The following is a 219,807-nucleotide window of genomic DNA, read 5'->3' on the forward strand; positions in this document are numbered from 1 at the left end:
TACCGTGGTCAACGTGGCCGATCGTGCCGATGTTGACGTGCGGTTTGGTGCGTTCAAACTTTGCCTTTGCCATGGTGGCGCCCTTTTAATTGAGGGGCCCCAACGGGGACCCGAACCCTATCTGGCGGGCGATGTATTGGGTTCGAGCGGTAAAATCAAGCGAGACTTGCGTCTTGGCGCCACTTAAAGCCCACCGTGGGCCTGCCGCATCGGTCGGGCGCGCCCCGGCTATGGCCTATTTATCCTCGGGCTCCCCGGCGGGGGACAGGGCTGTGCCGCCGTTGAACCACCCCTCTTCGCGGTTTTGCTTAACCAGATAGGTCTCAATCGCCTTGGCCGCGTTCTGGCTGAGGTTCTTCAGCTGCTCTTCGGCGGATTTGGTATAGCCCGAGCCCACCACCGGCCCCTGATCGAGGGATTCGAAGACAGTGATCTGATGCGGTTCGGGGTTCAGCTTCTTGTTCTTGGCGTCATCCCAGACCGTCAGGTTGAGGATCAGGATCGATTTGGGGGCAAAGACCAGCGGGATGCCCGGCTGGGCCAGCACGTAGCCCTCGACGCTGATGCCGAAGTGATAGAGCCGCTCGCCCTCGTAGCGATCAAAGCGTTCGGCGGTGGCGGCGCGCACGGCCTCGGCCAGTTCTTCCTTGCTCACCTCGCGGCTGAGCGGCCCCTTCTGCGCCTTGGGGGCCACCACGATATTGTGGTGCAGATTGAAATCCCCCAGCGGGGTCGGCGCCTTGTCGAGGTCGGATGCCCCGTTGCAGGCGGCCAGCGTCGCGACGAAGGTCAACAGGGCAAGAACTCTCAGCATGGGCGATCCCTCAGGGGTGTTAAGGTTTCGAAAAGGGGTAGCCGATGGGCCCAAGGGGCGCAATCATTTGCCGCAGTTGCGCAGCCCCCGGGCCGGTCTATCTTGGACACAGAGTGAGGACAGCAAGATGACCCAAGCCCGCCCCCTGCCCGTTCGCGTGCCGCTCGTTACCGAGCCTGTCGGCATGCTCGGCAGCCTGCAGATGGCGCGGCGCAACGTGCTGAGAATCATTCCCAAGATTGCCACGACACAGCCCATGGTCTCGGGCAAGACCGGCAAGCGCTGGCATATGGTGATGGACCCCGGCGCGATCCGGCAAATCCTCCTTAACCGGCTGGAGGATTACCCCAAGTCCGACGTCACCAAGAACCTGCTGCGCCCGGCCATCGGCGAGTCGCTTTTCATCGCCGAGGGCGCGCATTGGCGCTGGCAGCGCCGCGCCGCCGCCCCCGTCTTTTCGCAGCGCAACGTGCGCAACCTCGCCCCCGTCATGAGCGCCGCCGCCGCCCGCTCGGCCGAGCGCATCGCCGAAGCCGGGCCGCGCGCGGTCAACATGCTCGACGAGATGGTGACGACGACCTTCGAAGTGATCGGCGACGTGACTTTCTCGGGCGACGGCACCTTCGACCGCGACAAGGTGCATGGCGCCATCGACGACTATATCGCCCAGGCTGGCAAGATCAGCCTTTTCGACATCCTCGGCTTGCCCGACTGGCTGCCGCGCCCGGGGCGGATGATGTCCGGTCAGGCGCTGAAGCAGATGAAGGCCATGGCAGATCAGGCGATCGAGGCGCGGGTTGCGCGCGGCCATGACGGTACGCCCGACCTGCTGGACCTGCTTTTGGACGGCGAAGACCCCAAGACCAAACGCCAGATGAACACCGGCGAGCTGCGCGACAACCTGCTGACCTTCATCGTCGCGGGCCATGAGACCACGGCGCTGACGCTGGCGTGGTCGATGTACTTGATGGGCTTCGACCCCGAGATGCAGGAACGCGCCCGCGCCGAAGTGCGCGAGGTGCTTCAGGGCCGCGCCTGCACCGGCGAGGATGTGGACCAATTGCCCTTGGTGCGGATGATCATAGACGAGGCGCTGCGCCTTTACCCCGCTGCCGGGATCATTTCCCGCACGGCGCAAAAGCACGACACGCTTTGCGACCGCGAAATCCGCCCCGGCGACACGGTGATGATCCCGATCTACGCGCTTGGCCGGAACGAATTGCTTTGGGACGATCCGAATGCCTTCCGCCCCGAACGCTTTGCCGATCGCAAGGCGATCGACCGCTACGCCTATCTGCCCTTTGGGGACGGTCCCCGCATCTGCATCGGTGCGAGCTTTGCTCTGCAGGAGGCGGTGATCATCCTTGCAACGCTGCTGGGGCGGTTCAAGTTCACGCCGGTGCCGGGCAAGGATCCTGAGCCGGTGATGATCCTGACCCTGCGCCCCGAGGGCGGCGTCTGGATGACCGCCGAGCCGCTGGACTGACCGCGCCCCGAGGGGCGCGGGTGTTTCACGTGAACTTGTTGTCGCGCGGGAAGCCGCGGGGGGCCATGCGGCCCGAGCTTGCGCGCTTGCCGGTCCATTCCGCCAGATCGGCCTCGGTCCGCGTGCGGCCCGCCGGGTCCTGCCAAGTGAGACCCGCCTCGCGCGTGAAGGTGATGGCATCCGACAGGCCGCCGTCCTTGAACTTCTGCAGCCGCACGCCCTTGCCCCGGCCCATCTCGGGCAGCTCATCAAGGCCAAAGACCAGCACCTTGCGGTTCTCGCCCACGGTGGCAACGCTATCGCCCGACACCGGATGACAGACCAGCGCCGAGACGCCTTCGCCACGCACGTTGAGCACCTGTTTGCCGCTGCGGGTCTGGGCCACGACGTCATCCTCGGGCACCACGAAACCATCGCCTGCCGTCGAGGCAACCAACAGCTTGCGCCCCGGCTGGTGGATAAAGAGTGACACGATCTGCACTTCGTTGGGCAGATCAACCATCAGACGCAAAGGCTCGCCCATGCCGCGCCCGCCGGGCAGATTGGCGGCGGAGACGGTGTAGAACCGCCCGTTCGAGCCGAAGACCAGCAGCCGGTCCGTCGTCTCGGCATGGAAGATAAAGCGCGGGCCGTCGCCGTCCTTAAACTTCAATTCGCGGTTCAGATCGATATGGCCGGTCATGGCGCGGATCCAGCCCATCTGGCTGCAGACCACGGTGATCGGCTCGCGGTCGATCATCGCCTCGATCGGCACGTCTTCGACCTCTCCGGCGGTGTCGAACTCGGTCAGACGCTGGCCGCGCTTCACGCCGTCGATCACCCAATCCTTGCCGAACTGCTTTTTCGTCGCGCGCAACTGCTCGGCGATGGTGGACCATTGCAAGTCCTCGCTTTCCAGCAGGTCTTCGAGCCCCGCACGCTCGGTCATCAGCGCGTCACGCTCGGCGACCAGCGCGTCTTCTTCCAGACGCCGCAAGGACCGCAGCCGCATGTTGAGAATCGCCTCGGCCTGCACGTCCGAGAGCCCGTTCTCGCGGCCCGCGTAGCTGTGCGGGATCGCGCGGGTCTCACCACTTTCAGCCAGCACGCCGGTGGCTTCGGCCTCGGCATCCGCGATGACCGCCAGTTTCGACACATCGACCCCCGCCAAGGGCGAGACATAGGCGGATTCGTCCATCGCGCGGCTCAGCGTATCCTGATGCGCGCGGCTCCAATCCTCGTACATCAACGCGGCCTTGGGGTCTTCGTCGTAGCGGATGATCTCGATCACCCGGTCGAGGTTCAAAAACGCCGTGATCAGGCCCTGCAACACCTCAAGCCGGTGGTCGATCTTGTCCATCCGGTGCCGAGAACGGCGTTGCAGCACCTCACGACGGTGGTCGAGGAACGCGCGCAGCACTTCCTTGAGCGAGCAGACCTTGGGCGTCTGCCCGTCGATCAGCACGTTCATGTTGAGCGAGAATCGCACCTCCAGATCGGAGTTGCGGAACAGCATGCCCATCAGCACGTTCGGATCGACGTTCTTCGAGCGCGGCTCAATGATCATGCGGATGTCTTCGGCGGATTCGTCGCGGACATCGGCAAGAATCGGGATCTTCTTGGTCTGGATCAGTTCGGCGATCTTTTCGATCAGCTTGGATTTCTGAACCTGATAGGGAATCTCGGTGACGACGATCTGCCACGCGCCACGGCCCAGATCCTCGACCTCCCAACGGCAGCGAAGCCGGAAGGAGCCGCGACCTGTGCGATAGGCATTGGCGATGTTTTCGGGCGGCTCGACGATGATGCCGCCGGTGGGGAAATCCGGGCCGGGGACGTAGTTCAAGAGTGTGTCGTCGCGCGCGTCCGGCGTCTTGATCAAGTGGATACAGGCGTCGCACAACTCGGCGATGTTATGCGGCGGGATGTTCGTGGCCATGCCCACGGCGATGCCTGAGGAGCCATTGGCCAAAAGGTTCGGGAACTGCGCGGGCAGCACAGCAGGCTCGGTCAGCGTGCCATCGTAGTTTTCGCGGAAATCGACGGCATTCTCGTTCAGCCCTTCGAGCATCGCCTCGGCCACGGCTGTCATCCGCGCTTCGGTATAGCGCGAGGCCGCAGGGTTATCGCCGTCGATGTTGCCAAAGTTGCCCTGCCCGTCGACCAGCGGGTAGCGCACGTTGAAATCCTGCGCCAGACGCGCCATCGCGTCGTAGATCGCGGCATCGCCATGCGGGTGATAGTTACCCATCACGTCGCCCGAAATCTTCGCCGATTTGCGGAAGCCCCCGGTGGACGACAGCCGCAACTCGCGCATCGCGTAGAGGATGCGCCGGTGCACCGGCTTCAGCCCGTCGCGCGCATCGGGCAGCGCCCGGTGCATGATCGTGCTCAGCGCATAGGTCAGGTAACGATCCCCCAAGGCGCGGCGCAGCGGCTCGGACAGGTCATTCGGGTCGAGTTCTGGGGGTGTGCTTGTGTCTGACATGACGGGTCTTTTAGCCAAGCACGCCAGAGCGGGCAAGCGACAGATTACCCACAACCGACTCGGGAAAATGGCCGCTTGCACGGTTTCAAGTGAGAAAAAAGCAATACTTTCCGGCTATGCGAATTCTTGCCAATCGGAAATGAACCATTCGCGAAGTTTCGCGTTGGTCTCTCAACAGCAACATGGTTTGACACGGGACGAGGAACAGCAAAAATGAAACGGTTCATCTTTTTGACATTTGGTTTCATGGGCTGGGCATTCTACGAGATGAGCGGCGGTGCCGACTTCGTGCCGGCAGGCTCGCAAACGGCCAGTGCCGAAGCGGCTGAGGCGGCCCTGATCGCCAGCGCCACCCCCTCTTCCAACCATGTCACTGCCACTGCCGCGAACGCGGCCCGCAAGGCGGAAAGCCCGATCACCCCCTTCGCCGAACGGACCCCTGCGCGTGATACCACAGCGACCCGCGTGGCGCTGAACCTTACGACGCTGAGCGACCTGCCGCTGGCCAATGACGGGATGGTGCAAAAAGCCGTGGCCACCCCCGCGAACCGCGCCGGGGCGAAAGTGGTGAAGGCCAAGGCCGTCAGCACCCCCAAAGTGGAAAAGGCCGCTTACACGACGACAAGCGCCAATGCGCCCGCTGTCATCCCGAGCCTGATCGACGGCGCTGACAGTGGCGCGACCTTTGTCAGCACGACCCAGGCCGACATCCGCGAAGTCAACGGCACCCGCGTCAATGTACGCGGCGGTCCGGGCACCAACTTCGGCGTGGTCGGTAAGCTCGGCAAAGGCGATGCTGTCGAAGTGATCGAAGACAATGGCGCAGGCTGGGTGCGTTTCCGCAGCGTCGACGGCAGCGAATCCGGCTGGATGGCCGACTTCCTGCTCAACAACGGCTAACTTGCCAATCCCATAGCATCGCGCGATGAAGGGCCTTTCGAACGAAGGGCCCTTTGCATGTCTGCGACCCGCTCCATCCTCATCACCGGCTGTTCCAGCGGCATCGGTTATGCCGCCGCGCAGGGTATGCGCGCCCGTGGCTGGCGCGTTTTCGCTGCCTGCCGCCAACAAGCGGATTGCGACCGGTTGCAAGCCGAAGGCTTCGGCGCGCCCCGCCTCGATTACACCGATGAGGCCAGCATCCAAGCGGCGCTTGCCCATGTGCTGGACCAAACCGGCGGCACGCTCGACGCGCTGTTCAACAACGGTGCCCACGCCACGCCCGGGTTGGTCGAAGACCTGCCCACCGATGCCCTGCGCGAGATATTCGAGGCGAATTTCTTTGGCTGGCACAGCCTGACCCGCGCGGTGATCCCGGTGATGCGCAAGCAGGGGCATGGGCGGATCGTGCAATGTTCCTCGGTGCTTGGCATGGTGGCGATGCCGTGGCGCGGGGCGTATAACTCCACGAAATTCGCCCTTGAAGGGCTGACCGACACCCTACGGCTTGAGATGCGCGGCACCGGGGTCGCGGTGATCCTGATCGAACCCGGCCCCGTCACCTCGAAACTGCGGACCAAGGCCATCCCGCGTTTCGAGCGCTGGATCGACTGGCAAAACAGCCCCCGCGCGGCGGCGTATGAAAGCACCATGCGCCCCCGGCTTTATGACGACAGCGGCAAGAAGGACCGCTTCGAACTCCCGCCCGAGGCGGTGGTCGAGAAGCTGGTCCACGCCGTCGAATCCCCCCGACCCCGCCCGCGCTATTTCGTCACAACCCCAACGCATATCGGCGGTGTTTTACGGCGTATCCTGCCGACGCGCGCGTTGGACTGGGTCACCAGCCGCTGATTTTGGTTGCGCGGCTGCACGGTGCCGCTACATCTCAGGCCAACGAAAGGACAGCCCATGCCAAATGATCCGTTTTTCGTGATCGTCCTGATCTCTGTCGTGGCGGTCGCCGTTGTGCTCCTGATGGGGCTGGGCGGCTTTGCCACCGGGGGCAAATTTAACAAACGCAACGCCAACAAGCTGATGCGCTGGCGGATCATCGCGCAGTTCATCGCCGTGCTGCTGATCCTTGCCTATGTCTATTTCCGAGGGGGCACGATCTGATGGTTGTACTGAACAAGATTTACACCCGCACCGGGGACAAGGGCACCACCGCCCTTGGCAATGGCGACCGTGTCGCCAAACATGACGCGCGGGTCGAGGCCTATGGCACCTCGGATGAGTTGAACTGCTTCGTGGGGGTGGCCCGGCTTGAGGCTAAGGGCGCCACGGATGAAGCGCTCGCGCGCATTCAAAACGATCTTTTCGATCTGGGCGCCGACCTTTGCCGCCCCGATATGGAAGCCGATAAGGATGCGGAATACCCGCCCCTGCGGGTCACTCAAGAACAGGTCGACCGGCTGGAGCGTGAGATCGACGTGATGAATTCCGAGTTGGAGCCGCTGCGCAGCTTCATCCTGCCCGGCGGGCGCGCGCTGGCCGCGCATCTGCATGTCTGCCGCACCGTGGCGCGCCGCGCCGAGCGGCTGGCGGTGCTGCTGGCTGAGCAAACGGCGGTGAACCCCGCCTGCGTGACCTATCTGAACCGGCTGAGCGATTGGTTCTTCGTCGCCGCGCGGATGGCCAATAACGCAGGCAAGGAAGACGTGCTTTGGGTGCCGGGGGCGAACCGGGCGTAAAATAGCGCTAACAGACGAAAAACCGGGAAAACGCCGCGTTCAAAACTGCCAACCTGCCGATTTTGGCCTGTTTTGATCCGATCCGCTTCGTTACACCCGTCTGGAGAATTAGGGAGACCGGGCCACCAGCCCGCGTCGCAAACTGAGGAGAGAGACCGCTCATGAAGGTACTGGTGCCTGTCAAACGCGTGATCGACTATAACGTGAAAGTTCGTGTCAAAGCGGACGGATCGGGTGTTGATCTTGCCAATGTGAAAATGTCGATGAACCCCTTCGACGAAATCGCCGTCGAACAGGCGATTCGTCTGAAGGAAGCCGGTCAGGCTGAAGAGGTCGTCGCCGTCTCCATCGGTGTGAAGCAAGCGCAGGAAACGCTGCGCACCGCCCTCGCCATGGGTGCCGACCGCGCGATCCTCGTGGTGGCCTCGGACGATGTGCACAAGGACATTGAACCGCTGGCCGTGGCCAAGATCCTTAAAGCCGTGGTCGACGAAGAGCAGCCGAGCCTCGTGCTCTGCGGCAAGCAGGCGATCGACAACGACATGAACGCCACCGGGCAAATGCTCTCGGCGCTGATGGGCTGGTCGCAGGCCACCTTTGCTTCCGACATCGCCATCGAAGGCGACAAGGCGAAAGTCACCCGCGAAGTCGATGGCGGCCTGCAGACCATCGAAGTTACCATGCCGACCGTGGTCACCGTGGACCTGCGCCTGAACGAGCCGCGCTACGCCTCGCTGCCCAACATCATGAAGGCCAAGAAAAAGCCGCTGGATGAGAAGACCGCCGAGGACTACGGCGTCGACGTCTCCAACCGCTTGGAAATCGTGAAGACCGAAGAGCCCGCGGAACGCGCCGCTGGCATCAAGGTCGGCTCGGTCGACGAGCTTGTGGCGAAACTCAAAGAAGCGGGGGCTGTGTAATGGCTGTTCTTCTGATTGCAGAGATTTCCGACGGCGAACTGTCGATGGACGCAACCGCCAAGGCGGTGACCGCGGCCAAGCAACTGGGCGACGTGACCATTCTGGCGGCGGGCAGCTCTGCTGCGGCGGCTGGCGAAGCGGCGGCCAAGATCGATGGCGTCTCCAAGGTGCTGGTCGCCGAGGACGAGATGCTGGGCCACCGTCTGGCCGAAGCCACCGCGGCGCTGATCGTCAGCCTGGCCGGTGACTACGACCACATCGTCGCGCCTGCGACCACGGATGCCAAGAACATCATGCCCCGCGTCGCGGCCCTGCTCGACGTCATGGTGATCTCGGACGCTTCCGGCGTTGTCGATGCCGACACCTTTGAGCGCCCGATCTACGCGGGCAACGCGGTGCAGACCGTGAAGTCCAACGACGCCAAGAAAGTCATCACCTTCCGCACATCGACCTTCGATGCTGCCGGTGACGGCGGGTCCGCCTCGGTCGAGACCATTTCGGCAGCCGAGAACCCCGGCCTGTCCACATGGGTCGAAGACAAGGTCGCCGAATCGGACCGCCCCGAGCTGACAAGCGCGGGCGTGGTGGTTTCCGGTGGCCGTGGTGTCGGCTCCGAAGAGGACTTCGCCCTGATCGAGAAACTGGCCGACAAACTGGGCGCCGCCGTTGGCGCGTCCCGCGCGGCGGTGGATTCGGGCTACGCTCCGAACGACTGGCAAGTTGGCCAGACTGGCAAAGTTGTCGCCCCTGACCTCTATGTCGCGGTTGGCATCTCGGGTGCGATCCAGCACCTTGCCGGGATGAAAGACTCCAAGATCATCGTCGCGATCAACAAAGACGAAGAATCGCCGATCTTCCAAGTTGCCGACTACGGCCTTGTGGCAGACCTCTTCGACGCGGTGCCGGAACTGATTGAAAAGCTGTAAGGCTTCTCATATGAGACACCAAAGGCCCGCCGCTCTCGGCGGGCCTTTTTCGTGCGTGCCCCTACCGGGAGCGTCAGGACATGCTTTGCAGCGCATCGGTCAAAGCGGCGGCGGCAGAGGCATGGGCCATCGGGCCCAGCATTTCCGACGCGGCCTGCGCCTCGAATTCACTGACCACCATGCCAGCAGTCGGTGCCCCTGAGGGGTCTTTTGGAGTGACGACCTCGATCTTGGCCGTGGCGTGCTGGGCCACCGCGTCCAACATTTCTCGTGTCACGAACAGCGGATCATGGCCCAGCTCTCCCAGCGGCTGCGCTGCTGTTGCGACCGGCGGGCGGTCAGCCAGCCAAAGCAGCAGCGTGCGCCCCTGTATCTGCCCCAACATCAAGCGCATGCGTGCCATCCACGCCTGCTGAAGCTCCGCGCGCACCGCTTCGAACCGTTCGGGCGAGACCTGCATGAGGTGCGTCAGCATGTGCCGGTTGAAGTGGAACTGCGAGAAATCGACTTCGCGGTAGATCGTCTGCAACAGCGCGGAGGCCCCGACGAAACGGTCGTTCCGACGCCGGTGCACGGAATAGAAACGGTTGGTCATGTTCTGCGCCCCCATGACCTGAACCACCGTCACATCTGCCTGCGAGGCGGCCTGTGCAACGAAAGGGTCATGGGCAAAGGCGTCGATCCCCGCATTGGGAAAGCCGAAGTTCACGCAGGTCTTGCTGATCTCGGCCTCGACCCGCGCGGGAAACGGCTCTTCAATGAATTTTCCATAAGTCTCCGTCCCGCCGAGAAAGGCGATATAGGGCGCCTCCAACCTGCGGCGCGGGCCGCGAAACATCAGCTTCGACGTGCCGTAGCGGCATGGCAAATAGTCCAGAGGCGCTGGCCCCACTGCATCATAGGTCATCGAACCCACCTTTTTGTTCACCCAAAGCCAGATTGCACAGCAGGGGCTGCGATTCTGTTAACGGGCGAATTTGTCGTGAGATTTCGTAAACAGCTGCCCTTGCGGCACCCCCGCCACGCGCCCTATTGTGCGCCGAACTCAAGCAAAGGACAGGCCATGGACATCCAGACAATCGGTATCGTGGGAGCGGGGCAAATGGGCAATGGGATCGCCCATGTCATGGCGCTGGCAGGCTACGACGTGCTGCTGAACGATGTCAGCGCCGATGCGCTGGCCAAAGCGATGAAAACCGTGACCGGCAATATGGACCGCCAAGTCAGCCGCGAGAAGATCACCGCCGCCGACCGGGACGCCGCCATGGCGCGGATCACCACAACGCAGACGCTGAGCGATCTGGGCCAAAGCGATCTGGTGATCGAAGCCGCGACCGAGCGCGAAACGGTGAAACAGGCGATCTTTGAAGACCTGATCCCGCATTTGAAACCGACGACGATCCTGACCTCGAACACTTCCTCGATCTCGATCACCCGCCTTGCCAGCCGCACAGACCGGCCCGAGAAATTCATGGGCTTTCACTTCATGAACCCTGTGCCGGTGATGCAGCTGGTCGAATTGATCCGCGGCATCGCCACGGACAGCGAGACCTATGACGCTTGCAAAGCCGTGGTGGACCGTTTGGGCAAGACCGCCGCCTCGGCCGAGGATTTTCCCGCCTTCATCGTGAACCGCATCCTGATGCCAATGATCAACGAGGCGGTCTATACGCTTTACGAAGGGGTCGGCAACGTCGAGTCGATCGACAGTTCGATGAAGCTGGGGGCGAACCATCCGATGGGGCCGCTGGAGCTTGCGGACTTTATTGGCCTGGACACCTGCCTTGCCATTATGAACGTTCTGCATGACGGGTTGGCGGATACGAAATATCGCCCCTGCCCGCTGCTGACCAAATATGTCGAAGCCGGTTGGTTGGGCCGCAAGACGCAGCGCGGGTTCTATGATTACCGGGGCGAAAAGCCCGTTCCGACGCGCTGAGTTGCGAGGGTGTTGGGGGCTCTGCCCCCATCGCGCCCGAGGCGCGATTCCCCCGAGGGTATTTTTAAAAGGATGAAGTTTAGTTGGTGAGCGCCAGAGTATGGGCGCGCAGCCAGGCCATGAAGCCGCGCGGGTCGTCGGCCCAGCGGTCGATCTCTTCGCGGGCGAGTGGATGGCCGACGATGGGACCTTGGGGTTTGTCGCAGGCGTGAGCGATTTCATGCAGCAAGAGCCCTTGGCGCAGCATCGGGCTGAGCCTGTTGGCAATCTGATAGGCGCGGCTGTTCTGGCCCGGGAAGCGCATCGGCACCACCTGCGCACCGGAACGGCGGATCATCTTGGCGGTGAAGACGTTCCATTCCGCTTCGACCGCCGGGCCCCACCAGCTTTCCGAAGCCGCGACGACGCCGGAGGGGAAGAGCGCCACGACGCCGCCTTCTTTGAGGTGGGCCATGGCCTTGGCGCGCATTTCCACGCCTTTGCGCTGCGCATCCGGGTCATGTGGGAAGGGCACCGGGATCATGTAGCTGCCTGCCACCTCGTCGATGGAGGTGAGCAGCGACCGGGTGAGAATACGGTAATCGGGGCGCACGCGGCCGATGAGATCGGCGAAAATCATACCGTCGACCATGCCGTGGGGGTGGTTTGCCACGACCACGACGGGCCCTTCTTTCGGGATGCGGTCCAGCTGCTCTTGCGGGGTTGTGAGGTCGATGCCCATCGTGTCGAGCGCCGCGCGCCAAAAGGCTTGGCCCGAGGGGGTGCCGCGTTGTTCGAACTTGCGGATCAGCCGCAGGATTTTGAGCTTGCCGGTGAAAAGCTCCATCGCGGAGATCACCCGCGCCTTCCATGGGTCATCGAAAGTCGAGGCATAGGACAGGCTGCGGCGGTCGTATTTGGTGAAGGTCACCGTGCCGTCGGCTGTCTGGGCCGGCTCGGCCGCGATGTTTTGCACGTCTTCCATGGGGTCGGCGGATCCTTTTTCCCGCTTGGCGGGCCTAAAACCCTTCGCCGAACTTATCCGCCACGAGGGCGGTTAAAGCTTCGGCCAAGGCCTCGGCATCGGGGCCGGAGGTTTGGACATCGATGGTGGTGCCGCGCGACGCGCCGAGCATCAATAGCCCCATGATACTGTCGCCCGAGGCCGACATGCCATCCTTGCTGACTTCGGCACGGGCATCAAACGCCTCGACCACCTCGACCAATTTGGCGGAGGCGCGCGCGTGCAGGCCTTTTTCGTTAACGATCTTTAAAGAAAATTCGGGCATGACGTCCTGGGGCCTTCTAACCTGCGCTGACATTCTGGCTGTCGATATACTTCTTACCAGCTTCGAGCGCGGCACGCACGGCATCGGGCACATCCATATGCCGCGATTTGGCGAGTTTGATCAGCATGGGCAGGTTCGCGCCGTAGATGATCCGGCGGTTTTCCGGTCGGCAGGCCAAGAGGCTGAGGTTCGAGGGGGAACCGCCAAAAAGATCGGTGACAACCACCACACCGGCGCCTTGGTCCACCGCATCGGCGGCGCCGCAAATCTCGCGTTCTTTGTCTGCGCGGTCATGGTCGGCTTCGATGGCGATGGCGCGCACGCCGAATTGGGATCCAACGACATGTTCGATGGCGGCAAGATATTCTTGCGCCAGCCCCCCATGTGCGACGATGACGATCCCGATCACGGCTTGTTTCCTTCACGATGCTGACGGTCCAGCTCTCGGTGCCTAATTGACACCTGCCAGCTCTGCTCTGCAAGGCGCAAAGCGTGATCTTCGGCCATGGCGACAGAGCGGTGTTGCCCGCCCGTGCAGCCGAAGGCGATGGAGATATGGGATTTGCCCTCTTCGCGGTAGGCGGGCAGCAGCAGCAGGCTGAGGTCAAGCACCTTGTCGGCGAAATCGGCGTAGCGTTTGTCCCCCGCCACATGGGCCGCGACGGAAGGGTCGCGCCCGTCGCTGCTGCGCAATTCGGGCACCCAATAGGGATTGTTCAGAAAGCGGCAGTCGTGCACCACATCAACGCCGCGCGGAAGGCCCCGTTTGTAGGAAAAGCTCTGTACCGAGACCGTGAGTTGGCGCTGCCCGCCGGGGGCGAACCATTGCTCGACCTCGGCGCGCAACTCGTGGACGTTCAGCGTTGTCGTATCGATCAGCACGTCGGCACGGGCGCGGATCGGGTGGAGCAATTCCTGCTCGCGCGCGATCCCGTCGACGGGGCGGTCAGCCGGGGCCAGCGGGTGGCGGCGGCGGGTTTCGGAAAAGCGTTGCAGCAGCACATCGGGGGCGCAGTCGAGATAGAGCAGTTCCGCGCGCCACCCCGGTTCAGCCGTCAGGCGGCCCATCAGCTCCAGCACGCCTTCGGTGGAAAAGTCCCGGTTGCGGGCGTCGATCCCCAAGGCCACCGATTGCGCATCGCCGGGGCGGTCAAGCAGCGCGGGCAGCAGCCGCAGCGGCAGGTTGTCGATCGCCTCAAACCCCGCATCTTCAAGCACGTTGAGCGCAGAGGACCGCCCGGCGCCCGAAGGGCCGGTGACAAGGACCAACCGCCGGGGGGCGGGGTCTGTTGATGAGGTCTGACTGATCAATTCGGTTCTTCCACATCTGACATATACAGATGAATTGCTGCCGCAAAATGAGCGCTATCGCATTTGTGAAAACAGGGCAACGTGACACCCCGTAGCATATGGCTGTGCCCTTCGGGAAGGCGCTGGTCTTCGGTGCGGGCCAGATCGACGACAAGGGCCAGCGGCACGGGGCCGTGATCTTCGGCCCGCAGAATGCCGACATAGCGCGCCTCGATCAGGCCGCGGATCGGCTCGGGGGCGCTGGCGATCACCTGATCCCCGTCGCGCATGATATCGGTGCGATCATCGGCCACCAGCTTGGCACCGAGAGCGATCAGTTGCAGGGCGAGGGCCGATTTGCCCGCGCCGGACGGGCCAAGGATCAGCACCCCGCGCCCATTGATCGCCACGCAGCTGGCGTGGAGGTTTTCGCGCTCGACGGTCATATCAGGCCCCGCGCCCGGGATCTAGGTGGGCAGCCCCACGACAAAACGCGCGCCCAAGGGTTCGGAGGTAATGTCGGCCTCGGTCGGGCGGATGTTCTCGGCCCAGATCACGCCGCCATGGGCCTCGACGATCTGTTTCGAGATCGCGAGGCCGAGGCCGGAGTTGTTTCCGAAATGCTCTTCCGGGCGCTGCGAGTAGAAGCGCTTAAAGATCTTGCCAAGCGCCTGTTCGGGAATGCCGGGGCCGGTATCTTCGACCACGATCAACACGCGATTGGCACGTTTGCGGGCCCAGACCCGGATCGCGTCGCCGTCTTCGCAAAAGGAAATCGCGTTGGTGATCAGGTTCACGAAGACCTGCGCCAAACGGGCTTCCAACCCATGCACGGTGATCGGCGCAGCGGGGAGATCGGTGATGAAATCGATGCCTTTGGATTTCGCATCTTCGCCGAGGTACTGGCCCAGATTGCCCAGCATTTGCAGCAGGTCGAAGGGCTCTTCCTCTTCCTTGACCAGTTCGGAATCGAGCCGCGAGGCATTGGAAATGTCGCTCACCAAACGGTCGAGGCGGCGTACGTCATGTTCGATCACATCCAGCAGTTTCTCGCGCTGGTCGTCGCGCTTGACCATCCGCAGCGTGCCCACGGCAGAGCGGAGAGAGGCGAGCGGGTTCTTGATCTCATGCGCAACATCGGCGGCGAATTGTTCGTTGCCGTCGATCCGGTTGTAAAGCGCCGAGACCATGCCGCGCAGGGCGCCCGAGAGGCGGCCGATCTCATCGGGGCGCGCGGTCAGGTCGGGGATGCGGATACGGCCGGGGTTCATCTTGCGCGCGTCCTTGTCGCGGCCCAATTCGGCGGCGGCAGAGAGGTCGGCCAGCGGATTGGCGATGGTCGAGGCCAGAACGAGGCTGAGGCCGATGGAGACGAGGGTCGCGATGACGAAGATCTGCAAGACGCGCTCACGTTCGCTGCGCACAAGGCGGTCGATCTCTCCCGCCGCACTGGCCACGGCGACCACGCCGACGGGGGACTCGCCCTGCATGATGGGAGTCACCACGCTGAAAAGCGTGCCGCCTTCGATGGCGAGCGTGCCTTCCAGCCGGGTTCCGCTGGTCACGCTGGTGCCGACCATGCCGCGCAATTGCTCTTCGAGCGGCGGGGTGGCGGTGACCTCATCGGTGCTGAAGGGGGCCGAAACCCGGTCCCAAAGCCAGTTCAACCCGTCGTTCAGCAAGGTCCGCTCACCCGCCTCGGACGCGGCGAGGGCCTCGGCCACGGTGAGGCTGCCTGCGGTGCGGGCGACCAAGGTTTCCGCCGGATCATAGACAAAGACTTCGATGCCGCCGCGCAGGTCCAGCCCGTCGAGCGTGGCAGCCACATCGACGCCATCGCCGGTGGTCAGGTTCACCGGCGCGCCCGCGGGCAGTTGCGCTTCGATGACATCGGCGATCAGCTCAGTCTCAGACACCAGCGCCGCGGCGCGTTGCAGCGCCAGACTGTCGCGCGAGGAATTGAGATAGAGGATCCCCGCCACCAGAACGCTGAGCGCGATCAGGTTAAAGGTAATGATCTTGCGCGTCAGCGGCGAGGAGCGGAGCGAGAACAGCCCCCGCCGTTCACGCTTGACCCGAATTTCATCCGGCGCGGCACTGTCGGGGGTGACCCAATCATCCCCCAATACAACATCACCGTCCCTGCCAGCAGCCATGTCCCGCACAAGCTTCCTTTCGACCCGCGTTAACCGCCGGGTTTACTCTTCGTTATATCTATAGCCGATGCCGTAAAGCGTTTCGATCGCCGAGAATTCATCATCCGCACTGCGCATCTTCTTGCGCAGGCGCTTGATGTGGCTGTCGATGGTGCGGTCATCCACATAGACCTGATCATCATAGGCCACATCCATCAGTTGGTCGCGCGATTTCACGAAACCGGGGCGCTGCGCGAGGGCTTGCAGCAGCAGGAATTCGGTCACGGTCAGCGAAACGTCCTTGCCCTTCCAGCTTACCGCGTGGCGCAGCGGGTCCATCCGCAGGTCGCCGCGTTCCATCACCTTGGTCTCTTCGGTATCGCCGACCTCATTGGTCTCGACCGCGTCTTGGCGGCGCAGAAGGGCGCGGATACGCTCGACCAACAGGCGCTGGCTGAAGGGCTTTTTGACGTAATCGTCAGCCCCCATGCGCAGACCCAGCACCTCGTCGATCTCATCGTCTTTGGAGGTCAGGAAGATCACCGGCATCGCTGTTTTCTGGCGCAGACGTTGGAGCAGATCCATGCCGTCCATACGGGGCATCTTGATGTCCAGCACCGCCATATCGGGCAGTTTCTTGTTGAAGGCGTCCAGCGCCGCTTGGCCATCGTTATAGGTTTCCACTTCGAAACCTTCAGCTTCAAGAGTCATCGAAACGGATGTCAGGATGTTCCTGTCATCGTCTACCAATGCGATCTTTGACATTGCCTGCTTCCTTATGCTGCTCAATTCGTTCTTATTTTTGGAGTCAGTGATCTCCAATATTACAGATCGAATCAATCCTTAAGTGCGAATCGTGCCTCTGAGATGCACCAATTCCGTCATAATTTGGTTAGGAATGGCTAAATTGCCGCACTTTGACGGGCCCCGCCCAAGGTGAAGACCCGGCAGCATCCACTGCTTTGGGGCGGGATCTAAGCGCTCAGAAACAAAGTTTTAGATGATGGCGCTAACTGTGACAAAGCTGCCTGTTCAACCTGAAAACGCCCGTGTTAAGAGGCTTCCAAGGCCCCCGACGCCCAGGGCAATTGCGCCCGCTCGGACACGTTCTGCGCTGCTCACGCGCTACCACAGGAGACATCATATGACATTTGGACGGGTAAACCCGCAGTTCAGCCTTGAGGATCAAAAGATCAGCGGGCTTGGCGATGTCTATTACAACCTGACCGAGCCTGCGCTGGTCGAGGCGGCATTGAAACGGGGCGAAGGCAGCCTTGGCAAAGGCGGGGCCTTCCTCGTGACCACCGGCAAGTTCACGGGCCGCTCGCCCAAGGACAAACATGTGGTCAAGACCGACAGCGTGGCCGACAGCATCTGGTGGGAAAACAACGCCGAGATGTCGCCCGAGGGCTTCGACGCGCTTTACGAAGACATGCTCGCACATATGCAGGGCAAGGACTACTTCGTCCAAGACCTCGTCGGCGGGGCGGACCCCAAACATGCGATCAACGTGCGCATGGTGACCGAACTGGCATGGCACGGGCTTTTCATCCGCACCATGCTGCGCCGCCCCGATGCCGAAGCGCTGAAGGACTTCACTGCCGATTTCACCGTCATCAACTGCCCCAGCTTCCAAGCCGATCCGGCCAAGCATGACTGCCGCAGCGAGACCGTGATCGCGATGAACTTCGACCGTAAGATGATCCTCATCGGCGGCACCGAATACGCGGGCGAGAACAAGAAATCTGTCTTCACCCTGCTGAACTACCTGCTGCCGGAAAAAGGCATCATGCCGATGCACTGCTCGGCCAACCACGCCAACGGCAACCCGGTCGACACCGCCGTCTTCTTCGGCCTCTCGGGCACCGGCAAGACCACCCTCTCCGCCGATCCCGAGCGCACGCTGATCGGCGATGACGAGCATGGCTGGTCCGACAACGGCACCTTCAACTTCGAAGGCGGCTGCTATGCCAAGACCATCAACCTCAACCCCGAGGCCGAGCCGGAGATCTACGCGACGACTTCCAAATTCGGCACCGTGATCGAGAACATGGTCTTCGATCCCGATACTTTTGAACTCGACTTCGACGACGACTCGCTCACCGCCAACATGCGTGCCGCCTACCCGCTGCACTACATCTCGAACGCCAGCGAGAAGGCCGTCGGCGGCCACCCGAAAAACATCATCATGCTGACCTGCGATGCCTTCGGTGTGCTGCCTCCGATCGCGCGGCTCAGCCCGGCGCAGGCAATGTACCACTTTCTGTCGGGCTTCACGTCCAAGGTTGCGGGCACCGAGCGTGGCGTGACCGAGCCCGAGCCCACATTCTCCACCTGTTTCGGCGCCCCCTTCATGCCGCGCCGCCCCGAGGTTTACGGCAACCTGCTGCGCGAAAAGATCGCCCAGCACGGCGCCACCTGCTGGCTCGTGAACACCGGCTGGACCGGCGGCGCTTACGGCACCGGTTCGCGGATGCCGATCAAGGCAACCCGTGCCCTGCTGAGTGCCGCCCTCGAAGGGCGTCTGGCGGATGCGGAGTTCCGCAAAGACCCGAACTTCGGCTTCGATGTCCCTGTCGAGGTGAACGGCGTCGCCGACATTCTGCTCGACCCGCGCCGCACTTGGGACGACCCGGAAGCCTATGACCGTCAGGCGGCAAAACTGGTCAAGATGTTCTCGGACAACTTCGAGCAGTACCTGCCCCATATCGACGACGACGTGAAAGCCGCGGCGATCAGCTAAGCCTGTCGCCAAGGACAAAAAGAAAGGGCCGCCCCTGCTGGGCGGCCCTTTTCGCATCTCACGCTCCGTAACCCTTAGCCTGCGAAAGTCACCTTCGCATCCAAAGGCATCTCGCGCAGGAAACTATCATCGACTCCGACGATATTGACCGAGGTCGACCGATCAACCGCCGCGATCAGAGCAAAGCTTTTATCCGGATACCGCCCGGCCATCAGCAGACGTTTATAGGCCAAAGGCACCGGGGCGCCGCCCTCCTCTCGTGGGATTTCGGTGACGACCTCATCCAACCGAACCCCACAGGTCGCCTCAACCTCCCGAAAGGGGTAGTTCAGCATATTCTCAAACTCAGGCCCGCCCGGAAACAGTTTGATCGGCCGTCCTATGCTGCTGCGCGCGTTGGTCCAGCCCCACCATTGCGTGTAAAAAGATTTCTCCCCCACTTCGGTACAGATCCAGCCGTTGGGCGAGTCGCGGTAAACCAGCACATAGGGGCGCATGGCGCGAAAGGCCTCGCTCTCCAACTCACCCCGGCTCAGGCTCCACGCCTGTAGCACGGCCTGAAGCATGGCAGAGCCGCCATCCCAGATCAGCGACAGGGGCTGCTGCTGTTGGTGAAAACACCAGCCGTTCGGCTCTTCATGGGAAAGGCGCAGCATACCGTCGGCATGGCGGGTCTTGCCATCCAGCCACAGCTTGCCCCGGTCGATAATATCGCGGGCCTCGGGCAGGGCCTCGGCGCCTGCTTTGGTCAGGGAATAGCGGCGGTTCTCAATCGTGAAGAGCGGCGCGCCCATCGCCTCTTCCAACTGCTGGATATGTCGCCGTACCGTTTGCCGCGTGCTGGCCAATTCGGCGACCGCATGGCTGAGGTTCAAAGTATGCGCCAGCGTCACGAAAGAGCGCATCATCTCGAACAGAAGCGCCGGAGCGGGGTCCTTCTGCAAGGCTTGGGGCACGGGTGCGACCCGCTCAATATCCGACATATGCTGGTTCATAGGCAAGAGATGGTACATGAATCACCCGGTAACGCAACATAATCCATACAGCTAGGGTGAATTGGTTAACGCAAAGAGGCCAGAACTAGGCAATTGATCCTCAATACATTGCGGGTAGTGAATATATTGTACTCAACCTGAGGTATTGAACTATGTCCCACCCCGTAGACGTTCACGTCGGTCGTCGGCTCAAGCAGGCACGCACCCTGCGACGGCAATCCCAGACCGATGTGGCACGCGAACTCAAACTGTCGTTTCAGCAGATCCAGAAGTATGAAATCGGCTCCAACCGGATCGCCGCGAGCCGTTTGCATGAGCTGGCCCGGATACTCAACGTCACCCCCGGCTATTTCTTTGAAGGGCTGGATGACGACAAGCCCGAGGCCAGCAACGACCCCTCGCTCGACATCGTAAACGCCATCGGCTCCATCAAGGATGATGCGGTAAAGGCCCGAATTCTAACGTTTATTGAGGATGTTGCCGGCGTCACCGTCGCGCGCAAAGGCTGATCACAGCCCGTCGTTCACGCGAAACTCCGCCCGGGCCATACGGCTTACACCACCTGACCAACGGCTACGAAAGCCCGCGGCAAACTGATGCGCACCCGCTTTAAGGGCCGGTCCAAGTCACCGGCGTCTCCCACCTTCACGCGACCAGCGTTTCCGCCTTTTTCAAATCGACAGAAACCAATTGGCTCACCCCCTGCTCCGCCATGGTGACGCCAAAGAGCCGGTCCATCCGGGCCATCGTCACCGCATGGTGCGTGATGATCAGGAAGCGCGTGTCGGTCTGACGGCACATCTCATCCAGCAGATCGCAGAACCTGGTCACATTTGCGTCATCAAGCGGCGCGTCGACCTCATCCAGCACACAGATCGGCGCCGGATTGGCGAGGAAGACGGCAAAGATCAGCGCCATCGCGGTCAAGGTTTGCTCCCCGCCCGACAGCAGGCTGAGGGTACTCAGCTTCTTGCCCGGCGGCTGGCACATGATCTCCAACCCGGCTTCCAATGGATCATCGCTTTCGACCATCACAAGGTTCGCCTCACCGCCGCCGAAGAGATGGGTGAACAGCATCGAGAAATTCGCGTTCACCTGATCAAAGGCCGTCAACAGCCGCTCCCGCCCCTCGCGGTTGAGACCCGCAATGCCGCTGCGCAGGGTCTTGATCGCTTCTTCCAGATCGGCCTTCTCGGTCAGCAGCGCTTCGTGCTCTTCACGTATCTCTTTCGCATCATCCTCGGCGCGCAGGTTCACCGCGCCCAAGGAATCCCGCTGCCGCTTGTACCTGTTCACGTCCTCTTCAAGCGTTTCCACCGGCGGAACCTGATCCGTTTCGACATCGAGCGCATCGCGCAGCGCCTCAGGCGTGCTTTGCCGTTCGTCCTGAATGCGCTCTGCCGCATGGGTCACCGTTTCACGGGCGGCATCGCTGCGGGCCTCGGCCCGGGCGCGGGCCTCCCGCGCGTCCGATGCCTGCCGCTCCGCGTCGCGCTCGGCATCCGTCGCGGCTTTCAAGGCGGCCTCCGCGGCGGCCAGCGTTTCCGTAGCATGGGCGCGGCGGGCTTCGGCAGAGGTGATCGCGCCCAACAGGTCTTCCCGCTTCGCCGCGATCTCCGCCGGAACGGCGCTCGCCTCGGCCAATTCGGCCTCCGACGCGGTCTTCCGCTCGACCAATTCAGCGCTGCGCTTGCCCGCCGTTTCCAAGCGGTTCCGCCAGCCGCTGACCTCTTTCGCGACCTCTTGCAGCCGCCGTCTGCGCGCCTCGCCCTCGCGGCGCAATTCGTCATGGGCCGAGCGGCGCGACATCATGGTGATCCGCGACGCCTCGACCGTCATGCGGACATCCTCGACCGTCGCACGGGCGGCGGAGAGGTCATCCAAGCCCGCCAGCGTGCGCTCGGCGTCCATCACCTCGGCCCGCGCGGTGATCGCGGCTTCCTCATGGCGTTTCACGGCTAGGCCGAGGGATTCCAACCGGCTTTGGGCGAGGTTGCGATCCGCCTCTGCCCGGCTCAGGGCGCGGCCCGCCTCGGCGACCTGCCTGTCGGCATCGCGCCGCGCCTCGCGGGCCCGTTTGTCAGCCTCGGCCTGTTCGGCCAATTGCTGCTGGAGGGTCTCATGCGCAGCCCGCGCGGCATCGGCACGGGTGCTCGCCTGTTCCAACGTCTGTTTAAGGACTTCCAACCGGTTCAACTGCTCCAAGCGCAGCGCGGCGGCCGAGGGCGCATCTTCGGCCATGGCGCGGAAACCGTCCCACCGCCAGAGATCGCCTTCCTTCGACACCAAGCGCTGCCCCGGCTGCAACTGCGCCTGAAGCTCCGCGCCCGCGTCGGCGTTAACGAGCCCGACTTGGGCCATTCGGCGCTCTAGCACCTGCGGCACGGTGACATGCTGGGTGAGCGGGGTCACCCCGGCGGGCAGTGGCTGCGGCGCGGGGTAGCTCGGCAAATGTGCCCAGCCTGAGGGGCGATCGGCCTCTACCTCAGGCGCGCGCAGGTCATCGGCCAAGGCTGCGCCGAGCGCTTTCTCAAAGCCCTGTTCCACTTGCAGCCGGTCGAGAATCTGCCCGCCTTCGGCACTGTCACGCTCTACCAATTTCGCCAGCGCGCCAACCTCGGCGCGCAGGGCCTTGGCCTCGCCCTCCGCCTCAGAGCGCTCCGCGCGGGCCTCAGCCTCGCGCGATTGCGTGTCGGCGCGGGTCTCTTCGGCAGCCAAAAGGGCGGCATCCGCCGCCGCCGAGGCGGTGAGGGCAGCGGCTTCGGCCTTCTCAGCCGCCGCGAAATCTAGGCCGGCCTTGTCGAGGGTCGCTTGGCTTTGCGCCACCGCATCGCGGGCCTTGCGGGCCTCGGCCTCCGACTTTTCCAACGTCTTGCGGCTGTCCTGAAGCAAGCGTTCCGCCGAACTGTGGCGCGCCGCCAACCGGGCTACGTCTTCGGTCTGCTGCGAAAGATCGGCCTCGCGGGTTTGCAAGACTTCGGCTGCCTCGCGCGCGGCCTGTTCCGCCGCCGCAACCGCGCTGTCGTGACCCTTGTCCGCCTTGGTGAGATCTGCCGCTTCCTCTTCGAGGCGCGCGATCGTTTCTTCCGCGTCGCGGTTCAGCCCGCCTTCGCGTTCGATATCACGGGTCAGCTGGGCAATGCGGCCTGTCAGAGTTTCGATCAGCGACGCCGCCCGCGCCTCTTCCTCGGTCAGCGTGTCGCGCTGCGTGGTGAGACGTTGCAGAATCGCAGTCGCAATTGCCTCTTCCTCGCGCAGGGGTGGCAAGGCGGCTTCGGCTTCCTCCCGCCCTTCGGCCACGCGGCGCACCTGCGCTTCGGCCTCTGCCGTGGCGGCGAAGCGAGCACGCAATTCCTCCTCGGCCTTCGCACGCGCCTCATCGGCTTCGCGCCAGCGGCGATACAGCAGCAAGCCCTCGGCATTGCGCAATGCTTCGCCAATCTCACGATACCGCGCCGCCTGCCGGGCTTGCCGGGCCAGCGTGGCCAATTGCGCGGCCAGTTGTTCGACCACATCATCTACGCGGGCGAGGTTTTGCTCCGCCCCGTTGAGTTTCAACTCCGCCTCATGGCGGCGCTGATACAGCCCCGAGATGCCAGCGGCCTCTTCCAAAATGCGACGGCGGCTTTTTGGCTTGGCGTTAATCAACTCGGCAATCTGCCCCTGCCGTACCAAAGCGGGGCTATGCGCCCCGGTTGAGGCATCGGCGAAAAGCATTTGCACATCGCGCGCGCGCACATCCTTGCCGTTCACCTTATAGGCACTGCCCACGTCGCGGGTGATCCGGCGGACGATTTCAAGCGCGTCTTGTTCGTTAAACCCCGCAGGCGCCAACCGGTCGCTGTTGTCGAGGTGCAGCGCCACTTCGGCGAAGTTGCGTGCGGGCCGGGAGGAGGCTCCGGCGAAGATCACATCTTCCATACCGCCGCCGCGCATGGCCGTGGGGCGGTTTTCGCCCATCACCCATCGCAGCGCTTCGAGCAGGTTGGATTTGCCACAGCCGTTCGGCCCCACGACCCCGGTCAACCCATCGGAAATGACGAGGTCAGTCGGGTCTACAAAGCTTTTGAAGCCGGTTAATCTGAGTTTGGAAAAGCGCAAGTTAGCCCTGCCGTGATTGATTCTCGCCTGAGCGGCGAACTTGCCGTTTGGCATGGGTCCGAGTCAATCAAAAGCCCCAAGGGAGAGGGGGCGGTCGGCGGTTATCCACAAGATATTGTCTTGATCGGCGTGTTTGCCCACGGGGCGCCTAGTCGGAGCGGGTCGATAGCACGCTTCGCCCATTCCGCGCCCCTCGCCTCATGCGATGCCGCAATACAAAGCCCGGCCTAATCACAGTCTAGCACCCCAAGCGCCAGCGCCTGATCGCCCAGAACCTCCTTCACTTCACAGCCGGTAACCAGTGCCATCGCGCGCCCGGCCCGCGCGCGGATGGGGCCAAAGCGCGGCGCGTATTGGGTGTTTACCCGCACCGCCTCTGCCCGCTCCCCTCGAACGCGGACATCGAACACCGACCCCTCCACGGTGATCCGCTGCGCCGGCAGCCCCCGAAACTCCCGACTGGGCGCCGTACAGGCCGCGAGGCTGAATAAGACTGCAATGATGATGAGCAACCGCATGACGCAACCCTGCCCCCGCAGAGTTAACAAAAGCCTAACGCAAAAGAAAAAGCCCCGGCGGGGCCGGGGCTTTCAAAAATCTATAAGGCGCTGGCTTAGTGCAGCTTGGCTTCGACTTGAGCGATGCCATCGTCGATCAGCTTGTTGCCCTGTGCGGCGGTCATCTGCTTGGCGATCACGTCGCGCGCGGCGGCCACGGCGATGGTAACGGCATGGTCGCGGACTTCCTTCACAGCGGCGGCCTCGGCCGAGCTGATCTGGTCTTTCGCGGCGGCCATGCGACGCTCAAGCGACTTGGCCATATCCGCCCGCGCCTGTTCGGCGGCGAGACGGGCGTCTTCCTTGGCAGAAGACACGATCCGGTCCGCTTGGTCCTGCACCTCTTTCTGCTTGCGCTCGTAAGAGGCCAGCAGGGTTTGCGCTTCTTCACGCAGGGCGCGGGCTTCTTCCAGCTCGGTCTTGATGCCGTCGGCGCGTTTGTCGAGCATGCCGATCAAAAGCGTTGGCACCTTGAAGTAAATCAGGATCCCAAGGAACAGCAGGAAGGCCAGCAACACGATGAAATCGGTGTTGCGCAGCGAAAAGAAAGGCCCCGTGGCGGCAAGCGCCGGGGAAGCGGCGAGACCGGCGAGCAGGGTCGAAAGTGTCAGGCGCATGGATTTGGTCATGGCTTATCCTTTCATCCGCGCATCGACGGCGGCATCAACAGTTGCAGCATCCGCCGAGCCACCAAGGGCGGCGACGAGCGCTTCTGCGGTGTCCTTGGCAACGGTTTGTACGTTGTCCATGGCGCCCGCGCGAATTTCGGCGATGGCTTTTTCCGATTCCGCCACTTGCGCGGCAATCTCGGCATCGGCCTTGGCCATTTCGGCATCCAGATCAGCCTGCATGTCCGCTTTTGCTTGGGCCACGATCTGCTGTGCCTCGGCACGGGCGTCGATCAGGGCCTTGTCATAGGCGGCTTCGGCTTCCTGCGCCTTGACCTTGAGGTCTTCGGCAGCCGCGATGTCATTGGTGATGGTCCCTTGGCGCTCGGCCAGAACCGCACCGATACGAGGCAGAGCCACGCGCGACAGGATCAGGTAGGTGGCGATCAGCGCCAGGATCAGCCAGAAAATCTGGTTGCCCCAGTGATCGAAGTTCAGCTGCGGCATGCCCGGCGTTTCGGCAGCATGGGTCGCAATGCCGGTCGCGTCGGCCAGCCCGTCGCTGGTTGTTACAGTTGCCATCGTGGCTTCTCCTTGGAAACTTTGCCGTTACAGCCGGGCAGACACGGCGATGCGCGCCTGCCCGCTCGTAAGGATTACAGTTCCGAGAGCTTAGACAGCGAACATCAGCAGCAGAGCGACGAGGAACGAGAAGATCCCCAGAGCTTCTGCAAACGCGATGCCGATGAACAGGGTCGCTGTCTGGCTTGCGGCTGCCGAGGGGTTGCGCAGCGCGCCGGACAGGAAGTTGGCGGCAACGTTGCCGACACCCAGGGCTGCGATGCCTGTGCCGAGACCTGCGATGCCTGCGCCGATATGTGCGAGTTGACCTTCCATTGGGGTATCTCCTTACGATTGGAAGTTAAAACTTTGACGGGAAACCCCGCCGTTGTTGGGGTTGTTAGTGTGCGGGGTGCAGCGCGTCCTTGAGGTACACGCATGTCAGGATGGTGAAGACATAGGCCTGAATGAAGGCCACCAGTACTTCGAGACCGTACATCGCGGTGATCGCGACGACCGAAACGGGCGAGATGACGGCGATGGCGGCGAAACCGGCGAAAACCTTGATCACCGCGTGGCCCGCCATGACGTTACCCGCCAAACGAATGGAGTGGCTGACCGGGCGCACGAAATAGCTGATCAATTCGATGATCGCCAGCACCGGACGCAGGGCCAGAGGCGCCGAGGACACCCAAAAGAGGCTCAGGAAGGCCGCGCCGTTCTTGACGAAGCCGACGACGGTCACGGTGATGAACACCGCCAGCGCCAGCACCACGGTCACCGAGAAATGCGCGGTGGGGGTGAAGGCTGTCGGGATCAGGCCGAGGAAGTTGGCCATGACGATGAACATGAACAGGGTCATGATATAGGGGAAGAACTTCAGCCCCTCTTTGCCGCAAATGTCTTCGACCATCTTGTGGATGAAGCCGTAAGCCAGCTCAGCGACCGATTGCATGCGGCCGGGAACGACCGAGCGGCGCGCGCTGCCCAGAACGAGCATCGCGAAAGTGGCCAGAACCGCCAGCGCCATCCAGAAGGTCGCGTTGGTGATGGTGTACCAAGCAACGGAAGCATCGTCGCCAAAGAGCGGCGATACGATGAACTGGTCCATCGGGTGGAATTCCAGACCGCCTGTTTCAGCGCCGTGTGTCTCTGTTGCCATCTCAGGCTCCCTCGTCCTTGCCCGAATGGGGCGTATCCTGTTCGGCCGGTTCGGCCTGTTGTTTACCCTGGATTTCCTCAGCGGTGCGGAGCATCGTCTTCACCCCCGCCGCAAGGCCCAGCATTACAAATAGCACCATGAAGATGGGCAGCGTGCCAAAGAGCACATCCAGCCCGTATCCGATGCCGAAACCGATCCCAAGACCGGCCACAAGTTCGATCACCATCCGCCATGCCATATTGGCCTGCGAATAATGTTCATCCGCCCGGGGCTTGGGTGCGCCGCGTTCTTTCGCAGCCGCCAGTCTGGCCTCAAGCTGCTCCATCTGCTGCCGTTGGTCCGGGCTGGTCACACCAAAATCCCCTTAGGAATATCTGCTGCGGTGCTACTGTCAGGGCGGGTTAGAGTCAACAACCTTGGCCGCCGCGGGTTTTCAATAGTTTACAAGGACTTACGGGTAGCGGAGGCGACCCACACTTGAAACGGGCCCGGAAAACCCCAAGGAAATCGCGCCGAAGGTTTATTCAACTCAGCGGTTAAGTTAGCCGCAATGCCCGCTTTCGCCTGTGCGCGCCCCGCGCTATTCAGACGTATGACCCAGGACCTCGATCAGGTGTTTGCCGCCCTCGCCGACCCTACGCGTCGCGCCATCCTCGCCATGCTGCTAGAGGATGATATGGCCGTGACCGATGTCGCCGAACCCTTCGAGATGTCGCTTGCCGCGATCTCGAAGCATTTAGGCGTGCTGACAGCGGCGGGGCTGATCAGTCAGGAAAAGCGGGGGCGGGTGAAATGGTGCAAACTGGAACCGGATGCGCTGCGCGATGCGTCGGTCTGGATGCAGGGGTTCGGGCAATTCGAGCCGGTGAACCTTGATGCCTTCGAGCGTTTCTTGGAGATCGAACTGCCTGAGGGCGGCGAAGGCGAGATGCGCTCAGGGTCAGAGTAGGTGAAGGTTATATAGATAGAGTGATCCCCCCTTGCCACGAGGTAAATAAGACAAGGGGAGGATCAATCGACGGTCAGATGACGCCGAATGCGAAACGCAAAATAGCCAAAACCACGACGATCAACCCGATCAGGTAAATAATACTACGCATGGTGGTGTCCTTCACTGTTAATTCACGCCCCAACGCAGGGCGTCGCGCTAAGGTTCCACCGATTCCGCAACTTTTTGAATTTTTTATGACTTTTCTTCGCCATCCGCGCGCAGCAGCAGCGAAAGCGCGAGGATCGTCAGCAGCACACCGCCCCAGACCAGCGCCCCCGGCAGGGCATTGCCAAAGCCCAACTCCCACAGGATTACCCAGCTGGGCGTGAGATAGGTATAGGCCATAACTTTGGCCGAAGGCAGCCGCAGCGCCGCAAATTGCAGCAGAACCACCGTGGCCGCCGTGGCGAAGACCGCGACATAGAGGATGGTGATCCAGACCAAGGGGCGCAGGGCGCTCCAATCGGTCGCGCGGAGGTCTTGCCAGCCGTAAAGCCCCAAGAGCACCGTGCCCGCCAACAGGGTGCCAAAGGTGAACATCACCGCGCTTTCGCCACGGTTCAGCCGCCTTACCATGGGGGTATAGAGCGCGTGGCTGATGCAGCCGACGAAATAGATCGCCTCCCCTCGCCCGATGTCGAAGGCCAAAAGCGCCGCGAGGTCGCCGCGAAAGATCACCCAAAGCGCCCCGGCCCCGCCGATCGCCAGCGCCAGCGCCATGCGCGGCGTCATGACCTGCCGCATCAGCATCCACGCGAACCCGGCCGCCATCACCGGCACGAGGGTAAAGACCGCTGCCGCAGCCACCGGGGGCGCGGTTTTCAACCCCTCGAACATCAAGACGAAGTAAAGCGTGAAGAGCCCCGCCAGCACAAAATAGCGCCAAGGTGCTGCAAAGCCCGCCCGGCTGATATCGCCCCGCCCCCATGCCAAAGCCCCGACCAAAACCGTCGCCAAGGCAAAACGCACGGCGTTCAGCGCCGTCGGCGTGATCTCATTCGCCACCTGCGCCCCGAGCGAGAATGACCCGGCCACCAAAGCCGAGAAGCAAAGCATCGCCAGATGCCCCTGCGCCGCGGCGCTTATTCGGGACATGCGACCGCTTCCTCGGCATGTTCCTTCAGGAACCGCAGCACCGCCTGCACCTTGCTGGTGCGGTGCAGATCGACATGGGTGACCAGCCAAAGCGCACTGCCCCAATCGGGGCGCGGCGCGTGAATCTCGACCAATTGCGGATCATTGCGCCCCATGGCGGCGGGCAGGCCGCCGATCCCGGCCCCGGCCCGCAGCGCCGCCTCCAGCGCCGCACCGTTGGTGCTGCGCCATGTCACGCTTTCCTCCGGCACCGTGGCCCAGAGCCACTTGTGATAGGGCGCGCGGCTGTCGCGGTTGTCGGCGGCGATGAAACGGTGCTTGTGGTAATCCTCCGGCCCCTGCGGGATGCCGTACTGCGCCACATAGTCCCGGCTGGCATAGGCCCCCACCGCCAGCTGCGCATAGGGCTGCACCACATTGTCGGGCTGATCCGGCGCGGCCCCGGCACGGATGGCGACATGCGCCTCGCCATACTCCAGCCGGAACAAGCGGTCTCCGATCAGATAGCGCACCACAAGTTCGGGGTTCTGTCGCTGGAATTCGGTCAGCAAGGGCGCAAGCTGCGGGGCCAGAAAATCAAGCGAAGTGATCACCAACTCCCCCGAAACATCGCTGCCGCGCCCTTTGATCCGCCCCGCCAATTGGCTGAACTGGTCGTCCGTCGCCCGCGCCACCCGCAGCAGGTCCTCCCCCGCTTCGGTGGCCGTGTAGCCGCGTGCATGGCGCTGAAACAGCTTCACGCCAAGCCGCCCCTCCAGCGCGTCGATATGGCGGATCACGGTGGCATGGTGCACGCCCAGCACCTCTGCCGCGCCGCTCACGGTGCCAAGCTGGGCGACCTGATAGGCGGTCCTGATCTCATCCCAATTGTCCACTACTCACCTCGCCTTCCCGACTTGTGCATTTACGAACATGGTAACGTTCATTCTGGCAGTTGCGTTCGCGAGCACAATGGCCAATTCCATGCCATCAGATTTACCCTTGGAACAAGGATCAACACCATGGCCACATTGCGCATTGAAACCTCGGTGAACCGCGAAAACTCCGTCACCCGCCAACTGACGGACCGGATCATCACAACGCTGGACGACAGCGACGTCATCACCCGTGACATCGCCAGCGAACCCTTACCGCTGATCGATTCGACATGGGCCAGCGCCCGGGTGAAACCCGCCGAAGAGCGCACCGAGCTGGATCAAGAAGCCCTCGCCCTCTCCGACGCGCTGGTCGCCGAAGTGCAGGCCGCCGATACGATCGTCATCAGCGCGCCGATCTACAACTTCACCATTCCCGCCTCGCTGAAAGCGTGGATTGACCTGATCGCCCGCGTCGGCGTGACCTTCCGCTACACCGAAGACGGCCCCCAAGGGCTGCTGGAGGACAAACGCGTCATCGTGGCCTTCGCCTCGGGCGGGACGGGCATCGATTCCGCCGCCGATTTCGCCAGCGGCTACCTCCGCTTTGTGCTGGGCTTTCTAGGCATCACCGATGTAACCTTCGTCGCGGCAGACCAACTGGCCGTGGATGCCGAAGGCACCATCGCCCGCGCCCATGCGCAGATCGACGCGCTGCGCGACGCGGCCTAAGCGGCCCGCCCTCTCCTCCAAATCTGCCGCGTCCCCACACCGGGGGCGCGACTTTTTCGTGGCAGCCTTTCGCCAGCCACCCCACCCGGCTTGACTCGCACCCCCGCAGCGCGTAAACGCCAACCGATCTCCGGAAGCATTGCCTTCCGGTCCCGGCCTGTCGTCGGGATCGCCCCCAGTCAGCGCGTTGCGCCCACTGGGGCGTTTGTGCATTTTCGCGCGCGTCCTTACATAGGGGCAAGTGCAACCGACCCGAAAGGCCCTGTGCCCATGTTTGAGAATCTTAGCGAACGGCTCTCTGGTGTCTTTGACCGCCTGACCAAACAAGGCGCGCTCAGCGACGAGGACGTCAAAACCGCCCTGCGCGAAGTGCGCGTCGCCCTGTTGGAAGCAGACGTTTCGCTGCCCGTGGCGCGTGAATTCGTCAAGACGGTGCAGGAAAAGGCCACGGGCCAAGCGGTGACCAAATCGGTGACGCCGGGCCAGCAGGTCGTCAAGATTGTCCATGACGCGCTGATCGACGTGCTGAAAGGCGAAGGCGAACCCGGTTCGCTGAAAATCGACAGCCCGCCCGCGCCGATCTTGATGGTCGGCCTGCAGGGCGGCGGCAAAACCACCACCACCGCGAAACTCGCCAAGCGCATGAAAGACCGCGACGGCAAGCGCGTGTTGATGGCCTCGCTCGACGTGAACCGCCCCGCCGCGATGGAGCAGTTGGCGATCCTCGGCACGCAGATCGGTGTCGACACACTGCCGATCGTCAAGGGCGAAAGCCCGGTGCAAATCGCCAAACGCGCCAAAACGCAGGCCGGCTTGGGCGGCTACGACGTCTATATGCTCGACACCGCGGGCCGCCTGTCCATCGACGAAGAGTTGATGAGCCAAGTCGAAGCCGTGCGCGACGTGGCCAATCCACGTGAAACATTGCTGGTTGTCGACGGCCTGACCGGCCAAGACGCTGTGCATACGGCTGAGAATTTTGACGAGCGTATCGGCATCTCCGGCGTTGTCCTGACCCGGATGGACGGCGATGGCCGTGGCGGTGCTGCGCTCTCGATGCGGGCCGTGACCGGCAAGCCGATCAAATTCGTCGGTCTGGGCGAAAAGATGGACGCGCTTGAGACCTTTGAGCCCGAGCGCATCGCGGGCCGCATCCTCGGCATGGGCGACATCGTGGCGCTGGTCGAGAAGGCGCAGGAAACCATCGAGGCCGAACAGGCCGAGAAGATGATGAAGCGCATGGCCAAGGGTCAGTTCAATATGAACGACCTGAAGATGCAGCTTGAACAGATGATCAAGATGGGCGGCATGCAGGGCATGATGGGCATGATGCCCGGCATGGGGAAAATGGCGAAACAGGTCGAAGATGCCGGTTTCGACGACAAGATCCTCAAGCAGCAGATCGCCCTCATTCAGTCCATGACCAAGAAAGAGCGCGCCAACCCTGCTCTGCTGCAGGCCAGCCGCAAGAAGCGTATCGCCAAGGGTGCCGGCATGGAGGTCTCTGACCTCAACAAGCTGATGAAGATGCACCGCCAGATGTCCGACATGATGAAGAAGATGGGCAAGATGGGCAAAGGCGGTATGCTCAAGCAGGCCATGAAGGGCATGATGGGCAAGGGCGGCATGCCCGGCGGCATGGACCCCTCCCAGATGGACCCCAAGGCGCTGGAAGCAGCGGCCAAGCAGATGGGCGGCAAGCTGCCCGGCGGTCTGGGTGGCATGGGCGGTGGCCTCGGCGGCGGCATGGGCCTGCCCGGCGGCCTCAGCGGTTTTGGGAAGAAGAAATGACCGAGCCCCTCACAGATACCGCCGCCCGCGCCGCCGAGCTGTTGAAAGAGCACCGCGCCTCGATCGACCGGCTCGACGCGATCCTCGTCTATACGCTGGGCGAGCGGTTCAAACACACGCAGGCCGTGGGGAAACTCAAGGCCACGCACGACCTTCCCCCCTCCGATCCGGCCCGCGAAGCGGCCCAGATCGAGCGGCTCGAAGATTTGGCGGAAGCGGCGGACCTCGACCCCGTCTTCGCCAAGAAGTTCTTGAACTTCATCATCGCCGAAGTCATTCGGCACCACAAAACCCACCAAGAATAGGACGGCCTCCCGTCCCCCCAACCAACCTAAAGGATTAAACACCATGGCAATGAAAATTCGTCTCGCCCGCGGCGGCTCCAAAAAGCGCCCCTTCTACCGCATCGTGGCTGCCGACAGCCGCATGCCGCGCGATGGCCGCTTCATCGAGAAGCTGGGCACCTACAACCCGCTGCTGCCGAAAGACAGCGAAGACCGCGTGAAAATGGACGTTGAAAAGGTTCAGGAATGGATCGCCAAAGGCGCCCAGCCGACCGAGCGCGTCGTTCGCATGCTGGAAGCCGCTGGCATCCGCGAAAAGACCGAGCGTAGCAACCCCAAGAAGGGCGCACCGGGCAAGAAAGCCCAAGAGCGCGCGCAGGAGAAAGCCGACAAGGCTGCTGCCGCTGCCGAAGCTGCCAACGCCCCTGCCGAAGAAGCTTCCGCAGAATAAGCTTCGAGCGCCCGGCATGGATACATTCTCTGATGACTTCCGTGCCGGGCTGCACGACCTGATGCGATGGCGGCGCGACGTGCGCCGCTTTCGCACAGACCCGCTGGACGAGGCGCTTGTGCAAAGCTGCCTCGACAGTTTCAATCTCGCCCCCTCTGTGGGCCTGTCGGAACCCTGGCGGATCATCCGCGTTGCCTCCGACACCGCGCGCCAAGCCGCGTTTGAGAATTTCCAATCCGCCAATGCCCGCGCCCTCGCCGGATACGATGGTGAGAAGGCCGCGCTCTATGCCGGGCTCAAACTCTCGGGGATGAGCGACGCGCCCGAGCAATTGGCGATCTACTGTGATGAGAGCACCCAAAAGGGCAGCGGCCTCGGCGCGGGCACCATGCCCGAGATGCGGCGCTATTCGGTGGTGGGGGCGATCACCCACCTATGGCTCACCGCCCGCGCCCATGGCCTCGGGCTGGGCTGGGTCTCGGTGCTCGACCCGGCAAAGCTGAACCGTGACCTTGCGGTGCCAGAGGATTGGTCGCTGGTGGCCTATCTTTGCATGGGCTGGCCCGAGGAAAACAGCCTGACGCCGGAACTGGAAACCAAGGGTTGGGAGACCCGCGCGCCCCGCCTCAAGGTCGAGACCCGCTAATGAGAAAGCTACTGTTCCTTCTGTCCGTGCTCGTGCTCGGCTTTGTCCTTGGCATCCGCTATGATCGGCAGTTAATGCAGGATGAATGCAAAGCCGGGGCCGGTGAATGGACCGGGACGATCTGCGTGAATTCGGAGTTGTTGCAATGAGTGACCAAGACCTGATCTGCGTCGGTGCCATCGCGGGCGCCTATGGCGTGCGCGGCGAAGTGCGCGTGAAAAGCTACTGCGCCGTGCCCGAAGACATCGAAAACTACCGCCCGCTGAGCACCGAGGACGGCAGCCGCCAGTTCACCCTCGCCCTGCTGCACCCGGTCAAAAACGGCTTTGCCGCGCGCATCGCCGAAATCACCACCAAGGAAGAGGCAGACGATCTGCGCGGTGTCTCGCTCTTTGCCGCGCGGGATCAATTGCCGGGCCTGCCGGATGACGAATTCTACCACGCCGATCTCATCGGGCTTGAGGTCTATGACACCGGCGGAGTGCTGCTGGGGCGCGTTAAAACGGTGCAGAACCACGGGGCGGACGATCTTTTGGAACTGCAACTTGCAGGTACCTCGGCCACCACCTTCCTGCCCTTCACCAAGGCCGCCGTGCCGACGGTCGACCTTGCCTCGGGCCGGATCATCGCCGACCCGCCTTTGGGCGTGCTGCCCGAGGGCAAGGATGGCTGAGACCGGAGCCGGATGATGCCCCGCCGGATCATCCTGCATCCCGGCTTTCACAAGACCGGGACCAGTTCCGTTCAAGCCACCCTGCGCGCCAACCGCGCCCTGCTGAAACCCCATGTCGCCCTGCGCCTGCGCTGGCAGATGAAAGACCTGCTGCATGCCGCGCGCGGCTATTCCACATGGCGCGACCCGCTCACGCTGCTCAAGGCCGAATACCGCTTCGACGCCCTTCTCGATGCCCTGCCCCGGATGCCGCGCCGGACGCTGGTCCTCTCGGCCGAGGAACTGGCCGGTCACATGCCCGGACGTGGCGATCTGGCCGATTACAGCGCCGCGCCCGAACTGCTAGAGACCTTTACCCGCAGCCTGCGCCGCCGTTTCCCCCGGGCGGAAATCATGGTCTACCTCTCGACCCGCGATCCGGCGGATTGGATCGCTTCGGCCTATTGGGAGCATGTCAAAGCCTCCTCCATGACGCTCGACCTTGCCACTTTCACAGCCCGCTACGCCCCAGCGGCAGATTTGGATGGGGTGGCCGAAACGATTGCCCGGCGTCTGCCCTGCCCTGTGCATCACACGCGGCTGGAGGCCTGCCGCGACCTGCCGCTTGGACCCGCGACGCCACTCTTAGACCTTTGCGCATTGCCGCCTGAGGTCTTGGCGCAGATGACCGTGCCCCCGCCCGAGAACCAGCGCTTGCCTGCGGAACTTTTGCAGGCTCTGCTTGACGCCAACCGCCAACACGCCGATGACCCCGAGGCGCGCCGCCGCGCCAAGACCGCCCTATTGCAACAGGCAGGAACCGCATGAAACCCACCCGCTCTCACGGACGTCAAAGCGCACGCCCCAGCCTCAAACCTCGCGCCCTGATGCAAGACGCGCCCGATTACGCTGATGTCTGGCGGGCCCGGATCGTCACGCTGTTTCCCGATCTCTTCCCCGGTGTGCTGGGCGCCAGCCTGACCGGAAAGGCGCTGCACGAAGGGCGTTGGCAATTGCACACTCATGACCTGCGCGACTTTGGCATCGGCAAGCACCGCAATGTCGATGACACCCCCGCAGGCGGCGGGGCGGGCATGGTCATGCGCGCCGATGTGGTCGGCCCGGCGCTGGCGCGCGCGCAAAGCCACGCCCATGGGCGCTGGCCGATCCTCTACATGTCACCGCGCGGGCGGCGGTTCGATCAGGCCATGGCGCGCGATCTGGCAAGCTGCGCGGGCGTGACAATGCTCTGCGGGCGATTCGAGGGGGTCGACGAGCGGGTGATCGAGCATTTCGGCATCACCGAGGTTAGTCTGGGCGATTTTGTCATGACGGGGGGCGAGTTGGCCGCCCAAGCGATGATCGACGCCACCGTGCGCCTCTTGCCTGGCGTGCTGGGCAATGCCGAGAGCATCGAAGAGGAAAGCCACGCCTCGGGCCTGCTGGAACATCCGCAATATACCCGCCCCGCCGAATGGGAAGGGCGCGAGATTCCGCCCGTTTTGATGTCGGGCAACCACCGCGAGATTGCGAAATGGCGGCAGGCGCAGGCCGAAGAGCTGACCCGCAAACGCCGCCCCGACATGTGGGCCGCGTTCGAGAGTAAGGACTAAGCCGGCGCCCCGATACGGAACCCGCCCCTGCGCGGCGCGTTGATCTCCCATATCGGAGGGAGAATCCAAATGCTTGAACTTATTCTTATTCTGTTGATCGTCGCCGCCGTTGCAGCGCTCTTGGGCTTTGGCCGCGTATCGGGTGCCGCGATGACCGGGGCGAAAGTGCTGATCGGCATCGTTCTGGTGCTGTTTCTGCTCGTTGTCTTGGGCGTGATCGCCCTGGCCTGACGCGACAGCGCGCAGAGGTCTGAAACACAGAGGATCAAGGTGGCCACAGCCCCCTTGATCCTATCGCTTTTGCCCCCTATACCCCGCGCATCCGGAATCGCTTTGGCGGCTCCGGTACTTTGCGTTTTACGCAGAAAACTAAGTAATGACGACGATACCTCCGGCGGGGGGCCTTGATCAGAAACGATCGCGGCGCTGCCCGATAGAACCCGAAGCTCTGGGTCGCGACATAATTTCGTGGAATACCGCGAACATCATAGGAGAATGGTCAGATGAACCTGATCGCAGAGATCGAGGCGGAACAAGTCGCCGAACTGGGGAAAGAGATCCCCGACTTCCGTGCCGGTGATACCGTTCGTGTTGGCTTTAAAGTCACCGAAGGCACCCGCACCCGTGTGCAGAACTACGAAGGCGTCTGCATTTCGCGCAAGAACGGTCACGGCATCGCCGGGTCCTTCACCGTGCGCAAGATTTCCTTTGGCGAAGGCGTGGAGCGTGTGTTCCCGCTGCATTCGACCAACATCGACAGCATCACCGTCGTGCGCCGTGGTCGCGTGCGTCGTGCCAAGCTGTACTACCTGCGCAGCCGTCGCGGCAAATCCGCACGGATCGCCGAAAACGTCCACTACAAGCCGCTTTCCGGCGCGAACGCATAAAGGACTGGTCGATGAAAACCGATACACATCCCGAATACCACATCATCAACGTCAAGATGACCGACGGCACCGTTGTGGAAATGAAATCAACATGGGGCAAAGAAGGCGACCAGCTGTCGCTCGACATCGACCCCTCCGTGCACCCTGCCTGGACCGGCGGCACTGGCCGCATCATGGACACCGGCGGCCGCGTGTCGAAGTTCAAGAACAAATACGCAGGTCTGGGCTTCTAAGCCTTACCGACAGTGCGAAACAAAGGCGCGGCCCCTCGGGGGTCGCGCCTTTTGCGTTTGGGGGATGGGCAGTGGATGGAGCCGGGGCCGGGTGTGTGCGGCAAGCGGTGTGGAGGTATTTTTGAAAGGATGAAGTTAAGGGGCATGCGTGCCGGTGGGTGCCGGCGCGCATGGGGGAAGCCGGGTTAGAGGCGGCGCTCTTGTAGGGCGGCTTGGGCGCCGTAGCCGTGCAGGTGAGAAAGCACCGCGCCATAGGCGATCAGCAGATAGGCGAGCAGTTCTGTGCCCTCTTGGACGGTGGTTTTGATTTGCGGGTCATAGGCGGCACCCATGACGGCCTCCCACAGGGCACCGGTGCCGAAAACCCGCGAAAAGAAGAGCAGCAGCACCACGCCGATATAAACGAAGGTGGCGGAGCGGGTTTGTAGGTGGTGCAGCATGGGCAGCAGCGTGGTGCCGCGATTGCGCCATGCGATGAAGCTGCCCACCGCCAGTGTGACGAGGGCGGGGTAGATCCAGAACCCGTGTTGGATACGGTCGAGCGCGGCGTCATATTCGCGCAGGAACATGCAGGCGAAGAGCGTGGCCGCCAGTGTCAGATATCCCCGCATGCCCACATGTTGATAAGCGCCCATCATGAAAATCCCAGCCGCGATGGCCAGCAGGGTGTTGTGCATATGTTCGGACAGCGAGTCTTCGGTGACGCCATCGCCCAGAACGGCCGTATCGAGGTAAACCGTCACCGGCACCAGCGCCACCAGCAGGCAAACCAGCGCGAATTCCGCGATCACCATGCCCAGAGACGGCAGCACGCCGCGGGGAGTTGTTGGTTTCGATGTGGTGGGGTGGTGATCTGGCATGGGGGAGGCCTTGCTTGAGCGGTTCGTTGGGGTGCGCGGCGCGCGGTAAGGCGCGGTGTTACACGGCGCCTTAACCGGCGAAAATAGCGCAAATGTGCGCGATGTCCAAACGCGGCAGGGCTGCCACGGTCGGGCTGAACAAGCGGCCTCGCCACTTTCCAAAGGCGTGAACCCTACATATAGTGCGGCTCAACAATATCCTGTCTTGAAGGGCAGGCGCGAAGGGACAGCAGTATGGCGCATATTATCGTCGTCGGTAACGAAAAAGGCGGCGCGGGCAAATCGACCGTTTCCATGCATGTGGCGACGGCCTTGGCGCGGCTTGGCCATAAGGTCAGCGGGCTGGACCTCGACCTGCGGCAACGGACCTTTGGGCGCTATATCGAGAACCGCCGGGCCTTCATGCGCGAGTCCGGCCTGACGCTGGCCAGTCCGACGCTTTGCGAATTGCCGGATGTGGAGGCCAGCAGCCTGCGCCCCGGTGAGAACATGTATGATCACCGTCTCAGCGCCGCCGTGGCCGCGCTAGAGCCGGACAATGATTTCATTCTGATCGACTGCCCTGGCTCACACACCCGGCTCAGTCAGGTTGCCCATTCGCTGGCGGATACTTTGATCACGCCGTTGAACGACAGTTTCATCGACTTTGACCTTTTGGCCCATATCGACGCCAATGGCGAAAAGATCACCGGCCCCTCCGTCTATTCCGAGATGGTTTGGAACGCGCGGCAGCTCAGGGCGCAGGCCGGGTTGTCGGCGATCGACTGGATCGTGGTCCGCAACCGTTTGGGGGCGCAGCGCATGGTCAACAAGGAGAAGATGGAGCGCGCGATCAACAACCTCAGCAAGCGGATCGGCTTTCGCACCGCGCCGGGGTTCAATGAGCGGGTGATCTTTCGGGAGCTTTTCCCGCGCGGTCTGACCTTGCTGGACCTCAAGGATATCGGGGTGAAACAGCTCAATATCTCGAACATCGCCGCGCGGCAGGAGTTGCGTGAGCTGATCAAGGCGTTGGAATTGCCGGGCGTCAGCCCCGACTTTTGATCCTAGTGGCGCGGCAGCGGGGGCACGACCCGGCGGCGGCGCGACAGGGCGATGAGGTTCGACAGAAACAGCGCGCCTACGACGATCCCACCGCCGATCAGCGCGTAGATCCCTGGGTCTTCGCCCAGCACCGCCCAGACCAGCAGCGGCGCCAGCACAGATTCCAACAAAACGAGCAGGCCCACTTCGGCGCTTGAGATATAGCGCGGGCCAAGCGCGATGAGCCCGGCGCTGGCAGCCATGAACGCCGCGTAGAGCAGCATCTGCGGCAGTTCTGCGGTGGGCATGTGCAGCGGCTGGGCCACGGGCAGCAGCACCGCCCCGGCCAGCAGATAGGCCAATGCCACCGCCGGCACCATCGACACCGCGCGCGCGTGGCGCGCCGCTGTCAGCGCTCCGGCGAAGATGGCCGAGAGCGACAGGGCCAGCAGATCGCCCGCGCGCGAGGCATTCTCGGTCTCGCCCGAGCCGAAGGCGATCACGGCCAGCCCGGCGAGCACCGCCGCGATGGTAAAGAACATGCGCCGGCTGATCGGCTCGCCCAGAAAGACCCGGCTATAGATCGCGGCAAAGACCGGCAGCGAGGCGAGGATGAAGACCACATTCGCGACGGAGGTCAGGCGCACGGCCAGCACGAAGCCGACCCCGGCGCAGGCCACGCCGCCGATGTAGATCGCGCTCGCCCATCCGGCGCGGCTGAGGGCGCGGAAGGGGGCGGTGCCTTGGGCCAGCAGCAGGCCCGCGCCAATCGCCATGCCGACGAGGGTCACCTTCCAAAAGGCAAGCGTCAGCATCGGCGCGTCGATGACGCGCACGAAAAGCGCTTCGGGAACGATGCACATCACCCCAAGAAAGGTGAGCAGGAGGCCTTTGGTCTGATCGGTCATGCGCCATCGGTGGCGGTTTCCACAGGCTAAGTAAAGCCCCCCTGCCCCACATCCGACAGCTTGAGCAGCGCCCGCCGCAGCACCGCCGCCTCGGCAGGGTCGAGCGCATCCATCAGCGCGGCATTGTAGCGCTGCGCCACGGCGCGCAGATCGTCATAGGCCGCTTGGCCCTGCCGCGTCAGCGACAGATGCTCCACCCGCCGATCCTCTGGATCGCGGCTGCGGGTGACGAAGCGCCGCTCGGTCAAGCGGTGTACGGCGCGGCTGATCTTGGTCTTATGCATCCGCGCGCGCTGGCCGATTTCGCTTGCCGTGAGTTGCCCGTATAGGCCGAGGTGGAACAAGACCCGCCATTCGGTGCGCAGCATGCCATAGCGGCTTTTGTAGATCTGCTGAAACTCGAGCGATGACGCCTCCGCCGCTTGGTTCAGCAGGTAGGGCAGGAAAAACTGAAGCTGAAAGTCACCGTCCGCCATGCTGCGCCGCTTGTTAGTTACAAATCCAACTATTACGCTTGTAACAGATTCTGCAAGGGGGCACAGATGACCAGCCAGTCCAAGCCATCGACGATGACAACCGCGGCCACCACATCGGGCACGCATCCGGGCTATATGCCGGGTTTCGGCAATGATTTCGAAACCGAAGCCCTGCCCGGCGCCCTGCCGCAGGGCATGAACTCCCCGCAGAAATGCAACTACGGCCTCTATGGCGAACAGCTGTCCGGCACGGCTTTTACCGCGCCCTCTCATCAGAACGAGCGTACGTGGTGCTACCGCATCCGGCCCTCGGTCAAACATTCGTCGCGCTACACGCGGATCGGCCTGCCCTATTGGAAGTCCGCACCGCATCAGCCGCAGGATGTGACCAGCCTTGGCCAATACCGCTGGGATCCGGTGCCCCATTCCGACACACCACTAACTTGGCTGACCGGCATGCGCACGATGACCACGGCGGGGGATGTGAACACCCAAGTCGGCATGGCGAGCCATATCTATCTGGTGACCGAGAGCATGGTGGACAGCTATTTCTACTCCGCCGACAGCGAGCTTTTGATCGTCCCGCAGGAGGGCAGCTTGCGCTTTTGCACCGAGTTGGGCGTTATGGATATCGCCCCGCAGGAGATCGCCATCATCCCGCGCGGGCTGGTCTACCGGGTGGAGGTTCTGGACGGGCCTGCGCGCGGTTTTGTCTGCGAGAATTACGGCCAGAAGTTCCACCTGCCCGCACGCGGCCCGATCGGCGCCAACTGCATGGCGAACCCGCGTGATTTCAAAACCCCCGTGGCGGCTTTTGAGGACCGCGAGGTGCCCTCCACCGTCACCATCAAGTGGTGCGGCCAGTTCCACGAGACCCAGATCGGGCATTCACCGCTCGACGTGGTGGCATGGCACGGCAACTACGCCCCGGTAAAATACGACCTGAACACCTATTGCCCGGTGGGCGCGGTCTTGTTCGATCACCCGGACCCGTCGATCTTCACCGTGCTGACCGCGCCCTCGGGCGTGGAGGGCACCGCCAACATCGACTTCGTGCTGTTCCGCGACCGTTGGATGGTGACCGAGGATACCTTCCGCCCGCCGTGGTATCACAAGAACATCATGTCCGAGCTGATGGGCAATATCCACGGTCAGTACGACGCCAAGCCCAAGGGCTTCGTTCCCGGCGGCATGAGCCTGCACAACATGATGCTGCCGCATGGGCCGGACCGGAACGCTTTCGAGGGCGCGTCGAATGCCGAGTTGGCACCCCATAAGCTCGACAACACAATGTCCTTCATGTTCGAGACCCGCTTTCCGCAGCATCTGACCGAATTCGCCGCCCGCGAAGCGCCATTGCAGGACGATTACATCGACTGCTGGGAAAGCCTTGAGAAGAAATTCGACGGCACCCCGGGCAAGAAGTGACCGCTGTCCGCGAAAGGACCAATATGACCCTGATGACCTCTTGGGTGGAAAGCGCCAATTCGGCCACCACCGATTTCCCGCTGAACAACCTGCCCTACGGCGTCTTTTCGACCAACCGGCTTGAGGCGCGCTGCGGCGTGGCCATTGGCGATCAGATCGTGGACATGGCCGCGCTGGAGGAAGAGAGGCTGATCACCCTCGCCGAAGAGCCGGTGTTCGATGTGCCCTATTGGAACGATGTAATGGACCTTGGCCCCACGGCTTGGGCTTCCTTGCGCTCCCGGCTGATCGAACTGCTCAGCGCCGATGCGCCCGATCAGGCGGCTGTGGCGCCCCATCTGGTGCCGATGGAGGCCGCGCAGTTGCACATGCCGATGATGGTTTCCGAATACACGGATTTCTACGCGGGCAAGCATCACGCCACGAATGTCGGCACCATGTTTCGCGGGGCCGAGAACGCCCTGCCGCCGAATTGGCTGCACATCCCCATCGGCTACAATGGCCGCGCCTCCACCGTCGTCGTCTCGGGGACCGAGATCACGCGGCCCAACGGCCAGTTGAAAGCCCCCGAGGCCGAAGCGCCGCATTTCGGCCCCTGCCAGAAACTCGATATCGAGTTGGAGATGGGCGCGATCGTCGGCACCTCGACCGAGATGGGCCAGCCGATCCACATAGACGCGGCGGATGAGATGATCTTTGGCTATGTCCTGCTGAACGACTGGTCGGCGCGGGACATTCAGGCGTGGGAATACCAACCGCTCGGCCCGTTTCAGGCCAAAGCATTCGCCACCTCGATCTCCCCTTGGATCGTGACCCGCGATGCGTTGGAGCCCTTCCGCACCCCGACACCCGCGCGGGAGAAAGACCTGCTGCCCTATCTGCGCGAGAGCAAACCCGGCCTTTATGACATCGACCTGTCGGTGATGCTCCAGCCCGAGGGCGGCGAGGCCGAGGAAATCGCCCGCACCAATTATCGCGAGATGTATTACTCCGCCGCGCAGCAGTTGACGCATCATGCCTCTTCGGGCTGTGCGATGAACGCGGGCGATCTGCTCGGTTCCGGCACGATCTCCGGCCCCGAGAAATCGCAGCGCGGGTCGCTGCTGGAACTGTCATGGGGCGGCAAAGAGCCGATCACCCTCGCCGACGGCAGCACCCGCAGCTTTGTCGAAGACGGCGATACGCTGACCCTCACCGGCCACGCGCAGGGCGATGGCTTTCGCGTGGGCTTTGGCAGCTGCACCGGCAAGGTCCGCCCGGCAATCGACTTTTCCTGAACAAGCGACGCTTCCGCGCTGAAGAACCAAGACAGAAGGACAACACATGGCCAAGCAATTTGCATCCCAAGGCGACATGACCGAAAAGGAAATTTCCTTCACAGAGGTAGGCGAGGGTCTCTACGCCTTCACCGCCGAGGGCGATCCGAACTCGGGCGTGATCATCGGCGACGACAGCGTGATGATCATCGAAGCACAGGCGACACCGCGATTGGCGAATAAGGTCATCGAATGCGTCCGCTCGGTCACCGACAAACCGATCAGCCATCTGGTGCTGACCCATTACCACGCCGTGCGCGTGCTCGGGGCGTCGGCCTTCGGCGCGCCGCAAATCATCATGTCCGAAAAGGCCCGCGCCATGGTCGCCGAACGCGGCCAAGAGGATTGGGACAGCGAGTTCGAGCGTTTCCCGCGTCTGTTTGAGGGCCATGAGAGCATCCCCGGCCTGACCTACCCCACGACCACCTTTAACGGCCGCATGAGCGTCTATCTCGGCAAACGCCGGGTCGATATCATGCAGTTGGGCCGCGCCCATACGGCGGGTGATGCGGTGATCTATGTGCCCGATCAGAACGTCATGTTCACCGGCGACATCGTCGAATACCACTCCGCCTGCTACTGCGGTGATGGGCATTTTCACGACTGGCCCGGCACGCTGGAACGCATCCGCGCCTTCGACCTCGACGCCATCGCGCCGGGTCGCGGCGACGCGCTGGTGGGCCGCGAGATGGTCAATGCCGCGATCGACAGCACCGCAGACTTTGTCCGCTCCACCTACCGCCCGGCGGCCCGCGTCGCCCTGCGCGGCGGCACCTTGAAAGAGGCTTGGGACGCCGTGCGCGCCGAATGCGATCCGAAGTTCGGCGACTATGCGATCTATGAGCACTGCCTGCCCTTCAACGTCGCCCGCGCCTATGACGAGGCGCTGGACATCGACACGCCGCGCATCTGGACGGCGGCGCGCGACAAAGAGATGTGGGAGGCGCTGTCGGACTGATGTCCCTGTCCGCGCTTCTTCCTGCCCTGATTGTTCTGGCGCTGGCGCTCTGGTTCTATCTGGTCTTCGTGCTGGTGATGGAGCACCGCCGCCATGCGGCGCGCCGCAGCGGGCAGCCCTACGCCGGGCTGCGCGATGCCGCGCAGGTTTGGTCAAAGATGCTGCGCGCGCCCGAATACCGCGGTGCGCGCCGCCGGGTGGCGCTGGTGTCGCTGGCCTTGCTGGCCCTGCTGCTCTTGCGCGCCTTTCTCTGAGGATACCGCCATGGCCTATGCCTACACCCCCTTCCCCTACAGCCCCCCAGCCGGTCTGACCGCGCCCGAGCCGCGGCATCCGGTGGTGATCGTAGGCGCTGGCCCTATCGGCCTGTCGATGGCCGTGGACTTGGCCCTGCGCGGGGTCAAATCGGTCGTGCTGGATGACAACAACGTCGTCTCCCTCGGCTCTCGCGCGATCTGCTGGGCGAAACGGACGTTGGAGATTTTCGACAGGCTCGGCATCGGTGAGCGGATGCTGGAAAAGGGCGTGACGTGGAAAGTAGGCCGCCAGTTTCACGGGGAACAGGAGGTCTATAACTTCGACCTGCTGCCGGAGCCGGGGCATAAATACCCGGCCTTCGTGAACCTTCAACAATACTACGTCGAAGAGTATCTCATTGAACGCGCGCAGGAGTTCCCCGATCTGATCGACCTGCGTTTTCTCAACAAGGTCACCGATCACAAGGGCCACGCCGACCATGTTGAACTGACGGTCGAGACGCCGGATGGCCCCTACCAACTGGAAACCGACTGGTACATCGCCTGCGATGGCGCAGGCTCGGCCACGCGCAAACGGATGAACCTGCCCTTCGAGGGGCAGAGCTTTGACGAACATTTCCTCATCGCCGATGTAGAGATGGAGACTTCCCCCTTCGGCGACCATGACACGCCCGAGCGGTGGTTCTGGTTCGCCCCGCCCTTTCACAACGGCCAATCCGCGCTGCTGCACAAACAGCCCGACAACATCTACCGCATAGACCTGCAACTGGGGCCAGAGACCGACCCAAAAGCCGAGGCGACCGAAGAGAAGGTCGTGCCGCGGCTGAAGCAGATGCTCGGCGACGCGCCGTTCCGGCTGGATTGGATGAGCGTCTATAAGTTCCGCTGCGCGCGGCTGGAGAGGTTCGTGCATGATCGCGTTGTCTTTGTCGGCGACAGCGCCCATGTGGTCAGCCCCTTCGGGGCGCGGGGCGGCAATGGCGGGGTGCAGGATGTCGACAACCTTGGCTGGAAACTGGCCGCTGTGGTGCAGGGCGAAGCGCCGCCAAGCCTGATTGGGAGCTATGACTTCGAACGCGGCCATGGCGCGGATGAGAACATGCGCAACTCCGCCCGCGCGACCAATTTCATGACGCCGAAATCCCCGATCGAGACCCTGTTTCGCAACGAGGTGCTAACCCTTGCAGCAAAGCAACCTTTCGCGCGCAAACTGATTAACTCAGGCCGGCTGTCGCAGCCCTGCACGCTGGCCCATAGCCCGCTGCAAACCGCAGGCGATGCGCCCCTGCGCCCCGGCAGCGCATTGATCGACGCGCCGTTGGCCGGGCCTGCGGGGGATTGCTGGCTGTTGGGCGCGGTTCAGGGCCAGTTCACCCTGCTCGCCGTGGGCGAGATCACCGCCCCCGACCTGCCCGGCCTTGCGCGGATCGGCATCGATCAATCCCATGATGCTTACCCCTGCTTTCAGGGCAAGGCCGGCCACGCGCAGCGGCGCTATGGCAGCGGTTTCCTCTATCTGCTGCGCCCCGATGGCCATGTCTGCGCGGTCTTCGACCGGCCCGACAACGCCGCGATAGCCCGCGCCTTTGACCGTGCGAAAGGAGCCACCGCATGATCCTTGAAGACAACCTCGGCACCGAGGGCGACAGCATCTATGCCGCCCTCATGGCCGCCCACGAAGGGCTGAGCGAGGCAGAAAGCCACGCCCTCAACGCCCGATTGGTTCTGATGCTGGCCAATGAACTCGGCGACCCGGCCCGGCTTGCGGCGCTTTTCAAAGCCGCGCGCGATCTGGCCTAACCCGCCAGCCTCACAGCACTTTTCCCCCATGCCCGCGCTTGCCGGGCGGCTTTCCTGCGCTAGCTTACTGCTCAACTTCCCGCGACAGGCTTGACGCAACGCGCCTGATCGGCAGACTAAACACCCCGCGCCCACCTCAAGAGGCGACAAAAGCAGGTCAACTGCATCACCTGCCCCACCGTGCAAAGTGGGGATCCGCGATGGCCCGGCCAACGCACCAACAGAGAGGAAAATCATGGAATTTTTGACACGCACCGGAAAACCGCTGCCGCAATCCGTGCTGACATCAGCCGAGAACGCCAAGAAAGACCCCGTCAGCAGACGCGAGTTTCTGGCGATTGCGAGCGCCTTCGGGGCCACGTCCGCCACAGCCTACGGGATGCTTGGCATGGCCGCGCCCGCGCGTGCGGCGGCCCATGCCAACCTCAAGGAAGGCGGCACCGTGCGGATGCAGATGGAGGTGCGTGCCCTGAAAGACCCGCGCACCTATGACTGGTCGCAGATCGCGAACTTCAGCCGTGGCTGGCTGGAATACCTCGCCATCTGGGAGAATGATGGCACCTTCACCCCCGGCCTGCTGGAAAGCTGGGAGATCAACGACGACGCCACCGAATACACGCTGAACGTCCGCAAGGGCGTGACGTGGAACGACGGCACCGCCTTCACCGCGCAGGACGTGGCACGCAACATCGAAGGCTGGTGCGACAAGTCGCTCGAAGGCAACTCCATGGCGGGCCGTTTCGCCACGCTGGTGGATGAGGAAACCGGCAAGGCCATCGAAGGCGCGATCGAGGTGGTGGACGACCACACCGTCAAGCTCACGCTGCCCAAATCCGACATCACGCTGATCCCCGGCATGGCCGACTACCCCGCCGCCATCACGCCCGAAGGGTTCGACCCCGACACGATGCTGGAAAACCCCAAAGGCACCGGCCCCTACCTGCCTGAGTCGCTCGAAGTTGGCGTGAAAAGCGTGCTGGTCAAGAACCCCGATCACACTTGGTGGGGCACTGAAGTCTTCGGCGGGCCTTACATTGATCGCTTGGAATACATCGACTACGGCACCGACCCCTCCGCATGGATCGCCGCGGCCGAGGCCGAAGAGGTCGACGCTTTCTACTCCATGGAAGGCGAATATATCGACGTGATGAGCACGCTTGACGGCTGGGTCGAGAATGAGATCGCCACGGCGGCGACCATCGTGATCCGCCCCAACCAATTGGCCGAAGTCGATGGCATGAAACCCTATGAAGACAAGCGCGTGCGCAACGCGCTGCAACTTGCCGTCGACAATGCGGTTCTACTGGAACTGGGCTATGCCGGGCGCGGGATCGTTGCCGAGAACCACCATGTCGGCCCGATGCATCCCGAATACGCTGAAGTCGAGCCGCCCAAGACCGACCCCGAAGCCGCCCGCGCGCTGATGGAAGAGGCGGGCATGGCGGATTACGAGCATGAGCTCTTCTCGATCGACGATGCATGGCGCAAAGACACCACCGATGCCGTGGCAGCCCAACTGCGCGACGCAGGCATCAAGGTCAAACGCACCATCCTGCCCGGCTCCACCTTCTGGAACGACTGGGTGAAATATCCCTTCTCCTCCACCAACTGGAACGCGCGGCCTCTGGGCGTGCAAATCTGGGCGCTGGCCTACCGCTCGGGCGAGGCGTGGAACGAGTTCGGCTATGCCAACCCCGAATTCGACGCCTTGCTCTCTGAGGCGCTGGCCACGGCGGATGTCGAAGCACGGCGCGAGATCATGGCGAAGGGTGAGAAGATGCTGCAAGACGATGGCGTCACGATCCAGCCTTACTGGCGCTCGCTCTACAACCACACCCGCGAGGGGCTGGTGGGTGCCGCGCATCACATCGGGTTCGAATACCACCCGGCGCGGATGGCTTGGGCGGAAGAGTGATCTACCGCTAGCTAGACACGCGAAAGGGCCGCAGCGATGCGGCCCTTTTTCTTGGCGCGGCGGCGCAGTTAAACGCCGATCAACTCTTTCGCCATCATCATATGCACGCCCTTTTCACGGTTCACCGTCTGGGTGATGCGCAGATCCCCCGCCAGCGAACAGAGCACATAGGCATCCTCGCGGCTGATCCCCGCGCGTGCAGAGACCAATGCGATCATTTCGCGCAGGGCCATCTCAGCACAGCGGTCGAGGTCGGGGGCCATGCCCATGGTAATCACATGGCTCGGCGTTTCGGCCTGCGGATAGCTAAGCGCGCGGTCCTTCAACACGGTCAGACGGAAACGCCCCTGTAGCGCGGTCTCAATCGCCGTGACGCAGACTTCGCCATCGCCCTGCGCGCCATGCCCATCCCCGCAGGAAAACAGCGCCCCTTCGTTGAAGACCGGCAGGTAAAGCGTGCTGCCCGCCCCCAGTTCCTTGTTGTCAAGATTGCCCCCATGCTTGCGCGGCTCAATGGTGGCGATCCGGCCCCATTCGGGCGGCGGCGCCACGGCCATCACGCCAAAGAACGGGGCCAAGGGCAGCTCCAGCCCCCAAGGCAGCCGGGCGACGCCCCGCTCTGCATCCAGCGGGATATTGCTGTGATAGGTCTCGGGGAAATCCTGCGGCAGCGTGCCTGCCAAGGGGCGGATGAAGTTATACCCCCAGTCCTGCCGCAGCGCGACATCAAGGATTTCGACCTTCAGCACATCGCCGGGCATCGCGCCTTCGACGGCGACCGGCCCGGTCAGGATATGGCCCGGCATCGGCGGCGGGCCTGCTTTGTGGATGTCGTAGAGTTCGGGCGGGACGTGGAAGCCCTCGGGCGGCAGGCAATTGGGCGCGCCTGAGACGGTGTTGATGATCACCTCTTCCCCGCTTTGGATGGTCAGCGCGGGCGGGCGGCTGGCCTCGAAATAGCCCCAATGGCAGGTCTCGGGCGAAGATTGCAGCGTGGCGGTCATGACTGCACCCCCCGGTTGGCCAAGATGCCTTCGATCAGTTCTTGCACCCGCAGCGCTTCCTCTGGCGTGGCCAGACGGCTGGCCTTGCCCGCCATCAGCAGCGCCATGTCGTCAAGCTGCGCCTTGAGGCTGGTGGCGCGGGTGTCGGCGAGGGCGTCGCTGGTCGGCGCGAAATCCTCACCGGTCGAGACGGTATCGATGGAAAATTCCGAGATGCGGCGGCTGGCCTTCGCGCCTTTCACCGTCACCTCCTGCCGGTCCGGCTGCGCGCCGCCGACAGAGCCGAGGATCGAAACCGGTAAGCCCTCGGCATTGACCAAGCGCGCTGCCACATGGGTCTCGCAGAGCTTGTCATCGGGGTATTCCGCATGGGCCCACTGCAGGGTCAGCGGCCCCAACACCCGCTCGCTCAGGAACAGGAAATGCGAGATCACCTCGCGCGTCATGCCCCCCTCAGCGGCAAAGCGCAGCCAATCGGCATCGACCTGCCACGCGCGGGGCCAAGCCGGATAGGTCACGATGATGTCGATGCCGCAAAGATCACCGAGCGCGCCCTCACGGATCGACCGCGTCAGATCGGTCAGCGCCGCCCCCGCCGCTTGTGTGAAATTCACCGCCGCCGGAACGCCTGCGGCCTGCAACGCGGCCACCAAGGCGCGGCTCTCGGCGATGTCCACGCCTAGCGGCTTTTCGAGGAAGATCGCCTTGCCCGCCGCTGCGGCCTCAAGCGCATAGGCTTTGCGCGGCACGGGTGGGCAGGCAAGGTAAACGAGATCGACATCGGCCATCGCCTCGGACGCCGTGGCGGAGACAACCGCCTCCGGCGCGACCTCTTGCGCGGCGGCGCAGGCCGCGGGGTCGGGATCCCACATGGTGGTGACCGTGAAGTCAGGGTGCAGCACCATGTTCTCGGCCATGCGCCGCCCCATGATCCCCAATCCGATTACCGCAGTCCTGATCGTCATCTTCGTCTCCCTCGATGTGCAGCGCGATAAGACGCTGCAATCGGGAGAACTTCAACTGCTCGCGGCGCAATTGCCTCAGGCAAGGTCGGCGCGGACCAAAGGTTTGATCACACGAGCCAGTTCTTCGGGCGCAGATTGGCTTTTGAACACATCCGCGATGGTAAAGACGCAGGTGAAAGACCCTTCGAAACACAGCACCCCATTCTGCCGCGCCTTCATGCCGAAGGTGATGGATTTATTGCCGAGCCGTGTTGGGTAGGTTTCGCACATCAGCTTGTGCCGCGGGGTGACCGGGCTGCGGAAATCCATCGACAGGTTGACGAAAGGCGTGCCGATATTGCGGTCGATCTGAAGCTGAAACCAGCCATCACCGTCGAAATGCGCCTCCCACCATGCGTTGATCGCGTCCAGCGCGAAATAGGGCAGCCGCGCGGTATAGGCGATCTGCGCCGGGTCACAATCGCCCCAAGTGACATTGATCTCGTGAACGAAGTTTTCCGTGGTCATAAGGCTGCTTTCATCTGCTCAAACCCGCGCGGGGCATGGGCTATCTTCTATCCCTTCCAGCCCCATGCGCAACCCAAGCGCGGCGCGCACGCAGCAGCGCTGACGCCGGATGTTCATCTGAAACAAAGGGGGGGGGATGGTGGCGTTACCTGGATTTGAACCAGGGACCTAACGATTATGAGTCGTTCGCTCTAACCAACTGAGCTATAACGCCGTGGCGCGTCGGATAAGGCAGCTTGGCATTGGGGTCAAGGGCGAAATCTGGATGATTTCACTTTTGCCGCAGAAAACTGCTGCCTCCGCTTTAATGCGCGGGGGCCGAGACCACATCGAGCAGGGTGCGCCCGCCGTCGATGGTCATGATCTCACCCGTCATGAAGCCCGAACTTTCAGCGGCGAGGAATTGCACCGCCTCGCAAAGCTCATTCGGCCCGGCGATCCGGCCAAGCGGCGTATGCGCGCGGATGTCGTCGCGCCAATCGCGGTTTTCGGCCACGGCAGCGCGGAGGGACGCGCTCATCACCGAACCGAAAGAGATCGCATTCACCCGTATCCGACGCGGCGCCAACACCAGCGCTAGAGAGCGGGTCATCTGCTGCACCGCCGCCGAGGCGATGGCATAGCCCATCATATCCGGCTGGTGGCGCTGTGCCGCAATAGAACTGAGGTTGATGATCGACCCCACCTGCCCCTCGGTCTGGCTCTCGGCCTGTTTGATCATCCGCCGCGCCACCTGCTGTGACAGTTGCAGCGCCGTCATCAGGTTCTGCTGCATTAGTGTCTCGACCGAGCCATCCTCCACATCCAGCGGATCGGTCGGCATCACCTGCCGCGAGGCATTCACGAGGATATCGACCTGATCATAGGCGTCGATCGTGGCCGAGACGAGGTTGGCGATGGTCAGCCGCTGGCGCAGATCACCGGCAAAGACGCGGATATTGCCGTCGTCCGGCGTGTCGCCCAACTCTTCCATCAGCTTTTTCTCGTTGGAATCGGCGCACATCACATTGGCGCCCCGGTCGGCCAGATGCCGCGCGATAGCAAGGCCGATCCCGTCCGCCGCGCCGGTGATGATGGCTGTTTTACCAGAGATCGAGAATGACATCGGGATACCCCCTTAAGGCTCAGCGGCGCCGGGTCAGCGGGCGTGTGGCGTGGAACAGTTTGAACCGCGCATCGCCTCCAAGCTCGGCCACCTGAGCAAAGCGTTTCTTCAGTTCCGCCTCATAGGGCAGATGCCGGTTGGCCACCATCCACAGATCGCCCTGCCCCGAAAGGATCCGCGCGGCCGCGGCGACAAAGGCCTGACCGATCTGCGGCTCGGCAGCGCGGCCTGTGTGGAAAGGCGGGTTCATCACCACGGTATCCATCCGGTGCGGCGGCTGCCATTCGGTGGCATCCTCCCAATGGAACACGGCGCGGTCATCGGTCACGTTATGGCGCGCACATTCCAACGCCATATGCCCGGCCTCGACCAAATGCACCGTCTTCACCTTGGGCCGCGTCAGAACATGCGCTGAAAGGAACCCCCAGCCCGCCCCCAGATCGGCCACTTCGGCCCCGAGGTTATCGGGCAGCACATCCACCAAAAGCGCCGAGGCCAGATCGACCCCATCGGCAGAGAACACCCCCGGCGCGGTCCAAAAGCCGCCTTCGGTCTGGGCCGGGCCAGCCTCCCAATCGGTGAAAAAATCGCTCGCGCCCGCGTCGATCCAGTAAAGCTTGCCATGCGCCTTGGAGATCGGCCCCTGCACCGTCACCCGCGCCCGCATCTCGCGCAGGATGGAATCCGCGCCATCGGTCTTTTGCCCATCGACCACCACCGGCCCATCGCTCACAGCACAAGCTTGAGCGACCAAAGCGCGGGCCTCATGTTTGGCGCGCGGCAGACAGACGATGGCCGCAGCATAGCGCCCCTCGATCGAATGCGCCGCCTGATAGCCCCGCGCCGTCCATGCGTCATAGGCAGGTTTGAAGTCGTGAATGATCTTGCAACGCTCGGGCGGAAGACCGGCCAAATCCGCATCCACAGGGGGCTGAAAAACAGCGATCACCCCAGTTTCGGGCAGGTCTAGCCCACCGCCGTTCAGGGCCAGTTCCAGTCGCGGATCAATCACGTGTTATTCTTCTTTTTCCATGGTGCATTGCAGCGGATGCTGGTGACGCCGGGCGAAATCCATCACCTGCGCGACTTTCGTCTCCGCGATCTCGTGGCTAAAGACGCCAACCACGGCCAGCCCCTTCTTGTGAACCGTCAACATGATCTCGAACGCCTGCGCGTGGTTCAGGCCAAAGAAACGTTCCAAGACATGCACCACGAATTCCATCGGGGTGAAATCGTCGTTCAGCAACATCACCTTGTAGAGCGGCGGGCGTTTGGTCTTGGGGCGGGTCTTGGTCAGCAACTCGCTGTCGTCGTCATCCTTGGGGCCGTCGGCCATCATCCACGCGCCCGGCGCGGACCGGCCTGCGGGCTGGATCGTCCAATCTGCTTTCACGTCGTCACGGTGCATTGCTGCTCCTGCGGCTGGGGGTAGAGCTTGTTCGTCGTGCAGCCGTCTATATAACCCCTGAACCAATTTAGGAAAGAGGCAGCACATATGGGCGGGGCACTCACCACTATCGGTTTCGATGCGGATGACACATTGTGGCATAATGAACGCTACTTTGCACTCTCTCACGACCGTTTTGCAGCCCTTCTCGCCGAACATAGTGAACGCGACCACCTGATGGCCCGGCTGCTGGAGGCCGAACGGCGCAATCTGCCGCATTACGGCTATGGAATCAAAGGCTTCACCCTGTCGATGATCGAGACCGCGATCGAGGTGACAGAGGGCAAGGTCCCCGCCGAGGTGATCAGCGATCTGCTTGCCGCCGGGCGCGAGATGCTGGACCATCCCATCGAATTGCTGCCCCATGTCGAGGACGTGCTGGAAAACCTGCGCGGCAACTACCGGCTCATCGTGGTGACCAAAGGCGACCTGTTGGACCAAGAGCGAAAACTGGCCCAATCGGGCCTGCGCGACAGGTTCGACGCGGTCGAAATCGTCTCTCACAAGACCGAAACCGCCTATCGCCACATTTTTGAGCAGCATGGCCAAGGTGCCGAACGGGGGCTGATGGTTGGCAACTCGATGGCCTCCGACGTGCGCCCGATGATCGCGGCAGGCGGCTGGGGCGTCTATGTGCCTCACAACCTCACATGGGCAATGGAACATGCCGAAGCGCCAACCAATTCCCCCCGTTTCGCCGAGATCAGCGACCTCTCAGGCCTCCCAGAAACGATCGAAAAGATCGTGTCAGGGTGACTCGCCCCCGCGCCTGAGTCGCCCTGACACATCGCCGCAAATGCCGCACTGCAGGCCAATTTATGCCCAATTCTTGCCTTATTCGCGCTTATAGTGGGTTGATGTGTGCAAGCCTCTACATATTGGAGGAGAGATCCGCCCCTTTTTCCCCTATTCACTGGATTCGACGGCTTCCGCGATGCGGCGTCCTATGCTAGCCTTGAACCAATTAATAAATGGTCAGCCAGAAATCGGCGGCCTGAGGCAGTAAAAGGCAGGCAAATATGAAGGCTCGGCGCATTCAGCCGGCCCGTTACGGGCTATTTCTATTCGCAGCACTCTGGGTTCTGGTTCTCCTGCCCCTCAGCGCGATCGCTGCCCCCTACGCCGCCTATGTCATCGACGCTCGCACCGGCAAAGAAATCCACGCCGAGAATGCCGATACCCGCCTGCACCCGGCTTCCCTGACCAAGATGATGACCCTCTACATCGCCTTCCAAGCGGTCGAACGGGGGGAAATCTCTCTCGATACCCAAGTGACGATCTCGAAAAACGCGGCCTCCGAGCCGCCCAGCAAATTGGGCATGCGCCCGGGCCAAAAGATCGCCCTACGCTATCTCATCCGCGCCGCCGCCGTAAAATCCGCCAATGACGCCGCCACCGCGATCGGCGAGGCCATCGGTGGTTCTGAGGCCGCCTTCGCCCGCCGGATGAACCGCACTGCCAAACAGCTTGGCATGACGCGCACCACGTTCAAAAACATGCACGGGCTGACCGAGAGCGGCCACCTCTCCACCGCCCGCGACATGACCCGCATGGGCCGCCACCTGCTCTATGATTACCCGCAATACTACAACCTCTTCTCGCGCATCACCGCCGACGCAGGCGTGCGCAAGGTCTCCCATACAAACCGCCGGTTTCTGGGGTCCTACAAAGGGGCGGACGGCATCAAGACCGGCTACACCCGCGCCGCCGGCTTCAACCTCACCGCCTCGGCCGAACGGGGCAATGAGCGCATCATCGTGACCGTCTTCGGCGGCAAATCCACCGCCTCGCGCAACGCCAAAGTGGCCGAGCTTATGGACCTCGGCTTCCGCCGCGCGCCCTCCTCCGCGCCGCTGCGCAAACCGGTCCCGCCCGTCTACGCCGATGTGGAAACCGCCCCCGGCGCCGCAGGCAAAACGATCCGCCTCGTCGGCGCCGTCACCACCTCCAAACGCCCGCAACTGCGCCCCCGCAGCGACGTCGTGGTCGTGGCCACCGCCGCCGCGCCCGAGGCAACGAGCGTGGTCTCCAACAGCGACATCACCGCAGCGCTGCGCGAAGCGGTTGAAACGGCACCAACCCCGCCCGCCGCCGCGCCAACCCCAGAGGCCAATGAGGCCGAGGTCGTCATCGCCACCGCCAAAGTCTCCCCCCGCCCCGAACCGCGCCCCAAGGACGTGACGCTGGCGGTACAACAGGCGGTAGAGCAAGAGATCGTGACCCGCGTCTCCACCTCCGGCGGGCGCCACTGGGGCGTGAACGTGGGCCGTTTCCCCAGCCGCTACGCCGCCGAGAAGGTCCTACTGAAAACCGCACTGGCCGAAATGTCGACCCTCGATGGCACGCTGCGCAAAGTCGTGCGCCGCCCACAAGGCTTTGACGCGAACTTCCTCGGCATGTCCCGCGAAAGCGCCGACCTCGCCTGCCGCCGTCTGGCCGCGCGCAACGTCAGCTGCTTCATGATCGGCCCCAGCGAAGGCTAAACCACCACCGGGCGGCCAAAGCCCCGCCCAAACCAACTTCATCCTTTTAAAAATACCGCGGGGGAATCGCGCCCCCGGCGCGATGGGGGCAGCGCCCCCCTACCCTCTCCGCAAATGCAACGCCCGCTTACCCTGCCGCCTGCAACAGGTTCCGCGTGTATTCCGTCTGCGGATTGTCATAAAGCGCGTCGACGTCCCCATATTCCACCACGTCACCGCGTTTCATCACCATCACTTTGTGCGACATCGCCCGCACCACCTTCAGATCGTGACTGATGAAGAGATAGGCCAGCCCGTATTTCGCCTGCAAATCCCGCAGAAGATCAACGATCTGCACCTGCACGGTCATGTCCAGTGCCGAGGTCGGCTCGTCCAGAACCAGCAGTTTCGGGCGCAGCACCATGGCGCGGGCGATAGCGATGCGCTGGCGTTGACCGCCGGAAAACTCATGCGGGTAGCGGTCCATCGTGGCGGGATCGAGCCCGACCTCGGCCATCACCTCGGCCACCAATTCGCGCTTGTCCCGCCCCTTGTCGATCTTGTGGATCGCCAGCCCCTCACTGATGATCTGAAAACAGGTCATCCGCGGGCTGAGCGAGCCGAAGGGGTCCTGAAAGACGATCTGCATGTCGGCGCGCAGCCGGCGCAGCTTCTTGGTGGACCATTTGCGCAGGTCCTCGCCGCGAAAGGTCACCTCCCCTTCGGAGCCGATGAGCCGCATGATCGCCAGCGCCGCCGTGGTCTTGCCCGAGCCGCTTTCACCGACGACGCCCAGGGTCTCGCCCGCGCGGATCGACAGGCTGATGTCGTTGACCGCCTTCACATGGCCCACGGTGCGGCGCAGCAGGCCCTTCTGGATCGGGAACCAGACCTTGAGGTTGTCGGTGCGCAGCACTTCGGGCGCATCCTCGGCCACGGGCGCGGGCGCACCGGTGGGCTCGGCGCCGAGCAGTTTGCGCGTGTAGGGGTGCTGCGGATTGTCGAAAATCTCCGCCGTCGGGCCTTCCTCTACCACCAGCCCCTTTTGCATGACGAAAACCCGGTCAGCGATGCGCCGCACGATGCCAAGGTCATGGGTGATGAACAAAAGCCCCATGCCCATCTCGTCTTTCAAATCCTTCAACAGGTCGAGGATCTGCGCCTGAATGGTCACGTCGAGCGCCGTCGTCGGCTCGTCCGCGATCAGGATGTCGGGCTTGTTGGCCAGTGCCATGGCGATCATCACGCGCTGCCGCTGCCCGCCTGACAACTGGTGTGGATAGGCGCCCATGCGGCTTTCCGCGTCGTTGATGCCGACCTGCTGGAGCAGTTCCAGCACCCGCCCCCGCGCCGCCTCTCCCTGCAACCCCTGATGCAACGCCAGCGATTCCGCCAATTGCTTCTCGATCGTGTGCAGCGGGTTGAGCGAGGTCATCGGCTCTTGGAAGATGAAGGAAATGTCGTTGCCGCGCACGTCGCGCAACAGCTTGTCCTCGGCGCCGATCATCTGCTGGCCGTTGTAGGTGACCGATCCGCTCACCTCCGCACTCTCGCCCAACAGCGACACGGTCGACAGCGCCGAGACCGATTTGCCCGAGCCGCTCTCGCCCACCAGCGCCACCGTCTCGCCCCGGTTGACGGCAAAGCTCACCCCGCGCACCGCCGGGATCAGCTGCCCGTCCTGCCGGAAGGAGACTTGCAGGTCTTTGACATCCAACAATGCAGTCACGAGAAGGTCTTTCTAGGATCGAATGCGTCGCGGATGCCCTCGAAGATGAAGACCAGAAGCGACAGCATGATGGCAAAGGTGAAGAAGGCCGAGAAGGCGAGCCACGGCGCCTGAAGGTTCTGCTTGGCCTGCAGCGTCAACTCACCCAGCGAGGGGGCCGAGGACGGCAGGCCGAAGCCGAGGAAGTCGAGCGTCGCCAGCGTGGAGATCGTGCCAGTGATGATGAAGGGCAGCATGGTCAGCGTCGCCACCATGGCGTTGGGCAGCATGTGGCGCAGCATGATCGTGCCGTTGCCGACGCCGAGTGCCCGGGCCGCACGAACGTATTCGAGGTTGCGCGCACGCAGGAACTCGGCCCGCACCACGCCCACCAGCGCGGTCCACGAAAACAGCACCAGCAGCACGACCAGAAGCCAGAAACTTCGGCCAAGAATGGCGAACATGATGATGATGACGTAGAGCGACGGGGTCGAGGACCAGATCTCGATGATGCGCTGGAAAATGAGGTCGAGCCAGCCGCCGAAGAACCCCTGCACCGCGCCCGCGAGGATACCGATAAGCGAGGCCGCCCCGGTCACGATCAGGGTAAAGACCACCGACAGGCGGAAGCCGTGGATCACGCGGGCCATGACGTCGCGCTTGGTGCCATCGGTCCCCAGCCAGTTCTGCCCGTTGGGCGGCAGGGGTGCGGCACCGGGGCGGTCCACGGCGGTGTCGTAGGAATAGGGAATGACGGGCCAGAGCGCCCAACCTGTCTCGATCGCCTCGCCCTCGATCTCGCCGTCCTCGGCGTCGAGGATGTAACCCTCCGGATCGTCGAAACAGAGGTCCAGCCCGCCGGTGGCAATGAGGCATTGCACCTCGGGATCGCGGTAGGCGGCCTCAGTCTGGAAGTCGCCGCCGAAGGCGGTCTCAGGATAGAAGTTGAAGATCGGCGTGTAATATTCGCCGCGGTAGCTGACAAGGATCGGCTTGTCGTTGGCTACGAACTCGGCCAGCAGCGAAATCCCGAACAGGATCGCGAAGATCCACAGCGACCAATAGGCGCGCCGGTTCGCGGTGAAATTGCGCCAGCGGCGCTGGTTTAGCGGAGAGAGCGCCATCAGCCTTCCCTCTTCTCGAAGTCGATGCGCGGGTCGACGAGCACATACATCAGGTCCGACAGGATGCCGACGACAAGGCCGATCAGGCCGAAGATGAAGAGCGTGCCGAAGACGATCGGATAATCCCGCGCCACCGCCGCCTCAAAGCCCAAGCGCCCCAACCCGTCGAGGCTGAAGATCGTCTCGATGATGATCGACCCGCCAAAGAAGACCGAGATGAAGACCGCCGGGAAACTGGCGATCACGATCAGCATCGCGTTGCGGAAGACATGGCCGTAGAGAACCTTGCTCTCGGACAGGCCCTTGGCGCGGGCGGTGATGACATATTGCTTTTTGATCTCGTCCAGAAAGCTGTTCTTGGTCAGCAGCGTCAGCGTGGCAAAGGCCGAGATCGTGGAGGCCAGCACCGGCAGGGTGATGTGCCAGAAATAATCGGCCACCTTGCCCAAGGGACTGAGGCTGTCGAAATTATCCGAGGTCAACCCGCGCAGCGGGAAGATCTGCCAATAGGAGCCGCCGGCAAAGAGCACCAGCAACAGGATGGCGAAAAGGAACCCGGGGATCGCATAGGCCGCGATGATCGCACCCGAGGTCCATGTGTCGAACCGGCTGCCGTCGCGCACCGCCTTGCGGATGCCCAAGGGGATCGAGACCAGATGCGCGATCAGCGTCGACCAGAGCCCCAGCGTGATCGAGACCGGCAGCTTTTCCTTGATCAGGTCGATCACGCTGATGGCGCGGAAATAGCTCTCGCCGAAGTCCAGCCGCATGTAGTTCCACAGCATGTGAAAGAACCGCTCCACGGGGGGCTTGTCGAAGCCGAATTCCTTCTCCAATTCCTCGATCAACTCGGGCGGCAAGCCGCGTGCGCCGACATAGGTGCTGTCGGACCCGCGGGCCATGGTATCGACCCCGGCATCGTTGTTGCCCCCGGCGAAACCGCCGAAGACGTCACCGCCGCCCTGAATCCGGGCGATGGCCTGTTCCACCGGGCCACCGGGCACGAATTGCACCAGCGCGAAATTGACCAGCATGATGCCGAACAACGTCGGGATCACCAGCAAAAGCCGTCTGAGGATATAGGCTCCCATTTGGTCGCCTTACCGCAAGGCGCCCGAGGCGCGCAACTGCTGGGCGGCCTCTTCGTCGTACCACCAGAAATCGAGGTATCCCAAGGCATAGGGCGGGATCTCGGGGTGGTCGTATTGGTCGTAATAGGCCACCCAGTAGCTGTCGTTGTACCACGTCGGGATCATGAAGAACTCGTGCCGCAGCGCCCGGTCGAGGGCCATGAGGGCGGCGTCTTCTTCCTCGGCTGTCTCCGCATTCAAGGAGGCGTCGATGATCGCGTCCACCAGCGGGCTGGCGAGGCCTGCCGGGTTGAAGAGCGAGAATTCCGCCGCCTCGGAGCCGTAGCGCTGTGCCAGACCGGTGCCGGTGCCGAGGAAGGCGGCATAGGCGTCATAGATCATGTCGTAGTCGCGGTCGCGCTCGCGGGCGGTGTATTGCGAACTGTCCACCTTCTCGAGCCGGGCGTCGATGCCGATGGACGTGAGGTTATTCACGAAATTCTCGATGACCGCGGAGATTGTCGGCGACCCGGCGGAGTTCATCAGGAAGTTCAGCCGCAGGGGCTCGCCTGCCTCGTTCACGCGCATGCCGTTCTGCACGGTCCAGCCGGCCTCTTCCAGCAGCTTGGAGGCGCGGCGCGCGTTGCGACGGTCCAACAGGCGCGCGGGGTCGGAGCTATGCGGCACCACGGCGGGCTCGGTCAGCAACGCGTCCGGCACCAGATCGCCGAGGCTTTCCAGAAGCGCCAGCTCGGCCCCCTCGGGCGCGCCCTGCGCCATCAGCGGCGTGTCCTGCGTGAAGGAGGCGCGGTGGTTGAACAGCCCGTATTGCAGCGACTCGTTGGTCCACTCGAAGTTGAACATCAGCGCCACGGTCTCGCGTACGCGGCGGTCCTGCAGCGTCTCGCGGCCTAAGTTGAAGATGATGCCCGAAGGCGTGGGCGGCGAGCCGTCGGGCAGTTCGGCTTTGACGATGGCACCGTCGCTCACCTTGGAGAAGTCATAGCCCGTGGCCCATTTCTTGGAATCCCCCTCGGCGCGGAAGGTGTATTCGCCAGCCTTGAAGGCCTCGAAAGCCGAGGTGTCGTCGCTGAAGATTTCCAACCGGATGCGGTCGAAGTTCATGCGGCCGCGGTTGATCGGCAAGTCCTTCCCCCAGTAGTCCGGGTTGCGTTTCAGCACGATACGCTTGGTCAGATCGACGCTTTCGACCATATAGGCGCCCGATCCGGGGGGCGGGTCCATCCAACTGTCCTTGAGGGTATTGCCGGTTTCCTCGAACCAATGTTTCGGCCATGCGGGCACGCCGCCCACCGTCTCGATCAAGCTGCGGCGCGAGATGCCGTCGGCGAAGTGGAATTTGACCGTGTGATCATCCAGCGCCTCGACCTTCGGGATGCGCTTGCGCACCGCGTCGGCGTAGGACTTCAATCCCTCGTCCAGCAGCAGGTTGTGCGAAAACACGATGTCATGCGCCGTCACCGGCGTGCCGTCCGAGAACGTCGCCTCGGGGCGCATGTGGAAGGTGACCCAGGACTTGTCCTCGGGGTATTCGAGGCTTTCGCAGAGCAGGCAGTAGCTCTCGCCATAGACATCCGCCGGCAGCGGCTCGCCCGAGGGTGCCTCCCCCAACAGGCTCTCGAAACCGAAGATCGAGAACAGATGCGCGCGGCCCTTGCCGGAATAGGGGTTCATCGAATCCAGCGTGCCGACGAAGGGGATCGAGATTTCCCCGCCCTTGGGGGCATCCGGGTTCACATAGGCGAAATGCTCGAAATCCGCCGGATAGGTCAGATCGCCGTAAAAGGAATAACCGTGGCTTTTGATGATCTTCTGCTCCTGTGCCGCGGCGGCACCGGCCAGCAGGGCCGCCACCATCAGCGTCAGCGTCGCGAGCCAGAGCGGCAGGTCATCAATGACCGAAGGACGGGTCGCGGCGCGGGTCTGGGCACGGGGCATAGGTCACTCCTTGGCGTGGCGTAGTCCGGATAGGCGTCATCTAGGCTAACGCTGTGCGACGCCAAGATACAAGTTGCGAATATGTAAGGTTGCCCCGCACGGGCGGTCCACCGCAAAGCATGCCCCGCGGATTGGCGGTTTCCCCCGCCCCCACTCGCGACAATGTGTAGCCGCCGCCCCTGTATCTTCGCGGCCCGGCCCGTTTCTCGCCCTAAAGTTAACAGATTCTTCACTCAGGTTAACGATGCGTAAACTGGAGCCGAACATGAGAACCTACCCGATTCCCTTTAACGAAGAAGCCCGTCTGCGCGCCGTTTTCGATGTGCCCGGCCTCACCGCCGAGAACGAAGCTCTGTTCGACACCATTTGCGAGGCCACGCGCCGCCTGCTTGACTGTCCGATCGCGCATATCAGCGTCGTAGAGGCAGATACCCAATGGTACAAATCCGTGGTCGGCTACCCGCTGGGGCCGATGCCGAAAGATACCGGGTTTTGCAGCCATACAATCATGTCGGACGCGCCGCTGGTGGTACCAGACCTCAGCAGAGACCCCCGGTTCGCGCGTCACCCCATGGTCGCCGAGGGCGGCCCCGAGGCGCGCTATTACTGCGGTGTGCCGCTGATCCTGTCGTCGGGCCACCGCTTCGGCAGCCTGTGCGCGCTGGACCTGCAACCGCATGAGGCGCCCTCTGAGAAGCAGATCGCCCTGTTGGAAGATATGGGCCGCATGGTGGTCGCGGCCCTTGAACGCTGCCAGCCGGACGCGTCCGAGCAAAAGGCCGACAACAGCGCAGAAGCCACTTTCCTGACGCTGGTGGGCCACGAACTCCGCACCCCGCTGACGGTTCTTTTCGGCAGTCTGCGCATGTTGGAGGCCAAGGCCGAACAGGGGGTCAATCCGCTGCTGATCCGCTCGGCCCGCCGGTCTGTCGACCATCTGAGCGCCCTGATCGAGACGATCATTTCCTACAGCAATGTCAGCACCGGCGAGCTGCGCCTGAATGAGCGGAAATGCAACCTGAGCGACCTTCTGCAATCGGTCTCCGCCCTGCACTTCGCCACCACGGATGCGACGGCCAAGACCATCACGCTGCGCGACAGTCTTCCGCTTGAGGAAATGCATATCGACGGCGACCAGATCGAATTGGCGGTGACGGCACTTGTGTTGAACTCCGTCTTGCATGGCGGCAGTGAGATCGCCTTGGAGACGTTCAAGGACGCCGAGGGCAATATCGAGATTTCGATCATCGACAACGGCTCATTCGATGAGCACGTCGATCTGGCCGAGCTTTACAAACCCTTCGTCGTCGGCGGCATGATGGAGCATCGGAGCACGAAGGGCGGGCTCGGCCTTGGCCTGCCGCTGACCCGCAAACTGATCGAAATGCACGGTGGGGATTTCGAGGTGCATGTGGAAGCGGGCCAAAGCCGCGCCGTCATCCGCCTGCCCGCTTGGCGCTGCGACATCGGCGGGATTGCCGCCGCGAATGCCACCGCCCCGGTGATCGCCGCTTAGTAAAGTCGAAACGGGGCGCGCCCGATGTGGCGCCCCGCGTCCAATCACTGCCCGTCGACCATGCGGATCAGCGCGTTGATCTCATCCGCCAGCACCTCGGGGTGATCCTCGGGCGTGAAATGCTTGCCCCCTTCGATCCGGCGCAGGGGCGCATTCAGGTCTTTCGCCAACCGCTCGCCATATTCGATCTTTTGGAAGTCATCCGCAGCACCCCAAACGATCCGCGCGGGGATGTTGAGGGTGGGCAGCTTGTCCGCGATGGCTTTCGTGTCTTCCACGTCCAGCGACTGCGCCTGCCGGACAAAGGCTTCGGCCTCTCCGTGCTGCGCGTAATGCGGGGCGTGGGCGTCAAAGGCCGCCTCGGCGGCGGCGTCGGTCTCATGCCCTTTCGAGAACATCATCTTCAGCAACTGGTGGAATGAGCCATCGGGCGCATGTTTCGCCACGCCGCCGGTCTTGGCCACCGCGCTGACCAGCGGGACGGGCCACGAATCATAACTGATCGCATTGGTCAAAAGCAGCCCGCTGACCATCTCAGGGTGACGCACCGCCGCAATCTGCGCGACCCCGCCACCGAGGTCATGCGCCGCGAGGATCGCGCGCGTGATGCCCAGATCGCGCATCCAAGCGACCAGATAGTCCGCCTGTTTGGCGACCGAGATATCGCGGCCCTCGCCCTGCGGGATTGAGGCCCCATAGCCCGGCATCTCCCAAGCAAGCACCCGACGGCCCGTGATCTTGGGCGCGACATCCCGCCAAAGCGCGGGACAGGTGGGAATGCCGTGAAGCAGGATCACGGGTTCCCCCGCCCCCATCTCTTCCCACCGCATTTCGATTCCATCGACCGTGGTTTTGTGGCTTTGCATGGCGCGTCTCCTTTCGGTGTGGACGTTTCATGGCCCAACACCTCCGGGGATAAGACGTTCCGCCCCGCCCAAACGCAAAAGCCGCCCCGGAGGGCGGCTTTCTCTCACGCGATGGCGCGGGATATCAGTTGGAAACGCTTTGCAGGTAAGCGATCACGTCGGCGCGGTCTTCGACCTTACGCAGACCGGCGAAGCCCATGGTGGTGCCGGGCGCGTAGCCTTTGGGGCTTTCCAAGAAAGCGCTCAGCTCTTCCGGGGTCCAATCCCCTTCGAGCGAGGTCAGCGCGCCGGAATAGCCAAAACCGTCAACCGAGGCGATATCGCGACCGACGACACCGTCGAGGTGCGGACCAACAGCGTTGGACCCGTCGACCTTGTGGCAGGCGGCGCATTTGCGGAACACTTTCGACCCGCTGTCGGCATCGGCTTCGGCCATCACGGCTGCAAAATCGATCTCTTCGCCGCCATCGTCACCACCGGCGTCGGCCACTTCGATGACATAGGACGCTTCCCCATGTGCGTCGGCGTGGTAAATCTCTTCACCCGCCCATTTGCCCAGCAGAAGTACCAACCAGGCGCCGAATACGCCGGCTGCGATTTTGGTCAGGGTCATTGTATCGAACATGCGTCAGGGTCCATCACTTGGTATTGGCACCATGGGCGGGCCATGGTTCTTGGCATCGTTGCCCGCGTATCTATTGCTTTCCCTTGGCGCAGGCAAGGTGTAGTTACCGCGACCAATTGCCCTTCTCCGCGCCTTTTGCAGCAGGATACGATCCATGACCGCCCAGACCACGCCGCGCATCGCCTTCCAAGGGGCCCTTGGCGCCTATAGTCACGAGGCCTGCCTTCAGGCCTGCCCCGACATGGAACCGGTGCCCTGCCAATCGTTCGAAGGCGTGATCCGGGCCGTAAACGAGGGCCGCGCGGAACTGGCCATGCTACCGGTCGAGAACACGACCTATGGCCGGGTGGCCGACATTCACCGCCTGTTGCCGGAAAGCGGGCTGCATATCATCGGCGAAGCCTTCGTGCGGGTGCGCATCGCCCTGATGGCCCGCCCCGGCGTGGCATTGGAAGACATCAAACATGTCCGCGCGCATCTGGTGCTTTTGCCGCAGGCGCGCAGCTTTTTGCAGCAGCATGGCATCACCTCTGAGCCCGCCGCCGATTCCGCCGGGGCCGCCGCCGAACTGGCCGCGACCGAGGGCAGCACCGATGGCGTGCTGGCAGGCGAGGTCGCGGCAGAGATCAACGGCCTCACCGTGCTGGCCCGCGATATTGAGGATATGGACCATAACACCACCCGCTTTCTGCTGATGGCGCCCAAGATCGACCTTTCGCGCCGGGCCGAGCGGATGCTGACCACCTTTGTCTTTGAGGTGCGCAACATCCCCGCCGCGCTTTACAAAGCGATGGGGGGCTTTGCGACCAATGGCGTCAACATGACCAAACTGGAAAGCTATATGGTCGGCGGGTCGTTCACCGCGACGCAGTTCTACGCCGATATCGAAGGTCATCCCGAAGACCCGGCGGTGAAACGCGCGCTGGATGAACTGGGGTATTTCACCAACAAGCTGGAAATTCTCGGCGCCTACCCCGCCCATCCCGGCCGGGGCGCGCCGACCGGGATGTGAGGCGGGGCGCGCAGGCTCAGACCTTGACGCCGCCGGCGTAGCGCTCTTCCATTCCACGGGCATATTCCGCCACGCGGTCTTTGTATTTCTTGGTCAATGTCGTCTTGGCCAGTTTCAGCGATTGCACCCAAAGCCGCGCCGAAAGGGTCAGCGGTTTGACCTCAAGCGCCACCAGAACCCGCGTGCTGTTGCGCGACAGGGGCATCAGTTCAAAGGACATCTGCCCCGCCAACCCCTGCGACATGCTGTCGATCACCATCTCGTTGGGCCGGTCAAAGGTCACCATCTCAAGCGTCAACTCGCGCCGCTTTCCGCGCAGGGGGAAGACCGCCTTCCATGTCATCCCGACGCCGGGCTGATGCAGGGCATCGGCGCGCTGCACCTCGGCCCCGCGCCGCATCGCCGCCCGCTCAAAGCTTTCAAAATCGCACAACATGTCAAAGACCGCCTCGATCGGCGCTTCGACGTCTTCTTTGGTGGAGAATTTCATTCGGTCCGTTCCAATTCTTCTGCTCGCATTTGCCACCCCCGCCGCTTTGACCGGGCCCGTAAGGACGGTGTATTAGGTCAGTGTATCCGCAAGCCAGTTTTCCAGCAAGAAATGCGCGATGGCACCGCGACGGGCGGGCAAGAGGCGCGGGTGGCTTCCGGCGAAAACATCCATCATCTCTTCGCGGGTGACCCAAAGCGCGTCTTCAATCTCAACCGGATCGATGGTCAACTCCCGGCTCAGCGCCTCGCCTGCGCAGCCCAGCATCAGAGACGCCGGAAAGGGCCATGGCTGGCTGGAGAGGTAACTCACCGCGCCGACCGGCACGCCCGCTTCTTCAAAAACCTCCCGCCGCACGGCGGCCTCTACCGTTTCGCCCGGCTCGACAAAGCCAGCCAGCAGCGAATATATCCCCTCGGGCCAACCGGGGGAACGGCCCATGAGCACGGAGTTGCCGTGGGTGATCAACATGATAACAACCGGATCGGTGCGCGGAAAATGCGCGCCGCCGCAGTCGGGGCAGACCCGCTGCCAGCCGCCCTGCGCCAGATCGGTGGCACTGCCACAGCGCGCGCAATAGCGGTGGGTCTCGTGCCAGCCGAGGATCGCCTTGCCGCTGGCGGCCAGTTCGGCATCGCGCGGATCGAGCCATGTCATCACCCTGCGCAACTCGGCAAAGGCCATGTCATCGCCCAACAGTGGATGGCGCTGTTCGCTGGGGTCAAGGAACGCGCCCAGTTGCGATTGATCCAGATCGGGGGGTTCCCAGCCCGAGATATCCACCGCAAAGCGCGGCGCCCCATCCTCGCGCCCCAGCAAGATCGCCGTGCCTTCGGCCTCTTGCAAGACGGGGTGATCCATCGCCAATCGCGCCAAAGCGGCGGGGCGTTCGGGCGCGATCAGCGGCTTGCCGCGCCAAAAGACCACCGCCCGGGCCGCCGGGTCGGCGCGCAGCTGCGCCAAGGCTTCCGGATTGCCACGTATCTCCCCCGCCCGATCAAGGGCCGAGCCTCCAAAGGTTACCGTCTCCGCGTGACGCATGGCGCTCTCCCGATACAGGCCCGATACAGGCTTTTGGCGTTTTGCCCAGCCATGCCACGGCGCATGCGAGAATGGCAATCCCAAGCCCCCTTGCCAGATCGGTTGAAATCTGGTCATATCAAAACATCTTTAAGTTGCAAAATTTAACGAGTACTTACCTTTTCGGTGAACAGGCGCAGCACATATGCCTCGACCGGTGTCGTTCCCCCTGAGGGTGGCATCCCGGCCGAGGCACGTCTGCGCATACTGGCCACGACGGACCTGCATATGCAGATCGTGGGGCATGACTATGTGGGCGACCGTTCGGTGGGCCATCACGGGCTGGCCGGAATCGCCACCTTGATCCGCACCGCCCGGGCAGAGGCGGCGGAACAGGGGGCCGCCTGTATCCTGCTCGACAATGGCGATCTGTTGCAGGGCAATGCCTTGGGCGATCAACTGGCGCAGATGCCGGTCACCCATACGCATCCGCTCGTCGCCTGTGTGAACCATCTGCATTATGACGGTCTGGGCTTGGGCAATCACGACCTTGACCATGGGCTGCCCTATCTGCGCGCTGTGGCCGGGGCGCTGGACATGCCGTTGATCTCGACCAATCTGCATCTGACCGACCCCGGCCCGCTGCGCCGTTGGGCCGTCGTCTCGTGTCTGCTGCCTGCCGTTGCGGGGCATCCCTCTTCTCGGCTGCGGGTGGGCCTGCTTTCGGTCCTGCCGGGCCGAACCGCGATCTGGAACCGCGAGGTTTTGGAGAATGAGGCCGAGATCACCTGCCCGCTCGAAAGCCTGCGTGCTGCCGCCCAAACGCTGCGGGCGGAGGGGGCCGACCTGACCGTGTTGCTGGCCCATATGGGCATTGCCCAGAAAGAAGAGATCACCGCCGAGGAAGACATTTGCGCGCTCGCCCAGATCGAAGGCATCAATGCGGTGATCACCGGCCACACCCACCTTCGTTTTCCCGGAGAGGATCATGGCCCGCGTGACGGGGTCGACACGCAGACGGGCACGCTATCCGACCGCCCTGCTGCGATGCCGGGGTTTGGCGGGTCTGACTTGGCGGTGCTGGATCTGGCCCTTCAACGGGACGCGCGAGGGGCCTGGACGGTTTCGGGTCATGAAAGCCACCTGCGCGACAACAGCGCGCAAACTCTGGCCGACCCAATGGTGCTAAGGGCCGCGCGGGTCAGCCACATCGGCGTGCGCAGGCATCTGAAGGAGGTGGTCGGCCATACCGACACCGCGCTGCACAACTACTTTGCCCTCGCCATGCCCACCCCCATCGATGCACTCAGCGCCCGCGCGCAGGCCGAGGTGATCCGCCAAGGCGTCGCGGGCACGGCGGACAGCGAACTCCCAATCCTCGCGGCCACGGCAGCACATACGGCAGGCGGGCGCGGTGGACCGGGGCATTTCCTGCATATTCCGCCGGGCGCGGTGCAACGCCGACATATCGCCGGGCTGGTCCCCTATCAAAATGCGATCTGGGCGCTGCGCCTCACCGGTGCCGACTTGCGGCGGCGGCTGGAGAAAGCGGCGGAGGTGTTTGCGCCGCTCGGCAGTGCCGATGGTCCGTTACTCGATCCCTGCCGCCCGCCATTCCACTGTGACACGATCTTTGGCGTCAGCTATGCAATAGACCCACGTCGCCCCCGCGGCAGGCGGATCACTGCGCTGTCATGGCAAGGGGCACCGGTGAGACCAGACCAGAAGTTTCTACTCGCGACCAGCCAGTTCCGCGCGGCGGGGGGCGGCGGGTTTGACCGCACGGCGAAGGATGACGTCGCCCTGCGCAGCCCGCTCCCGCTGGCAGACGCGCTGATTGCCGCTCTCGCTACGCCGCAGGCGTGCCCATGGTCCGACGCGCCGCCATGGCTCTTCGATGCGGCGGGGGCGCAGGCGGTTCTCTATACCTCGCCCGAGGCCCTGCCCTTCTTACAAGACATCGCCCATCTGTCGCCCACCCCGCGCGGCATGACCGCCTCGGGCTTCGCCCAAATCGCGATCCGCTTGTGAGGCTTGCACTTCGCTCCATGCCCTCCTATATGGGCCTTGAGAGGTTGGTGCGGGCAAGCGCCTCGCCAACCCGGTCAGATCCGGAAGGAAGCAGCCGTAACGAGCCCCGCTTGGGTCGTTATCAGCCTCTCACCACCGTCGCATTGCGCAGCAATGCGACGCCCCGGCAGTCGCTTCGCAGAAGCGATGAGAGGGGTAGCTTCTCTTAATAAATGATGCATTCGAGAGGCGAGATGCCCCGCCCGTGGGGACCACGGGCACCACCTCACAACCGATCCGCCTCAAACGTATCGCAGGCCGCAATCTGGCCACTCTCAAACCCGCGCTCAAACCAACGCGCGCGCTGCTCTGACGTCCCATGGGTGAAAGTATGCGGCTGCGGCACCTGACCGGCCTGCCGCTGCAGATGATCGTCCCCGATCATCCGCGCAGCATTCAGCGCCTCTTCAAGGTCACCCTTCTCCATCAGTCCTTCGACGTTCGAGGCCCAGATGCCCGAGAAACAATCGGCCATCAGTTCAAGCCGCACGGTCAGGGCATTCGCCTCAACCTCGGAAGACTGCTGCCGCATCCGGGCCACCTGCGGCAGAACGCCGATCTCGTTCTGGACATGGTGCGCGACCTCATGGGCAATCACATAGGCCGCCGCGAAATCGCCCCCGGCACCAAGGCGCTGGTCCAACGTGCGGAAAAACGCGGTGTCGAGATAGGCCATATTGTCCGCCGGACAGTAAAACGGCCCCGTCGCGCCCGAGGCCCCGCCGCAGGCGCTTTGCGTCACATTCTCAAAGACCACAAGCTTGGGCGGCGTATAGGTTTCACCCAGCTGTTCTTGGAAAATACGGCTCCAGACCTGCTCGGTCGTGGTGAGCACACGGGCGGCGAAATCGACCTGCGGGTCTTCGCTGTCGCTCAACGGGCGGGACTGTTGGACCTGACCGCCGCCTTGGCCGGTCAACAGCGGCGTCACGTCGATGCCGGTGAAATAGCCGATGGCCATTACTGCCAAGACGCCGACCAACCCAAGCCCCCCCGCCTTGCCGGCCTTTCCACTGCGTCGGATGACATTCTTGCTCCGCCCAATTCCACCCAACCGCATGAACCGTCCCTCGTTTTGTCAAAGCCTATTGCCACATGAACGCGCAAGGCGCAGTTTGGTTCAATGAGTGATAAGAATGACCTAGCCGAAGACCGCACCGACTGGGCCGAGGACCGCACGATTCTCGCCAATGAACGCACCTTTGCGGGCTGGATGCGCACCGGCATGGCCGCCGTCGCCGTGGCCATCGGTCTGCGCGCCGTTTTCGGTGAGTTCGAGCCGACATGGGTGGCGAAAGCCGTGGCCTCGGTCTTCATCTTAGCCGCGCTCTACGTCTATTGGGCCGCGCAGGCGTCGGCGGCGAAAACCCAAAGGCGGCTGAGCGACCATCACGCCAATGCCCAGCCCAACAGCCGCATGAAGGTTCTGGCGGCGATCCTCGCCTTTGCCTCAGCCGGGGTCGGCGCGATCCTCTGGATGCTCTGAGCTTTCCGCAAGCACGGTAGACGCCACGGCGCGGAGCGCATAGTTTACGGCCTTGACCGAATCCGATCTGGGGCACCATGACAGATACATCCGCCTACCGCGTTCTGGCCCGCAAATACCGGCCCGAAACCTTTGCCGATCTCGTTGGCCAAGACGCCATGGTGCGCACGCTGAAAAACGCCTTCGCCGCCGACCGGATCGCGCAGGCCTTTGTGATGACCGGCATTCGCGGCACCGGCAAGACGACGACGGCGCGGATCATCGCCAAGGGGATGAACTGCATCGGGCCGGACGGCAACGGCGGGCCGACGACTGACCCCTGCGGCGTTTGCGAACATTGCACCGCCATCATGGAAGGCCGCCATGTCGACGTGATGGAGATGGACGCGGCATCGAACACCGGCGTCGCCAACATCCGCGAGATCATCGATTCGGTGCATTACCGCGCCGCCTCGGCCCGGTACAAAGTCTATATCATCGACGAAGTGCACATGCTCTCGACCGGGGCGTTCAACGCGCTGCTTAAGACGCTGGAAGAGCCGCCGGAACACGTCAAATTCATCTTCGCCACCACCGAGATCCGCAAGGTGCCGGTGACGGTTCTGTCGCGCTGCCAGCGGTTCGACCTGCGCCGGATCGAGCCCGAGGTGATGATCGCGCTCCTGCGCAAGATCGCCACCGCCGAGAGTGCCGAGATCACCGATGACGCGCTGGCGCTGATCACCCGCGCCGCCGAAGGCTCGGCCCGCGACGCCACCTCGCTGCTGGACCAAGCGATCAGCCACGGCGCAGGCGAGACCGGGGCCGAACAGGTGCGCGCCATGCTGGGGCTGGCGGACCGTGGCCGAGTGCTGGACCTCTTTGACATGGTGCTGCGCGGCGATGCAGGTGCCGCGCTGACCGAGCTTTCGGCGCAATATGCCGATGGGGCCGACCCGATGGCGGTGCTGCGCGATCTGGCCGAGATCACCCATTGGGTCTCGGTCGTGAAGATCACGCCCGATGCCGCCGAAGATCCCACCATCGCCCCCGAGGAACGCGCCCGCGGCCAGCAGATGGCCGAGACCCTACCGATGCGCGTGTTGACGCGGCTCTGGCAGATGCTGCTCAAGGCATTGGACGAGGTCGCAGCCGCGCCTAACGCGATGATGGCCGCCGAAATGGCCGTGATCCGCCTCACCCATGTGGCCGATCTGCCCTCGCCCGAGGAACTGGTGCGCAAGCTGCAAAACAGCAGCCCGCCCCCGGCCCCCGGCCCCGTAGGCGGCGGCAACGGCGGGGGCAATGGCGCCGCCCAGGGCAGCACCGGCGCGCAAGCCGTGCAACAGGCGCAGCAGCGGATGGCCTCCAACCCCGGCCCGCAGGGGCAGACCACGGCACTGGCGCAAGACCTCAACGCTGCGCTGGCGCGTTTCCCGACATTCGAACATGTGGTCGAACTGATCCGCGTGAACCGCGACGTGAAACTGCTGGTCGAGGTCGAGACCTGCGTGCAGCTTGCCGCCTACCAGCCGGGCCGCATCGAGTTTGTCCCCACCGACGACGCGCCGCGCGATCTGGCGCAGCGGCTGGGGCAGAAACTGCAACTCTGGACCGGCAACCGCTGGGCCGTCTCACTGGTGAACGAGGGCGGGGCCGAGACCATCGCGCAGGTCCGCGACGCGCGTGAACTGGCGCTGAAAAAACAGGCCGAGGACCACCCGATGATGCAGGCGGTGCTGGCGCAGTTTCCCAAGGCCCGGATCACCGCGATCCGCACCCCAGAAGACATCGCCGCCGCCGCCACGGCAGAGGCGCTGCCCGAAGTCGAAGACGAATGGGATCCGTTCGAGGACGGTTGATCCCCCGGCCCCCGCGCCACATATAAACGACAACGCAACAAGGAGACCCAGATGCTCAAGGGATTAGGCGGCCTCGGCGATATGGCCGGGATGATGAAAAAAGCGCAGGAAATGCAGGGTAAAATGGCCGAACTGCAAGAGGAGATGCACAACATCACCGTCGAAGGTGAATCAGGTGCGGGCCTCGTTAAGGCGACATGCTCCGCCAAGGGCGAGCTGAAGGGTCTCGACATCGACCCGTCGATCTTCAACAAAGACGAAAAGGAAGTGGTCGAAGACCTGATCCTCGCCGCCATCAAAGATGCGCAGAGCAAAGCCTCGGAACGTGCGCAGGCCGAGATGAGCAAGCTGACCGATGGCATGGGCCTTCCCGCGGGCATGAAACTGCCCTTCTGATCCCGGTGGGGCGGGCCGGTCCCGCCCCTCTTTCAACGCCCATAGGTGCCATTCTTGAGCTCTACCCGCGATATTGACGCCCTGATCGAGCTGATGGCGAAACTGCCCGGCCTTGGCCCCCGCTCGGCCCGGCGGGCAGTGCTGCACCTGATCCGCAAACGCGCGCTTTTGCTGACGCCCCTGTCCGACTTGATGCAGACCGTCGCCGCCACGGCACGCGAATGTCTGAACTGCGGCAACGTCGGCACCGCCGACATCTGCGATATCTGCACCTCCGAAAAACGCGCGAACGGAGAGCTTTGCGTGGTCGAAGACGTGGCCGACCTCTGGGCGATGGAACGCTCTGGCGTGTTCAAAGGGCGCTATCATGTGCTGGGCGGCACGCTCTCGGCGCTTGACGCCATTGGCCCGCAGGAATTGCGCATCCCCCGTTTGGTGGACCGGATCGACACCGAGGGCGTAACGGAAGTGATCCTCGCGCTCAATGCCACGATCGACGGGCAGACCACGGCGCATTACATCGCGGATCAATTGGAAGACCGCGTGCGGCTGACGTCGCTCGCCCAAGGTGTGCCGATCGGCGGGGAGTTGGATTACCTCGACGACGGGACGATCACCGCCGCGATGCAGGCGCGCAAGTCGCTTTAACCCCCAGAATCAAAGCGGGCCGCCCGCTCCTCCCAAAGCAGACGGCCCTTTTCCGGGGCGACGCAGATCGTGCTGTCAGAGCACGATCACATCAAGCGGCGGAAATCCGTTGAACCCGACCGAACTGTACGAGCTTGTGTAGGCTCCGCAAGCACGAATCATCACTTTGTCGCCATCGCGCAGGGCCAGAGGCAAATGGATCGGGCGTTTTTCATAGAGAATATCCGCCGAATCGCAGGATGGGCCGGCCAAAACGCAGGGTCCGGTCTCTTCCCCGTCATGCGGTGTGACGATCTGATAGCGAATCGCTTCGCCCTCAGTTTCCGCCAGACCCGAGAAACGACCGATATCCAGATAGACCCAGCGGTGCAGATCGTCCGCGGATTTACGGCTGACCAGCATGACTTCGGCGGCGATATGCCCCGCCTCCGCCACCAGACCACGGCCCGGCTCTGCCATCACCTGCGGGACATCGCCAAAGCGGGCTTTGACGGCGCGCATCACAGCGGCAGCATAAGCGCGGGGGCCCTCGATATCCTCACCATAGAAGGCCGGGAAACCGCCGCCGAGGTTCAGCAGTTGCAGGTCATGGCCATCGGCACGCGCGGCGTGCCATAGCGGCGCGACTTGATCCAACACCGGGTTCCAGAACTCCGCCTTGCGGGTCTGCGAGCCGACGTGGAACGACAGGCCAAATGGCACAAGACCCACGGCCACCGCATGGTTCACAAGCGCAGGCAGCGCCGAACCGGCACAGCCGAACTTCCGGCTGAGCGGCCAGTCGGCCATGGAGTTTTCAACGATCAGCCGCAGATAGACCCGCGCGCCGGGCGCATGGGCGGCGATCTTGTCCAACTCGGCTTCGCTGTCGGCTGCGAACAGGGTCACCCCCGCCGAATGGGCGAAAGCGATGTCCGAAGCGCGTTTGATGGTGTTGCCGAAAGAGATGTTCCCGGGCTTCGCCCCTTGGCTCAGGCACAGCTCAATCTCGGCCCGCGAGGCCGCGTCGAAGCCGGAGCCTTTCTTGACCAGCAGACGAATGATCTCGGGGGCCGGGTTCGCCTTGACCGCGTAGTGGATATGCGCGTCGCCCAAGCCCTTGTGCAGCGCGTCATATTGCGCGGCCACGCGGTCACGGCTGATCACAAGCGTCGGCTTGTCAAAGCTGTTGGCGGCGATATAGGCCGCAGCCGGGTCGGCGTGAAAGGACGGTGCGGCGCGCAGGGCGCCGGGTACTGTAGCATTCATGGTCATCTCCAAAGAGCAGGTGGGGCTGGTTCCCCGCGTGTCGTTTCAAGAGACGTTACCGTCGCTACATAAACGCGGGTCAGTCAGAGTGGGAACTGACCGGCCAGAGGCGCGTGCGTTGGCGTCTGTAACGCGCCACATACGCCGTTTTTGGATTCGTACAAGGGGTAAAATTGCCCCTACGGCAAATTGTTAGTTTTCCTCGTCTTCCCAATCGCTGCCGATGGGATCGCGGTCTCTTTTCCGTTCTTCTTTGATCATATTCTTGGCTTCCCGCTCTTCTTCGGGGTCGGTTTCTTCGGGGTCGCTCTCGGCGGCTTCGGTCTCGGCCATGGCGAGGACGAACCACATCGGGAAGTGGTCCGACCCGATCTTGTCCAAGCGGTCCATCTCTAGCAGACGAAACTGCGGATCGTGGAAAAGGTGGTCCAAAGGCCAGCGCATCCAAGGCATTGTTGCACTGAATGTGTTGTACATGCCGCGCCCCACCCGCGGGTCCAAAAGGCCCGAAAGCCGCTGAAAGCGCCGGGTCGTGGTCGACCAAGCCACATCGTTCAGATCCCCCGAGACCACGGCGGGCAGCGGGTCCTTCTCAGCCTCGATACCGACCAAGGCGATCTCACTATCGCGCCCTTTGGTGTCATGTTCGATCACGGGCGGTTCGGGGTGGACGACGTAGAGGCGGAAATCCTCCCCCACCGGCAGGTGAACACGGGCGCGGATGGAGGGCACCTCTTCGGTGACCAACTCGCGCACCTCGACCTCCGACAGCGGCAGTTTCGACATGAGGCAAAGCCCATAGCCATTGTCGAGCGGCACGTCGACGCGATGCTCGTAGTTCTTACCCAGACCGTCATCCAGCGCGTTGATCCACGCCTGATCCACCTCGATCGCCATGAAGATATCTGGCACCCGCGCCTCGGCCAATGCGATCAGCTTGCCATAGTCGCGGTTGGACATTTTGACATTGGCGGCCAGCAGGCTGAAATGCCGGTCCGTCGCGCGGCGCAACTCGGGCGAGGCCGCCAAGGATTGCTTGCGCCACAGCGGGGTGAACTTGGTGATGTAAAGTGCGTGAAGCGCGGCGACACCCAGCATCAACGCGATCCCGGCCATGCCCGAGGGTGTCGTCACCCCCTGCGACAGTGCGAACCCGATTGCCAGCAACAGTGCCAAGCCGAGGAATTGTTCCCGAGGAAAGGCCAGCCCGCGGATCGCCCCGAAGGGCAATTTGCTCAGCGGCAGCAGGCTGCCCAGTATCAGCACCCCCGCCAGTCCCCAGATCACCAAGTCCAATGCCGTTTCCAAATCCATCCCCCGGCGCGCCACGCCTTTTCTACAAAGCAAAACAGGGCGCCGGAATACCCGACGCCCTGTCATTCTAACACATCTTTACGGCGAAAGTTCCTTTCGCCACACCGCTTTGAGGGGGCTTAGCCCTTGGCTTTGTCTTCGTCCTCATCGTCTTCATCGGTGCTGTCGGGCAGCGAGAAGAAGCTGTCGGCGTCAGAGTAATCGCCCTTGGTGTGGCTCTCTTCTTCCTCGTCATCCGTGGTGTTGCCGGAGAGGGTGAAGGTTTCCAGCCCTTCAATGGCCGTGGGGATTTTCGGCTCGCTGTCCATGCCGAGGCTCTGCTCGGTCGAAACCAGCTTGCGGCGTTCGTCGTCGTTCATCACCTCGCCCGCGGCGGCCTTTTTCGCGGCAGCCTTTTGCACGGCGGCGTCAAGCTCGGACTGTTTGCACAGGCCCAGCGCGACCGGGTCGATCGGTTGGATGTTGGCGATGTTCCAATGCGTGCGCTCGCGAATCGCTTGGATCGTCGGCTTTGTGGTGCCCACCAGTTTGCTGACCTGACCGTCGGACAGTTCGGGGTGGAACTTGACCAGCCACAGGATCGACGCCGGGCGGTCCTGACGTTTGCTGAGCGGAGTATAGCGCGGGCCGCGGCGTTTCTCTTCGCCTTCGGCGGCGGCGTTGAACTTGAGCTTCAGCTTGTGCAGCGGGTTGTCCTGCGCCGCGTCGATCTCTTCCTGCGTCAGCTGGTTGTTGGCAACCGGATCAAAACCCTTCACCCCCTGCGCCACGTCGCCATCGGCGATGCCCTGCACTTCGAGTTCATGCATGCCGACGAAATCGGCGATCTGCTTGAAGCTGATGGTGGTGTTGTCCACGAGCCAGACGGCGGTGGCTTTGGCCATAATCGGTTTTGCCATTTCACTCTCCTAAAAACGCAATTTTCCCGTCGCCTGAAAGGCTGTCCTGCTTGGCAGAACGGTCTCCATTGTCGGGGAAGTTGGCGGCTGTATACTGGCTCAAACGTCATAAGGGAAGACCCAATGCGGCCACTGCGCGCCTGTCTGCTGATCCTCGGGCTGATCGCCCCCACCGCCACGCTGGCCGAAGGGGAGCGTTCGGGTGAATTTGACTACTACGTCATGTCCCTGTCATGGTCACCCAATTGGTGCGAATTGACCGGCGACGCGCGGCAATCTCCGCAATGCGACGCCGCGAAAGACCACGGTTGGACCCTACATGGCCTCTGGCCCCAGTTCACACGGGGATACCCGTCCTATTGCCAAAGTGGCCGTCGCCCGCCCAGCCGCGCCCAGACCGGGGCGATGGCCGATATCATGGGCACCGGTGGCTTAGCATGGCACCAGTGGAAGAAACACGGTTCTTGCAGCGGGTTGGACCCAGCGGATTACTTTGCCCTCTCGCGGGAGGCCTATGCCCGCATCAAGCGCCCCGAGGTCTTTCGCAAGCTCGACCGTACCGTGTCCCTCCCCGCCGCGGTGGTGGAAGAAGCCTTCCTCAAAGCGAACCCGAACCTGACCGCGCGGGGGATCACCATCACCTGCAAGCAAGGGCACATCCAAGAGGCCCGCATCTGCCTGTCCCGCGAGCTTGAGTTCATCCCCTGCGGGCCGGACGTTCGGCGGGACTGCACGCTTGATAACGCGCTGTTCACCCCTCTGCGCTAGACCCAACCGGGCCGATAGTCTGGCGAAAGCGGGAGAGGCGTAATTTCCTCCCCCGCATTCAATGCCTTTCGGCTCTCTCTCCAACACGGGTGGTCAGCGTCCCGGCCACCCGTGCCTTCAGTAAACGAATTACTGGTTAACAATCCGTTACTGTCTCAAGTTTTACTGATCTTCTCCGCCTTGCAGTTCACCGCCCACCTTCAGGACGATCTTGCCGATATGGCCGCTGGCTTCCATCCGGCGGTGCGCGTCATTCGCCTCGGACAGGTCATAGGTGCTGTCCATCACCGGCGCGACGCGGCCCTGCTCCAACAGGGGCCAGACATTCTGCAAAAGCTCCTCTGCAATCCGCGCCTTGGCCAAATCGCTCTGTGGGCGCAGGGTCGATCCGGTCATGGTCAGGCGGCGGGTCATCAGCGTGACGAAGTTCACCTCTTGCTTGGCCCCTTGCAGAAACGCGATTTGCACCAGCCTGCCGTCCTCGGCCAAAGCCTTGAGGTTGCGGTTAATATAGCTGCCGCCCACCATGTCGAGGATCACATCCGCGCCGCCCTCGGCCTGCACGACATCGACGAAATCCGTATCCCGGTAGTTGATCGCCACCTCGGCCCCCAGCTTCATACAGGCCGCGCATTTGCTATCGGTGCCCGCGGTCACGAAAACCCGCCCGCCCAAGATGCGCGCCAGTTGGATCGCCGTGGTGCCGATCCCGGAAGAGCCGCCGTGGATCAGCACTTTCTCCCCGGCCTTCAGCCCACCGCGCATAAAAAGGTTCGACCAGACGGTAAAGAAGGTCTCAGGCAGGCAGGCGGCCTCTTTCAGCCCCATGCCTTCGGGAATGGGCAGGCAATGCGCCGCGGGGGTGGCGACATATTCGGCATAGCCGCCGCCGGGCAGCAGGGCGCAGACCAAATCGCCCGGGGCCAGCGTCGTCACCCCCGGCCCGACTTCGACCACCTCGCCCGAGGCCTCCAACCCCGGCAGATCGCTGGCGGTGGCGGGCGGCGCGTAGCGGCCCGCGCGTTGCAGCGCATCGGGGCGGTTCACCCCGGCATAGGCGACCTTGATGATGACCTGACCGTGTTTCGGCTGGGGCCGCGGGCGGGTGGTGCCTTGCAGAACGTCCGGACCGCCGGGTTCGGTGATTTCGATTGCACGCATGGTCTCTGTCATGTCTGAAGTATCCTCGGGTCTGGTTTCGCCGCAGCCTAACGGGCGGCCCCGGGGCGTGCACCCGGAATTTGAGACCCGACGGAAGAGGGAGAGGCGGATGCGCGGGCAAGGCAGGTTCAAATGGCATAAGGCCGCGCGGCTTTACGCAGGGGAGCGCGAATTGCCCCGCGCGCCCGAAGGCCAGCACAACAGCTTCCGCGCCCTGCCCGCCACTCCGGCCTTCGACGCGCTGGCCGCCCTCACCACAGCGATCACCCAGCAGGCCCCCTTTTGCCTCAGCGACCGCCCCCTGCCCGATGGCATCTCCTGCCCGCCCGCGGCCTTTCTCACCCTCACCGGCGGCGCGTCGGGGCGGCCCAAGGCGGTCCGCCGCAGCCAAGCCTCTTGGATCGCCAGTTTTGAGGTCAATACCGACCGTTTCGCCCTTACCCCCCGCGACAGCGTCGCCGTGTTGGGGCAGCTCAGCCATTCGCTATCGCTCTATGCGGTGCTGGAAGCGCTGCATCTTGGCCTTGATGCGCATGTGCTGGCGGATCACGCCCCTCGGCGGCAGGCAGAGCGGATCGCCGAGGCCGGGGCGACGATCCTTTACGCCACGCCGACGCAGCTGCGCCTGCTTGCCCGCGCTGCCGCCGCCCCGCTGCCATCGCTGCGCTTGGTCCTTTGCGGCGGCGGCGCGCTCGATCCGGCGACCCGGGCGGCGGTGGGGCGGCTCTGCCCCCAAGCGGCAGTGCATGTTTTCTACGGCGCGGCAGAGACAAGTTTTATCACGCTGGCCGATGCCGATACGCCCGAAGGCGCGGTGGGCCGCCCCTACCCCGGTGTCGAGCTGCGGCTTATGAATGCTGAGGGTGAACCCACAACTGATGTTGGTGAGATCTGGGTGCGCAGCCCCTACCTCTTCGATGGCTACGCCCTGGGCCCCAGCGATGAGACCCGCTGGCGGGAGGGCTTCGTGACCGTGGGTGAGATGGGCGCGCTGGATGCTAAGGGCAACCTCTGGATCAAGGGGCGGCGGCAGCGCATGGTGCAGATCGCAGACCAGATGGTTTTCCCCGAAACGGTAGAGGCCGTGATCAGCGCCGAAACCGGCCTGCCCTGCGCGGTTCTGCCCCGAGACGATGCGCTGCGAGGGCAGCATCTGGTCGCGGTAGTCGAAGCCCCGGCAGGAGAGCCGCCCGCCGAAGAGATCATTGCCCATTGCCGCGCGACGCTCGGGCCCCTCACCTCCCCCCGGCGCATCTATTTCTGCTCTGACCTGCCCCTGCTGCCCTCGGGCAAGCCCGACCTGCGCGTTCTCTCGGATTGGGTGGAGGGCCAAAGGTGACCCGCGCCTATATCGTCTCGGCCTGCCGCAGCCCGGTCGTCCCGCGCGGCGGGGCGCTGGCGCATCTTTCCCTACCCGCGCTTGCCGCGCCGGTCCTTTCTGCCGCCCTCATCCGCGCGGGGCTGGACCCTGCGCAGGTCGACGAGGTGATTTGCAGCACCGCCCTCGGCCCCGGCGGCAACCCCGCGCGCAGCATCGCTTTGGCCGCGGGGCTGCCCGAACAGGTGGCAGGGCTTAGCATCGACCGGCAATGCGCGGGGGGATTGGACGCGCTGGCACTGGCGCGGCAGATGGTCCTTTCCGGTGCCACCGATATCGTCGTGGCGGGCGGGGCCGAGAGCTACTCTCGCCAGCCGCTGCGCTACCGCACCTTCGCCGATGGCCGCCCGGCTGAGGCCTATACCCAAGCGCCCTTCACCCCGTGGCCCGAACGCGACCCGGACATGGCGGAGGCCGCCGCGGCGCTTGGCCGGTCCCAAGGCATTTCCCGCGCAGCACAGGATGACTGGGCCGTGGAAAGCCATGCGAAGGCCCGCGCACAGCCCCCAACCGAAGCGGAACTGGTGCCGCTCGCAGGCGTCTCAACCGATGCCTTCACCCGCCGCCTCACCCCCGCGCTATGCAGCCGGGCCAAGGTGCTTTCCGGCGACATCACCGCTGCCAATGCCGCCGTCGCCGCCGATGCCGCGGCCTTTTGCGTCGTCGTGTCAGAGCGGGTGGCAGCAGACCTCGCCCTGCCGACAGTCGAACTCATCGCAGCGGCGACGAAGGGCAGCCGCCCCGAAGAGCCGGGACTGGCCCCATTGGTGGCCATCGGAAGCGTCTTTCGTCAAAGCGGATTGAAAGCCAACGACCTGCACCGCGCCGAGATCATGGAGGCCTATGCCGTGCAGGCCATCGCCTGCGTCACCGGCGCGGGGATCGCGCCGCGGATCGTCAACAGAGGTGGCGGCGCTTTGGCGCGCGGGCATCCGATTGGCGCATCAGGCGCGATCAATGCGGTGCGGCTTTGGCATGAGTTGGTGGCGCGGGGATCGGGCATCGGCTTGGCGGCGATTGCCGCCGCCGGGGGGATCGGCTCTGCCGCGCTGATGCGGCTGTAGCGGCCCGCCCGTGGGGAGCGGGCCAAATCGTTTAGCTGCGCGACAGCAGGCTCGCCGGGCGCGCTTTGGCCAGACCGGAGGTGATGAACCCCGCCAGCACGGCCTTGATCAGGTCACCGGGGACGAAGGCTTGGACCAGCAGGGTCGCCTCGACCAGCGTTTTGTTCAGCGTCATCATCATGCCGAAGATGCCGAAGGCATAGACCGCGAGGATGCCGCCCAGGACCGCCGACACCCCAGCCGCGAGACCCACCGGCGCGCTGCGCCACTGGTCCATGATGAAGCCGGTCACGAAAGCCCCGATCGGGAAGCCGACGAGGAAACCCACGGTCGGCGAGGCAAAGACGCCCAGACCGCCACGGCCCCCGGCCAGAAGCGGCAGACCCAGCGCCACCAGCGCCACAAACAAAAGCGCCGCAAGGCCACCGCGCCATGCGCCCAGCACCGTGCCACACAGCATGACACCCAGCGACTGCGCCGTGATTGGCACGCCGAAGCCAAGCGTGAATTTCGGAATCAGGCCCAGCGCCGCGATCAACGCGGCAAAGAGGGCGATCATGGTCAGATTGCGTTCCATTGGAAGGATCCTTGGGTTGAATTTTCCATTGCCTAGGCCACCCCCCTGCCCCGGTCAAGCATTACAGACCGCCCCGCGCGCGCAGCGCCTCGGCCACATGTTCGGCGTCATCGATGGCCAGAACAGTGAAGGGCATCACCACGCGCCAGCCCGCCCGCCTGCGCGACCGCGCGCGCCACGCCAGTGTCAGCATCTGCCCCTTGGCCGCCAGCACGGGGGTAAAGCGCACCACCAGCGCCACGGCCAACTCAAGGCTGCGCGTGCGCAGCCCGAAACGGCGCAGCGGAGCGGCGAGCCAGTGCACCACCCCCATCATATCGCTGAGCTTCGTGGTCATGGTGACGAGGTTCGCAAGCCCCACAGCGGTGACCATCCGCAGCGCGATTACAAGCCCCGCCTCCGCATCGTCGGTCAAGACATGCCACAGCAGGATCAGCCCGACGAAAGGCCAAAGCATCCACAGACGCCCCAACCCGGCCCGCAGGAAGGCCCGCCCCGGCAGGGCATAGAGCAGCAGCATCCCGGCACAGAAGAGAATTTGCCAAACCGGCTCCTCCACCCCGAAGAGCAGCAGCGTGGCCAGGCAGAGCGCCCCCAGCTTGGCCCCGGCGGGCCAGCCATGGGCGCGGGTCTCAACCGGCGAGGTCAGAGAGATCATCGCTCGCCCCCAATTCCTTCATCCGCGTCTCAAAGGCGCGCAGCACCGGGCGGGCGCTGCCTTGCTGGACGACCTCGCCGCGCTCTAGCCAGAGAACGTGATCGTATGCCGCCACCGCCGCCGGATCGTGGGTGATATGGACCAGCGTCAGCTCCAGTCCCGCCAAAACCCGTTCGAGGTGCAACCGCGTGGGGATGTCGAGCCCGGCAAAGGGTTCGTCCAACACCACCACCCGCGGCTGCATCGCCAAGACCGCCATCAGGCAAACCAACTGCCGCTGCCCTTGGGAGAGTTGGTGAATCGATGCCTGCGCCCAATGGCGCTTGTCGAATTGACCAAGAATCGCCGCCACGCCCCGCGCGGCCTCGGCCTTGGATTGGCCCATCTGCCGCAGGCCGAAGGCGATTTCCTCTTCCACGGTGGGAAAGATGATCTGATGGTCCGGGTTCTGAAACAGGATGCCCACCGCCCCGATCGCGCGGCGGCGATCGCGGGCCACATCGACCCCGGCAATCCGCACCTGCCCCTCATCAGCGGCCACCAGCCCCGATAGAACCCGCGCGAAAGAGGTCTTGCCCGAGCCATTGCGGCCCACGATGCCGATCCGCGCGGCATCGGAGCTCAGGCTCACGCCCTGCAGCACCGGCGTGCCGCCGGGGGTGTAGCTGATGCTGTCGATATCGATGAGCGGAAGGGTCGCGTTGATCATCGGGCGCCTGTGGTAAAACCGGGTGCCCCGCCCTACCACCTGCCGCGCGGGCGGGAAAGTCCGCAGCGCGCCTCAGCTTGGCGGCGTCCAACGGCCCGGCAGATCGGGGTCACCTTGCCCGCGCGGGGCCTTGATATGGCTCAACAGCCAGTTCGGCCCGGCCATCAGACGGCTCAGCGTCGGGCTTTCGCGCACATGGGATTTGAGCTTTTCGATCTGCATCACATCGTCGATGCGCCGGTCGAGGAACGACCATGTCGCCTGATGCCCCTCACTGGCATCCCCCAGCCAATAGAGCAGCGTGGCCGAATAGACCCCCGACAGCGTGGCCCGCTTGCTGTACCAATTCACATCCTCCGAGGTATCGCCAAGCGCGGTCCAAATCTTATCGCTGGTCTCCCAGATCAGCCCGGCCCCTTCGGGGGCGTGATGCGGCAGGGCGAAAAGCGTGCTGCCCCGGCGGATCGCCTCACGATCCCCGGCTTCGAGCCGCAGGCGCACCGCCTTGGCGATACGGTCCCTGAAGCGAAGCGCCGACAGATCGGCCTGCGCCAAGCCATCGACCATCTTGGCATCGCCGCGCCGGTGATAGGCCACCGCGAGATCGACCGCCCCCCGCGGGCAGACCGCACGGGCCAGCGCCGGGTCCAGACCGCTGTCCTTGATCGCGGCGTTGAAGGTCGCGGGCGACCAGCCGTCAAACGGCACATGCATCAATGCAGCATCCAGCAATTGGTCCTTTGGGTCGGCCTTGGGCGGTGTCATGGCGGGCTCCTATCGGGGCGTGATGGGGTGGACAAACGTGATATAGGCTGTTATAGGCCCATTTCCTGCAATTCCTTGCAACTTTATCCTAGAAAGGTGGTGACAACCACATGCAGGTTAGTGTTCGAGACAACAACGTCGATCAGGCCCTCCGGGCTCTGAAGAAAAAGCTCCAGCGCGAAGGCGTTTTCCGTGAAATGAAGCTCAAGCAACATTTCGAGAAACCGTCCGAGAAAAAAGCGCGCGAGAAAGCTGAAGCGATCCGCCGTGCCCGTAAGCTGGCACGCAAAAAAGCGCAACGCGAAGGTATGATGTAAATCATCCCCGCGACACGCGACAGATATAGAACCCCCGGTGCCGATGGCAGCGGGGGTTTTGTTTTGTGGGGGAGCGCAGCGGAGCCGGGCAGCGCTAGACCGCGGGAAGGCGCTCGAAATCCCTTCAATTGGGCAGTTTATGGTAGCTGCGCTTGAGAAATACCTCAGGACGGCACGACCTCAGCAAAAGCGTCAGCCCGTCTGGGCGGTCTGGCGCTGCCCGGCGGCCTTACGGCCTTGATTCCGGGCTTTCCAACTACACCGGCAGCGCCGTAGTCTTGCACACCGTCCGCAGCGCGAAACTCGACTGCATCTGTGCCACCCCCGGCAGCCGCGCCAAATGCTGACGGTGAATCCGGGCGAAATCCTCGGTATTCTCAGCAACGATCTTCAACAGGTAATCCGCCGTCCCGGCCATAAGATGACACTCCAACACGTCGGGAATGCGCGAGACCGACTTCTCGAAAGCCTCCAACACCTCTTCGGCCTGCGCCTGTAAAGTGATCTCAACAAAGACCGTCGTCGGCATATCCAACTTGCGTGGGTCCAAGAGGGCCACATAATCGCGGATATACCCTTCCTTCTCCAACCGCTGCACACGGCGGTGACAGGCCGAGGGGGATAGATGCACCACCTCGGACAGTTCGGCATTGGACATCCGCCCATTCCGCTGCAAAGCCCGCAGAACACGCCGATCAATCTCATCCAAGGCCATATGCGCAATATCTTCGCGTAAGGGTGCAACAAGACGCGATTATATTCGAAAAACGCGCGCAATGGCGACCCCAATTTCGCAGCGATATGCAGGGCGGATATGATAATCCTGTCCCACTACGGAGGAGGAGGAACCCCCATGAAAATCGGATGCCCGACAGAAATCAAACCGCAGGAATTCCGCGTCGGCCTGACGCCCCATGCCGCACAAGAAGCCATCGCCCATGGGCATGAGGTTATCGTGCAGGCGGGGGCCGGGGTCGGCGCGGGCTTCGAAGATGCGGATTACACCGCCGCCGGGGCGCGCATCATCGACACGGCCGAGGAAATCTTTGCCACAGCCGACATGATCGTCAAGGTGAAGGAGCCGCAGGCGGGCGAACGCAAGATGCTGCGCGAAGGGCAATTGCTCTTTACCTATCTGCACCTCGCGCCCGACCCGGATCAAACCCACGATCTGCTGGCCTCGGGCTGCACGGCGATTGCCTATGAAACCGTGACCGACCGCAATGGCGGCCTGCCCCTACTGGCCCCAATGTCCGAGGTCGCGGGCCGTTTGGCCCCGCAGGTCGGAGCATGGACGCTGCAAAAGGCCAATGGCGGGCGCGGCGTGCTGATGGGCGGCGTGCCCGGTGTCGGCCCGGCTAAGGTTATGGTCATCGGCGGCGGCGTCGTCGGCACCCATGCGGCCCGCATCGCCGCGGGCATGGGCGCGGATGTGACCGTGCTCGACCGCTCCCTGCCCCGGATGCGCTATCTCGATGACATCTATGGCGGCACCTTCAAAACCGCCTATGCCAGCGCGGGCAACACCATCGAACTGGCGCGTGAGGCCGATATGATCATCGGCGCGGTGCTGATCCCCGGGGCCGCGGCCCCCAAGCTGATCAGCCGCGCGCAACTGTCGGAACTCAAACCCGGCGCGGCGCTGGTCGACGTGGCCATCGACCAAGGCGGCTGCTTCGAGACTTCCAAGGCGACGACTCACCAAGACCCGGTTTATGAGGTCGACGGCATCATGCATTACTGTGTGGCCAATATGCCCGGCGCGGTGGCGCGCACCTCGACCATCGCGCTTGGCAACGCCACCATGCCCTTCATGCTGGCACTGGCCGACAAGGGCTGGAAACAGGCCTGCGCGGATGACCCGCACCTCAAGGCCGGGCTGAACGTCCACGCGGGCAAGCTGACCTATGCCGCCGTGGGCGAAGCGCTTGGGATCGACAGCATCACCGCGGATCAGGCCATCGCGGGCTGAACGTCAGCGGCCAAACAAAAGGCCCGCCAGATTGGCGGGCCTTTCCTTTTCGAAAGCAGCGCTCAGCGCGTCTTCAAAGCGTCCCGAATTTCCAACAATACATCGAGCTGCGATGGGCCGGTCTTGACCTCTGGTGCCACCTCATCCGGCTTTTCCGCAGCCGCCTTCACCCGGTTCACCATCTTCACCAGGATGAAGACCACGAAGGCGATGATGAAAAAGTTGATCACGGCCATCAGGAACGAGCCATAGGCAAAGACCGACGCCCCCGCCTCCCGCGCCTGCTCTAGCGAAGCGGTCGCGGGCACATCGCCCGACAGCACGGCATAGTTATTGGTAAAATCCACCCCGCCGGTGAAAAGCCCGATGATCGGGTTGATCAGGTCCGCCACCAGTGACGACACGATCGCCGTGAAGGCCGCGCCGATGATGATACCAACGGCCATGTCCATGACATTGCCCTTGGCGATGAAATCCTTGAATTCTTGAATCACAGTTCTGTCCCTATTCTAAGGCGCGCCGATAACCCCGCCATCACGGTCGATAGTGCGGACTGGCACATAGAACGGTCAATAAAGTTTTACGGTAAATCGCGCGTTTTATGGCCCGCGCCCGTTCAATCCCGAAAACAGACCCGCAAAAGCGCGCCCTCGGGGCTGAAATCGGTCGTCAGACGCCCGTTCAACTGCTCGGCTGCCGTGGCCATCAACATCCGCCCAAGCCCCGTGCTATCGGCCCCCGAGACGGCACCGGCATGGCCGCAGCCATTGTCGCGGCATTCCAAAAGCCAACCCTCGGCCCCCTCCTGCCGCCGTAGGGAGATTTTGATCTCCCCTGCCCGGTCCCCGACGAAGGCGTGTTTGATCGAATTGGCCACGAATTCGCTCACGATCATGCCGAGGGCTGAGGCCTGCACGGCCTGCAACTCGCCCGGCTCAGCCGCGCAAAAGATGGTAACGTGGTCCGGCGCGCTGGCGGCAAGAAGCTTGTTCAGCTGTTCGAGGTAGGAAGTGGTTTGCACCTTGCTTCGGCCACCCTGCCCCATCAACTCGCTGTGCAACGATGCCACCGCGCCGAAACGCCGTTCGACAAGGGCCAGCACATCCTTGGCGTCGGGGTCTTGCACCTTGCGTGTCGCCATGCGCAGCAATGAGGCGATGGTCTGGAACGAGTTCTTCACCCGGTGGTCCATCTCGGCGCGCAGCGCCGCTTCGATGCGGATTTTCTTGCGCAATTCCAACTGCATCATCACATGGCGCGACAGGGTTTGCAGCGCTTGGCGCTGGAAATCGTTCAAGGTCCGCGGCTTGGTATCCAGCACGCAAAGCGTGCCAATCGGCTGGCCGTTCGGCGCGACAAGATTGGCACCGGCATAGAATTTCACCCGAGGGTCGCCAACGTAAAGCGGATTGTCCGAGGTGCGCGGATCCGCCCCCATATCCGCAATCTCGGTATAGCCTTCGTCAAGAATGGCATGAGAGCAGACCGATTGATCAAGGGCCGTCTCATGCGGCTCGAACCCGACGCGCGCCTTGAACCATTGGCGCTTTTCATCAACCAGACTGATCAGAGAGACGGGCGTTTCGCAGATATTGGACGCAAGCTCGACGATATCGTCGAAATCCGCTTCGGCTTCGGTATCAAGAATATCATAGGAATAGAGCGTCTCTAGACGCTCGTCCTGCTCTGCGGGCGTGTCGGCTAAAATGGACCTTCTCCTTCCAAAGTTAACCCGCCGCGCAGCTATGGCACGACAGCGGGGGTCGGATATGGCCTGCCTTTCGGGGGGCAGATTTGGGCTGCTGAACCTCCAGCTTAGTGAAGGTTTAGCCCGCAAAGCAGCGGCGTCCACCTCGCTGCCGAATCGTTTTGCGTATAAACCCTTGATAGATGTTCAATTTCAACGCGGCTAGCCCCGCTGCCGCGTCACCCCGGCAGCGTACCGGTCAAGACATAGCGCAGAATCTCAACCACCTGAGCAGGCTCGGAGGCCACGGCGAGCGCCGCTGCGTCGACCTCTTTCAGCGCATGGCCGTGGTCGGGGCCGTGCAGGATGATCAGCGATTTGCCAAGTCCTGCGGCATAGCCCGCGTCGAAGGCCGCGTTCCACTGCTTGTACTGGTCGCCGAAACGCACCACGACGACATCCGCCTCGGCAATCGCCTTGCGGGTGCGGATCGCGTTGATCTGTGCGCCCTTACGGTCGTGCCAGAACTTGTCGTCCTCCGCGCCGAGGATCGCCACGCCGCAGTCATCAGAGGCGGCGTGGTCGGTGACGGGTGCGGTAAAGGTCACGTCGAGACCCTTGGCCCCTTCGGTGATCTGTTCGCGCCAATCGGTGTGAATTTCACCGGAGAGGTAGACTTTCATAGCTTCCGTCCTTCCTTGGTTCAGCCGCGCAGCACGCCGCCGGTGGCCTTGGTCACCTTTTCGACCACCTTAGCACCCACGGCTTCGATGTCTGCGTCTTGCAGCGTCTTGTCGCTGGGTTGCAGGCGCACGGTGATGGCGAGGGATTTCTTGCCTTCGCCGAGGCTGCCGCCGATGAACTCATCGAAAACGCGCACGTCTTCGATCAGATTCTTGTCGGCACCCTTGGCGGCATTGACCAGCGCCAGCGCCTCGACATCGGCATCGACGACAAAAGCGAAGTCACGCTCGACCGCCTGCAGGTCGCTGATCTGAAGCGCGGGGCGCGTGGCGCCGGATTTGCGCGGCAGCGGCACCTCGGCGGGGTAGAGGGTGAAGGCCATTGCCGGGCCCTTCACGTCCATCGCCGCCAGAACGCGCGGATGCACCTCGCCGAAGATACCGAGCACCTTCTTGGGGCCGAGGCAGATCTTGCCGTGACGGCCCGGATGCCACCATTCATCAGCCCCGCGCATGATCTGCACCTTGGCGGGCGCGCCGATGGCGGCCAGCACCGCCTCGGCATCGGCCTTCACGTCATAAACATCCACCGCGCGCGCCGCGCCATGCACATCGCGTGGGCCGGTGCGGCCCACCAGAAGGCCGGAAACCATGACCTGTTCTTCGCCCGGCTCCCCGCCGGAGAAGGCGGGGCCAACCTCGAACAGCGCCATGTCGGCAAAGCCGCGCGCCTGATTGCGCGCCGCGGCCTGCAAGAGGCCCGGCAGCAGGTCGGGCCGCATGTGGCTCATGTCCGATGAAATCGGGTTCTCCAGCCGCGTCGCATCGGTGCCGCCCCCAAAGAGCGCCGCCGAGGCTTGGTCGATGAAGCTGTAGCTCACGCATTCGTTGTAGCCGAGCGCCGCCGCCGTACGCCGCGCCGTCACCACCCGGCGCTGCATGGGCGAAAGCACCGGACGCGGCACGCCCGTGGTCAGGCGCGGCAGGGGCTTGCCTTCGAGCTGCGTCAGCGAGGCGATCCGGGCGACCTCTTCGACCAGATCGGCCTCGCCCTGCACGTCCGGGCGCCAGCTTGGCACCTGTGCCATGTCGCCGTCGAGCTGGAAGCCGAGCGCGGTCAGCGTCTCACGCTGGTCACTCTCAGGGATCGTCATGCCCACGAGCGACTGCACCCGCGCGGTATCGAGCTTGTAGGCGCGCGACGTGTCCGGCACCTGCCCCGCGACCACAACCTCGGAAGCCTCGCCGCCCGCGTGATCAAGGATCATCCGCGTGGCATGCTCAAGCCCCTCGGGGGTGAAGGCCGGGTCTACGCCGCGCTCGAACCGGTAGCGCGCGTCCGAATTGATCTTCAGCGCGCGGCCCGCATAGGCGATCTGCACCGGATCCCAATAGGCGCTTTCGACAAAGACGTTGACCGTGTCTTCGGTCACACCTGTTGCCTCACCGCCCATGATGCCCGCGATGCTTTCCACGCCGCTATCGTCAGAGATGACCATCTGCCCCGCTTGCAGGGTGTAGGTCTTTTCATCCAGCGCCACGATCTCTTCGCCGCCCTTGGCGCGGTGCACGCGCAGGTTGCCCGCGACCTTGTCGGCGTCGAAGACATGCAGCGGGCGGTTGCGGTCGAAGGTGAAGAAGTTGGTCACGTCCACAAGGAAGGAGATCGGACGCAGCCCAATGGCGCGCAGGCAATCCTGCAACCACTGCGGGCTGGGGCCGTTCTTCACGCCCTTGATCAGGCGACCGTAGAACACCGGGCAGCCGTCCAGCGTGTCGTCATCAATGCTGACGGAGATGGGCGAGGCAAAGCTACCCTCGACCGCATCGCAATCGCGCGGCTTGAGCTTGCCCAGACCCCGCGCGGCGAGGTCGCGCGCGATGCCGCGCACGCCGAGCGCATCGGGGCGGTTAGGCGTAATCGCGATCTCGATCACCGGGTCGACCTTCGCGGGATCATTCTCGGCCAGCCAGTCGATGAACCGGTCGCCGGGCTTGCCCGAGGGCAGCTCAATAATGCCGTCGTGCTCTTCGCTCAACTCCATCTCGCGTTCGGAGGCCATCATGCCGAAGCTCTCCACGCCGCGAATTTTGCCGACGCCGATGGTCGTGTCGATCCCCGGCACATAGACGCCCGGCTTGGCCACGACGACGGTGATCCCCGCCCGCGCGTTCGGCGCGCCGCAGATGATCTGCATGACGCCCTCGTCGGTTTCGACCTGACAGACGTTCAGCCGGTCGGCATCGGGGTGTTTCTCGGCGGATTGCACATAGCCGAGGGTAAAGTCGGCCAGCTTCGCCGCCGGATTCTCGACGCCTTCGACTTCGAGGCCGAGGTCGGTCAGGGCATAGGTGATCTCATCAATCGACGCCGTGGTGTCGAGATGGTCCTTGAGCCAGGAGAGGGTGAATTTCATGATCGTTCCCTAATTCTCGTAACGTTTGGCCAGATCGGCCATGTCGCCCATCCGATAAAGTTTGATTTCGCGGACCACCCGCAGACAAGGCTTGGCCGCAAAGAAGATCGACCCGATCAAAAAGAGCCATGTCGCGCTGGTCTGCGTGCTTTCGAAGAAAAACAGCACGGAGCCGACAACGAAACAGACAGCCGCGCAGAAATCGATAAGCGTGTAGGCAATCTCGAACTTCGCATAAAGCGCGCGAGATCGGGCGTTGTTCTCGCGGTTCTCGTGTCGAAAGAGTTTCATATCAGACATGCCTCACGCGGTGCATTTTGATGTTTTTACGGCGGTCGTCGCAGGCTCCATGCGCAGTTTAGCGCGACAACCCACCATGCAAATTCGGCTGATCCAAGCTCGCGAACCCGTAGTGCCGCAGCCAGCGCAGGTCTGAATCAAAGAACGCCCGCAGATCCGGAATACCGTATTTCAGCATCGCGATCCGGTCGATCCCCATGCCAAAGGCAAAGCCCTGCCACTCGTTCGGATCGATCCCGCCCGCCTGCAGCACCTTGGGGTGCACCATGCCGGAGCCCAACACTTCCAACCAACCGTCACCCTCGCCGATGCGCAGCTGTCCGTCGACCCAAGAACACTGGATGTCGACCTCGGCCGAAGGCTCGGTGAACGGAAAGTGTGAGGCGCGGAAGCGGGTCTTGATGCCGTCGATTTCGAAGAAGGCGGCAAAGAATTCCTCAAGCGTCCACTTGAGGTTCGCCATCGAGATATCCTTGTCGATCGCGAGACCTTCGACCTGATGGAACATCGGCGTGTGGGTCTGGTCGTAATCGGCGCGGTAGACGCCGCCGGGGCAGATGATGCGCAGCGGCGCGCCTTCGGCCTCCATCGTGCGGATCTGCACGGGCGAGGTATGGGTACGCAGCACATGGGGCGCGCGCTCGTCACCCTCGGCACGCGCCATATAGAAGGTGTCCATCTCGGCCCGCGCGGGGTGGTGGCCGGGGATGTTCAGCGCGTCGAAGTTGTACCAATCGGTGTCGATGCGCGGGCCTTCGGCGACGGAAAAGCCCATCTCGGCAAAGATCGCGGTCAGTTCTTCGGTCACTTGGCTGACCGGATGGATGCTGCCCCGACGCTGGTGCCGCGTGGGCAGGGTCACGTCGAGCCATTCGCTGCGCAGACGCTCGTCCAGCGCGGCATCGGCAAGGGCCGCCTTCTTGGCCGAGAGCGCCGAGTTGATCTCATCTTTCAGCGCGTTCAGCGCGGGGCCCGCGACCTGACGCTCCTCGGGGGTCATCTTGCCCAGCTCGCGCATTTTCAGCGCGACTTCGCCCTTTTTGCCCACGGCGGCCAGCCGGATGTCTTCCAGCGCGGATTCGTCGCCAGCATCGGCGATTTGGCTCAGGTACTTTTGCTTCAGATCGTCCATGACAGGCCCTTGGAATAATACCCCGTCCTGCTAGCCCTCTCGCCCCTCGAATGCAAGCCGTAGGGGTTGTGGCGCCTAGGGGGAACCACCACCTCTGCAAAGCGTTAGGCCGCATCCCCTCGGCGCGCTCTCCACATACGGCGCGCCCAACCTCCCCCGAAAGGAGAGACTGATGAAAATTCTGATGGTTCTGACATCGCATGACGAATTGGGCGACACCGGCAACAAGACCGGCTTCTGGCTCGAAGAATTCGCCGCCCCCTACTACGTTTTCAAAGACGCGGGCGCGGATGTGACCCTCGCCTCGCCCAAAGGCGGGCAGCCGCCGCTCGACCCCAATAGCGACAGCGAAGACGCGCAGACCGATGCCACCCGCCGGTTCAAAGACGATGACGCCGCGCAGCAGGCGCTGGCCTCGACCAAAGTGCTCGGCGATGTTGACGCGGATGGTTTCGACGCGATCTTCTACCCCGGCGGCCACGGCCCGCTGTGGGATCTCGCGAATGACGCCGACAGCAAACGCCTGATCGAAACCTTCTGGTCCACGGGCCGCCCCGTTGGCGCCGTCTGCCACGCGCCTGCCGTGTTCAAGGACACCCAAGCCGACGGCAAGCCGCTGGTCTCGGGCAAGCGCGTCACCGGTTTCACCAATACCGAGGAAGAGGGTGTTGGCCTGACCGATGTGGTGCCTTTCTTGGTCGAAGACATGCTGAAGGAAAACGGCGGCGACTACAGCAAGGGCGACGATTGGGCGTCCTATGTGCTGGTCGACGGCAAGCTGGTCACCGGCCAGAACCCAGCCTCGTCCGAGGAAGCGGCGAAAGAGATGCTGGCGCTCTTGAAGTGACGGCAGGTGGGGGCGCAAGTCCGCGCCCCCTTTCCCCCATGGGAGGAACCGCCGCTGGCCGCGCCGTGTTTTGCTCGTGAAAGGAGCCTCCGACATGGCAGATTATGACCGCAGCACCGGCGCCCCATGGAGCGCCGAAGACCTTGCACAGCTTCGCATCCTTGCGGCAGAGGGCACGGCGACCAGCGTGATCGCTGTACAACTGAACCGCAGCGAAGAGGCGATTGCGCATCGCGCAGCACAGGATGGAATCAACCTGACCGCCGCCAGCCACAATCCCTATGACCCCGACACCCTAAACCGATAGCAGAGCGCGGCCGTTTTTCTTGTGCTTTGCAATCAACCGCTTTTGCACGGGCCCCGCTGGGATCTGATGCGCGGGGGTGCCGAAGCCGTCGCCCTCAACCAAGGCGGGGAAGAGCGTCGCGAACTCCTCACGCTGCGCCTGACCGAGGGTTTTTACGGTGTCGGCATTCAGCAAAAAGCTCTCGCTCGGCGCGCCCTCGGCATGAACGATCTGGTGTTTCTCAAAGACCAAGTGGAAATACTCCACTTGTGAGACGCCCTCATCCACATGCACCCCCGGCAGTTCGGTCAACCGGATCGCGGCGACGAGCACGGCCATCGCGCCGCAGATCCGCTTGACGATGCCTGAACGCGCGACCATGCGATGCTGTCTTGAGACCATGAGGTCACGCTTGGGCAGCCCCGCGCCCAAGGCTCCGGCACTGATACGGATGGGGTAAAGCTTGGGGTTCTTCGCCAACTCCCCCGCCCCGACCGAACGGCGCAGCGCCGCGACAAGCTCCTGATAGCCGTGGCCTTGGGTCAGCACGCGCACGCCGGGGGCCAAAGCCTCGACCGGAAGATCGCCCGCCTCGGTGGTGATCAGCGTGCCGCGCGCGAAACAGGCCACCCCGGTCGAGACCAGATCGCCCTCTTCGCGCATCGTGTCGATGTCGGATTTCCACGCCAAATTTCCCAATAACCCGCCCTCGGGCAGGTCTGAGAAATCGACGGTCATGGTTGTGAAAAGATCCCCCGCAGCCGGGCTGCCCGCCAGATTGACGATGCCGGAATAGGTCACCTCAAGATCACCGGCCAAATCCCGCGAACCGGACTCCACACGGAAGGGAAACCCCTCAAGCGAGGTGGGGGTCGAGCCGCCGTTTGGATCGTCGTCCGCCGTGGTGGTGGTGTCGAAAACGGAACTGGCGGGCTGAAGGTCGATCTCCATCGTGGCGAGCGGTTTGGTCGTCTCCAGATGGTGCCAGTCATAGCCAAAGGACATCTGCGTATGCTCGCCCACCGCCGCGCCATTCGTATAGGGATCCGTTGCGTGCCACGTCAGCGTCTCGACCGAGCCATCGGCATAGGTCAGCGTGATACGCGCGCCCTCAAGATCGACGCCGCGCGAACTGGTATCGTCGCGAATACCATAGACCGTCTCATGCGGGTCTTCGTCCAACCTATTGATTACAATCCCGGGCATAAACGTCCCCACCTTTTATAAATAACTTGCCGACAAACAGCGCCAATTGCTGCGGCACCGGTGCAGATAGGCTGCACAGTGACCTGTCGTTGGGGCAGATTGTCCATGGGGGGTGAGGAGCAGGCAAGGCCGTGGCAAGGGATTATCGGGGCAAGATTGTGGCAAGGCCCGCACGGCGGCCCGAAACGCAGATCCCCCAAACGCAAAAAGCCCCGCCATCCGGCAGGGCTTTCGCAAATTCAAAGCAATCTCGGCTTAGGCCGCCAGCGCGTCCTGCGCTTGCTCGACGATCGCACCGAAGGCTTCGGGCTCGTGCACGGCCAGATCGGCCAGAACCTTGCGGTCCACTTCGATGCCAGCCAGCGTCAGACCGTTGATGAAGCGGCTGTATGTCAGCGCCTCGTCGTGGCTGCGCACGGCGGCGTTGATCCGCTGGATCCACAGCGCGCGGAAGTTGCGCTTGCGGTTCTTGCGGTCACGCGTTGCATATTGGTTGGCCTTGTCGACCGCCTGCGTGGCGACCTTGAAGACGTTCTTGCGCCGACCATAGTAGCCTTTTGCGGCTTTGATGATCTTCTTGTGACGCGCGTGGGTGACTGTACCACCTTTAACTCGGGACATCTCGGCTCTCCTTAATCAGCGGGCGTAGGGCATGAAGCCCTTGACGATCTTTGCATCGGCTTCCGACAGGGTTGTCGTGCCGCGTGCGTTACGGATGAACTTGTTGGTCCGCTTGATCATGCCGTGCTGTTTGCCGGCTTGGCTGGCGATGACCTTGCCGGTCGCCGAGACCTTGAAGCGCTTCTTGGCGCTCGATTTCGTCTTCATCTTGGGCATTTCCGTCTCCGTCTTTTGAGTTCGGTATAAACACGACTCGGCATGCCACTTGAGGCCGGTCGTGCAGGCTAAGATGCGCCGTATAGGCGCGGTCGGTCAGGGATGCAAGAGGTTTCGCACGACCCCTCAGGGCAAGAAGTCCGCCGCGACCGAGACAAAGACCTCCGGCAGGTTCTCAAAGGAATAGCGCCCCGGGTTTTCGCGCAGCGCAAAGACGATCAGCCCGCCCGCGATCAAGATCGTGATGGCCGAGGCGCGCGGCGACCGACGGTCGGTCACCGCGGACAGGATCGAGGGGATCGACAGCACCGCCAGAACGATGCCCACCACCATTGCCAAGTCAGAGTCCACGCAACATCCCCCTATCCAAGGAAAGGCTACTCTGGATCGGAGGCGTAAATCAAACGTTCGTCACAGGGGGCGACGCGCAGAATATTGGTGCTGCCCGGCACGTTGAAGGGCACACCGGCGGTGACGACGATATGATCCTCCGGCCCGGCATACCCCTCTGACAAGGCGGCCCGCGCGGCGCTCAGCACCGCCAGTTTAAACCGGTCATGCCCATCGGTGATGATGCAATTCGTGCCCCAGCTCAGCGCCAGACGGCGCGCGGTGTTGACCAGCGGCGACAGGGCGATGATCGGCACGCGGGGCCGCTCGCGGGCGGTCAGCAGGGCGGTGGTGCCCGATTGGGTAAAGCAGCAGATCGCCTTGATGTCCGTCGTCTCGGCAATCTCACGCGCGGCGGCGACGATGCCATCAGCCACGGTGGTGCGATCCGCCGTGCGCGAGGATTCGATGATCTGCGTATAGGTCGCATCGGCTTCGACCTCTTGGGCCACGTTATCCATCGTCGCCACGGCCTGCAGCGGGTAATCCCCGGCGGCGGATTCGGCGCTCAGCATCACGGCGTCAGCGCCTTCGTAAATCGCGGTCGCCACATCCGAGACTTCTGCGCGCGTCGGCATCGGGCTTTCGATCATCGATTCGAGCATCTGTGTCGCCACGATCACCGGCTTGGCCGCCGCGCGGCATTTGCGCACCAGACGTTTCTGGATCGGCGGCACATTCTGCACCGGCAGCTCCACGCCCAGATCGCCCCGCGCCACCATGATGCCGTCGCTGACATCCAAGATCGCTTCGAACCGCTCCACCGCCGCGGGCTTCTCGATCTTCGACAGCACCGCCGCCCGGCCTCTGACCAGATCGCGCGCCTCGGTCACATCCTCGGGCCGCTGGACAAAGCTGAGGGCGAGCCAGTCGACCCCCAATTCACAGACGAACTCCAGATCGGCGCGGTCTTTCTCGGAAAGCGCGGCCAGCGGCAGCAGCACGTCGGGCACGTTCACGCCCTTGCGGTTTGAGATGACACCGCCCGTCACCACTTCGCAATCGGCAAAATCCGGGCCGCAGTCGCGCACCTTGAGGCGGATCTTGCCATCATTGACCAACAGGCTCGCGCCCGGCTCAAGGGCTGCGAAAATCTCAGGATGGGGCAGGCAGACGCGGGTCGCATCGCCCGGCCTCTCGTCAAGATCAAGCCGGAAAGACGCCCCCTCTTCCAAGGTTGGCCCGTCGCCCTCGAACACGCCGACCCGCAGTTTCGGCCCCTGAAGGTCCGCCAGAATGCCGATCGCGCCGCCGGTCTCTTTCTCGATATCGCGGATGATCCGGTGTTTTTCCCGGATCTCTTCGTGGCTTCCGTGGCTCATGTTCAGGCGGAAAACATCCGCCCCGGCGTTGTGCAATGCCGCGATCACCTCTCGGGTTTCAGAGGCTGGCCCAAGCGTGGCCACGATCTTTACATTGCGCAAACGTCTCATATCTGTTCCTTCGTGTCCTATGTCCCCAGAGCGAATGTTAACGATAACATCGCCTGTTCGGTGGCCTAGCGCCCCCATGAGTGCCTGTCAAAGGTTTCATCAGAATGACGGTCCGTCGCGGTCCCGTCCAGTGATATGAGAAGGAAGCTGTCATGCCCAGCCAACAAGAGATCGAACTGCAAGCCGCCGCCTTTCGCCGGTTGCAGAAACACCTGATGGAAGATCGGACGGATGTGCAGAACATCGACATGATGAACCTCGCCGGCTTTTGCCGCAACTGCCTGTCGCGCTGGTATCAAGAGGCCGCCAACGAACGCGGGATCGAGATGGGCAAGGACGAGGCGCGCGAGTTGTTCTACGGGATGACGATGGACGAATGGAAAGCCAACTATCAGACCGATGCGAACGACAGCCAGAAAGAGGCATTCAAAACGGCCTTTGAAGAGAATGTCGGAAAGGGTTGAGCAACCCGCTTGACTGAACCCACAAAGCGGGCGTGCATCCCTGTGCGCCCGCCTTTGCCTCGGCAAAGTGTGCTCAAGGGCTTCGCCTAGAACTGATAGAGCACAAGCCAATCCGCCTTGAGCGCAGGCCGCGCGGCCCCTTCGATCTCTACCGTTGCGGCAAAGCGGGTCATCAGGTCACCCCGCCCCCGCCTTTGCGCATCGGCCAGCGTGAACCTTCCCCGAATCCGCTTGCCGGAATGCACAGGTGCCACGAAGCGCACGCTGTCGAACCCGTAGTTGATCGATGCCTTCGTTCCCGCCACCACCGGCAGCGCACCGTAAGCCATGCCCGACATCATCGATAGGGTGAGCATCCCATGCGCCACGGTGCCGCCGAAATCCGTCTTGGCCGCGCGGAGCGGTTCAACATGGATGAACTGATGGTCCTCGGTCACATCAGCAAAGGCGTCGATCCGCGCCTGATCCATCACGAACCACGGCGAGACGCCCAATTCACGGCCCACGGCGGCTTCCATTTCTGCCCGGTCAATCTCTCTGCGCATCGCAGCCTCCTCTTTGCGCCAGTCTAGCCGCGCGGGCGCTCGCTGCGAAAGCCCTTGCACCCGGCGGGACATCTCTCATGCTGGGGCCAAGCAGAGCGGAGCCGCCATGAACACCCCCATCCTTGCCCTTATCACCGTCGCCATCGCCGGGGCCGCCGTGGCCCTGCAAACCCCGATCAACGCCGCCTTGGGGCGCAACATCGGCAGCGGGGTCGCTGCGGCGGCGGTGTCCTTTGGCGTCGGCTTTGCGATCCTGTTGGGGGTCTTGCTGCTGCGCGGCGAGTTGAGCGCCCTGCCCCGCGCGACCTCGGCCTCACCCGTCTTGCTGCTGGGCGGGGTGCTGGGGGCCTTCTACGTCTGGTCGGTGCTTTGGGCGATCCCGACGCTGGGGGCGTTGACGGTGATCTCGGCGCTGATCCTCGGCCAGTTGAGCGCTGCGCTGGTGATCGATGCCACGGGGCTCTTGGGGCTGTCGGTGCAGGCCATCACCCCCACCCGCATCGCCGCCGCCGCGCTGGTGGCGGCGGGGCTGGTTTTATCGCGGTTCTGAAACTCAGATCGCGGTTTTGCGCATCTCTTCGAGATAGATTTCACGCAAACGGGGCGCAAGCTTGCCCGGCGTGCCGCTGCCGATCTTGGCCCCGTCGATCTCAACCACCGGCGTCACGAAAGCGCTGGCCGAGGTGACAAAAGCCTCATCCGCCTGCTGCGCCTCTTCGATGGTGAAGTTCCGCTCTTCCACCTGCATCTGCGCTTCGCGGGCCAGTTCCAGCACCGCCTTGCGGGTGATGCCATGCAGAATGTCGTTCGAGGTCTCGCGCGTCACGATCTTACCGTCCTTGACGATATAAGCGTTGTTCGACGTGCCTTCGGTCACGAAACCGTCTTCGACCATCCACGCGTCTTCGACACCGGCTTTCTTGGCCATCATCTTGCCCATCGACGGGTAGAGCAGCTGCACCGTTTTGATATCGCGGCGGCCCCAGCGGATGTCTTCGATGCTGATCACGCGGATGCCGTCACGGGCGGCGGGGTTGTCAGCCAACCCCGGCTTGGATTGGGTGAACAGCACCAGCGAGGGCGCGGTGGTCTCGGGGTCGGGGAAGGCGAAATCGCGGTCGCCATCCGACCCGCGCGTGACCTGAAGATAGATCAACCCGTCTTTGATATCGTTGAGACGCACCAACTCGCGGTGAATTTCCAGCAGTTCTTCGGTCGTCGCGGGCGCGCGCATGTCAAGCTCGTTCATCGAGCGGGTCAGACGCTCGGCATGGCCGTCAAAGGCGATGAGCTTGCCATCCAGCACGCTGGTCACCTCATAGACCCCATCGGCCATCAGGAAACCCCGGTCAAAGATCGAGACCTTCGCCTCATCCTCGGGCAGATATTCGCCGTTTACATAGACAGTTCGCATGGTCACCCCCAGAGCGCTGCGGCGGGGGGATGCACGCCCGCGCCGTCGAATTTCAAAGCATTGTCGCGGTCTTCGGCCAGAAGCAGCGGGCCGTCAAGGTCCACCACCTTCGCGCCTTGGGCGACCAGCGTCGCGGGCGCCATGGCCAGCGACGATCCGACCATGCAGCCCACCATGACCTCGAACCCCTCGGCCCGCGCCGCATCGCGCAGCGCCAGCGCCTCGGTCAGCCCGCCGGTCTTGTCGAGTTTGATGTTCACCACGTCGTATTTGCCCTTGAGGCCCGGCAGGCTTGCGCGGTCGTGGCAGCTTTCATCCGCGCAGACGGGCACGGGGCGGTCCATGCCCAAAAGCGCGTCGTCTTCGCCCGCGGGCAGAGGCTGTTCGACCAGCGCCACCCCAAGACGGAGCAGATGCGGGGCGAGGTCGGCATAGACCTCAGCCGACCAGCCTTCATTGGCGTCGATGATGATCGTGGCATCGGGCGCCCCGGCGCGCACCGCTTCGAGCCGCGGCATGTCATCGGGCGTGCCGAGCTTGATCTTCAGCAGTGGCCGATAGCTGTGTTTCGCCGCCTGCGCGCGCATTGCCTCGGGTTCGTCCAGCGAAAGGGTATAGGCCGTGATCTCTGGCCCCGGCGCGGTCAGCCCGGCCAATTCCCACACCCGCTTGCCTGCGCGTTTGGCCTCTAGATCCCATAGCGCGCAGTCGACCGCGTTGCGTGCGGCCCCGGCAGGCAGCAGATCATAGAGCGCTTGGCGGGTGATATCACCCGGCAGGCCGTTGATCTCAGCCGTGACCGATTCGAGGGTCTCGTCATAGCGCGCGTAGGGCACGCATTCGCCCCAGCCGGTGACGCCGCCTTCGGTCACGCGGACGGTCAGCACCTTGGCTTCGGTCCGCGAGCCGCGGCTGATGGTAAAGACCTGCGCCAGTTTGAACGTATCTGCGGTAACGTCGATCTGCATGGTCACAGCGCCGCCAGCGCATCAGCCAGTCGCGCCGCCCCTTGGCGGAAGGGATCGACCGCAGGCAGGCCAAGACGCTCTTCAACCTCGGCCAGATAGGCATCCGCCTCGGCCTCGGACATGTGGTAGGTATTGACCGAGATACCGACGACCTTGCAGTCTGGGTTCGGCACCTGCGCCAGCGTCAGCGCCATGTCGCGCACCGCTTCGAGGCTGGGCAGGCTGTATTCCGGCAGGCCGCGCATATGGGTCCGGGTCGGTTCATGGCACAGGATCAGCGCATCGGGCTGGCCGCCGTGGATCAGCGCCATGGTCACCCCGGAATAAGAGACGTGGAACAGGCTGCCCTGCCCTTCGATGATGTCCCAGTGGTCATCGTCATTGGCGGGGGTGAGATATTCCACCGACCCGGCCATGAAATCAGCGATCACGGCATCAAGCGGCACGCCTTCGCCGGTGATCAGGATGCCGGTCTGGCCGGTGGCGCGGAAGGTGCTTTTCATGCCCTTTTCGCGCATCGCCTCGTCCAGCGCGAGGGCGGTGTACATTTTCCCGACCGAGCAATCGGTGCCCACGGCCAGAACCCGTTTGCCGCTGCGTTTCTTGCCGTCGGCGATCGGGTATTCGACGCTGGGCACGCGCACGTCATGCAATGTGGTGCCGTTCGCCTCGGCAGCCGCCACCAGATCGGCTTCGTTGCGTAGCAGGTTGTGCAGGCCCGAAGCGATGTCGAAGCCCATGTTCAGCGCCTCAATCAGCACCTCTTTCCATGCCGCGCTAATTTTACCGCCACGGTTGGCGACACCGATGACCAATGTCTCGGCCCCCGCCTCACGCGCTTCGGCCAGCGTCATGTCTTGCAGACCGAGATCGGCCTTGCAGCCCTCCATGCGGAACTGGCCGACCGCGTTGTCGGGCCGCCAATCCTTGATGCCTTGTGCGACCTTGGCGGACAGAGAGTCAGGCGCGTCGCCCAGAAAGAGCAGATAGGGGGTTTTGATCATGGCAAGCCTCCGGCATTGAATTTGTCCGCATATTGCGCGCGAGAATACGCAAGTGCGTGGCGTTGTCGACGCATCTGCAAGCAAATGCGCAGCATTTCCCGCGAATTACCGCTGGCTGCGCAAAATTCGTGCGCCGCCCCGTTGGGCCGCGAAAATCACCGAAATGCTGCGGTTGCGAAAACCTCCTTGCGATTGGCGGCGCAATTTCATACCAGAATGAAGACGCATGATGAAACAAAATTACCCATAGGTGCCCCATGAGCTTTCGCATTCAGCCTGCCGCCCCTGCCCGCCCGAACCGCTGCCAATTGTTCGGCCCCGGCTCCCGCCCGGCGATCTTTGAAAAGATGGCAGCGTCGGATGCCGATGTGATCAACCTCGACCTTGAAGACAGCGTGGCACCTTCGGACAAGGACAGCGCGCGCGCCAATATCATCAAGGCGATTTCCGAGATCGACTGGGGCAACAAGACGCTTTCGGTGCGGATCAACGGGCTGGACACGCCCTATTGGTATCGTGACGTGGTGGAGCTGCTGGAGCAGGCCGGGCCGCGGCTTGATCAGATCATGATCCCAAAGGTGGGCTGCGCGGCGGATGTCTATGCCGTCGACGCGCTGGTAACGGCGGTTGAGACCGCCAAGGGCCGCGAGAAGAAGATCAGCTTTGAGGTCATCATCGAATCCGCTGCCGGTATCGCCCATGTGGAAGAGATCGCCGCCTCTTCTCCGCGTTTGCAGGCGATGTCGCTGGGGGCCGCCGATTTCGCCGCCTCCATGGGCATGCAGACCACCGGCATCGGCGGCACGCAAGAGAACTACTATATGCAGCGCGGCGAGCAGAAGCATTGGTCGGACCCGTGGCACTGGGCGCAGGCCGCCATCGTCGCCGCCTGCCGCACGCATGGTGTGCTGCCCGTCGACGGGCCTTTCGGCGATTTCTCGGACGACGAGGGTTTCCGCGCACAGGCGCGCCGCTCGGCCACGCTGGGCATGGTCGGCAAATGGGCGATCCACCCCAAGCAGGTGGCGCTGAGCAACGAGGTGTTCACGCCGTCGGAAGAGGCTGTGGCCGAGGCGCGCGAGATCCTCGCGGCGATGGAAGAGGCCAAGGCCAAGGGCGAAGGGGCCACCGTCTATAAGGGGCGGTTGGTGGATATCGCCAGCATCAAACAGGCGGAGGTGATCGTACGCCACTCCGAGATGATCTCCGGGGGCTGAGCGCTTTTGGCAAGCCGCCGGGGGCCCTGCCCCCGGACCCCCGAGGGTATTTGAAAAAGGATGAAGAGGGAGGGGCGTGGGCTTGCCTGCCTTGCAAACCCGCGTTGCAAACCCGCGCGCGGCGCTCCATATACACAGGCAACAAGCCGGAGCATGCAATGACCCAATATCTGGATTTCGAAAAACCCCTGGCCGAGATCGAAGGCAAGGCGGAAGAGCTGCGGGCGTTGGCCCGGTCCAATGAAGAGATGGACATCACCGATGAGGCCCGCGCGCTGGATAAGAAAGCCGCCGGGATGCTCGAAGACCTTTATGGCTCTTTGACGCCTTGGCGGAAATGTCAGGTGGCGCGCCATCCGGAGCGGCCCCATTGCAAGGATTATATCGAGGCGCTTTTCACCGAGTTCACGCCTTTGGCGGGGGATCGGAACTTTGCCGATGATCTGGCCGTCATGGGCGGTTTGGCGCGATTCAACGATACGCCTGTCGTGGTGATTGGCCATGAGAAGGGCAATGACACCAAGAGCCGGATTGAGCGCAATTTCGGCATGGCGCGGCCTGAGGGCTACCGCAAGGCGGTGCGGTTGATGGAACTGGCGGATAAGTTCAACCTGCCGGTGGTTACCATCGTCGACACGCCCGGCGCCTATCCCGGCAAGGGTGCCGAAGAACGCGGCCAGTCCGAGGCGATTGCCCGTTCGACGGAGAAATGTCTGCAAATCGGCGTGCCTTTGGTCAGCGTGATCGTGGGCGAAGGCGGCTCTGGCGGGGCGGTGGCATTCGCCACGGCGAACCGTGTCGCGATGTTGGAGCATTCGGTCTATTCCGTGATCACGCCCGAAGGCTGTGCGTCGATCCTGTGGAAAGACAGCGAGAAGATGCGCGAGGCCGCCGAACAGATGCGTTTGACGGCGGAAGAGCTCAAGACACTTGGTGTGATCGACCAGATCATTCCCGAGCCGATGGGCGGGGCGCACCGCCATGCCGAAGAGTCGATCAAGGCGGTGGGCAAGTCGATCGAAGCGATGCTTAAGGAACTTGATGGCAAGGACGGCAAGATGCTGGTTCAAGAGCGCCGGACCAAGTTCCTTGAGATGGGGCGGAAGGGGCTGGCGGCCTAAGCCAGCCACCGCCGAAAACGCGGATCAGGCGTGATTTGATCGAAACCGGCGGCGCGGTAGAAACCCTGCGCGCGTCGGTTTTTTGTATCCGTGCCCACGGTGACATAGCTGCATCCTTGGTTTTGGGCATGATCCAGCGCGGCCTTGACCAGTGCGCGGCCAATGCCGCGACCGCGGGCCGTGTCGCAGACGAAGAGGTGGTGCAGGTCCATCCCTCTTGCGCCGAATTGCAACTGCATCTGCGGGCAGAGCGCGGCATAGCCATGCAGGCCGGTGGCGCCTTCGGCCACCAGAAGGGTGACCCAAGGGGTTGGACCAAAACAGTCGCGCTCTAACGCGGCAAGTGTCACGGTGGCGGTGTCGCCTTGGTAAGCGGCCAATGCGTGGGCCAGATCGAGCACCATCGGCAGGTCGGATTTCACGGCGGGTCGAATGGGGGGCATGTCGTCTCTTTCTGTGATCACCACAGGGAGACAAGCAGAGCCGCGCTGTGGCGGCTTGTGGATATGGGAATGGGTGCCGCGCCGATCAGGTGCGGGGGTAATAGACTGTTGTGAGACCGGTCTTTTCCATATGCCTTTGATGCGCCGCTGCTGCCTGACTGTCAAGCCATGGGCGGGATCAGCTGGCCAGCATGCGCAGCCCTTGGGTCACATCCGAACGCACCGCCAGCCGCAGCCCCGGCTCATCGCCCGCGCGCAGGGCCGCGATGATCAGACGGTGGAAATGCGGCGGCTCGGTCCGGCGCAGGCGGCCATAGAGCGCGCGCATGGTGGGGCCGAGTTGCAGCCAGACCGTCTCTGCCATGGCGAGCATGGCGGGCGCTTGGGCGCGCAGGTAGAGCGTGCGATGAAATTCGAGATTGGTGCGGATATAGCTGACCGCATCGCGGTGGGCCACGGCCTCGGCAATATTGGTGTTGATCGTCTGCATCCGCTCGATCAGCGCCATATGGGCGCGCGGCAGGGCGCGAGAGGCAAGCTCGACCTCCAAGAGCGCGCGGAGGGCGGCCAATTCCTCGATCCGCTCGTTGCTGAGTTCGGGGGTGGAGATGCGCCCGGAGGTCGACATGGTCAGCGCCCCCTCTGCCGCCAGCCGCCGCACCGCTTCGCGGGCCGGGGTCATCGAGACCTCATATTCCTTGCCTATGCCGCGCAGGGTGAGGGCGTGGCCGGGCGGCAGATCGCCATGCATAATCCGCGCGCGCAGGCGGCGGTAGACACGATCATGGGCCAGCGGCGTGGCCTCGACAGGGCGCGGGGTCAGGTTCATGATGCGGTTGTGATCACAAACCAGCCACCCGTCAAGCGCGGCATTTTGCAGCCAAGACGCGATCACCCGTTGTCGCCAGCCTTGCGGCGATTTATCGGAGGTCAAACTGCCTTAAGGAGACGCGCCGTGACCAAACGAAACTTCATCCGTCATGTGGTCTTTTTCTCGGCCAAGGACCCCAAGGACATTCCGACGATCGTGGCGGGGCTTTGGAAACTGGCCGATATTCCGCATTCGACGACTTTCGAGATCTGCGAAAACACCCGTGTCGATGCGCTGTCGGGGGATGTGGATGTGGTCGTCTATGCCGAATTCCCGGATGCCGAGGCGCTGGCCGCCTATAAGGCGCATCCGATTTACCAAGAATCCATCGATATCGTGCGGCCCCTGCGCGATATGCGCGTGCCTGCAGACTTTTAAGGCGCGCCATGGCTGGCCCTTGCGTTCTTTTCGACACTGGCCCGCTGGGGCACGGCACGGCCTTCACCGCGCCGCGGCGGATCATCAGTGCCGATACCCCGGCTGAGGTGCCTGCGGCCTTTGCAGCACTTGAAGCGGCGCAGGAAAGCGGCGCCTGGTTGGCGGGCTATGCGAGTTATGAGTTGGGCTATCTCGGCTCGCACAAGCTGCGTGCGTTGATGCCTGCGGCGCGCGGGCTGCCCCTGCTGCGTTTTGGCGTCTTTGATGCGCCCGAGGCCTATGGTTTTGCCGAAGATGCGGGTGATGCCAGCCTGTCGGCGCTCACGCCGGATTGGGATTTTGCACAGTATCAGGCCGCCTTTGCAGAGGTGCAGGATTTCATCAGCGCGGGGGACATCTATCAGGCCAATCTGACCTTTGGGATGGAGGGGCGATATACCGGGACGCCAGCGGCGCTTTATGCCCGGCTGCGCCAGCGGCAAAGCGTGGCACATGGGGCTTTCGTCGATCTTGGCGGGCCTGTGCTGTTGTCGCGCTCGCCGGAGTTGTTCTTTGCGCTCACCGCCGAGGGACAGCTCACCGCCCGTCCGATGAAGGGCACGGCGCGGCGCGGGCGGGATGCTGCGGAGGACGCGAAGCTGTGCGCCGACCTTGCGGCTTCGGAAAAGAACATGGCCGAGAACCTGATGATCGTGGACCTTTTGCGCAACGACATCAGCCGGATCGCCGAGGTGGGCAGTGTCGAGGTGCCGAAACTGTTCGAGATCGAGACCTATGAGACCCTGCACCAGATGACCTCGCGCATCACGGCGCAGGTCTTGCCGGGAAAGCGGTTGACCGACCTTTTTCACGCGCTTTTTCCCTGCGGCTCGATCACCGGCGCCCCCAAGATCCGCGCGATGCAGATCCTGCGCGCCTTGGAGCCGGCCCCGCGCGATGCCTATTGCGGCGCGGTGGGGTGGATCGCCCCCACGGGTGCGATGCAGTTCAATGTGGCGATCCGCACGGCGACCTGTCACCCAGAGGGGCGGCTGCGGCTGAACGTGGGCGGCGGCGTGGTGCATGACAGCACGGCCGAGGATGAATATGCCGAAGCGCTGCTGAAGGCGCGTTTCGCAACGCTGGCCTAGAATCGATAGCGGTGCAGCCCGCCGCCATGGTCGCGCAGCCATTGGCGCGGCGCCTGATAATCGCCGTAGATCCGCGTGACCTCGGCCCAGAAGGCTGGGGAGTGGTTCATCTGCGCCAGATGCGCGACCTCATGGGCGGCGACGTAGTCGAGCACCTCGGGCGGGGTCATGATCAGCCGCCAAGAGAACATCAGCGCCCCGTCGCTGGAACAAGACCCCCAGCGAGAGCGCGTGTCGCGCAGGGTGATGCGGGCATAGGGCTTGCCCAGGAGCGCGGCATAGTCGTCACAAGCCCCGGCGAGGCGGTCGCGCGCCACTTCGCGCAGGTGTGCGGCCAGACGTTTGCCGATGCTATCCTCTGGGCCGGGCACAAGGATCTCTTCGGGGCCAATCCGCACACCCCTCCCCTGCCCGCCGCGGACGCGCAGCAGCTTGCCGCCCACCGGAAGCTCTGCCCCGGGGGCCACGATCACATCCTCGCCCCGCGCGGCGAGGTGTTGGCGAATCCAGTCTTGCTTGCTTTCGGCAAAGGCCAGCGCCTCACGCTCCGCCAGCCGTTTCGGCATGGTCAGGGTCACCCGTCCGTCCAATTGCGAGATGCGCAGCGAGATGCGCCGCGCGCGCGCCGAACGGCGCAGGATCAGCGGAATCGGCGGGTTGCCGGGCAGCACAGGGTCTTTCATTACCGGAGCAACGTCCCTAGATAGAGGCCAAAGCCTTTGACAGTGCCCCCCTCATATGGCACTTGGCCGGAATCATCTACACGCAACAGCAATATTATAAAGGGGTGTTTCATGCCCAACGAAGAATGGGGAACCAAGCGCCTGTGCCCCACTACGGGCAAGCGCTTCTATGACCTCAACAAGAATCCGATCATCAGCCCCTACACGGGCGAAGAGGTCGAGGTCGACAATTCCAAGTCGCGCATGATCGCGGCGGATGCCGAGGATGCGGTCACAGCCAAAGCCAAGAAGGGCGACAAGGCTGATGAAGAATCCCTGGTGGATGACGATGACGCGGTCGATGTGGATCTGGACGACGATATCCTCGATGACGACGACGATGACGATGATACCGTACCGCTTGACGACCTCGCCGACGTGGCCTCGGAAGACGAAGACTAATTTATCGGCGGCGGGGTCAATTTTCCGCTTGATCCCGCCTCCGCCAGCGCCTAGACAGCGCCACAGAACGACCCGGATCACATGATCCACGATGGGGCCTTAGCTCAGCTGGGAGAGCGCCTGCATGGCATGCAGGAGGTCAGCGGTTCGATCCCGCTAGGCTCCACCACCACCCCCCGACACAACTTACAAAAGACTTCGCCCGCGCGCATTTGCGTGGCCACGGTGAGGGCCATCCCCTGCCCGCGGGTGGGCGATCCGACGGCGCCTTATGCCACTTTATGGCGCAGCCGAGATGTGCGTTCGCAAAGTCACTACCAGCCTCACCAAATCGCCTACCCGTCCGGGCGGGCAGGCGATGGCCCGGCGCCTACGGCTTGAGTCCGGGCCGGGGTGGCAACCACTGAAATCGCCTAAAAAATCGCCCGCCGGATCAGGTTCAACCCCGCCACCATCAAGACAATCAAAGTCATCTTGCGAAACAGCACCGGATCAACACGGTCCATCACCTTGCTGCCGAGCCAAACCCCCAGCATCACCGGCAGAATCAACAGCGCCGAGAAGGGCCAGGTCTGCGCGTTCAGAACGCCCGAGCCGATATGCGCGACAAGCAGCGCCACCGCGCCCAGCCCGTAGATCACCCCTTGGATCCGCATCTGATCATGTTTCGCGGTCCCGAGCGCGGTGAGATAGGCCACCGTGGGCGGCCCCCAGATGCCGGAAATCCCCCCGACGGCCCCGGCAAATCCGCCGACCAGCGCCTCGACCTTCGTCGACCGCTGGGCCAGATGAAACTGATGTTTCGACAGTTGCAGCAGCGCGAACAGCACCACCGGCACCCCGATCATCAGCAACATCACCGTCGCAGGCACCAGCCGCACCATCTGGGCCGAAAGCACCAGCATCACACCGCCACAGACCAGAAACACCCAGAACAGCTTGATCGACCGCAACGCCGCCTGCGGCCCCTGCCGGAGCGCTTGAAAGGCATTTGCCAGAACCGTGGGCAGAATCAGCCCCGCCAAGGCCAGATCGGGCGCCATGAATGTCGTGAGACCGGAAATCAGCACCAGCGGCAGGGCAAAGCCCACCACGCCTTTGACGAAGCCACCGCAAAGACCGATTGCAAGTGCAGCATAAAATTCGAACGGGGTGAGAAAGGGGAAAATACTGTTCATACCGTTACATAGCACCCTCCTCCGGGGCCGCACGTCAAAAATGACCGCGCAAGATTAGAACAAAATGCCGCAGCGAAACGTATCTTTGTTGTGCTGCGACTGCGAAAGGTCTATGCCTGTCCCAAGCAAGAAAGGACAGCCCATGGCACATGACGGTCAGGACATGACAATGCATCGCGTAATTCTCGACGATCTGATCGGGCAGACCGGCGCGGCCCTGCCGCCGCTCGACCAGTTGCTCGAAACCGCCACCGCCGCGGTCCGCGCGCAGGTGAGCGATGGCGACCGGGTTTCGGCCAAGCTGATCGAGGCCAATCAGACCGCCGCCCACGGGCTTGCTTGGCTCGCCACCTATGTCCAAGCCCTGCGTCAGATGCAGCTTTGGGCCGAGCGGCTGCAAAGCGAGGGGCGCTTTGGCGAGGTGGAGCAACTGCTGCACCAGATCGCTTTTGGCGAATACCTCTGCCAGATCCGCGGCGGCATCCAGATGAACCAAGGGGAGATGCTGCGCCTGCAAGATCTGGGGCTGAGCGCCGAGGATGAGGCCGCGCTCGATAATCCTGCGATCACCAGCCTGACCCGCGCGGGCAACACCCAAGCCGCGCGCAGCCGTCTGGTCGAACTGATGCAGGAACGCAGCGCCGATGTGACCTTTGGCGTCAGCGGGCTGGATGAAGAGCTTGAGATGATCCGCGACCAGTTCCGCCGCTACGCGGTGGAAAAGGTCGAGCCGCACGCCCATGAATGGCACCTCAAGGACGAACTGATCCCGATGGAGGTGATCGAGGAACTGGCCGAGATGGGCGTTTTCGGCTTGACCATCCCCGAAGAATACGGCGGGCTGGGCCTGACCAAAGCGTCGATGTGCGTGGTCAGCGAAGAGCTGTCGCGCGGCTACATCGGGGTCGGCTCGCTCGGCACCCGTTCGGAAATTGCCGCTGAACTGATTCTCTGCGGCGGCACCGACGCGCAGAAAGAGAAATGGCTGCCCCGCATCGCCAGCGCCGAGACCCTGCCCACGGCGGTCTTTACCGAACCGAACACCGGCTCCGACCTCGGCAGTCTGCGCACCCGTGCGGTCAAGGACGGGGATGATTACAAGGTGACCGGCAACAAGACATGGATCACCCATGCCGCGCGCACCCATGTGATGACCCTGCTGGCGCGCACTGATCCCGAGACGACCGACCACCGCGGGTTGTCGATGTTCCTCGCCGAGAAAACGCCCGGCGATGATGCCACCCCCTTCCCCACCCCCGGCATGACTGGCGGTGAGATCGAGGTGCTGGGCTACCGCGGCATGAAGGAATATGAGCTTGGCTTCGACGGCTTTGAAGTGAAGGGTGAGAACCTCTTGGGCGGCGAAGAGGGGCGCGGCTTTAAACAGCTGATGGAGACCTTCGAGAGCGCCCGCATCCAGACCGCCGCCCGCGCCATCGGCGTGGCGCAATCGGCGCTGGATATCTCGATGCAATACGCCCAAGACCGCAAGCAGTTCGGCAAATCGCTGATCAACTTCCCCCGCGTCTCGGGCAAGCTGGCGATGATGGCGGTGGAGCTGATGGTGGCCCGGCAGCTGACCTATTACAGCGCCTTCGAGAAGGACGCCGGGCGCCGCTGCGATGTGGAGGCGGGCATGGCCAAACTGCTGGGCGCACGGGTCGCATGGGCGGCGGCCGACAACGGCTTGCAGATCCACGGCGGCAACGGTTTCGCGCTGGAGTACAAGATCAGCCGGGTGCTCTGCGACGCGCGGATCCTCAACATTTTTGAGGGCGCCGCCGAGATTCAGGCGCAGGTTATTGCCCGCCGCCTTCTGGGCTGATCTGCCGGGGTTGCAAGCGCTGCCGATGTCAGGGACATAGGCGGCGCTTCACTCCAAAGGACAGCCCATGCGCAGCTTTCTGATCCTCGCCGCCCTCAGCGCCCTGCCGCAATGCCAAGGCGATGAAACCGTCCGTGCCTATGGCGCGGGCGACAAGACATGGCATCTGGTGGAATTGGACGGCAAGCCCTTCGACGCCCGCGCTACGCTGACCTTCCCCGAGACCGGCAAGATCGCCGGGCAAGCCCCCTGCAACGCCTATAGCGCCGCGATGACGGTGCCCTACCCGTGGTTCGACACCGGCCATATCGCCGTCACCCGCCGCGCTTGCCCCGACCTTGCGGGCGAGACGGCGTTCCTCGATGCGCTGACAGAGGTGACCATCTCGGACGTGCTGGGCGACACGATGATCCTATCGGACGACAGCGGCGAACGTCTGGTTTTCAAAGCCGCCGACTAAAGGCATCGACAAAGCGCGCGCGGGCTTCCGGTAGGGGTTTGCCGCCCAAATCCCGCGCCAGATGGACGGTCAGGAAATGCCCCGTGGTCCGCAGGCCCTGCGCCACTTCGGCATCGCTGCCTGCGCCGCCGCGCAGCACGGGCGGCAGGGGCAAAAGCCGATCCGCCCACTCCCCCGCCCCCTTGGCCGAGACCGCGCGCCCGGTCTTGGGGGAGACATAGATCAGCCCCTCGGTCGCCCCCGTCACCGCGCAGGCGTCGAGGTCGAGCGCATAGCCCATTTCCTCCAAAAGGCGCAGTTCCCATTTGAGGTAAGCCAGCGGCCAGACATCGCCCTGCCCCAGCATATCGAGCAGCGCCTCGGTCCGCTGGTAAAGCGCCGGATGCGGCTCGCGTTCGGGCAGGCAAAAGGCCAAGAGCGCGGTGACCGCATTCAGCCCCGCCAGCGCCAGACGGTCCTGCATCGCCACGGCGGCGCGGCTGCGGAGCGGCTCGACGGTGAAGGCGCCGATGTGATCCTCCAGCCGCGCGCGCCATGCCACGTCAAGCTGCGCACCGGGTTGCAGGCTGGGGGCGATCTTGCGGCTGGTGCCACCACGGACGATGCCGGCGTGGCGGCCTTGGGCGGGGGTGAAGACCTCAATGATGGCGGAGGTCTCGCCATGTCGCCGCGCGCTCAGCAGGATGCCCTGATCGCGCCATTCCATCAGGCCAACCCCGGTTCGTCCAGAAGGTGCCGCCCGGCGCGATCCTCCACCTCGATCACCCAGAGGTCGGGGTCAAAGCTGCGTTGGCGGGTGACGGTAGCATCGATTTCACGCTCGTCGCCCGAGGCAAGCTCGACCCACTTCCGCTCGCCACTCATCAAGTCAAAAGAACGCTGAAACAGCACGGCCCGGCCATCAAGCGTTGCCAGCTTCACCAGCACCGCACCGCCGGTGTCATCACCATGGGCCACGACAAAAGCCGGAATGTCCTGCAACCGTAGCCGCGCGAGATAGGCATCGACCCAGAAACGCGCGGTCAGGCGGGGCATGGCTGGCCTTTACGCTCAGTCGTTGCCATCTTTGAAATCCAAGCCCATCTCGGAATAGCGCTCGGCCTCTTCCAGCCAGTTGGCGCGGACTTTCACTTGCAAGAACAGATGCACCTTGCGCCCAAGGAACTCTTCGAGCTCCTCCCGCGCGGCCTTACCCACGGCCTTGATCGTCTCACCGCGGTTGCCCAGCACGATGCCCTTGTGGCCGTCACGCACGACATAGACCAACTGGTCGATCCGGGCGGAACCGTCCTTGCGCTCTTCCCAGTTCTCGGTCTCGACCGTCAGCTGGTAGGGCAGTTCCTGATGCAGGCGCAGGGTCAATTTCTCGCGCGTGATCTCGGCGGCGATATTGCGCATCGGCAGGTCGGCGATCTGGTCCTCGGGGTAGAGCCACGGGCCTTCCGGCACCTCGCCCGCCAGCCACTCGCGCAATGTGTCGGTGCCGTGGCCGCGCTCGGCGGAGATCATGAAGGTCTCGGCAAACTCAAACCGTTGGTTCATCTTCTCGGCCAGCCCCAAGAGCACCGGCGCCTCGACCCGGTCGATCTTGTTGATCGCCAGCGCCACGCGGCGGCCCTTGGCGATGTTACCAAGCTCTTCGAGGATGCGTTCCACGCCCTCGGTCACGCCGCGGTGCGCCTCGATCAGCAGCACGATCACATCGGCATCCGCGGCCCCGCCCCAAGCGGCGGCGACCATGGCGCGGTCCAGACGGCGGCGCGGCTGGAAGAGGCCCGGCGTGTCGACGAAGACCAACTGCGCATCGCCCTCCATTGCCACGCCGCGAATGCGGGCGCGGGTGGTCTGGACCTTATGCGTCACGATCGAGACCTTGGCCCCGACCATGCGGTTCAGCAGGGTGGATTTGCCCGCGTTGGGCTCTCCGATCAGGGCGACGAATCCGGCACGGGTGGTCATGAGTTGCTCTCCAATTGCCGCAGCAGCGTGCTGGCGGCGGCCTGTTCGGCGGCGCGTTTCGACGGCGCGGTGGCGGCGGCCTCGGCCCCGTTGTCCAGCCGCGCGGTAATGGTAAAGACGGGCGCGTGATCCGGGCCGCTGCGCCCGGTCTGCACATAGCGTGGCGGGTTCAGCCCGCGCGCCTGCGCCCATTCCTGCAAAGCGGTCTTGGCGTCGCGCGCGTCTTCCTTGACGGTTTTCAGGCGGTCGCCCCAAAGCCGCAGCACGAGGTTCTTGGCGGCGTCAAAACCGCCATCCAGATAAACCGCCGCGATCACCGCCTCTATGGCGTCGCCCAGAAGCGCCTGTTTGCGCCGCCCGCCCGAGATCATCTCGGACCGACCGAGCTTGAGCACCTTGCCCAGATCAATCTCACGCGCCACATCGGCGCAGGTTTCCTTGCGCACCAATGCGTTGAAGCGCGGGGCCAACTGGCCTTCGCTGGCGCCGGGATCAAGCGCCAGCAGCGCTTCGGCCATGACAAGGCCCAGCACCCGGTCGCCCAGAAACTCCAACCGCTGGTTATCGTCGCGGTTGGCCGAGGACATGGAGGCGTGGGTCACCGCGCGCACCAGCAGCTCCGGCTTGGCAAAATGATGGCCAATCCGGGTCTCGAAGGCTTTGAGGTCTCCGCTCAGTTTCATCTGACAGCTTCGAAGAAGCGGTCGCCGCGCCATGTCCAGAAGAACAGCATCGAACGCCCGGCAGAGCTGAACATGATGCGATCCGCGCGGCCAATGAGGTTTTCGAAGGGCACGAAACCCACGCCCCCGGCGCGCTGCGCCAGACGGCTGTCAGCGGAGTTGTCGCGGTTGTCGCCCATGAAGAAGTAATGCCCCTCAGGCACGGTATAGACGCCCGTGTTGTCCGACTGCTGATTGGTGATGTTCAGGGTCGGGTAGGACACGCCATTGGGCAGGGTTTCGATCTGGCGGCTTTTCACGCAGGTCGCCCCTTGGCCCACGGGGCCGTTTTCGCAGCGCGGGCGCAGTTGTTGCGGGCCTTGGGGGGCCATGACCTCTTCAAACGTGCCCGCATCTTCGACCTCGACCGGGGTGCCGTTCAGGCTGATGACACCGTTCTTGATCTGCACCTTGTCCCCCGGCAGGCCAATCAGGCGCTTAATATAGTCGCGGCCCGAGACAGGATGACGGAAGACGACCACATCGCCGCGCTCAGGCTCGGAGCCGAAAAGACGCTCGTTATCGCCATCAAAGACACCGCAGACATCCTTGGCGTCAATCTCGATCCCGACACCGGGCAGCATCAGGCTGGGGCAAGAGGCGTAGGAATAGCCGTAGGCCATCTTGTTCACGAAGAGGAAATCACCGATCAGCAGCGTCTCTTTCATGGAGCCGGAGGGGATCCAGAAGGGCTGGAAGAACAGGGTCCGAAAGACACCGGCGATCAGCAGCGCCCAAAAGATTGTCTTGATGGTTTCGACAAAGGCGTTGCCGGTTTTTTCCTTAGCGGCCATGCGGCGCTCCTGACATATCGGTTTGGGGTTACATGCGGGGCCGTGCGGGCCAAGTCAAGTGACGCGGGGCCGGATCGCCCTGCCCCGCGTGCATATGACGCGAAACGGCGGGCTGCGCCAGCCTATGCAGCCTAATCGGCAAGAGGGCGCGCTTCGATCACCACGAAAGCCTGCGCCCAAGGGTGATCGTCGGTCAGGGTGACATGGATGATCGCCTCATGCCCCGGCGGGGTCATCGCGGCGAGACGGTCCGCGGCCCAGCCCGTCACCTCCATCACCGGCTGGCCGGTGCGCAGATTGCTGACGGCCATGTCGCGCCAAGCGATGCCCATGCGCAGCCCGGTGCCAAGCGCCTTTGAACAAGCCTCTTTCGCGGCCCAGCGTTTGGCATAGGTGCCCGCAACGTCATGACGCCGCTCTGCCTTGCGTTGCTCGACCTCGGTGAAGACTCGGTTGCGAAACCGGTCGCCGAAACGGTCGAGCGTGCCTTGGATACGCTCGATATTTGCCAGATCAGTGCCGATGCCGAGGATCATTGGGTGCCATTCTTGCCGCGTGACGGGGCCGATGGCCCTTTGCCCTCAATAGATCACGCGGCGAAAGCGAGGAAAAGCGGCAATCCGACGCGAAAACGCCGCCCCGCGGGAACGGGACGGCGTTGAATTTGCTACAAGGCGCGGCGCTTAGGCTGCGACGTGGCGGGCCTTCTCGGCTTTCGCCTCGTCGATGGCGCGCTGAACGGCGGCGCGTTGTTCGGTCAGGAATTCATAGCCGGGGCGGCCAGCAGTGGCTTTGATCGCATCGTCGTAGTTTTCGACCAATGCGGATTCGCCGTTGATGATCTCGTCATAAACAGCTTCGTTGTCGCCGGTCACTGCGTCGCGCAACTTCAGCCAACCGCGGTGAGCCGATGCGGCGGCAGAGCCTTCTTCGGATACATCCACGCCGTCGACGCCAAGCTGGCGGTGCAGTTCTGTGTGGAACTTCTCACGTTCTGCGATGCGCTGGTCGAAGAAGCCGACAAATGCCGCTTCATCCGAGACCTGTTTGCGGGACTCACGATAGCCGTCGCGGCTGTCGATCAGGCGGGTGTGCAGTTTCTTCAGCGTGTCGACATGATCGCTCATTGGTGCCTCCTTAGGTTTGTTAACCGGTCTGGCGGCCCAACGCGGCCAAGGCCGCTTTAGGTCCAGAGGGAGGCACGCTTTGAGAGATTTTCCGCCACCGGCGGGCGGCAGGTTCAGCCCTCGCGGGCCTCATCCATCAGGCGGCGCATTTCGGCAATCGCGGGTTCCAACCCGAGGAAGATCGCCTCTCCAATCAGGAAATGCCCGATGTTAAGTTCCCGCACCTCGGGGAAAGCGGCGATCGGGGTGACGGTGTCATAGGTCAGCCCGTGGCCCGCGTGCACCTCAAGCCCGAGAGAGTCGGCGAAACGCGACATCTCGCGCAGCTTGTGGAGTTCGACATCCGCCTCATCCCAACGGCCCTCGGCAAAGGCATCGCAATAGGCACCGGTGTGCAGTTCGATCACCTCTGCGCCGATGCGATTGGCGGCTTCGATCTGCGCGCGTTCTGCCGCGATGAAGATCGACACCCGGCTGCCTGCCTCGCGCAGGGGCGCGATGAAATGGGCCAGCTTGTTCTCTTCCCGGGCGACTTCCAGCCCGCCTTCGGTGGTCCGCTCTTCGCGCTTTTCGGGCACGATGCAGACCGCGTGGGGCTTATGGCGCAGGGCGATCTTTTGCATCTCATCCGTCGCGGCCATCTCGAAGTTGAGCGGGACCGACAGCACCTCCATCAAACCTTCGATATCGGCGTCGGAGATATGCCGCCGGTCTTCGCGCAGATGCGCGGTGATGCCATCGGCCCCGGCCTTTTCCGCGATCTTGGCCGCGCGCAGCGGGTCGGGATAGGCGCCGCCCCGCGCGTTACGCACAGTCGCCACATGGTCAATGTTCACGCCCAATCTCAGCTTTGGTTGATCCGCCATCTCGATTCCCCTTGCATCACTTGCCCCGACCATAGGTCGGAACTTTCGCCAACCCCATAGGGAGAAGCGGTTTTTCCCGAAAATTGATGGCGCGAAAAGATCAGTCTGCGTGGCGCTTGGCGTCGGCCTTTTGCGCCGCCTTATGTTTGAGCGCCTCGAACTTGGCTTTGATCATGCCGCGCCGCCGCTTTTGATAGGCGCGCAGCACCGGGACCGAGATGCAATAGGCGATGGAGGCGCAGATCATCCCAGGCAGGATGCCCCCGATCAGATAGGGGTAGAAGACCTGATGGAAGAACACCGTCAGCCCGGTCCAATCCATCTGGGTATCGGTAAAGATCGCGACGAAATTCTCTTTCAGATCGCGCCCGGCGTCGAGAAACTTCCCCCCGAAAGAGCGGTGCGCCGTCGGTGCCACGGGCGCGCCGAGGATCCAATGCCCGGTTTGCAGGGCCGCGATGCCGATGGGCACATAGGTCAGCGGATTGCCAAAGAAGGTAGCCATCAGCGCAGCAAGGATATTGGCCCGCATCACCCGCCCGATCAACGCGGCCACGATGAAATGCAGGCCGTAAAAGGGCGTAAAGGTGGTAAAGACCCCGGCCCAGATGCCGCGCGCGATGCGCTCGGGGCTGTCGGGCAGCCGCCGCATCCGGTGTTTGACATAGTGAAACGCACGCGTCCAACCACCGCGCGGCCACAGAAACTCGGCCAGCGCGCGCAGGGTCGGTTTCGGATCGCGGCGTTTGAAAATCAAGTCTCAGGTCCAGTATCGGCGTTTCGTCTGCGCAGGGTCAGGTGGTCTTTTCGACGGTCTTTCCCATGCTCATATTGCGGTGCCTGCTGACATCGGCGACCTCACTCTCGGCTTCGAGCGTGGACATCAGCGAATGCAGGTGACTCACGTCTCTGAGATCGACATAGACCACCAGCCGGTAAAAGTCAGGCTTGCGCTCCACAAACTCCAGATCTGAAATATTGGCCGAAGCTTCGCCGATCAAGGTACAGACCCGCCCCAGAACGCCCGCGCCATTGCCGATGGTGATGTCCAGCGCGCAGGTATAGACCGCCGGATGGCTGCCGTCATGCCAACGCAGATCGAGCCAGCGTTCGGGCTGGTCCTCATATTCCGAGAGGCGGTCACAGTCGATCGCATGGACAGTCACGCCCTTGCCCCGGAAGGTGATGCCGACGATCCGCTCACCGGGCAGCGGGGTGCAGCAGGGCGCGCGGTCAAAGCTCTGCCCCGGCTCTAGCCCCACGACCGCGCGGCGCACGTCGATCTGTTCACCCTTTTGCGGAGCGAGGTCGGGATAGACGCATTCCACCACTTCGCGGCCCGTGAGCTCCGAACTGCCAAGCCGCGCAAGCACCTCATCAGGGCCATTCAGCCGCATGTTCTTGGCCACGGTATGCAGCACCTTATCGGTGGCCTTTTTACCGACCTGCGCAAAGGCCGAACGCGCCAATTCACGGCCCAGTTTGATAAAGCGCTCGCGGTCGACCTCACGCAGGGAGCGCCGGATCGCCGACTTGGCTTTACCCGTGGTGGCAATGTCGAGCCATGTCACCTGCGGGGTCTGGCCCTGCGCGGTGGTGATCTCAATCGACTGGCCGTTTTTGATCCGGGTCCACAGCGGCACCCGCATCCCGTCGACCTTGGCCCCCACACAGGCGTTGCCGATACGGGTGTGGATCGCATAGGCGAAATCAATCGGCGTAGCCCCGCGCGGCAGTTTCACCACATCGCCTTTGGGTGTGAAGCAGAACACCTGATCGGCGTACATCTCAAGCTTCACCGCTTCGAGGAAATCCTCGTGATCGGTCTCGGCGTCGAACTGCTCGGTCAGCTGGCTGATCCACTTGGCGGGATCGACGGCAAAGGGGTTCCGGCTGCGCACCCCGTCACGGTAGGACCAATGGGCGGCGACGCCGGTCTCGGCCACGTCATGCATCTGGCGGGTGCGGATCTGCACCTCCACCCGCTTGCCGTCACGGCCCGAGACGGTGGTGTGGATCGACCGATAACCGTTGGTCTTAGGCTGGCTGATGTAATCCTTGAACCGCCCCGGCACCGCGCGCCAACGGCGATGGATCGCGCCGAGGGTGCGGTAGCAGTCCTCCTCAGAAGCGGTAATCACGCGAAAACCGTAAATGTCAGACAGGCGAGAGAAGCTCTGCTCCTTCTCCTCCATCTTTCGCCAGATCGAATAGGGTTTCTTGGCCCGGCCAAAGACTTCGGCTTCGATATCCGCCTTTTCCAACTCCACGCGCATGTCGCCCGTGATCCGCTGGATCACATCGCCAGTGTCGCGTTGCAGGGTGATGAAACGCCGGATGATCGACGCGCGCGCCTCGGGGTTGAGGACCCGAAACGCGAGGTCTTCCAACTCTTCGCGCATCCATTGCATGCCCATACGGCCCGCCAGCGGCGCATAGATGTCCATCGTCTCCCGCGCCTTTTTGATCTGCTTGTCCGGGCGCATGGATTTGATCGTGCGCATGTTGTGCAGACGGTCGGCGAGCTTGACGAGGATGACGCGCAAGTCCTTGGACATCGCCATGAAAAGCTTGCGAAAATTCTCGGCCTGCTTGGTCTCGGTCGAGTTTAGCTGAAGGTTGGTGAGCTTGGTGACACCATCGACCAATTCCGCCACTTCGCCGCCAAAGAGGCTTTGCACCTCGGCATAAGACGCTTTGGTGTCTTCGATCGTGTCGTGCAGAAGGGCGGTGATGATCGTCGCATCGTCAAGCTGCTGCTCCGTGAGGATCGCAGCGACAGCGACAGGGTGGGTGAAATAGGGTTCACCGGAATGGCGAAACTGCCCCTCATGCATCCGCGCCCCGTAGTCAAAAGCGGCGCGGATCAGGGGTTCGTTGGTACGCGGATTGTAGCCTTGAACAAGAGCGATCAGGTCGTCGGCAGTGATGTCGGCGCTGTTCATGCCATCTGCCTCATAGCCCCGGCCGGGGCGCGGGGGTTAGCCCTGCCCCTGTGCGGCCATCAACTGGCGCAGCAACATTTCTTCGGACATGCTGTCTTCTTCGGGCTTGTCCTCTTCGGCACCCATCAAAAGCGCCATGGCGTCTTCTTCGGGCTCGTCGACTTCGATCTGGCTCTGGTTGCTTTCGATCAGACGCTCGCGCAGATCATCGGCCGACTGTGTCTCTTCGGCGATCTCGCGCAAGGACACGACGGGGTTCTTGTCGTTGTCACGGTCAACGGTCAGCTGCGATCCGGCAGAGATCTCGCGGGCACGATGTGCGGCCAGCATGACGAGTTCGAAACGGTTCGGAACCTTATCCACACAATCTTCGACGGTGACGCGGGCCATGAAGCCTCCAATATCTCATTTGCTGCCAGAAGTGCCGTATTTAAGCCGCCTCGGGCAGATTTACAAGCCGTTATTGCAGCCGCCGCACCTCGGCACGATCCCGCTCAGGCAGGGCCTCAAGCAGGGCGCGCACGGGCTTTCCAAGCAGCGGATGCACCCAATTGGGGGCCACATCGGCCAGCGGCACCAAGACGAAGGCGCGGTCCTGTAGCCGGGGATGCGGCAAGATCAATTGCTCTGGCGTGCGGCCAATCTGTGCCTCCAAAGGCAACTCGCGCCATATCTTGTGGGTCTGACGGTCTGGCAACACGATATCATCACAGGCCAAAAGATCCAAATCCAAGGTCCGCTGGCCCCAGCGTTGCACCCGCTCACGGCCCATCTGCGCCTCGATCCGGTGCAAGACGCCAAGCGCGGTCTGCGGTTCCCACGGCGCTTCGAGCCAGGCGGCGGCATTCACATAGTCTGGCCCCGCCCCTGCGGGAAAGGCCGGAGTGTGATAGAATGCACTTGTGGCGCGAATCACCGCGCCGGACGTCTGCAATAGCTTTAAAGCCGATTTTAGCGTTTCCTGAGGTTTACCCACAGAAGATGCAAGGTTACCGCCGAGCGCAACCAGAAGACTATACTTTCGTATAGGGTCTCTACTGCTTAATTCCATGCCCTCGGGGTCTTGCGACATCGTTAAAAAGCCTTAGTTATGCACCCTGATGTGGGGGCATCGCCAGAGGTCACGGATTTATTAATCCGCGGCGATTACAGTTCAAACCGGGAATACGGCGAAGCCTGCCGAAAGGATAGTTTAATGTTCTACAAAGATGAGCGGTTGGCGCTTTTTATAGATGGCTCCAACCTCTACGCCGCGGCAAAGACGCTGGGCTTCGACATCGACTACAAGCTGCTGCGGCAAGAGTTCATGCGCCGCGGCAAGCTGCTGCGCGCCTTCTACTATACCGCGCTTTTGGAAAACGATGAATATTCGCCGATCCGCCCGCTTGTCGACTGGTTGAACTACAACGGCTTTTCCATGGTCACCAAACCGGCCAAGGAATACACCGACAGCATGGGCCGCCGCAAAGTCAAAGGCGACATGGACATCGAGCTGGCCGTCGATGCGATGGAACTGGCCCCGCGTGTCGATCATATCGTGATCTTCTCTGGCGATGGTGATTTCCGCCCGCTGGTGGAAAGCCTGCAACGCCAAGGCGTGCGCGTCTCCGTCGTCTCCACGATCCGCAGCCAGCCGCCGATGATCTCGGATGACCTGCGCCGCCAAGCCGACAACTTTATCGAGCTTGACGATCTGCGTGATGTGATCGGCCGCCCGCCGCGCGACCCCGCACCGCACGAATAAAAGACGCATCTCCGTTTCGCGCAGAACCATGCCGCCCCCGTGCGGCAGCGGCCTCACTGCGCGTGGCGTCTGGATGATGGGCAAACGAATACCAGGCCAGCGACTGTGGCGTCACTGGCCTGTGAAATTTCTAAAATACCCCAGGGAAGATACAATACAGCACATGAACCCATGCGTTCCCCTTGATCCCACACTACCTGCTCCCGTAGAAGTAGACGACCCCCCGAAAAAGGGGGGTAAAAGTGAGGGAAGATGCTGTTCGATGCCGCTGTACGTTTGGAAAAGCTGCAAGATGTTAGCGCGCTTTGGGATGGGATCGTAAAGACATTTCGAAAGACCGGCTTTACCCACGCCATCCACATCAGCGTGGGTGCGGATTTCAAAGACGCTCAGTTTCTGTCGACCATCCCCGACCTCTACGATGACCTCCCGCCCGAGGATGATCCATTCCTGCACCACTCGTGCAACAGTTATGATGTGCTGACGATCGGCCAAGCCTTCGTACATCTCTACCCCGATGTCACCCCGTCCGAGCATTCGCTGATCGCCCGCGCAGGGCGCGAAGGTCTGCATGCTGCCTTTGCCGTGCCGATGCGGCTGAAGGGCTCCGAACGCTTTGGCGGTTTCATCGTCGGCAACGGGATGGAGGCCGAAGAGTTCGAGCGCGCCTTCAGCGACATTGTCGAGGATCTGCGCCTCTTCTGCCTGCTGATGCACCGCCGGATCGAAGACCTGACCGGCACCGCGCCCCTGCCCCTGCCCGAGAATCCTTCGGCCTTCGACAAGCTGAGCCCGCGCGAAGCCGAAGTGGTGAACCTGCTGGCCCATGGCTACACCCGCCAGCAGACCGCGCACCGCTGCAACCTCTCTATCCACACCGTGTCGGACTATGCGAAATCCGGCTACCGCAAGCTCGGCATCCGCAACCGGGCACAAGCCGCCGCGCTGGTGCACGCCACGGCGGGCGAGCCTGCGCCCAAGTCGGACTGACGGGCTGGACGAAGCGCGCCCAAGCCCTTACCTCTGCGCCAACCGTCCGGAGATTTCGCCATGACCAAACCGCCTCTTACCCTCTACCTTGCCGCGCCGCGCGGATTCTGTGCGGGCGTGGACCGGGCGATCAAGATCGTCGAAATGGCGATCGAGAAATGGGGCGCGCCGGTCTATGTGCGCCATGAGATCGTGCATAATAAATTCGTCGTCGACGGGCTGCGCGACGAGGGCGCGGTCTTTGTCGAGGAACTCTCCGAATGCCCCGACGACCGCCCGGTGATCTTTTCCGCCCATGGCGTGCCGAAATCCGTGCCCTCGGCGGCGCAGGCGCGCAACATGATCTATGTCGATGCCACCTGCCCGCTGGTCTCCAAGGTGCATATCGAGGCGCAGCGGCATGCGGATGCGGGCCTTCAGATCATCATGATCGGCCATGCGGGCCACCCTGAAACGATCGGCACCATGGGCCAATTGCCCGAAGGCGATGTGCTGCTCGTCGAAACGCCTGAGGATGTGGCCACAGTCGCCGTGCGCGATGACGCGCGTTTGGCCTATGTCACCCAGACCACGCTCAGCGTCGATGACACCGCCGATATCGTGGCCGCGCTACAGGCGCGCTTCCCCGCCATTATCGGCCCGCATAAAGAAGACATTTGCTACGCCACGACCAACCGTCAGGAAGCGGTCAAAGCCATGGCGCCGAAATGCGACGCGATGCTGGTGGTGGGCGCGCCCAATTCCTCGAACTCAAAACGGCTGGTCGAAGTCGGCGCCCGCGCGGGCTGCGCCTATGCGCAACTGGTGCAGCGCGCGGATGACATCGATTGGCGCGCGCTGGAGGGCATCGGCAGCATCGGCATCACGGCGGGCGCATCGGCCCCCGAAGTGCTGATCAATGAGGTGATCGACGCCTTCAAAGCGCGCTATGACGTGACCACCGATCTGGTCGAAACCGCGCAGGAGAACGTGGAATTCAAAGTGCCGCGCGTTCTACGCCAACCCGCCTGATTGACCGCCGCGCGCCAGCCGCCTAAACCGCGCTGGAAACTGCCGGAGATACCCATGCCTGACCTCTACGCCTATACTGACGGTGCCTGTTCGGGCAACCCCGGCCCCGGCGGCTGGGGCGTGCTGATGCGCGCGATGGAGGGCGACCAGATCGTCAAGGAGCGCGAGTTGAAGGGCGGCGAGGCGCAGACCACTAATAACCGCATGGAGTTGATGGCCGCGATCTCGGCCTTGGAATCACTCAGCCGCCCGACCGAGATCACGCTGGTGACTGATAGCAACTACGTCAAGAACGGCATCACCGGTTGGATCTTCGGCTGGAAAAAGAACGGTTGGAAGAACGCGGCCAAAAAGCCGGTCAAGAATGCCGAGCTTTGGCAGCGACTGGACGCTGCGAATGCGCGGCACAATGTGACGTGGAAATGGGTCAAGGGCCACGCTGGCCACCCCGAGAACGAGCGCGCCGATGAACTGGCCCGCGCGGGCATGGCCCCCTTCAAACCGGGCGGCAAGAAGTGAGCCTGCTGGCCCTGCTGGACTATGCCGCCGTGCTGGTCTTTGCCATTACCGGCGCATTGGTCGCCAGCCGGGCGCAGCTTGATATCGTGGGCTTTGCCTTTATCGCCTGCCTGACCGCCGTTGGCGGCGGCACGATCCGTGACCTTCTGCTCGACCGCAACCCGATCTTCTGGATCGAGACCCCCAGCATGTTGGGCGTGGCCATCCTGGCCGCTTTGGTGGTGTTTTTCACCGCCCACCTGCTCGAAAGTCGCTTTCGTACCTTGATCTGGCTCGACAGTCTGGCGCTTGCCGTCGCGGTCGCGGCGGGGGTTGGTGTGGCGATGGCGCAAGAGCAGTCCGCGCCAATCATCATCGTCATGGGCATGATCACCGGCTGTATGGGCGGGCTGATGCGTGATGTGGTGGTGGGGCAGCTGCCGCTGGTGCTGACCCAAGGCGAGCTTTACGCCACCGCGGCGCTCTCAGGTGCCGGCGTCGCCGTGCTGCTGGCGCCCTATTTCGATGGCACGCTCTACCCGCTGCTGGCCTGCGCCGCGACGACTTGGGTGCTGCGCGCAGGGTCGCTTTATTTTGGCTGGCACCTGCCGGTCTACAAAAGCACCCCGCCCAAAAGCTGAACGCTCGGCCTCAGCTAAGACGCGCACCCACTGCGATCTGCGCACCGCGTTGAAACACATCCGCCTCCTGCACGCCCTTGCCCGCGCGCTGTAGCCGCGTCAGCCGCACCGCCCCCTCGCCACAGGCGATGCGCAGCGCGTCCGACAGCACCTCACCCGGCGCGCCGGTGCCCTCGTCCAGCACCGAGCCGAGGACTTTCACCCGCTGGCCGTCAATCTCGAACCAGGCCCCCGGAAAGGGCGACAGCCCGCGGATCAGCCGGTCCACCTCAACCGCGGGGCGGGTCCAGTCGATGCGCGCTTCGGCCTTGTCAATCTTGGCGGCATAGGTGACGCCCTCTTCGGGCTGGGGCTGCGGCGTCAGATCGGCCAGTTGCGACAGCGCCTTGTTGATCGCAACCGCGCCCATGGCGCTCAGCCGGTCGTGCAACTGCGCCGTGGTTTCCGCCGCGCCGATCTCGGTCTCTTCGCACAGCAGCACCGGCCCGGTATCCAACCCCGCTTCCATCTGCATGATGCACACGCCGGTCTTTTCATCGCCCGCCATGATCGCACGGTGGATGGGCGCCGCCCCGCGCCAACGCGGCAGCAAGCTGGCGTGAATATTCAAACAGCCATGTTTCGGCGCGTCGAGAATGGGCTGCGGCAGGATCAGACCGTAGGCCACGACCACCGCCGCATCGGCCTCAAGCGCGGCGAATTCTTCCTGCGGCTCAGGATGTTTGAGCGATACCGGATGGCGCACCAGCAGTCCAAGCGCTTCGGCGCGTTGCTGCACCGGGCTGGGGCGGGGTTTCTTGCCGCGCCCGGCTGGGCGTGGCGGCTGGCAATAGACCGCGGCGATGTCATGCCCGGCCTGCACCAGCGCATCGAGGATCGGCACCGAAAAATCGGGCGTGCCCATGAAGATCAGTCGCATCTGTTCACTCCTGCCGGACAGCGCCTTGGAGAGCGCTGTCAGCCGTTTTGTTTGCGCGCCTTGCGCAACAGCATGTCGCGCTTGGTTTTGCTGAGGTTGTCGAAATACATCTTGCCCGCCAGATGGTCGATCTGGTGCTGCACGCTGACGGCCTCAAGCCCGACGAAATCACGCTCCACCTCGGCTCCCGTCTCGTCAAGGAACCGCACCCTCACCCCACGCGGGCGGCGGATCACGGCGCTGAAACCGGGCAGATTGGGGCTGGCCTCCTCGTAAGGATGCAACACGGCAGAGGCATCGACGATCACCGGGTTCGCCAGCCGAATGCGTTTGTTGCGCGCTTCCGAGGCATCGACCACCGCCACCTGCAACATCACCCCGATCTGCGGCGCGGCAAGGCCGACGCCGGGCATGGCGTCCATCGTCTCGATCATGTCGTCCCAGAGGGTGCGGATTTCATCCGTCACCGCCTCAATCGGTTCGGCGGGGCTGCGCAGGCGTTTGTCGGGCCATGGAAGATAGCGGCGTAGGGTCATTGTGCGTTGAACTCCGCAATCTTGGCGGCGCGGGTCTCCGCGTCGAGGTGATCGAAGGTCACCACACCGTCAAGGTGATCCATCTCATGCTGCGCGATCAGCGCCGCGGCGCCTTCCATGCTCTGCACATAGCGGCCCCCGTTCAGACCGGTCCAGACCATCTGCACCTGCGCGGGGCGCGAAATGTCGGTGCTGATGCCGGGGATGCTGAGGCAGCCTTCGGTATGGGTCACCCGTTCTTCGCCGATCTCTTGAAACATCGGGTTGATGCAGACCAGCGGGTCGGCCTTATCCTCTTTCCAGCCCGCATCCATCACGAAGATGCGCAGCATTGCGCCCACCTGCGGCCCGGCAAGGCCACGCCCCGGTGCGGCATACATCGTCTCAAGCATATCGGCGGCAAGGCGTTCGATCTCCGGCGTGATCTCTTCGACCGGGACGCAGATTTCGGCCAGTCGCGGGTCGGGCCAGCGGAGAACCTCCAGCACGCTCATCCGCGCGCCAGCTCGCGCTTGAGCTTGACCATCTTGCGGGTGATCATCTGACGCTTCAGCGGCTTGAGGTAGTCGATGAAAAGCTTGCCGTCGAGGTGGTCGATCTCATGCTGAACGCAGGTCGCCCAAAGCCCGTCAAACGCCTCTTGCTGCTCTTTCCCATCGCGGTCGAGCCAGCGCACCTCAACCTCCGCCGGGCGGGTCACCTCGGCATATTGGTCGGGGATGCTGAGACAGCCTTCTTCATAGGTGTTGAGCCCGTCCGAAGAAGCCACAATTTCGGGGTTGAACATCAGCAAGGGCCGGGGCGCTTCGCCCTCTTCTTTGACGCAATCCAGCACAATCACCCGGCTCAACACGCCGATCTGCGGCGCGGCAAGGCCGATGCCCGGCGCATCATACATGGTGGTCAACATATCATCGCCCAGCACGCGCAGCTCGTCGCTGAGATCGGCGACGGGGGCTGCGGCTTTCTTGAGCCGTGGATCGGGGTGCAAAAGGATCGGGCGTTTCATCCCGCTCATTTAGGCCATGCCCGTGCATCGCGCAACCGGGGGCTTGCAGCGCCTGCGGCAGCCGTTAGCTTGGCCGCAATATCAGGAGAGACCAGCATGAGCTTTGACGACATCATCGACCGGCGCGGCACCCATTGTGCGAAATGGGACAAGATGGAAGCGATCTATGGCGTGCCCGCGGATACCGGCATCGCCATGTGGGTGGCCGACATGGATTTCCGCCCCCCGCAAGTGGTGCAGGACGCGCTTCAGGCCCAGATTGATCACGGGGTGCACGGGTATTTCGGCGATGACAGCAAATACCTTGCCGCGATCCAATGGTGGATGGAAAACCGCCACGGCTGGAAGGTCGACGCCGAGGCGATCTTTACCACGCATGGTCTGGTGAACGGCACCGCCATGTGCGTCGACGCCTTTACCCAGCCCGGCGATGGCGTCGTGCTGTTCACCCCGGTCTATCACGCCTTCGCCCGCGTGATTAACGCCGCCGAGCGACGGGTGGTGGAATGCCCGCTGACCAATGCCTCGGGCCGCTACGAGATGGATTTCGACGCCTATGACGCCCTGATGACCGGGGATGAGAAGATGGTGATCCTCTGCTCGCCGCATAACCCCGGCGGGCGGGTCTGGAGCCGTGAGGAACTGCAGGGCGTGGCCGACTTCGCCAAGCGGCACGATCTGGTACTGGTCTCGGATGAGATCCACCATGATCTGGTGATGCCGGGACACAAGCATATCCCCATGGCCCAGATCGAGGGGATCGAAGACCGACTGGTGATGATGACCGCCACGACCAAGACCTTCAACATCGCGGGCGGCCATACCGGAAACGTCATCATCCACGATCCCAAGCTGCGCGCGCGCTTTGCCCGGCGCATGGCAGCCTTGGGCGTTTCGGCAAACTCCTTCGGGCTGATCATGGCAACCGCTGCCTATTCGCCCGAGGGGGCCGCTTGGGTGGATGAGTTGACCACCTATCTCGACGGCAACCGGCAGCTTTTCGACGAGGCGGTGAACGCGATTCCGGGGCTAAGCTCGATGCCGCTGGAATCGACCTATCTGGCTTGGGTGGACTTTTCGGGCACCGGCATGGAGCCTGCAGAGTTTCAGGACCGTGTCGAGAAAAGCGCCGCCATCGCCGCCAACCACGGCGCCACCTTTGGCACGGGGGGCGAAAGCTTCATGCGCTTCAACCTCGCCACCCCGCGCGCACGGGTCGAGGAAGCCTGCGAGCGGCTCACCAAAGCTTTCAACGATTTGCAGTAACGAAACGGCGCGGCGGGGCAGCCCCGCCGTGCCGCCCTATCAGGCGCGGCCGTCTTCGATCAGACCCAGCGGCGCATCGGCGGGGCGTTCGAAGTCAAGCGGCGGACGGTCCGCCACGGCGGTGGCGCGCTTGAACTCATAGCGCATCTCGCCCGCTTCTTCCTCGCTCGCCACGATCAGACATTGGAACAAATGCAGGCTGCCGTCATAGAGATCGACCAGCCCGCGCAGCTTCGGCGCATCCTGTGCATCGACGGAGAAACCGGTCTTCCACATGCGCAGCACGCGGTAGACATCACCGCCCGCCTCAAGCCGCAGGCGCGCGCCCTTGCGCAGGCTTGCCATACGCGCGGCATCCAGCCCCGCCTGTATTTCTTTCGACAGAAATTCTTCCATGCGCAATCCCCCCGCTGATGCCTCTAAGCTGGCGGAAAGCGTAGAAAATTCAAGTTAAGAATTGGTGACGTTTGGGCAGTCTGCATCAGCGCAGAGCGGCTGCGCGCCTATGAAGATGGGCGCCCCCCGCGCCCTGCCCTAGATATACCCTCAAACGCGGAAAGGAGAACAAGATGGGCCTATTGGTCGACGGTAAATGGCAAGACAAATGGTATGACACCAAGTCCTCGGGCGGCAAATTTGAGCGCAGCGAGGCCAAGTTTCGCAATTGGGTGACCGCCGATGGCAGCGCCGGACCAAGCGGCGAAGGCGGGTTCAAGGCAGAATCGGGGCGCTATCACCTCTACGTCAGCTATGCCTGCCCATGGGCGCATCGCGCGCTGATCTTCCGCCAGTTGAAGGGGCTTGAGGATCACATCGGTGTCTCTGTCGTGCATCCCGATATGCTGGGCGAGGGCTGGACCTTTGACACGGATTTCCCCGGTGCCACGGGCGACACGCTTTTCGGCCTGCCCTATGCCCGCGACATCTACACCCGTGCCAATCCCAATTTCACAGGCCGCGTGACCGTGCCGATCCTCTGGGACAAAGAGCGCGAGACCATCGTCAGCAATGAGAGCGCCGAAATCATCCGCATGTTCAACAGCGCCTTCAACGCGATCACCGGCAACAGTGATGACTACCACCCCGCGCAGCTGCACGACCGCATCGAAAAGGTGAACGCTCGCGTCTATGACACGCTGAACAACGGCGTCTACAAAGCCGGCTTCGCCACCACGCAAGAGGCCTATGACGCCGCCGTGCATCCGCTCTTCGACACGCTGGATTGGATCGAAGACATCCTGTCGCAGAACCGCTACCTCGCGGGCGACCGGATGACCGAGGCGGACTGGCGGCTTTTCACCACGTTGGTGCGCTTCGACAAGGTTTATCACCTGCACTTCAAATGTAACCGCCACCGGATCGTCGATTACCCGAACATCTGGGCCTATACGCGCGAACTCTATCAAGTGCCGGGCGTGGCCGAGACGGTGAACTTCGACCATATCGTGCGGCACTATCACTACAGCCATGATACGATTAACCCGCACCGCATCATCCCGATCAATCCGGTGCTGGACTTCGACGCGCCGCACGGGCGCGGCTGATCCCTCCTCCCCCTGCCTGCCTTGCGGAAGGCGCTTGATCGCGCAGCGCTTTTGCGCTTTCACCGCAGCGACGACGGCAGGGGGATGATCATGCAAAAGCCAGACCAGCGCGACCACGGCGGCGGTGTCGATGCGGCAGCGGCGCGTTTCGGCGGAGCGCGGTCGGATTGGATCGACCTTTCCACCGGGATCAACCCCGCGCCCTACCCGATACCTGCCCTGCCTGAGGGCGCGTGGACTGCCCTTCCCGACGCCGCGGCGCAAGACGCGCTGCTGGCCGCCGCCCGCGCCTTTTGGCAAGTGCCCGAAGGGGCCGCGATCCTCGCCGTGCCGGGGGCCTCCTCGGCCATCGCGCGAATCCCCGCGCTGGTCCCGAAGGGCCGCGTGCGCATCCCCGGGCCGACCTACAACGAACATGCCGCCAGCTTCGCCGAGAATGGCTGGCAAGTGATCGAGACGGGCGAAACCGAAGCCGCTGTTCACGTCCATCCCAACAACCCCGACGGGCGCCTGTGGCCCATGACAGAGACGACAGCCCCGCTCAGCATCATTGATGAGAGCTTTTGCGACATCACGCCCGACGCCACCCTGATGGCGCAGGCCACGGTGCCCGGCACGCTGATCCTCAAGAGCTTTGGCAAATTCTGGGGGCTGGCCGGGCTGCGGCTGGGGTTCGTGATCGGCGATCCGGCCTTACTGGCGCGGCTTGAACAGATGCTCGGGCCATGGCCGGTCAGTGGCCCCGCGCTGCATATCGGCGCCGCGGCGCTGCGGGATGAACCATGGGCCGAGGCCACGCGGGCGCGGCTGGGGGCCGAGGCCACGCGCCTCGACGGGCTGATGACCACAGCAGGCGCGCAGATCGTCGGCGGCACACCGCTTTTCCGGCTCTATGAGGTCGAAGACGCGCAGGCTTGGCAAACCCGCCTTGCCCGGCACCAGATCTGGAGCCGCGTCTTCCCCTACAATCCGCGCTGGCTGCGCCTTGGCCTGCCGCCTTCGATAGGTTGGGCGCGGTTGGAGCAGGCGCTGGCATGAGCACGGCGGCGATCCTCGCGCTGGCCATGCTGCTGGATGCAGCACTTGGTGAGCCGGACTGGCTCTGGCGCCGCCTTCCGCATCCGGCGGTGCTGATGGGGCGGCTGATCGGCTGGGGGGACCGTCGGTTGAACCGCGGCCAAGCCCGCCGCGCCAAGGGCGTGGCGTTGCTGCTGGCCCTGATGATCGGGGCCGCGCTGCTCGGCTGGGCGCTCAGCCTGTTTGGCCCCCTCATCGAGATCATCCTCGCCGCCATCCTGCTGGCGCAACGTTCCCTCGTTGAGCACCTGCGCGCCGTGGCAGATGGCCTGCGCCAGTCGCTTCCCGCAGGGCGCCGCGCCGTGGCGATGATCGTCAGCCGCGACACTGCCGCGATGCCCGCAGACGCCGTCGCCCGCTCCGCCATCGAAAGCGGGGCGGAGAACCTCAGCGACGGGATCATCGCCCCTGCCTTTTGGTTCCTGCTGGGCGGGCTGCCGGGGCTGCTGGTCTATAAAATTGTCAATACCGCCGACAGTATGATCGGCTACCGCACCCCACGCTATGCCGATTTCGGCTGGGCCGCGGCGCGGATGGATGACCTTCTGAACCTCGCCCCCGCACGGCTGACCGCCCTGCTGATTGCCTTGCCCGGCGGGGTGCTGCACCGCTGGCGCGACATCAAGGCCGACGCGGCGCTGCACCGCTCGCCCAATGCCGGTTGGCCGGAAGCCGCCATGGCGCGGGCCATAGGTGTGGCCCTCGCCGGTCCGCGCAGCTATGATGGGCAGGTGCAGCAGTTTCCTTGGGTGCACGGCGCCGGGGCGCGCGTCATCGGACCTCAGGAGATCGATGCGGCCATCACCCGCCTCTGGCAGGCATGGTTGGTGATGTGGGCAATCGCCCTAGTTCTGGCCTGTCTGTGACAAAGAGGTAACCATGCGCCCCACGTTTCTCGCCGCCGCACTCGCGGCGCTCACCCTTCCCGCCAGCGCCTATGCGCAAGCCAAATGCGGCGGGAATTTCGCTAGCTTCATCGTTGATGCCAAGGCCGAGGCCGTGGCGAACGGCGCGGACCCCGCCAAGGCCGAGCGTTTCTTTGCCGGCCTGCGCCAAGACCCCGCCGTGCTGCGGGCCGATCAGGCCCAAGGGGTGTTTCAAAAGCCCTTCATCGAATTCTCGCGCCGCCTGATCTCGGAAAACCGGATCAACCGGGGCCGCGCCATGGCCGAGAAATACGACGCCATCTTCGACCGGATCGAGGCGGAATACGGCGTCAGCCGTGGCGTGCTCTTGGCCTTCTGGGCGTTCGAGACGGATTACGGCGCGTTCCAAGGCGGCTTTAAGACTGCCAATGCGCTGGCGACCCTCTCCCATGACTGCCGCCGCCCCGAACTGTTTCGCCCACAGCTTTTCGCGGCACTGGAGCTTTTCGAGCGCGGTGAGTTCGACCCGGCCACCACCACTGGCGCTTGGGCCGGTGAGATCGGCATGGTGCAAATGCTGCCGCGCGACATCCTAGAGAACGGGGTGGATGGCGACGGCGACGGCGTGGTCTCGCTCAAGACCTCCGCCCCCGATGCGCTCTTGTCCGGCGCCAAGATGTTGCAAAGCCTCGGCTGGCGCGCGGGCGAGCCTTGGTTGGCCGAGGTCACCCTGCCGCAGGATTTCGACTGGTCGCAAACCGGGCTGGAGACCACAAAACCCGTCAGCGAATGGCAGGCGATGGGTGTCTCCCCCCGCAACGGGCCGCTGGCCGAGGGGCTGACCGCCTCTGTTCTGTTGCCCCAGGGCCGCGGCGGGCCGGCTTTCATCGCCTATCCGAACTTCCGCGTTTATTTCGAGTGGAACCAAAGCTTTACCTACGTGATGACCGCCGCCTATTTCGCCACACGGCTGGAAGGCGCGCAGGTCTATGACGCGGGCAATCCGGCCCCCGGTCTGGGCGGCGAGGCGATGAAAACGCTGCAACGTAAACTCCAAGCCAAGGGCTATGACGTGGGCGATGTGGATGGCATCCTCGGCTCCGGCACCCGCGGTGCGGTGCGGGCCGAGCAGGAACGTCTCGGCATGCCCGTCGATGGCTGGCCCACGCCTGAGTTGCTGAACAAACTGTAAGGAGAAGACCGATGGCCCTCAAGAAAACCGCCGCGCAAATGGTCGCCGAAGCCCGCGCCCGGATCGAAGAGATCGACAGCACTGAGGCCATCGCCATGCTGGAGGACGAAAACGTGCAATTCGTCGACCTGCGTGACCCCCGCGAACGCGAACGCACCGGGTTCATCCCCGGTGCCTTCCACTGCCCGCGCGGCATGTTGGAGTTCTGGGTCGACCCCGAGAGCCCCTATTTCAAAGAGGTCTTTGCCCAAGACAAGAAGTTCGTCTTTCACTGCGCCTCTGGCTGGCGCTCGGCCATCTCGGTCGCGACGCTGCAAGACATGGGGTTTGACGCGGCCCACCTGAAGGACGGTTTCGGCGGCTGGGAAAAAGCGGGCGGCCCAAAAAAGGGTGGCCCAGAAGCAGGCGGAAAGGCTGAGAAGCCCTGACCCGCGGGCTTTGATCTGGCCTCTCCCACGTAAAGCTGCCACAAGTTTTGCAACGTCAAAGGAGAGACAGAATGACCGAGATCAAACGCCACCACACCAACACCCGTATGAGCCAGATCGTCGAGCATGGCGATGTGATCTACCTTGCCGGTCAGGTCGGTACGGCGGGGGCGGATGTGGCCCAGCAGACCCAAGATTGCCTTGATAAGGTCGACGCCCTTCTGGCCGAGGTTGGCAGCGACAAGACCCGCATCCTGCAATCGACCATCTGGCTGGCCGACATGGCCGATTTCGCCGCGATGAACGCCGTCTGGGACGCATGGGTGCCCGAGGGCCAAGCCCCCGCCCGCGCCTGCGGCGAATCCAAACTCGCCACGCCGGAATATCTGGTCGAAGTGCTGGTAATCGCCGCCAAGGCCTGAGCCATTGCCCCGCGCCCTGTCACGGGGCGCGGGACCTTGCCGAACCCCCAGATGACCCCCTGCACCCTCAACGCCCTGTCGGAGCTCGCCACGCTCGACGTCGACACGATCATCGACGTGCGCGCGCCTATGGAGTTTGCCGAGGATCATCTACCCGGCGCCATCAACCTGCCCGTGCTGTCGGATGCCGAGCGCGCGAAGGTGGGCACGATCTACAAGCAGGTCAGCCCCTTTGACGCGCGCAAGATCGGCGGGGCGCTGGTGGCGCAGAACACCGCGCGACATTTGCAAACGGCACTGGCGGATAAAGACGGCAGCTGGAAACCGCTGGTCTATTGCTGGCGCGGCGGGCAGCGGTCGGGGGCGTTCTCGACGATCCTCGATCAGGTCGGCTGGCGCGTGCAACTTCTGCGCGGCGGCTATCGCAGCTACCGGCGGCTCGTGGTCGCGACGCTCTACGACACACCCCTGCCGCATCGGCTGATGCTGATCGAAGGCGGCACCGGCACGGCCAAGACACGGCTGTTACACCATTTGGCCAAGACAGGCGCGCAGGTGCTTGACCTCGAAGGGCTGGCGCAGCACCGCGGCTCGCTTTTCGGTGCGGTGGATGGCGAGCAGCCGCATCAAAAGATGTTCGAATCCCGGCTCGCCCAAGCGCTTTTGCCGCTCGACCCCGCGCAGGTGACATGGGTCGAAGCCGAGAGCAGCAAGATCGGCGACATCACCCTTCCCCCCGCGCTCTGGGCCGCGATGCGCGCTGCGGCGCGGGTTGAGATCGCAGCCCCCTTGGCCGCGCGGGCGGATTTTCTGTGCCGGGCCTATGATGACCTGACCACCGACCCCGCCATGCTCGAAAACCGCATCGACAAGCTGCGGCCCTATCATAGCGGAGAGACGATCACCCAGTGGCAGGCCCAAGCCCGCGCGGGCGATTGGGCCAGCCTCGCCGAAGGGTTGATCGGCCAGCATTACGATCCGCGCTATGCCAAGGCCGCCAGCCGCACCCCTGCCCCGCGCGCCCGGTTGACGCTGGACCGGCTTGATGACAGCACATTGGCCGAAACCGCCGCAGCCCTGCACAGCCGTTTCACCGCAAACGGATAGAAGGCCCCCCCGCCTCAAGCCGCCCGATGATATGGCCCGCCAAGCCTTCGGCCTTTAACCGCGCCTGCGCCGCTTTCGCCGCATCCTCGGGCAAGGCTGCTAGCAACCCCCCGGCGGTTTGCGGATCGTGGAAAAGCGGGTTCACCGGGTCTGCCGCCGCAATCGGGGCATCCGCCTGATTAACAGCCAGCAAGGAAGAGGCCACCCCCTGATCCGACAGCGTCTGCGCCCCGGGGTAGATCGGCACCGCCTCCGCCCAAAGCTCCGCCGTCAATCCCGAGGCGCGGCAGATCGCTTGCACATGGCCGGCAAGGCCAAAGCCCGTCACATCCGTCATCGCATGGGCCTTGCCCAAAATCTCCGCCTCCCGCGCCTGCGGGGTGGCCATGACGCCGAGCGCTTCGGCCACCACCCGCCCCGGCGCGGTCCCTGCCATATGGCCTGCAAGGATCACCCCCGATCCGATGGGCCGGGTCAGCATCAGCACATCGCCCGGCTGCGCGCCACCGTGGCCAAGGGGCATCACGTTCCGCGTACCGGTGACCGTAAAGCCGATGGTCAGTTCCGCGCCCATGGTCGTATGGCCACCCACGATCTGCGCACCTGCGCCCGCCATCACCTCCTGCGCGGCCACCGCGATCTCGCGCAGGGTCCGGGCCTGCAATGCGGGCGACATGCGCGGCAGGATGATCGAACTCAGCGCCGCCTGCGGTTTGGCCCCCATGGCCCAGATGTCGCCCAAAGCATGCACCGCCGCGACCCGCGTCATCAGGGCCGGGTCTTCGATGAAGCCGCGCAAATGATCCGTGCTCATCACCTGAAAGCCGCCACCGGGTTGGCGCAGCACCGCCGCATCATCGCCCGCCCCGGTGAGCACATCGCCCGAGACGGGCGGCTGCACCTCGGCCAAGAGATCGCCCAGCACCGCGCCGCCCACCTTGGCCCCGCATCCACCACAGAGCGGCTTGCCCGCCAGCGCCTCCTGCACGCCCGAGGCCACCGGGCCCGCCAGCGCATCGGTCTTCATCGCGGGCAGGTCATCGAGCCCGTCCATGAACTTCTGGTCGATCCGGTCCTTCCACCGCCACAGCAGCGCACCGCCAAGGGCCAGCCCATTCCGCTCCGCCACGGCAGATTTCCCACCGAGTGAGATCAGCTTGAGATAATGCCGCTGCGGTTTGAACGCCCGCCGTGCCCCGCCGCTGAGCGCCGCGCGCAGGTTGTCGTGCAGCACCGGCGCCGCCCGCACGGCAAAGACACCGGCCTTGGGGCGCGGGCTGGCCTCCATATGCGCGCAATCACCAACGGCGAAGAGCCTGTCATCATCTACCACCCCCAGATCGGCCCCGACGCGGATGAACCCCGCGTGCAGCGGCAGATCGGTCTGGGCAAGCCAGCCCTGCGGCACCGCCCCCACCGCCCCCACGCAAAGCGCCGCAGAGATCGGCGCACCATCCGCCAAGAGCACCTGCCGGTCGGTGATCTGCGTGACCTTAGCATCAAGCGCCACGGTCACCCCAAGCTCCGCCATCTGCCGCCGCACCACCGTCTCGGTCCGGGGGGACATGCCGGAAAGCTGCGGCCCATGTTCCACCACCGTCACCGCTGGCTGCCCCCCCGCGTCGCGCAGGGCAAAGGCCATCGCCATGGCAAGCTCGCAGCCCGCCACACCGCCACCGATCACCGCCACCTCGGGCGGCTGCGCCCCCGCCTTGACCGCCGCGAGAAACTCCCGCCAACGCGCGGCATAGAGATCGAGCGGCTTGGCCCCGACCGCGTGCTCGGCAAACCCCGGGAGATCCATCTTGGCCGTGATGCCTATGTCGATTGACGCCACATCATAGGCCACGGCCCCGCGCCCTGCGACCGTGATTTCCCGCGCCGCGCGGTCGATCCCCGTCGCCGCCCCAAGGATCAACCGCGCCCCGGTGTGGCGGCAAAGGCGCATCAGGTCGATCTCCAATGCATCGCGGTCGTAATGCCCGGCGATATGACCGGGCAGCATGCCGGTATAGGGCGCGGTGGGGCCGGGGTTGATCACTGTCAGCCGCGCACCGGGCAGCGGGTCCATCCCCCATTTGCGCAGCACCAGCGCATGGGCGTGCCCGCCCCCCACCAGCACCAGATCCCGCGTCAGGGGCAGATCGCTTTGCACCAGATTGCCTCACTCTCTCTTTCCGCTTTGGCTTATAGCTACCCCAAGCCACCCGCCCGCGCCATCGGCCTGACCGAGATGTGAGCGGGCCGGATCAGAGCGGAAATGGCGCTTCCCCGCCCATTCGGGCCCCGAAAGCCGCCAAACCGGTAAAAAGGGTGACAATTCGCCACAAAACCCCCATGTACATTCCATCCCCGACCCTCTACCGACGGTCGGATTCCTTTGCCGTGGCTGGTAGCACCCCACGTGCCCGCCCCCCGCACAACGTTCAAGACAGGACAGCCTTCGTGATCCAGACTATTGCCGATGCCCTTGCCCAACAGGGTTATGAAACACTTACCGCCGTACAGGAGGCCGTCACAGACCCTGCGCTGAACGATCAAGACCTTCTGGTTTCGGCCCAAACCGGGTCGGGCAAAACGGTGGGCTTCGGCCTTGCCATCGCGCCGACGCTTCTGGGCGAGGACACGCATTTCGGCCAAGCGGGCGCTCCGCTGGCGCTGATCATCGCACCGACGCGCGAGTTGGCCATGCAGGTCAGCCGCGAGCTGACCTGGCTCTATGGCAAGGCAGGTGCCATCGTCACCACCTGCGTCGGCGGCATGGACACCCGGACCGAGCGTCGCGCGCTGGACCGGGGCGCGCATATCGTCGTCGCCACGCCGGGTCGCCTCTGCGACCACATCAAACGCAACAACATCAACCTCGACGCGATTCGCGCCGTGGTGCTGGACGAAGCGGATGAGATGCTTGACCTCGGCTTCCGCGAAGACCTTGAGTTCATCCTGTCGGAATCCCCCGAAGGGCGCCGCACGCTGCTGTTCTCGGCCACCGTACCTGCGGCGATTGCCAAACTGGCGCAATCCTACCAGCGCGATGCGCAGCGCATCACCACTGTGGGCGAAGCCAAGCAGCACAGCGATATCGAGTATCGCGCGCTGAACGTCCACCCGCGCGACACCGAGAACGCGATCATCAACGTGCTGCGCTTCTATGAAGCCAAGAACGCCATCGTCTTCTGTAACACCCGTGCCGCCGTGGCGCGTCTGACCACCCGCTTCACCAACCGCGGCTTTTCGGTCGTGGCGCTGTCGGGTGAGTTGACGCAGTCCGAGCGCACCAACGCATTGCAAGCCCTGCGCGATGGGCGTGCGCGCGTTTGTATTGCGACCGACGTCGCCGCGCGCGGCATCGACCTGCCGAACCTCGAACTGGTGATCCACGCCGACCTGCCCAGCAATTCCGACACGTTGCTGCACCGCTCGGGCCGGACAGGCCGCGCCGGACGCAAAGGTGTTTCTGCCCTGATCGTACCGCCCAAGATGCGCAGTAAGGCGAACCGGCTTCTGGGCTGGGCCAAGCTGAAAGTGGAATGGGCCGCGCCGCCCTCCGCCGCCGAGGTCAACGCCGCTGACGAAGCCCGCCTGCTGGCCGATTCCGCGTGGGTGGAGCCTGCGCCCGAGGATGCGGCGGAATTCGTCACCTCGCTGGTCGAGAAATTCAGCGCCGAGCAATTGGCCACCGCTTTCGTCAACCTCTACCGCAAGCGCCAGTCCGCCCCGGAAGAGCTGAGCGACCCCGGCGCGCCGGGCGAGGACAAGCCGCGCCGCGACTTTGGCCCATCGGTCTGGTTCTCGGTCTCCACCGGGCGCAAAGACGGGGCCGAGCCGCGCATGTTGCTGCCGATGCTCTGCCGCCGCGGCGACCTGACCAAGGACGACATCGGCGCGATTCGCGTGCAAGACAGCCATAGTTTCGTGGAGGTGGCCGAAGCCTCGGTGCCCGGTCTGCTCGACACGCTCGGCGGCGACATGAAACTGGAAGACGGCGTGGTGCTGACCAAGCTGGACAAAGCGCCCGATCTGCCGCGCGGCCCCAAGCCCGGCGGCAAACGTGGCCCGAAACCCGGCGGTTTCAAAGGCGACCGCGGCCCCCGCAAACCGCGCGGCGATTATGACCCGGATGCCGCCCCCGCCCCGCGCAAACCCCGCGCGAAATCCAGCGACGGCCCCGGTGCTGCGTCTTTCGACAAGCCGAAATTCGACAAACCCCGCGCGCCCAAGGGCGAGCGCCCGCCGAAGTCGCATAAGACCGAGCGTAGCCCAATGAAACCCGGCGCGACGCCCAAGCCCAAATCGGGCGGCGACACGAGCGGCAAGCCCAAGGCAAAGGCCGTTTGGAAAAAGGAAAAGCCCGCGGGCGACGCCCCGCGCAAGGGCAAAGGCAAACCGACCACCTCGGCCACCACGCCGGGCGGCGAAAAGTCCTACAAACGGGCCTCCGACCCGTCCAAACGCTTCACCCCACCGAATAAGATCGGCAAACAGGGCGGCAAGGGCGGCCCGAAATCGAAGTAAGACCAAACGCCGGGGCCTCACCCCGGCGTTTTTGCATCCGGCGCCATTTCTTTAAAGAAATCGCCCCCTCTGGCCTCACCGAAGGGGATAAACTGGCACTACTGGATCGTGCCTATTCGCGGTGTTCTTGGAACAGTTTACCCCGCCTTTGCGCGGGCTTCATTCGTGGGCTCGCCCACCCGTAAAGAAAGGTTTGCCCCATGGACGGAAATTTCAACGAGAACGACATCTCCCGCGTTGTCGAAGCCGACCGCGCGCATATCTGGCACCACCTAAGCCAGCACAAACCCTATGAAACCACCGACCCCCGCATCATCGTCGAAGGCAAGGGAATCCGGGTCTGGGACCAAAAGGGCAAGGAACACCTCGACGCTGTCTCGGGCGGGGTCTGGACGGTCAACGTCGGCTATGGCCGCGAAAGCATCGCCAATGCGGTGCGCGACCAATTGATCAAGCTGAACTATTTCGCCGGTTCCGCAGGCTCGATCCCCGGCTCCCATTTCGCCGAGAAGCTGCTCGACAAGATGCCGGGGCTCGACCGCGTCTACTATTGCAACTCCGGCTCCGAGGCGAATGAGAAAGCCTTCAAAATGGTCCGCCAGATCGCGCACAAGCGCTACGGCGGCAAGAAGCACAAGATCCTCTACCGCGATCGCGACTACCATGGCACCACGCTTGGCTGTCTCTCGGCAGGCGGTCAGGACGAGCGCAACGCGCAATACGGCCCCTTCGCACCGGGTTTCGTGCGGGTGCCGCATTGCCTTGAATACCGCAGCTTTGAACAGGACGGCGCGCCGCAGGAAAACTACGGTGTCTGGGCCGCCGATCAGATCGAAAAGGTGATCCTCGCCGAAGGCCCCGAAACCGTGGGCGCGCTCTGCCTTGAGCCGGTCACGGCAGGCGGCGGCGTCATCACCCCGCCCGAAGGCTATTGGGAGCGCGTGCAGGAGATCTGCCGCAAATACGACATCCTGCTGCACATCGACGAAGTCGTCTGCGGCGTGGGGCGCACCGGCACATGGTTCGGCTATCAGCACTACGGCATCCAGCCCGACATGGTGACCATGGCCAAGGGTGTCGCCTCGGGCTATGCCGCCATCGCCTGTCTGGTCACGACCGATGCGGTCTTTGACATGTTCAAGGACGATGCCAGCGATCCGCTGAACTACTTCCGCGACATCTCGACCTTTGGCGGCTGCACCGCGGGGCCGACCGCGGGCATCGAAAACATGAACATCATCGAGCGTGAGAACCTGTTGGAGAACACCACCCACATGGGCCACTACATGCTGGAGCAGCTTCACGCGCTGGCCGACAAGCACAAGGTGATCGGTGATGTGCGCGGCAAGGGGCTGTTTCTGGGGGCCGAACTGGTGAGTGACCGCGACAGCCGCGCCCCTGTTGAGGAAAAACGCATCCAGGCCGTGGTGGGCGATTGCATGGCCCAAGGGGTGATCATCGGCGCCACCAACCGCTCCCTGCCTGGCAAGAACAACACGTTGTGTTTCTCGCCCGCGCTGATCGCCACCCGCGATGATATTGATGAGATCATCACAGCGGTCGATGGCGCCTTGGGCCGGGTCTTCACTTCGGCGTAAAACCGCGTCTTGCGGCATGTGACAGGCGGCATCGGTTGACCCGGTGCCGCCTTCGTCTATCTAAACCCCTGTCTTGCCCGAACATGACATCGCACCGAAAGATCGCCGCAGATCGAAACCCGCGGGATTTTTCTGAAAATGTAACGCCTTCGCGGGAACCTCTTCCAATCCCCCCGCGTTGGCAAATGAGCAAACTGGGAGAAAGACATGAAGAAGTTTCTTATCGCAATTCCGATGATCGCCGGTCTCGCCGCTTGTGACGGCACCACCTCCAACCAAGGTGCTCTGACTGGCGCGGCTCTCGGAGCTGCCACCGGTGCTGCCGTTTCAGGCGGTGACGACAAGGTTCAAGGCGCAATCATCGGCGGTCTCGCAGGTGCGGCGGCTGGCAACTACATCGGTCAGACACAGTCCGGCAAATGCGTTTACCAGAACGCCAACGGACAGCGCTACGTCGCGGCTTGCCCATAAACGGCTGACTTCGCGCGTTTTCGCGTTATCGGGGCTTCGACCATCGGTCGGAGCCCTTTTTCGTTTCCGCTTTTCCCCTCACCTTGGCACCGGCATGATTTGATCCTAACAGGGGTCAAGCGCCCCAAGGGCGCGGGGAGGAACCATGACAACTTTAAGCGATATCGCGATCTTGCTGATCGCGGCCTTCGGCGCGGGGGTGTTGAACACCATCGCCGGGGGCGGCACCTTTCTGACCTTTCCCGCGCTGGTCTTTACCGGCATGCCCCCCGTGGCCGCAAATGCGACCAGCGCCGTGGCGGTGTTTCCCGGCTATCTTGCAGGCGCTCTTGGTTTTCGCAACGAGCTTGGCCGCTTCGACCGCCGCGCCTTGCTGCGGCTGTGCCTCATCACACTGGCCGGCGGTGTGGTCGGTTCGGGCTTGCTTCTGATCTCTTCCAACGCGGCCTTTTCCGTCGTCGTGCCTTTCCTATTGCTTGCGGCGACGCTGGTGTTTCTGCTGGGCGACCGCATCCGCGCCTTCGCCGCCGCCCATGCCCGCGCCGTGACGCCCCAAGGCGCGCTCGGCCTCTTTTCGGTCAGTGTCTATGGCGGCTATTTCAACGGGGGCTTGGGCATCGTTCTGCTGGCCCTTTTCGCGCTTTGGGGAATGACCGATCTGCACGGGATGAACGGCCTCAAGACCGGGCTGAGCTTCGTGCTCTCCTCGATTTCCGTGGCGGTCTTTGCCTTGGCCGGTCTGGTCGCATGGCCGCAGGCGCTGCTGATGATGCTGGCGGCCACGGCGGGCGGCTATGCCGGGGCGCCCTTGGCGCGGGCCTTGCCGAAAGAGACCGTGCGCTGGCTGATCGCCGCCATCGGGTTCGGCATGAGCGCGGTGTTTTTCTGGCGGCTCGTGGCGGGCTAACCCACCACCCGCGCCGCGCCGGTTTCAGGATCGAAAAGCACCAAGGGGTGATCCGCGCTTTCGATCCGGCCCAGCCCCATGTCCTCGCGCAACAGCGCAACCGGCCCCGAGATCGCCCGCGCGAGGGCCACCTCCAGCGGCTCCCCCACCGCATGGGTCAGCGTATGCACCGCGCGGCCCATTTCCAGATCCGCCCCCGCCAGCGTGCCATCCGCCAAGGTCAACCGCCCCTTGGCGCGGTAAACCTCCCGCCCATTGAGGGTGAAGCCCGTGATATCCGACCCCGCCGTCGCCATGGCATCGCTCACGAGGAAGATACCCTCGGGCTTGGCCGCCAGCGCGTTGCGCATAGAGGCGGGATGCACATGGATGCCATCGGCGATCAGCCCGGCATGCACCCCCTCTCGCGCCAACGTCGCTCCGACCAGCCCCGGCGCGCGGTTGCCCATCTGGCTCATCGCGTTGAACAAATGGGTGACGCAGGTCGCGCCCGCGTCGAAGGCCGCCATACAGGTCTCGTAATCCGCATCGCTATGGCCGAGCGAGACCACGACCCCCGCCTCGGCCATCGCGGCGATCTGCGCGGTGCTGGTGCTCTCTGGCGCGACGGTGACCATGAGATTCGGCAGACGCGCGGCGGCGCGTAGGATCAGGGCGAGGTCGGCCTCACGCATCGGGCGGATCAGCGCCCCGTCATGCGCGCCCTTGCGCGAAAGCGCCAGATGCGGGCCTTCCAGATGCAGCCCGATGATGCCCGGCACCCCTTCTGCGATGGCGTCGACAGCGGCCTCGATGGCGGCTTTCGCCTTCTCGGGCGTGTCGGTGATCAATGTGGGCAAAAGCGCCGCGACACCGGTTCTGCGATGCGCGTCGGCCATGCGCCGCAGGGTCGCCACATCGGGACTGTCGTTGAACATCACCCCGCCGCCACCGTTGACCTGAAGATCGACGAAACCGGGGCAGAGCACGCCGCCCGCCATAGGCTCCGCCACGACGCCCTGCGGCACCTCTTCGGCGGTGAGGATGCGGCGGCTGCCGTCCTGCATCTGCGCCAGCACCTTGCCGTGATGCAGCCGCGTGCCGTCATGGATCTGCGCCCTGGTGAAAACCTTTGCGATCTCGCTCATCACGGAACCTCCTCCGCCGCGGCCTTGCAGGCCAGATGAAACGCCCCATCCAGCGCCGTGCCCCGCGCCGCGATCCGTCCTGCCAAATGGTCTTCCGGCAGGTACGGCGTGTAATGCGGGCCGATCCCGCCGAGCAGACAGAGCGGATCGCCGGGCGCGAAATCCAGCGCCTTCAACGCGCGGGTGTAATAGGCCGCGCCCTCCCGCATCAACGCCTGCGCGTGATCGTCCCCGGCCTCAGCCGCCGCGATGACTTTGGGCGCGAATGCCGCATAATCCCCCGGCTGCGCCGTCAGGCTGAAGGCCACGAAAGCCTCAGGATCATCTGCGAAATCCGCCAACAAAGCGCGGGTCAGGTCGCTCTGGGGCAACACCCCGTCATGACATTGCAACGCCAGATCCAGCGCGCCGCGGCCCAGCCAAGCGCCCGATCCCTGATCCGCCAGATGAAACCCCCAACTACCGACATAGCGAAACGCCGTGCCATCGGTCGCGGCCACGATCGTGCCGGTGCCAATGGCCAAGACCCAGCCCGCCGCGCCTTCGCCAAGCGCGCCGACCACGCAGGCGGGGCGGTCATCCTCCGCAATGATCCGGGCATAGGGCAGCGCCGCGCGCAGCCGCGCTGCGTCCCGCGCGACGTTCATCCCGGCGAGGCCGAGAAAGGCGGTGGCCCCGGCAAGCGCCTCGGCAGGCAGCCCCGCCGAGGACGCCGCCGCTTCGACCGTGGTGCGGATATTGATCAGGGTCTGGTCCGGGTCGTTGCCGATATTGGCCCGCCCGCCAGAGGCCCGGCCAAGGATGCCATCACGCTGCGTGCCGATGGCCGCACGGCAGCCGGTGCCACCGCCGTCTACGGCGATCAAAAGAGGGGCGGAAATGCTCATGCGATCGTTCTAGGCGAGGGGCCGGGCGAACGGAAGTGCGGGCGCGGCCCCGAGGATAAATTCGGCCAACCGTAATGCCAGATTGAACTCCCCCTAAGGCCAGCCTAACCTCGCCCCATGGCCCTGCCCGTCGAAACCTTTTTCCTGCGCACCGATGCGCAAGGCACGCTGCAACAGCAGATCCAGCAGATGATCGCCCAAGGCATCCTCTCGGGTCGGTTCCAGCGGGGGGAGAAGCTGCCTTCGACCCGCAGGCTCGCCGCGCATCTCGGCGTCAGCCGGATCACCGTGACCATCGCCTATACCGAGCTTTTGGCGAATGATTACCTCACCTCGCGCGGGCGGTCGGGGTATTTCGTCTCGGACAACGCGCCCGCCCCACCCGCTTTCGCCCCCCGGGCCGAGGCGGATGACGCCATCGACTGGACCCGCGCCATCGGGCAACGGTTCAGCGCCAATGGGCTGGCCGCCAAACCGCAGGATTGGGCCAGCTACCGCTACCCGTTCATCTATGGCCAAGCCGACCCAACGCTCTTTGACCACGCCAACTGGCGGCTTTGCGCCTTGCAAGCCCTCGGCCAGCGCGATTTCACCTCGATGACGACTGATTACTACGATCAGGACGACCCGCAGCTGATCGAGTTCATTGCCCGCCACATCCTGCCCCGGCGCGGCGTCTCGGCCCGGCCCGAGCAGATCCTTATCACCCTCGGCGCGCAAAACGCGCTTTGGCTGACCGCGCAGGTGCTGCTGACCCAACGCCGCCGCGCCGTGCTCGAAGACCCGTGCTATCCGGCGTTGAGCGGTATTCTCAGCCAGTCCCGTTGCCACATCACGCCCGTGCGGGTGGATCAAGACGGCCTCCCGCCCGAGGCGATCCCCCCCGATACGGATGTGATTTTCGCGACCCCAAGCCACCAATGCCCGACCAATGCGACCATGCCGATGGACCGCCGCCGCGCGCTGCTGGCCCGCGCCCGCGCGCTGGAAGCGCTGATCGTCGAGGATGACTATGAGTTCGAGATGTCCTTTCTCAAACCCGCCTCGCCCGCGCTTAAATCGCTCGATGACGAGGGGCGGGTGATCTATGTCGGCAGCTTCTCCAAATCGCTCTTTCCGGGGCTGCGACTGGGGTATCTGGTGGGGTCCGAACCCTTCATCCGCGAGGCCCGCGCGCTGCGCGCTTCGGTCCTGCGGCACCCGCCGGGGCATATCCAGCGCACCGCCGCCTATTTCCTGTCGCTTGGCCACTACGACGCTCAGATCCGCCGCATGGGGCTGGCGCTGCACGAACGCCGCCGGGTCATGGACGCGGCGCTAGAGACCCATGGCCTGCGCGTCTCGGGCCGGGGGGCCTATGGCGGCTCGTCCTTCTGGATGCGCGCACCAGAAGGCGTGGACACGGCGGAACTGGCCGAAAACCTGCGCGCGCAGGATGTGCTGCTGGAGCCGGGACATGCCTTTTTCGCCGGGGCTGAGAAGGCCACGAACTACTATCGGCTGGCCTATTCTTCGATCCCCGCCGCGCGGATCGAAGAGGGCGTAGGGCTGATCGCGCAAGAGATTGACCGCCTGGGCTGATCTGGCCTTAGGGCTGGCGCATTTCTGGCCCTAACCCCGGCCTGCACCTGCCCGTAATTTGCCGATAGCTTTGCCCCATGCCCAAAGGATCGCGCGATGAAAATGACCACCGAAGAAGCCTTCGTCAAAACCCTTCAGATGCATGGGATCGACACGGCCTTTGGCATTATCGGCTCGGCCATGATGCCGATTTCCGACCTTTTCCCCGCCGCCGGGATCACCTTTTACGACGGCGCGCATGAGTGCAATTCGGGCATGATGGCCGATGGCTACACCCGCGCCTCGGGGCGGATGTCGATGATGGTGGCGCAGAACGGGCCTGGCATCACCAATTTCGTGACGCCGGTGAAAACCGCCTACTGGAACCACACGCCGCTTTTGCTGGTGACCCCGCAGGCGGCGAACAAGACCATCGGTCAGGGCGGCTTTCAGGAGGTCGAGCAGATGGCGCTCTTCCGCGACATGGTCGCCTATCAGGAGGAGGTCCGCGACCCCAGCCGCATCGCCGAGACGCTGAACCGCGTGATCCTTCAGGCCAAACGCCACTCCGCCCCCGCCCAGATCAACATCCCCCGCGATTTCTGGACGCAGGTGATCGACATCGAGTTGCCCGCCATCGTCGAGTTCGAGCGCCCCTCGGGTGGGGAGACGGCGATTGCCGAGGCGGCGGAACTGCTCTCGAAGGCGAAATTCCCGGTGATCCTGAACGGCGCGGGCGTGGTGATCGGCGGCGCGATCGACGACGCGCGCCAACTGGCCGAGCGTCTCGATGCGCCGGTCTGCTGCGGTTATCAGCACAATGACGCCTTCCCAGGCTCGCACCCGCTCTCGGTCGGGCCGCTGGGTTACAACGGCTCCAAAGCAGCGATGGAGTTGATCGCCAAGGCCGATGTGGTTCTGGCGCTCGGCACAAGGCTCAACCCCTTCTCAACCCTGCCGGGCTATGGCATCGACTATTGGCCCAAGGACGCCAAGATCATTCAGGTCGACATAAACCCCGACCGCATTGGTCTGACCAAGAAGGTCAGCGTCGGTATCGTCGGCGACGCGGGCAAGGTGGCACGGAGCATTTTCGACCGGCTGACCGAGGATGCAGGCGATGCGGGCCGCGACGAACGGCGCAACCTGATCGCCCAGACCAAATCCGCATGGGCGCAAGAACTCACCTCTATGGACCACGAGGAGGACGACCCCGGCACCACATGGAACGAACGCGCCCGCGACCGCGAGCCCGAGAAAATGTCGCCCCGCATGGCATGGCGCGCGATCCAGAAAGCCCTGCCGACCGAGGCGATCATCAGTTCCGATATCGGCAACAACTGCGCCATCGGCAACGCCTACCCGACCTTCGAGGCGGGGCGCAAATACCTCGCCCCCGGCCTCTTTGGCCCCTGCGGCTATGGTTTCCCGGCGATCTGCGGGGCCAAGATCGCCTGCCCGGACGTGCCAGTAGTCGGCTTTGCCGGGGATGGCGCCTTCGGCATTTCCATGAACGAGATGGTCAGTGTGAACCGCGACGACTGGCCCGCCGTGACCATGGTGATCTTCCGCAACTACCAATGGGGCGCGGAGAAGCGGAACACGACGCTTTGGTTCGACGACAATTTCGTCGGCACCGAACTGGCGCAGGAAGTCTCCTATGCCGGGATCGCCAAGGCCTGCGGGGTCGAGGGGGTGCAGGTCTCGTCGATGGAGGAACTGACCGAGGCGTTGGACCGCGCGATCAAGGCGCAGATGAATGACGGTAAGACCACCTTCATCGAGGTGCTGCTCAACCAGGAACTGGGCGAGCCCTTCCGCCGCGACGCGATGAAGAAACCGGTCTCCGTCGCCGGGATCAGCCGGGATGACATGCGCCCGCAACGGGTCTGAGCCATGGGGCTGGTGCTCGTCGTCAATGCGGGATCGTCGTCGATCAAGGCGGCGGTCTTTGACGGCGGGCTGTCTGAAACCCTGCGGATCGAAGCGCAGGGCATCGGCCAGTCCGGCGCCCTGCGTGTGGGAAAGGCTCCGGCACGGCCCCTTGCGCTGCCCGATCACCGCACCGCCTTCACCGCCATTCTGGCAGGGCTGCGTGACACGGGGATCGCGACCGCTGACCTCAGCGCCGCCGCGCATCGCGTGGTGCACGGCGGCCCGGATTTAGCTGAGACAACGGAAGTCACCCCCGCCGTGCGCGCCGCCATCGCCGCGGCGCAACCGTTGGCCCCGCTGCACAATCCGCATCACCTCAGCGCCATCGACGCCCTTGCAGCGCTGATGCCGGAGCTGCCGCAATTCGCCGCTTTCGACACGGGCTTTCACCGCACCAACCCGGACGTGGCGCGCCGCTACGCGCTGCCCGAGAAGCCCGAGACCGCCGCCCTGCGCCGCTACGGCTTCCACGGGATCAGCTACGAGAGCCTCGCGCGGAATTTCACCGCGCAAACCGGCGCGGACCTGCCCCCGCGCCTCTTGGCGCTGCATCTGGGCAACGGCGCCTCCCTCTGCGCGATCCGCGATGGGAAATCGGTCGCCACCACCATGGGATTCTCACCCTTGGGCGGGCTGACCATGGGCACCCGCGCGGGAGAGATCGACGCGGGCGCGGTGTTGCATCTGGTGGGCGATCTCGGACTGGAAGCCGCGCAGAGATTGCTGCACCACGAAAGCGGGTTGCTCGGCCTGTCGGGCCAGACCGCCGACATGCGCCAACTGGCGGAAAGCGATAGCGAAAGCGCCCGCTTTGCCCGCGACCACTTTTGCTACTGGATCACCCGTCAGGCCGGGTCGATGATCGCCGCGATGGGCGGGATCGACGGCATCGCCTTCACCGGCGGGATTGGCGAAAACGATTCCGCGGTGAGGGAAAAGGTTCTTGCAAACCTCCGCTGGGCGGGAAATATTCCCTCATGGGTCATCCCCGCCGCCGAAGAGAAACATATCGCGCGCCAAGCGCTTGCCCTGCTGAAAGCCCCCGCCCCCTCATGACGCATTCCCAGCCGCCGCTCGATCTGTCGCCCAAGGTCTCGGACGAGGTCCGCCGCACGACCTGCTACATGTGCGCCTGCCGCTGCGGCATCAACGTGCACATTAAGAAAGGCAAGGTCGCCTATATCGAGGGCAACCGCGACCACCCGGTGAATCGCGGCGTGCTCTGCGCCAAGGGCTCGGCGGGGATCATGCAGCACAATTCCCCCGCGCGGCTGCGCAACCCGATGAAACGCGTGGGCCCCCGCGGCTCGGGCGAATTCGAGGACATCAGCTGGGCCGAGGCGCTTGAGATCGCCACCGGCTGGCTGGAGCCGCTACGCCATGAGGCGCCAGAGAAACTCGCCTTTTTCACCGGGCGCGACCAGTCGCAGAGCTTCACCTCGCTCTGGGCGCAGGCCTTTGGCACGCCGAATTATGCGGCGCATGGCGGCTTCTGCTCGGTCAACATGGCGACGGCGGGGATCTATACTATGGGTGGCGCCTTCTGGGAGTTCGGCCAGCCTGATTGGGACCACACCAAGCTCTTCATGCTCTTCGGCGTGGCCGAGGATCACGACAGCAACCCGATCAAGATGGGGCTGGGCAAGCTCAAGAAACGCGGCGCGCGGGTAATCGGGGTGAACCCCATCCGCACCGGCTATAACGCCATCGCCGACGATTGGGTCGGCATCACGCCCGGGACCGACGGGCTGTTCATCCTGTCGCTGATCCACTGCCTGATGAAGGCCGGGCGCATCGATCTGGACTACCTCGCGCGCTACACCGACGCGCCGGTGCTGCTGAACGGCGACCCGAAGTCGCCCGAATTCGGCCTGCAACTGCGCGACACGGACGGCAAGGCGCTGGTGATCGACCGCAAGACCCGCAAGCTCACCCCCTTCGACCAACCCGGCGTGCGCCCCGACCTCTCGGCCACCTACCGCGCGGGCGGCATCACGCACCGCCCGGTGTTCCACAAGATGGCCGAAGAGTACCTTGGCGAGGACTACACCCCCGAGGCCGTGGCCGAGCGCTGCGGCATCCCGGCGCCGCGCATCCGCGCCATCGCGGCGGAACTGGCGCGCGTGGCCTTCGACGAAGCCTTCGAGCTCGACCAGCCTTGGACCGATTTCCGGGGCGAGCGCCACGAGAAGATGATCGGTCGGCCCGTGTCCTTCCACGCCATGCGCGGCATCTCGGCCCATGCCAACGGCTTCCAGACCTGCCGCGCGCTGCATGTGCTGCAGATCATCCTCGGCACCGTGGAGGTGCCGGGCGGCTTCCGCTTCAAACCACCCTACCCCAAGCCCGCCACGGCGCATCCCAAACCGCATTGTAAGGCCACGCCCGGCGGGCCGCTCGACGGGCCGCATCTGGGTTTCGTGCAAGGCCCCGACGATCTGGCGCTGTGCCCCGATGGCAGCCCCGCGCGGATCGACAAGGCGTTTACTTGGGAGAACCCGATGTCGGCCCATGGGCTGATGCATATGGTGATCTCAAACGCCCATGCGGGCGATCCCTACAAGATCGACACGCTGTTTCTTTATATGGCCAACATGTCGTGGAACTCCTCCATGAACCCCGGCGGGGTGATGGAAATGCTGACCGACACCGACGAGAACGGCGACTACGTGATCCCGCGCATCATCTATTCCGACGCCTATTCGTCGGAGATGGTGGCCTATGCCGACCTGATCCTGCCCGACACGACCTATCTGGAGCGTCACGATTGCATCTCGCTCCTCGACCGCCCGATCAGCGAGGCCGACGCCGCCGCCGATGCGATCCGCTGGCCGGTCGTTGAGCCGAACCGCGACGTGCGCGGCTTCCAGTCGGTGCTCTGCGATCTTGGCGCGCGGCTGGACCTGCCCGGGTTCGTGAACGAGGACGGCAGTCAAAAGTACCGCGACTACGCCGATTACATCACCAACCACGAACGCCGCCCCGGCATCGGGCCGCTGGCGGGGTTCCGCGGAGAGGACGGCACCCAAAGCGGCCGCGGCGCCCCGAACCCCGAGCAGATCGACCGCTACATTGAAAACGGCGGCTTCTCGGCCCATCACATTCCCGCCGAGGCGCAGTACTACAAACCGTGGAACGCCGCCTATCAGGACTGGGCCGTGGGCATGGGGATTTACGACGCACCGCAGCCCTATCTCTTCTCGCTCTACGTGGAGCCGCTGCGCCGCTTCCAGCTCGCCGCCGAGGGTCACGGTGACCGCCAGCCCCCCGAGTATCTGCGCGCGCGCATCAAGCAATACATGACGCCGCTGCCGCATTGGTACGAAAGCGACCCCGAGGGCACGCAGGGCTACGATGTCCATGCCCTCACCCAACGTCCGATGGCGATGTACCATTCATGGGGCAGCCAGAACGCTTGGCTGCGGCAGTTGCACGGGCGCAACCCGCTCTACCTGCCCACCGCGATCATGCGCGCGAAGGGTCTGAAGGACGGCGATTGGGCGCGGGTGACCTCGCCCCATGGCGGGATCACCGTGCCAGTGATGGAGATGGCCGCGCTGAACCCGCATACCGTCTGGACGTGGAATGCCATCGGCAAGCGCAAGGGCGCATGGGCGCTGGATCGCGACGCGCCGGAAGCGACGAAGGGTTTTCTGCTGAACCACCTGATCCACGAGCTTCTCCCCCCAAAGGGCGACGGCCTGCGCTGGTCCAACTCCGACCCGATCACCGGACAGGCTGCGTGGTTCGACCTCAAGGTCCATATCGAAAAGACCGCGGCCCCTGCCGAGGCACAACCGGAGATCCCGCCGCAACGCTCGCCTATCCCGCCCGCGCCGCGCGACATCGCGTGGAAGGTGGGCAAATGACCCCCTTCGCCCCCCGCGCCGCGAGAACGACCCTTCAGGACCACCGCCCATGACCACCCTTCCCGACCAAACCGAGCGCAAACTCGGCCTCGTGATCGACCTTGATACTTGCGTCGGCTGTCATGCCTGCGTGATCTCTTGCAAGGGCTGGAACACCGAAAACTACGGCGCACCGCTGTCGGACCAAGACGCCTATGGCGGCGACCCGTCGGGCACCTTCCTCAACCGGGTACACAGCTACGAGGTCCAGCCCGAGGCGGGCGCCGCGCAACTGGTCCATTTCCCCAAATCCTGCCTGCATTGCGAAGACGCGCCCTGCGTCACCGTCTGTCCGACGGGGGCCAGCTACAAGCGGGTCGAGGACGGCATCGTGCTGGTCAACGAAAGCGATTGCATCGGCTGCGGCCTCTGCGCTTGGGCCTGCCCCTACGGCGCGCGCGAGATGGATCAGGCAGCCGGCGTGATGAAGAAATGCACCCTCTGCGTCGACCGGATCTACAACGAGAACCTGCCCGAGGAAGACCGCCAGCCCGCCTGCGTGCGCACCTGCCCCGCGGGCGCGCGGCATTTCGGCGATCTGGGCGATCCGGACAGCGCGGTCAGCCAGTTGGTGGCAGAGCGTGGTGGCGTGGACCTGATGCCCGAACAGGGCACCAAACCGGTCAACAAATACCTGCCGCCGCGCCCGCGTGACACGCTTGGCCCTCCCGAGGGCGAGATCGACGTGCTCGCCCCCTTCCTCGCCCCGGTGGACGAGGGGCCGAAGGGCTTCCTCGGCTGGCTCGACCGCACTTTGGAGAAGCTCTGATGCATCCGGCGCCTTCCGTTATTCTGTTCAGCAGCCTGTCGGGCATGGGGTTCGGTCTATTGGCATGGCTCGGCATCGGCATGCCTGCGGTGACCGGCTGGGTCGCCTTCGTCTTCTTCGCGCTGGCCTATCTCTTGGCCGTGGGCGGACTCATCGCATCGACCTTCCACCTTGGCCACCCGGAGCGCGCGCTCAAGGCCTTCACGCAATGGCGCAGCTCTTGGCTCAGCCGCGAGGCATGGGCCTCGGTCGCCGCTTTGCTGATCATGGCCGCCTATGGCGCGGGGTTGGTGTTTTACGACACGCGGATCTGGCCCTTGGGGGTAATCGGTGCGGCGCTGTCGCTGCTCACGGTGCTGACCACGGCGATGATCTATACCCAGATGAAAACCGTGCCGCGCTGGCATAGCGTGATGACGCCGCTGAATTTCCTGTCGCTCAGCATCGCGGGCGGTGCCCTACTGGCGGGGCAGGTGACGGCGGCGATGGTCCTGCTGGCGCTGGCCGGGGCGGTGCAGATCGCCACATGGTGGCGCGGGGATCGGGCGTTTGCCGCCTCCACCAGCGATATCGCGAGCGCGACGCGGTTGGGGCCGCAGGGCAGTGTCCGCGCCTTTGAGCCGCCCCATACCGGCACCAACTACCTGTTGCGGGAATTCGTCTATCAGATCGGGCGCAAACATGCGCTGAAACTGCGGGTGATCGCGATTGCCCTGATGGTGCTGCTGCCGCTGCTGCTGTTGTTCTCGCCCGTGTTCCACCACCTTGCCGCCGGTCTCGCGGTGCTCAGCCATGCGGCAGGGGTGCTGACCGCGCGCTGGCTGTTCTTTGCCCAAGCCGAACATGTGGTCGGCCTCTATTACGGCAAACGCTGAACGCAAAAGAGGGGGTGTCTTCACCCCCTCTTCGTATCGGCCAACCTGTTTACATTAGGTTTAGTTCATCAGCCCCGCATGGCGCAGGGCCGCATCGACCAGTTCCTTGGTCGGGTCGGTCAGTTCCGTGAGCGGCAGACGCACCTCGTCCGAGCAGAGGTCGAGCCGCGACATGGCGTATTTCACACCCACAAGCCCCGGTTCGGTAAAGATCGCCTTGTGAAGCGGCATCAAACGGTCCTGCAATTCCAGCGCCTTGGCATAGTCGCCCTCAAGACAGGCGGCCTGCATCTGCGCCACAAGGCGCGGCGCGACATTAGCGGTGACCGAGATACAGCCGACGCCGCCTTGGGCGTTGAACCCATGCGCCGTGGCATCTTCGCCCGAGAGCTGGCAGAAATCCGGGCCGCAGGTAATGCGCTGATCGCAGACGCGCGCCAGATCGCCGGTGGCGTCCTTGACGCCGACGATGCGCGGCAGCTCGGCCAGTTCGCCCATCGTTTCGGGCATCATATCCACCACCGAACGGCCGGGGATATTGTAAATGATGATCGGCAGGTCACAGCAGTCATGCACGGCGGTGAAATGCGCCACCAACCCGCGCTGCGTGGGCTTGTTGTAATAGGGTGTCACCACCAGCAGCGCATCCGCGCCGACCTTTTCGGCGTGACGGGCGAGGCGGATGCTTTCGACCGTGTTGTTCGACCCGGCGCCCGCGATGACCGGGATGCGGCCCGCGACGGCTTTGACCACCTCTTCGACGACGGTCTCATGCTCGGCATGGCTCAGCGTCGGGGATTCGCCGGTGGTGCCGACGGGGACGAGCCCGCTCGACCCTTCGCCGATGTGCCATTCGATAAGTTTCTTAAGCGTATCCAGATCCAGCGCGCCGTTGCGAAACGGCGTGACGAGGGCAGGCAGAGAGCCTTTGAACATGTGCACGCTCCTTAAGTGCTGGCCGGCGGAAAACCGGACTGGATGAGGGCTTTTGCGGGCGCTACGGTTTGATAAACGGCGCCCAAGCCATATGTTGCAAGGCTCTAGCCTCGGAGACGTGGGAAATGCAAGCGATGACGCGCCTGATGGCGATCCTCATGAGTGTTTTTGTCCTGACCGTGCCTGCGGAAGCGCAGCGCCCGCGGCCTTTGGGCTGGGCAATGGATGCGATGCGCAGCGGCAATTGGGACGCGGCTGCGGCGCTGGCCGCCCGTGACGGGCAGGTCGCCGCCGATGTGATCGAATGGCACCGGCTGCGCGCCGGGCGCGGCACCTATACGCAAGCTCGCGATTTCCTGAACCGCAGGCCCGACTGGCCCGGTGAGGCGTATTTGCGCAGACAGACCGAAGCCGCGGTGATCAAACAGTCTGAAAGCGATATACTGGATTTCTTTTCGGCGATGGCCCCGCAGACCCCGCGCGGCGTGCTGGCTCATGCCGAGGCGCTGATCAACAGCGGGCAGCGCGGTGAGGCCGAGGCGAACCTCGTACTGGCGTGGCGGACCATGCCGATGAACGCCACCAGTCAGGCGCTATTTGTCGAGGCGCATGGCAGCCTTCTGGCCCCCCATCACGCGGCGCGGCTCGAAGAGATGCTTTGGCAGCGCGAACATTCCGAAGCGCGGCAGATGTTCGATCTGGTCCCAAGCGCCGATAGGGCGCTGGCGGAAACCCGCATCGCCCTGCAAACGCTGGAAAGCGACGTGAACGCCAAGATCGACGCGCTCCCCGCCTCCAAGTCCGATGCGCCGGGGTTGGCGCATGACCGCTTTGAATGGCGTATCCGCAAGGGGCTGCGCGAGGATGCCAAGGATTTGATGCTGGCGCGCTCGACCTCGGCTGAGGCCCTCGGCCAGCCCCCCAAATGGGCCAACCGCCGCCGCGCCTTGGCGCGGGATGAAATGCGCAATGGCGATGCGCAAAGGGCCTACCGGCTGGCGTCGCAGCATTTTCTGACCGATGGCTCGAACTATGCCGATCTCGAATGGCTCTCCGGCTATATCGCGCTGCGGTTCTTGGACGATCCCACCACCGCTTTGGGCCATTTCCAGAACCATGACAACGCCGTGGAATCCCCCATCAGCCAAGGCCGCGCGGGCTATTGGCAAGGCCGCGCGTTAGAGGCGATGGGCGATGCCGAAGGCGCGGCGAAAGCCTATGCCATGGGGGCGGAATACCAAACCTCCTTCTACGGGCTGCTGGCCGCCGAACGGGGCGGCATCCCCTTTGACGAAAAGCTCGCAGGCGCGGCACCTGAACAAGACTGGCGCAGCTCCCCGCTGGCCCGTGCGCCGCTGTTCGAGGCCGGGTTGCTGCTGCAAGCCTCGGGCGAGCTGTCCACCGCCGAGCGGTTCTGGACCCATTTGGCCGAACAGCTCGTCCCCGAAGACATCGCCCTGCTGGGGCAAGCCGCCATCGACGTGGGCCAGCCGCATATCGCGGTGATGATCGGCAAACGCGCCGCGCAGCGGGGACTGGAGGTGCCCGCCCCCTATTACGCGCTGCACAGTCTGGTGGAGAAAGACCTGCCGATGGCGACCGAGATGACCCTCGCCATCGCGCGGCGTGAAAGCGAATTTGACCCCAATGTGCAAAGTGGCGTTGGCGCGCGGGGCTTGATGCAGATCATGCCCGCCACGGCGCGGGACGTGGCGCGCGATCTGGGCATCTCAGGCCAGCACACGACGGACCGGCTGACCGCCGACCCCGATTACAACGCGCGGCTTGGCGCGACCTATCTGTCGCAGATGGCGGGGCTTTTCGACGGCAATGTCTCCATGATGTCGGCGGCCTATAACGCGGGCCCCAGCCGCCCGCGGCGCTGGATGGCGACCTATGGCGACCCGCGCAAGGGTGAGATCGACATCGTCGATTGGATCGAGATGATCCCCTTTCGTGAGACGCAGAACTACGTCATGCGGGTGACCGAAAGCCTGCCCGTCTATCGCGCCCGTCTGGGAAAAGACCCGCTGCCGATCCCCTTTAGCGAAGAGTTAACCGGATCGACGTTGAAGGCGTTCGCGCCATAGGGTGAACAGCCCTGCCGCCACGATCATGCCCGCGCCCAGCACCACGCTGGGGCGGAGCACCTCGTTAAAGACCGACAGGCCGATGATCACGGTAAAGATCAGTTGCGTATAGGCGAAGGGCTGCACCGCGCTGGCCTCGGCCACCTCGTAGCAACGGATCAGCAGCCAATGGCCCGTGACCCCGGTGATGCAAAGCGTGCCCATCAGCAGCCAGTTGCCCGGCGTCATCGGCTCCCAAAACCAGATGCCCACCGCCGTCATGACCGCCGCACCGGTCACGCCCGTCCAGAAGAAACTTGTCGCCGTCGTGTCGCGCCGCGCGACATAGCGAGTCAGCAAGCCATAGACTGCAAACATCGCCGCCCCTGCCAGCGGGATCGCGGCGGCAGGGTCCACCACGCGAAGCCCGGGTTGCAAGATCACCAGCACCCCGACAAAGCCCACACCAATCGCGGCCCACCGCCGCCAGCCGACTTTCTCACCCAAGATCGGGCCAGACAGCGCTGCCACCAAAAGCGGGTAGCAGGTAAAGACCGCATGGCTCTCCACCAACCCCAGAATGGTGAAGCCCAGCACCATCGTGCAAATCTGCGCCGAGAGCAGCACGCCCCGCAGGATTTGCACCGCGGGCTGTGTCGTGGCGGCGGCGCGGCGGATGCCGCCCGCCTTGCGCAATGCCAGCGCAATCACGAAGGCCGCGAAAAACCAATAGCGGATCATCACCACCATCAGCACATTGTAGTTCTCGGCCAGATGGCGTGACAGCCCGTCTTGAACGGCAAAGACCATCGTCGTGGCGATCATCAGCATGATGCCGAGCGGGATGTTGTTGGACTGGCTCATGCGGGCATCCGCGCGCGGGTCATATGGCGTTTGCGGCCATAGCCGGGGATGCGGGCAACCTCGAAACCGCCCGCGGCAAGCGCACGGCGCACGAAGCCCGCGGCGGTATAGGTCGCGGCGGTGCCACCCGGCGCAGTATGACGCGCCACCTCGGCCATCAGGTCATCGCCCCAAAGCTCGGGGTTCTTGGCCGGAGAGAAACCGTCGAGGAACCATGCATCCGCCTGCCCTTGCCACGCGGGCAGGGTTTCGCGTGCGTCGCCGATGATGATCTCGGCCCGCAGGCCGGGCAGTTCCAACACGCCACCCGTGTCATCCCACGCCGCCGTCAGCGCATCGCGCCGCCCGTCGAGCGCGGGAAAGGCCGCATGGGCCTGCGCCATATCCTCTGGGTGCATCGGGTAGGCTTCGAAACTGGTGAAATGCAGCGGCCCGTCATGGCCCGCCCGCATCCAAGCATCCCATGCCAGCAACAGGTTCAACCCGGTGCCAAAGCCAAGCTCGGCGATGTGAAAGCCGGGGCGGAACCTCTCGGGCAGGTCATTGCCCGCCAGAAAGACATAGGCCGTCTCTGCCGCGCCATCCTCCAAGCTGAAGTAGGGGTCATCGAACTGGGTCGAGACGGGCACTTGGCCCGCGCGCCACGTGATCTGGGCATTCTGGTCTGGCACGGCACGTCCTGCTAGAGGGGGAAAGAAGTCGCGCAGACACTGCGCAAGCTGGCGGGGAATGGCAATGGTGGATGTAACCGTAAGAGGGGCCGGGATTTTTGGCCTGTCGGTGGCTTGGGCCTGCGTCCGGCGCGGGGCGGTGGTCCGTATGGTCGATCCGGCAGGACCGGCGGCGGGGGCGTCGGGCGGGATCGTGGGCGCGCTGGCGCCGCATGTGCCGGAAAATTGGAACGCCAAGAAAGCCTTTCAGCTTGAGAGCCTGCTCAGCGCCGAAGCCTTCTGGGCCGAGGTCGAGGCTGCGGGCGGTCGCGCGTCCGGCTATATCCGCAGCGGGCGCTTGCAGCCGGTTGCGGATGACGCGGCCCTCGCGCTGGCACGGCAACGGCAGGACACGGCAGCCGAACTTTGGCAAGGCCGCGCCCGGTGGGAGTTGATCCGCGCCGAGAGCAGCGATTGGGCCCCGCAGAGCCCCACGGGCTGGCTGATCCGCGACACCCTCAGCGCCCTCGTCTACCCGCGCCACGCCTGTGCCGCCCTCGTCGCGGCGCTGGCGGCCAAAGGCGTTGAGATCGTGGCCGAGGCCCCCGATACGGGTCTGACCCTCTGGGCCACTGGGGTCGCGGGGCTGGAGGCGCTGAATGCGGGCCATCCGCGTTTGGTTGGCGCGGGCATCAAAGGGCAGGCCGCGCTCCTGCGGCTGGACCGGGGCGGCGCAGCGCAGCTTTTTGCCGATGGGGTCCATGTGATCCCGCATCTGGATGGCACGGTGGCTGTGGGTGGCACCACTGAGCGAGAATATGACAGCCCTGGCGGCACCGATGCACAGCTCGACGCGGTGATCGCCAAGGCCCGCGCGGCGGTCCCCGCATTGCAAGACGCGCCGGTCGTCGAACGCTGGGCCGGGCTGCGCCCGCGCAGCCGCAGCCGCGCGCCGATGCTGGGGCCGTGGCCGGGCAAGCCGGGGCATTACATCGCCAACGGCGGCTTCAAAATCGGCTTCGGCATGGCCCCCAAAGTGGCAGAGGTCATGGCCGATCTTCTGCTCGAAGGGCGCGATGCCATCCCCAAGGGTTTCGGGGTCGAGGACAACCTTTAGGCCAACAAAAAACCCCGGCCACTGGCCGGGGTTCTCTGTCACTCTCTAAGGGCGGTTTAGCGCGCGTTGGGCAGGATCACGATCTCGACCCGGCGGTTTTGCGCTTTGCCAGCGGCGCTCAGGTTGCTTGCCACGGGCTGGCTTTCGCCACGACCGAATGTCTGCAAACGCTGCTGCGGCACGCCGTTGGACAGAAGGATGTTGCCCACGGCCTGCGCGCGACGCTCGGAAAGCTGCTGGTTGTAGGCCGCTTCGCCATCGCTGTCGGTGTGGCCCACGACTTGCAGGGTGGAGTTCTGATAGATGTTCACGTTCTGCGCCAGCGCGGCCAGATCGTCACGCAGGGCGGGCGATACGCTGGTGCTGTCGGTCGCAAAGAGGATGTCTTGCGGCAGGGTCACGATCAGACGGTCGCCGGTGTTGGTGATCACCACGCGGCTGTCCATCGCGGCGCGCAACTCGGCCTCTTGCTTATCGAGCGAATAGCCGACGCCCGCGCCGATCGTGCCGCCGATCAAAGCGCCTTTCAGCGCGCCTTTGCCGTCGCCTTCGGAAATCGCACCGGCAAGGGCCCCGACGCCCGCACCGATCAAAGCGCCATTCTTGGTCCGCTGGTTGGGATCGCCATTGATCGGCTGCGTACAGGCACCCAGTGTCATCGCGCCGGCCAGAGCGGCGGCCAAAGTCATCTTCGAAGAAATCATGTCTACTGCCTTCATGTTTGCGGCCCCGTTCGGGCGGGGCATCTTGACATGAACGCAATATAGGCACGCAAAGTTCCCAAAAACATTACATATAACCGCTATTCGGCAGAAACCCGCCCAGATGGGGTTGTTTGCGCCTCTGCCCGTGCCGCCTCGAAGGCGAGCATTGCGCGTTTCACCGGCAGCCCCCAGTGGTAGCCGCCCAAGCCCCCGCTTTTGCGCAGCGCCCGGTGACAGGGGATCAGCCAACTCACCGGATTGCGCCCTACTGCTGTGCCCACGGCACGCACGGCGCGGGGGCTGCCGATGCTCTGTGCGATTTCGGAATAGGTGGTCACCTGCCCTGAGGGGATGCTCAGCAGCGCCTCCCAGACCTTGATTTGAAAGGGCGCACCGATAAGGTAGAGCGGCGCCTTCGCCTCGGGGTCTTTCCGCCGCCCAAAGGCCGCGTCAACCCATGCCTGCAACCGCGCGGGGGCCTCCACGAAATCGGCGAGCGGCCAGCGGCTGCAAAGATCCGTCATCGCCGCATCCTCCCCCACTTCCGACGACAGCGCGAGCCCGCAGATGCCCTTGTCGGTGCCCATCACCAGTGTCGGGCCGAAGGGGCTGTCGAACCAACCCCAGTAGATCGTCAGCCCCGCGCCCTTGCGGGCGAACTCACCGGGGCTCATCGCCTCCCAGCGCAGGAAAAGGTCATGCAACCGCCCGCTGCCCGACAGCCCCAATTCATGCGCCGCCGCCAGCGTGGTGAAACGGTCGCGCAGCATGACTTTGGCCTGATCCAGCATCAGATACTGCTGGTATCGCTTCGGCGAGACCCCCACCCAGCGTGAGAACAGCCGCTGGAAATGCGCGGCGGACATGCCCATCTCGCCCGCGATCCAATCGAGTTGCTTGGGGTCCTCGGCCTCGTCAATCAGGGCGATGGCGCGGCGCATCACCTGATAGTGGTACCCCTGATCTTCGGGCGCGGGAGAGAGCTGTGCGATCTGTGTCATGCCATCAGATTAGCCGCGCCCCTGCCCCCGTGCGACCCGTTTCTTGCGCCAATGTATCGCAACCCGCCCCCGCTTGCCCTGCCGCGCCATTCATCGCATACCCGGAGCCATGGCGCGCCAACTTGATTATCATACCATCCGCGAGATTTTCGCACGTTTCCAACAGGCAGAGCCTGAGCCCGAGGGCGAGTTGGAACATGTGAACGTCTATACGCTCGTCGTGGCGGTCGCGCTGAGCGCGCAATCGACCGATGCGGGCGTCAACAAAGCCACGCGCGAGTTGTTCAAGATTGCCGACACGCCGCAAAAAATGCTCGATCTCGGGCTTGAGGGGCTAATTGAACATATCAAGACCATCGGCCTCTACCGTCAGAAGGCCAAGAACGTCATCAAGCTCAGCCAAATCCTCGTCGACGATTACGACGGCGAGGTGCCGAACTCCCGCGCTGCGCTGCAATCGCTGCCGGGGGTGGGGCGCAAGACTGCGAATGTCGTGCTCAATATGTGGTGGGGCCAGCCCGCGCAGGCGGTGGACACGCATATCTTCCGCGTTGGCAACCGCACCGGGATCGCACCGGGCAAGACGGTCGACGCGGTCGAGCGCGCCATTGAAGACAACATTCCCGCCGATTTCCAGCGCCATGCCCATCACTGGCTGATCCTGCATGGCCGCTATCACTGTAAAGCCCGCAAACCCCTGTGCCGCACCTGCATCATCCGTGACCTGTGCCAATACGAGGACAAGACAGAATGACCCAATACGAAGTGGTTGGCATCGGCAACGCCGTCGTCGACGTGATCTCCCATGCCGATGACAATTTCCTTGCCGACAACGGCATCGAGAAAGGCATCATGCAGTTGATCGAGCGTGACCGCGCCGAAGACCTCTATGCCGCGATGCAAGACCGGGTGCAGACGCCGGGCGGCTCGGTCGCCAATACCGTCGCGGGCGCGGGCGCGCTGGGCCTCAAGACCGCTTTTATCGGGCGGGTGCGCGATGATGAGCTGGGCCAGTTCTATGCCAAGGCGATGACCGATATCGGGATCGATTTCGTCAACGCCCCCGTGGCCGAGGGCGAGAACCCAACCTCGCGTTGCATGATCTTCGTCACCCCCGATGGGGAGCGGTCGCTGAACACCTACCTCGGCATCTCAACCGGGCTGACCTCGGCCGATGTGCCGCAGGCGGTGACGGAGAAGGCCAAGCTGATGTTCCTCGAAGGCTACCTCTTTGACCACGAGGCGGGCAAAACCGCCTTTCGCGAGGCCGCGCGGGCCGCGACGGCGGGCGGCGGCATGGCGGGCATCGCCATCTCCGACCCCTTCTGCGTGGAGCGCCACCGCGACGACTTCCTCGCGCTGATCGAAAACGATCTGGGCTATGTCATCGGCAATGAGGCCGAGATTCGCGCCCTTTGGGAAACCGACGACACCGAAGCCGCACTGGCCAAAACCGCCGAGATTTGCCCGCTGGTGGTCTGCACCCGTTCAGGCGATGGGGTCACGCTGGTCCGAGGCGCGGAACGGATCGACGTGCCGGTCGAAAAGGTCGTGCCGGTGGATGCCACGGGCGCGGGCGATCAATTCGCGGCGGGCTTCCTCTATGGTCTTGCCACGGGCCGCGATCTTGAGACCTGTGGCCGCATGGGCAACATCTGCGCGGGCGAAGTGATCCGCCACATCGGCCCCCGCCCCCAGACTGACATCATGGCCCTGTTCAAGGCCGAAGGGCTGGTCTGACCATGATCGAGAACGGTTTTCACGATGTCCCGCCCGGCAAACTCGCCGTGGTGGTGACCCATCTTGAGATGGACGCCAAACCCAGCCTGCGGGAGGTGCCCCTGCCCGAGGGTGTCACCTTTCGGAAGGTCACACCGACGCCCGACTGGTTTCGGGACATTTTCCGGCGTGTCGGGATGGATTGGCTCTGGTACGGGCGGCTCAAACTGGATGACGCGGCCCTCTCCGCGCTGCTGCAAGACCCGGCGCGGGACTTTTATACGCTGACCCGCGATGGCAAGGACGAGGCGCTGCTTGAGTTGAACTTCCCCGAAGATGGCAGCTGCGAGCTGGCCTATTTCGGGCTGACCTCTGCGCTGATCGGCAGCGGTTCGGGGCGGTATCTGATGAACCAAGCGATCACGCTGGCATGGGAAAAGCCAATCAACCGGCTGCACCTGCATACCTGCACCAACGACAGCCCACAGGCGCTTGGCTTTTATGTGCGGTCAGGTTTCATCCCAGTGCGCCGTCAGGTCGAGATCGACGATGATCCGCGTCTCACAGGGCTGCTGCCCCGCGATGCCGCACCGCAAGTGCCGCTTATCGAGGCATAAGACTGCCGCCGGATCACCGAACCGGCGTGCACTCCGCCCCTTGGAAACAGGCGATCACCTTATCCACCATGGCAGGCTTCGGAGAGCCGAAAAGATCGCCCCCGCAGGGGTTGCTTTCCAGCGCATAGGCCCCGTCCGGTTTGCGTTCGAGAAAGGCCAGAACATCCCCCTCTTCGGCAGAGCCGCACCAAGGGCCGAAACACTGAACGTTGAGCATCAAGGGCTGGTCAAAGGGCACGTCAAAGCCTCCTTCGGATAGCGCCTTGCCGCTGATCTGCGCCCGGATCGGCGTCTTTTCGGGCGGGTTGATCCCGATGGTGCCACCCTTCGGCAGGGCGCTGGCATCCAAGGTCAGACGCCCCTGCACCACGACATAGCTTTCCTCGGCTTTGGCCGCGCGTTGATAGGTCGCCTCGACCGAATGGGGCAGGCAACTGAGCGCAAGCGCGGGCAGCGGGGCCAAAGTGGCGAGGGCGCAGGCGATGATCCGTGTCATAACTTCTCCTCAAACTCTTCAAGAACCGCCGCATAGACCGCACGTTTGAACGGCACGATATTCGCGACCAGTTGATCTGCGGGCATCCAGCGCCATTCCGAGAATTCAGGCTCAGCCGTCTGGATGTTGACCTGATCGTCCTGCCCCAGAAAACGCATGAGGAACCATTTCTGTTCCTGCCCCCGGTAGCGGCCCTTCCAGATGTTGGGCACCAGTTCATGGGGCAAATCATAGGGCAGCCAACGGGAAGTCTCGGCTTCGATCCGCACCAGATCGCGGGGGATGCCGGTCTCTTCCTCCAACTCGCGCAGGGCCGCATCGCGCGCAGCCTCGCCCTTGTCGACCCCGCCTTGGGGCATCTGCCAAGCGTCCTGATCCCGGTCGCGCCGCTGGCCGACAAAGACCTCGCCCTCGGCATTCACCAGCATCACGCCGACGCAAGGGCGGTAGGGCAGTTTGGCAATCTCTTCGGGGGTCATGTCAGTATCTTCTCCATTTCAAAGCGGTCCAGATATTCACCCGACCGTGCGACGCGCTCTGCCGCGATAACACGAAAGCCCATAGCCTCAAAGGCGGCCCGCGCCATCACGCTGGCATGGGTGTGCAACCGGCTCTCGCCTGCGGCGACCGCTGCCTGTTCGACCCGCCCATAAAGCGCGCGAAAGACACCCTGCCCCTGCGCCGCCGCGGCGATGAAGGCCAGATCGATATAGCCCCGCTCCCACGTCATGAAACCGATCACCTGCCCCGCCCGTTCGGCCAGCACCACCTGCTGCCCGCCCAATTTGGCCGTCCACTGCGGCCCCCGTGGTGGAGCGGGGAGCCACGCGGCACGCTCCGCCGCGCTATAGGCGCTTGCGCCATGGTGGATCGCGTCGAACATCACCCGCCCCAAAGCGTCATGATCCGCCATCGCCGCATCACGCAACGCCACCTCTGCCCGCGCCATCCCGCACCCCGTCTTGACCTGCCGTGAGCCGGGCAGATGACGCGGCGTTTCGCGTGACTTGCCCTGCCGTTTCCGATGGTGTCACAGTGACCCAGCCCACCCAGAAAGGTAAAGCCATGTCCGACTATCCCCACCTGCTTGCCCCGCTCGACCTTGGTTTTACCACGCTGAAGAACCGTTTGCTGATGGGGTCGATGCACACCGGGCTAGAGGAAACCGGCGACTGGAACCGCGTGGCGGAGTTCTATGCGGCACGGGCGCGGGGCGATGTGGGGCTGATGGTCACGGGCGGCATCGGGCCGAACCGCGAAGGCGCGGTGGCCCATGGCGCGGCGATGATGGTCAGCCAGAAGGACGTGGACAACCACAGCATCATCACCCAGCGGGTGCATGAGGCGGGCGGCAAGATCGCCATGCAGATCCTGCACGCGGGCCGCTATGCCTTCACGCCTGAATGCGTGGCCCCGAGCGCAGTGAAATCCCCGATCTCGATGTTCGCGCCCAAGGCGTTGGACGAGGAAGGCATCGAGAAACAGATCAGCGACATCGCCGCCTGCGCCCTGCGCGCCCGCGAGGCCGGCTATGACGGGGTCGAGATCATGGGCTCCGAGGGCTATTTCCTGAACCAGTTCCTCGTCACCCATACCAACAAGCGCGAAGACCGCTGGGGCGGTTCCTACGAGAACCGGATGCGCCTGCCGCTGGAAGTCGTGCGCCGCGTGCGCGAGACGGTGGGCAAGGATTTCATCCTGATCTACCGCCTGTCGATGATCGACCTCATCCCCAACGGATCGACCTTCGAAGAGGTCGTGCAATTGGCGCAGGAGGTCGAGAAGGCGGGCGCCAACATCATCAACACCGGCATCGGCTGGCACGAGGCGCGCATCCCCACGATCGCCACCTCGGTGCCACGCGCGGCCTTTGCATGGGTCACGAAAAAGCTGATGGGCAAGGTGGGCATCCCGCTTATCACCTCGAACCGGATCAACACGCCCGAGGTTGCCGAGGAGGTGCTTGCGACGGGCTGCGCCGACATGGTGAGCCTCGCTCGCCCGATGCTGGCCGATGCCGATTTCCTCGCCAAGGCGAAGGCCGGTCAGGCCGACCAGATCGCCCCCTGCATCGCCTGCAACCAAGCCTGCCTCGACCATACTTTCGGCGGCAAGATCTCCACCTGCCTCGTGAACCCGCGCGCTTGCTACGAGACGGAATTGCGTATCGACCCCGCCGCAAGCCCAAAAACAATTGCCGTTGTCGGCGCGGGGCCCGCCGGTCTCTCGGCGGCCATCACGGCGGCGGAGCGGGGCCACAAGGTGACGCTCATGGACCGCGCCCCCGAAATCGGCGGGCAACTCAACCTCGCCAAACAAGTCGCGGGGAAGGAGGAGTTCTGGGGCCTCGTCGATTGGTACCGCACCATGCTGGACGTGCACGGCGTGACCGTGCAGCTTGAGACCGAAGCCACGAGCGAGGCGCTCTCAGGCTTCGACGAGGTCATCATCGCCACCGGCGTCGTGCCGCGCGACCCGGAGATTCCCGGCCAGAACCGCGACAACGTAGTGAGCTACATCGACGTGCTGAACGGCACTGCGAAGGTCGGCCAGCGGGTCGCGGTGATCGGTGCGGGCGGGATCGGCTTCGACGTGTCGGAACATCTGGTCCACGATGGCGAGAGCAGCACAATGAACCTGCCCGAATGGATGCGCGAATGGGGCGTCACGGATCCGGGCGAACACCGCAGCGGCCTCGCCCCCGAAGGCCCGCAGCCCCCGGCGCCCGCGCGCCAGATCACCATGCTGCAACGCAAAACCAGCAAGCCCGGCAAGGGTTTGGGCAAGACCACGGGCTGGATTCACCGCGCTTCGCTCACCATGCGCGACGTGAAGATGATCGCGGGCGTGAATTACGAGCAGATCGACGATGCGGGCCTGCATATCTCTTTTGGCGAAGCGCGCGAGAACCCGACGCTGATCGAGGCCGACACCATCGTGCTCTGCGCCGGGCAATTGTCCGAGCGCAGCCTCGCTGACGCACTGGAGGCGCGGGGACAGACCTGCCATGTGATCGGCGGCGCGGATGTGGCGGCGGAACTGGACGCGAAACGCGCTATCAACCAAGGCACCAGACTGGCCGCCGGGCTGTAAGCGAGGGGCGGGCGCTTGGCCCCCTTGCGCCCCGCCCTAGATCGCCGCAGGATTGCCAAAACGATCCAAGGTTTTCATGCCCCTTTGCGTCTTCGACATCTATGAGGACGGCACCGCGCAGGTGCCCTCCGACGACAACCTCACCGGGCCGGGGCGCTACCGCTGGTGGCACTACGACATGGCCGATCCTGCGCTGGCACCGTGGCTGGCCGAACATCTGCCCGAGATCCCGGCGGGTGCGTTGCTACAGCCCGAAACCCGCCCGCGCTGTGACGAATATGACGACGGGCTGATCCTGAACTTGCGGGGCATCAACCTCAACGAGGGTCAGCAGGCCGACCAGATGGTCTCGGTCCGGATGTGGGTGACGGATGCGGTGGTAATCACCGTGCGGATGCGCCGGGTCTTTGCCATAGATGAGCTGCGCGCGCTGGCTGCCGAGAACAACGCGCCACCCCGGCCTTCGGCCTTTGTCGAGGCGCTGGTGTCTCGGCTGACCGCGCGGGTGCAGGTCGAAGTGGCGCGGCTGGCGGATCGGACGGCCTTCTACGAGGCCGATCTGGAGGACCACAGCACACCGCCGCCGAAGGAACTGCCGGTGACCCGCCGCAGCGCGATCCGACTGGAGCGCTACCTTGCCCCGCAGCGCCACGCGCTGGAGCGGCTGGCCACACTGGACCTGCCGCTGGTGCCGGACGTGGACGCGATGAAGCTGCGCGAACTGGCCAACCGCACCGCCATCGTGGTCGAGGAATTGGACGCGCTGCAGGAACGCATCGTCACGGTGCAGGATGAACACGACAACCAGGTCGCGCAACGACAGGCGCGGCACAGCTACATGCTCTCCATCGCCGCCGCGGTCTTCTTGCCGCTAGGGTTCCTGACGGGACTTTTCGGCGTGAACGTGGGAGGGATGCCGGGCGTGGACGATCCGCATGCCTTCGCGATCCTTTGCCTTGCCATGGTCGGCCTTGCCGCCATCATGCTGGCCGTGCTGAAATGGCTGCGCTGGCTGTGACAGGCGGGGAAACGGATTGTTCTGCCGTTTCCATGCCATGAACGATCCCCGCAAAGACCACGGGACTGTCTTGCCTCCGCCCCGATCCTGCCCGAATTGCCGCCCATACCTGACCGCAACAAGATCAATGCGAAGGGACAGGCAATGGACCGCCTTACGGAAATGGAAGCGTTTGCCACTGTGGTGGATCAAGGCGGCTTTACAGATGCTGCCAAGAAGATGGGGATCTCGAAATCCGCCGTTTCAAAGCATGTCTCCTCGCTTGAGGCGCGCTTGGGCGCAAGATTGCTGAACCGCACCACCCGCCGCGTCTCGCCCACCGAGATTGGCCTTGCTTACTACGACCGCGCCCGCCGGGTGCTGAACGACGCGGGCGAGGCCGATGCCTTGGTCACCTCGATGCAATCGGCGCCTTCGGGGCTGCTGCGGATCTCGGTCGCGACGGACTTTGGGGTGAACCATCTCTCGCCCGCCCTGTCGGAGTTCTTGCAGGATTTTCCCGATATCACCGTGAACATGGTGCTAAACAACCGCTACGTCGAGCTGATCTCGGAAGGCTTCGACATGGCCGTGCGGATCGGGGAGCTGGAAGACAGCACCCTGCGCGCGCGCAAATTGACCGAGACCACCAAACGCATGATCGCCAGCCCGAAGTATTTCGAGCAATACGGGCGGCCGGAAAAGATCGACGACCTGAACAATCACAAGCTGCTGCATTACTCGAACCAGTCGTCAGGCAACGTGTGGAAACTGACCGCCCCCTCGGGCGAGAAACGGCAGGTGCGCACCGCCGGTTGGCTTTCGGTCAATGACGGGCAGAGCCTTTTGAACGCCGCGATCTCGGGGCTGGGCATCGCCTATCTGCCAAGCTTCCTCTACGCCGAGGCGATGGAGAAAGGTCTGGTCGAGGACGCGATCCCCGATCTGCCGCTGGAGACGCAGGGCATCTATGCCGTCTATCCGCCGGGCCGGTTCACCCAGCCCAAAGTGCGGGCGTTCATCGACTTTCTGGTGCATGAGTTTGCCGAGAAGGGGCCGGCGGACTGGTAACAGTCGCGACTGCCACCTGGCCCGGAATCAAGCCGTAGGCGCCGGGCCATCGCCTGCCCGCCCCCCGGGTAGGCGATTGGGCGAGGCTGGGTACGAACTTGCGAACGCGCACCATGGTTGAGCCATAAAGCGGCAACGCCATACCGTCTGATCGCCGACCCGCGGGCAGGCGCTGGCACTCTCACAAGACCACCTTTCCTCTCCCCCACCAGCACGCTATCTCTCCCGCCATGAGCAACATGCGCGAAACCTACGCCCGGCTTGTCGCCGAGGGCAAACTACAGGCCGACCCGGCCCAAGAAACCGTCATGGCCGAGTTCGACCGCATCCGCGATGCGCTGGCCAACCCGCCGAAGAAAAGCTTTTTCCGCAAAGCCCCAGAGCCGCCCAAGGGGCTTTATCTTTGGGGCGGTGTCGGGCGCGGCAAATCCATGCTGATGGACATGTTCGTGGCGCATCTGCCAGACGTGCCTGCGCGGCGCGTGCATTTCCACGCCTTCATGCAGGAAATCCACAACGCCATGCATGAGGTCCGCAAGACCGGCGTGGATGACGCCATTGCGCCCGTGGCCCGGGACGTGGCGGAAAGCGTCCGCCTGCTCGCTTTCGACGAGATGCAGATCACCGACATCACCGACGCGATGATCGTAGGCCGCCTGTTCGAAGCGCTCTTCGCCGCGGGTGTCGTGGTGGTCACCACCTCGAACCGCCTGCCTGATGACCTCTACAAAAACGGCATCAACCGCGAGGTTTTCGTGCCCTTCATCGACCTCATCAAAGAGCGGATGGTGGTCCATGAATTGGCCAGCCCGACCGACTACCGCCAAGACCGGCTGGCAGGGTCACAGGTCTATTTCACCCCCGTCAACGCCGAAAGCCGCGCCGCGATGGACGCGGTCTGGGACGATCTTGCAGGGGCCGAGGGCGAACCGCTGACTTTACACGTCAAGGGCCGCGAAGTGACCATTCCGCAATATCACAACGGCATGGCCCGCGCCGGTTTTCACGCCCTCTGCGGCCAACCTTTGGGCGCGGCGGATTACCTCGCGCTGGCGCAGGCGGTGCGCGTGCTGCTGCTAGACAACATCCCCACCCTTGGCCGGTCGAATTTTAACGAGGCGAAGCGTTTCGTCACCCTGATCGACGCGCTTTACGAGGCGAAGGTGCGGCTGATCTGCTCCGCCGCCGCCGCGCCGGAAATGCTCTACCTCGAAGGTGAAGGCACCTTTGAATTCGAGCGTACAGCCTCCCGCCTGCGGGAGATGCAGGGCGAAGACTGGGGGCGCTGACCGCCCCCGGCCAACCATTCAGGAATCACTGACCGGCTGCATATGCAGGTCATTGCCCTGCAGGAAAGGGTGGTAAGGCCGTTCGACCTCATAAAGCCACCACAGGCCGCCCGCGATAATTGCGAGGCCTACGGCCATGAAGATAAATTGAAATTTCCGTGCATCGTCCTGATCGTGACGCGCGGACCGGCTGAAATTGCGCATGGGGACACCTCGGTCAATTCGAAAGGGGAGACTTCCGTGGACCAAGATATACCACATCTGCACCTCGCAGCAGCGGCACACCCGAATATGGTTAATTAGACGTTTTCACGCAACACGCTACCGGCAAGGTAGAGCGAGCCGCAGATCAGCACACGCGCATGGGGTTCGCGGGCGATGATCGCCTTGAGCGCCGCGGTGACGGTCTCGGCCTCTGCGGTCTCGAACCCTACATCGCGCGCCACTTTCGCCGTCGCCTCGGCAGGCAGGGTCGCCGCCTCGCCCGGGATCGACACGGCGGTGAGGCTTGCAGCCTCTGCCGCCAGCGGGCGCAGGTATCCGGCAATGTCCTTGGTGTTCAACATGCCGCAAATCAGATGCGTCGGACGTTTCGGCAGTGCCGCTAGCGTGGCCGCCAATGCCGCCCCCGCCGCGGGGTTATGGCCGCCGTCGAGCCACAACTCGCCGTCGGGCGCCATACGGGCAAGCGGCCCGTCTGACAGCCGCTGCATCCGTGCGGGCCACTGCGCCTGCGTCACCGCAGCCTCGCAAGCCTCTGCGTCAATGCCAAGCTGGCGCAGCGCGGCCAGCGCGGCCCCGGCGTTCATGATCTGGTGGTCGCCGGGCAGATTGGGACGCGGCAGATCAAGCAGGCCGCGCTCATCCTGATAGACCATGCGCCCGGCTTCGGGCGCGACATGCCACTGCTGACCATAGGCCAAGAGGGGTGCCCCGAGTTTCGCGGCGCGGTCTTCGATCACCTCAAGCGCGGGCTCTTCCTGCTTGCCGACCACGCAAGGGACAAGCCGCTTGATGATACCCGCCTTTTCGCCCGCGATCTCAGCCAGTGTTTCGCCCAGATATTGCTGATGATCAACCGACACCGGGGTGATCACGCTCAAGGCGGGATCGACCACATTCGTCGCATCAAGCCGTCCGCCAAGCCCCACCTCAAGCAGCGTGTAATCGGCAGGCACCCGCGAAAAGGCGAGGATCGCAGCGCAGGTCGTGATCTCGAAATAGGTGATCTCTTCGCCGCCATTGGCGGCATGGCATTCGTCCAGCACGGCGGCGAGATCGGGCTCCGAGATCAACGCCCCCGCGACCCGGATGCGCTCATGAAACCGCGCCAAATGCGGCGAGGTATAGGCGTGCACCATCTTTCCCGCCGCCTCCAACCCGGCGCGGATCATCGCTTGGGTCGAGCCTTTGCCATTGGTGCCCGCAATATGGATCACCGGCGGCAGGTCGTTCTGCGGATTGCCCAAGGCATCGAGCAGCCGCCACATCCGGTCGAGCGTCAGGTCGATGATCTTGGGGTGCAGCGCCATCATCCGTTCAAGGATGACGTCGGATGAAGGCGTGCTCATTTCTTCTCTGGCGTGTCGGCGGGCAGATCTGCTGCGGCCTGAACGGCGGCGGCGGCCTCGGCCACCTCAAGCTCTTCGGGGGCGGGCAGGTCGCCGCGCACGACAGGGGGCAGGCCCATTAGCATGCGGGTGATGGTGATCAACTCATCGCGCATCTCGGTCCGTTTGGTCACCCGGTCGAGCATCCCGTGGTCGAGCAGATATTCCGCCCGCTGGAACCCTTCGGGCAGTTTCTCACGGATGGTCTGTTCGATCACGCGCGGTCCGGCAAAACAGATCAGCGCGTTCGGCTCGGCGATCTGCACATCGCCCAGCATTGCATAGGACGCGGTGACGCCCCCGGTGGTGGGATGGGTCAGCACGACGATGTAAGGAAGTCCCGCCTCTTTCAGCATCTGCACGGCGACGGTGGTGCGCGGCATCTGCATCAGGCTGAGGATACCCTCCTGCATGCGCGCGCCACCGGCGGCGGAGAACAGCACCAGCGGGCGCTTCAGCTTCACGGCTTCCTCGGCGGCGGCAATGATCGCATTGCCGACATACATGCCCATCGACCCACCCATGAAGGAAAAGTCCTGCGCGCAGGCGACGATCGGCGTGCGACCAATATCGCCGGTCACGACCAGCATCGCCTCATGCTCACCGGTCTGCTTTTGCGCGGCCTTCATCCGGTCGGGATAGCGCTTCTGGTCTTTGAAATGCAGCGGGTCGGGTGTGGGCGCCGGAACCTTCACCTCGGTAAAGATGCCACCGTCGAACAGCGCTTTGAAGCGCGCGCGGGGGCTGATGTGCATGTGATGGCCGCAGTTGGTGCAGACGTTCAGATTGTCCGCCAACTCACGGTGAAACAGCATGGTGCCGCATTCGTTGCACTTGGTCCACAGATTGTCCGGCGTCTCGCGGCGCGAGAAGATCGAGTTGATTCGCGGGCGGACATAGTTCGTGATCCAGTTCATTGGCAGGCCTCTGCTGTGGTTCCGTCCCAGATAATCCCCGCATGGGGAAATTGCAATCAGCGGCGTATCGCCAGCCGCGCCGCCAGCCATGAGACCAGCATCAAGGCAAAGTCCACCGGCAACCATGAGCGCAACGCCGCCGCGTCATCCATCGAAAAGGGCGTGAGATAAAGCGCCAGCCCCGAAAGATCATCCGGCAGAGAGACAATGAGAATGGCCGAGACATTGTTCCACAGATGCACCGCGATGGCGGGCCCAAGCGAGCCGGAGCGCGCGGTAAGGTCCGCCATCAGGATGCCGAAAACCCCGGCCCAAAGCGCCACCATCAGCGCGTTCTCCCCCGCCTCGGCAGGCAGGTAATGGCCCGCCGCGAACAGCACCGACGGCAGCACCATCCAGATCAGCGGCGCGTTGAACCGCGCCGCGAGTTGCTGCTGCACATAGCCGCGAAAGACGATCTCTTCGGCGCTGACCTGCACCAGCACGGCCAGCAGCGACAGCGGCAAAAGCAGCAACCAACGGCTTAGGGGCAGGTTCGGCGTCAACTCACCGCCCATGCTCCACGGCGGCAATACCGCCAGCGTGACGCCCAGCAGCAACATCGCCCCCGAAACCGCGCGAAAACTGGGCCAGAGCCGCCTCGGCAGGCCCAAAAGGCTCCCCGCGCTGCGCCGGTGCACGATCCGCACGGTCACGGCGACGGCCATCGCCATGGTGCCAAAGCTGAACAGCAGCAGATACATCGCCTGCGGCGTGGCCCCTTTCAGAAGATCGCCATGCAGCGACGGGGCCGCCGATCCCGCCAGCCCATAGACCGTCTGAAAGTAAAGCTCGTTCAGCGCGACATAGGCCACCACGGCCACGAACAGCCCCAAGAAAAACCGCCACAGTGCCGAGGTGTTGCGCGCGGGCGCGACAAAGGCCGCGTGGGCGCTGTAATCGGGCCGCCAGTTCATCAGCGGCGCCGTTCAAATCGGGGGTGGTGCTTGCAGAGCATATGCCGGGCCTTCACGCTTGCGGGCGGGCCGAACCGACCGCGCCAGAAGGTCAGAACCTATGCCCTAACACGCTGCAATACAACAGTTCCCCCGCCTCATACGCGCCAAAGCCTTGCAGCATAGCCGCCGCCCGACTATTCCATTCACGACGTTTCAAGGAGCCCACCGATGTCCACCACGCCCCGCTTCGACAAATCCCGGCTGCCCAGCCGCCATGTGACCGAAGGCCCGGCCCGCGCGCCGCACCGGTCCTACTACTATGCCATGGGCATGACCGAAGAAGAGATTCACCAGCCGCTGGTGGGCGTCGCCACCTGCTGGAACGAAGCCGCCCCCTGCAACATCGCGCTGAACCGTCAGGCGCAGGCGGTGAAGGTTGGCGTGCATTCCGAACAGGGCACCCCGCGCGAGTTCACCACCATCACCGTCACCGACGGCATCGCCATGGGGCATGAGGGCATGCGCTCCTCGCTGGCCTCGCGTGAGGCGATTGCCGACACGGTGGAACTGACCATGCGCGGCCATTGCTATGACGCCATCGTCGGGCTGGCGGGCTGCGACAAGTCGCTGCCGGGGATGATGATGGCGATGCTGCGGCTGAACGTGCCGTCGGTCTTCCTCTACGGCGGCTCGATCCTGCCGGGCAAGGCGCCTGCGGGCGCCGACGTTCCCGAAGATTTCGCCACCCGCGATCTCACTGTGCAGGACATGTTCGAGGCCGTGGGCCGCTTCCAGAACGGCTCCATGTCGCAAGCCGCGCTCGATGTGCTCGAACGCGTCGCCTGCCCCTCCGCCGGGGCCTGCGGCGGCCAGTTCACCGCCAACACCATGGCCTGCGTGTCCGAGGCGATCGGCCTCGCGCTGCCGAACTCCTCCGGCATGCCCGCGCCCTACGAAAGCCGCGACGCCTATGCCGAAGCCTCGGGCGCTGCGGTGATGAACCTGATCGAGAAGAACATTCGCGCGCGCGACATCTGCACCCGCGAAGCCTTTGAGAACGCGGCGCGTATCGTCGCCTGCACCGGTGGCTCCACCAACGCGGGCCTGCACCTTCCTGCGATGGCCCATGAGGCCGGGATCGACTTCTTCCTCGACGACGTTTGCGAGATCTTCCGCGACACGCCGTATTTCGTCGACATGAAACCGGGCGGTGCCTATGTGGCCAAAGACCTCTATGACGCGGGCGGCGTTCCTGTGGTGATGAAAGAACTGCGCAAAGCGGGTCTGCTGCACACCGACTGTCTGACTGCAACGGGCCGCTCTATCGGCGAGGAACTCGACCGTATCGAGCGCGAAGCAGACGGCAAGGTGATCCACTCGGTCGCCAATCCGATCAGCAAGACCGGCGGCGTTGTGGGTCTGAAAGGCAACCTTGCCCCCGAAGGCGCCATCGTGAAAATCGCGGGCATGGCCGAGGAAGACATCGTCTTCACCGGCCCGGCGCTGGTGTTCGAATGCGAGCAGGACGCCTTCGAGGCGGTGCAAAACCGCGCCTATAAGGAAGGCGATGTCTTCGTGATCCGCAACGAAGGCCCCGCGGGCGGCCCCGGCATGCGCGAGATGCTGGCGACCACGGCGGCGCTCTCGGGTCAGGGCATGGGCAAGAAGGTGGCGCTGATCACCGACGGCCGCTTCTCCGGCGCGACCCGCGGTTTCTGCGTTGGCCACGTCGGCCCCGAAGCGGCGCATGGCGGGCCGATCGCGCTGCTGAAGAACGGCGACATGATCACCCTCGACGCCATCAAGGGCAGCATCACCGTTGATCTGTCGGACGAGGAACTGGCCGAGCGCCGCAAAGCTTGGGCTGGCCCGCGTGCCACCAACTACGAAAGTGGTGCGCTGTGGAAATACGCGAAACTCGTCGGCCCCACCTACCTTGGCGCGGTGACACATCCCGGTGCCAAGGCGGAGACCCATGATTACATGGACCTCTAAAAGCCCCCTCGCGGCGCTTGCAATGCTCACCCTGTCCGCCTGCGAAGGCGGTCAGGGTTTTTCCTTTGGCGGCAGACCCGCCACGCCTGAGAAACCGCTCCTGCAAACCGCTTTGGCTGGGGGCGCGGTGCAGGTGGTGCCGCCTCAGGGCTATTGCATCGACCCCAAAAGCCTCAAACGTCGCTTCGCACTGATGGCGCGTTGCGATGCGCTTGGCCTGCCTGATGTGGTCAGCGCCGCGCCGCGCGGCATTCTGACGCTCGCGCTGATCGAAGCCGAAGCCGACGCGCCCCTGCCCACGCCGCAACAGGTGGCCGAAGCGGCAGGGCTGTGCCAGTTGCAAGAGGCCGGTAGCGTCGAGGGCGCGTCGATCTTTGTCGCCCAAGGGCCGGCGCCCGCCGAAGGCATGTCGCCCCGCCACTGGCGCGGCATGGCGCGGATCGGCGGCCATGTGGCCAGCGTCACCCTCTACGGCGCGCCGCAAAGCCGCGCCATTTCCGAAGAGGGCCGCGCGCTGGTGGCAGAGCTGATCCAGCAAAGCCGCAGCAAAAGCGCAACGCCCACCGCCCCCGGCAGTTGACCAGCCTTTGTTTCCAAATCGGCAACACTGCCCGGGGCCGGAAACAATCACGGGGGCTATTCATTTGAACGAAATCCCCGCCTTGCATAGACTGCGAGCAAACGAGAGGCGCAGGGCCATGGTCAACTTCCGCAGCGGTTATCTTGAGGGCAAGCTCTTTGCCCGCGCGCTGCAACGCTGGGCGGTTGCGGCCCGCAAAGCGGCCACGGCTGACCCTGCCACCCTGCGCCGCCAACGCAGCCGCGCCCGGCTGCTGCGCGCCGAACTAAACCGGCTGATCCACCGCGCCGAAGACCGCCTTGCCCTGCCTGCCATCGGGGCCAGCGGCTTCCCGAAACCACATAACGCCGGTTGGGCATGGCGGCCCGAGTTGTGGCGCGGCCCGCTTGCCACGCCGGGGCTGTCCTCGGTCGCGACCAAATCCAAACTGGGCGAAGAGGTGACCCTGTTCCACGATTGTGCGCAGTCGGAACTGACCCTGCGCCAATTGCGCAACCTGCGCGAGGCCGATCTGGCCCCCTTTGGCCTGCAACTCGACGTGTTCAAATTCGACGGGTCATTCCTGTCGCTGGTGGTCGATCTGCCGCACGAGGCGATCACCGGATTGAAACGCCGTCACCTGATCCGCATGGATACGATCGTGGAATTGGAGCACCCGCTAGAGATCTTTGCCCGGCTCAACATCCGCCACGGGCCGAACACCGAACAGATCGTCCGCGAACTGCCCGTCGGTCAGGAACACATCAGCGTCGAATTCGATCTGGCCTATAGCAAGCTCAACGAGAAGCGGATCGAGGCGGCATGGGTCGACCTGATCTTTGAAGGCCCGGAGATGAACCAAGTCGTGCTGCGCGACCTCACTTTTTCCCGCTCCCCCCGCGCCCAGATCTAGGACCCCGTGATGAGCCCATATGACCTCACAAAAACCGTGCTGCGCCATGGCGTCTGGCACGGCGTGCTAACCGCCAAAGAGGGCGCAGACACGCCGCAGATCAACGTGACCCATGAGGGCAAGGAGGTGACGGATATCACGTTAGAGGCCGAAGGGTCCGAGGGGCGCTGGCATCTTTCCTTCCCCGTCCCGGCAGAGGCGATTGCCGATGGGGTCCAGACCCTCGTCATTACCGAAATGGCCAGCGGGGCGCTCTTGGGTCATGTGACCCTGATCGCGGATGAAGCGCTCGGCGATGACATACGGGCTGAGATGGACCTGCTGCGCGCCGAACTCGACATGCTGAAACGCGCCTTTCGGCGGCATTGCCGCGAGACGGAATAAGCGAAATGCCCTCCCGCAGGGCTGCGCCCAACAAAAAGCCCCGCTGTCTCCAGCGGGGCTTTGTGCATCTATGTGAAAGAGATCACTCGTTCGGACCCAGAGCCGACAGACCTTTGAGGATGTCGATGGCATAGGCCAGTTGGTAATCCTCTTCGCGCAGCTCAGCCGCCTTGCGGGCCTTTTCGCGGTCGTCTTCGATCTGTTTGATCTGATCGTCGGTCAGGCTGTCATTGTTCAACCGGCCCCGCAGATCGGCTTCGGAGCGGAGGGGGCGTGCCGACAATGCGTCGTCGTCTTCCTCGGTCTCTGGCGTGACCGGAGGCTGGGCCACGACGATATCGGGCGATACGCCAAGCGCTTGGATCGACCGGCCCGAGGGCGTGTAGTAACGCGCCGTGGTCAGGCGCATGGCCCCGTCCCCGCGCAGCGGCATCACGGTCTGGACCGAGCCTTTGCCAAAGCTCTTGGTGCCGATGACGATGGCGCGGCGGTGGTCTTGCAAAGCGCCCGCGACAATCTCGGAAGCCGAGGCCGAACCGCCGTTGATCAGCACGACGATCGGCTTGCCCATCGCCAGATCACCCGGCGTGGCGTTCACGCGGTCGCCATCTTCGATGTCACGGCCCCGGGTGCTGACGATCTCGCCTTCCTCAAGAAAGGCATCCGACACGGCAATTGCCTGATTGAGCAGGCCACCGGGGTTGTTGCGCATGTCGATGACGATGCCGTTGAGATTCTCGATACCGCCCGCCTCTTCGATCTGCTGCTCCAGCCCTTCCTTCATCTTCGGATAGGTCTGCTCGTTAAAGGTGGTCAGGCGCAGCACGGCTGTATCGCCCACGGTGCGGGCCCGCACGGCGGTCAATTGGATCGTGTCGCGCACGATAGAGACGTCAAAGGGCTCCGGCTCCCCTTCCCGCACCACGGTGATCAGGATCTCGGACCCGACCGGCCCGCGCATCATCTCGACCGCATCGTCGAGGCCAAGACCCAGCAGGCTTTCGCCATCGACATGGGTGATGAAATCCCCCGCTTCGATCCCGGCCTCAGCAGCCGGCGTGCCGTCGATGGGGGAGACGACTTTGACAAAACCCTCTTCTTGGGTGACCTCGATGCCAAGCCCGCCAAACTCGCCACGCGTCTGCTCGCGCATTTTCTCGGCGTCTTTCGGCGAGAGGTAGGACGAATGCGGATCAAGCGAGGTGAGCATGCCGTTGATGGCCGCCTCAATCAGATCACCGGGATCGACATCTTCGACATATTGGGCGCGGATGCGTTCGAAAATATCACCGAAAAGATCAAGCTGTTCGTAAACATTGGTCGTCTTCTCGGCCTCTTGCGCCAGCAGCGGCCCGGCGATCTGAGTGGTGGCGACCACCCCCGCCACCGTGCCTGCAACGGCTGCCATCACGAATTTCTTCATCTGCTATCCATCCTTGTCGGTGCGGAACCAGTCTGCCGGATCCTGAGGTGTGTTGTCTTGCCTGACTTCTATATAGAGCGTTTCCGTCCGGTCAGTGCCAGTGGCTTCACCATTTGGTGACATCTGAGATGTTGTGCCGCTTTCCGGCCCGCCCATCAACCCGATGGGGGTGCCACCGGCAATCACCTGCCCGGCTTGGCCGTAAACCACATCCAGCCCCGCCAGCACGAAAAGCGTGTCGACCTGCGGCTCAAGGATCACGACATTGCCCAGATCAAGCAGCGGCCCGACATAACGGATCGTCGCTGCCGAAGGGCTGGTCACGATGGCGCGCGGGCGGGTGGCAAGGATCATGCCGGGCCGCGTTACGCCCGCCGAATCCGTCTCTCCGGCCTTGCGGATCACCAACCCCTGCGCGGGCAAGGGCAGATCGCCCACCTGCCCGTCGAGGTTCACCGGCGCAGGCTCAACCGCGCCCGTGGTGATCTCGGACAGGCCGCTGGCAAAGCCGTCCAGCGTCTCGGTCGAGGCGATGAGGATCGCGGTGCGCACCGGGTCTTCGGTAAAGCGCATGGGCAGATCGGTGCGGTTGGCCATGGCCTGATTGAGCGCGGTGCGCGCGGCCTGAAGCTCGGTCAGCCCGTCTTGCAGACGCTGCGCCGCATCGGTTTGGAGCGCCCGGAGGGTCTTGATGTCCTCATAGTCCTGCCGCAGCGCATCGGCGCGGGCGTTGAGCGCAGGCGTCAATTCGGCGAGCAACATGCCCGCGCGGGCGGTGCCCATCGGGCCATCGGGGTGCAGCAGCACGACGGGCGAGGGATCGCCGCCGATGCTTTGCAAGACGCCTAGGAACTGCGCCACCTCACCCTCACGCGCCTGTAGCTTGCGGCTAAGCTGCGCCTCGTTGATCGCGGCCTGCCGCAGCCCGGCCCGCATCGCCGCCAGCCCCGCCTCAAATGCCTGAATCGTTTCGGTCAGCGCCTTCACCCGGTCGCGCGCGCCATCGGCTTGGTCCAACCCCGCCGATGCCGCCTCCAAGGCGGTCGCGGCTGCGCGCGCCTCCGCGGCGGCCTCATCGGCCTGCGCCTGTGCCATCAGAGGCAGACAGGCAAAAAGGACAGCCGCGGCAAGATGTTTCATGAAAGCAGGCTTTTCCCGGTCATTTCTTCGGGCTGCGGCAGGCCCATCAAATCGAGCACCGTAGGGGCCAGATCGGCCAGCCGCCCGTCGCGCAGCGCCGCCCCTTCGGGCGCGCCCACCGCCACCACCGGCACGGGGTTGAGCGTATGGGCCGTATGCGCGCCGCCGGTCTCGGGGTCGATCATCATCTCGCAATTGCCGTGATCCGCAGTGACGATCATCGCGCCGCCTGCGGCCTCCAGCGCCTTGAGCACCCGGCCAAGCCCCGCATCCACCGCCTCACAAGCCGCAATCGCCGCCTCCAGATCGCCGGTATGGCCGACCATATCGGGATTGGCGTAGTTCACCACGATCAGGTCATAGCCCGCCTCGATCGCCTGCACGAATTGATCCGTCACCTCGGCGGAGGACATCTCGGGCTGCATGTCATAGGTCGCGACATTGGGCGACTTTGGCATGTTGCGGTCCTCCCCCGTGGCCGGAGTCTCAACCCCGCCGTTGAGGAAGAAGGTCACATGGGGATATTTCTCGGTCTCGGCCAGCCGGAACTGCCGCAGCCCCTGCTGCGCCACCCAATCGCCCAGCGTGTTCTTGATGTCCGGCTTGGGATACATCGTGGTCATATAGGCGGCGTGGTCCTTGGAATATTCCGCCATGCCCATCAGCGCCGCCCATTCGGGGCGCGGGCCGGTGTCATAGGCGTCAAAGCCCGGATCGCCCAAAGCCGCCATGATTTCCCGCGCGCGGTCGGCGCGGAAGTTGAGGCAGAAGAACCCGTCGCCAGAAGCCGCCCCCGCGTAGCCCTCGATCACGCTGGCGGTGATGAATTCATCCGTCTCGCCCCGCCCATAGGCCGCCTCAACCGCCGCGCGGGGATCGGGGCACCCCTCCCCTTTGCCATGCAGGATCGCCGCCGAAGCTTTGCCGACCCGGTCCCAACGGTTGTCGCGGTCCATCGCGAAATAGCGCCCCGTCACGGTGACGATCTTCACGGCCTCGGGCAGCGCCGCCTCTAGCGTCTCGAAATAGCCAAGGGCAGAGGAGGGCGCCACGTCGCGCCCATCGGTCACCGCATGGATCACCACCGGCAACCCCGCCGCGTCCAGCGCGCGGGCGGCGGCGACCATATGGCTGAGATGCCCATGCACCCCCCCGTCCGAGACGACGCCCATCAGATGCGCGGTGCCGCCGGTTTCCTTGAGTTTGGCGATGAAATCTTGCAGGCGCTCATTCTCGGCAAAGCTGCCCTCTTCGATGGCCAGATCGATCTGCCCCAGATCCATCGCCACCACCCGGCCCGCGCCAATATTGGTGTGCCCGACCTCGGAATTGCCCATCTGCCCGCGCGGCAGGCCCACGTCGGGGCCATGGGTGATCAACTGCGCCTTTGGTCCTGCTTGCATGATCCGGTCGAAATTCGGCGTCTTGGCCAGCAGGGGCGCGTTGCCCTCAGGCACCTCGCTGAGGCCCCAACCGTCAAGGATGCACAATACGACAGGTTTGGGGGCGCTCATCAGACTGTTGCTCCGGCTTCATGGCTGTTCAGCGCCTTTTACCCCTTGTGGGCTGGCACTTGAACCACTTTGTGCACAAGCCTCCCATTCCCGCGCAGAGGCCTTGCCCCGCGCGGCTGCTTTGGTCATAACGAGTGGCAACTTTCGCCTGAGCCGAGGACCAACTCCATGACCCTGCAAGCGCCCGAAACCCGCATCGTGAACACTTGGCGCGTGGCCTGCGACGGCAGCGAAGGCGCGCTTGGCCACCCGCGCGTCTGGCTGCAAATCCCCCAGGATCGCGGCTGGGTCGAATGCGGCTATTGCGACTGCAAATTCGTCCATGCGGATTTCGAAGGCAAAGTCTGAGCCTTCCCGGCCCACATCTGAACATCTGAACCGACGGCACGAACCTGCCCGCGCGGCGCATTGGCGTCTGGCCGTGGGCCATGCTTCGTGGCAAAAGGGTCGCCAACCCAGCGGAGCATTCCTATGACATTCGGCAAAGGCCACCACCTGCATCTGATCGACGGCTCTGCCTTCATCTTTCGCGCCTATCACGCCCTGCCGCCGCTGACGCGCAAATCCGATGGCTTGCCCATCGGCGCCGTGGCGGGCTTCTGCAACATGCTGCACCGCTATGTCGAGGGCAACACCGGCCCCAACGCGCCCACCCATGTCGCCGTGATCTTCGACAAGGGCAGCCACACCTTCCGCAACGACATGTATGACCAGTACAAGGCCAACCGCGATGCGATGCCCGAAGACCTGCGCCCGCAGATCCCGCTGACCCGCACCGCGACCGAAGCCTTCAACATCGCCTGCAAAGAGCTTGAGGGCTATGAGGCCGATGACATCATCGCCACCCTCGCCGTACAGGCCCGCGCCGCCGGGGGGCGTTGCACGATCATCAGTTCAGACAAGGATCTGATGCAGCTTGTGGGCGACGGGGTGGAAATGCTCGACGCGATGAAGAACAAAACCATCGACCGTGATGGGGTGTTCGAGAAGTTCGGCGTCTATCCCGAACGCGTCGTCGACGTGCAAGCGCTGGCGGGCGATTCGGTCGACAACGTGCCCGGCGCGCCCGGTATTGGGATTAAGACGGCGGCGCTTTTGATCAATGAATACGGCGATCTGGATGCGCTGCTTGAACGGGCGGGCGAGATCAAACAGCCCAAGCGCCGCCAGACCCTGATCGACCATGCCGAGCAAATCCGCCTGAGCCGCAACCTCGTCCTGCTGGACGAGAACACGCCGCTCGACTTCACCATCGACGATCTCGAAGTGCGCGACCCCGATGCGGACCGCCTGCTGGGTTTCCTGTCCGAGATGGAGTTCCGCACCCTGTCGAAACGCGTGGCCGAGGTGCTGGGCCGCGAGGCCCCGGCCATCCCCGAAGCGCCCGCCCCCGCCGTGGCCGATGCGCCGCAGGTGGCCGAGGTGGCCTTTGACCACGGCAAATACGAACAGGTCGGCGACGCCGAAGCGCTGCGCGTCTGGCTCAACCGGATTTACGAGCGAGGCTATGTCGCGGTGGACACCGAGACCACCGGCCTCAATGAGATGACCGCGGAACTGGTCGGCGTTTCGCTGGCGGTGGAGCCCGGGCAGGCCTGCTACATCCCGCTGACCCACAAAGCCAGCCGCGACGATGACCTATTTGGCGGAGAGGGGCTGGCCCCCGGTCAGATGCCAGTCGAAGAGGCGCTGCAACTGCTGACCCCGATGCTGGAGGATCCCGCGATCCTCAAGATCGGGCAGAACATGAAATACGACAGCAAGATTTTCGCCCAACTGGGCATCGCGGTCGCGCCCATCGACGACACCATGCTGATGTCCTACGCGATGCACGCGGGCCTGCACGGGCATGGGATGGACACGCTGTCGGAACGCTACCTCGGTCACACACCGATGCCGATCAAACCGCTTTTGGGCAGCGGCAAATCCGCCGTGACCTTCGACAAGGTGCCGCTGGCCGATGCCGTCCCCTATGCCGCCGAAGATGCCGATGTCACCCTGCGCCTGTGGCAGCTTTTCAAGCCACAGTTGCACCGCGCCGAGGTCACCAAGGTCTACGAAACGCTAGAGCGCCCGCTGGTGCCGGTCTTGGCGCAGATGGAGCGGTCTGGCATCGAGGTCGACCGCGATACGCTCAGCCGCATGTCCAACGCCTTTGCCCAGAAAATGGCCGGGCTGGAGGCGGATATTCACGAGTTGGCGGGCGAGAGCTTTAACGTCGGCTCCCCTGCACAGCTTGGCGAAATCCTCTTTGGCAAAATGGGGCTGCCGGGCGGCAAGAAGGGCAAGACCGGGAAATACTCTACCGGCGCGGATGTGCTGGAGGACTTGGCGACCGAACATGACCTCGCCCGCCGGGTGCTGGACTGGCGGCAGCTGTCCAAGCTGAAGTCGACCTATACCGACGCGCTGCAAGACCATGTGAACGCCGAGACGGGCCGCGTGCACACCTGCTATTCCATCGCCGGGGCGGCGACCGGGCGGCTCGCCTCGACCGATCCGAACTTGCAGAACATCCCGATCCGCTCCGAGGAAGGCCGCCGCATCCGCGAGGCTTTCGTCGCCCCCGAGGGCAAGGTGCTGGTGGCGTTGGACTACAGCCAGATCGAGCTGCGGATTCTGGCGCATATCGCCCAGATCGACGCGCTCAAGGAAGCCTTCCAACGCGGCGATGACATCCACGCCATGACCGCTTCCGAGATGTTCGACGTGCCGATGGATCAGATGACGCCGGAAATTCGCCGCAACGCCAAGGCGATCAACTTCGGCGTGATCTACGGCATCTCGGGCTTCGGACTTGCGCGCAACCTGCGCATTCCACGGGCCGAGGCGCAGGGCTTCATCGACCGCTATTTCGAGCGCTTCCCCGGCATCCGCACTTACATGGATGAAACCAAAGCCTTTGCGAAAGAGCATGGCTATGTGCAGACGCTCTTTGGCCGCAAGATCAACACGCCCAACATCGGCGCCAAGGGGCCGCAGGCCGGTTTCGCCGCCCGCGCCGCGATCAACGCGCCGATCCAAGGCACCGCTGCCGACGTGATCCGCCGCGCCATGGTGCGGATGCCCGAGGCGATCGCCGATCTGCCCGCGACCATGCTGTTGCAGGTGCACGATGAACTGCTGTTCGAGGTGGAAAAGGGTGCCGAAGACGCACTGATCGCCGCCGCACGTGAGGTGATGGAGAATGCCAATGATCCGGTGGTGAAGCTGGATGTGAAGCTGATCGTCGACGCCGGTGTGGGTGCCAATTGGGCGGAGGCGCATTGATGGAAGACGCGGCCCTTCCCGAAGACCTTGCCCAAGCGTTGGAAGAGACCGGCGCGCAGGCGGGCTGGGACAGCTACAATGCCGAATTGCGCGCCGATGCACTGGCGTGGATCGACGCGGCGCGGACCACGACGGCGCGGTCAAAGCGGGTGGATGACGTGGCGCGCTTTGCTGGTAAAGGGCTGCCGCCGACGCCGTTTCAGTAGGGTGGAGGGCCAATTCCTGCCCGCGGGTTGGCGTCCCAAGCTCAGTTCCTGCCACTTTATCTCTCAGCCATGATGTGCGGCCTCAAGGTTACGCCCAGCCTCACCAAATCGCCTACCCGGTGGGGCGGGCAGGCGATGGCCCGGCGCCTCCGGCTTGATTCCGGGCCGCCCCCATTCTCAGGCGATGGCCCTTTGTACACGCGTCCCCCATGCGCTAGATCATCTAGCATGACCCCAATCCTCTACTCCTTCCGCCGCTGCCCCTACGCCATGCGCGCGCGCCTCGCCCTCGCGGCCGCGCAAACCCCCGTCCACCTGCGCGAAGTCGTCCTGCGCGACAAACCGCAAGCCTTCCTTGACGCCTCGCCCACCGCCACCGTGCCCTGCCTCGTCACCGAAACCGGCCCCATCGACGAAAGCCTCGACATCATGAAATGGGCGCTGACCCAGAACGATCCCGAGGGCTGGCGCGACATGCCGCCCGAAGGTCACGACTGGATCGCCCGCGCCGACGGCCCGTTCAAAGACGCGCTGGACCGCACCAAATACGCCACCCGCTACCCCGAGGCGGACCCCGAAGAGCAACGCGCCAAGGCGGCAACCTTCCTCCATGACCTCGACGCGCAACTGGGGGACTGGATCTTTGACCGCCCTACGCTGGCGGATTACGCAATCCTGCCCTTCGTCCGGCAGTTCGCCTTCATCGACCGCGCTTGGTTCGACGCGCAGGACTGGCCCGCCCTGCGCGGCTGGCTCGACCGCTTCCTCGCCTCGCCCCGCTTCGAAAGCGTGATGGACAAATACCCCCAGTGGCAGCCCGGAGATACGCCGGTGTCATTCCCCTAAGGCGGTCACCCAGCGCAAGGACCGCTCCGTCGGGCCGCCCGGAATATACTCCCCGCTGACAAAACCGTTATAGCCCGCCCGCAGCGCGGCAAAGAGCCCGTCGAAATCGACATCACCGCTGCCCGGCGCGCCGCGCTTTGGCGTGTCCCCTAGCTGCACATGGCGGATCAGGGGGCGATATTCCTCGAAAACCGCCACGGCGTCGCCATGTATCATCTGCGCGTGAAAACTGTCGAATTGCAGCGCTACATTGGGCGCATCCACCGCCGCCAGCAGTTCCGCCGCCTGCGCGTAGTCGTTCAAGAAATACCCCGGTTTGGCCTGCGCGCAGAGCGGTTCGATCATTAGCGTGACCCCCGGCGGCACCTCTGCCGCGGCATGGCGCAGGTTCGCCACGAAAGCCTTTGCCGCCGCTCGCCCTTCGCCCTCCCCGGCCATGACATGCACCATTCTGGGCCGCAGCGCCTCTACATAGCGCCAGACCCGGCGCATATCATGGGCGAAACGCGCCTCGCCTCCCGGCAGGGCGGCGAAACCGGGCGGACCGCCCGTGTAATTCGGCGGCGGCGCGTTGATCAGGGCAAGCGAAAGCCCGTTGCGCAGCAAAGCGCGCTGCGTTTCTTTCGCGGGGACGTCATAGGGAAACAACACCTCGACCGCGCCAAACCCCGCCTCGGCCGCCGCGTCGAACCGGTCCAGATAGGGCAGCTCGGACCAGAGCAGCGACAGATTGGCGGCGGGGGTAATCGGCATTCGGGTCTTTCGGTGCGCTTACGGCAGGTCTTCCGACGGAATGATGCCAAAGAATTCGCCCCCCGACCAGACACCAAACCAGCCATCGCGGTGCTGGCCCAGATCGACCAGACGGTAAAAGCTCTTGCGGTCGATCAGCGCCTCCAGATTGCGGCGCACCAGCACATAGGGCGCAGGTTCGCCCGTCTCTTCATCGCGGACCACGCGGATCGGATGGGCTGCCCCCGCCTCGGCCACATCGCCCAGATTGGTCAAAAACCGCAACTGCTGCGCCGCGCCTGTGCCATCGGCCTCGAAATCCACGGCGACGAATGGTGCATCTTCGACGGTAATGCCCACCTTCTCCACCGGGGTTTTGAGGAAATAATCATCCCCTTCGCGCCAGAGAATCGATGCGAACAATTTGACCATTTCGATCCGGCCAATGGGTGTGCCTTGATAGAACCACGTCCCGTCGCGTTTGATCTGCATGTCCAGATCGCCGCAAAATTCCGGGTTCCACTTCTCAAGCGGCGGGGTTCCGCGCGCTTTTGCGGCCTTGGCGGCTTCGATCAAACTGTCTGCCGTGGGTGTCACGGTATTTTGTCCGCTCATTGGTTTTGCCATTCCCTTTGGTCGCGATACACTTACACCTGAAAGATATAACTCCGGGGAAAGAAATGTCATGGCCGAAGCGGATGATCTGATCGCGCAAATCGAAGCGCTGACCGAAAAGCTCGCCGCGGCGAAACAGTCGATCACCGGGCGTTTCGTCGGGCAAGAGCAGGTCGTCGACCTTGCGTTGACAGCGCTGCTCTGTGGTGGGCACGGCCTGCTGATCGGCCTGCCGGGCTTGGGCAAGACCCGGCTGGTTGAGACATTGAGCACGGTCATGGGCCTGCACGGCAACCGCGTGCAATTCACCCCCGATCTGATGCCCGCTGACATCTTGGGCTCCGAAGTGCTCGACACCGCGCCTGATGGCAGCCGCGCCTTTCGCTTTGTCGAAGGGCCGATCTTTTGCCAGCTTCTGATGGCCGATGAGATCAACCGCGCCAGCCCGCGCACGCAATCCGCGCTGTTGCAGGCGATGCAGGAGAAGACTGTGACCGTCGCGGGGCAGGACCGCGCGCTTGGCCAGCCCTTCCATGTCCTCGCCACGCAAAACCCGATTGAGCAAGAAGGCACCTACCCCCTGCCCGAAGCGCAGCTTGACCGTTTCCTCGTGCAGATCGACGTGGCCTACCCCGACCGCGCGACGGAGCGGGACATTCTCCTCGCAACCACCGGCGTCGAAGAGGGCACCGTGCGCCCGGTCTTCACCACCGAAGAGCTTCTCTCTGCCCAGACCCTGCTGCGCCGGATGCCCGTGGGCGACAGCGTGGTGGAGCTGATCCTCGATCTTGTCCGCGCCTTCCGCCCCGATGAGCCTGAGGCCACCCAGCCCGTGCGCGACAGCGTCGCTTGGGGCCCCGGCCCCCGTGCCGCGCAGGCGCTGATGCTGACCGTGCGCGCCCGTGCGCTGCTGGAGGGGCGGTTGGCCCCCTCCGCCGAAGATGTGCTCGCCATGGCCCGCCCGGTGCTGAGCCACCGGATGGCGCTGAACTTTGCCGCGCGCGCAAGGGGCGAAAGCCTGCAAGGGCTGATCGACGCCACCGCCGGTCAATTGATCGGGAAAAAGGCCGCCGCGTGACCCATAGCCCCCTGTCCCTCAGAGCCAGCGCCGAGGGCGAAGCGGCCCGGCTGCCCGCCCTGCTGGCGCGGGCCGAGCATTTGGCCGGTGCCGTTCTGCCCGGTGCCCATGGCCGCCGCCGCGCGGGGACGGGGGATGATTTCTGGCAATACCGCCCGGCACAGATCGGCGACAGCCGCCGCATGGTCGACCACCGCCGCTCGGCCCGTGGCGATCAGGAGTTCGTGCGCGAACGCGAGTGGCAGATTGCGCAGTCCGTCATGCTCTGGGTTGATCAGGGGGCCTCGATGCGCTTTGCCTCGGACAAGGCGTTGCCCGACAAGGCCGACCGCGCCCGCCTTCTGGGCCTCGCGCTGGCGATCTTGCTGCTGCGCGGGGGGGAGCGTGTGGGCCTGACCGGCACCGCCCTGCCCCCACGGCGCGGCAATCCGCAGGTGCTGCGACTGGCCGAATTGCTCTGCCAAGACGATGGCCAAGACTACGCCCCGCCCGAACATCGCGGCATGATCCCTCATGCGCGGGCGGTCTTCATCTCGGATTTCATGGGCGATCTCGACCCGGTACAGACCGCGCTGACCAAGGCCGCCGACCGTGGCGTGCGTGGCGTGCTTTATCACCTGTTGGACCCGGCGGAGGAAGCCTTCCCCTTCGCGGGCCGTACCATTTTCGAAAGCGTCGGCGGCAGCCTGCGCCATGAGACGCTCAAGGCGAATGACCTGCGCGACCGCTATCTCGATCGGCTGGCGGCGCGCAAAGACGCCTTGCAGCAACTCTGCGCCCGGACCGGCTGGCGTTACGGGCTGCACCACACCGATGCCACGGCGCAGTCGGCGCTGCTGTGGCTCTATGGCGCCTTGGACGCGCGGCAGGGGAGTGCGGCATGAGCGTTTTCGGCGGCATCGGTTTCACCGCGCCTTGGCTGCTGCTGGCCCTGCTGGCGCTGCCGATCCTTTGGCTGATCCTGCGGGCCGTGCCGCCCGCGCCAGTTCGCCGCCGTTTTCCCGGTGTGGCGCTGCTCTTGGGGTTGGCGGATGACGACAGCACCAGCGACCGCACCCCGTGGTGGCTGCTTTTGCTGCGGATGCTGGCCGTGGTCGCGATCATCATTGGCCTTGCCGGGCCGGTGCTGAACCCGCAGGCCGAGGCGGAAGAGGGCAGCGGCCCCTTGCTGATCCTGCTGGACGGCTCATGGGCCGGGGCCAGCGGCTGGGACCGACAGATGGCCGCCGTTGACGCGCAACTCACCCGCGCCGGACGGGCCGAGCGGACGGTGGGCATCCTCAGCCTCACCGACCCGCAGGTGCCGACCTTCCAATCCGCCGATGCGTGGCGCAGCCGTCTGGCCGGGTTCACCCCCGCACCGTGGCAACCGGCCCCGGCAGAGCTGACCCGCGCGACCGAGATCATGACGGCCCTGCCCGCCTTCGACACCCTGTGGTTCAGCGACGGGTTGGACTATTCGGGCCGCGATGAGTTGCTTGCCGCGCTGCAATCCAAAGGCGCGGTCGAGGTGCATCAATCTGCGGGCAATGTCGTCGGCATCGCGCCCGCAATCTACCAAGATGGCGCGATCGACCTGACCCTGCGCCGCGCCGCGCCCGGGCCGGAACGCGCGGCGGTGGTGCAGGCCCATGGCCGCGATCCGGCGGGCAACGCCCGCGTGCTCGCCACCGCCAATGCGACATTCGAGGCGGGCGCGACCGAGGCCAGCACCTCCCTTTCGCTGCCTGCCGAAATGCGCGCGCGGCTCACCTCTTTCGACATCGCTGGCCAGCGCTCCGCCGGGGCGCGCACCTTGGTCGATGACGGGCTGCGCCGCCGCGAAGTCGCGCTGATCCGGGGGCGCGGGGCGCAGGAGGGGCTGCAACTGCTCTCACCGCTGCATTACATCGAACAGGCGCTGGCCCCGAGTGCTGATCTGATCGACGGCACCCTGACCGAGGTGCTGCCCGCGAACCCCGATGTGATCGTGCTTGCGGATGTGGCCACCCTCGCCCCCGCCGAGGCCGAGCCGCTGCAAGAGTGGATCGACGCGGGCGGCATGCTCATCCGTTTCGCCGGGCCGCGCGTGGCGGCGAGCGATGTCAGTCGCATCGACGAAGACCCGCTGATGCCCGTGCGCCTGCGGGCCGGGGGCCGCAGTGTCGGCGGCGCGATGTCTTGGGGGGAGCCCAAGGCGCTGGCCCCCTTCCGCAACGGGTCGCCCTTCTTTGGCCTGACTGTGCCGGAGGACGTGACCGTTTCGGCGCAGGTCGTGGCGCAGCCGGACCCGACACTAACCGACCGGGTGATTGCGTCGCTGAGCGATGGCACCCCGCTGGTCACGCGCAAAGCGGTGAGTCAGGGGCAGATTGTGCTGTTCCACGTCACCGCCACGGCGGAATGGTCGACCCTGCCGCTCTCGGGTCTTTTCGTGCAGATGATGGAACGGCTGGCCGTTTCCTCTGGCGCCAGCGCCCCCGAAGCCGAGAGCCTTGAGGGCACCACATGGACCCCGTTGCGGGTGATGGACGGTTTCGGCAGCCTGTCGGACGCGGGCAATCTGCCCGGAGTCGCGGGGCCTGACCTGATCTCGGCCCCCGCAGGCCCCGCCCTGCCGCCCGGCATCTACGGCGCCGAAGATCGGCGGCTTGCGCGCAATGTGCTGACCACCGAGACTGCCCTTACCCCCGCCACATGGCCCGCCGATGTGCCACTGCGCGGTCTCGCTCTGCCACCAGAACAACCACTCGCCGGGGCGCTTCTGAGCCTCGCTATCCTGCTGTTGGTGGCCGATGTACTGGCTTCCCTCGCCCTTTCGGGGCTGCTGCTGCGCCGCTCCGCCGGCAGCTTGGCGCTGGCTTTGGGGCTGGCCATCGCCCCGCAGATGGGCGACGCGCAGGAGAATGACCCCGAAAACTTTGCCATACGCTCGGCCTCTGAGGTGACTTTGGCCCATGTGCTGACCGGCAACAGCGACGTTGACGAGATCGCCCGCGCCGGGCTGATCGGCCTGTCGGACACGCTTTATTTCCGCACCACGGTGGAGCCTGACCTGCCCACCGGCGTTGATCTTGAGCAGGACGAACTGGCCTTCTTTCCGATCCTCTATTGGCCGGTGACCTCCGACCAACCGCAGCCTTCGTCCGAGGCTTATGGCAAGCTGAACGACTACCTCCGCTCGGGCGGGCTGATCCTGTTCGATACGCGGGACGCGGATATCGCCAGCTACGGTGCCGCCAGCCCGAATGGGCGCAAGTTGCAGGAACTGGCCGCACCGCTCGACATTCCGCCGCTGGAGCCGTTGCCCGGCGACCATGTGCTGACGCGCACCTTCTATCTGTTGCAAGACTACCCCGGTCGCTACAGCAGCCGCGATGTCTGGGTCGAGGCCGCGCCGCCCGATGCCGAACGGATTGAGGGGATGCCCTTTCGCAACCTCAATGACGGGGTGACGCCGGTGGTGATCGGGGGCAACGACTGGGCTGCGGCTTGGGCTGTGCGCCGCGATGGCGCGCCGCTCTTGCCCATCGGGCGCGGCTTTGCCGGAGAGCGGCAGCGTGAACTGGCCTATCGCTTTGGCGTGAACCTTGTCATGCATGTGCTGACCGGCAACTACAAATCCGATCAGGTCCATGTGCCTGCGCTGCTAGACAGGTTGGGCCAATGACCGGAACCGTGCTTTTCGACCCGCTGATCCCCCTGCCGCTGCTGATCGGCCTTGCGGTGCTGGCCGCGCTCGGCCTTCTGCTGGCGCTGTGGCGCGGCCTGTCGGGCTGGGCCCTGCGGGGCTTGGCGGCGGCGGTGGTTCTGGCCGCGCTCGCCGGGCCATCCTACCAGACCGAAGACCGCGCGCCGCTGTCGGACATCGTGTTGCTTTTGGAAGACGAAAGCGCCAGCCAGCGGCTCTCCGACCGCGCCGCGCAGACCGACGCGGCGGCAGAGGCGCTCTCTGCCCGCATCGCCGCCCGCCCCAATACCGAGTTGCGCCGGATCACCGTCCCCGATGGGGCCGAGGATGCCGGCACCCGGCTGATGACCACGCTGGCCGATGCGCTGGCCGAAGAGCCACGCGCGCGGATCGCGGGCATTCTGGCGCTCAGCGATGGCCGGGTGCATGACGCCGATCTGCCGCTCGACCTGCCCGCGCCGCTGCATCTGCTGCAAACCGGTCGGGCTGAGGATTGGGACCGCCGCCTGACCGTGCGCAACGCCCCGGCCTTTGCCATCATCGGAGAGCCGGTGACCCTGACCCTGCGCATCGACGATCTGGGCGCCGCGCCCGAGGGCGGCGGGCTGACCCAGCTTGATATCTCTGTCGACGGGGAAGAACCGCAAAGCTTCAACGTGCCGATTGGCCAAGACCTTGAACTGCCCGTGGCCCTGCCCCACGGCGGGCGCAACGTGATCCGCTTCTCCCTGCCCGAAGCCGAGGGGGAGTTGACCGACCGCAACAATGCGGCGCTGATCCAGATGAACGGCGTGCGCGACCGGCTCAGCGTGCTCTTGGTCTCAGGCGAGCCGCATCCCGGCGGGCGCACGTGGCGCAACCTGCTGAAGTCCGACAGCGCGGTCGATCTGGTGCATTTCACCATTCTGCGCCCGCCCGACAAACAGGATGGGGTGCCGGTGAACGAGCTGTCGCTCATCGCCTTCCCGACGCGCGAATTGTTCATGGAAAAGATCGACGACTTCGATCTCATCATCTTTGACCGCTACCAACGGCGCGGCATCCTGCCTGCGCTCTACCTCGACAATGTGGCGCAATATGTGCGCAAGGGCGGTGCGGTGCTGGTCGCCGCCGGGCCGGATTTTGCCAGTGCCGACAGTCTCTACCGGTCGCCGCTCGGCACGGTGCTGCCCGCCACCCCCACCGCGCGGGTGTTGGAGGAAGCCTTCCCCCCGGTCGTCACCGACATCGGCCAGCGCCATCCCGTCACCTCAGACCTGCCCGGCAAGGGCGACTGGGGCCGCTGGCTGCGGCAGATCGACGTGACCGCTGACAGCGGCGACGTGGTGATGACCGGGGCGGACGACCGCCCGCTTCTGGTGCTGGACCGCGTGGATGAGGGGCGCGTGGCGCTGCTCGCCTCTGACCACGCTTGGCTGTGGAACCGCGGCTATGAGGGCGGCGGCCCGCAGTTGGAATTGCTGCGCCGTCTGGCCCATTGGATGATGAAGGAACCCGAGCTTGAGGAAGAGGCGCTGATGGCCTCTGCCCAAGGCCGGACCATGCGCATCACCCGCCGCACCTTGGACGAGACCGTGCCCCCCGTCACGATCACCGCCCCCGATGGCAGCACGACTGAACTGCCCCTCACCTCCGCCGGGCCGGGCCGGTTCGAAGCGGAATATACCGGCGAAGAGATCGGCCTCTACCGGCTGGAGAACGGCGAAGAGGTCACCGTCATCGGCCTCGGCCCCGCCGCCCCGCGCGAGTTTGTCGAGACCATCGCCAGCGATGCGGCCCTGCGCCCGGCAATCGACAGCCTGCGCGGTGGGGTGGCACGGGTGGAGGATGGGCTCCCCCGTCTGCGCGACGTGCGCCTTGGCCGCCCTGCCGCCGGGCGCGGCTGGCTGGGTCTGACCCCGCGCGGCGCTTACGAGACGCGCGATGTGCGGCAAACGCCGCTGCTGCCGGGGTGGCTGGTGCTCTTGCTTTCGGCGCTCTTCATCATTGCCGCATGGCTGCGCGAGGGCCGCCGCTAAAGCGCCCGCAGCAGCAAGCCGCCCGCCAGCGTCACCACGACCAGCCCCGCCGTCAACTCGGCCACCGCTGCGGCTTGGGCCAGCCTCGGCGATCCGGCGAGGCCGCCCAAGACCCCGGCGCGCAGACCCGTGGCTGCCAAGCCGGTGGCGATGGTGATCAAGCCGGTGCCGAGCGCCATGGCAAAGGCCCCCAAGATGCCGACCCCGCCGATCCCCATATGCCAAGTGATCACCAACACGAAAAGCGCGCCGGTGCAGGGCCGTATGGCGATCCCACCGATCAAAAGCAGCGCGTCGCGCAGCCTGCCCGCGCGCTGAACCTGCGCCAGACTGGGCCCATGGGCATGGCCGCAATGGCTGCATACTTCACCGGAATGCGCCGATCTGTCCTGCCGCGCATGGCGCAGCCCGCGCCAGATCAGCCAAAGCCCGATGAGGGCAATCGCGCCATAGCTTGCCGGGGCCATGATGTCTTCGGTCACGCCGACCAGCGCCTCCCGCCCAAGACCCAAGAGGAGGATCCCCGCATAGACCAAGACCACGGCGGTCACCGCTTGGCCCAAGGACGCCGCGAGCGCGATCAGCGAGAGCCGCAGCACAGGCACCGCCCGCGCCAGCCCGTAGCCGCCGATCACGATCTTGCCGTGCCCCGGCCCTGCCGCATGGACGACGCCATAGGCAAAAGACGCCAGAAGCACCGTCCAGAACGCCGCCGTATCGCCGCCCCGCGTGGCGCGCAGCCCGTTGGCGATGCTGTTTTGAAATCCGCGCTGCTGCCCCGCGGCCCAATGGGCAAGGGCGTTGAACCCGCCCGACCACCACAGCGCCGCCAGCGCCAAAAGGGTCGCCAATGCCGCCAGCGCTATGATGCGTCGCATGTGATCACCACTTCATTGGCCAAGGCTTCGCCGATCTCCGGCAGACCCACATCGCTTGGATCGGTATTCGCGTCCAACGCGCTCAAGTCCTGTTGAAGGGCGCGCAGATCGGCATTCATATCCGGCATCTTGACCCGCGCGCGGCAGGCATCGCTGCCTTGGATGGTCACTTTCTGGGTCACTTCATAGGCGGTGTAATAGGTCGGATCATAGGGTTTGATGACCAGTCCATCGGCATCCGGCGCCGGGCCTTCGACCGCGCGCAGATGGCTGGTGATGATGCGGCCTTCGGCAAAGCGGGTTTCCACGTCTTGCGGACCCGAGAGCGCGACCTCTTCGCCCCCCTCCAGCAAGACCGTATCGCCGTTGAACCCTTCGATCCACTGCATGTCGAACCCGTTGAGAGAGGCGACTTCCGCCTGCGTCAACACGCCATCGTAATCGGGGTCGAGGCCGCGATCCTCGGTCACCAAGAGAGAGTAGAATTCGTCATAGGCCCATGTGATCCGCAGATGGGTCAACCGCCCCTCGGCATCGACGATCACTTCGAACCCGGTATCGACGAAGATATGCGGATGCGCGCCAAGCGGCGTGGCGCAGGCGATGACAGCGGCGGTGACGAGCGGGTATTTCATGGCGCTAGGTCTACGCCCCTTCGCCAAGCGCGGCAATCGCCCGGCGGGTGGCGCACGGCGGGAAGGCGCGCATCGCCCCCCGCCTGTGGGTCAGTTCGACGGGTAGGGCCGGACAAAGACCGGACGCTCGGGCGTCGAGGCATCGGACTGATAGGCATAGCCGCCGCTGTCGAAATCCTGCAAGCCTTCCGGGTCGTTCACCCGGTGCTGCACGATGTAGCGGGCCATGGCACCGCGGGCTTTCTTGGCGAAGAAGCTGACGATCTTCGGCCCTTTGCCGTCGCCCTTGTCCTCCATGAACTGCGGGGTGATCACCCGCAGCTTCAACGCCTTGAGGTCCACCGCGCCAAAGTATTCCTGACTGGCGCAGTTCACCAGAACATCGCTGCCGGTGGCTTCGGCCTGGGCATTCAGCGCCTTTGACAGGCTGTCACGCCAATAGTCATAAAGGTTGCCGCCCCGGCGGGTTTTCAGCTTGCTGCCCATCTCCAGCCGGTAGGCTTGGATCGCGTCGAGCGGGCGCAGCACGCCGTAAAGGCCCGACAGGATGCGCAGGTGATCTTGGGCAAAGGTCATCTCATCGGCATCAAGGCTCGCGGCCTCCAACCCCTGATAGGTATCGCCCGCAAAGGCCAGCGCGGCGGGGCGGGTGACCTCGGCTGTGGGTTCCGCCTCAAACGCCTGAAAGCGGTCACGGTTGAGCCGCGCCAGATCGTCGCTCAGCCCCATCAGGCTTTTGAGATCGCCCAAGCTGAGATTGCGCGCGGTCGTCGCCAGCCGCACGGCGTCTTCCTGAAAATCAGGCTGGGTGACGGCGACATCGCGCGCGGCCCAATCAAGGCGTTTGGCAGGGGAAATAACGACGAGCATGGCAGTCTCCTTGGGGCGTTTCGGGGTGATCTAGCCCGCGTCGCGCAGAACGTCCAGAAAAGCGGGGCCAAAGCGTTCGGCGCGTTTGTCGCCGAGCAATCGTTCGATGGCCGAAGGGTCGGCGCTGCGCAGTTGCGCCACCTTTGCCAGCATCGCGGCAGAACAGCTTAGCGGCTTTTCGGTGCCCTGCGCGCCGCGGGCCAGATCGGCCTGCACCTGCAAAAGCTGATCATAGACATTGCCCGCCTCGCGCCCCGCCAGCTTGCGCCGCGCCTTGTGCATCGGCTGCGCCTCGCCGTTGATGACTTCGAGGAAGGCCGCACCGTAATTTTCCAGCTTCTTGGCCCCCACGCCGCCGATCCGCGCCATGGCGTCGAGGTTTTGCGGGCGCGCCTCGGCCATCTCGATCAATGTCCGGTCGGTGAAGATGATATAGGCGGGCACGCGCGCCGCCTCGGCTAGTGCGCGGCGCTTGGCCTTGAGCGCCGAGAGGAGCGGCGCATCCTCGTCGCTGACCATGGCCTTGACCGCAGGTCGCCGGTTCGCGCCCGCCGCCTTGATCGTATCGCGGCGCAGGTTGATGCTGGCCTCCCCGCGCAGGATCGGCAGGGCGGCGTCGGTCATGCGCAGCGCGCCGTGACGCTCGGCATCCGGGCGCACGAGGTCATGGCCCATCATCTGCCGGAACACCGCCTGCCATTCGTTGCGGCTGTATTCCCCGCCCACGCCGTAGGTCGGCAGCGATTGGTGGCCGCGCTGGCGGACCTTCTCGGTCTCATTGCCCAAGAGGATGTCTATGAGATGGCCCGCGCCGAACCACTCCTCCGTGCGCAGCATGGCTGAAAGCGCCTTCCGCACGGCCGTGGTGCCGTCGAACACCTCCGCCGGACTATCGCAAAGGTCGCAGCGTCCGCAGGTGACTTCGGTCTCGTCGAAATATCCCAGAAGGGTTTTGCGACGACACTCCAGCGCTTCGGCCAGACCCAAGAGCGCGTTCAGCCGCCCGTGGTCGGCAGCGCGGCGTTCGGGCGGGGCAAGGCCTTCGTCGATCTGGGCGCGGCGCAGGCGGATGTCGTCGGGGCCAAAAAGCGTCAGCGTCTCGGCCGGGGCACCGTCGCGCCCGGCGCGGCCGATCTCTTGGTAATAGGCCTCGATCGACTTGGGCAGATCGGCATGGGCGACCCAGCGAATGTCGGGCTTGTCCACGCCCATGCCAAAGGCCACGGTGGCGCAGACGATCAGCCCGTCCTCTTGCTGGAAGCGGCGCTCGGCGATGCGGCGGTCCTCGGCCTCCATCCCGCCGTGGTAATGCAGCGCCTCCTGCCCCTGATCGCGCAGCGCCTTGGCCAGCCCTTCGGTCTTGGCGCGGGTGCCGCAATAGACGATGCCCGACTGGCCGCGCCGCGCCCCGGCGAAGGCAAGGATCTGGTCGCGCGGCTTGTTCTTTGCGGCGAAGGCGAGGTGAATGTTGGGCCGGTCAAACCCGCGCAGGAAGGCGCGCGGCGGGGTGCCGTCGAAGAGCTTCTCGACAATCTCGGCCTGAGTCTCGGCATCCGCCGTGGCGGTGAAGGCCGCCAGTGGCACGTCGAGCGTGCGGCGCAATTCACCGATGCGCAGGTAGTCGGGGCGGAAATCATGGCCCCATTGGCTGACACAATGCGCCTCATCCACGGCGATGAGATTGACGCCGACGCGCCGCAGCATCCCCATGGCCGAGCCCGCCGCCAGCCGTTCCGGCGCCATATAGAGCAATTTGAGCGTGCCTGCCTCCAAGGCCTCCCAAACCGCATCGGTCTCTTCAGGCGTGTTGCCCGAGGTGAGCGCCCCTGCCGCGACGCCTGCTTCTTGCAGGCTGCGGACCTGATCGCGCATCAGGGCAATCAACGGCGAGATGACCACCGTCACCCCCTCGCGCATCAGGGCAGGCAATTGGAAACACAGGGATTTGCCGCCGCCCGTGGGCATGATGGCCAGCACGTTCTCGCCTTCGGTCACGGCCTCAACAATCTCTTGCTGGCCGGGGCGGAACCCGTCGAAACCGAATACATCACGAAGAAGCGTGGCAGCGCCTGTCATGGAGAACCTGTAAGATTGTCTGCTCTTTTTATGCAGACTCCCACACTAACAAAGCGTGAACAAGGCCAGATGCCCGCGACATCGGCGCGCGGGCGGGCCGGGGCACGGGTCAGTAGAAGGCCGCTGCGTTGTTGGTCAGCACGATCCGCGCCATGGCAACGGCGATCAGCACGATCAGGGGGGCGAGGTCCAGACCGCCCATCGGCGGAATCACATTGCGCACGCGGCTATAGACCGGCTCAAGAATGCGGTTCAGCCCGTCCCAGATCTGCGCCACCAGCGGTTGGCGCAGGTTCAGCACCTGAAAGTTGATCAACCAAGACATGATGACATGGGCGATGACGATGAACCAAACGATGTTCAAAAGCAGCATCAGGATCTGGAACAGCGACGTCATGGAATATCCCCTTGGTTTGACGCAAGACAGTTAAGCGCCCCGCCCTCAAAGGGCAAGAGTGCCGCGACGTATATGCTTGACCGCGCAGCGCTTCCGCCGCAGATCCGCGGCGTCACGACAAAGGAAAGCCTCATGTTCCCGATCATCCGCATGGCCAAAGACGTCATCGTCGCCGCGCGGCAGGCGCCGCTGGACAATCTGACCGACACCCATGTCAGCCATCACATCTGCTGGCCGCATGACCTCGATATCTGGATGGAGTTGAACAACGGGCGGGCGCTGTCGCTCTATGATCTGGGCCGCACCGCCATGGCGCAGCGGGCCGGGCTGATCACGCTGCTGCGGCAGAACAAATGGGCGATCACCATCGCGGGCTCCAGCACGCGGTTCCGCCGCCGCATCCGCATGTTCGAGAAATTCGAGATGCGCAGCCGGACCCTGTGTTGGGACGACAAGTTCATCTATCTTGAGCAATCCATGTGGAAGAAGAACGGCGAATGCGCGAGCCATGTGCTCTACCGTTCCGCCGTGACCGATCGTAACGGGCTGATCCCGCCGGAAAAGGTCTTGCAGGCAATGGGACGGCAGCAAGCTTCGCCTGAGGTGCCGGGCTGGGTGGCCGAATGGATCCGCGCTGATGCGCACCGCCCCTGGCCGCCGATGCAGGACGCGGCCCCGACCCCGGATGCGGCAGGGCCGCTTTCGGCCTGAGCCGACCGCCCTCCTCTGCCTCACCCCCTGCCCTTACTGACGCTTGCGCCTTGCGCCCTGCCCTGCTCTAACTTGAAAAAGGGCAGGCCGCGAAAGGGCGCAACATGGCACAGACAGGCGGGCGCAAGCGCATCTGGGGATGGTATTTCTTTGACTGGGCCAGCCAGCCTTACAACACCCTGCTTCTGACTTTCATCTTCGGCCCCTACTTTGCTCAGACCGCGACCAATGCACTGGTCGAGGGCGGGATGGAGCTTGGCGCCGCCAAAGCCCAAGCGCAGGCATACTGGGGCTATGGTCTGGCATTGGCGGGCGTCGCGATTGCGGTGCTGGCGCCGATCTTGGGCGCGGTGGCGGATTCCTCGGGGCGGCGGATGCCTTGGATCAGGCTCTTCTCGGCCATGTATGTGGTCGGCGCGGGCGCGCTGTGGTGGACGGCCCCGGCGGATTTCTCTCTGCTTTGGGCGCTGTTCTTTTTCGGCATCGGCTTGGTCGGGATGGAGTTCGCAACGATCTTTACCAATGCCTACCTGCCCGAGCTGCACCCCGACGCGGATGAGCGGGGGCGCATTTCCGGCGATGGCTGGGCCTTTGGCTATGCGGGCGGGGTGCTGGCGCTGATCGCGATGATCGCCCTGTTTCAAAGCGGCGCGAATGGGCGCACCATGGCGGGGCTGACGCCGCTTTTCGGGCTGGACCCGGCGACAAAGGCCGACACCCGCATCGTCGGGCCGCTGACGGCCATCTGGTACGCGGTTTTTATGATCCCCTTCTTCCTCTATGTGCGCGACAGGCCGAAACCCGGCGCGGTGCGGTATCGCGTGGGCGCGGGTCTTGCGGATTTGGCGCGCACCCTGCGGGGCTTGCCAAAGCACCCGTCTCTGCTGGCCTATCTCGGCTCGTCGATGTTCTACCGCGACGCGCTGAACGGGATGTACACCTTTGGCGGGGTCTATGCGCTTGGGGTGCTGGATTGGTCGATCCAAGAGATCGGCATCTTCGGCATCCTCGCGGCCATCTCGGGCGCGGTGTTCTGCGTGCTGGGCGGGCGGATCGACCGGCGCATCGGCCCGATGCCGGTGATCGTGGCCTGTTGCGTCATCCTCATCGCCACCGCCTGCCTGATCATCTCTCTGGGGCCGAATTCCGTCATGGGCGTTTCTTTGCCCGAAGGCTCCGCCCTGTCCGATATCCTCTTCTACGTCGCCGGTGCCTCTATCGGCGCGGCGGGCGGGGCGCTCCAAGCGTCATCGCGTAACATGCTGACCCGGCAGGGAAACCCCGATCGGATGACCGAGGCGTTTGGCCTCTACGCCCTCTCGGGCAAGGCCACCTCCTTTCTCGCACCGGCACTGATTGCCCTGACCAGCGACCTCACCGGCAGCCAACGGCTGGGCATCACCCCCGTCGTGGGGCTTTTCATCGTCGGTTTGATCCTGTTAGCTTGGGTCAAACCCAAGGGAGATTTCGCCACATGAAGCTGCTTCGCACCCTCACCTCCGTGGCGCTGGCCTTTGCGCTTGCCTCTTGCGGGGGCGGTCGGACCGAGACCGACATCAGCGGTGAGAAGGTCGCCCTGCCGACCATCGGCTCTTCGGGCGGCGCATTGAGCACGGTCGAGGCCAAGCGGCTTTTCGGGGCCAAGAGCTTTGCCTCCGCGCAGTCTCCGGCGGCTTTCGGCAGCTATTCCAAAGGCTGCCTTGCCGGGGCCGAGCAATTGCCCGAGACAGGACCGACATGGCAGGCCATGCGCCTGTCGCGTAACCGCAACTGGGCCCATCCCGAGATGATCGACATGGTTAAAAAGCTCAGCCGCAAGGCCGCGCAGCAGCCCGGTTGGGAAGGCGTCTATGTCGGCGATATGAGCCAGCCGCGCGGCGGGCCGATGCTGACCGGTCACGCCAGCCACCAGATCGGGCTTGATGCCGACATCTGGATGCTGCCGCCGAAGTCCCTGAACCTCAGCCGGGCGCAGCGCGAGAACATCTCGTCGATCTCCATGCGCCGGGCGAGCGGGGCCTATGTGAATTCCTCTTGGACACCTGCGCATCACGAGGTGATCAAGGCCGCGGCCCAAGACCCCCGCACCGCGCGCATCTTTGTTTTCCCCGGCGCAAAAGTGCAGATGTGCGCCGATGAGAAAGGCGACCGCAGCTATCTGCGCAAAATCCGGCCTTGGTACGGGCATCACTACCATTTCCACATCCGCATCAGCTGCCCCAAGGGTGCGCGTGGCTGTGTGGATCAGGCCCCGCCCCCGCCCGGTGATGGCTGCGCCGATGCGCGGCAGTGGCAGGCCAATATCCTGAACCCGCCAAAGCCCGACCCGAGCGCACCCAAAACGAAACCCAAGCCCAAGCGCGACATCCTGCTTGCGGACCTGCCTGCCCAATGCAACGCCGTTTTGAACGCAAACTGATCCGCGCCTGCCTCCCGTTCTTCCTGCTCATCGCCTGCGTGGCCCCCGCCGCGCAGACAGGGCCGGTGGTGCAGGTGGACAGCGTGCTGACATGGCGCCATCCGGCGCCGTGGTTCGGCGGCTTTTCCGGGGTCGAGGTGAATGCCGATGGCACCCGCCTCACGGCGGTGTCGGACCGGGGCCGCGTCGTGCAAGCGCGCATGCTGCGCGAGGCGGGCCGTCTGGTGTCGCTTGAGATTGAGGAGGATGCGCCGCTCAAAGATGCCAATGGCAAGCCCCTGCGCGACAAGATGCGCGACGCCGAAGCGCTGGCGCGTGACGGCAGCGGGCGACTCTACGTCTCATTCGAACACGACCACCATGTCGCGCGGCTGTCGCCCGAGAGCGGCGTCACCACCCCGCTGCCCAGACATGACGACTTCGCCAAGTTCGAGCCGAACGCGGGGATGGAGACTTTGGCCGCCCACCCCGATGGGCGGCTCTTTGCGATCCCCGAAGGCGGCGGCCCGGCCTCGGGTGATTTCCCGCTCTATGCCTTTGACGGCAACAGTTGGTCGATCACCGCAGAGATCCCGCGCCGGGGGCCGTTCCTGCCGGTGGATGCCGATTTTGCCGAGGACGGCACCCTTTATCTGCTGGAGCGGACGATCACGCCGCTGGGGTTTCGCAGCCGCATCCGCAGCTTTAACCTCACCGCGCCTGCGCTTGGCGAAGAGACACTGCTGACCTCTGGCCCCGGTCAGTATGACAACCTCGAAGCGCTCAGCACGTGGCAGGATGCGGCGGGGCAAACCCGGCTGACCCTGCTGTCGGACGACAACTTCTTCGTCATGCAGCGCAATGAGGTGGTCGAGCTGATCCTTGCCAAACCGGGTTCCGAGGGCTAAAGCCGTCCGGTCTGCGATCCCCGCAGGCCAAGTCGCCGCACCCTTGCACAAAACGGTTCACATATGACACGCACCTATCTTCCCGGCATCCTTGCCATGGCCGCCATCGTCGTGGCCTCGAATATCCTTGTTCAGTTTCTCTTTGGCCAATGGCTGACCTGGGGGGCTTTCACCTATCCGCTGGCCTTCCTCGTCACCGATGTGATGAACCGTCTCTACGGTGCCTCCGCCGCGCGCCGGGTCGTGTTGGTGGGCTTTGTCGTGGGCCTGATCTGCTCGCTCATTGGGACGCAGATCATGGGCGAGTTCGGCCCGCTGGTGACGATCCGCATCGCCGTGGCTTCGGGCACCGCCTTCCTCGTGGCGCAGCTGTTGGACGTGACGATCTTTAACCGTTTCCGCGATGGCGCATGGTGGCGCGCGCCCTTGGTCAGCACCTTGATCAGCAGCGCGATCGACACAGCGCTGTTTTTCTCCATCGCCTTTTCGGCCGGCCTGTCGTTCATCCACCCCGCCACCGATGTCTCTTGGGCCGCTGAGACGCTGCCGCTTTTGGGCGCGGGCCCGCTCGCGCCGCTCTGGGTCTCGCTCGCCGTGGCGGATTGGTCGGTCAAACTGGCCATCGCGCTCATCGCGCTGATCCCCTTCCGGCTGCTGACCGCACGGCTGACCGCCCGCGCGTGATACCGGCGCAGGGGGCCACCCCCTGCCGCCGCGCCCCTCTAAAAAAACGCTTTGCGAATTTCAAAACCTGTGCAACGCTCAGGGTGAGTTCAACAAATGTAAAGGAGGTGATCCAGTGTCAAGAAAGGTATTGGAGCGAGGTGTCGGAACAGCCAGCGGGGTTTCCTGCTAGGGCAGCCCCTGGCAATGCAACCACCTGGTGGACGTCGGTCTAACCGATCCCCCTCCTGAAACCATTCGATTGGGCCGCTCCGTAAGGGGCGGCCCATTTCGCATTCCCCCTTCACCCTCACCGCGCGGGCTGGCATGTTGCGGGGCAAGGAGAGCCCATGCTGCACATCAACGATGACATCGCCATTCAGGATTGGGAGCTGACGGAAAGCTTCATGCGTGCCTCCGGCCCCGGCGGGCAGAATGTGAACAAGGTCTCCTCGGCGGTGGAATTGCGGTTCGAAGCCGCCACCTCGCCCTCCCTGCCGCAACCGGTGAAAAACCGCCTGCGCCGTCTGGCCGGGCGGCGCTGGACCACCGAAGGTGCGCTGGTGTTGCAATGTGACGAGACCCGCAGTCAGGCCCGCAACCGCGAGTTGGTGCGCGAGCGTCTGGCCGAGTTGATCCGCCGCGCCCTCACCCCGCCGAAACGCCGCATCGCCACCCGCCCGACGCTGGGGTCGAAAAAGCGCCGTCTCAAGGCCAAGAAGGTGCGCGGGGAGGTCAAAGCGATGCGGGGCAAGGTCGATCCCGACGGTTAAGGATCAGCCGCGCCGCAGCAGGTAGATGTCCATGATCCAGCCATGCGCCGCGCGGGCGGCGGCACGGGTGGCGATGATGTCTTCGGCAACCTCGGCCAGCGGGCCATGGCGGATGATCTCTTCGGCCATGCCGACATAGGCGCCCCACCAGATCGTCACGCCTTCCGCGTCCAACGCCTGAAAAGCGCAATCGCCATCGAGCATGATCACCAGCGTATCGACCCCCTCGGGCCAACCGTGGTCGCGCAGCTGCCGCCCGGTGGTCACCATGAAGGGCGCGCCAATTTCATTCAGCGGGATCGCATGAGACGCGGTCAACCCTTGCAGCGAGGTGATGCCGGGGATCACGGTCATACGAGGCGCAGGATCCAGCCGCGCGGCGATGCGCAGGGTGCTGTCATAAAGCGACGGGTCGCCCCAAACCAGCAGCGCCACCCGTCGCGCGGTCGGATGCTGCGCCATTGCCGCGCGCCACGCATCCGCAATCGCATCATGCCACTGGTCCACCCGGGCGCGGTAATCCTCAATCGCCGGGTCGCGCACGGGTAGATCGAAGCCGACGATCTGCACCGCCTTATTGGTCAGCACCTCGTCGCAAATGCTGCGCCGCAGCCCCGCCAGATCATCTTTGCCCGCCCCCTTTTGCGGGATCAGGATCAGGTCTTGCGCGTTCATCGCCCGGATCGCTTGCAGCGTCAGATGTTCTGGGTTGCCGGTGCCGATGCCGATCAAAGTGAGTTCGAACGCGCTCATCCCGGTATCCTCGCAATCGCTTTCAGCCGCAGCCCGCCCAGCACCCGCGCGTCGGGGAATTTCCCATCGGCGGAGGCGGCATAGAGCGTCACGAAACGGCGCAGATCATCCATGTCGGCTTCGGTGATCTCTCCAAACAGATAGGCCACCTTGCCCGGCGCACGAAAGGCCACCGTCTGCGCCCGCGTACAGCCCGACATACAGTCGATGCCCTCGACCTGCACCTCAGGCAATTCGGCGCGGACCACATCCAGAAAACCGCCATCGGCGGTGCAAGAAGTGCAAACGAAAGCCTTCACGCCTCGAACTCGGCCAAAGGCCCGTAGAAGATCAGCGCGGGCGTGGTGCTGCTGACGGTTTCTAGATAGCATGCCAATGTCTCAATGGTGAACCGTTGCACCTTCTCCGCCGGGGTCGAAACCGCCTCCGCCAAAAGCGCGGGCGTGGTGCCGGGCAGCCCGTGTTCGATCAAGCGCGCGGCGAGGCCGGCAAAAGTGCGTTTGCCCATATAGACCACCGTGGTCGCCATCGGATCGGCCAGAGCGGCCATGTTCACGTCGCGCGGCAATTCGCCCGTCACATCCGCGCCGGTGATGAATTGCACGCGCCGCGCCGTCATGCGGCGGGTCAGCGGGATGCCTGCGGTGGCGGCGGCGGCAGAGGCGGCGGTGACACCCGGCACGATCTCGAAAGGGATATCCGCCGCGCGCAGTGCGATGATTTCTTCCTCCAGCCGTCCGAACATGCCGCTGTCGCCGGATTTCAACCGCACGACCTTCAGCCCGGCTTGCGCATGATCGACCAGAACGCGGCTCACATGGTCTTGCTTGGGCGAGGCGCGCCCGGCCCGTTTGCCGACGCCGATCAGGTCCGCATCAGGCCGCGCGTGCTCCAAAATCGGGCCTGCGCTGAGGTCATCGAAGAGCACGACATCCGCCGCCTGCAACCGTGCCACGGCCTTGACGGTCAAGAGCTCCGGATCGCCGGGGCCGGAGGAGACGAAGGAAACAAAGCCCCCCATCACAGCGCCGCGATCATGTGAAAGAAGGTGCCCGTGGCACGCCCGCCCCCCGCGAAATCGCGGACCGAGCCGGTCTCGGGCACTTCAAAGTCATTGGCATCGGTGATCCGCGCCAGCGGGGCGTCCGGCTCGGCAAGGATCGTGGCATAGTGGAACTCATGCCCACGCAATTCGGCCCGTGCGGAATGGCCGGGGATCGGCGCGTTGAGGTCGGCCTGACGGTAGCCCAGATGCATCTTGCGCTTGGCGAAAGAGGTCTCGAGCCCCAAAAGCCCCGCCATCTCATGCCGGGTGCCCTCCTTGTCGATGAGACCCGCGCCCATCGCCATATAGCCCCCGCATTCGCCGTGCACGGGGCGGGTCTCGGCAAAGGCGCGCAGCCCGTCGCGGAATTGCGCGGCGGCGGCGAGCCTGCCGGCGTGAAGTTCCGGGTAGCCGCCCGGCAGCCAGCAGCAGTCGGCACTGTCGTCCGGCGCTTCATTGGCGAGCGGGGAGAAGGGCAAAACCTCTGCCCCCGCCGCGCGCCATCCGGCCAAGAGATGCGGATAGACAAAGGCGAAAGCGTTGTCCTGCGCCAGCGCGATGCGCTGCCCGGGCGGGGTGATCTGCGCCGGAGCGGGCGGGTTCTGCAACGTGCCCCGCGCGGCGGCCCGCAGGGCGGTGACATCAACATGGGCCGCGACGAATGCCGCCGCCTGCCCCAACAGATCGGGCAGGTTTTCCTGCTCTCCGGCCTGCACCAGCCCGAGGTGACGCTCGGGCATTTCGATTTCCACCCGGCGCGGCAGCGCGCCGAAGACTTTGATCCCGACAGCCTCCATCCCCGCGCGCACCAGCGTCTCATGCCGGGGCGAGGCGACGCGGTTCAACACCACGCCCGCCAGTTCCACATCGGGCCGCATCTCGCGAAAGCCAAGCGCCGTGGCCGCCACCGATTGCGCCGCCCCCGATACGTCGAGCACCAGCACCACCGGCCAGCCCATCAGCGCCGCGACATCGGCGCTCGCGCCATTGCCACAGGCGCCCGGCTTGGCCACACCGTCAAACAGCCCCATCGACCCCTCGCCGAGGATCAATTCGGCCCCATCGGCATTGCCGACCAGCCCTTCGATCCGCGCGCGGTCCATCGACCAACTGTCGAGGTTGAAAGACGCCCGGCCCGAGGCCGCCGTGTGAAAGGCAGGGTCGATGTAATCAGGGCCGCTTTTGAACGGCTGTACCGCGACACCTTCCGCGCGCAGCGCGGCCAACAGCCCCAGCATCAAGGTCGTCTTGCCCGTGCCGGAAGCGGGGGCGGAAATAAGCAGGCCGGGCGGGATCATGAGGAGGTCTCCGGAAAGCGCGGCTCGGCCCCAACGGGGCGGAAGCGGCGGTCATAATCGGCGGCGTAAAGGCGGCTCTCGCCGAAATCCTCGGCCCCGATGGCATGGCCCACGAGGATCAGCGCGGTGCGGGCCATTTCCTCGCCCACCTCGGTGCGCAGGGTCGCAAGCGTCGCCTTGACGATGCGCTGATCGGGCCAGCTTGCACGCCAGACCACGGCGACGGGGCAATCGGCACCGTAATGCGGGGTCAGTTCTTCGACGACTTTATCAAGCACATGCACCGACAGATGGATGGCCAGCGTCGCCCCGGTGCGGGCGAAATTGGCCAGCGTCTCGCCTTCGGGCATCGCCGTGGCGCGGCCCGAGGTGCGGGTCAGTATCACCGATTGCGCCACGCCCGGCAGGGTCAACTCGGCCCCCAGTTCCGCGGCGGCGGCGGCAAAGGATGGCACCCCCGGCGTCACGTCATAGGCGATGCCCATCTCGCGCAGGCGGCGCAGCTGTTCGCCCATCGCCGACCAGACCGACAGGTCGCCCGAATGCAGGCGCGCCACGTCATGACCTGCGGCATCGGCGGCGGCGATTTCCTCTATGATGTCATCCAGCGACAGCCGTGCGGTATTGACGATCCGCGCCCCTTCGGGGCAGTGGCTCAGCAACGCCTCGGGCACCAGCGACCCGGCATAGAGGCAGACCGGGCAGGCCGCGATCTGGTCGCGTCCGCGCAGGGTGATGAGATCCGCCGCCCCCGGCCCGGCCCCGATGAAATGTACAGTCACGGTATCTATCCTTTCCTCTCGGCAATCGCCGCAGTGGCCATGGCATCGCCCGAAACGACGCGTTCGGCAACCAATACCGCCCCCGGCCCGGCGGCGGCCAATGCGGCGGCCTCGGACAGGGAGCCGGTGCCGAAACGGTCTTCGATCCGAGCCGATTGCGTGGGGGTTATCATGCGGGCCAAGTCTTCGGTGGTGATGCCGAGCCCCGGCACGCCCAACTCTTGCGCGAATTCGCGGAAGACGGTGGCGCGGGCCTTGGCGGCTTCGGTCACCAGCGCGTCGATCTTGGTGCCATCGGGGTTGGCCCGCGCCAGCGCATCGCGCAGTGAGGCGACGCTCGCCGCGCCCCGAAATCCGATCCCGGCCATCCTCATAGTGTCACGCTCCATTGTACCACGGGCCGCAGCGGCTGCCAGCCGCGCATCCGGCCCAAAGGCGCCGCCTGTGCCAGTTCGATCCGCAACAGGGCGCCGCCATGCTCCGCTTGCAACTGCGCCAAAAGCGCCTCGGTTTCCAGCGTCACACCGTTGGCGACCAGCCGCGTGCCCGCTGGTAGCGCAGGCAGGAGGGCATCGTAAAGCGCCGCGTTCCCGCCGCCGCCGACAAAGACCACATCCGGCAGAGGCTGCCCCGCCCAGACATTTGGCGCGCGGCCATGAATTGTTTGCATACGCGCGTTCAGGCCAAAATCTGCGATATTGCGGATGATATTCTCGACCCGCGCGGCGTGCTGCTCAAAGGCGATGGCGTGCCCACCGGCAAGACAGAACTCGACCGAGACCGAGCCGCTCCCCGCGCCGATGTCCCACAGCAACTCGCCGGGCCGAGGGGCGAGGGCCGACAGCGTCAGCGCCCGCACCGGCGCCTTGGTGATTTGGCCGTCGCTGGCAAAATGGTCATCCGACAGGCCGGGGGTGCGCGGCAGGCCGATGCCCTTGGGCAATTCCACCCCGACCGCCACCGGCGCTTGCACATCCGTCAGATCGAAGCCATCCGCCTGCACCGCCCGCACCCGCGCATCGGGACCGCCCAGCCGTTCGGCCACATGCAGCCTGGCCGCGCCCGCGCCCTGTGTGCAGAGGAACTCCGCCAGCGTCGCCGGGGCCTCCCCATCGCGCAGCAGACAGATCATCCGCCCCTTGGGACGCAGGGCCCCACGCAACTGCGCCAGCGGTGCGGCGTGAAGCCCGTGGCAAGTAACCTCCTCCAACCGCCAGCCAAGCGCATTGGCCACCAGCGAAAAGGTCGAGGGCGCGGGCAGGCTGTGCCATTCGTCGGGCCGCAACGCGCCGACAATGCTGCCGCCCGCACCGAACCAGAAGGGATCGCCCGACACCAGCATCGCCACGCGTTTGCCGCGCTCGGCCAACACCGGCTCGACCGAGAAAGGCACGGGCCAAGCCCGCCCGCGCGCGCCTGCGCCTGCCCGCTCCAGATGACGCGGCCCGCCAAAGATCACCTCGGCCTTTGCCAGCGCCGCGCGGCTTGCCGGGGGCAAGGCATCCGCGCTATCGTCGGGCATTCCGATGATGCTGAGCCAAGGGTCACCCATTATGCGCGTCCTTCTTTTGGGTGGCACCACCGAAGCCAGCGCCTTGGCCCGCGCCTTGGCCAAAGCCGAGATCGACGCGGTGTTTTCCTATGCCGGGCGCACCGACAGCCCCGTGGCCCAGCCCCTGCCCACCCGCGTCGGCGGCTTCGGGGGCGTGGCGGGGCTGGTGGCCTATCTCGAAGCCGAAGCGATCACCCATGTCGTCGACGCAACCCACCCCTTCGCCGCGGGGATGAGCAACAATGCCTTCGTCGCCTGCGCCCGGCAAGACCTGCCGCTCGTGCGGTTCGAGCGCCCCGCGTGGGAACCGCAGGAGGGTGACGACTGGACCTTCGTGCCCGACCTCACCGCGCTGCCCGCCGCCCTGCCCGACAGCCCGGCGCGGGTGTTTCTGGCCATCGGCAAGCAGCAACTGGCGCTTTTCGCTGCGAAACCGCAGCACCGCTACCTCCTGCGCCTCGTCGATCCGCCACGCGAGCCGCTGCCGCTGCCACGGGCGACGGTCGTGTTGGCGCGCGGGCCCTTCGACGTGGCGGGCGATACCGCGCTGATGCAGACCCATGCGATCACCCATGTGGTCGCCAAGAACGCCGGAGGCTCCGGCGCGCGGGCCAAACTGGATGCAGCCCGCAGCCTTGGCCTGCCGGTGATCTTGGCCGAGCGGCCGAAACTGCCGGGCGAGGTGGCCGCCAATGATGTGACCGAAGTGATGCATTGGCTACATCATACCGCGCTGCGCGGCGTATAGACATAGCGCCCGACCCGCCGCGTCGCGGAATTGCCGACGATCACCACAGTGCGCATATCCGCCATTTCAGGAGTCGCTTCGCCCAACGTCACGGTGTTGAACGCTTCTTCGGCTGTGGTCACGGCGCGGGCAAAGGTGATCAGCCGATCCGGCCCGCATTCGGCGCGCAGAATATCCAGCGCTTCGGCGAATTGATGCGGCCGCGACTTGCTGCGCGGGTTATAGAAGGCCATGGCGAAATCCGCCCGCGCGGCCATCCGCAGACGGTGTTCGACCATCGTCCACGGCTTGAGGTTATCGCTAAGGTTGATCGCACAGAAATCATGGCCCAAGGGCGCACCAAGCCGCGCTGCTGCCGCCAGCATCGCTGTGATACCGGGCAGCACGCGGATGTCGACGCTCTCATACGCCGGGTCGCGCTCTACCGCCTCGAACACCGCCGAGGCCATGGCAAAGACGCCCGGATCACCCGAAGACACCACCACCACCCGCGCGCCGGCTTGCGCCAGTTGCAGTGCGTGTTCGGCGCGGTCCAACTCCACCCGGTTGTCACTGGGGTGAAGCGTCAGCCCGTCGCGGGGGGCGACGCGGGCGACGTAAGGGATATAGCCGATGACATCGGTGGCCTGCGCCAGCGCCTCGGTCACCTCGGGCGTCACAAGCGCGTCGTCACCGGGGCCGAGGCCCGCGATATGAAGGATGCCGCTCATGTCTCCGCCTCCGGTCTGCGGCCTTGACCATGGACCAAGACGATCGCGAAATAGGGGCAGTCGTCATCCGCCACGTCAGAAAGCCTCGCCACCCGCTGGTCGGGCATGGTGCCGCGTTCGACCAGCCAAGCGTCCTCCAACTTGCCCGCCGCCGCCAGTGCGCGGCGCACGCTGGGCAGGTTGCGGCCCGTCTTCATCACCACCAGCGCATCGGCGCGTTTCATGTGGTCAGTCAACTCGGCCTCGGGCAGCGTGCCCATCAAAACGGTCACCACGTCATCGCCCCAAGTGAAGGGGGTATCCAGCGCGTTCCAACAGCCCACCATGCCGGGGATCGCGGGCAGCACCTCAACCTCGGCGCGGCCCTGAAGCCGCGTGTGCAGATGCATGAAGGAGCCGTAGAAGAAGGGATCACCCTCGCAGAGCACGACGACCTCATGATCCTGGGCCAAGGCTTCTAGCCGGTCGGCCCATTCCTCGTAAAAGGCGACCATCTGGGCGCGATACTCGGGCGAATCAAAGCGCAACTCGGTGGTGACGGGATATTCCATCGCATATTCGATGACGTCGTCGCGCAGCATCCCCTCAACGATCCGGCGTGCTTGTCCGGCACGACCTTTCTTGCGAAAATAGGCCAGATGCCGCGCGCCGCGAATGGCACGGTCGGATTTCACGCTCATCAGTTCGGGGTCGCCGGGGCCAAGGCCCGCGCAGATAATCTTGCCCATTGTCATTCCACCCTGCTGGCCAAGGCGTTGACCGCCGCCACGGTGATCGCCGAGCCGCCCAAACGCCCCTGCACAATCATCGAGGGCACCGGCAGGTCCTGCATCAAAGCCTCTTTCGATTCCGCCGCGCCGATAAAGCCCACCGGGCAGCCGATGATCGCCGCCGGGCGCGGGCAATCGGGGTCTTCGAGCATGTTGAGCAGGTGAAACAGCGCCGTGGGCGCATTGCCGATGGCCACCACGGCGCCTTGCAGATGGGGCCGCCACAGTTCCAGCGCGGCGGCGGAGCGGGTGTTGCTCATCTTCGCGGCCAGTGCTGGCACCGAAGGGTCGCGCAGGGTGCAGATCACCTCATTCTCGCGCGGCAGGCGTTTGCGGGTGATGCCTTCGCTGACCATATAGGCGTCGCAGAGGATCGGCGCGCCGTCCTCCAGTGCCGCCCGCGCGGCCACGGCCATGCCTTCGGAAAAGCGGATGTGCTCCTCCAGCCCGACCATGCCCGCGGCGTGGATCATGCGCACGGCGACGATCTCTTCTTCCGGGGTGAAACGCGCCAGCGCCGCTTCGGCGCGGATGGTGGCGAAGGACTGACGGTAAATCTCGGCACCGTCGGTGATATAGCTATGGGGCATCGGCGGACTTTCTAAGGTGAGAGGCGATGGCGGCGGGGGTCAGCCCGCGCAAATGAGGGGGCGCATCGGCGTGGCCGTCGCGGATAAGGTCATACTCCCCCGGCGCGGTGGCGGTCAGGGTGAGGTCGGTAGCGCGCGGCGCGGCGCAGCCCTTGGCGCAGCCGGAGACATGCAGGCGTTGCCCCTTCGGCACCACGGCGGCAAGGTGCCGGGCCAGCCCGCGCGTCTCGCCCCGGCCCTGTGCGCAGCCCGGCGCGCCGATACAGGCAACGACGCGCAACAGCGGGTCATCGGCGGCGGTGATGAGACCGGCCAGATCAGGCAGGCGCGGGGCACCTTCGATCAGCAGCCGCCGCCACGGGGTCAGGCGCAGCGGGCCAAGCTCGGCGAGCGCGGCAAGCGTTTCGGCCTCCATCTGCCCGAAAGCACAGGCGACAAGCGCCCCGGCTGGGTAGAGGCCGGGGGCGGGTGTGCCCTGCCCTGTCTGACGCGGACAGTCAAAACCGGCGGGAAGCGGCGCCCCCGTGGCCGTGGCGCGTGCGGCGCGGGTCACCCCCTGCGCGCGCACCCATTCGGCCAGCGCGATGGCTTCGGTCACCGCAGTCGCACGGGTCACGGGCTTGCCCCGCGTTGCCCCTTCAATGCAGAGCAGCAGTTGACCCTCCGCCGAACGCTCGAACCGGATGTCGGCGGGATCGGCCTGCAACACCGGCTGCGGCCCCGCATCGACCGCATAGCCAAATTTGGCGGAGACATCCGGCAGCGCATGGGACTGCGCGGCGGCAGAGAGGGCTTGGCAAAGGAAATCCGTATCATCGCCCGCCTGCCAAAAGGGGCTGACCATGATGTTGCGCCGTCGCTCCGTCCGCTCATCCGCGTCGATCAGCGCCAGCGCGCGCAGCGCGTCGATCAGACCTTCGTGCCGCGCGGGATCGACGCCGCGCAGTTGCAGATTGCCCCGGTTCGACAGGTCAAGCATGCCGTTGCCATAGCGCGTGGCCAGCCCCGCCACGCCGCGGGCTTGGGCCGGGGTCAAGCGTCCCTGCGGCACCCGCAGACGCACCACCAGCCCATCGCCCGAGAGCATCGGACGCAGCGCACCGGGGCACCAGCCCTTGATCGCCGGAGCCGCGCTCACGTCACCCCGTCCAATGTGGCCGAGATTGAGTTGCGGCGGGTCAGCCAGAGGCCGGACTCGCGCAGCGCCGCAAAACGGTCGCGCATGGCCTGCAAGGCCGCGGGGTTCTCGGCCTCCATAAAGGCGACCAGATCATCGCGCCCGAGCGTGGCGTCGAAGTAGAGGTCGAAGAGATGCGCAGGCACCTCGCGCGTCAGATGCGCAAAGGCAGCAAGGTTGTCGAGCGTCGCCGCCACCTCTGCCGCGCCGCGGAAACCGTGGCGCATCATGCCGCTGGCCCAATTGGGATTGGCCGCACGGGCGCGCACGACGCGGGCTATTTCCTCGGGCATGGAGCGTGCGCGGGGGCTGCCAGCGCGGGTGTGATCGAGGTGGTACATCGCCGGTTTCTGCGCGCCCAGATGCGCCATCGCGGCGGCAAAGCCGCCTTCGTGGCTGGCATAGTCCGAGGCCAGCAGGATATCGCTTTCGGCCAAGTCCTGCACATGAGCAAAGCCATCGGCGCGCTGCAACTGCGCCTCCAGCGCGGCGCGGTCCTGATGCGCCTCGCCTTGGGCGTTGATCGCCCATTCCGACCCCGCCAGCCACGCCTCTCCCGCCGCGGCGCGACCGGCGTCGGAATAGTCTTGCAAGGCCGCTTCCATATTCACACCATAAAGGCCCGGCTTGGGGCCAAAGACACGGGGGGTGCGGGTGAGATAGGGGTTCATATCCGGCGCTTCTTCGCGTTCGGCCAATGCCGCCGCCCCGGCTTCGAAAAGCTGTGCAAGACCGGGAAAGACATCGCGGAACAGGCCCGAGATGCGCAGGGTCACGTCGATGCGCGGACGGTCCAGCAGGGTCAGCGGGATCACTTCAAAGCCCGAAACCCGCTCACTGCCCTCATCCCATTTCGGCGCGATCCCGGCGAGATGCATCGCCATGGCGACCTCTTCGCCCGCCGTGCGCATGGTGGCCGAGCCCCAAAGGTCGATCACCAGCCCGCGCGGCCAGTCGCCATTGTCTTGCAGATGCCGTCTGAGCAGTTCCTCGGCCAGTTTCACCCCCTGCGCATGGGCGGCCCGGCTGGGCACCCCGCGCGGATCGACGGCATAGAGGTTGCGCCCCGTCGGGAGCACATCAGACCGCCCGCGATAGGGTGAGCCGGAAGGCCCGGAGGTGACGCGCCGCCCCGCCAGTGCGGTCAGCAGCCCGTCCCATTCGCCCGCCCCCGCGCCGAAGACGTGCAGACCATCGCCGTATTGGCTTTCCTTGATGTCGCAGACGAAGGCGTCGATCCGGGTCAGGGCCTCGGCCGAGGAACTGGCGGCGTCGAGGCCGAGGTCATCTTCCACCCCCGCCGCCTGCGCCTCGGCGCGGATCGTGTCGACCAGCCGGTCGCGGCGCGCGGGGTCGAGCCCGTCGGCGGTGGAATATTCATCCAGCAGCCGTTCCAACCGCAATAGCCCCTCGGGCGTTTCGCTGTCTTTCAACGGGGGCGGCAGATGGCCTAGCGTCACCGCCCCGATACGCCGCTTGGCCTGCGCCGCTTCGCCGGGATCGTTGACGATAAACGGATAGATCACCGGCAGATCGCCGGTCAGCGCCTCGGGCCAGCAGTCGTCCGACAGAGCCACGGCCTTGCCCGGCAGCCACTCCAGCGTGCCATGCGCGCCGATATGCACCAGCGCGTGATTCCCCTGCGCGCGCAGCCAAAGGTAGAAGGCCACATAGGAATGGCGCGGCGTGCGGGCGAGGTCGTGATAGCTGTCTTCGCGGTCTTGCAGATCGCCGCGTTCGGGTTGTAGCGCGACCAACGCATTGCCGCAGGTTTGCGCGGCGAAGTGGAACGCGCCGTCTTGAACCAGCGGATCATCCTCAACCGTGCCCCATGCATCGCTGAGGTCATCGCGCAGCGCCTGTGGCAGGGTGGCCAAGGCGGCATTGTAATCCGCCAGCGGCCACGAAATGCGCTGTTCGGTAAGGCTCCGGCCAAAACCGATCTGCGGCGTGACGCTATAGCCCTCGCCCGCCAGCCGCATCAGCATGTCTTCGACGCTGGCCAGCGCATCAAGGCCGACCGCATGGGCCAGTTGATCGTCCCGCCCCGGATAGGTCGAGAGCACCAGTGCCAGCTTGCGTGTGGCCGCCGGGGTCTGCGCCAGCCGATGCCAGCCCAGCACACGGGCGACGACAGCCTCGATCCGCGCCTCTTCGGCGCGGTGGGCAAAGCGGGAATATTGCAGATCGGGGTCGCGCTTTCCGGGGCTCTTGAAGCTGACGACGCCACCGAAGATGCGGCCATCGACCTCGGGCAAGACCACATGCATCGCCAGATCGGCGGGGGAAAGGCCGCGCTCGCTCTCGTCCCAATCGCGCCGCCGGGCGGTGGAGAGGGCCACTTGGAACACCGGGCAGCCCGGCGCGTCGAGTGGGGAGGTGCCGTCATCCCCGCGCCCCGAAAAGGCGGTGGCGTTGACGATGGCCACGGGTTTCATCGCCGCCAAGGCATCGTCCAGAAAGCCCCGCGCGGGATCGGATTTGAGCGAGGGTACAAAAAGCCCGATGGCGTTCAGCCCCGCCGCCCGCAACGCCCGGATCAGCGCATCGACGGGCGCGGTATCGGCGGCCAGAAGATAGCTGCGGTAGAAGGTGACCCCGACGGTATCCCCTGCCACGTCGGCAAAAGGCACCACGCCCTGATCGGGGTCGTAATAGCCGCAATCAGGCACCGTTTTCGCGCCCATCACCGGCCCGGCATAGAACCCCGCCGCCAGTGCCATCTGTGCCAGTGCGGCCTGCGCCGCCACCGGGCCGCCCGCGTCGCAGAGATGCGCAAGACGGCGCAGCGTGGAAACCGGCAAAGTCGAATGCGCGTCGAGCCCCGGATCCTCGCGCCCATCGGCGGGCAAGACGGCCAGCGCGATATCATGGCGGCGGGCGAAGTCTTGGACCTGCATGATGCCGTAGGGCCAGTAATTCTCCCCCCCGATGAGGCGGATCAGAATGCCCTTGGCCCCGGTCAGCGTCTGTTCGATGTAGTTGTCGACCGAGGCCGGGTGCCGCAGCGCCACGAGGTTGCACAGCCGCAGCGAGGGCAGCTTGCCCTCCCTGCCGCCGCCGCGGTGCCAGCCTGCCGCGAAAGCGCCGAGGTCACTGTCGGAAAACGACAGCACCACCAGATCGGCGGGGGTTTGCCCCGGATCATAGGGGGTGTCGGTATCCTCCAACCCGTGGCTTTCGCGAAAGACGACATGCATGGGCGGTCAGGCTCCCAAAGTCTCGCGGATTTTGGCGAGGTCGATGTCGTCATGCTCGGCGATCACCACCAGATGCCCGGCGCGCGTGTCGCTGCCCCAAGGGCGGTCGAACTGCTGGCGCACCCGCGCGCCCACGGCCTGCACCAACAGGCGCATCGGCTTGCCCTCAACCGCGACATAGCCCTTCACGCGCAGGATGTTCTGCTCACGCGCGAGCCGTTCGATCGAGGCCACCAGCGCATCGACATCCGACACTTCCGGCATCGGGATCACCACGGTTTCGAAATCGTCATGCTCGTGATCGTCGTGGCCGTCATGATGCGAAGGGCGCGCGGCGAGGTCGTCTTCGGCGGCAGCGTTGAGGCCGAGCACCACCTTGGGGTCGATCACGCCTTCGGTCATCTCAAGGATCGGAATCTCACGCGGGCTTTCCTCTTCAATCACCTTACGGGCTTTGGCAAGGCCATCGGGACCGGCGAGATCGGCTTTGGACATCAGCACGATATCGGCGCAGGAAATCTGATCTTCGAACACTTCGGAAAGCGGCGTTTCGTGGTCGAGGCTGTCATCGGCCAGACGCTGCGCGTCCACGGCGGCGACATCGGCGGCGAAAGTGCCAGCGGCCACGGCCTCGGCATCGGCCAGCGCGATGACGCCGTCGACGGTGATCTTGGACCGGATCGCGGGCCAGTCGAAGGCTTTAAGCAGCGGTTTCGGCAGGGCCAGCCCAGAGGTTTCGATCAGGATGTGATCGGGGCGCGTCGGCAGAGCCATCAACGCTTCGATGGTGGGGATGAAATCATCCGCCACGGTGCAGCAGATGCAGCCATTGGCCAGTTCGACGATATTCTCCGCCGGGCAGTCGTCGATGGCGCAGGATTTCAGGATGTCACCATCCACCCCCACGGTGCCGAATTCATTGACCAGAACGGCAAGGCGACGCCCGCCTGCATTGGTCATCAGGTGGCGGATCAACGTGGTCTTGCCCGCGCCGAGAAAGCCGGTGATGACGGTAACGGGGATTTTAGCGAGATCGCTCATGCGGTAGGCTCCTGCGGCAGGGTCAAAGGGGGGATACGCGCAAGGCTTTGCTTGCGAAAGATGACCGGGCGTTCGCGCCAGGGCACCAGCCCGTCTTGGGTGGCGGCATAGGCGGCGGCTCCGGCAAGGATGTCGGCGGCGTCTTCCTTGGTCAAGCGGCCATAGACATAGGACCATTTGCCCGGCGCAGACAGCGCCACGGCGGCCCCCTGCGAACAGGCGGAAAGACATTGCACCGGCACGATGGTCACGCCCTCGGGCGCGCCTGCGGCGTCGAGGGCGGAATGAAGCTGCGCGCCGGGGCGCGGGGCGTCTTCCTCCAGCACCTCACCGGCGCGGCAGGTCATGCAGACATGTAGGGTTGCGCTCATTGATCTTGTCCCATCGGGTTATGCGTGCCGGGTATGCGCTCCGGCCCGCCATGAAAAGGGGAGGCGGTGCGATTATTCAACCGTCAGCACCTCACGGGCTGTAATCGGCGCGCCGTTCACCGCCAAGGGGCGGTGGTCGTTGGCGTTGAGCGTGACCTCTACCGTGACCTCGCCCTTGGGCAGGTCAGCCAGATGCAGCCACGGGCCATAAAGCCGCCCGATTTTGGCACCGTTGACATAGACATGGGCATGGCCCTCGCCCGGTTGATTTTCGCCGCTGGCATTCTGCGGGGCAAAGGCGAAGCCTTCGGTCTCAACAAAAAGGTTGTGGCCTGACATCGGGTCGGGGGTCACGCGGATGGCAAGGCTGGGGGCCTCTTCGACGGCCAGCGCGATGGGCTGGCCGTGCATCCGCGCGTGATCCGCACCACCGTGATCCATGGCCACATGCCCGCCGCCGCCATGGGCGGCAGGGTCGCCGTGATCATGGCCGTCAAAGGTCACACCGTTGCTTGCGGCGATGGCAAAACCGATGCCACCGCCAAAGACCAATCCAATGGCGAAAAGCGCCAGTGATCTGTCCATTTCGACCTCCCTTAGGCGCTCTGCGCGCCTTCACGTTGCCAAAAGAACCCGGCGAAACTGCCCAGCAACACCCATGCGGCCAAGCCGATGCCAAGCGCACGCGCGGCGAAAAGCGCGCCGATCTCGGTCGGGACCGGGCCGCTGAAGCTCTCGGGCTCGGGAGCGCCGATGACATGAGGGGCCATCAGCAGAACCGCCGCCCCGATCCACGCGCCCCAACCCTTGCCAAAGGCCAGCAGCCATAGCGCCACCAGCGCTGCCGCTGCGGTGGCAAACCACCAGATCTGCCGCGCGGTGATGTCTGCGGCAGCGACGCCGGGCACTTCGGGCGCAAGGCTGAACCCCGGCGCGAGGTGGAAGGCGACGAAGCCTGCAACGCCCCAAAGGATGCCCCAACGGCCATCGATCACCGCGCCGCGCTCTTCGCCCAAGCTCATCGCGGCGAGAAGGATCAGCGCATAGGCGGTATAGGTCAGCATGGTGAAGATCAGGCTCAACCCATCGCGGACGGCATCGAAACCGGGCAAATCGGGGTGCGCGCTGACGGGGTCGACCCCGAAATGCACCAGCGCGCCGGTCTCATAAAGCTCGGCATGAAGCAGCACGGGCTGCACGAAATAGAGTTGCAGCAGGCCGGTCAACAGGCCGGCAGAGGCCCCGGCAAACAGGGCGGAAGTCAGAAAACGTGAAAACATCGCAATGATCCTTAGATGCGAAATGATACTCAGCGCCGCGCGAAACGCGGGCCGAGCCATCAGCCAGCCTCAAGATGCACCAAAGCCCTGCCCACACGGTAAAGAGCGGAGGCAGGCAAAACGGCAAGAGGCGGGCATGGAAAGAAAACCAGAATCACAGACAGCCGGACTGCGGCATGGCAGCCCGGACCCCTGTGATACCGAACGCGGCGCTTAGTGGCAGGGAAAGCCT

At 64.2% G+C, this 219,807-nt stretch carries 233 protein-coding genes, 2 tRNA genes and 1 other RNA gene (1 of these 236 only partly in view); 110 read left to right on the forward strand and 126 right to left on the reverse strand.

The features are described from left to right. Positions 1-187 (forward strand): hypothetical protein (locus ACGYLA_RS00005; RefSeq protein WP_394374281.1); only part of this gene is annotated, 187 nt, incomplete at its 5' end. Between the two features lie 48 nt (positions 188-235). Here the strand turns inward: ACGYLA_RS00005 and ACGYLA_RS00010 are convergent. Then, positions 236-814, reverse strand: a complete 579-nt coding sequence (locus ACGYLA_RS00010; RefSeq protein WP_067260571.1) for a hypothetical protein — start codon at positions 812-814, stop codon at positions 236-238. Positions 815-941: 127 nt separating this feature from the next. Here ACGYLA_RS00010 and ACGYLA_RS00015 point away from each other — a divergent pair, with 127 nt between their 5' ends. Next, complete coding sequence (locus tag ACGYLA_RS00015) at positions 942-2,300, forward strand: cytochrome P450 (protein ID WP_394429339.1); 1,359 nt, start codon at positions 942-944, stop codon at positions 2,298-2,300. 25 nt (positions 2,301-2,325) lie between these two features. On the opposite strand, the gene ACGYLA_RS00020 is transcribed toward ACGYLA_RS00015, so the two are convergent. After that, positions 2,326-4,767 carry a DNA topoisomerase IV subunit A gene (locus ACGYLA_RS00020; protein WP_394429341.1) on the reverse strand — a complete coding sequence of 814 codons (2,442 nt, stop codon included), beginning with the start codon at positions 4,765-4,767 and terminating at the stop codon, positions 2,326-2,328. Positions 4,768-4,980: 213 nt separating this feature from the next. Between ACGYLA_RS00020 and ACGYLA_RS00025 the strand changes: the two genes are divergently transcribed. The 6 genes from ACGYLA_RS00025 to ACGYLA_RS00050 all read left to right on the forward strand — a co-directional run bounded on the left by ACGYLA_RS00025 (position 4,981) and on the right by ACGYLA_RS00050 (position 9,243). Next, the gene (locus ACGYLA_RS00025) at positions 4,981-5,667 is read left to right on the forward strand and encodes an SH3 domain-containing protein (RefSeq protein ID WP_394429343.1); all 687 of its coding nucleotides are present in this window, start codon (positions 4,981-4,983) and stop codon (positions 5,665-5,667) included. Positions 5,668-5,724: 57 nt separating this feature from the next. Continuing rightward, positions 5,725-6,558 carry an SDR family oxidoreductase gene (locus ACGYLA_RS00030; protein ID WP_394429345.1) on the forward strand — a complete coding sequence of 278 codons (834 nt, stop codon included), beginning with the start codon at positions 5,725-5,727 and terminating at the stop codon, positions 6,556-6,558. Between the two features lie 57 nt (positions 6,559-6,615). Then, complete coding sequence (locus ACGYLA_RS00035) at positions 6,616-6,822, forward strand: twin transmembrane helix small protein (protein WP_067260586.1); 207 nt, start codon at positions 6,616-6,618, stop codon at positions 6,820-6,822. Further along, positions 6,822-7,397 (forward strand): cob(I)yrinic acid a,c-diamide adenosyltransferase, encoded by a 576-nt coding sequence (locus ACGYLA_RS00040; RefSeq protein ID WP_067260588.1) that lies wholly within the window; start codon positions 6,822-6,824, stop codon positions 7,395-7,397. Before ACGYLA_RS00035 ends, ACGYLA_RS00040 begins: the two co-directional genes overlap by 1 nt. A 161-nt stretch (positions 7,398-7,558) precedes the next feature. Continuing rightward, positions 7,559-8,317 carry an electron transfer flavoprotein subunit beta/FixA family protein gene (locus ACGYLA_RS00045; protein ID WP_209216512.1) on the forward strand — a complete coding sequence of 253 codons (759 nt, stop codon included), beginning with the start codon at positions 7,559-7,561 and terminating at the stop codon, positions 8,315-8,317. Beyond that, positions 8,317-9,243: an electron transfer flavoprotein subunit alpha/FixB family protein gene (locus ACGYLA_RS00050; protein ID WP_067260593.1), complete on the forward strand. Its 927-nt coding sequence runs from the start codon at positions 8,317-8,319 to the stop codon at positions 9,241-9,243. The genes ACGYLA_RS00045 and ACGYLA_RS00050 overlap by 1 nt, the downstream gene beginning before the upstream one ends. Before the next feature lie 73 nt (positions 9,244-9,316). Here ACGYLA_RS00050 and ACGYLA_RS00055 read toward each other — a convergent pair whose 3' ends face one another. Next, a complete protein-coding gene (locus tag ACGYLA_RS00055; protein ID WP_394429347.1) occupies positions 9,317-10,150 on the reverse strand; it encodes a DUF6473 family protein in 834 nt (277 codons plus the stop codon). Positions 10,151-10,306: 156 nt separating this feature from the next. Here ACGYLA_RS00055 and ACGYLA_RS00060 point away from each other — a divergent pair, with 156 nt between their 5' ends. Then, on the forward strand, positions 10,307-11,182 hold the full coding sequence (locus tag ACGYLA_RS00060) for a 3-hydroxybutyryl-CoA dehydrogenase (RefSeq protein WP_168612495.1): 876 nt from the start codon (positions 10,307-10,309) through the stop codon (positions 11,180-11,182). A 79-nt stretch (positions 11,183-11,261) separates the two neighbouring features. On the opposite strand, the gene ACGYLA_RS00065 is transcribed toward ACGYLA_RS00060, so the two are convergent. Genes ACGYLA_RS00065 through ACGYLA_RS00095 form a run of 7 tightly spaced genes read right to left on the reverse strand, consistent with a single transcriptional unit; the run spans position 11,262 to position 16,640 of the window. Beyond that, complete coding sequence (locus tag ACGYLA_RS00065) at positions 11,262-12,146, reverse strand: lysophospholipid acyltransferase family protein (RefSeq protein ID WP_394429349.1); 885 nt, start codon at positions 12,144-12,146, stop codon at positions 11,262-11,264. A gap of 34 nt (positions 12,147-12,180) precedes the next feature. Continuing rightward, positions 12,181-12,450 (reverse strand): HPr family phosphocarrier protein, encoded by a 270-nt coding sequence (locus tag ACGYLA_RS00070; RefSeq protein ID WP_067260603.1) that lies wholly within the window; start codon positions 12,448-12,450, stop codon positions 12,181-12,183. A gap of 16 nt (positions 12,451-12,466) precedes the next feature. Next, complete coding sequence (locus ACGYLA_RS00075; protein WP_067260606.1) at positions 12,467-12,859, reverse strand: PTS sugar transporter subunit IIA; 393 nt, start codon at positions 12,857-12,859, stop codon at positions 12,467-12,469. Beyond that, positions 12,856-13,761, reverse strand: a complete 906-nt coding sequence (gene rapZ, locus ACGYLA_RS00080; protein ID WP_394429351.1) for an RNase adapter RapZ — start codon at positions 13,759-13,761, stop codon at positions 12,856-12,858. The genes ACGYLA_RS00075 and rapZ overlap by 4 nt, the downstream gene beginning before the upstream one ends. Then, positions 13,758-14,186: an HPr kinase/phosphorylase gene (locus ACGYLA_RS00085; protein WP_394429353.1), complete on the reverse strand. Its 429-nt coding sequence runs from the start codon at positions 14,184-14,186 to the stop codon at positions 13,758-13,760. Before ACGYLA_RS00085 ends, rapZ begins: the two co-directional genes overlap by 4 nt. A 21-nt stretch (positions 14,187-14,207) precedes the next feature. Next, complete coding sequence (locus tag ACGYLA_RS00090; RefSeq protein ID WP_394420931.1) at positions 14,208-15,896, reverse strand: sensor N-terminal transmembrane domain-containing protein; 1,689 nt, start codon at positions 15,894-15,896, stop codon at positions 14,208-14,210. A 42-nt stretch (positions 15,897-15,938) separates the two neighbouring features. Beyond that, the gene (locus ACGYLA_RS00095; protein WP_067260621.1) at positions 15,939-16,640 is read right to left on the reverse strand and encodes a response regulator transcription factor; all 702 of its coding nucleotides are present in this window, start codon (positions 16,638-16,640) and stop codon (positions 15,939-15,941) included. Between the two features lie 379 nt (positions 16,641-17,019). Here ACGYLA_RS00095 and ACGYLA_RS00100 point away from each other — a divergent pair, with 379 nt between their 5' ends. Next, complete coding sequence (locus ACGYLA_RS00100) at positions 17,020-18,618, forward strand: phosphoenolpyruvate carboxykinase (protein WP_276153369.1); 1,599 nt, start codon at positions 17,020-17,022, stop codon at positions 18,616-18,618. 74 nt (positions 18,619-18,692) lie between these two features. Here ACGYLA_RS00100 and ACGYLA_RS00105 read toward each other — a convergent pair whose 3' ends face one another. Next, positions 18,693-19,601, reverse strand: coding sequence for a LysR family transcriptional regulator (locus ACGYLA_RS00105; protein ID WP_394429355.1), 909 nt, complete (start codon positions 19,599-19,601; stop codon positions 18,693-18,695). A 164-nt stretch (positions 19,602-19,765) separates the two neighbouring features. Between ACGYLA_RS00105 and ACGYLA_RS00110 the strand changes: the two genes are divergently transcribed. Then, entirely contained in the window at positions 19,766-20,122 is a 357-nt protein-coding gene (locus ACGYLA_RS00110) for a helix-turn-helix domain-containing protein (RefSeq protein ID WP_209216519.1), read from the forward strand. Positions 20,123-20,258: 136 nt separating this feature from the next. Here ACGYLA_RS00110 and smc read toward each other — a convergent pair whose 3' ends face one another. From smc to ACGYLA_RS00145, 7 genes are all read right to left on the reverse strand, one after another. Next, the gene (gene smc / locus ACGYLA_RS00115) at positions 20,259-23,714 is read right to left on the reverse strand and encodes a chromosome segregation protein SMC (protein ID WP_394429358.1); all 3,456 of its coding nucleotides are present in this window, start codon (positions 23,712-23,714) and stop codon (positions 20,259-20,261) included. A gap of 227 nt (positions 23,715-23,941) precedes the next feature. Then, positions 23,942-24,232, reverse strand: coding sequence for a hypothetical protein (locus tag ACGYLA_RS00120; RefSeq protein WP_394429360.1), 291 nt, complete (start codon positions 24,230-24,232; stop codon positions 23,942-23,944). Positions 24,233-24,327: 95 nt separating this feature from the next. Further along, entirely contained in the window at positions 24,328-24,888 is a 561-nt protein-coding gene (locus tag ACGYLA_RS00125) for a F0F1 ATP synthase subunit B (protein WP_394429762.1), read from the reverse strand. Positions 24,889-24,903: 15 nt separating this feature from the next. Next, positions 24,904-25,461, reverse strand: coding sequence for a F0F1 ATP synthase subunit B' (locus tag ACGYLA_RS00130; protein WP_394429362.1), 558 nt, complete (start codon positions 25,459-25,461; stop codon positions 24,904-24,906). Between the two features lie 90 nt (positions 25,462-25,551). Further along, positions 25,552-25,776: a F0F1 ATP synthase subunit C gene (locus ACGYLA_RS00135; RefSeq protein ID WP_007118046.1), complete on the reverse strand. Its 225-nt coding sequence runs from the start codon at positions 25,774-25,776 to the stop codon at positions 25,552-25,554. 64 nt (positions 25,777-25,840) lie between these two features. Then, the gene (locus ACGYLA_RS00140; RefSeq protein WP_067260637.1) at positions 25,841-26,602 is read right to left on the reverse strand and encodes a F0F1 ATP synthase subunit A; all 762 of its coding nucleotides are present in this window, start codon (positions 26,600-26,602) and stop codon (positions 25,841-25,843) included. A 1-nt stretch (position 26,603) separates the two neighbouring features. Further along, complete coding sequence (locus tag ACGYLA_RS00145) at positions 26,604-26,954, reverse strand: AtpZ/AtpI family protein (RefSeq protein ID WP_067260640.1); 351 nt, start codon at positions 26,952-26,954, stop codon at positions 26,604-26,606. Between the two features lie 240 nt (positions 26,955-27,194). Between ACGYLA_RS00145 and ACGYLA_RS00150 the strand changes: the two genes are divergently transcribed. Continuing rightward, positions 27,195-27,551 carry a helix-turn-helix transcriptional regulator gene (locus ACGYLA_RS00150; protein WP_271690001.1) on the forward strand — a complete coding sequence of 119 codons (357 nt, stop codon included), beginning with the start codon at positions 27,195-27,197 and terminating at the stop codon, positions 27,549-27,551. A gap of 234 nt (positions 27,552-27,785) precedes the next feature. Here the strand turns inward: ACGYLA_RS00150 and ACGYLA_RS00155 are convergent, their stop codons facing one another. Further along, positions 27,786-28,688, reverse strand: a complete 903-nt coding sequence (locus ACGYLA_RS00155) for a DMT family transporter (RefSeq protein ID WP_394429364.1) — start codon at positions 28,686-28,688, stop codon at positions 27,786-27,788. Next, a complete protein-coding gene (locus ACGYLA_RS00160) occupies positions 28,676-29,563 on the reverse strand; it encodes a LysR family transcriptional regulator (RefSeq protein WP_394429366.1) in 888 nt (295 codons plus the stop codon). Before ACGYLA_RS00160 ends, ACGYLA_RS00155 begins: the two co-directional genes overlap by 13 nt. Before the next feature lie 126 nt (positions 29,564-29,689). Between ACGYLA_RS00160 and ACGYLA_RS00165 the strand changes: the two genes are divergently transcribed. The 12 genes from ACGYLA_RS00165 to rpmE all read left to right on the forward strand — a co-directional run bounded on the left by ACGYLA_RS00165 (position 29,690) and on the right by rpmE (position 36,831). Continuing rightward, complete coding sequence (locus ACGYLA_RS00165; protein WP_394429368.1) at positions 29,690-30,274, forward strand: FMN-dependent NADH-azoreductase; 585 nt, start codon at positions 29,690-29,692, stop codon at positions 30,272-30,274. A 270-nt stretch (positions 30,275-30,544) separates the two neighbouring features. Then, entirely contained in the window at positions 30,545-32,065 is a 1,521-nt protein-coding gene (ffh, locus tag ACGYLA_RS00170) for a signal recognition particle protein (protein WP_394412320.1), read from the forward strand. Beyond that, positions 32,062-32,370, forward strand: coding sequence for a chorismate mutase (locus ACGYLA_RS00175; protein WP_067262239.1), 309 nt, complete (start codon positions 32,062-32,064; stop codon positions 32,368-32,370). Before ffh ends, ACGYLA_RS00175 begins: the two co-directional genes overlap by 4 nt. Before the next feature lie 43 nt (positions 32,371-32,413). Next, entirely contained in the window at positions 32,414-32,800 is a 387-nt protein-coding gene (rpsP, locus tag ACGYLA_RS00180) for a 30S ribosomal protein S16 (protein ID WP_394429371.1), read from the forward strand. A gap of 16 nt (positions 32,801-32,816) precedes the next feature. Further along, the gene (gene bluB / locus ACGYLA_RS00185; RefSeq protein ID WP_394412317.1) at positions 32,817-33,446 is read left to right on the forward strand and encodes a 5,6-dimethylbenzimidazole synthase; all 630 of its coding nucleotides are present in this window, start codon (positions 32,817-32,819) and stop codon (positions 33,444-33,446) included. Continuing rightward, on the forward strand, positions 33,446-33,595 hold the full coding sequence (locus ACGYLA_RS00190) for a hypothetical protein (RefSeq protein ID WP_169306052.1): 150 nt from the start codon (positions 33,446-33,448) through the stop codon (positions 33,593-33,595). Before bluB ends, ACGYLA_RS00190 begins: the two co-directional genes overlap by 1 nt. Next, positions 33,592-34,119, forward strand: coding sequence for a ribosome maturation factor RimM (gene rimM / locus ACGYLA_RS00195; protein WP_271688341.1), 528 nt, complete (start codon positions 33,592-33,594; stop codon positions 34,117-34,119). The genes ACGYLA_RS00190 and rimM overlap by 4 nt, the downstream gene beginning before the upstream one ends. A 15-nt stretch (positions 34,120-34,134) precedes the next feature. After that, the gene (locus ACGYLA_RS00200) at positions 34,135-34,926 is read left to right on the forward strand and encodes a hypothetical protein (protein WP_394429373.1); all 792 of its coding nucleotides are present in this window, start codon (positions 34,135-34,137) and stop codon (positions 34,924-34,926) included. Continuing rightward, positions 34,923-35,711 carry a tRNA (guanosine(37)-N1)-methyltransferase TrmD gene (trmD, locus tag ACGYLA_RS00205; RefSeq protein WP_394429375.1) on the forward strand — a complete coding sequence of 263 codons (789 nt, stop codon included), beginning with the start codon at positions 34,923-34,925 and terminating at the stop codon, positions 35,709-35,711. Before ACGYLA_RS00200 ends, trmD begins: the two co-directional genes overlap by 4 nt. 69 nt (positions 35,712-35,780) lie before the next feature. Then, positions 35,781-35,942: a DUF1328 family protein gene (locus tag ACGYLA_RS00210; protein ID WP_082849512.1), complete on the forward strand. Its 162-nt coding sequence runs from the start codon at positions 35,781-35,783 to the stop codon at positions 35,940-35,942. Positions 35,943-36,214: 272 nt separating this feature from the next. Beyond that, positions 36,215-36,598 (forward strand): 50S ribosomal protein L19, encoded by a 384-nt coding sequence (rplS, locus tag ACGYLA_RS00215; protein ID WP_067262249.1) that lies wholly within the window; start codon positions 36,215-36,217, stop codon positions 36,596-36,598. A gap of 11 nt (positions 36,599-36,609) precedes the next feature. After that, a complete protein-coding gene (gene rpmE, locus ACGYLA_RS00220; protein ID WP_067262252.1) occupies positions 36,610-36,831 on the forward strand; it encodes a 50S ribosomal protein L31 in 222 nt (73 codons plus the stop codon). 185 nt (positions 36,832-37,016) lie between these two features. On the opposite strand, the gene ACGYLA_RS00225 is transcribed toward rpmE, so the two are convergent. Beyond that, positions 37,017-37,691 carry a hypothetical protein gene (locus ACGYLA_RS00225; protein ID WP_394429377.1) on the reverse strand — a complete coding sequence of 225 codons (675 nt, stop codon included), beginning with the start codon at positions 37,689-37,691 and terminating at the stop codon, positions 37,017-37,019. 234 nt (positions 37,692-37,925) lie between these two features. On the opposite strand from ACGYLA_RS00225, the gene ACGYLA_RS00230 reads away from it, so the two are divergent. Beyond that, complete coding sequence (locus ACGYLA_RS00230) at positions 37,926-38,735, forward strand: division plane positioning ATPase MipZ (RefSeq protein ID WP_271688345.1); 810 nt, start codon at positions 37,926-37,928, stop codon at positions 38,733-38,735. 2 nt (positions 38,736-38,737) lie between these two features. On the opposite strand, the gene ACGYLA_RS00235 is transcribed toward ACGYLA_RS00230, so the two are convergent. Together ACGYLA_RS00235 and ACGYLA_RS00240 are read right to left on the reverse strand one after the other, a co-directional pair. Then, complete coding sequence (locus ACGYLA_RS00235) at positions 38,738-39,622, reverse strand: DMT family transporter (RefSeq protein ID WP_394429379.1); 885 nt, start codon at positions 39,620-39,622, stop codon at positions 38,738-38,740. Positions 39,623-39,648: 26 nt separating this feature from the next. Beyond that, entirely contained in the window at positions 39,649-40,098 is a 450-nt protein-coding gene (locus ACGYLA_RS00240; RefSeq protein WP_394411300.1) for a MarR family winged helix-turn-helix transcriptional regulator, read from the reverse strand. Between the two features lie 66 nt (positions 40,099-40,164). On the opposite strand from ACGYLA_RS00240, the gene hmgA reads away from it, so the two are divergent. The 7 genes from hmgA (at position 40,165) to ACGYLA_RS00275 (ending at position 47,772) form a co-directional block, all read left to right on the forward strand. Continuing rightward, positions 40,165-41,526, forward strand: a complete 1,362-nt coding sequence (hmgA, locus tag ACGYLA_RS00245; RefSeq protein ID WP_394429381.1) for a homogentisate 1,2-dioxygenase — start codon at positions 40,165-40,167, stop codon at positions 41,524-41,526. A gap of 23 nt (positions 41,527-41,549) precedes the next feature. Further along, positions 41,550-42,803, forward strand: a complete 1,254-nt coding sequence (gene fahA / locus ACGYLA_RS00250; protein ID WP_394429383.1) for a fumarylacetoacetase — start codon at positions 41,550-41,552, stop codon at positions 42,801-42,803. A gap of 46 nt (positions 42,804-42,849) precedes the next feature. Continuing rightward, a complete protein-coding gene (locus ACGYLA_RS00255) occupies positions 42,850-43,800 on the forward strand; it encodes an MBL fold metallo-hydrolase (RefSeq protein WP_394429385.1) in 951 nt (316 codons plus the stop codon). Beyond that, on the forward strand, positions 43,800-44,054 hold the full coding sequence (locus tag ACGYLA_RS00260) for a hypothetical protein (RefSeq protein WP_394429387.1): 255 nt from the start codon (positions 43,800-43,802) through the stop codon (positions 44,052-44,054). Before ACGYLA_RS00255 ends, ACGYLA_RS00260 begins: the two co-directional genes overlap by 1 nt. A 10-nt stretch (positions 44,055-44,064) precedes the next feature. Further along, entirely contained in the window at positions 44,065-45,672 is a 1,608-nt protein-coding gene (locus tag ACGYLA_RS00265) for an FAD-dependent oxidoreductase (RefSeq protein ID WP_394429389.1), read from the forward strand. Next, on the forward strand, positions 45,669-45,857 hold the full coding sequence (locus ACGYLA_RS00270; RefSeq protein ID WP_394429391.1) for a DUF2783 domain-containing protein: 189 nt from the start codon (positions 45,669-45,671) through the stop codon (positions 45,855-45,857). The genes ACGYLA_RS00265 and ACGYLA_RS00270 overlap by 4 nt, the downstream gene beginning before the upstream one ends. A 235-nt stretch (positions 45,858-46,092) precedes the next feature. Next, entirely contained in the window at positions 46,093-47,772 is a 1,680-nt protein-coding gene (locus tag ACGYLA_RS00275) for an ABC transporter substrate-binding protein (RefSeq protein WP_394429393.1), read from the forward strand. Between the two features lie 68 nt (positions 47,773-47,840). Here ACGYLA_RS00275 and ACGYLA_RS00280 read toward each other — a convergent pair whose 3' ends face one another. The 7 genes from ACGYLA_RS00280 to clpS all read right to left on the reverse strand — a co-directional run bounded on the left by ACGYLA_RS00280 (position 47,841) and on the right by clpS (position 52,692). Next, positions 47,841-48,776, reverse strand: coding sequence for an acetamidase/formamidase family protein (locus tag ACGYLA_RS00280; protein ID WP_394429395.1), 936 nt, complete (start codon positions 48,774-48,776; stop codon positions 47,841-47,843). Then, a complete protein-coding gene (locus ACGYLA_RS00285; RefSeq protein ID WP_394429397.1) occupies positions 48,773-49,741 on the reverse strand; it encodes a Gfo/Idh/MocA family protein in 969 nt (322 codons plus the stop codon). The genes ACGYLA_RS00280 and ACGYLA_RS00285 overlap by 4 nt, the downstream gene beginning before the upstream one ends. 75 nt (positions 49,742-49,816) lie before the next feature. Further along, the gene (locus ACGYLA_RS00290; RefSeq protein ID WP_067268618.1) at positions 49,817-50,248 is read right to left on the reverse strand and encodes a thioesterase family protein; all 432 of its coding nucleotides are present in this window, start codon (positions 50,246-50,248) and stop codon (positions 49,817-49,819) included. 137 nt (positions 50,249-50,385) lie between these two features. Beyond that, positions 50,386-50,462, reverse strand: a tRNA-Met gene (locus ACGYLA_RS00295). A gap of 90 nt (positions 50,463-50,552) precedes the next feature. Next, positions 50,553-51,353, reverse strand: a complete 801-nt coding sequence (locus tag ACGYLA_RS00300; RefSeq protein ID WP_394429399.1) for an SDR family NAD(P)-dependent oxidoreductase — start codon at positions 51,351-51,353, stop codon at positions 50,553-50,555. A 19-nt stretch (positions 51,354-51,372) separates the two neighbouring features. After that, the gene (locus tag ACGYLA_RS00305; RefSeq protein ID WP_394429401.1) at positions 51,373-52,365 is read right to left on the reverse strand and encodes a class I SAM-dependent methyltransferase; all 993 of its coding nucleotides are present in this window, start codon (positions 52,363-52,365) and stop codon (positions 51,373-51,375) included. A gap of 3 nt (positions 52,366-52,368) precedes the next feature. Next, positions 52,369-52,692 (reverse strand): ATP-dependent Clp protease adapter ClpS, encoded by a 324-nt coding sequence (gene clpS / locus ACGYLA_RS00310; RefSeq protein ID WP_067268646.1) that lies wholly within the window; start codon positions 52,690-52,692, stop codon positions 52,369-52,371. A 156-nt stretch (positions 52,693-52,848) separates the two neighbouring features. Between clpS and ACGYLA_RS00315 the strand changes: the two genes are divergently transcribed. Both ACGYLA_RS00315 and ACGYLA_RS00320 read left to right on the forward strand, forming a co-directional pair. Then, entirely contained in the window at positions 52,849-53,556 is a 708-nt protein-coding gene (locus tag ACGYLA_RS00315; protein ID WP_394429403.1) for an HAD family hydrolase, read from the forward strand. Between the two features lie 263 nt (positions 53,557-53,819). Continuing rightward, a complete protein-coding gene (locus ACGYLA_RS00320; RefSeq protein ID WP_394429405.1) occupies positions 53,820-55,283 on the forward strand; it encodes a D-alanyl-D-alanine carboxypeptidase family protein in 1,464 nt (487 codons plus the stop codon). Positions 55,284-55,410: 127 nt separating this feature from the next. Here ACGYLA_RS00320 and ACGYLA_RS00325 read toward each other — a convergent pair whose 3' ends face one another. The 4 genes from ACGYLA_RS00325 to ACGYLA_RS00340 are packed head-to-tail and all read right to left on the reverse strand — an operon-like array spanning position 55,411 to position 61,123. Continuing rightward, entirely contained in the window at positions 55,411-56,991 is a 1,581-nt protein-coding gene (locus ACGYLA_RS00325; protein ID WP_394429407.1) for an ABC transporter ATP-binding protein, read from the reverse strand. After that, a complete protein-coding gene (locus ACGYLA_RS00330; RefSeq protein ID WP_394429409.1) occupies positions 56,988-58,094 on the reverse strand; it encodes an ABC transporter permease in 1,107 nt (368 codons plus the stop codon). Before ACGYLA_RS00330 ends, ACGYLA_RS00325 begins: the two co-directional genes overlap by 4 nt. Next, a complete protein-coding gene (locus ACGYLA_RS00335) occupies positions 58,094-59,185 on the reverse strand; it encodes a microcin C ABC transporter permease YejB (RefSeq protein ID WP_067268603.1) in 1,092 nt (363 codons plus the stop codon). The genes ACGYLA_RS00330 and ACGYLA_RS00335 overlap by 1 nt, the downstream gene beginning before the upstream one ends. Before the next feature lie 9 nt (positions 59,186-59,194). After that, positions 59,195-61,123, reverse strand: coding sequence for an extracellular solute-binding protein (locus ACGYLA_RS00340; protein WP_394429411.1), 1,929 nt, complete (start codon positions 61,121-61,123; stop codon positions 59,195-59,197). Positions 61,124-61,388: 265 nt separating this feature from the next. On the opposite strand from ACGYLA_RS00340, the gene ACGYLA_RS00345 reads away from it, so the two are divergent. Beyond that, positions 61,389-62,639 carry a GAF domain-containing protein gene (locus ACGYLA_RS00345; RefSeq protein ID WP_394429413.1) on the forward strand — a complete coding sequence of 417 codons (1,251 nt, stop codon included), beginning with the start codon at positions 61,389-61,391 and terminating at the stop codon, positions 62,637-62,639. Between the two features lie 44 nt (positions 62,640-62,683). Here the strand turns inward: ACGYLA_RS00345 and ACGYLA_RS00350 are convergent, their stop codons facing one another. Further along, complete coding sequence (locus ACGYLA_RS00350) at positions 62,684-63,505, reverse strand: alpha/beta fold hydrolase (RefSeq protein ID WP_394429415.1); 822 nt, start codon at positions 63,503-63,505, stop codon at positions 62,684-62,686. Positions 63,506-63,629: 124 nt separating this feature from the next. Next, the gene (locus ACGYLA_RS00355) at positions 63,630-64,130 is read right to left on the reverse strand and encodes a cytochrome c family protein (protein WP_271688362.1); all 501 of its coding nucleotides are present in this window, start codon (positions 64,128-64,130) and stop codon (positions 63,630-63,632) included. A gap of 154 nt (positions 64,131-64,284) precedes the next feature. Here ACGYLA_RS00355 and ACGYLA_RS00360 point away from each other — a divergent pair, with 154 nt between their 5' ends. Next, a complete protein-coding gene (locus ACGYLA_RS00360) occupies positions 64,285-65,142 on the forward strand; it encodes a prephenate dehydratase (RefSeq protein ID WP_209216552.1) in 858 nt (285 codons plus the stop codon). Positions 65,143-65,158: 16 nt separating this feature from the next. Here the strand turns inward: ACGYLA_RS00360 and ACGYLA_RS00365 are convergent, their stop codons facing one another. Both ACGYLA_RS00365 and nudC read right to left on the reverse strand, forming a co-directional pair. Continuing rightward, on the reverse strand, positions 65,159-65,632 hold the full coding sequence (locus ACGYLA_RS00365; RefSeq protein WP_271688363.1) for an SRPBCC family protein: 474 nt from the start codon (positions 65,630-65,632) through the stop codon (positions 65,159-65,161). Positions 65,633-65,704: 72 nt separating this feature from the next. Continuing rightward, the gene (gene nudC / locus ACGYLA_RS00370) at positions 65,705-66,673 is read right to left on the reverse strand and encodes an NAD(+) diphosphatase (protein WP_394429417.1); all 969 of its coding nucleotides are present in this window, start codon (positions 66,671-66,673) and stop codon (positions 65,705-65,707) included. A 165-nt stretch (positions 66,674-66,838) separates the two neighbouring features. Here nudC and ACGYLA_RS00375 point away from each other — a divergent pair, with 165 nt between their 5' ends. Beyond that, positions 66,839-68,683: a 5'-nucleotidase C-terminal domain-containing protein gene (locus ACGYLA_RS00375; RefSeq protein WP_394429419.1), complete on the forward strand. Its 1,845-nt coding sequence runs from the start codon at positions 66,839-66,841 to the stop codon at positions 68,681-68,683. A 37-nt stretch (positions 68,684-68,720) separates the two neighbouring features. Beyond that, positions 68,721-68,818: signal recognition particle sRNA small type (ffs, locus tag ACGYLA_RS00380), an RNA gene on the forward strand. A 130-nt stretch (positions 68,819-68,948) separates the two neighbouring features. On the opposite strand, the gene ACGYLA_RS00385 is transcribed toward ffs, so the two are convergent. After that, the gene (locus tag ACGYLA_RS00385; RefSeq protein ID WP_394429421.1) at positions 68,949-69,782 is read right to left on the reverse strand and encodes a neutral zinc metallopeptidase; all 834 of its coding nucleotides are present in this window, start codon (positions 69,780-69,782) and stop codon (positions 68,949-68,951) included. A 63-nt stretch (positions 69,783-69,845) separates the two neighbouring features. On the opposite strand from ACGYLA_RS00385, the gene ACGYLA_RS00390 reads away from it, so the two are divergent. The 4 genes from ACGYLA_RS00390 to recR all read left to right on the forward strand — a co-directional run bounded on the left by ACGYLA_RS00390 (position 69,846) and on the right by recR (position 73,093). Continuing rightward, positions 69,846-70,208, forward strand: a complete 363-nt coding sequence (locus tag ACGYLA_RS00390) for a YidH family protein (protein WP_394411230.1) — start codon at positions 69,846-69,848, stop codon at positions 70,206-70,208. 77 nt (positions 70,209-70,285) lie between these two features. Beyond that, positions 70,286-72,049, forward strand: coding sequence for a DNA polymerase III subunit gamma/tau (locus ACGYLA_RS00395; RefSeq protein WP_394429423.1), 1,764 nt, complete (start codon positions 70,286-70,288; stop codon positions 72,047-72,049). Between the two features lie 51 nt (positions 72,050-72,100). After that, positions 72,101-72,445: a YbaB/EbfC family nucleoid-associated protein gene (locus ACGYLA_RS00400; protein ID WP_394429425.1), complete on the forward strand. Its 345-nt coding sequence runs from the start codon at positions 72,101-72,103 to the stop codon at positions 72,443-72,445. Between the two features lie 54 nt (positions 72,446-72,499). Next, positions 72,500-73,093, forward strand: a complete 594-nt coding sequence (gene recR / locus ACGYLA_RS00405) for a recombination mediator RecR (protein ID WP_067268574.1) — start codon at positions 72,500-72,502, stop codon at positions 73,091-73,093. Positions 73,094-73,168: 75 nt separating this feature from the next. Here recR and ACGYLA_RS00410 read toward each other — a convergent pair whose 3' ends face one another. The 3 genes from ACGYLA_RS00410 to ACGYLA_RS00420 form a co-directional block, all read right to left on the reverse strand. After that, positions 73,169-74,347, reverse strand: a complete 1,179-nt coding sequence (locus ACGYLA_RS00410; RefSeq protein ID WP_394429427.1) for a type III PLP-dependent enzyme — start codon at positions 74,345-74,347, stop codon at positions 73,169-73,171. 186 nt (positions 74,348-74,533) lie between these two features. Next, positions 74,534-75,655 carry an endonuclease/exonuclease/phosphatase family protein gene (locus ACGYLA_RS00415; protein WP_394429429.1) on the reverse strand — a complete coding sequence of 374 codons (1,122 nt, stop codon included), beginning with the start codon at positions 75,653-75,655 and terminating at the stop codon, positions 74,534-74,536. Positions 75,656-75,774: 119 nt separating this feature from the next. Continuing rightward, positions 75,775-76,554, reverse strand: coding sequence for a DUF1013 domain-containing protein (locus ACGYLA_RS00420; protein ID WP_394418402.1), 780 nt, complete (start codon positions 76,552-76,554; stop codon positions 75,775-75,777). A 123-nt stretch (positions 76,555-76,677) separates the two neighbouring features. Here ACGYLA_RS00420 and ACGYLA_RS00425 point away from each other — a divergent pair, with 123 nt between their 5' ends. Next, the gene (locus ACGYLA_RS00425) at positions 76,678-77,322 is read left to right on the forward strand and encodes a ribonuclease T (RefSeq protein ID WP_394429431.1); all 645 of its coding nucleotides are present in this window, start codon (positions 76,678-76,680) and stop codon (positions 77,320-77,322) included. A 162-nt stretch (positions 77,323-77,484) separates the two neighbouring features. Here the strand turns inward: ACGYLA_RS00425 and ACGYLA_RS00430 are convergent, their stop codons facing one another. Further along, entirely contained in the window at positions 77,485-78,495 is a 1,011-nt protein-coding gene (locus ACGYLA_RS00430) for an NAD(P)H-quinone oxidoreductase (protein WP_394429433.1), read from the reverse strand. A gap of 97 nt (positions 78,496-78,592) precedes the next feature. Between ACGYLA_RS00430 and ACGYLA_RS00435 the strand changes: the two genes are divergently transcribed. Together ACGYLA_RS00435 and ACGYLA_RS00440 are read left to right on the forward strand one after the other, a co-directional pair. Further along, positions 78,593-79,822 (forward strand): class I adenylate-forming enzyme family protein, encoded by a 1,230-nt coding sequence (locus ACGYLA_RS00435; protein WP_394429435.1) that lies wholly within the window; start codon positions 78,593-78,595, stop codon positions 79,820-79,822. Further along, positions 79,819-80,925: an acetyl-CoA C-acyltransferase gene (locus ACGYLA_RS00440; RefSeq protein WP_394429437.1), complete on the forward strand. Its 1,107-nt coding sequence runs from the start codon at positions 79,819-79,821 to the stop codon at positions 80,923-80,925. The genes ACGYLA_RS00435 and ACGYLA_RS00440 overlap by 4 nt, the downstream gene beginning before the upstream one ends. A gap of 31 nt (positions 80,926-80,956) precedes the next feature. On the opposite strand, the gene ACGYLA_RS00445 is transcribed toward ACGYLA_RS00440, so the two are convergent. The 4 genes from ACGYLA_RS00445 to ACGYLA_RS00460 all read right to left on the reverse strand — a co-directional run bounded on the left by ACGYLA_RS00445 (position 80,957) and on the right by ACGYLA_RS00460 (position 83,634). Then, complete coding sequence (locus ACGYLA_RS00445; RefSeq protein WP_394429439.1) at positions 80,957-81,502, reverse strand: biotin transporter BioY; 546 nt, start codon at positions 81,500-81,502, stop codon at positions 80,957-80,959. Between the two features lie 61 nt (positions 81,503-81,563). Then, positions 81,564-82,160: an energy-coupling factor transporter transmembrane protein EcfT gene (locus ACGYLA_RS00450; protein WP_394429441.1), complete on the reverse strand. Its 597-nt coding sequence runs from the start codon at positions 82,158-82,160 to the stop codon at positions 81,564-81,566. Further along, positions 82,135-82,869, reverse strand: a complete 735-nt coding sequence (locus ACGYLA_RS00455; protein WP_394429443.1) for an energy-coupling factor ABC transporter ATP-binding protein — start codon at positions 82,867-82,869, stop codon at positions 82,135-82,137. Before ACGYLA_RS00455 ends, ACGYLA_RS00450 begins: the two co-directional genes overlap by 26 nt. Positions 82,870-82,941: 72 nt before the next feature. Next, on the reverse strand, positions 82,942-83,634 hold the full coding sequence (locus ACGYLA_RS00460) for a COQ9 family protein (protein ID WP_271688376.1): 693 nt from the start codon (positions 83,632-83,634) through the stop codon (positions 82,942-82,944). 110 nt (positions 83,635-83,744) lie between these two features. Between ACGYLA_RS00460 and rpsU the strand changes: the two genes are divergently transcribed. Further along, on the forward strand, positions 83,745-83,951 hold the full coding sequence (gene rpsU, locus ACGYLA_RS00465) for a 30S ribosomal protein S21 (RefSeq protein ID WP_007118112.1): 207 nt from the start codon (positions 83,745-83,747) through the stop codon (positions 83,949-83,951). A 256-nt stretch (positions 83,952-84,207) separates the two neighbouring features. Here rpsU and ACGYLA_RS00470 read toward each other — a convergent pair whose 3' ends face one another. Further along, on the reverse strand, positions 84,208-84,666 hold the full coding sequence (locus ACGYLA_RS00470; RefSeq protein WP_120351940.1) for an Lrp/AsnC family transcriptional regulator: 459 nt from the start codon (positions 84,664-84,666) through the stop codon (positions 84,208-84,210). 138 nt (positions 84,667-84,804) lie between these two features. Here ACGYLA_RS00470 and ald point away from each other — a divergent pair, with 138 nt between their 5' ends. Next, entirely contained in the window at positions 84,805-85,923 is a 1,119-nt protein-coding gene (gene ald / locus ACGYLA_RS00475; protein WP_394429445.1) for an alanine dehydrogenase, read from the forward strand. Positions 85,924-85,985: 62 nt separating this feature from the next. Here the strand turns inward: ald and mscL are convergent, their stop codons facing one another. From mscL to pheS, 6 genes are all read right to left on the reverse strand, one after another. Beyond that, the gene (mscL, locus tag ACGYLA_RS00480; RefSeq protein ID WP_209216569.1) at positions 85,986-86,417 is read right to left on the reverse strand and encodes a large conductance mechanosensitive channel protein MscL; all 432 of its coding nucleotides are present in this window, start codon (positions 86,415-86,417) and stop codon (positions 85,986-85,988) included. Positions 86,418-86,539: 122 nt separating this feature from the next. Further along, the gene (locus ACGYLA_RS00485) at positions 86,540-87,760 is read right to left on the reverse strand and encodes a histidine kinase dimerization/phosphoacceptor domain -containing protein (protein WP_394429447.1); all 1,221 of its coding nucleotides are present in this window, start codon (positions 87,758-87,760) and stop codon (positions 86,540-86,542) included. A gap of 89 nt (positions 87,761-87,849) precedes the next feature. Continuing rightward, entirely contained in the window at positions 87,850-88,293 is a 444-nt protein-coding gene (locus tag ACGYLA_RS00490) for a YtoQ family protein (protein ID WP_394429449.1), read from the reverse strand. 20 nt (positions 88,294-88,313) lie between these two features. Continuing rightward, on the reverse strand, positions 88,314-90,710 hold the full coding sequence (gene pheT / locus ACGYLA_RS00495; protein ID WP_394429451.1) for a phenylalanine--tRNA ligase subunit beta: 2,397 nt from the start codon (positions 90,708-90,710) through the stop codon (positions 88,314-88,316). A gap of 9 nt (positions 90,711-90,719) precedes the next feature. Next, on the reverse strand, positions 90,720-91,001 hold the full coding sequence (locus ACGYLA_RS00500) for a YrhK family protein (protein ID WP_271693862.1): 282 nt from the start codon (positions 90,999-91,001) through the stop codon (positions 90,720-90,722). A 67-nt stretch (positions 91,002-91,068) separates the two neighbouring features. Beyond that, entirely contained in the window at positions 91,069-92,142 is a 1,074-nt protein-coding gene (pheS, locus tag ACGYLA_RS00505) for a phenylalanine--tRNA ligase subunit alpha (protein WP_394429453.1), read from the reverse strand. 172 nt (positions 92,143-92,314) lie between these two features. On the opposite strand from pheS, the gene ACGYLA_RS00510 reads away from it, so the two are divergent. After that, on the forward strand, positions 92,315-92,989 hold the full coding sequence (locus tag ACGYLA_RS00510; protein WP_394429456.1) for a type 1 glutamine amidotransferase domain-containing protein: 675 nt from the start codon (positions 92,315-92,317) through the stop codon (positions 92,987-92,989). 94 nt (positions 92,990-93,083) lie between these two features. After that, the gene (locus ACGYLA_RS00515) at positions 93,084-93,296 is read left to right on the forward strand and encodes a hypothetical protein (RefSeq protein WP_394429458.1); all 213 of its coding nucleotides are present in this window, start codon (positions 93,084-93,086) and stop codon (positions 93,294-93,296) included. Here the strand turns inward: ACGYLA_RS00515 and ACGYLA_RS00520 are convergent. The 5 genes from ACGYLA_RS00520 to pyk all read right to left on the reverse strand — a co-directional run bounded on the left by ACGYLA_RS00520 (position 93,285) and on the right by pyk (position 97,141). Beyond that, a complete protein-coding gene (locus ACGYLA_RS00520) occupies positions 93,285-94,481 on the reverse strand; it encodes a Hint domain-containing protein (RefSeq protein WP_394429460.1) in 1,197 nt (398 codons plus the stop codon). The two genes, ACGYLA_RS00515 and ACGYLA_RS00520, sit on opposite strands and share 12 nt — an antisense overlap. 255 nt (positions 94,482-94,736) lie before the next feature. Then, a complete protein-coding gene (rplT, locus tag ACGYLA_RS00525) occupies positions 94,737-95,102 on the reverse strand; it encodes a 50S ribosomal protein L20 (protein ID WP_394429462.1) in 366 nt (121 codons plus the stop codon). Between the two features lie 15 nt (positions 95,103-95,117). Further along, on the reverse strand, positions 95,118-95,318 hold the full coding sequence (gene rpmI / locus ACGYLA_RS00530; protein WP_067264506.1) for a 50S ribosomal protein L35: 201 nt from the start codon (positions 95,316-95,318) through the stop codon (positions 95,118-95,120). 126 nt (positions 95,319-95,444) lie between these two features. Next, the gene (locus ACGYLA_RS00535; RefSeq protein ID WP_067264509.1) at positions 95,445-95,669 is read right to left on the reverse strand and encodes a hypothetical protein; all 225 of its coding nucleotides are present in this window, start codon (positions 95,667-95,669) and stop codon (positions 95,445-95,447) included. Between the two features lie 26 nt (positions 95,670-95,695). Further along, the gene (pyk, locus tag ACGYLA_RS00540) at positions 95,696-97,141 is read right to left on the reverse strand and encodes a pyruvate kinase (RefSeq protein ID WP_394429464.1); all 1,446 of its coding nucleotides are present in this window, start codon (positions 97,139-97,141) and stop codon (positions 95,696-95,698) included. 152 nt (positions 97,142-97,293) lie between these two features. On the opposite strand from pyk, the gene ACGYLA_RS00545 reads away from it, so the two are divergent. Continuing rightward, positions 97,294-97,605 (forward strand): DUF1244 domain-containing protein, encoded by a 312-nt coding sequence (locus ACGYLA_RS00545; protein ID WP_067264526.1) that lies wholly within the window; start codon positions 97,294-97,296, stop codon positions 97,603-97,605. A gap of 86 nt (positions 97,606-97,691) precedes the next feature. Here the strand turns inward: ACGYLA_RS00545 and ACGYLA_RS00550 are convergent, their stop codons facing one another. After that, positions 97,692-98,150 (reverse strand): MaoC family dehydratase, encoded by a 459-nt coding sequence (locus ACGYLA_RS00550; RefSeq protein WP_394429466.1) that lies wholly within the window; start codon positions 98,148-98,150, stop codon positions 97,692-97,694. A gap of 106 nt (positions 98,151-98,256) precedes the next feature. On the opposite strand from ACGYLA_RS00550, the gene ACGYLA_RS00555 reads away from it, so the two are divergent. Beyond that, a complete protein-coding gene (locus ACGYLA_RS00555) occupies positions 98,257-98,700 on the forward strand; it encodes a DMT family transporter (protein WP_067264528.1) in 444 nt (147 codons plus the stop codon). Between the two features lie 3 nt (positions 98,701-98,703). Here the strand turns inward: ACGYLA_RS00555 and ACGYLA_RS00560 are convergent, their stop codons facing one another. The 3 genes from ACGYLA_RS00560 to dgcN are packed head-to-tail and all read right to left on the reverse strand — an operon-like array spanning position 98,704 to position 101,536. Further along, on the reverse strand, positions 98,704-99,564 hold the full coding sequence (locus ACGYLA_RS00560) for a D-amino-acid transaminase (RefSeq protein WP_394429469.1): 861 nt from the start codon (positions 99,562-99,564) through the stop codon (positions 98,704-98,706). A gap of 2 nt (positions 99,565-99,566) precedes the next feature. Then, positions 99,567-100,532, reverse strand: a complete 966-nt coding sequence (gene dgcA / locus ACGYLA_RS00565; RefSeq protein WP_394429471.1) for an N-acetyl-D-Glu racemase DgcA — start codon at positions 100,530-100,532, stop codon at positions 99,567-99,569. A 2-nt stretch (positions 100,533-100,534) separates the two neighbouring features. Beyond that, entirely contained in the window at positions 100,535-101,536 is a 1,002-nt protein-coding gene (gene dgcN, locus ACGYLA_RS00570) for an N-acetyltransferase DgcN (RefSeq protein ID WP_067264538.1), read from the reverse strand. Positions 101,537-101,793: 257 nt separating this feature from the next. Between dgcN and ACGYLA_RS00575 the strand changes: the two genes are divergently transcribed. Both ACGYLA_RS00575 and ACGYLA_RS00580 read left to right on the forward strand, forming a co-directional pair. Beyond that, positions 101,794-102,753, forward strand: coding sequence for an L-malyl-CoA/beta-methylmalyl-CoA lyase (locus tag ACGYLA_RS00575; RefSeq protein WP_394429473.1), 960 nt, complete (start codon positions 101,794-101,796; stop codon positions 102,751-102,753). 158 nt (positions 102,754-102,911) lie between these two features. Further along, positions 102,912-103,874 carry an acetyl-CoA carboxylase carboxyltransferase subunit alpha gene (locus ACGYLA_RS00580; protein WP_394429475.1) on the forward strand — a complete coding sequence of 321 codons (963 nt, stop codon included), beginning with the start codon at positions 102,912-102,914 and terminating at the stop codon, positions 103,872-103,874. Here ACGYLA_RS00580 and ACGYLA_RS00585 read toward each other — a convergent pair. Next, positions 103,871-104,317 carry a GNAT family N-acetyltransferase gene (locus ACGYLA_RS00585; protein ID WP_394429477.1) on the reverse strand — a complete coding sequence of 149 codons (447 nt, stop codon included), beginning with the start codon at positions 104,315-104,317 and terminating at the stop codon, positions 103,871-103,873. The genes ACGYLA_RS00580 and ACGYLA_RS00585 overlap by 4 nt on opposite strands. Positions 104,318-104,495: 178 nt before the next feature. Next, positions 104,496-105,146: a GntR family transcriptional regulator gene (locus ACGYLA_RS00590; protein WP_067264652.1), complete on the reverse strand. Its 651-nt coding sequence runs from the start codon at positions 105,144-105,146 to the stop codon at positions 104,496-104,498. A gap of 126 nt (positions 105,147-105,272) precedes the next feature. On the opposite strand from ACGYLA_RS00590, the gene ACGYLA_RS00595 reads away from it, so the two are divergent. Together ACGYLA_RS00595 and ACGYLA_RS00600 are read left to right on the forward strand one after the other, a co-directional pair. Beyond that, positions 105,273-105,566 (forward strand): Dabb family protein, encoded by a 294-nt coding sequence (locus ACGYLA_RS00595; protein ID WP_007118141.1) that lies wholly within the window; start codon positions 105,273-105,275, stop codon positions 105,564-105,566. An 8-nt stretch (positions 105,567-105,574) separates the two neighbouring features. Beyond that, positions 105,575-106,696, forward strand: coding sequence for an aminodeoxychorismate synthase component I (locus ACGYLA_RS00600; protein WP_394429479.1), 1,122 nt, complete (start codon positions 105,575-105,577; stop codon positions 106,694-106,696). On the opposite strand, the gene ACGYLA_RS00605 is transcribed toward ACGYLA_RS00600, so the two are convergent. Beyond that, the gene (locus tag ACGYLA_RS00605; protein ID WP_322328853.1) at positions 106,693-107,379 is read right to left on the reverse strand and encodes a SprT family zinc-dependent metalloprotease; all 687 of its coding nucleotides are present in this window, start codon (positions 107,377-107,379) and stop codon (positions 106,693-106,695) included. The genes ACGYLA_RS00600 and ACGYLA_RS00605 overlap by 4 nt on opposite strands. A 111-nt stretch (positions 107,380-107,490) precedes the next feature. Between ACGYLA_RS00605 and ACGYLA_RS00610 the strand changes: the two genes are divergently transcribed. Further along, entirely contained in the window at positions 107,491-107,820 is a 330-nt protein-coding gene (locus tag ACGYLA_RS00610; protein WP_394429482.1) for a TIGR02300 family protein, read from the forward strand. A 93-nt stretch (positions 107,821-107,913) separates the two neighbouring features. Then, positions 107,914-107,989, forward strand: a tRNA-Ala gene (locus ACGYLA_RS00615). 244 nt (positions 107,990-108,233) lie between these two features. Here the strand turns inward: ACGYLA_RS00615 and ACGYLA_RS00620 are convergent. Beyond that, positions 108,234-108,998, reverse strand: a complete 765-nt coding sequence (locus tag ACGYLA_RS00620; RefSeq protein WP_394429484.1) for a sulfite exporter TauE/SafE family protein — start codon at positions 108,996-108,998, stop codon at positions 108,234-108,236. A gap of 142 nt (positions 108,999-109,140) precedes the next feature. On the opposite strand from ACGYLA_RS00620, the gene ACGYLA_RS00625 reads away from it, so the two are divergent. Continuing rightward, the gene (locus tag ACGYLA_RS00625; RefSeq protein ID WP_394429486.1) at positions 109,141-110,823 is read left to right on the forward strand and encodes an acyl-CoA dehydrogenase family protein; all 1,683 of its coding nucleotides are present in this window, start codon (positions 109,141-109,143) and stop codon (positions 110,821-110,823) included. 67 nt (positions 110,824-110,890) lie between these two features. Further along, entirely contained in the window at positions 110,891-111,283 is a 393-nt protein-coding gene (locus tag ACGYLA_RS00630; RefSeq protein WP_209216607.1) for an META domain-containing protein, read from the forward strand. Here ACGYLA_RS00630 and recO read toward each other — a convergent pair. The 12 genes from recO to folK form a co-directional block, all read right to left on the reverse strand. Then, a complete protein-coding gene (gene recO / locus ACGYLA_RS00635; RefSeq protein ID WP_394429488.1) occupies positions 111,267-111,989 on the reverse strand; it encodes a DNA repair protein RecO in 723 nt (240 codons plus the stop codon). The two genes, ACGYLA_RS00630 and recO, sit on opposite strands and share 17 nt — an antisense overlap. Then, on the reverse strand, positions 111,989-112,318 hold the full coding sequence (locus tag ACGYLA_RS00640) for a DUF1491 family protein (protein WP_168612645.1): 330 nt from the start codon (positions 112,316-112,318) through the stop codon (positions 111,989-111,991). The genes recO and ACGYLA_RS00640 overlap by 1 nt, the downstream gene beginning before the upstream one ends. 15 nt (positions 112,319-112,333) lie before the next feature. Then, on the reverse strand, positions 112,334-113,242 hold the full coding sequence (gene era / locus ACGYLA_RS00645) for a GTPase Era (protein ID WP_394429491.1): 909 nt from the start codon (positions 113,240-113,242) through the stop codon (positions 112,334-112,336). Further along, positions 113,239-113,925 (reverse strand): ribonuclease III, encoded by a 687-nt coding sequence (rnc, locus tag ACGYLA_RS00650; RefSeq protein ID WP_394429493.1) that lies wholly within the window; start codon positions 113,923-113,925, stop codon positions 113,239-113,241. The genes era and rnc overlap by 4 nt, the downstream gene beginning before the upstream one ends. Then, on the reverse strand, positions 113,922-114,758 hold the full coding sequence (lepB, locus tag ACGYLA_RS00655; protein ID WP_209216614.1) for a signal peptidase I: 837 nt from the start codon (positions 114,756-114,758) through the stop codon (positions 113,922-113,924). The genes rnc and lepB overlap by 4 nt, the downstream gene beginning before the upstream one ends. A 131-nt stretch (positions 114,759-114,889) precedes the next feature. Further along, positions 114,890-115,294, reverse strand: a complete 405-nt coding sequence (acpS, locus tag ACGYLA_RS00660; protein WP_271688404.1) for a holo-ACP synthase — start codon at positions 115,292-115,294, stop codon at positions 114,890-114,892. 147 nt (positions 115,295-115,441) lie between these two features. After that, positions 115,442-115,885 carry a PA2169 family four-helix-bundle protein gene (locus tag ACGYLA_RS00665; RefSeq protein WP_394429496.1) on the reverse strand — a complete coding sequence of 148 codons (444 nt, stop codon included), beginning with the start codon at positions 115,883-115,885 and terminating at the stop codon, positions 115,442-115,444. Positions 115,886-115,998: 113 nt separating this feature from the next. Beyond that, positions 115,999-116,751, reverse strand: a complete 753-nt coding sequence (locus tag ACGYLA_RS00670) for a pyridoxine 5'-phosphate synthase (protein ID WP_394429498.1) — start codon at positions 116,749-116,751, stop codon at positions 115,999-116,001. A gap of 100 nt (positions 116,752-116,851) precedes the next feature. Further along, positions 116,852-117,508, reverse strand: coding sequence for a DUF2062 domain-containing protein (locus ACGYLA_RS00675; protein ID WP_394429500.1), 657 nt, complete (start codon positions 117,506-117,508; stop codon positions 116,852-116,854). 37 nt (positions 117,509-117,545) lie between these two features. After that, positions 117,546-119,696 (reverse strand): bifunctional (p)ppGpp synthetase/guanosine-3',5'-bis(diphosphate) 3'-pyrophosphohydrolase, encoded by a 2,151-nt coding sequence (locus tag ACGYLA_RS00680; RefSeq protein WP_067264600.1) that lies wholly within the window; start codon positions 119,694-119,696, stop codon positions 117,546-117,548. A 36-nt stretch (positions 119,697-119,732) separates the two neighbouring features. Continuing rightward, positions 119,733-120,086, reverse strand: a complete 354-nt coding sequence (rpoZ, locus tag ACGYLA_RS00685) for a DNA-directed RNA polymerase subunit omega (RefSeq protein ID WP_067264606.1) — start codon at positions 120,084-120,086, stop codon at positions 119,733-119,735. A 70-nt stretch (positions 120,087-120,156) separates the two neighbouring features. Next, entirely contained in the window at positions 120,157-120,768 is a 612-nt protein-coding gene (gene folK / locus ACGYLA_RS00690; protein WP_394429502.1) for a 2-amino-4-hydroxy-6-hydroxymethyldihydropteridine diphosphokinase, read from the reverse strand. Positions 120,769-120,891: 123 nt separating this feature from the next. On the opposite strand from folK, the gene ACGYLA_RS00695 reads away from it, so the two are divergent. The 5 genes from ACGYLA_RS00695 to ACGYLA_RS00715 all read left to right on the forward strand — a co-directional run bounded on the left by ACGYLA_RS00695 (position 120,892) and on the right by ACGYLA_RS00715 (position 124,580). Continuing rightward, complete coding sequence (locus ACGYLA_RS00695) at positions 120,892-121,440, forward strand: NYN domain-containing protein (protein ID WP_394403362.1); 549 nt, start codon at positions 120,892-120,894, stop codon at positions 121,438-121,440. Positions 121,441-121,692: 252 nt separating this feature from the next. Then, a complete protein-coding gene (locus tag ACGYLA_RS00700) occupies positions 121,693-122,430 on the forward strand; it encodes a helix-turn-helix transcriptional regulator (protein ID WP_394429505.1) in 738 nt (245 codons plus the stop codon). Between the two features lie 60 nt (positions 122,431-122,490). Beyond that, the gene (gene ispH, locus ACGYLA_RS00705; protein WP_394429507.1) at positions 122,491-123,441 is read left to right on the forward strand and encodes a 4-hydroxy-3-methylbut-2-enyl diphosphate reductase; all 951 of its coding nucleotides are present in this window, start codon (positions 122,491-122,493) and stop codon (positions 123,439-123,441) included. 54 nt (positions 123,442-123,495) lie between these two features. Then, positions 123,496-123,960, forward strand: coding sequence for a ribonuclease HI (rnhA, locus tag ACGYLA_RS00710; RefSeq protein ID WP_394429509.1), 465 nt, complete (start codon positions 123,496-123,498; stop codon positions 123,958-123,960). Further along, positions 123,957-124,580, forward strand: coding sequence for a trimeric intracellular cation channel family protein (locus tag ACGYLA_RS00715; protein WP_394429511.1), 624 nt, complete (start codon positions 123,957-123,959; stop codon positions 124,578-124,580). The genes rnhA and ACGYLA_RS00715 overlap by 4 nt, the downstream gene beginning before the upstream one ends. A 10-nt stretch (positions 124,581-124,590) precedes the next feature. On the opposite strand, the gene fmt is transcribed toward ACGYLA_RS00715, so the two are convergent. Genes fmt through def (ACGYLA_RS00735) form a run of 4 tightly spaced genes read right to left on the reverse strand, consistent with a single transcriptional unit; the run spans position 124,591 to position 127,044 of the window. Beyond that, positions 124,591-125,499 carry a methionyl-tRNA formyltransferase gene (gene fmt, locus ACGYLA_RS00720; protein ID WP_394429513.1) on the reverse strand — a complete coding sequence of 303 codons (909 nt, stop codon included), beginning with the start codon at positions 125,497-125,499 and terminating at the stop codon, positions 124,591-124,593. A gap of 38 nt (positions 125,500-125,537) precedes the next feature. Beyond that, positions 125,538-126,035, reverse strand: a complete 498-nt coding sequence (gene def, locus ACGYLA_RS00725) for a peptide deformylase (protein ID WP_394429515.1) — start codon at positions 126,033-126,035, stop codon at positions 125,538-125,540. Beyond that, positions 126,032-126,529, reverse strand: coding sequence for a peptide deformylase (gene def / locus ACGYLA_RS00730; protein WP_394429517.1), 498 nt, complete (start codon positions 126,527-126,529; stop codon positions 126,032-126,034). Before def (ACGYLA_RS00730) ends, def (ACGYLA_RS00725) begins: the two co-directional genes overlap by 4 nt. Further along, positions 126,526-127,044 carry a peptide deformylase gene (gene def, locus ACGYLA_RS00735; protein WP_271692495.1) on the reverse strand — a complete coding sequence of 173 codons (519 nt, stop codon included), beginning with the start codon at positions 127,042-127,044 and terminating at the stop codon, positions 126,526-126,528. Before def (ACGYLA_RS00735) ends, def (ACGYLA_RS00730) begins: the two co-directional genes overlap by 4 nt. Before the next feature lie 96 nt (positions 127,045-127,140). On the opposite strand from def (ACGYLA_RS00735), the gene ACGYLA_RS00740 reads away from it, so the two are divergent. Then, positions 127,141-128,310 carry a MalY/PatB family protein gene (locus tag ACGYLA_RS00740; RefSeq protein WP_394429520.1) on the forward strand — a complete coding sequence of 390 codons (1,170 nt, stop codon included), beginning with the start codon at positions 127,141-127,143 and terminating at the stop codon, positions 128,308-128,310. A gap of 39 nt (positions 128,311-128,349) precedes the next feature. On the opposite strand, the gene ACGYLA_RS00745 is transcribed toward ACGYLA_RS00740, so the two are convergent. Beyond that, the gene (locus ACGYLA_RS00745) at positions 128,350-128,706 is read right to left on the reverse strand and encodes a hypothetical protein (RefSeq protein WP_209216633.1); all 357 of its coding nucleotides are present in this window, start codon (positions 128,704-128,706) and stop codon (positions 128,350-128,352) included. 173 nt (positions 128,707-128,879) lie between these two features. Here ACGYLA_RS00745 and ACGYLA_RS00750 point away from each other — a divergent pair, with 173 nt between their 5' ends. From ACGYLA_RS00750 to mnmH, 7 genes are all read left to right on the forward strand, one after another. Then, on the forward strand, positions 128,880-129,854 hold the full coding sequence (locus tag ACGYLA_RS00750; protein ID WP_394429522.1) for a glutathione S-transferase family protein: 975 nt from the start codon (positions 128,880-128,882) through the stop codon (positions 129,852-129,854). Between the two features lie 90 nt (positions 129,855-129,944). Continuing rightward, positions 129,945-130,892 carry a threonine-phosphate decarboxylase CobD gene (gene cobD, locus ACGYLA_RS00755; RefSeq protein ID WP_394429523.1) on the forward strand — a complete coding sequence of 316 codons (948 nt, stop codon included), beginning with the start codon at positions 129,945-129,947 and terminating at the stop codon, positions 130,890-130,892. Next, positions 130,889-131,797, forward strand: a complete 909-nt coding sequence (gene cbiB / locus ACGYLA_RS00760; protein ID WP_394429525.1) for an adenosylcobinamide-phosphate synthase CbiB — start codon at positions 130,889-130,891, stop codon at positions 131,795-131,797. The genes cobD and cbiB overlap by 4 nt, the downstream gene beginning before the upstream one ends. A 13-nt stretch (positions 131,798-131,810) precedes the next feature. Then, positions 131,811-132,989, forward strand: a complete 1,179-nt coding sequence (locus tag ACGYLA_RS00765; protein WP_394429527.1) for a lytic murein transglycosylase — start codon at positions 131,811-131,813, stop codon at positions 132,987-132,989. A gap of 11 nt (positions 132,990-133,000) precedes the next feature. Beyond that, positions 133,001-133,417 carry a rhodanese-like domain-containing protein gene (locus ACGYLA_RS00770; RefSeq protein ID WP_394429529.1) on the forward strand — a complete coding sequence of 139 codons (417 nt, stop codon included), beginning with the start codon at positions 133,001-133,003 and terminating at the stop codon, positions 133,415-133,417. Positions 133,418-133,488: 71 nt separating this feature from the next. Then, positions 133,489-133,839: a RidA family protein gene (locus tag ACGYLA_RS00775; protein WP_394429531.1), complete on the forward strand. Its 351-nt coding sequence runs from the start codon at positions 133,489-133,491 to the stop codon at positions 133,837-133,839. Positions 133,840-133,890: 51 nt separating this feature from the next. Next, positions 133,891-134,946, forward strand: coding sequence for a tRNA 2-selenouridine(34) synthase MnmH (mnmH, locus tag ACGYLA_RS00780; protein WP_394429533.1), 1,056 nt, complete (start codon positions 133,891-133,893; stop codon positions 134,944-134,946). On the opposite strand, the gene selD is transcribed toward mnmH, so the two are convergent. After that, positions 134,930-137,101 carry a selenide, water dikinase SelD gene (gene selD / locus ACGYLA_RS00785; RefSeq protein ID WP_394429535.1) on the reverse strand — a complete coding sequence of 724 codons (2,172 nt, stop codon included), beginning with the start codon at positions 137,099-137,101 and terminating at the stop codon, positions 134,930-134,932. The genes mnmH and selD overlap by 17 nt on opposite strands. Positions 137,102-137,391: 290 nt before the next feature. Here selD and ACGYLA_RS00790 point away from each other — a divergent pair, with 290 nt between their 5' ends. The 4 genes from ACGYLA_RS00790 to ACGYLA_RS00805 all read left to right on the forward strand — a co-directional run bounded on the left by ACGYLA_RS00790 (position 137,392) and on the right by ACGYLA_RS00805 (position 142,437). Beyond that, positions 137,392-139,461, forward strand: a complete 2,070-nt coding sequence (locus ACGYLA_RS00790) for a DEAD/DEAH box helicase (protein WP_394429537.1) — start codon at positions 137,392-137,394, stop codon at positions 139,459-139,461. Positions 139,462-139,661: 200 nt separating this feature from the next. Continuing rightward, the gene (locus tag ACGYLA_RS00795; RefSeq protein WP_394429539.1) at positions 139,662-141,059 is read left to right on the forward strand and encodes an aspartate aminotransferase family protein; all 1,398 of its coding nucleotides are present in this window, start codon (positions 139,662-139,664) and stop codon (positions 141,057-141,059) included. A 207-nt stretch (positions 141,060-141,266) separates the two neighbouring features. Further along, entirely contained in the window at positions 141,267-141,530 is a 264-nt protein-coding gene (locus ACGYLA_RS00800; protein WP_209216644.1) for a glycine zipper 2TM domain-containing protein, read from the forward strand. 145 nt (positions 141,531-141,675) lie between these two features. After that, a complete protein-coding gene (locus ACGYLA_RS00805; protein ID WP_394429541.1) occupies positions 141,676-142,437 on the forward strand; it encodes a sulfite exporter TauE/SafE family protein in 762 nt (253 codons plus the stop codon). Here the strand turns inward: ACGYLA_RS00805 and nagA are convergent. Further along, a complete protein-coding gene (gene nagA, locus ACGYLA_RS00810; RefSeq protein ID WP_394429542.1) occupies positions 142,434-143,564 on the reverse strand; it encodes an N-acetylglucosamine-6-phosphate deacetylase in 1,131 nt (376 codons plus the stop codon). The two genes, ACGYLA_RS00805 and nagA, sit on opposite strands and share 4 nt — an antisense overlap. Next, complete coding sequence (locus tag ACGYLA_RS00815; RefSeq protein ID WP_394429544.1) at positions 143,564-144,451, reverse strand: BadF/BadG/BcrA/BcrD ATPase family protein; 888 nt, start codon at positions 144,449-144,451, stop codon at positions 143,564-143,566. The genes nagA and ACGYLA_RS00815 overlap by 1 nt, the downstream gene beginning before the upstream one ends. Before the next feature lie 117 nt (positions 144,452-144,568). On the opposite strand from ACGYLA_RS00815, the gene ACGYLA_RS00820 reads away from it, so the two are divergent. From ACGYLA_RS00820 to ACGYLA_RS00845, 6 genes are all read left to right on the forward strand, one after another. Further along, the gene (locus ACGYLA_RS00820; RefSeq protein ID WP_394429546.1) at positions 144,569-146,032 is read left to right on the forward strand and encodes a PLP-dependent aminotransferase family protein; all 1,464 of its coding nucleotides are present in this window, start codon (positions 144,569-144,571) and stop codon (positions 146,030-146,032) included. Positions 146,033-146,128: 96 nt separating this feature from the next. Further along, positions 146,129-147,904 (forward strand): sulfoacetaldehyde acetyltransferase, encoded by a 1,776-nt coding sequence (gene xsc, locus ACGYLA_RS00825; RefSeq protein ID WP_394429548.1) that lies wholly within the window; start codon positions 146,129-146,131, stop codon positions 147,902-147,904. Between the two features lie 3 nt (positions 147,905-147,907). After that, positions 147,908-149,002 (forward strand): acetate/propionate family kinase, encoded by a 1,095-nt coding sequence (locus ACGYLA_RS00830; RefSeq protein ID WP_394429550.1) that lies wholly within the window; start codon positions 147,908-147,910, stop codon positions 149,000-149,002. After that, positions 148,999-151,815, forward strand: a complete 2,817-nt coding sequence (locus tag ACGYLA_RS00835) for a molybdopterin oxidoreductase family protein (protein WP_394429552.1) — start codon at positions 148,999-149,001, stop codon at positions 151,813-151,815. The genes ACGYLA_RS00830 and ACGYLA_RS00835 overlap by 4 nt, the downstream gene beginning before the upstream one ends. 49 nt (positions 151,816-151,864) lie before the next feature. Continuing rightward, positions 151,865-152,623, forward strand: a complete 759-nt coding sequence (locus ACGYLA_RS00840) for a 4Fe-4S dicluster domain-containing protein (protein ID WP_394411054.1) — start codon at positions 151,865-151,867, stop codon at positions 152,621-152,623. Further along, positions 152,623-153,498 (forward strand): dimethyl sulfoxide reductase anchor subunit family protein, encoded by an 876-nt coding sequence (locus tag ACGYLA_RS00845; RefSeq protein WP_394429554.1) that lies wholly within the window; start codon positions 152,623-152,625, stop codon positions 153,496-153,498. The genes ACGYLA_RS00840 and ACGYLA_RS00845 overlap by 1 nt, the downstream gene beginning before the upstream one ends. 60 nt (positions 153,499-153,558) lie before the next feature. Here the strand turns inward: ACGYLA_RS00845 and dapA are convergent, their stop codons facing one another. After that, complete coding sequence (gene dapA, locus ACGYLA_RS00850) at positions 153,559-154,434, reverse strand: 4-hydroxy-tetrahydrodipicolinate synthase (protein ID WP_271692515.1); 876 nt, start codon at positions 154,432-154,434, stop codon at positions 153,559-153,561. A gap of 125 nt (positions 154,435-154,559) precedes the next feature. Between dapA and ACGYLA_RS00855 the strand changes: the two genes are divergently transcribed. Then, on the forward strand, positions 154,560-156,524 hold the full coding sequence (locus ACGYLA_RS00855) for a transglycosylase SLT domain-containing protein (protein ID WP_394429556.1): 1,965 nt from the start codon (positions 154,560-154,562) through the stop codon (positions 156,522-156,524). On the opposite strand, the gene ACGYLA_RS00860 is transcribed toward ACGYLA_RS00855, so the two are convergent. Both ACGYLA_RS00860 and mnmD read right to left on the reverse strand, forming a co-directional pair. After that, positions 156,489-157,367 carry a DMT family transporter gene (locus tag ACGYLA_RS00860; RefSeq protein ID WP_271688438.1) on the reverse strand — a complete coding sequence of 293 codons (879 nt, stop codon included), beginning with the start codon at positions 157,365-157,367 and terminating at the stop codon, positions 156,489-156,491. The two genes, ACGYLA_RS00855 and ACGYLA_RS00860, sit on opposite strands and share 36 nt — an antisense overlap. Further along, entirely contained in the window at positions 157,364-158,038 is a 675-nt protein-coding gene (mnmD, locus tag ACGYLA_RS00865; protein ID WP_394429558.1) for a tRNA (5-methylaminomethyl-2-thiouridine)(34)-methyltransferase MnmD, read from the reverse strand. The genes ACGYLA_RS00860 and mnmD overlap by 4 nt, the downstream gene beginning before the upstream one ends. Positions 158,039-158,096: 58 nt before the next feature. Between mnmD and ACGYLA_RS00870 the strand changes: the two genes are divergently transcribed. Then, complete coding sequence (locus tag ACGYLA_RS00870) at positions 158,097-159,134, forward strand: NAD(P)/FAD-dependent oxidoreductase (RefSeq protein ID WP_394429560.1); 1,038 nt, start codon at positions 158,097-158,099, stop codon at positions 159,132-159,134. Positions 159,135-159,190: 56 nt separating this feature from the next. On the opposite strand, the gene ACGYLA_RS00875 is transcribed toward ACGYLA_RS00870, so the two are convergent. Then, positions 159,191-159,838, reverse strand: coding sequence for an OmpA family protein (locus tag ACGYLA_RS00875; protein WP_394429562.1), 648 nt, complete (start codon positions 159,836-159,838; stop codon positions 159,191-159,193). 98 nt (positions 159,839-159,936) lie between these two features. Next, positions 159,937-160,839, reverse strand: coding sequence for a methylated-DNA--[protein]-cysteine S-methyltransferase (locus ACGYLA_RS00880; RefSeq protein WP_394429564.1), 903 nt, complete (start codon positions 160,837-160,839; stop codon positions 159,937-159,939). A gap of 109 nt (positions 160,840-160,948) precedes the next feature. Between ACGYLA_RS00880 and nth the strand changes: the two genes are divergently transcribed. The 3 genes from nth to ACGYLA_RS00895 are packed head-to-tail and all read left to right on the forward strand — an operon-like array spanning position 160,949 to position 163,175. Further along, entirely contained in the window at positions 160,949-161,593 is a 645-nt protein-coding gene (gene nth / locus ACGYLA_RS00885) for an endonuclease III (RefSeq protein ID WP_394429566.1), read from the forward strand. Further along, on the forward strand, positions 161,590-162,579 hold the full coding sequence (locus tag ACGYLA_RS00890) for an adenosine kinase (protein WP_394429568.1): 990 nt from the start codon (positions 161,590-161,592) through the stop codon (positions 162,577-162,579). The genes nth and ACGYLA_RS00890 overlap by 4 nt, the downstream gene beginning before the upstream one ends. Before the next feature lie 2 nt (positions 162,580-162,581). After that, complete coding sequence (locus tag ACGYLA_RS00895; protein WP_394429570.1) at positions 162,582-163,175, forward strand: GNAT family N-acetyltransferase; 594 nt, start codon at positions 162,582-162,584, stop codon at positions 163,173-163,175. Positions 163,176-163,188: 13 nt separating this feature from the next. On the opposite strand, the gene ACGYLA_RS00900 is transcribed toward ACGYLA_RS00895, so the two are convergent. The 3 genes from ACGYLA_RS00900 to ACGYLA_RS00910 are packed head-to-tail and all read right to left on the reverse strand — an operon-like array spanning position 163,189 to position 164,620. Beyond that, positions 163,189-163,671 (reverse strand): hypothetical protein, encoded by a 483-nt coding sequence (locus tag ACGYLA_RS00900; RefSeq protein WP_394429572.1) that lies wholly within the window; start codon positions 163,669-163,671, stop codon positions 163,189-163,191. Next, complete coding sequence (locus tag ACGYLA_RS00905) at positions 163,668-164,150, reverse strand: RNA pyrophosphohydrolase (protein ID WP_394429574.1); 483 nt, start codon at positions 164,148-164,150, stop codon at positions 163,668-163,670. Before ACGYLA_RS00905 ends, ACGYLA_RS00900 begins: the two co-directional genes overlap by 4 nt. Beyond that, positions 164,147-164,620 carry a GNAT family N-acetyltransferase gene (locus tag ACGYLA_RS00910; RefSeq protein ID WP_394429576.1) on the reverse strand — a complete coding sequence of 158 codons (474 nt, stop codon included), beginning with the start codon at positions 164,618-164,620 and terminating at the stop codon, positions 164,147-164,149. Before ACGYLA_RS00910 ends, ACGYLA_RS00905 begins: the two co-directional genes overlap by 4 nt. A 116-nt stretch (positions 164,621-164,736) precedes the next feature. Here ACGYLA_RS00910 and ACGYLA_RS00915 point away from each other — a divergent pair, with 116 nt between their 5' ends. The 4 genes from ACGYLA_RS00915 to zapE all read left to right on the forward strand — a co-directional run bounded on the left by ACGYLA_RS00915 (position 164,737) and on the right by zapE (position 170,121). Next, positions 164,737-166,764 carry an FAD-dependent oxidoreductase gene (locus tag ACGYLA_RS00915; RefSeq protein ID WP_394429578.1) on the forward strand — a complete coding sequence of 676 codons (2,028 nt, stop codon included), beginning with the start codon at positions 164,737-164,739 and terminating at the stop codon, positions 166,762-166,764. Positions 166,765-166,840: 76 nt separating this feature from the next. Continuing rightward, positions 166,841-167,782, forward strand: coding sequence for a zinc transporter ZntB (locus tag ACGYLA_RS00920; RefSeq protein WP_322328812.1), 942 nt, complete (start codon positions 166,841-166,843; stop codon positions 167,780-167,782). A 144-nt stretch (positions 167,783-167,926) separates the two neighbouring features. Continuing rightward, a complete protein-coding gene (locus ACGYLA_RS00925; RefSeq protein ID WP_067261147.1) occupies positions 167,927-168,832 on the forward strand; it encodes a LysR family transcriptional regulator in 906 nt (301 codons plus the stop codon). Between the two features lie 230 nt (positions 168,833-169,062). Further along, complete coding sequence (zapE, locus tag ACGYLA_RS00930) at positions 169,063-170,121, forward strand: cell division protein ZapE (protein WP_067261145.1); 1,059 nt, start codon at positions 169,063-169,065, stop codon at positions 170,119-170,121. Positions 170,122-170,139: 18 nt separating this feature from the next. Here the strand turns inward: zapE and ACGYLA_RS00935 are convergent, their stop codons facing one another. From ACGYLA_RS00935 to ACGYLA_RS00950, 4 genes are all read right to left on the reverse strand, one after another. Continuing rightward, complete coding sequence (locus tag ACGYLA_RS00935; protein WP_271688452.1) at positions 170,140-170,325, reverse strand: hypothetical protein; 186 nt, start codon at positions 170,323-170,325, stop codon at positions 170,140-170,142. A gap of 95 nt (positions 170,326-170,420) precedes the next feature. Further along, the gene (locus tag ACGYLA_RS00940; RefSeq protein WP_394429581.1) at positions 170,421-171,692 is read right to left on the reverse strand and encodes a bifunctional folylpolyglutamate synthase/dihydrofolate synthase; all 1,272 of its coding nucleotides are present in this window, start codon (positions 171,690-171,692) and stop codon (positions 170,421-170,423) included. Beyond that, a complete protein-coding gene (gene accD / locus ACGYLA_RS00945; protein WP_271692530.1) occupies positions 171,689-172,648 on the reverse strand; it encodes an acetyl-CoA carboxylase, carboxyltransferase subunit beta in 960 nt (319 codons plus the stop codon). Before accD ends, ACGYLA_RS00940 begins: the two co-directional genes overlap by 4 nt. Before the next feature lie 56 nt (positions 172,649-172,704). Then, positions 172,705-173,604 carry a CPBP family intramembrane glutamic endopeptidase gene (locus tag ACGYLA_RS00950; RefSeq protein WP_394429584.1) on the reverse strand — a complete coding sequence of 300 codons (900 nt, stop codon included), beginning with the start codon at positions 173,602-173,604 and terminating at the stop codon, positions 172,705-172,707. A 210-nt stretch (positions 173,605-173,814) separates the two neighbouring features. Between ACGYLA_RS00950 and ilvD the strand changes: the two genes are divergently transcribed. The 4 genes from ilvD (at position 173,815) to ACGYLA_RS00970 (ending at position 177,437) form a co-directional block, all read left to right on the forward strand. Continuing rightward, positions 173,815-175,581, forward strand: coding sequence for a dihydroxy-acid dehydratase (gene ilvD / locus ACGYLA_RS00955; RefSeq protein ID WP_394429586.1), 1,767 nt, complete (start codon positions 173,815-173,817; stop codon positions 175,579-175,581). After that, positions 175,562-176,161 carry a hypothetical protein gene (locus ACGYLA_RS00960; RefSeq protein ID WP_394429588.1) on the forward strand — a complete coding sequence of 200 codons (600 nt, stop codon included), beginning with the start codon at positions 175,562-175,564 and terminating at the stop codon, positions 176,159-176,161. The genes ilvD and ACGYLA_RS00960 overlap by 20 nt, the downstream gene beginning before the upstream one ends. A gap of 118 nt (positions 176,162-176,279) precedes the next feature. Next, positions 176,280-177,053 (forward strand): DUF6478 family protein, encoded by a 774-nt coding sequence (locus ACGYLA_RS00965; protein ID WP_394429590.1) that lies wholly within the window; start codon positions 176,280-176,282, stop codon positions 177,051-177,053. 9 nt (positions 177,054-177,062) lie between these two features. Then, positions 177,063-177,437, forward strand: a complete 375-nt coding sequence (locus ACGYLA_RS00970) for a hypothetical protein (RefSeq protein ID WP_394429592.1) — start codon at positions 177,063-177,065, stop codon at positions 177,435-177,437. An 82-nt stretch (positions 177,438-177,519) separates the two neighbouring features. Here the strand turns inward: ACGYLA_RS00970 and ACGYLA_RS00975 are convergent, their stop codons facing one another. From ACGYLA_RS00975 to gpmI, 3 genes are read right to left on the reverse strand one after another with little or no spacing between them, the layout of a single operon-like run. Continuing rightward, positions 177,520-178,860: a S41 family peptidase gene (locus ACGYLA_RS00975; RefSeq protein ID WP_067268037.1), complete on the reverse strand. Its 1,341-nt coding sequence runs from the start codon at positions 178,858-178,860 to the stop codon at positions 177,520-177,522. A gap of 3 nt (positions 178,861-178,863) precedes the next feature. Then, positions 178,864-180,000 carry a murein hydrolase activator EnvC family protein gene (locus ACGYLA_RS00980; RefSeq protein WP_394429594.1) on the reverse strand — a complete coding sequence of 379 codons (1,137 nt, stop codon included), beginning with the start codon at positions 179,998-180,000 and terminating at the stop codon, positions 178,864-178,866. Beyond that, positions 179,997-181,514 carry a 2,3-bisphosphoglycerate-independent phosphoglycerate mutase gene (gene gpmI / locus ACGYLA_RS00985; RefSeq protein WP_394429596.1) on the reverse strand — a complete coding sequence of 506 codons (1,518 nt, stop codon included), beginning with the start codon at positions 181,512-181,514 and terminating at the stop codon, positions 179,997-179,999. The genes ACGYLA_RS00980 and gpmI overlap by 4 nt, the downstream gene beginning before the upstream one ends. 168 nt (positions 181,515-181,682) lie before the next feature. On the opposite strand from gpmI, the gene ACGYLA_RS00990 reads away from it, so the two are divergent. From ACGYLA_RS00990 to ACGYLA_RS01005, 4 genes are all read left to right on the forward strand, one after another. Continuing rightward, positions 181,683-181,862: a zinc-finger domain-containing protein gene (locus ACGYLA_RS00990; protein ID WP_067263007.1), complete on the forward strand. Its 180-nt coding sequence runs from the start codon at positions 181,683-181,685 to the stop codon at positions 181,860-181,862. Between the two features lie 123 nt (positions 181,863-181,985). Further along, entirely contained in the window at positions 181,986-184,784 is a 2,799-nt protein-coding gene (polA, locus tag ACGYLA_RS00995; RefSeq protein ID WP_394429598.1) for a DNA polymerase I, read from the forward strand. Beyond that, complete coding sequence (locus tag ACGYLA_RS01000) at positions 184,784-184,990, forward strand: YdeI/OmpD-associated family protein (protein ID WP_394418550.1); 207 nt, start codon at positions 184,784-184,786, stop codon at positions 184,988-184,990. The genes polA and ACGYLA_RS01000 overlap by 1 nt, the downstream gene beginning before the upstream one ends. A gap of 228 nt (positions 184,991-185,218) precedes the next feature. Beyond that, a complete protein-coding gene (locus tag ACGYLA_RS01005) occupies positions 185,219-185,836 on the forward strand; it encodes a glutathione S-transferase (RefSeq protein WP_394429600.1) in 618 nt (205 codons plus the stop codon). On the opposite strand, the gene ACGYLA_RS01010 is transcribed toward ACGYLA_RS01005, so the two are convergent. Next, positions 185,825-186,589: a hydroxypyruvate isomerase family protein gene (locus ACGYLA_RS01010; protein WP_394429602.1), complete on the reverse strand. Its 765-nt coding sequence runs from the start codon at positions 186,587-186,589 to the stop codon at positions 185,825-185,827. The two genes, ACGYLA_RS01005 and ACGYLA_RS01010, sit on opposite strands and share 12 nt — an antisense overlap. Positions 186,590-186,607: 18 nt before the next feature. Continuing rightward, entirely contained in the window at positions 186,608-187,183 is a 576-nt protein-coding gene (locus ACGYLA_RS01015; protein ID WP_394429604.1) for a DUF1285 domain-containing protein, read from the reverse strand. 70 nt (positions 187,184-187,253) lie between these two features. Here ACGYLA_RS01015 and ACGYLA_RS01020 point away from each other — a divergent pair, with 70 nt between their 5' ends. The 4 genes from ACGYLA_RS01020 to ACGYLA_RS01035 are packed head-to-tail and all read left to right on the forward strand — an operon-like array spanning position 187,254 to position 193,949. Further along, on the forward strand, positions 187,254-188,261 hold the full coding sequence (locus ACGYLA_RS01020; protein WP_394429606.1) for an AAA family ATPase: 1,008 nt from the start codon (positions 187,254-187,256) through the stop codon (positions 188,259-188,261). Continuing rightward, positions 188,258-189,145 (forward strand): DUF58 domain-containing protein, encoded by an 888-nt coding sequence (locus ACGYLA_RS01025; protein ID WP_394410965.1) that lies wholly within the window; start codon positions 188,258-188,260, stop codon positions 189,143-189,145. The genes ACGYLA_RS01020 and ACGYLA_RS01025 overlap by 4 nt, the downstream gene beginning before the upstream one ends. After that, positions 189,142-191,910: a DUF4159 domain-containing protein gene (locus ACGYLA_RS01030; protein ID WP_394429608.1), complete on the forward strand. Its 2,769-nt coding sequence runs from the start codon at positions 189,142-189,144 to the stop codon at positions 191,908-191,910. Before ACGYLA_RS01025 ends, ACGYLA_RS01030 begins: the two co-directional genes overlap by 4 nt. Continuing rightward, positions 191,907-193,949, forward strand: coding sequence for a hypothetical protein (locus tag ACGYLA_RS01035; protein ID WP_394429610.1), 2,043 nt, complete (start codon positions 191,907-191,909; stop codon positions 193,947-193,949). Before ACGYLA_RS01030 ends, ACGYLA_RS01035 begins: the two co-directional genes overlap by 4 nt. Here ACGYLA_RS01035 and ACGYLA_RS01040 read toward each other — a convergent pair. From ACGYLA_RS01040 to ACGYLA_RS01060, 5 genes are all read right to left on the reverse strand, one after another. Continuing rightward, positions 193,946-194,827: a nickel/cobalt transporter gene (locus tag ACGYLA_RS01040; RefSeq protein ID WP_394429612.1), complete on the reverse strand. Its 882-nt coding sequence runs from the start codon at positions 194,825-194,827 to the stop codon at positions 193,946-193,948. The two genes, ACGYLA_RS01035 and ACGYLA_RS01040, sit on opposite strands and share 4 nt — an antisense overlap. Further along, positions 194,812-195,462 carry a DUF1007 family protein gene (locus tag ACGYLA_RS01045; RefSeq protein WP_394429614.1) on the reverse strand — a complete coding sequence of 217 codons (651 nt, stop codon included), beginning with the start codon at positions 195,460-195,462 and terminating at the stop codon, positions 194,812-194,814. The genes ACGYLA_RS01040 and ACGYLA_RS01045 overlap by 16 nt, the downstream gene beginning before the upstream one ends. Positions 195,463-195,552: 90 nt before the next feature. Further along, on the reverse strand, positions 195,553-196,332 hold the full coding sequence (gene yaaA, locus ACGYLA_RS01050; protein WP_394429616.1) for a peroxide stress protein YaaA: 780 nt from the start codon (positions 196,330-196,332) through the stop codon (positions 195,553-195,555). A gap of 30 nt (positions 196,333-196,362) precedes the next feature. Further along, a complete protein-coding gene (recQ, locus tag ACGYLA_RS01055; protein WP_394429618.1) occupies positions 196,363-198,408 on the reverse strand; it encodes a DNA helicase RecQ in 2,046 nt (681 codons plus the stop codon). A gap of 109 nt (positions 198,409-198,517) precedes the next feature. Further along, complete coding sequence (locus ACGYLA_RS01060) at positions 198,518-198,805, reverse strand: YggT family protein (RefSeq protein WP_067267829.1); 288 nt, start codon at positions 198,803-198,805, stop codon at positions 198,518-198,520. A 132-nt stretch (positions 198,806-198,937) separates the two neighbouring features. Between ACGYLA_RS01060 and ACGYLA_RS01065 the strand changes: the two genes are divergently transcribed. The 6 genes from ACGYLA_RS01065 to arfB all read left to right on the forward strand — a co-directional run bounded on the left by ACGYLA_RS01065 (position 198,938) and on the right by arfB (position 204,258). Next, positions 198,938-199,516, forward strand: coding sequence for an acyl-CoA thioesterase (locus ACGYLA_RS01065; protein ID WP_067267849.1), 579 nt, complete (start codon positions 198,938-198,940; stop codon positions 199,514-199,516). A 104-nt stretch (positions 199,517-199,620) separates the two neighbouring features. Then, positions 199,621-200,994: an MFS transporter gene (locus ACGYLA_RS01070; RefSeq protein ID WP_394429620.1), complete on the forward strand. Its 1,374-nt coding sequence runs from the start codon at positions 199,621-199,623 to the stop codon at positions 200,992-200,994. Continuing rightward, entirely contained in the window at positions 200,991-201,935 is a 945-nt protein-coding gene (gene mepA, locus ACGYLA_RS01075) for a penicillin-insensitive murein endopeptidase (protein ID WP_394429622.1), read from the forward strand. Before ACGYLA_RS01070 ends, mepA begins: the two co-directional genes overlap by 4 nt. Then, on the forward strand, positions 201,908-202,822 hold the full coding sequence (locus ACGYLA_RS01080; RefSeq protein WP_394429624.1) for an esterase-like activity of phytase family protein: 915 nt from the start codon (positions 201,908-201,910) through the stop codon (positions 202,820-202,822). Before mepA ends, ACGYLA_RS01080 begins: the two co-directional genes overlap by 28 nt. A gap of 63 nt (positions 202,823-202,885) precedes the next feature. Then, the gene (locus tag ACGYLA_RS01085) at positions 202,886-203,506 is read left to right on the forward strand and encodes a queuosine precursor transporter (RefSeq protein WP_394429626.1); all 621 of its coding nucleotides are present in this window, start codon (positions 202,886-202,888) and stop codon (positions 203,504-203,506) included. Between the two features lie 329 nt (positions 203,507-203,835). Beyond that, positions 203,836-204,258 carry an alternative ribosome rescue aminoacyl-tRNA hydrolase ArfB gene (arfB, locus tag ACGYLA_RS01090; protein ID WP_067267837.1) on the forward strand — a complete coding sequence of 141 codons (423 nt, stop codon included), beginning with the start codon at positions 203,836-203,838 and terminating at the stop codon, positions 204,256-204,258. Between the two features lie 3 nt (positions 204,259-204,261). Here arfB and cobF read toward each other — a convergent pair whose 3' ends face one another. The 7 genes from cobF to cbiT are packed head-to-tail and all read right to left on the reverse strand — an operon-like array spanning position 204,262 to position 209,688. After that, positions 204,262-205,011, reverse strand: coding sequence for a precorrin-6A synthase (deacetylating) (gene cobF, locus ACGYLA_RS01095; protein WP_394429628.1), 750 nt, complete (start codon positions 205,009-205,011; stop codon positions 204,262-204,264). Next, complete coding sequence (locus ACGYLA_RS01100) at positions 205,008-205,310, reverse strand: DUF1636 family protein (protein WP_394429630.1); 303 nt, start codon at positions 205,308-205,310, stop codon at positions 205,008-205,010. Before ACGYLA_RS01100 ends, cobF begins: the two co-directional genes overlap by 4 nt. Further along, positions 205,307-206,032 (reverse strand): uroporphyrinogen-III C-methyltransferase, encoded by a 726-nt coding sequence (gene cobA, locus ACGYLA_RS01105; protein ID WP_394429632.1) that lies wholly within the window; start codon positions 206,030-206,032, stop codon positions 205,307-205,309. The genes ACGYLA_RS01100 and cobA overlap by 4 nt, the downstream gene beginning before the upstream one ends. After that, positions 206,032-207,354, reverse strand: coding sequence for a cobyrinate a,c-diamide synthase (locus tag ACGYLA_RS01110; protein WP_394429634.1), 1,323 nt, complete (start codon positions 207,352-207,354; stop codon positions 206,032-206,034). Before ACGYLA_RS01110 ends, cobA begins: the two co-directional genes overlap by 1 nt. Further along, positions 207,351-208,136, reverse strand: coding sequence for a precorrin-4 C(11)-methyltransferase (gene cobM, locus ACGYLA_RS01115; RefSeq protein ID WP_394429636.1), 786 nt, complete (start codon positions 208,134-208,136; stop codon positions 207,351-207,353). Before cobM ends, ACGYLA_RS01110 begins: the two co-directional genes overlap by 4 nt. A 5-nt stretch (positions 208,137-208,141) precedes the next feature. Continuing rightward, positions 208,142-208,510, reverse strand: a complete 369-nt coding sequence (locus ACGYLA_RS01120; protein WP_067267847.1) for a cobalamin biosynthesis protein — start codon at positions 208,508-208,510, stop codon at positions 208,142-208,144. Further along, the gene (gene cbiT, locus ACGYLA_RS01125) at positions 208,507-209,688 is read right to left on the reverse strand and encodes a precorrin-6Y C5,15-methyltransferase (decarboxylating) subunit CbiT (protein ID WP_394429638.1); all 1,182 of its coding nucleotides are present in this window, start codon (positions 209,686-209,688) and stop codon (positions 208,507-208,509) included. The genes ACGYLA_RS01120 and cbiT overlap by 4 nt, the downstream gene beginning before the upstream one ends. Here cbiT and ACGYLA_RS01130 point away from each other — a divergent pair. Continuing rightward, positions 209,687-210,436, forward strand: coding sequence for a cobalt-precorrin-6A reductase (locus tag ACGYLA_RS01130; RefSeq protein WP_394429764.1), 750 nt, complete (start codon positions 209,687-209,689; stop codon positions 210,434-210,436). The two genes, cbiT and ACGYLA_RS01130, sit on opposite strands and share 2 nt — an antisense overlap. Here ACGYLA_RS01130 and cobJ read toward each other — a convergent pair. The 10 genes from cobJ to ACGYLA_RS01180 form a co-directional block, all read right to left on the reverse strand. Next, on the reverse strand, positions 210,412-211,146 hold the full coding sequence (cobJ, locus tag ACGYLA_RS01135; RefSeq protein WP_394429640.1) for a precorrin-3B C(17)-methyltransferase: 735 nt from the start codon (positions 211,144-211,146) through the stop codon (positions 210,412-210,414). The genes ACGYLA_RS01130 and cobJ overlap by 25 nt on opposite strands. Then, positions 211,143-211,874: a precorrin-2 C(20)-methyltransferase gene (gene cobI / locus ACGYLA_RS01140; RefSeq protein WP_394429642.1), complete on the reverse strand. Its 732-nt coding sequence runs from the start codon at positions 211,872-211,874 to the stop codon at positions 211,143-211,145. Before cobI ends, cobJ begins: the two co-directional genes overlap by 4 nt. A gap of 2 nt (positions 211,875-211,876) precedes the next feature. Next, positions 211,877-212,506: a precorrin-8X methylmutase gene (locus tag ACGYLA_RS01145; protein ID WP_067265689.1), complete on the reverse strand. Its 630-nt coding sequence runs from the start codon at positions 212,504-212,506 to the stop codon at positions 211,877-211,879. Next, positions 212,496-213,644 (reverse strand): precorrin-3B synthase, encoded by a 1,149-nt coding sequence (gene cobG / locus ACGYLA_RS01150; protein WP_394429644.1) that lies wholly within the window; start codon positions 213,642-213,644, stop codon positions 212,496-212,498. Before cobG ends, ACGYLA_RS01145 begins: the two co-directional genes overlap by 11 nt. Then, entirely contained in the window at positions 213,641-216,883 is a 3,243-nt protein-coding gene (gene cobN, locus ACGYLA_RS01155) for a cobaltochelatase subunit CobN (RefSeq protein WP_394429646.1), read from the reverse strand. The genes cobG and cobN overlap by 4 nt, the downstream gene beginning before the upstream one ends. A 6-nt stretch (positions 216,884-216,889) precedes the next feature. Further along, on the reverse strand, positions 216,890-217,924 hold the full coding sequence (cobW, locus tag ACGYLA_RS01160; protein ID WP_271688495.1) for a cobalamin biosynthesis protein CobW: 1,035 nt from the start codon (positions 217,922-217,924) through the stop codon (positions 216,890-216,892). Next, complete coding sequence (locus ACGYLA_RS01165; protein ID WP_394429648.1) at positions 217,921-218,295, reverse strand: DUF1636 family protein; 375 nt, start codon at positions 218,293-218,295, stop codon at positions 217,921-217,923. Before ACGYLA_RS01165 ends, cobW begins: the two co-directional genes overlap by 4 nt. 72 nt (positions 218,296-218,367) lie before the next feature. Then, positions 218,368-218,880: a hypothetical protein gene (locus ACGYLA_RS01170; RefSeq protein WP_394429650.1), complete on the reverse strand. Its 513-nt coding sequence runs from the start codon at positions 218,878-218,880 to the stop codon at positions 218,368-218,370. Positions 218,881-218,891: 11 nt separating this feature from the next. Next, positions 218,892-219,575 carry a CbtA family protein gene (locus ACGYLA_RS01175; RefSeq protein WP_394429652.1) on the reverse strand — a complete coding sequence of 228 codons (684 nt, stop codon included), beginning with the start codon at positions 219,573-219,575 and terminating at the stop codon, positions 218,892-218,894. 213 nt (positions 219,576-219,788) lie between these two features. Beyond that, a protein-coding gene (locus ACGYLA_RS01180; RefSeq protein WP_082849519.1) for a CbtB-domain containing protein crosses the window boundary here: on the reverse strand, positions 219,789-219,807 show its 3' end. 152 nt of this gene lie beyond the right edge of the window; only the last 19 of its 171 coding nucleotides appear in the window; its start codon lies beyond the right edge, outside the window; its stop codon occupies positions 219,789-219,791.

This window comes from Sulfitobacter sp. 1A13679, assembly GCF_043557115.1.
Lineage (GTDB): Bacteria > Pseudomonadota > Alphaproteobacteria > Rhodobacterales > Rhodobacteraceae > Sulfitobacter > Sulfitobacter faviae.

Coding starts and splice junctions, on each gene's coding strand:
- ACGYLA_RS00845 (WP_394429554.1), top strand. CDS start 152,623: ATGCATCCGGCGCCTTCCGTTATTCTGTTCAGCAGCCTGTCGGGCATG.
- hmgA (WP_394429381.1), top strand. CDS start 40,165: ATGACCAGCCAGTCCAAGCCATCGACGATGACAACCGCGGCCACCACA.
- ACGYLA_RS00095 (WP_067260621.1), bottom strand. CDS start 16,640: ATGTCAAAGATCGCATTGGTAGACGATGACAGGAACATCCTGACATCC.
- ACGYLA_RS00335 (WP_067268603.1), bottom strand. CDS start 59,185: ATGGGAGCCTATATCCTCAGACGGCTTTTGCTGGTGATCCCGACGTTG.
- dgcA (WP_394429471.1), bottom strand. CDS start 100,532: ATGCAGATCGACGTTACCGCAGATACGTTCAAACTGGCGCAGGTCTTT.
- ACGYLA_RS00435 (WP_394429435.1), top strand. CDS start 78,593: ATGCGCGGGCAAGGCAGGTTCAAATGGCATAAGGCCGCGCGGCTTTAC.
- rpsU (WP_007118112.1), top strand. CDS start 83,745: ATGCAGGTTAGTGTTCGAGACAACAACGTCGATCAGGCCCTCCGGGCT.
- ACGYLA_RS00745 (WP_209216633.1), bottom strand. CDS start 128,706: ATGGAAGAATTTCTGTCGAAAGAAATACAGGCGGGGCTGGATGCCGCG.
- ACGYLA_RS00815 (WP_394429544.1), bottom strand. CDS start 144,451: ATGAGCATTTCCGCCCCTCTTTTGATCGCCGTAGACGGCGGTGGCACC.
- ACGYLA_RS00085 (WP_394429353.1), bottom strand. CDS start 14,186: ATGACCGTCGAGCGCGAAAACCTCCACGCCAGCTGCGTGGCGATCAAT.
- folK (WP_394429502.1), bottom strand. CDS start 120,768: ATGTCGCAAGACCCCGAGGGCATGGAATTAAGCAGTAGAGACCCTATA.
- ACGYLA_RS00925 (WP_067261147.1), top strand. CDS start 167,927: ATGGACCGCCTTACGGAAATGGAAGCGTTTGCCACTGTGGTGGATCAA.
- ACGYLA_RS00740 (WP_394429520.1), top strand. CDS start 127,141: ATGAGCTTTGACGACATCATCGACCGGCGCGGCACCCATTGTGCGAAA.
- ACGYLA_RS00345 (WP_394429413.1), top strand. CDS start 61,389: ATGAGAACCTACCCGATTCCCTTTAACGAAGAAGCCCGTCTGCGCGCC.
- ACGYLA_RS00775 (WP_394429531.1), top strand. CDS start 133,489: ATGACCGAGATCAAACGCCACCACACCAACACCCGTATGAGCCAGATC.
- ACGYLA_RS00030 (WP_394429345.1), top strand. CDS start 5,725: ATGTCTGCGACCCGCTCCATCCTCATCACCGGCTGTTCCAGCGGCATC.
- ACGYLA_RS00695 (WP_394403362.1), top strand. CDS start 120,892: ATGTTCTACAAAGATGAGCGGTTGGCGCTTTTTATAGATGGCTCCAAC.
- ACGYLA_RS00025 (WP_394429343.1), top strand. CDS start 4,981: ATGAAACGGTTCATCTTTTTGACATTTGGTTTCATGGGCTGGGCATTC.
- ACGYLA_RS00895 (WP_394429570.1), top strand. CDS start 162,582: ATGATCGAGAACGGTTTTCACGATGTCCCGCCCGGCAAACTCGCCGTG.
- ACGYLA_RS00055 (WP_394429347.1), bottom strand. CDS start 10,150: ATGACCTATGATGCAGTGGGGCCAGCGCCTCTGGACTATTTGCCATGC.
- era (WP_394429491.1), bottom strand. CDS start 113,242: ATGACCACCCGTGCCGGATTCGTCGCCCTGATCGGAGAGCCCAACGCG.
- ACGYLA_RS01165 (WP_394429648.1), bottom strand. CDS start 218,295: ATGAGCGCAACCCTACATGTCTGCATGACCTGCCGCGCCGGTGAGGTG.
- recQ (WP_394429618.1), bottom strand. CDS start 198,408: ATGACAGGCGCTGCCACGCTTCTTCGTGATGTATTCGGTTTCGACGGG.
- ACGYLA_RS00060 (WP_168612495.1), top strand. CDS start 10,307: ATGGACATCCAGACAATCGGTATCGTGGGAGCGGGGCAAATGGGCAAT.
- ACGYLA_RS00045 (WP_209216512.1), top strand. CDS start 7,559: ATGAAGGTACTGGTGCCTGTCAAACGCGTGATCGACTATAACGTGAAA.
- ACGYLA_RS00340 (WP_394429411.1), bottom strand. CDS start 61,123: ATGCCCCGTGCCCAGACCCGCGCCGCGACCCGTCCTTCGGTCATTGAT.
- fahA (WP_394429383.1), top strand. CDS start 41,550: ATGACCCTGATGACCTCTTGGGTGGAAAGCGCCAATTCGGCCACCACC.
- ACGYLA_RS00970 (WP_394429592.1), top strand. CDS start 177,063: ATGAGCCCATATGACCTCACAAAAACCGTGCTGCGCCATGGCGTCTGG.
- ACGYLA_RS00285 (WP_394429397.1), bottom strand. CDS start 49,741: ATGACGATCAGGACTGCGGTAATCGGATTGGGGATCATGGGGCGGCGC.
- def (WP_394429515.1), bottom strand. CDS start 126,035: ATGACCCTACGCCGCTATCTTCCATGGCCCGACAAACGCCTGCGCAGC.
- ACGYLA_RS00430 (WP_394429433.1), bottom strand. CDS start 78,495: ATGACAGAGACCATGCGTGCAATCGAAATCACCGAACCCGGCGGTCCG.
- dgcN (WP_067264538.1), bottom strand. CDS start 101,536: ATGATCAAAACCCCCTATCTGCTCTTTCTGGGCGACGCGCCTGACTCT.
- ACGYLA_RS00300 (WP_394429399.1), bottom strand. CDS start 51,353: ATGTCATTCTCGATCTCTGGTAAAACAGCCATCATCACCGGCGCGGCG.
- ACGYLA_RS00290 (WP_067268618.1), bottom strand. CDS start 50,248: ATGACCACGGAAAACTTCGTTCACGAGATCAATGTCACTTGGGGCGAT.
- ACGYLA_RS00625 (WP_394429486.1), top strand. CDS start 109,141: ATGGCACATGACGGTCAGGACATGACAATGCATCGCGTAATTCTCGAC.
- ACGYLA_RS00860 (WP_271688438.1), bottom strand. CDS start 157,367: ATGAGCCAGTCCAACAACATCCCGCTCGGCATCATGCTGATGATCGCC.
- ACGYLA_RS00230 (WP_271688345.1), top strand. CDS start 37,926: ATGGCGCATATTATCGTCGTCGGTAACGAAAAAGGCGGCGCGGGCAAA.
- ACGYLA_RS00805 (WP_394429541.1), top strand. CDS start 141,676: ATGACAACTTTAAGCGATATCGCGATCTTGCTGATCGCGGCCTTCGGC.
- rimM (WP_271688341.1), top strand. CDS start 33,592: ATGAGTGACCAAGACCTGATCTGCGTCGGTGCCATCGCGGGCGCCTAT.
- ACGYLA_RS00880 (WP_394429564.1), bottom strand. CDS start 160,839: ATGACACAGATCGCACAGCTCTCTCCCGCGCCCGAAGATCAGGGGTAC.
- ACGYLA_RS00765 (WP_394429527.1), top strand. CDS start 131,811: ATGCGCCCCACGTTTCTCGCCGCCGCACTCGCGGCGCTCACCCTTCCC.
- ACGYLA_RS01085 (WP_394429626.1), top strand. CDS start 202,886: ATGACACGCACCTATCTTCCCGGCATCCTTGCCATGGCCGCCATCGTC.
- ACGYLA_RS00315 (WP_394429403.1), top strand. CDS start 52,849: ATGGGCGGGGCACTCACCACTATCGGTTTCGATGCGGATGACACATTG.
- ACGYLA_RS00750 (WP_394429522.1), top strand. CDS start 128,880: ATGGGCCTATTGGTCGACGGTAAATGGCAAGACAAATGGTATGACACC.
- ACGYLA_RS00870 (WP_394429560.1), top strand. CDS start 158,097: ATGGCAATGGTGGATGTAACCGTAAGAGGGGCCGGGATTTTTGGCCTG.
- ACGYLA_RS00270 (WP_394429391.1), top strand. CDS start 45,669: ATGATCCTTGAAGACAACCTCGGCACCGAGGGCGACAGCATCTATGCC.
- ald (WP_394429445.1), top strand. CDS start 84,805: ATGAAAATCGGATGCCCGACAGAAATCAAACCGCAGGAATTCCGCGTC.
- fmt (WP_394429513.1), bottom strand. CDS start 125,499: ATGCGACTGATCTTCATGGGCACGCCCGATTTTTCGGTGCCGATCCTC.
- ACGYLA_RS00960 (WP_394429588.1), top strand. CDS start 175,562: ATGATTACATGGACCTCTAAAAGCCCCCTCGCGGCGCTTGCAATGCTC.
- ACGYLA_RS00910 (WP_394429576.1), bottom strand. CDS start 164,620: ATGGCGCGGGCAGAGGTGGCGTTGCGTGATGCGGCGATGGCGGATCAT.
- ACGYLA_RS00330 (WP_394429409.1), bottom strand. CDS start 58,094: ATGGCGCTCTCTCCGCTAAACCAGCGCCGCTGGCGCAATTTCACCGCG.
- ACGYLA_RS00020 (WP_394429341.1), bottom strand. CDS start 4,767: ATGTCAGACACAAGCACACCCCCAGAACTCGACCCGAATGACCTGTCC.
- ACGYLA_RS00190 (WP_169306052.1), top strand. CDS start 33,446: ATGAGAAAGCTACTGTTCCTTCTGTCCGTGCTCGTGCTCGGCTTTGTC.
- ACGYLA_RS00200 (WP_394429373.1), top strand. CDS start 34,135: ATGCCCCGCCGGATCATCCTGCATCCCGGCTTTCACAAGACCGGGACC.
- acpS (WP_271688404.1), bottom strand. CDS start 115,294: ATGATCCTCGGCATCGGCACTGATCTGGCAAATATCGAGCGTATCCAA.
- ACGYLA_RS00610 (WP_394429482.1), top strand. CDS start 107,491: ATGCCCAACGAAGAATGGGGAACCAAGCGCCTGTGCCCCACTACGGGC.
- ACGYLA_RS00600 (WP_394429479.1), top strand. CDS start 105,575: ATGGCTGGCCCTTGCGTTCTTTTCGACACTGGCCCGCTGGGGCACGGC.
- pheT (WP_394429451.1), bottom strand. CDS start 90,710: ATGAAATTCACCCTCTCCTGGCTCAAGGACCATCTCGACACCACGGCG.
- ACGYLA_RS00445 (WP_394429439.1), bottom strand. CDS start 81,502: ATGGAACGCAATCTGACCATGATCGCCCTCTTTGCCGCGTTGATCGCG.
- ACGYLA_RS01065 (WP_067267849.1), top strand. CDS start 198,938: ATGTTCCCGATCATCCGCATGGCCAAAGACGTCATCGTCGCCGCGCGG.
- ACGYLA_RS00320 (WP_394429405.1), top strand. CDS start 53,820: ATGAAGGCTCGGCGCATTCAGCCGGCCCGTTACGGGCTATTTCTATTC.
- ACGYLA_RS00420 (WP_394418402.1), bottom strand. CDS start 76,554: ATGGCAAAACCGATTATGGCCAAAGCCACCGCCGTCTGGCTCGTGGAC.
- ACGYLA_RS01045 (WP_394429614.1), bottom strand. CDS start 195,462: ATGAAATACCCGCTCGTCACCGCCGCTGTCATCGCCTGCGCCACGCCG.
- ACGYLA_RS00135 (WP_007118046.1), bottom strand. CDS start 25,776: ATGGAAGGTCAACTCGCACATATCGGCGCAGGCATCGCAGGTCTCGGC.
- ACGYLA_RS00590 (WP_067264652.1), bottom strand. CDS start 105,146: ATGAACCTGACCCCGCGCCCTGTCGAGGCCACGCCGCTGGCCCATGAT.
- ACGYLA_RS00455 (WP_394429443.1), bottom strand. CDS start 82,869: ATGATCAACGCGACCCTTCCGCTCATCGATATCGACAGCATCAGCTAC.
- ACGYLA_RS00575 (WP_394429473.1), top strand. CDS start 101,794: ATGAGCTTTCGCATTCAGCCTGCCGCCCCTGCCCGCCCGAACCGCTGC.
- ACGYLA_RS00470 (WP_120351940.1), bottom strand. CDS start 84,666: ATGGCCTTGGATGAGATTGATCGGCGTGTTCTGCGGGCTTTGCAGCGG.
- ACGYLA_RS00175 (WP_067262239.1), top strand. CDS start 32,062: ATGACCGAGCCCCTCACAGATACCGCCGCCCGCGCCGCCGAGCTGTTG.
- ACGYLA_RS00355 (WP_271688362.1), bottom strand. CDS start 64,130: ATGTTCGATACAATGACCCTGACCAAAATCGCAGCCGGCGTATTCGGC.
- ACGYLA_RS00680 (WP_067264600.1), bottom strand. CDS start 119,696: ATGAACAGCGCCGACATCACTGCCGACGACCTGATCGCTCTTGTTCAA.
- def (WP_394429517.1), bottom strand. CDS start 126,529: ATGAGCGTGCTGGAGGTTCTCCGCTGGCCCGACCCGCGACTGGCCGAA.
- ACGYLA_RS00385 (WP_394429421.1), bottom strand. CDS start 69,782: ATGCGGTTGGGTGGAATTGGGCGGAGCAAGAATGTCATCCGACGCAGT.
- ACGYLA_RS00665 (WP_394429496.1), bottom strand. CDS start 115,885: ATGAGCGATCATGTCGACACGCTGAAGAAACTGCACACCCGCCTGATC.
- zapE (WP_067261145.1), top strand. CDS start 169,063: ATGAGCAACATGCGCGAAACCTACGCCCGGCTTGTCGCCGAGGGCAAA.
- ACGYLA_RS00795 (WP_394429539.1), top strand. CDS start 139,662: ATGGACGGAAATTTCAACGAGAACGACATCTCCCGCGTTGTCGAAGCC.
- ilvD (WP_394429586.1), top strand. CDS start 173,815: ATGTCCACCACGCCCCGCTTCGACAAATCCCGGCTGCCCAGCCGCCAT.
- ACGYLA_RS00105 (WP_394429355.1), bottom strand. CDS start 19,601: ATGTCGGATATTGAGCGGGTCGCACCCGTGCCCCAAGCCTTGCAGAAG.
- ACGYLA_RS00015 (WP_394429339.1), top strand. CDS start 942: ATGACCCAAGCCCGCCCCCTGCCCGTTCGCGTGCCGCTCGTTACCGAG.
- ACGYLA_RS00365 (WP_271688363.1), bottom strand. CDS start 65,632: ATGAAATTCTCCACCAAAGAAGACGTCGAAGCGCCGATCGAGGCGGTC.
- ACGYLA_RS01080 (WP_394429624.1), top strand. CDS start 201,908: ATGCAACGCCGTTTTGAACGCAAACTGATCCGCGCCTGCCTCCCGTTC.
- ACGYLA_RS00350 (WP_394429415.1), bottom strand. CDS start 63,505: ATGCAAAGCCACAAAACCACGGTCGATGGAATCGAAATGCGGTGGGAA.
- ACGYLA_RS00920 (WP_322328812.1), top strand. CDS start 166,841: ATGCCCCTTTGCGTCTTCGACATCTATGAGGACGGCACCGCGCAGGTG.
- rplS (WP_067262249.1), top strand. CDS start 36,215: ATGAACCTGATCGCAGAGATCGAGGCGGAACAAGTCGCCGAACTGGGG.
- ACGYLA_RS01020 (WP_394429606.1), top strand. CDS start 187,254: ATGGCCGAAGCGGATGATCTGATCGCGCAAATCGAAGCGCTGACCGAA.
- ACGYLA_RS00560 (WP_394429469.1), bottom strand. CDS start 99,564: ATGCGAACTGTCTATGTAAACGGCGAATATCTGCCCGAGGATGAGGCG.
- gpmI (WP_394429596.1), bottom strand. CDS start 181,514: ATGAGCGCCCCCAAACCTGTCGTATTGTGCATCCTTGACGGTTGGGGC.
- dapA (WP_271692515.1), bottom strand. CDS start 154,434: ATGTTCAAAGGCTCTCTGCCTGCCCTCGTCACGCCGTTTCGCAACGGC.
- ACGYLA_RS00820 (WP_394429546.1), top strand. CDS start 144,569: ATGGCCCTGCCCGTCGAAACCTTTTTCCTGCGCACCGATGCGCAAGGC.
- ACGYLA_RS00550 (WP_394429466.1), bottom strand. CDS start 98,150: ATGCGCAGAGAGATTGACCGGGCAGAAATGGAAGCCGCCGTGGGCCGT.
- ispH (WP_394429507.1), top strand. CDS start 122,491: ATGACCAAACCGCCTCTTACCCTCTACCTTGCCGCGCCGCGCGGATTC.
- ACGYLA_RS00855 (WP_394429556.1), top strand. CDS start 154,560: ATGCAAGCGATGACGCGCCTGATGGCGATCCTCATGAGTGTTTTTGTC.
- ACGYLA_RS01070 (WP_394429620.1), top strand. CDS start 199,621: ATGGCACAGACAGGCGGGCGCAAGCGCATCTGGGGATGGTATTTCTTT.
- ACGYLA_RS00130 (WP_394429362.1), bottom strand. CDS start 25,461: ATGGCAACTGTAACAACCAGCGACGGGCTGGCCGACGCGACCGGCATT.
- cobN (WP_394429646.1), bottom strand. CDS start 216,883: ATGCATGTCGTCTTTCGCGAAAGCCACGGGTTGGAGGATACCGACACC.
- rpoZ (WP_067264606.1), bottom strand. CDS start 120,086: ATGGCCCGCGTCACCGTCGAAGATTGTGTGGATAAGGTTCCGAACCGT.
- cobF (WP_394429628.1), bottom strand. CDS start 205,011: ATGAGCGCGTTCGAACTCACTTTGATCGGCATCGGCACCGGCAACCCA.
- ACGYLA_RS00990 (WP_067263007.1), top strand. CDS start 181,683: ATGACCCTGCAAGCGCCCGAAACCCGCATCGTGAACACTTGGCGCGTG.
- ACGYLA_RS00155 (WP_394429364.1), bottom strand. CDS start 28,688: ATGTCCCGAATAAGCGCCGCGGCGCAGGGGCATCTGGCGATGCTTTGC.
- ACGYLA_RS00670 (WP_394429498.1), bottom strand. CDS start 116,751: ATGGCGGATCAACCAAAGCTGAGATTGGGCGTGAACATTGACCATGTG.
- ACGYLA_RS00800 (WP_209216644.1), top strand. CDS start 141,267: ATGAAGAAGTTTCTTATCGCAATTCCGATGATCGCCGGTCTCGCCGCT.
- pheS (WP_394429453.1), bottom strand. CDS start 92,142: ATGGACGATCTGAAGCAAAAGTACCTGAGCCAAATCGCCGATGCTGGC.
- ACGYLA_RS00605 (WP_322328853.1), bottom strand. CDS start 107,379: ATGAAAGACCCTGTGCTGCCCGGCAACCCGCCGATTCCGCTGATCCTG.
- ACGYLA_RS00900 (WP_394429572.1), bottom strand. CDS start 163,671: ATGACACGGATCATCGCCTGCGCCCTCGCCACTTTGGCCCCGCTGCCC.
- cobI (WP_394429642.1), bottom strand. CDS start 211,874: ATGGGCAAGATTATCTGCGCGGGCCTTGGCCCCGGCGACCCCGAACTG.
- accD (WP_271692530.1), bottom strand. CDS start 172,648: ATGAACTGGATCACGAACTATGTCCGCCCGCGAATCAACTCGATCTTC.
- ACGYLA_RS00395 (WP_394429423.1), top strand. CDS start 70,286: ATGACAGATACATCCGCCTACCGCGTTCTGGCCCGCAAATACCGGCCC.
- ACGYLA_RS00165 (WP_394429368.1), top strand. CDS start 29,690: ATGGCCACATTGCGCATTGAAACCTCGGTGAACCGCGAAAACTCCGTC.
- ACGYLA_RS00360 (WP_209216552.1), top strand. CDS start 64,285: ATGACCGCCCAGACCACGCCGCGCATCGCCTTCCAAGGGGCCCTTGGC.
- ACGYLA_RS00460 (WP_271688376.1), bottom strand. CDS start 83,634: ATGACACCGCCCAAGGCCGACCCAAAGGACCAATTGCTGGATGCTGCA.
- ACGYLA_RS00770 (WP_394429529.1), top strand. CDS start 133,001: ATGGCCCTCAAGAAAACCGCCGCGCAAATGGTCGCCGAAGCCCGCGCC.
- def (WP_271692495.1), bottom strand. CDS start 127,044: ATGAAACGCCCGATCCTTTTGCACCCCGATCCACGGCTCAAGAAAGCC.
- ACGYLA_RS01040 (WP_394429612.1), bottom strand. CDS start 194,827: ATGCGACGCATCATAGCGCTGGCGGCATTGGCGACCCTTTTGGCGCTG.
- cobA (WP_394429632.1), bottom strand. CDS start 206,032: ATGGGGGGCTTTGTTTCCTTCGTCTCCTCCGGCCCCGGCGATCCGGAG.
- rnc (WP_394429493.1), bottom strand. CDS start 113,925: ATGAAACTGAGCGGAGACCTCAAAGCCTTCGAGACCCGGATTGGCCAT.
- ACGYLA_RS01120 (WP_067267847.1), bottom strand. CDS start 208,510: ATGAGGATGGCCGGGATCGGATTTCGGGGCGCGGCGAGCGTCGCCTCA.
- cobJ (WP_394429640.1), bottom strand. CDS start 211,146: ATGAGCGGCATCCTTCATATCGCGGGCCTCGGCCCCGGTGACGACGCG.
- rplT (WP_394429462.1), bottom strand. CDS start 95,102: ATGTCCCGAGTTAAAGGTGGTACAGTCACCCACGCGCGTCACAAGAAG.
- ACGYLA_RS00410 (WP_394429427.1), bottom strand. CDS start 74,347: ATGACCATGAATGCTACAGTACCCGGCGCCCTGCGCGCCGCACCGTCC.
- ACGYLA_RS00120 (WP_394429360.1), bottom strand. CDS start 24,232: ATGCGGTTGCTCATCATCATTGCAGTCTTATTCAGCCTCGCGGCCTGT.
- ACGYLA_RS01000 (WP_394418550.1), top strand. CDS start 184,784: ATGGAAGACGCGGCCCTTCCCGAAGACCTTGCCCAAGCGTTGGAAGAG.
- ACGYLA_RS00255 (WP_394429385.1), top strand. CDS start 42,850: ATGGCCAAGCAATTTGCATCCCAAGGCGACATGACCGAAAAGGAAATT.
- pyk (WP_394429464.1), bottom strand. CDS start 97,141: ATGAGACGTTTGCGCAATGTAAAGATCGTGGCCACGCTTGGGCCAGCC.
- ACGYLA_RS00555 (WP_067264528.1), top strand. CDS start 98,257: ATGAACACCCCCATCCTTGCCCTTATCACCGTCGCCATCGCCGGGGCC.
- ACGYLA_RS00500 (WP_271693862.1), bottom strand. CDS start 91,001: ATGAAACTCTTTCGACACGAGAACCGCGAGAACAACGCCCGATCTCGC.
- ACGYLA_RS01015 (WP_394429604.1), bottom strand. CDS start 187,183: ATGAGCGGACAAAATACCGTGACACCCACGGCAGACAGTTTGATCGAA.
- ACGYLA_RS00875 (WP_394429562.1), bottom strand. CDS start 159,838: ATGATTTCTTCGAAGATGACTTTGGCCGCCGCTCTGGCCGGCGCGATG.
- ACGYLA_RS00140 (WP_067260637.1), bottom strand. CDS start 26,602: ATGGCAACAGAGACACACGGCGCTGAAACAGGCGGTCTGGAATTCCAC.
- ACGYLA_RS01060 (WP_067267829.1), bottom strand. CDS start 198,805: ATGACGTCGCTGTTCCAGATCCTGATGCTGCTTTTGAACATCGTTTGG.
- ACGYLA_RS00050 (WP_067260593.1), top strand. CDS start 8,317: ATGGCTGTTCTTCTGATTGCAGAGATTTCCGACGGCGAACTGTCGATG.
- ACGYLA_RS00110 (WP_209216519.1), top strand. CDS start 19,766: ATGTCCCACCCCGTAGACGTTCACGTCGGTCGTCGGCTCAAGCAGGCA.
- cobW (WP_271688495.1), bottom strand. CDS start 217,924: ATGAGCGATCTCGCTAAAATCCCCGTTACCGTCATCACCGGCTTTCTC.
- ACGYLA_RS00070 (WP_067260603.1), bottom strand. CDS start 12,450: ATGCCCGAATTTTCTTTAAAGATCGTTAACGAAAAAGGCCTGCACGCG.
- polA (WP_394429598.1), top strand. CDS start 181,986: ATGACATTCGGCAAAGGCCACCACCTGCATCTGATCGACGGCTCTGCC.
- lepB (WP_209216614.1), bottom strand. CDS start 114,758: ATGGCCGCTAAGGAAAAAACCGGCAACGCCTTTGTCGAAACCATCAAG.
- ACGYLA_RS01110 (WP_394429634.1), bottom strand. CDS start 207,354: ATGATCCCGCCCGGCCTGCTTATTTCCGCCCCCGCTTCCGGCACGGGC.
- ACGYLA_RS00125 (WP_394429762.1), bottom strand. CDS start 24,888: ATGCGCCTGACACTTTCGACCCTGCTCGCCGGTCTCGCCGCTTCCCCG.
- cobD (WP_394429523.1), top strand. CDS start 129,945: ATGCAAAAGCCAGACCAGCGCGACCACGGCGGCGGTGTCGATGCGGCA.
- ACGYLA_RS00100 (WP_276153369.1), top strand. CDS start 17,020: ATGACATTTGGACGGGTAAACCCGCAGTTCAGCCTTGAGGATCAAAAG.
- ACGYLA_RS00980 (WP_394429594.1), bottom strand. CDS start 180,000: ATGAAACATCTTGCCGCGGCTGTCCTTTTTGCCTGTCTGCCTCTGATG.
- ACGYLA_RS00840 (WP_394411054.1), top strand. CDS start 151,865: ATGACCACCCTTCCCGACCAAACCGAGCGCAAACTCGGCCTCGTGATC.
- ACGYLA_RS00280 (WP_394429395.1), bottom strand. CDS start 48,776: ATGACCGCCACGCTGCAATCTTCGCCCGAGACCTGCCATTGGGGCTAT.
- ACGYLA_RS00545 (WP_067264526.1), top strand. CDS start 97,294: ATGCCCAGCCAACAAGAGATCGAACTGCAAGCCGCCGCCTTTCGCCGG.
- ACGYLA_RS00640 (WP_168612645.1), bottom strand. CDS start 112,318: ATGCCCCGCCTGACCGCGCGTTTCTGGGTCGATGCCTATCTCGCGCGG.
- ACGYLA_RS00400 (WP_394429425.1), top strand. CDS start 72,101: ATGCTCAAGGGATTAGGCGGCCTCGGCGATATGGCCGGGATGATGAAA.
- ffh (WP_394412320.1), top strand. CDS start 30,545: ATGTTTGAGAATCTTAGCGAACGGCTCTCTGGTGTCTTTGACCGCCTG.
- rnhA (WP_394429509.1), top strand. CDS start 123,496: ATGCCTGACCTCTACGCCTATACTGACGGTGCCTGTTCGGGCAACCCC.
- mepA (WP_394429622.1), top strand. CDS start 200,991: ATGAAGCTGCTTCGCACCCTCACCTCCGTGGCGCTGGCCTTTGCGCTT.
- ACGYLA_RS00890 (WP_394429568.1), top strand. CDS start 161,590: ATGACCCAATACGAAGTGGTTGGCATCGGCAACGCCGTCGTCGACGTG.
- ACGYLA_RS00150 (WP_271690001.1), top strand. CDS start 27,195: ATGACCCAGGACCTCGATCAGGTGTTTGCCGCCCTCGCCGACCCTACG.
- ACGYLA_RS00090 (WP_394420931.1), bottom strand. CDS start 15,896: ATGGCTGCTGGCAGGGACGGTGATGTTGTATTGGGGGATGATTGGGTC.
- ACGYLA_RS00040 (WP_067260588.1), top strand. CDS start 6,822: ATGGTTGTACTGAACAAGATTTACACCCGCACCGGGGACAAGGGCACC.
- ACGYLA_RS00065 (WP_394429349.1), bottom strand. CDS start 12,146: ATGGAAGACGTGCAAAACATCGCGGCCGAGCCGGCCCAGACAGCCGAC.
- rpsP (WP_394429371.1), top strand. CDS start 32,414: ATGGCAATGAAAATTCGTCTCGCCCGCGGCGGCTCCAAAAAGCGCCCC.
- ACGYLA_RS00450 (WP_394429441.1), bottom strand. CDS start 82,160: ATGATCTCTCTGACCTCGCCGGTTGAGACCCGCGCCCATGGCTGGCCC.
- ACGYLA_RS01170 (WP_394429650.1), bottom strand. CDS start 218,880: ATGGACAGATCACTGGCGCTTTTCGCCATTGGATTGGTCTTTGGCGGT.
- ACGYLA_RS01175 (WP_394429652.1), bottom strand. CDS start 219,575: ATGTTTTCACGTTTTCTGACTTCCGCCCTGTTTGCCGGGGCCTCTGCC.
- ACGYLA_RS01030 (WP_394429608.1), top strand. CDS start 189,142: ATGAGCGTTTTCGGCGGCATCGGTTTCACCGCGCCTTGGCTGCTGCTG.
- ACGYLA_RS00630 (WP_209216607.1), top strand. CDS start 110,891: ATGCGCAGCTTTCTGATCCTCGCCGCCCTCAGCGCCCTGCCGCAATGC.
- ACGYLA_RS01035 (WP_394429610.1), top strand. CDS start 191,907: ATGACCGGAACCGTGCTTTTCGACCCGCTGATCCCCCTGCCGCTGCTG.
- ACGYLA_RS01005 (WP_394429600.1), top strand. CDS start 185,219: ATGACCCCAATCCTCTACTCCTTCCGCCGCTGCCCCTACGCCATGCGC.
- nudC (WP_394429417.1), bottom strand. CDS start 66,673: ATGCGTCACGCGGAGACGGTAACCTTTGGAGGCTCGGCCCTTGATCGG.
- ACGYLA_RS00210 (WP_082849512.1), top strand. CDS start 35,781: ATGCTTGAACTTATTCTTATTCTGTTGATCGTCGCCGCCGTTGCAGCG.
- ACGYLA_RS00520 (WP_394429460.1), bottom strand. CDS start 94,481: ATGCCCGGGATTGTAATCAATAGGTTGGACGAAGACCCGCATGAGACG.
- recO (WP_394429488.1), bottom strand. CDS start 111,989: ATGGAATGGCGCGATCAGGGCATCCTGCTGAGCGCGCGGCGACATGGC.
- rpmE (WP_067262252.1), top strand. CDS start 36,610: ATGAAAACCGATACACATCCCGAATACCACATCATCAACGTCAAGATG.
- yaaA (WP_394429616.1), bottom strand. CDS start 196,332: ATGCTCGTCGTTATTTCCCCTGCCAAACGCCTTGATTGGGCCGCGCGC.
- ACGYLA_RS00975 (WP_067268037.1), bottom strand. CDS start 178,860: ATGAAGAAATTCGTGATGGCAGCCGTTGCAGGCACGGTGGCGGGGGTG.
- ACGYLA_RS00965 (WP_394429590.1), top strand. CDS start 176,280: ATGGTCAACTTCCGCAGCGGTTATCTTGAGGGCAAGCTCTTTGCCCGC.
- rpmI (WP_067264506.1), bottom strand. CDS start 95,318: ATGCCCAAGATGAAGACGAAATCGAGCGCCAAGAAGCGCTTCAAGGTC.
- mnmH (WP_394429533.1), top strand. CDS start 133,891: ATGACCCCCTGCACCCTCAACGCCCTGTCGGAGCTCGCCACGCTCGAC.
- ACGYLA_RS00580 (WP_394429475.1), top strand. CDS start 102,912: ATGACCCAATATCTGGATTTCGAAAAACCCCTGGCCGAGATCGAAGGC.
- ACGYLA_RS00260 (WP_394429387.1), top strand. CDS start 43,800: ATGTCCCTGTCCGCGCTTCTTCCTGCCCTGATTGTTCTGGCGCTGGCG.
- ACGYLA_RS00235 (WP_394429379.1), bottom strand. CDS start 39,622: ATGACCGATCAGACCAAAGGCCTCCTGCTCACCTTTCTTGGGGTGATG.
- ACGYLA_RS00390 (WP_394411230.1), top strand. CDS start 69,846: ATGAGTGATAAGAATGACCTAGCCGAAGACCGCACCGACTGGGCCGAG.
- ACGYLA_RS00905 (WP_394429574.1), bottom strand. CDS start 164,150: ATGACCCCCGAAGAGATTGCCAAACTGCCCTACCGCCCTTGCGTCGGC.
- nth (WP_394429566.1), top strand. CDS start 160,949: ATGGCGCGCCAACTTGATTATCATACCATCCGCGAGATTTTCGCACGT.
- xsc (WP_394429548.1), top strand. CDS start 146,129: ATGAAAATGACCACCGAAGAAGCCTTCGTCAAAACCCTTCAGATGCAT.
- ACGYLA_RS00835 (WP_394429552.1), top strand. CDS start 148,999: ATGACGCATTCCCAGCCGCCGCTCGATCTGTCGCCCAAGGTCTCGGAC.
- ACGYLA_RS00035 (WP_067260586.1), top strand. CDS start 6,616: ATGCCAAATGATCCGTTTTTCGTGATCGTCCTGATCTCTGTCGTGGCG.
- ACGYLA_RS00510 (WP_394429456.1), top strand. CDS start 92,315: ATGAAAATTCTGATGGTTCTGACATCGCATGACGAATTGGGCGACACC.
- ACGYLA_RS00940 (WP_394429581.1), bottom strand. CDS start 171,692: ATGAGCACGCCTTCATCCGACGTCATCCTTGAACGGATGATGGCGCTG.
- ACGYLA_RS00620 (WP_394429484.1), bottom strand. CDS start 108,998: ATGAACAGTATTTTCCCCTTTCTCACCCCGTTCGAATTTTATGCTGCA.
- ACGYLA_RS00585 (WP_394429477.1), bottom strand. CDS start 104,317: ATGCCCCCCATTCGACCCGCCGTGAAATCCGACCTGCCGATGGTGCTC.
- cbiT (WP_394429638.1), bottom strand. CDS start 209,688: ATGGGTGACCCTTGGCTCAGCATCATCGGAATGCCCGACGATAGCGCG.
- trmD (WP_394429375.1), top strand. CDS start 34,923: ATGAAACCCACCCGCTCTCACGGACGTCAAAGCGCACGCCCCAGCCTC.
- ACGYLA_RS00935 (WP_271688452.1), bottom strand. CDS start 170,325: ATGCGCAATTTCAGCCGGTCCGCGCGTCACGATCAGGACGATGCACGG.
- ACGYLA_RS00915 (WP_394429578.1), top strand. CDS start 164,737: ATGTCCGACTATCCCCACCTGCTTGCCCCGCTCGACCTTGGTTTTACC.
- ACGYLA_RS00275 (WP_394429393.1), top strand. CDS start 46,093: ATGGAATTTTTGACACGCACCGGAAAACCGCTGCCGCAATCCGTGCTG.
- cbiB (WP_394429525.1), top strand. CDS start 130,889: ATGAGCACGGCGGCGATCCTCGCGCTGGCCATGCTGCTGGATGCAGCA.
- bluB (WP_394412317.1), top strand. CDS start 32,817: ATGGATACATTCTCTGATGACTTCCGTGCCGGGCTGCACGACCTGATG.
- ACGYLA_RS00265 (WP_394429389.1), top strand. CDS start 44,065: ATGGCCTATGCCTACACCCCCTTCCCCTACAGCCCCCCAGCCGGTCTG.
- ACGYLA_RS00515 (WP_394429458.1), top strand. CDS start 93,084: ATGGCAGATTATGACCGCAGCACCGGCGCCCCATGGAGCGCCGAAGAC.
- ACGYLA_RS00700 (WP_394429505.1), top strand. CDS start 121,693: ATGCTGTTCGATGCCGCTGTACGTTTGGAAAAGCTGCAAGATGTTAGC.
- nagA (WP_394429542.1), bottom strand. CDS start 143,564: ATGAGCGAGATCGCAAAGGTTTTCACCAGGGCGCAGATCCATGACGGC.
- ACGYLA_RS01010 (WP_394429602.1), bottom strand. CDS start 186,589: ATGCCGATTACCCCCGCCGCCAATCTGTCGCTGCTCTGGTCCGAGCTG.
- ACGYLA_RS00225 (WP_394429377.1), bottom strand. CDS start 37,691: ATGCCAGATCACCACCCCACCACATCGAAACCAACAACTCCCCGCGGC.
- ACGYLA_RS01145 (WP_067265689.1), bottom strand. CDS start 212,506: ATGCCCCATAGCTATATCACCGACGGTGCCGAGATTTACCGTCAGTCC.
- ACGYLA_RS00415 (WP_394429429.1), bottom strand. CDS start 75,655: ATGGATTTGGAAACGGCATTGGACTTGGTGATCTGGGGACTGGCGGGG.
- ACGYLA_RS00425 (WP_394429431.1), top strand. CDS start 76,678: ATGCGGCCACTGCGCGCCTGTCTGCTGATCCTCGGGCTGATCGCCCCC.
- ACGYLA_RS00240 (WP_394411300.1), bottom strand. CDS start 40,098: ATGGCGGACGGTGACTTTCAGCTTCAGTTTTTCCTGCCCTACCTGCTG.
- clpS (WP_067268646.1), bottom strand. CDS start 52,692: ATGATGGCCGACGGCCCCAAGGATGACGACGACAGCGAGTTGCTGACC.
- ACGYLA_RS00950 (WP_394429584.1), bottom strand. CDS start 173,604: ATGAACTGGCGGCCCGATTACAGCGCCCACGCGGCCTTTGTCGCGCCC.
- ACGYLA_RS00010 (WP_067260571.1), bottom strand. CDS start 814: ATGCTGAGAGTTCTTGCCCTGTTGACCTTCGTCGCGACGCTGGCCGCC.
- arfB (WP_067267837.1), top strand. CDS start 203,836: ATGCTGCACATCAACGATGACATCGCCATTCAGGATTGGGAGCTGACG.
- ACGYLA_RS00830 (WP_394429550.1), top strand. CDS start 147,908: ATGGGGCTGGTGCTCGTCGTCAATGCGGGATCGTCGTCGATCAAGGCG.
- ACGYLA_RS00490 (WP_394429449.1), bottom strand. CDS start 88,293: ATGAAAGTCTACCTCTCCGGTGAAATTCACACCGATTGGCGCGAACAG.